At 72.8% G+C, this 224,641-nt stretch carries 228 protein-coding genes, 1 tRNA gene, 1 pseudogene and 2 riboswitches (2 of these 232 cut by a window edge); of the genes and pseudogenes, 90 read left to right on the forward strand and 140 right to left on the reverse strand.

The window, feature by feature from the left end:
- The 4 genes from ASD16_RS15610 to ASD16_RS15625 all read right to left on the reverse strand — a co-directional run.
- A protein-coding gene (locus tag ASD16_RS15610) for a PadR family transcriptional regulator (protein WP_082570908.1) crosses the window boundary here: on the reverse strand, positions 1–452 show its 5' portion. It extends 265 nt beyond the left edge of the window; only the first 452 of its 717 coding nucleotides appear in the window; its start codon is at positions 450–452; the stop codon falls past the left edge of the window.
- A gap of 130 nt (positions 453–582) precedes the next feature.
- A complete protein-coding gene (locus ASD16_RS15615) occupies positions 583–1,290 on the reverse strand; it encodes an SDR family NAD(P)-dependent oxidoreductase (protein ID WP_055919439.1) in 708 nt (235 codons plus the stop codon).
- A gap of 161 nt (positions 1,291–1,451) precedes the next feature.
- On the reverse strand, positions 1,452–1,847 hold the full coding sequence (locus ASD16_RS15620; RefSeq protein ID WP_369817987.1) for a VOC family protein: 396 nt from the start codon (positions 1,845–1,847) through the stop codon (positions 1,452–1,454).
- Positions 1,844–2,134, reverse strand: coding sequence for a helix-turn-helix transcriptional regulator (locus ASD16_RS15625; protein ID WP_235523341.1), 291 nt, complete (start codon positions 2,132–2,134; stop codon positions 1,844–1,846). Before ASD16_RS15625 ends, ASD16_RS15620 begins: the two co-directional genes overlap by 4 nt.
- Positions 2,135–2,246: 112 nt before the next feature.
- On the opposite strand from ASD16_RS15625, the gene ASD16_RS15630 reads away from it, so the two are divergent.
- The 6 genes from ASD16_RS15630 to ASD16_RS15655 all read left to right on the forward strand — a co-directional run bounded on the left by ASD16_RS15630 (position 2,247) and on the right by ASD16_RS15655 (position 6,272).
- Positions 2,247–2,600, forward strand: coding sequence for a YciI family protein (locus ASD16_RS15630; RefSeq protein ID WP_055919445.1), 354 nt, complete (start codon positions 2,247–2,249; stop codon positions 2,598–2,600).
- Positions 2,597–2,947, forward strand: a complete 351-nt coding sequence (locus ASD16_RS15635) for a YciI family protein (protein ID WP_055919448.1) — start codon at positions 2,597–2,599, stop codon at positions 2,945–2,947. Before ASD16_RS15630 ends, ASD16_RS15635 begins: the two co-directional genes overlap by 4 nt.
- Before the next feature lie 78 nt (positions 2,948–3,025).
- Positions 3,026–3,424: a YciI family protein gene (locus ASD16_RS15640; RefSeq protein ID WP_055919451.1), complete on the forward strand. Its 399-nt coding sequence runs from the start codon at positions 3,026–3,028 to the stop codon at positions 3,422–3,424.
- Positions 3,421–3,648, forward strand: a complete 228-nt coding sequence (locus tag ASD16_RS15645) for a hypothetical protein (RefSeq protein WP_055919454.1) — start codon at positions 3,421–3,423, stop codon at positions 3,646–3,648. Before ASD16_RS15640 ends, ASD16_RS15645 begins: the two co-directional genes overlap by 4 nt.
- Positions 3,645–5,162: an RNA polymerase sigma factor gene (locus tag ASD16_RS22280; RefSeq protein ID WP_235523343.1), complete on the forward strand. Its 1,518-nt coding sequence runs from the start codon at positions 3,645–3,647 to the stop codon at positions 5,160–5,162. The genes ASD16_RS15645 and ASD16_RS22280 overlap by 4 nt, the downstream gene beginning before the upstream one ends.
- Before the next feature lie 174 nt (positions 5,163–5,336).
- A complete protein-coding gene (locus ASD16_RS15655; RefSeq protein WP_157453966.1) occupies positions 5,337–6,272 on the forward strand; it encodes a hypothetical protein in 936 nt (311 codons plus the stop codon).
- 158 nt (positions 6,273–6,430) lie between these two features.
- Here the strand turns inward: ASD16_RS15655 and ASD16_RS15660 are convergent, their stop codons facing one another.
- Positions 6,431–7,678 (reverse strand): Nramp family divalent metal transporter, encoded by a 1,248-nt coding sequence (locus ASD16_RS15660; protein WP_055919460.1) that lies wholly within the window; start codon positions 7,676–7,678, stop codon positions 6,431–6,433.
- Positions 7,679–7,942: 264 nt separating this feature from the next.
- Complete coding sequence (locus tag ASD16_RS15665; protein WP_369817988.1) at positions 7,943–8,704, reverse strand: hypothetical protein; 762 nt, start codon at positions 8,702–8,704, stop codon at positions 7,943–7,945.
- Between ASD16_RS15665 and ASD16_RS15670 the strand changes: the two genes are divergently transcribed.
- Positions 8,703–9,806: a GNAT family N-acetyltransferase gene (locus ASD16_RS15670; RefSeq protein WP_055919462.1), complete on the forward strand. Its 1,104-nt coding sequence runs from the start codon at positions 8,703–8,705 to the stop codon at positions 9,804–9,806. The two genes, ASD16_RS15665 and ASD16_RS15670, sit on opposite strands and share 2 nt — an antisense overlap.
- On the opposite strand, the gene ASD16_RS15675 is transcribed toward ASD16_RS15670, so the two are convergent.
- From ASD16_RS15675 to ASD16_RS15690, 4 genes are read right to left on the reverse strand one after another with little or no spacing between them, the layout of a single operon-like run.
- Positions 9,793–10,590, reverse strand: coding sequence for a hypothetical protein (locus tag ASD16_RS15675; RefSeq protein ID WP_235523345.1), 798 nt, complete (start codon positions 10,588–10,590; stop codon positions 9,793–9,795). The two genes, ASD16_RS15670 and ASD16_RS15675, sit on opposite strands and share 14 nt — an antisense overlap.
- 43 nt (positions 10,591–10,633) lie before the next feature.
- Positions 10,634–11,623, reverse strand: a complete 990-nt coding sequence (locus ASD16_RS15680; protein ID WP_055919465.1) for an ABC transporter ATP-binding protein — start codon at positions 11,621–11,623, stop codon at positions 10,634–10,636.
- Positions 11,617–13,362, reverse strand: a complete 1,746-nt coding sequence (locus tag ASD16_RS15685; protein WP_055919468.1) for an iron ABC transporter permease — start codon at positions 13,360–13,362, stop codon at positions 11,617–11,619. The genes ASD16_RS15680 and ASD16_RS15685 overlap by 7 nt, the downstream gene beginning before the upstream one ends.
- Positions 13,363–13,364: 2 nt before the next feature.
- Positions 13,365–14,387, reverse strand: coding sequence for a thiamine ABC transporter substrate binding subunit (locus ASD16_RS15690; RefSeq protein WP_055919471.1), 1,023 nt, complete (start codon positions 14,385–14,387; stop codon positions 13,365–13,367).
- Between the two features lie 56 nt (positions 14,388–14,443).
- Positions 14,444–14,561, reverse strand: a riboswitch (TPP riboswitch).
- A gap of 87 nt (positions 14,562–14,648) precedes the next feature.
- On the opposite strand from ASD16_RS15690, the gene ASD16_RS15695 reads away from it, so the two are divergent.
- Complete coding sequence (locus tag ASD16_RS15695; protein ID WP_055919474.1) at positions 14,649–14,936, forward strand: DUF4235 domain-containing protein; 288 nt, start codon at positions 14,649–14,651, stop codon at positions 14,934–14,936.
- Positions 14,937–14,945: 9 nt separating this feature from the next.
- Here the strand turns inward: ASD16_RS15695 and ASD16_RS15700 are convergent, their stop codons facing one another.
- From ASD16_RS15700 to ASD16_RS15730, 7 genes are read right to left on the reverse strand one after another with little or no spacing between them, the layout of a single operon-like run.
- On the reverse strand, positions 14,946–16,394 hold the full coding sequence (locus ASD16_RS15700; protein WP_055919476.1) for an NAD(P)/FAD-dependent oxidoreductase: 1,449 nt from the start codon (positions 16,392–16,394) through the stop codon (positions 14,946–14,948).
- Between the two features lie 18 nt (positions 16,395–16,412).
- Positions 16,413–16,814 carry a monovalent cation/H(+) antiporter subunit G gene (mnhG, locus tag ASD16_RS15705; protein ID WP_055919479.1) on the reverse strand — a complete coding sequence of 134 codons (402 nt, stop codon included), beginning with the start codon at positions 16,812–16,814 and terminating at the stop codon, positions 16,413–16,415.
- On the reverse strand, positions 16,811–17,224 hold the full coding sequence (locus ASD16_RS15710; protein ID WP_055919483.1) for a monovalent cation/H+ antiporter complex subunit F: 414 nt from the start codon (positions 17,222–17,224) through the stop codon (positions 16,811–16,813). Before ASD16_RS15710 ends, mnhG begins: the two co-directional genes overlap by 4 nt.
- On the reverse strand, positions 17,221–17,775 hold the full coding sequence (locus tag ASD16_RS15715; RefSeq protein ID WP_055919486.1) for a Na+/H+ antiporter subunit E: 555 nt from the start codon (positions 17,773–17,775) through the stop codon (positions 17,221–17,223). Before ASD16_RS15715 ends, ASD16_RS15710 begins: the two co-directional genes overlap by 4 nt.
- Positions 17,772–19,328, reverse strand: a complete 1,557-nt coding sequence (locus ASD16_RS15720; RefSeq protein WP_055919489.1) for a Na+/H+ antiporter subunit D — start codon at positions 19,326–19,328, stop codon at positions 17,772–17,774. Before ASD16_RS15720 ends, ASD16_RS15715 begins: the two co-directional genes overlap by 4 nt.
- Positions 19,325–19,810: a Na(+)/H(+) antiporter subunit C gene (locus ASD16_RS15725; protein ID WP_055920605.1), complete on the reverse strand. Its 486-nt coding sequence runs from the start codon at positions 19,808–19,810 to the stop codon at positions 19,325–19,327. Before ASD16_RS15725 ends, ASD16_RS15720 begins: the two co-directional genes overlap by 4 nt.
- 5 nt (positions 19,811–19,815) lie before the next feature.
- Entirely contained in the window at positions 19,816–22,917 is a 3,102-nt protein-coding gene (locus ASD16_RS15730; RefSeq protein WP_055919492.1) for a Na+/H+ antiporter subunit A, read from the reverse strand.
- Positions 22,918–23,254: 337 nt separating this feature from the next.
- On the opposite strand from ASD16_RS15730, the gene ASD16_RS15735 reads away from it, so the two are divergent.
- Positions 23,255–25,333 carry a (Fe-S)-binding protein gene (locus ASD16_RS15735; RefSeq protein ID WP_055919495.1) on the forward strand — a complete coding sequence of 693 codons (2,079 nt, stop codon included), beginning with the start codon at positions 23,255–23,257 and terminating at the stop codon, positions 25,331–25,333.
- Positions 25,330–25,773: a nitroreductase/quinone reductase family protein gene (locus ASD16_RS15740; protein ID WP_055919498.1), complete on the forward strand. Its 444-nt coding sequence runs from the start codon at positions 25,330–25,332 to the stop codon at positions 25,771–25,773. Before ASD16_RS15735 ends, ASD16_RS15740 begins: the two co-directional genes overlap by 4 nt.
- Positions 25,774–25,782: 9 nt before the next feature.
- On the opposite strand, the gene ASD16_RS15745 is transcribed toward ASD16_RS15740, so the two are convergent.
- The 3 genes from ASD16_RS15745 to ASD16_RS15755 all read right to left on the reverse strand — a co-directional run bounded on the left by ASD16_RS15745 (position 25,783) and on the right by ASD16_RS15755 (position 29,975).
- Positions 25,783–27,207 (reverse strand): hypothetical protein, encoded by a 1,425-nt coding sequence (locus tag ASD16_RS15745; RefSeq protein WP_055919501.1) that lies wholly within the window; start codon positions 27,205–27,207, stop codon positions 25,783–25,785.
- The gene (locus ASD16_RS15750) at positions 27,204–27,755 is read right to left on the reverse strand and encodes an RNA polymerase sigma factor (RefSeq protein WP_235523347.1); all 552 of its coding nucleotides are present in this window, start codon (positions 27,753–27,755) and stop codon (positions 27,204–27,206) included. The genes ASD16_RS15745 and ASD16_RS15750 overlap by 4 nt, the downstream gene beginning before the upstream one ends.
- A gap of 192 nt (positions 27,756–27,947) precedes the next feature.
- The gene (locus ASD16_RS15755) at positions 27,948–29,975 is read right to left on the reverse strand and encodes a penicillin acylase family protein (protein WP_055919504.1); all 2,028 of its coding nucleotides are present in this window, start codon (positions 29,973–29,975) and stop codon (positions 27,948–27,950) included.
- A gap of 293 nt (positions 29,976–30,268) precedes the next feature.
- Here ASD16_RS15755 and ASD16_RS15765 point away from each other — a divergent pair, with 293 nt between their 5' ends.
- Positions 30,269–32,050, forward strand: a complete 1,782-nt coding sequence (locus tag ASD16_RS15765; protein ID WP_055919510.1) for an ABC transporter ATP-binding protein — start codon at positions 30,269–30,271, stop codon at positions 32,048–32,050.
- 4 nt (positions 32,051–32,054) lie between these two features.
- Here ASD16_RS15765 and ASD16_RS15770 read toward each other — a convergent pair whose 3' ends face one another.
- Complete coding sequence (locus tag ASD16_RS15770; RefSeq protein ID WP_055919512.1) at positions 32,055–33,320, reverse strand: threonine/serine exporter ThrE family protein; 1,266 nt, start codon at positions 33,318–33,320, stop codon at positions 32,055–32,057.
- Positions 33,321–33,376: 56 nt separating this feature from the next.
- The gene (locus tag ASD16_RS15775; RefSeq protein WP_055919514.1) at positions 33,377–33,820 is read right to left on the reverse strand and encodes a MarR family winged helix-turn-helix transcriptional regulator; all 444 of its coding nucleotides are present in this window, start codon (positions 33,818–33,820) and stop codon (positions 33,377–33,379) included.
- 97 nt (positions 33,821–33,917) lie between these two features.
- Here ASD16_RS15775 and ASD16_RS15780 point away from each other — a divergent pair, with 97 nt between their 5' ends.
- The 5 genes from ASD16_RS15780 to ASD16_RS15800 all read left to right on the forward strand — a co-directional run bounded on the left by ASD16_RS15780 (position 33,918) and on the right by ASD16_RS15800 (position 38,927).
- The gene (locus ASD16_RS15780; RefSeq protein WP_055920607.1) at positions 33,918–35,804 is read left to right on the forward strand and encodes an ABC transporter ATP-binding protein; all 1,887 of its coding nucleotides are present in this window, start codon (positions 33,918–33,920) and stop codon (positions 35,802–35,804) included.
- 76 nt (positions 35,805–35,880) lie between these two features.
- Positions 35,881–37,104, forward strand: a complete 1,224-nt coding sequence (locus ASD16_RS15785; RefSeq protein ID WP_055919517.1) for an acyltransferase — start codon at positions 35,881–35,883, stop codon at positions 37,102–37,104.
- The gene (locus ASD16_RS15790; protein ID WP_055919520.1) at positions 37,101–37,448 is read left to right on the forward strand and encodes a VOC family protein; all 348 of its coding nucleotides are present in this window, start codon (positions 37,101–37,103) and stop codon (positions 37,446–37,448) included. Before ASD16_RS15785 ends, ASD16_RS15790 begins: the two co-directional genes overlap by 4 nt.
- Before the next feature lie 40 nt (positions 37,449–37,488).
- Positions 37,489–38,106, forward strand: coding sequence for a DinB family protein (locus tag ASD16_RS15795; RefSeq protein ID WP_055919523.1), 618 nt, complete (start codon positions 37,489–37,491; stop codon positions 38,104–38,106).
- 5 nt (positions 38,107–38,111) lie between these two features.
- A complete protein-coding gene (locus ASD16_RS15800; RefSeq protein ID WP_055919526.1) occupies positions 38,112–38,927 on the forward strand; it encodes an MBL fold metallo-hydrolase in 816 nt (271 codons plus the stop codon).
- On the opposite strand, the gene ASD16_RS15805 is transcribed toward ASD16_RS15800, so the two are convergent.
- The 7 genes from ASD16_RS15805 to ASD16_RS15835 all read right to left on the reverse strand — a co-directional run bounded on the left by ASD16_RS15805 (position 38,920) and on the right by ASD16_RS15835 (position 44,490).
- Positions 38,920–39,384 (reverse strand): NUDIX domain-containing protein, encoded by a 465-nt coding sequence (locus tag ASD16_RS15805; RefSeq protein WP_235523350.1) that lies wholly within the window; start codon positions 39,382–39,384, stop codon positions 38,920–38,922. The genes ASD16_RS15800 and ASD16_RS15805 overlap by 8 nt on opposite strands.
- 92 nt (positions 39,385–39,476) lie before the next feature.
- Positions 39,477–39,764 (reverse strand): hypothetical protein, encoded by a 288-nt coding sequence (locus ASD16_RS15810; RefSeq protein WP_055919532.1) that lies wholly within the window; start codon positions 39,762–39,764, stop codon positions 39,477–39,479.
- A gap of 74 nt (positions 39,765–39,838) precedes the next feature.
- A complete protein-coding gene (locus ASD16_RS15815; RefSeq protein ID WP_157453967.1) occupies positions 39,839–40,870 on the reverse strand; it encodes a hypothetical protein in 1,032 nt (343 codons plus the stop codon).
- A 96-nt stretch (positions 40,871–40,966) separates the two neighbouring features.
- Positions 40,967–42,109 carry a hypothetical protein gene (locus ASD16_RS15820; protein WP_055919537.1) on the reverse strand — a complete coding sequence of 381 codons (1,143 nt, stop codon included), beginning with the start codon at positions 42,107–42,109 and terminating at the stop codon, positions 40,967–40,969.
- 4 nt (positions 42,110–42,113) lie between these two features.
- Positions 42,114–42,689, reverse strand: a complete 576-nt coding sequence (dcd, locus tag ASD16_RS15825; protein WP_055920610.1) for a dCTP deaminase — start codon at positions 42,687–42,689, stop codon at positions 42,114–42,116.
- Positions 42,690–42,745: 56 nt separating this feature from the next.
- Positions 42,746–43,393 (reverse strand): response regulator transcription factor, encoded by a 648-nt coding sequence (locus tag ASD16_RS15830; RefSeq protein WP_200942968.1) that lies wholly within the window; start codon positions 43,391–43,393, stop codon positions 42,746–42,748.
- A complete protein-coding gene (locus ASD16_RS15835; RefSeq protein WP_055919544.1) occupies positions 43,390–44,490 on the reverse strand; it encodes a sensor histidine kinase in 1,101 nt (366 codons plus the stop codon). The genes ASD16_RS15830 and ASD16_RS15835 overlap by 4 nt, the downstream gene beginning before the upstream one ends.
- A gap of 135 nt (positions 44,491–44,625) precedes the next feature.
- Between ASD16_RS15835 and ASD16_RS15840 the strand changes: the two genes are divergently transcribed.
- Positions 44,626–45,003: a DUF6069 family protein gene (locus ASD16_RS15840; protein WP_055919547.1), complete on the forward strand. Its 378-nt coding sequence runs from the start codon at positions 44,626–44,628 to the stop codon at positions 45,001–45,003.
- 5 nt (positions 45,004–45,008) lie between these two features.
- Here ASD16_RS15840 and ASD16_RS15845 read toward each other — a convergent pair whose 3' ends face one another.
- Positions 45,009–46,415 carry a calcium-binding protein gene (locus ASD16_RS15845; RefSeq protein WP_055919550.1) on the reverse strand — a complete coding sequence of 469 codons (1,407 nt, stop codon included), beginning with the start codon at positions 46,413–46,415 and terminating at the stop codon, positions 45,009–45,011.
- 295 nt (positions 46,416–46,710) lie between these two features.
- Here ASD16_RS15845 and ASD16_RS15850 point away from each other — a divergent pair, with 295 nt between their 5' ends.
- The 5 genes from ASD16_RS15850 to ASD16_RS15870 all read left to right on the forward strand — a co-directional run bounded on the left by ASD16_RS15850 (position 46,711) and on the right by ASD16_RS15870 (position 52,986).
- Positions 46,711–49,173, forward strand: a complete 2,463-nt coding sequence (locus ASD16_RS15850) for a GH36-type glycosyl hydrolase domain-containing protein (RefSeq protein WP_055919553.1) — start codon at positions 46,711–46,713, stop codon at positions 49,171–49,173.
- 29 nt (positions 49,174–49,202) lie between these two features.
- Positions 49,203–50,189 (forward strand): aldose epimerase, encoded by a 987-nt coding sequence (locus tag ASD16_RS15855; RefSeq protein ID WP_055919557.1) that lies wholly within the window; start codon positions 49,203–49,205, stop codon positions 50,187–50,189.
- Between the two features lie 58 nt (positions 50,190–50,247).
- Positions 50,248–50,321 (forward strand) — tRNA-Gly (locus tag ASD16_RS15860).
- 65 nt (positions 50,322–50,386) lie between these two features.
- Complete coding sequence (locus ASD16_RS15865) at positions 50,387–51,202, forward strand: isocitrate lyase/phosphoenolpyruvate mutase family protein (RefSeq protein ID WP_055919560.1); 816 nt, start codon at positions 50,387–50,389, stop codon at positions 51,200–51,202.
- A gap of 104 nt (positions 51,203–51,306) precedes the next feature.
- Complete coding sequence (locus tag ASD16_RS15870; RefSeq protein WP_082570911.1) at positions 51,307–52,986, forward strand: MFS transporter; 1,680 nt, start codon at positions 51,307–51,309, stop codon at positions 52,984–52,986.
- 46 nt (positions 52,987–53,032) lie between these two features.
- Here ASD16_RS15870 and ASD16_RS15875 read toward each other — a convergent pair whose 3' ends face one another.
- From ASD16_RS15875 to ASD16_RS15905, 5 genes and pseudogenes are all read right to left on the reverse strand, one after another.
- Entirely contained in the window at positions 53,033–53,689 is a 657-nt protein-coding gene (locus ASD16_RS15875) for an LON peptidase substrate-binding domain-containing protein (protein WP_055919563.1), read from the reverse strand.
- 151 nt (positions 53,690–53,840) lie between these two features.
- The gene (locus ASD16_RS15880; RefSeq protein ID WP_235523351.1) at positions 53,841–55,289 is read right to left on the reverse strand and encodes a Tat pathway signal sequence domain protein; all 1,449 of its coding nucleotides are present in this window, start codon (positions 55,287–55,289) and stop codon (positions 53,841–53,843) included.
- A gap of 476 nt (positions 55,290–55,765) precedes the next feature.
- Positions 55,766–55,975: hypothetical protein (locus tag ASD16_RS15885; RefSeq protein WP_235523352.1), on the reverse strand; the 210-nt coding region annotated here is incomplete at its 5' end.
- A 1,591-nt stretch (positions 55,976–57,566) separates the two neighbouring features.
- Positions 57,567–60,608: pseudogene (locus ASD16_RS22465) on the reverse strand (S8 family serine peptidase); the annotation flags it as partial.
- A 118-nt stretch (positions 60,609–60,726) separates the two neighbouring features.
- Positions 60,727–64,839, reverse strand: a complete 4,113-nt coding sequence (locus ASD16_RS15905; protein WP_157453970.1) for an FG-GAP-like repeat-containing protein — start codon at positions 64,837–64,839, stop codon at positions 60,727–60,729.
- A 355-nt stretch (positions 64,840–65,194) separates the two neighbouring features.
- Between ASD16_RS15905 and ASD16_RS15910 the strand changes: the two genes are divergently transcribed.
- On the forward strand, positions 65,195–65,965 hold the full coding sequence (locus ASD16_RS15910; RefSeq protein WP_055919579.1) for a potassium channel family protein: 771 nt from the start codon (positions 65,195–65,197) through the stop codon (positions 65,963–65,965).
- Here ASD16_RS15910 and ASD16_RS15915 read toward each other — a convergent pair.
- On the reverse strand, positions 65,958–66,572 hold the full coding sequence (locus ASD16_RS15915) for a GNAT family N-acetyltransferase (protein WP_055919583.1): 615 nt from the start codon (positions 66,570–66,572) through the stop codon (positions 65,958–65,960). The genes ASD16_RS15910 and ASD16_RS15915 overlap by 8 nt on opposite strands.
- Positions 66,573–66,644: 72 nt before the next feature.
- Between ASD16_RS15915 and ASD16_RS15920 the strand changes: the two genes are divergently transcribed.
- Entirely contained in the window at positions 66,645–66,884 is a 240-nt protein-coding gene (locus ASD16_RS15920) for a hypothetical protein (RefSeq protein ID WP_055919587.1), read from the forward strand.
- A 16-nt stretch (positions 66,885–66,900) separates the two neighbouring features.
- Here ASD16_RS15920 and ASD16_RS15925 read toward each other — a convergent pair whose 3' ends face one another.
- The 7 genes from ASD16_RS15925 to ASD16_RS15955 all read right to left on the reverse strand — a co-directional run bounded on the left by ASD16_RS15925 (position 66,901) and on the right by ASD16_RS15955 (position 69,880).
- Complete coding sequence (locus ASD16_RS15925) at positions 66,901–67,272, reverse strand: nuclear transport factor 2 family protein (protein WP_055919595.1); 372 nt, start codon at positions 67,270–67,272, stop codon at positions 66,901–66,903.
- A 69-nt stretch (positions 67,273–67,341) separates the two neighbouring features.
- The gene (locus ASD16_RS15930) at positions 67,342–67,920 is read right to left on the reverse strand and encodes a hypothetical protein (RefSeq protein WP_055919599.1); all 579 of its coding nucleotides are present in this window, start codon (positions 67,918–67,920) and stop codon (positions 67,342–67,344) included.
- A complete protein-coding gene (locus tag ASD16_RS15935; protein WP_157453971.1) occupies positions 67,917–68,492 on the reverse strand; it encodes a DUF6286 domain-containing protein in 576 nt (191 codons plus the stop codon). The genes ASD16_RS15930 and ASD16_RS15935 overlap by 4 nt, the downstream gene beginning before the upstream one ends.
- Positions 68,489–68,857, reverse strand: a complete 369-nt coding sequence (locus ASD16_RS15940; RefSeq protein ID WP_055919603.1) for an Asp23/Gls24 family envelope stress response protein — start codon at positions 68,855–68,857, stop codon at positions 68,489–68,491. Before ASD16_RS15940 ends, ASD16_RS15935 begins: the two co-directional genes overlap by 4 nt.
- Positions 68,844–69,023, reverse strand: coding sequence for a hypothetical protein (locus tag ASD16_RS15945; RefSeq protein ID WP_055919605.1), 180 nt, complete (start codon positions 69,021–69,023; stop codon positions 68,844–68,846). The genes ASD16_RS15940 and ASD16_RS15945 overlap by 14 nt, the downstream gene beginning before the upstream one ends.
- A 9-nt stretch (positions 69,024–69,032) precedes the next feature.
- Positions 69,033–69,428 (reverse strand): hypothetical protein, encoded by a 396-nt coding sequence (locus ASD16_RS15950; protein WP_235523353.1) that lies wholly within the window; start codon positions 69,426–69,428, stop codon positions 69,033–69,035.
- Positions 69,425–69,880, reverse strand: coding sequence for an Asp23/Gls24 family envelope stress response protein (locus ASD16_RS15955; protein ID WP_055919608.1), 456 nt, complete (start codon positions 69,878–69,880; stop codon positions 69,425–69,427). The genes ASD16_RS15950 and ASD16_RS15955 overlap by 4 nt, the downstream gene beginning before the upstream one ends.
- Positions 69,881–70,012: 132 nt before the next feature.
- On the opposite strand from ASD16_RS15955, the gene ASD16_RS15960 reads away from it, so the two are divergent.
- The 4 genes from ASD16_RS15960 to ASD16_RS15975 are packed head-to-tail and all read left to right on the forward strand — an operon-like array spanning position 70,013 to position 74,565.
- Positions 70,013–70,567, forward strand: coding sequence for an RNA polymerase sigma factor (locus tag ASD16_RS15960; protein ID WP_055920620.1), 555 nt, complete (start codon positions 70,013–70,015; stop codon positions 70,565–70,567).
- Positions 70,564–71,010 carry a hypothetical protein gene (locus tag ASD16_RS15965; RefSeq protein WP_055919610.1) on the forward strand — a complete coding sequence of 149 codons (447 nt, stop codon included), beginning with the start codon at positions 70,564–70,566 and terminating at the stop codon, positions 71,008–71,010. Before ASD16_RS15960 ends, ASD16_RS15965 begins: the two co-directional genes overlap by 4 nt.
- A gap of 58 nt (positions 71,011–71,068) precedes the next feature.
- Positions 71,069–73,654, forward strand: coding sequence for a circularly permuted type 2 ATP-grasp protein (locus ASD16_RS15970; protein WP_055919611.1), 2,586 nt, complete (start codon positions 71,069–71,071; stop codon positions 73,652–73,654).
- Positions 73,651–74,565, forward strand: coding sequence for a transglutaminase family protein (locus ASD16_RS15975; protein WP_055919613.1), 915 nt, complete (start codon positions 73,651–73,653; stop codon positions 74,563–74,565). The genes ASD16_RS15970 and ASD16_RS15975 overlap by 4 nt, the downstream gene beginning before the upstream one ends.
- Here ASD16_RS15975 and ASD16_RS15980 read toward each other — a convergent pair.
- From ASD16_RS15980 to ASD16_RS15995, 4 genes are all read right to left on the reverse strand, one after another.
- Complete coding sequence (locus ASD16_RS15980) at positions 74,562–75,491, reverse strand: hypothetical protein (protein WP_055919619.1); 930 nt, start codon at positions 75,489–75,491, stop codon at positions 74,562–74,564. The genes ASD16_RS15975 and ASD16_RS15980 overlap by 4 nt on opposite strands.
- 157 nt (positions 75,492–75,648) lie before the next feature.
- Complete coding sequence (locus ASD16_RS15985) at positions 75,649–76,176, reverse strand: DinB family protein (RefSeq protein WP_055919621.1); 528 nt, start codon at positions 76,174–76,176, stop codon at positions 75,649–75,651.
- 10 nt (positions 76,177–76,186) lie between these two features.
- The gene (locus ASD16_RS15990; protein WP_055919624.1) at positions 76,187–76,366 is read right to left on the reverse strand and encodes a hypothetical protein; all 180 of its coding nucleotides are present in this window, start codon (positions 76,364–76,366) and stop codon (positions 76,187–76,189) included.
- Positions 76,367–76,547: 181 nt separating this feature from the next.
- Complete coding sequence (locus ASD16_RS15995) at positions 76,548–77,810, reverse strand: GAF domain-containing protein (protein ID WP_055919627.1); 1,263 nt, start codon at positions 77,808–77,810, stop codon at positions 76,548–76,550.
- Positions 77,811–78,026: 216 nt separating this feature from the next.
- Between ASD16_RS15995 and ASD16_RS16000 the strand changes: the two genes are divergently transcribed.
- The 3 genes from ASD16_RS16000 (at position 78,027) to ASD16_RS16010 (ending at position 81,947) form a co-directional block, all read left to right on the forward strand.
- Complete coding sequence (locus ASD16_RS16000; protein WP_055919630.1) at positions 78,027–78,656, forward strand: TetR/AcrR family transcriptional regulator; 630 nt, start codon at positions 78,027–78,029, stop codon at positions 78,654–78,656.
- A gap of 4 nt (positions 78,657–78,660) precedes the next feature.
- Positions 78,661–79,797 carry a methyltransferase gene (locus ASD16_RS16005; protein ID WP_235523354.1) on the forward strand — a complete coding sequence of 379 codons (1,137 nt, stop codon included), beginning with the start codon at positions 78,661–78,663 and terminating at the stop codon, positions 79,795–79,797.
- A gap of 140 nt (positions 79,798–79,937) precedes the next feature.
- Positions 79,938–81,947, forward strand: a complete 2,010-nt coding sequence (locus ASD16_RS16010; protein WP_055919634.1) for an NHL domain-containing thioredoxin family protein — start codon at positions 79,938–79,940, stop codon at positions 81,945–81,947.
- 4 nt (positions 81,948–81,951) lie between these two features.
- On the opposite strand, the gene ASD16_RS16015 is transcribed toward ASD16_RS16010, so the two are convergent.
- The 5 genes from ASD16_RS16015 to ASD16_RS22060 form a co-directional block, all read right to left on the reverse strand.
- Complete coding sequence (locus ASD16_RS16015; RefSeq protein WP_055920625.1) at positions 81,952–83,388, reverse strand: diguanylate cyclase; 1,437 nt, start codon at positions 83,386–83,388, stop codon at positions 81,952–81,954.
- Between the two features lie 121 nt (positions 83,389–83,509).
- A complete protein-coding gene (locus tag ASD16_RS16020) occupies positions 83,510–84,163 on the reverse strand; it encodes a heme oxygenase (biliverdin-producing) (RefSeq protein ID WP_055919638.1) in 654 nt (217 codons plus the stop codon).
- Between the two features lie 171 nt (positions 84,164–84,334).
- Positions 84,335–84,502, reverse strand: coding sequence for a hypothetical protein (locus tag ASD16_RS16025; RefSeq protein WP_235523360.1), 168 nt, complete (start codon positions 84,500–84,502; stop codon positions 84,335–84,337).
- A gap of 104 nt (positions 84,503–84,606) precedes the next feature.
- Positions 84,607–85,602, reverse strand: a complete 996-nt coding sequence (locus ASD16_RS16030) for a hypothetical protein (protein WP_055919644.1) — start codon at positions 85,600–85,602, stop codon at positions 84,607–84,609.
- A 75-nt stretch (positions 85,603–85,677) separates the two neighbouring features.
- On the reverse strand, positions 85,678–86,514 hold the full coding sequence (locus ASD16_RS22060) for an ABC transporter ATP-binding protein (RefSeq protein ID WP_200942969.1): 837 nt from the start codon (positions 86,512–86,514) through the stop codon (positions 85,678–85,680).
- 350 nt (positions 86,515–86,864) lie between these two features.
- On the opposite strand from ASD16_RS22060, the gene ASD16_RS22065 reads away from it, so the two are divergent.
- The gene (locus ASD16_RS22065; protein ID WP_200942970.1) at positions 86,865–87,149 is read left to right on the forward strand and encodes a hypothetical protein; all 285 of its coding nucleotides are present in this window, start codon (positions 86,865–86,867) and stop codon (positions 87,147–87,149) included.
- 311 nt (positions 87,150–87,460) lie between these two features.
- Here the strand turns inward: ASD16_RS22065 and ASD16_RS16040 are convergent, their stop codons facing one another.
- From ASD16_RS16040 to ASD16_RS16050, 3 genes are all read right to left on the reverse strand, one after another.
- Entirely contained in the window at positions 87,461–89,344 is a 1,884-nt protein-coding gene (locus tag ASD16_RS16040; RefSeq protein ID WP_055919647.1) for an ABC transporter ATP-binding protein, read from the reverse strand.
- Complete coding sequence (locus ASD16_RS16045; RefSeq protein WP_200942971.1) at positions 89,344–91,740, reverse strand: glycoside hydrolase family 9 protein; 2,397 nt, start codon at positions 91,738–91,740, stop codon at positions 89,344–89,346. Before ASD16_RS16045 ends, ASD16_RS16040 begins: the two co-directional genes overlap by 1 nt.
- A 183-nt stretch (positions 91,741–91,923) precedes the next feature.
- Positions 91,924–92,637: a YafY family protein gene (locus ASD16_RS16050; RefSeq protein WP_055919651.1), complete on the reverse strand. Its 714-nt coding sequence runs from the start codon at positions 92,635–92,637 to the stop codon at positions 91,924–91,926.
- A gap of 64 nt (positions 92,638–92,701) precedes the next feature.
- Here ASD16_RS16050 and ASD16_RS16055 point away from each other — a divergent pair, with 64 nt between their 5' ends.
- The 5 genes from ASD16_RS16055 (at position 92,702) to ASD16_RS16075 (ending at position 96,500) form a co-directional block, all read left to right on the forward strand.
- Positions 92,702–93,406: an alpha/beta fold hydrolase gene (locus ASD16_RS16055; protein WP_055919654.1), complete on the forward strand. Its 705-nt coding sequence runs from the start codon at positions 92,702–92,704 to the stop codon at positions 93,404–93,406.
- 92 nt (positions 93,407–93,498) lie between these two features.
- Positions 93,499–94,347 (forward strand): DUF4397 domain-containing protein, encoded by an 849-nt coding sequence (locus ASD16_RS16060; protein ID WP_055919657.1) that lies wholly within the window; start codon positions 93,499–93,501, stop codon positions 94,345–94,347.
- Positions 94,348–94,412: 65 nt separating this feature from the next.
- Complete coding sequence (locus ASD16_RS16065) at positions 94,413–95,060, forward strand: class F sortase (protein WP_235523361.1); 648 nt, start codon at positions 94,413–94,415, stop codon at positions 95,058–95,060.
- Between the two features lie 59 nt (positions 95,061–95,119).
- Positions 95,120–95,728 (forward strand): RNA polymerase sigma factor, encoded by a 609-nt coding sequence (locus tag ASD16_RS16070; protein ID WP_157453972.1) that lies wholly within the window; start codon positions 95,120–95,122, stop codon positions 95,726–95,728.
- 7 nt (positions 95,729–95,735) lie between these two features.
- Positions 95,736–96,500, forward strand: coding sequence for an anti-sigma factor (locus ASD16_RS16075; protein WP_235523362.1), 765 nt, complete (start codon positions 95,736–95,738; stop codon positions 96,498–96,500).
- A gap of 62 nt (positions 96,501–96,562) precedes the next feature.
- On the opposite strand, the gene ASD16_RS22285 is transcribed toward ASD16_RS16075, so the two are convergent.
- The 7 genes from ASD16_RS22285 to ASD16_RS16115 form a co-directional block, all read right to left on the reverse strand.
- On the reverse strand, positions 96,563–96,880 hold the full coding sequence (locus tag ASD16_RS22285) for a DUF6458 family protein (protein WP_235523363.1): 318 nt from the start codon (positions 96,878–96,880) through the stop codon (positions 96,563–96,565).
- 93 nt (positions 96,881–96,973) lie between these two features.
- Complete coding sequence (locus tag ASD16_RS16085) at positions 96,974–99,034, reverse strand: alpha/beta fold hydrolase (protein ID WP_055919670.1); 2,061 nt, start codon at positions 99,032–99,034, stop codon at positions 96,974–96,976.
- A 174-nt stretch (positions 99,035–99,208) separates the two neighbouring features.
- Positions 99,209–99,901 (reverse strand): endonuclease domain-containing protein, encoded by a 693-nt coding sequence (locus ASD16_RS16090; RefSeq protein WP_235523364.1) that lies wholly within the window; start codon positions 99,899–99,901, stop codon positions 99,209–99,211.
- 540 nt (positions 99,902–100,441) lie between these two features.
- A complete protein-coding gene (locus tag ASD16_RS16095; protein WP_055919676.1) occupies positions 100,442–102,532 on the reverse strand; it encodes a cytochrome c oxidase assembly protein in 2,091 nt (696 codons plus the stop codon).
- A gap of 199 nt (positions 102,533–102,731) precedes the next feature.
- Complete coding sequence (locus ASD16_RS16105) at positions 102,732–103,355, reverse strand: copper resistance CopC family protein (protein ID WP_055919681.1); 624 nt, start codon at positions 103,353–103,355, stop codon at positions 102,732–102,734.
- Positions 103,352–104,053 (reverse strand): YcnI family protein, encoded by a 702-nt coding sequence (locus tag ASD16_RS16110; protein ID WP_055919684.1) that lies wholly within the window; start codon positions 104,051–104,053, stop codon positions 103,352–103,354. Before ASD16_RS16110 ends, ASD16_RS16105 begins: the two co-directional genes overlap by 4 nt.
- 74 nt (positions 104,054–104,127) lie before the next feature.
- A complete protein-coding gene (locus ASD16_RS16115) occupies positions 104,128–104,772 on the reverse strand; it encodes a hypothetical protein (RefSeq protein ID WP_055919687.1) in 645 nt (214 codons plus the stop codon).
- A 168-nt stretch (positions 104,773–104,940) separates the two neighbouring features.
- On the opposite strand from ASD16_RS16115, the gene ASD16_RS16120 reads away from it, so the two are divergent.
- The 3 genes from ASD16_RS16120 (at position 104,941) to ASD16_RS16130 (ending at position 107,654) form a co-directional block, all read left to right on the forward strand.
- Complete coding sequence (locus ASD16_RS16120) at positions 104,941–106,722, forward strand: MDR family MFS transporter (protein ID WP_055919690.1); 1,782 nt, start codon at positions 104,941–104,943, stop codon at positions 106,720–106,722.
- Positions 106,723–106,786: 64 nt separating this feature from the next.
- Positions 106,787–107,248, forward strand: coding sequence for a ubiquinol-cytochrome c reductase iron-sulfur subunit (locus ASD16_RS16125; RefSeq protein WP_055919694.1), 462 nt, complete (start codon positions 106,787–106,789; stop codon positions 107,246–107,248).
- A 1-nt stretch (position 107,249) separates the two neighbouring features.
- Positions 107,250–107,654 (forward strand): hypothetical protein, encoded by a 405-nt coding sequence (locus ASD16_RS16130; protein ID WP_055919696.1) that lies wholly within the window; start codon positions 107,250–107,252, stop codon positions 107,652–107,654.
- Here ASD16_RS16130 and ASD16_RS16135 read toward each other — a convergent pair.
- The 9 genes from ASD16_RS16135 to hisC all read right to left on the reverse strand — a co-directional run bounded on the left by ASD16_RS16135 (position 107,651) and on the right by hisC (position 116,095).
- The gene (locus ASD16_RS16135; RefSeq protein WP_055919699.1) at positions 107,651–108,298 is read right to left on the reverse strand and encodes a hypothetical protein; all 648 of its coding nucleotides are present in this window, start codon (positions 108,296–108,298) and stop codon (positions 107,651–107,653) included. The genes ASD16_RS16130 and ASD16_RS16135 overlap by 4 nt on opposite strands.
- Positions 108,295–108,843, reverse strand: coding sequence for a SigE family RNA polymerase sigma factor (locus ASD16_RS16140; RefSeq protein WP_200942972.1), 549 nt, complete (start codon positions 108,841–108,843; stop codon positions 108,295–108,297). Before ASD16_RS16140 ends, ASD16_RS16135 begins: the two co-directional genes overlap by 4 nt.
- The gene (locus ASD16_RS16145) at positions 108,840–109,859 is read right to left on the reverse strand and encodes an amidoligase family protein (protein ID WP_055919701.1); all 1,020 of its coding nucleotides are present in this window, start codon (positions 109,857–109,859) and stop codon (positions 108,840–108,842) included. Before ASD16_RS16145 ends, ASD16_RS16140 begins: the two co-directional genes overlap by 4 nt.
- Positions 109,860–109,897: 38 nt before the next feature.
- Complete coding sequence (locus tag ASD16_RS21945; protein ID WP_055919704.1) at positions 109,898–110,449, reverse strand: hypothetical protein; 552 nt, start codon at positions 110,447–110,449, stop codon at positions 109,898–109,900.
- 84 nt (positions 110,450–110,533) lie between these two features.
- Positions 110,534–111,169 carry a hypothetical protein gene (locus ASD16_RS16155; RefSeq protein ID WP_055919708.1) on the reverse strand — a complete coding sequence of 212 codons (636 nt, stop codon included), beginning with the start codon at positions 111,167–111,169 and terminating at the stop codon, positions 110,534–110,536.
- Positions 111,170–111,198: 29 nt separating this feature from the next.
- Positions 111,199–112,743, reverse strand: coding sequence for a dihydrolipoamide acetyltransferase family protein (locus tag ASD16_RS16160; RefSeq protein WP_055919711.1), 1,545 nt, complete (start codon positions 112,741–112,743; stop codon positions 111,199–111,201).
- Positions 112,744–112,753: 10 nt separating this feature from the next.
- Positions 112,754–113,740: an alpha-ketoacid dehydrogenase subunit beta gene (locus ASD16_RS16165; RefSeq protein ID WP_055919714.1), complete on the reverse strand. Its 987-nt coding sequence runs from the start codon at positions 113,738–113,740 to the stop codon at positions 112,754–112,756.
- Positions 113,737–114,870 (reverse strand): pyruvate dehydrogenase (acetyl-transferring) E1 component subunit alpha, encoded by a 1,134-nt coding sequence (gene pdhA / locus ASD16_RS16170; RefSeq protein WP_055919717.1) that lies wholly within the window; start codon positions 114,868–114,870, stop codon positions 113,737–113,739. The genes ASD16_RS16165 and pdhA overlap by 4 nt, the downstream gene beginning before the upstream one ends.
- A gap of 157 nt (positions 114,871–115,027) precedes the next feature.
- Complete coding sequence (gene hisC / locus ASD16_RS16175) at positions 115,028–116,095, reverse strand: histidinol-phosphate transaminase (protein WP_082570961.1); 1,068 nt, start codon at positions 116,093–116,095, stop codon at positions 115,028–115,030.
- A 172-nt stretch (positions 116,096–116,267) separates the two neighbouring features.
- On the opposite strand from hisC, the gene ASD16_RS16180 reads away from it, so the two are divergent.
- Complete coding sequence (locus tag ASD16_RS16180) at positions 116,268–116,678, forward strand: phage holin family protein (RefSeq protein ID WP_055919724.1); 411 nt, start codon at positions 116,268–116,270, stop codon at positions 116,676–116,678.
- Here ASD16_RS16180 and ASD16_RS21815 read toward each other — a convergent pair.
- On the reverse strand, positions 116,668–118,155 hold the full coding sequence (locus ASD16_RS21815) for a hypothetical protein (RefSeq protein ID WP_055919727.1): 1,488 nt from the start codon (positions 118,153–118,155) through the stop codon (positions 116,668–116,670). The genes ASD16_RS16180 and ASD16_RS21815 overlap by 11 nt on opposite strands.
- Positions 118,152–118,379, reverse strand: coding sequence for a hypothetical protein (locus ASD16_RS21950; RefSeq protein ID WP_055919730.1), 228 nt, complete (start codon positions 118,377–118,379; stop codon positions 118,152–118,154). The genes ASD16_RS21815 and ASD16_RS21950 overlap by 4 nt, the downstream gene beginning before the upstream one ends.
- An 89-nt stretch (positions 118,380–118,468) precedes the next feature.
- On the opposite strand from ASD16_RS21950, the gene ASD16_RS21525 reads away from it, so the two are divergent.
- On the forward strand, positions 118,469–119,425 hold the full coding sequence (locus ASD16_RS21525; RefSeq protein WP_162250313.1) for a DMT family transporter: 957 nt from the start codon (positions 118,469–118,471) through the stop codon (positions 119,423–119,425).
- On the opposite strand, the gene ASD16_RS16200 is transcribed toward ASD16_RS21525, so the two are convergent.
- The 8 genes from ASD16_RS16200 to ASD16_RS16235 all read right to left on the reverse strand — a co-directional run bounded on the left by ASD16_RS16200 (position 119,422) and on the right by ASD16_RS16235 (position 124,897).
- Positions 119,422–119,934, reverse strand: a complete 513-nt coding sequence (locus ASD16_RS16200; RefSeq protein ID WP_157453974.1) for a hypothetical protein — start codon at positions 119,932–119,934, stop codon at positions 119,422–119,424. The two genes, ASD16_RS21525 and ASD16_RS16200, sit on opposite strands and share 4 nt — an antisense overlap.
- Positions 119,931–121,202 carry a DUF58 domain-containing protein gene (locus tag ASD16_RS16205; RefSeq protein ID WP_055919739.1) on the reverse strand — a complete coding sequence of 424 codons (1,272 nt, stop codon included), beginning with the start codon at positions 121,200–121,202 and terminating at the stop codon, positions 119,931–119,933. The genes ASD16_RS16200 and ASD16_RS16205 overlap by 4 nt, the downstream gene beginning before the upstream one ends.
- Positions 121,199–122,191: a MoxR family ATPase gene (locus ASD16_RS16210; protein ID WP_055919742.1), complete on the reverse strand. Its 993-nt coding sequence runs from the start codon at positions 122,189–122,191 to the stop codon at positions 121,199–121,201. Before ASD16_RS16210 ends, ASD16_RS16205 begins: the two co-directional genes overlap by 4 nt.
- On the reverse strand, positions 122,188–122,673 hold the full coding sequence (locus ASD16_RS16215) for a hypothetical protein (RefSeq protein ID WP_055919745.1): 486 nt from the start codon (positions 122,671–122,673) through the stop codon (positions 122,188–122,190). Before ASD16_RS16215 ends, ASD16_RS16210 begins: the two co-directional genes overlap by 4 nt.
- Positions 122,670–123,389: a DUF4129 domain-containing protein gene (locus ASD16_RS16220; RefSeq protein ID WP_055919748.1), complete on the reverse strand. Its 720-nt coding sequence runs from the start codon at positions 123,387–123,389 to the stop codon at positions 122,670–122,672. The genes ASD16_RS16215 and ASD16_RS16220 overlap by 4 nt, the downstream gene beginning before the upstream one ends.
- Positions 123,390–123,439: 50 nt before the next feature.
- A complete protein-coding gene (locus ASD16_RS16225) occupies positions 123,440–123,787 on the reverse strand; it encodes a hypothetical protein (protein WP_055919751.1) in 348 nt (115 codons plus the stop codon).
- 68 nt (positions 123,788–123,855) lie between these two features.
- Positions 123,856–124,230: a DoxX family protein gene (locus tag ASD16_RS16230; protein ID WP_055919754.1), complete on the reverse strand. Its 375-nt coding sequence runs from the start codon at positions 124,228–124,230 to the stop codon at positions 123,856–123,858.
- A 151-nt stretch (positions 124,231–124,381) separates the two neighbouring features.
- Positions 124,382–124,897, reverse strand: a complete 516-nt coding sequence (locus ASD16_RS16235; RefSeq protein ID WP_055919757.1) for a hypothetical protein — start codon at positions 124,895–124,897, stop codon at positions 124,382–124,384.
- Between the two features lie 64 nt (positions 124,898–124,961).
- Here ASD16_RS16235 and purB point away from each other — a divergent pair, with 64 nt between their 5' ends.
- The 4 genes from purB (at position 124,962) to ASD16_RS16255 (ending at position 128,247) form a co-directional block, all read left to right on the forward strand.
- Positions 124,962–126,389, forward strand: a complete 1,428-nt coding sequence (purB, locus tag ASD16_RS16240; protein ID WP_055919761.1) for an adenylosuccinate lyase — start codon at positions 124,962–124,964, stop codon at positions 126,387–126,389.
- A gap of 272 nt (positions 126,390–126,661) precedes the next feature.
- Positions 126,662–127,516: a hypothetical protein gene (locus tag ASD16_RS16245; protein WP_235523389.1), complete on the forward strand. Its 855-nt coding sequence runs from the start codon at positions 126,662–126,664 to the stop codon at positions 127,514–127,516.
- 147 nt (positions 127,517–127,663) lie between these two features.
- Positions 127,664–127,858 (forward strand): Arc family DNA-binding protein, encoded by a 195-nt coding sequence (locus tag ASD16_RS16250; RefSeq protein ID WP_055919767.1) that lies wholly within the window; start codon positions 127,664–127,666, stop codon positions 127,856–127,858.
- A complete protein-coding gene (locus ASD16_RS16255) occupies positions 127,855–128,247 on the forward strand; it encodes a type II toxin-antitoxin system death-on-curing family toxin (protein ID WP_200942973.1) in 393 nt (130 codons plus the stop codon). Before ASD16_RS16250 ends, ASD16_RS16255 begins: the two co-directional genes overlap by 4 nt.
- A 4-nt stretch (positions 128,248–128,251) precedes the next feature.
- Here ASD16_RS16255 and ASD16_RS16260 read toward each other — a convergent pair whose 3' ends face one another.
- Complete coding sequence (locus ASD16_RS16260) at positions 128,252–129,517, reverse strand: glutamyl-tRNA reductase (RefSeq protein WP_055919772.1); 1,266 nt, start codon at positions 129,515–129,517, stop codon at positions 128,252–128,254.
- A 46-nt stretch (positions 129,518–129,563) separates the two neighbouring features.
- On the opposite strand from ASD16_RS16260, the gene hemE reads away from it, so the two are divergent.
- The 6 genes from hemE to hemL all read left to right on the forward strand — a co-directional run bounded on the left by hemE (position 129,564) and on the right by hemL (position 136,185).
- Positions 129,564–130,628 carry a uroporphyrinogen decarboxylase gene (gene hemE / locus ASD16_RS16265; RefSeq protein ID WP_055919776.1) on the forward strand — a complete coding sequence of 355 codons (1,065 nt, stop codon included), beginning with the start codon at positions 129,564–129,566 and terminating at the stop codon, positions 130,626–130,628.
- A 2-nt stretch (positions 130,629–130,630) separates the two neighbouring features.
- On the forward strand, positions 130,631–131,914 hold the full coding sequence (locus tag ASD16_RS16270) for an NAD(P)/FAD-dependent oxidoreductase (RefSeq protein WP_055919779.1): 1,284 nt from the start codon (positions 130,631–130,633) through the stop codon (positions 131,912–131,914).
- 158 nt (positions 131,915–132,072) lie between these two features.
- Positions 132,073–133,044, forward strand: a complete 972-nt coding sequence (gene hemC, locus ASD16_RS16275) for a hydroxymethylbilane synthase (protein ID WP_055919782.1) — start codon at positions 132,073–132,075, stop codon at positions 133,042–133,044.
- Positions 133,041–133,871 (forward strand): uroporphyrinogen-III synthase, encoded by an 831-nt coding sequence (locus tag ASD16_RS16280; protein WP_055919785.1) that lies wholly within the window; start codon positions 133,041–133,043, stop codon positions 133,869–133,871. The genes hemC and ASD16_RS16280 overlap by 4 nt, the downstream gene beginning before the upstream one ends.
- Positions 133,868–134,845, forward strand: a complete 978-nt coding sequence (gene hemB, locus ASD16_RS16285) for a porphobilinogen synthase (RefSeq protein WP_055919788.1) — start codon at positions 133,868–133,870, stop codon at positions 134,843–134,845. Before ASD16_RS16280 ends, hemB begins: the two co-directional genes overlap by 4 nt.
- Positions 134,842–136,185, forward strand: a complete 1,344-nt coding sequence (gene hemL / locus ASD16_RS16290; protein WP_055919791.1) for a glutamate-1-semialdehyde 2,1-aminomutase — start codon at positions 134,842–134,844, stop codon at positions 136,183–136,185. Before hemB ends, hemL begins: the two co-directional genes overlap by 4 nt.
- Before the next feature lie 88 nt (positions 136,186–136,273).
- On the opposite strand, the gene ASD16_RS16295 is transcribed toward hemL, so the two are convergent.
- Both ASD16_RS16295 and ASD16_RS16300 read right to left on the reverse strand, forming a co-directional pair.
- A complete protein-coding gene (locus ASD16_RS16295; RefSeq protein WP_055919794.1) occupies positions 136,274–137,224 on the reverse strand; it encodes a sulfite exporter TauE/SafE family protein in 951 nt (316 codons plus the stop codon).
- A gap of 106 nt (positions 137,225–137,330) precedes the next feature.
- Entirely contained in the window at positions 137,331–137,789 is a 459-nt protein-coding gene (locus tag ASD16_RS16300; RefSeq protein WP_055919797.1) for an Rrf2 family transcriptional regulator, read from the reverse strand.
- A gap of 94 nt (positions 137,790–137,883) precedes the next feature.
- Here ASD16_RS16300 and ASD16_RS16305 point away from each other — a divergent pair, with 94 nt between their 5' ends.
- The 3 genes from ASD16_RS16305 to ASD16_RS16315 are packed head-to-tail and all read left to right on the forward strand — an operon-like array spanning position 137,884 to position 140,841.
- Entirely contained in the window at positions 137,884–138,177 is a 294-nt protein-coding gene (locus tag ASD16_RS16305; RefSeq protein WP_055919800.1) for a metal-sensitive transcriptional regulator, read from the forward strand.
- A 25-nt stretch (positions 138,178–138,202) separates the two neighbouring features.
- The gene (locus ASD16_RS16310) at positions 138,203–138,436 is read left to right on the forward strand and encodes a heavy-metal-associated domain-containing protein (protein WP_055919803.1); all 234 of its coding nucleotides are present in this window, start codon (positions 138,203–138,205) and stop codon (positions 138,434–138,436) included.
- Positions 138,437–138,480: 44 nt separating this feature from the next.
- Positions 138,481–140,841, forward strand: a complete 2,361-nt coding sequence (locus ASD16_RS16315) for a heavy metal translocating P-type ATPase (RefSeq protein WP_082570962.1) — start codon at positions 138,481–138,483, stop codon at positions 140,839–140,841.
- Positions 140,842–140,850: 9 nt separating this feature from the next.
- Here ASD16_RS16315 and ASD16_RS16320 read toward each other — a convergent pair whose 3' ends face one another.
- From ASD16_RS16320 to ASD16_RS16335, 4 genes are read right to left on the reverse strand one after another with little or no spacing between them, the layout of a single operon-like run.
- Entirely contained in the window at positions 140,851–141,627 is a 777-nt protein-coding gene (locus tag ASD16_RS16320) for an ABC transporter permease (RefSeq protein ID WP_055919809.1), read from the reverse strand.
- On the reverse strand, positions 141,624–142,523 hold the full coding sequence (locus ASD16_RS16325; RefSeq protein WP_055919812.1) for an ABC transporter ATP-binding protein: 900 nt from the start codon (positions 142,521–142,523) through the stop codon (positions 141,624–141,626). The genes ASD16_RS16320 and ASD16_RS16325 overlap by 4 nt, the downstream gene beginning before the upstream one ends.
- The gene (locus tag ASD16_RS16330) at positions 142,520–142,822 is read right to left on the reverse strand and encodes a transcriptional regulator (protein ID WP_055919814.1); all 303 of its coding nucleotides are present in this window, start codon (positions 142,820–142,822) and stop codon (positions 142,520–142,522) included. Before ASD16_RS16330 ends, ASD16_RS16325 begins: the two co-directional genes overlap by 4 nt.
- Complete coding sequence (locus ASD16_RS16335) at positions 142,815–143,432, reverse strand: hypothetical protein (RefSeq protein WP_235523365.1); 618 nt, start codon at positions 143,430–143,432, stop codon at positions 142,815–142,817. Before ASD16_RS16335 ends, ASD16_RS16330 begins: the two co-directional genes overlap by 8 nt.
- Positions 143,433–143,542: 110 nt before the next feature.
- Here ASD16_RS16335 and ASD16_RS16340 point away from each other — a divergent pair, with 110 nt between their 5' ends.
- Complete coding sequence (locus tag ASD16_RS16340) at positions 143,543–144,376, forward strand: CPBP family intramembrane glutamic endopeptidase (RefSeq protein ID WP_055919820.1); 834 nt, start codon at positions 143,543–143,545, stop codon at positions 144,374–144,376.
- A gap of 3 nt (positions 144,377–144,379) precedes the next feature.
- On the opposite strand, the gene ASD16_RS16345 is transcribed toward ASD16_RS16340, so the two are convergent.
- On the reverse strand, positions 144,380–144,973 hold the full coding sequence (locus ASD16_RS16345; protein WP_055919823.1) for an HdeD family acid-resistance protein: 594 nt from the start codon (positions 144,971–144,973) through the stop codon (positions 144,380–144,382).
- A 173-nt stretch (positions 144,974–145,146) separates the two neighbouring features.
- On the opposite strand from ASD16_RS16345, the gene ASD16_RS16350 reads away from it, so the two are divergent.
- Positions 145,147–147,684 carry a lysylphosphatidylglycerol synthase transmembrane domain-containing protein gene (locus ASD16_RS16350; RefSeq protein WP_082570915.1) on the forward strand — a complete coding sequence of 846 codons (2,538 nt, stop codon included), beginning with the start codon at positions 145,147–145,149 and terminating at the stop codon, positions 147,682–147,684.
- A gap of 52 nt (positions 147,685–147,736) precedes the next feature.
- Here ASD16_RS16350 and ASD16_RS16355 read toward each other — a convergent pair whose 3' ends face one another.
- The 3 genes from ASD16_RS16355 to ASD16_RS16360 form a co-directional block, all read right to left on the reverse strand.
- The gene (locus tag ASD16_RS16355; protein WP_055919826.1) at positions 147,737–148,117 is read right to left on the reverse strand and encodes an SHOCT domain-containing protein; all 381 of its coding nucleotides are present in this window, start codon (positions 148,115–148,117) and stop codon (positions 147,737–147,739) included.
- Between the two features lie 186 nt (positions 148,118–148,303).
- Positions 148,304–148,450, reverse strand: coding sequence for a hypothetical protein (locus tag ASD16_RS21820; protein WP_156374094.1), 147 nt, complete (start codon positions 148,448–148,450; stop codon positions 148,304–148,306).
- 15 nt (positions 148,451–148,465) lie between these two features.
- A riboswitch (cyclic di-GMP riboswitch) is annotated at positions 148,466–148,540 on the reverse strand.
- A 125-nt stretch (positions 148,541–148,665) separates the two neighbouring features.
- Positions 148,666–150,513 (reverse strand): cytochrome c biogenesis protein DipZ, encoded by a 1,848-nt coding sequence (locus ASD16_RS16360; protein ID WP_235523367.1) that lies wholly within the window; start codon positions 150,511–150,513, stop codon positions 148,666–148,668.
- Between the two features lie 157 nt (positions 150,514–150,670).
- On the opposite strand from ASD16_RS16360, the gene ASD16_RS16365 reads away from it, so the two are divergent.
- Positions 150,671–151,345 (forward strand): fasciclin domain-containing protein, encoded by a 675-nt coding sequence (locus tag ASD16_RS16365; protein WP_055919831.1) that lies wholly within the window; start codon positions 150,671–150,673, stop codon positions 151,343–151,345.
- 238 nt (positions 151,346–151,583) lie between these two features.
- Here ASD16_RS16365 and ASD16_RS16370 read toward each other — a convergent pair whose 3' ends face one another.
- The 8 genes from ASD16_RS16370 to ASD16_RS16405 form a co-directional block, all read right to left on the reverse strand.
- A complete protein-coding gene (locus tag ASD16_RS16370; protein WP_055919834.1) occupies positions 151,584–152,414 on the reverse strand; it encodes an anti-sigma factor in 831 nt (276 codons plus the stop codon).
- Positions 152,411–152,986, reverse strand: a complete 576-nt coding sequence (gene sigK, locus ASD16_RS16375) for an ECF RNA polymerase sigma factor SigK (protein ID WP_235523368.1) — start codon at positions 152,984–152,986, stop codon at positions 152,411–152,413. The genes ASD16_RS16370 and sigK overlap by 4 nt, the downstream gene beginning before the upstream one ends.
- Before the next feature lie 161 nt (positions 152,987–153,147).
- Complete coding sequence (locus ASD16_RS16380) at positions 153,148–153,330, reverse strand: hypothetical protein (RefSeq protein ID WP_055919837.1); 183 nt, start codon at positions 153,328–153,330, stop codon at positions 153,148–153,150.
- Between the two features lies 1 nt (position 153,331).
- Positions 153,332–154,003: a helix-turn-helix transcriptional regulator gene (locus ASD16_RS16385; protein WP_055919840.1), complete on the reverse strand. Its 672-nt coding sequence runs from the start codon at positions 154,001–154,003 to the stop codon at positions 153,332–153,334.
- Between the two features lie 140 nt (positions 154,004–154,143).
- On the reverse strand, positions 154,144–154,314 hold the full coding sequence (locus ASD16_RS16390; RefSeq protein ID WP_055920643.1) for a CsbD family protein: 171 nt from the start codon (positions 154,312–154,314) through the stop codon (positions 154,144–154,146).
- 36 nt (positions 154,315–154,350) lie between these two features.
- Positions 154,351–154,797 carry an SRPBCC domain-containing protein gene (locus tag ASD16_RS16395; protein ID WP_055919845.1) on the reverse strand — a complete coding sequence of 149 codons (447 nt, stop codon included), beginning with the start codon at positions 154,795–154,797 and terminating at the stop codon, positions 154,351–154,353.
- Positions 154,790–155,383, reverse strand: a complete 594-nt coding sequence (locus ASD16_RS16400; protein ID WP_055919847.1) for a DinB family protein — start codon at positions 155,381–155,383, stop codon at positions 154,790–154,792. The genes ASD16_RS16395 and ASD16_RS16400 overlap by 8 nt, the downstream gene beginning before the upstream one ends.
- A 140-nt stretch (positions 155,384–155,523) precedes the next feature.
- Positions 155,524–156,099, reverse strand: a complete 576-nt coding sequence (locus ASD16_RS16405) for a 1-acyl-sn-glycerol-3-phosphate acyltransferase (protein WP_369817993.1) — start codon at positions 156,097–156,099, stop codon at positions 155,524–155,526.
- A 333-nt stretch (positions 156,100–156,432) separates the two neighbouring features.
- On the opposite strand from ASD16_RS16405, the gene ASD16_RS16410 reads away from it, so the two are divergent.
- Positions 156,433–159,774 (forward strand): discoidin domain-containing protein, encoded by a 3,342-nt coding sequence (locus tag ASD16_RS16410; RefSeq protein ID WP_055919854.1) that lies wholly within the window; start codon positions 156,433–156,435, stop codon positions 159,772–159,774.
- Positions 159,775–159,871: 97 nt separating this feature from the next.
- Here ASD16_RS16410 and ASD16_RS16415 read toward each other — a convergent pair whose 3' ends face one another.
- From ASD16_RS16415 to ASD16_RS16425, 3 genes are read right to left on the reverse strand one after another with little or no spacing between them, the layout of a single operon-like run.
- Positions 159,872–162,127, reverse strand: coding sequence for a SpoIIE family protein phosphatase (locus ASD16_RS16415; protein ID WP_055920647.1), 2,256 nt, complete (start codon positions 162,125–162,127; stop codon positions 159,872–159,874).
- Positions 162,128–162,186: 59 nt separating this feature from the next.
- Positions 162,187–163,353, reverse strand: a complete 1,167-nt coding sequence (locus tag ASD16_RS16420) for an NAD(P)/FAD-dependent oxidoreductase (protein ID WP_055919857.1) — start codon at positions 163,351–163,353, stop codon at positions 162,187–162,189.
- A complete protein-coding gene (locus tag ASD16_RS16425) occupies positions 163,350–164,381 on the reverse strand; it encodes a semialdehyde dehydrogenase (RefSeq protein WP_055919860.1) in 1,032 nt (343 codons plus the stop codon). Before ASD16_RS16425 ends, ASD16_RS16420 begins: the two co-directional genes overlap by 4 nt.
- A 374-nt stretch (positions 164,382–164,755) precedes the next feature.
- Here ASD16_RS16425 and ASD16_RS16430 point away from each other — a divergent pair, with 374 nt between their 5' ends.
- Entirely contained in the window at positions 164,756–165,265 is a 510-nt protein-coding gene (locus tag ASD16_RS16430) for a helix-turn-helix domain-containing protein (RefSeq protein WP_055919863.1), read from the forward strand.
- A gap of 144 nt (positions 165,266–165,409) precedes the next feature.
- Entirely contained in the window at positions 165,410–165,853 is a 444-nt protein-coding gene (locus ASD16_RS16435) for a hypothetical protein (protein ID WP_157453975.1), read from the forward strand.
- An 8-nt stretch (positions 165,854–165,861) separates the two neighbouring features.
- On the opposite strand, the gene ASD16_RS16440 is transcribed toward ASD16_RS16435, so the two are convergent.
- Positions 165,862–166,719 carry an NAD(P)-dependent oxidoreductase gene (locus ASD16_RS16440; RefSeq protein ID WP_055919866.1) on the reverse strand — a complete coding sequence of 286 codons (858 nt, stop codon included), beginning with the start codon at positions 166,717–166,719 and terminating at the stop codon, positions 165,862–165,864.
- On the reverse strand, positions 166,716–167,699 hold the full coding sequence (locus ASD16_RS16445) for an aldo/keto reductase (RefSeq protein WP_055919869.1): 984 nt from the start codon (positions 167,697–167,699) through the stop codon (positions 166,716–166,718). Before ASD16_RS16445 ends, ASD16_RS16440 begins: the two co-directional genes overlap by 4 nt.
- 84 nt (positions 167,700–167,783) lie before the next feature.
- Here ASD16_RS16445 and ASD16_RS16450 point away from each other — a divergent pair, with 84 nt between their 5' ends.
- Complete coding sequence (locus ASD16_RS16450) at positions 167,784–169,355, forward strand: AbgT family transporter (RefSeq protein ID WP_055919872.1); 1,572 nt, start codon at positions 167,784–167,786, stop codon at positions 169,353–169,355.
- 3 nt (positions 169,356–169,358) lie between these two features.
- On the opposite strand, the gene ASD16_RS21825 is transcribed toward ASD16_RS16450, so the two are convergent.
- The 3 genes from ASD16_RS21825 to ASD16_RS16460 form a co-directional block, all read right to left on the reverse strand.
- On the reverse strand, positions 169,359–169,535 hold the full coding sequence (locus ASD16_RS21825) for a hypothetical protein (RefSeq protein WP_157453976.1): 177 nt from the start codon (positions 169,533–169,535) through the stop codon (positions 169,359–169,361).
- Entirely contained in the window at positions 169,532–171,025 is a 1,494-nt protein-coding gene (locus ASD16_RS16455; protein ID WP_055919876.1) for a PQQ-binding-like beta-propeller repeat protein, read from the reverse strand. Before ASD16_RS16455 ends, ASD16_RS21825 begins: the two co-directional genes overlap by 4 nt.
- Positions 171,026–171,123: 98 nt before the next feature.
- Positions 171,124–171,840: an alpha/beta fold hydrolase gene (locus tag ASD16_RS16460; protein ID WP_055919879.1), complete on the reverse strand. Its 717-nt coding sequence runs from the start codon at positions 171,838–171,840 to the stop codon at positions 171,124–171,126.
- A 123-nt stretch (positions 171,841–171,963) separates the two neighbouring features.
- Between ASD16_RS16460 and ASD16_RS16465 the strand changes: the two genes are divergently transcribed.
- From ASD16_RS16465 to ASD16_RS16485, 5 genes are all read left to right on the forward strand, one after another.
- Positions 171,964–172,614 (forward strand): GntR family transcriptional regulator, encoded by a 651-nt coding sequence (locus tag ASD16_RS16465; RefSeq protein WP_055920650.1) that lies wholly within the window; start codon positions 171,964–171,966, stop codon positions 172,612–172,614.
- Between the two features lie 233 nt (positions 172,615–172,847).
- Complete coding sequence (locus ASD16_RS16470; RefSeq protein ID WP_055919882.1) at positions 172,848–173,336, forward strand: hypothetical protein; 489 nt, start codon at positions 172,848–172,850, stop codon at positions 173,334–173,336.
- A 79-nt stretch (positions 173,337–173,415) separates the two neighbouring features.
- Positions 173,416–174,261 (forward strand): DUF4097 family beta strand repeat-containing protein, encoded by an 846-nt coding sequence (locus tag ASD16_RS16475; protein WP_055919885.1) that lies wholly within the window; start codon positions 173,416–173,418, stop codon positions 174,259–174,261.
- Positions 174,262–174,272: 11 nt separating this feature from the next.
- Positions 174,273–175,073 carry an ABC transporter ATP-binding protein gene (locus tag ASD16_RS16480; protein WP_055919888.1) on the forward strand — a complete coding sequence of 267 codons (801 nt, stop codon included), beginning with the start codon at positions 174,273–174,275 and terminating at the stop codon, positions 175,071–175,073.
- Entirely contained in the window at positions 175,070–175,834 is a 765-nt protein-coding gene (locus ASD16_RS16485; protein WP_055919892.1) for an ABC transporter permease, read from the forward strand. The genes ASD16_RS16480 and ASD16_RS16485 overlap by 4 nt, the downstream gene beginning before the upstream one ends.
- Positions 175,835–175,910: 76 nt before the next feature.
- Here the strand turns inward: ASD16_RS16485 and ASD16_RS16490 are convergent, their stop codons facing one another.
- From ASD16_RS16490 to ASD16_RS16520, 7 genes are all read right to left on the reverse strand, one after another.
- Positions 175,911–176,792: a cation transporter gene (locus ASD16_RS16490; protein ID WP_055919895.1), complete on the reverse strand. Its 882-nt coding sequence runs from the start codon at positions 176,790–176,792 to the stop codon at positions 175,911–175,913.
- Complete coding sequence (locus ASD16_RS16495; protein ID WP_055919898.1) at positions 176,789–178,267, reverse strand: leucyl aminopeptidase; 1,479 nt, start codon at positions 178,265–178,267, stop codon at positions 176,789–176,791. Before ASD16_RS16495 ends, ASD16_RS16490 begins: the two co-directional genes overlap by 4 nt.
- A gap of 11 nt (positions 178,268–178,278) precedes the next feature.
- On the reverse strand, positions 178,279–180,078 hold the full coding sequence (locus ASD16_RS16500) for an SLC13 family permease (protein WP_055919900.1): 1,800 nt from the start codon (positions 180,076–180,078) through the stop codon (positions 178,279–178,281).
- Positions 180,079–180,087: 9 nt separating this feature from the next.
- The gene (locus ASD16_RS16505; RefSeq protein WP_055919903.1) at positions 180,088–180,723 is read right to left on the reverse strand and encodes a DUF4386 domain-containing protein; all 636 of its coding nucleotides are present in this window, start codon (positions 180,721–180,723) and stop codon (positions 180,088–180,090) included.
- Positions 180,724–180,790: 67 nt separating this feature from the next.
- Positions 180,791–181,006 carry a helix-turn-helix transcriptional regulator gene (locus ASD16_RS16510; protein WP_369817994.1) on the reverse strand — a complete coding sequence of 72 codons (216 nt, stop codon included), beginning with the start codon at positions 181,004–181,006 and terminating at the stop codon, positions 180,791–180,793.
- Complete coding sequence (locus ASD16_RS16515) at positions 181,003–181,431, reverse strand: hypothetical protein (RefSeq protein WP_055919908.1); 429 nt, start codon at positions 181,429–181,431, stop codon at positions 181,003–181,005. Before ASD16_RS16515 ends, ASD16_RS16510 begins: the two co-directional genes overlap by 4 nt.
- Positions 181,431–182,423: an NAD(P)-dependent alcohol dehydrogenase gene (locus ASD16_RS16520; protein WP_235523371.1), complete on the reverse strand. Its 993-nt coding sequence runs from the start codon at positions 182,421–182,423 to the stop codon at positions 181,431–181,433. Before ASD16_RS16520 ends, ASD16_RS16515 begins: the two co-directional genes overlap by 1 nt.
- Before the next feature lie 83 nt (positions 182,424–182,506).
- Here ASD16_RS16520 and ASD16_RS16525 point away from each other — a divergent pair, with 83 nt between their 5' ends.
- Positions 182,507–183,037: an adenylyl-sulfate kinase gene (locus ASD16_RS16525; RefSeq protein WP_157453977.1), complete on the forward strand. Its 531-nt coding sequence runs from the start codon at positions 182,507–182,509 to the stop codon at positions 183,035–183,037.
- Here the strand turns inward: ASD16_RS16525 and ASD16_RS16530 are convergent.
- The 5 genes from ASD16_RS16530 to ASD16_RS16550 all read right to left on the reverse strand — a co-directional run bounded on the left by ASD16_RS16530 (position 183,008) and on the right by ASD16_RS16550 (position 191,442).
- Positions 183,008–184,003 (reverse strand): LLM class flavin-dependent oxidoreductase, encoded by a 996-nt coding sequence (locus ASD16_RS16530; protein WP_055919917.1) that lies wholly within the window; start codon positions 184,001–184,003, stop codon positions 183,008–183,010. The genes ASD16_RS16525 and ASD16_RS16530 overlap by 30 nt on opposite strands.
- 52 nt (positions 184,004–184,055) lie before the next feature.
- Positions 184,056–186,572, reverse strand: a complete 2,517-nt coding sequence (locus tag ASD16_RS16535; RefSeq protein ID WP_055919920.1) for a polynucleotide kinase-phosphatase — start codon at positions 186,570–186,572, stop codon at positions 184,056–184,058.
- Entirely contained in the window at positions 186,569–187,948 is a 1,380-nt protein-coding gene (locus tag ASD16_RS16540) for a 3' terminal RNA ribose 2'-O-methyltransferase Hen1 (RefSeq protein ID WP_055919923.1), read from the reverse strand. The genes ASD16_RS16535 and ASD16_RS16540 overlap by 4 nt, the downstream gene beginning before the upstream one ends.
- 50 nt (positions 187,949–187,998) lie before the next feature.
- Positions 187,999–189,981: a penicillin-binding transpeptidase domain-containing protein gene (locus ASD16_RS16545; RefSeq protein WP_055919926.1), complete on the reverse strand. Its 1,983-nt coding sequence runs from the start codon at positions 189,979–189,981 to the stop codon at positions 187,999–188,001.
- Positions 189,982–190,125: 144 nt separating this feature from the next.
- Entirely contained in the window at positions 190,126–191,442 is a 1,317-nt protein-coding gene (locus ASD16_RS16550; protein WP_055919929.1) for an FAD-binding oxidoreductase, read from the reverse strand.
- Positions 191,443–191,547: 105 nt separating this feature from the next.
- Between ASD16_RS16550 and ASD16_RS16555 the strand changes: the two genes are divergently transcribed.
- Together ASD16_RS16555 and ASD16_RS16560 are read left to right on the forward strand one after the other, a co-directional pair.
- Positions 191,548–192,420 carry an AraC family transcriptional regulator gene (locus ASD16_RS16555; RefSeq protein ID WP_055919932.1) on the forward strand — a complete coding sequence of 291 codons (873 nt, stop codon included), beginning with the start codon at positions 191,548–191,550 and terminating at the stop codon, positions 192,418–192,420.
- A gap of 10 nt (positions 192,421–192,430) precedes the next feature.
- A complete protein-coding gene (locus ASD16_RS16560; protein ID WP_055919935.1) occupies positions 192,431–192,859 on the forward strand; it encodes an SRPBCC family protein in 429 nt (142 codons plus the stop codon).
- Here ASD16_RS16560 and ASD16_RS16565 read toward each other — a convergent pair.
- Entirely contained in the window at positions 192,840–193,352 is a 513-nt protein-coding gene (locus ASD16_RS16565; protein ID WP_055919939.1) for a TetR/AcrR family transcriptional regulator, read from the reverse strand. The two genes, ASD16_RS16560 and ASD16_RS16565, sit on opposite strands and share 20 nt — an antisense overlap.
- Positions 193,352–194,269 carry an SDR family oxidoreductase gene (locus tag ASD16_RS16570; protein ID WP_055919942.1) on the reverse strand — a complete coding sequence of 306 codons (918 nt, stop codon included), beginning with the start codon at positions 194,267–194,269 and terminating at the stop codon, positions 193,352–193,354. Before ASD16_RS16570 ends, ASD16_RS16565 begins: the two co-directional genes overlap by 1 nt.
- A gap of 85 nt (positions 194,270–194,354) precedes the next feature.
- Here ASD16_RS16570 and ASD16_RS16575 point away from each other — a divergent pair, with 85 nt between their 5' ends.
- From ASD16_RS16575 to ASD16_RS16585, 3 genes are all read left to right on the forward strand, one after another.
- Complete coding sequence (locus tag ASD16_RS16575; protein ID WP_055919945.1) at positions 194,355–195,191, forward strand: aldo/keto reductase; 837 nt, start codon at positions 194,355–194,357, stop codon at positions 195,189–195,191.
- Between the two features lie 80 nt (positions 195,192–195,271).
- Positions 195,272–195,616: a YciI family protein gene (locus tag ASD16_RS16580; RefSeq protein WP_055919948.1), complete on the forward strand. Its 345-nt coding sequence runs from the start codon at positions 195,272–195,274 to the stop codon at positions 195,614–195,616.
- Between the two features lie 10 nt (positions 195,617–195,626).
- Positions 195,627–196,817, forward strand: coding sequence for an RNA polymerase sigma factor (locus ASD16_RS16585; protein ID WP_055919951.1), 1,191 nt, complete (start codon positions 195,627–195,629; stop codon positions 196,815–196,817).
- A 180-nt stretch (positions 196,818–196,997) separates the two neighbouring features.
- Here ASD16_RS16585 and ASD16_RS16590 read toward each other — a convergent pair whose 3' ends face one another.
- From ASD16_RS16590 to ASD16_RS16605, 4 genes are all read right to left on the reverse strand, one after another.
- Positions 196,998–197,639, reverse strand: a complete 642-nt coding sequence (locus ASD16_RS16590; RefSeq protein WP_055920652.1) for a GNAT family N-acetyltransferase — start codon at positions 197,637–197,639, stop codon at positions 196,998–197,000.
- 90 nt (positions 197,640–197,729) lie between these two features.
- Positions 197,730–198,992, reverse strand: coding sequence for an MFS transporter (locus ASD16_RS16595; RefSeq protein WP_055919954.1), 1,263 nt, complete (start codon positions 198,990–198,992; stop codon positions 197,730–197,732).
- A 13-nt stretch (positions 198,993–199,005) separates the two neighbouring features.
- Positions 199,006–200,262: an RNA polymerase sigma factor gene (locus tag ASD16_RS16600; protein ID WP_055919956.1), complete on the reverse strand. Its 1,257-nt coding sequence runs from the start codon at positions 200,260–200,262 to the stop codon at positions 199,006–199,008.
- Complete coding sequence (locus tag ASD16_RS16605; RefSeq protein ID WP_055919958.1) at positions 200,262–200,693, reverse strand: YciI family protein; 432 nt, start codon at positions 200,691–200,693, stop codon at positions 200,262–200,264. Before ASD16_RS16605 ends, ASD16_RS16600 begins: the two co-directional genes overlap by 1 nt.
- 161 nt (positions 200,694–200,854) lie before the next feature.
- On the opposite strand from ASD16_RS16605, the gene ASD16_RS16610 reads away from it, so the two are divergent.
- Genes ASD16_RS16610 through ASD16_RS16620 form a run of 3 tightly spaced genes read left to right on the forward strand, consistent with a single transcriptional unit; the run spans position 200,855 to position 202,308 of the window.
- Complete coding sequence (locus ASD16_RS16610) at positions 200,855–201,223, forward strand: NucA/NucB deoxyribonuclease domain-containing protein (RefSeq protein WP_055919961.1); 369 nt, start codon at positions 200,855–200,857, stop codon at positions 201,221–201,223.
- 2 nt (positions 201,224–201,225) lie between these two features.
- Positions 201,226–201,822 (forward strand): SMI1/KNR4 family protein, encoded by a 597-nt coding sequence (locus ASD16_RS16615; RefSeq protein ID WP_157453979.1) that lies wholly within the window; start codon positions 201,226–201,228, stop codon positions 201,820–201,822.
- A 60-nt stretch (positions 201,823–201,882) separates the two neighbouring features.
- Positions 201,883–202,308 carry a hypothetical protein gene (locus ASD16_RS16620; RefSeq protein ID WP_157453980.1) on the forward strand — a complete coding sequence of 142 codons (426 nt, stop codon included), beginning with the start codon at positions 201,883–201,885 and terminating at the stop codon, positions 202,306–202,308.
- A 55-nt stretch (positions 202,309–202,363) separates the two neighbouring features.
- On the opposite strand, the gene ASD16_RS16625 is transcribed toward ASD16_RS16620, so the two are convergent.
- Positions 202,364–204,247 carry a hypothetical protein gene (locus tag ASD16_RS16625; protein WP_055919969.1) on the reverse strand — a complete coding sequence of 628 codons (1,884 nt, stop codon included), beginning with the start codon at positions 204,245–204,247 and terminating at the stop codon, positions 202,364–202,366.
- A 278-nt stretch (positions 204,248–204,525) separates the two neighbouring features.
- Complete coding sequence (locus tag ASD16_RS16630) at positions 204,526–205,047, reverse strand: hypothetical protein (protein ID WP_055919972.1); 522 nt, start codon at positions 205,045–205,047, stop codon at positions 204,526–204,528.
- Between the two features lie 116 nt (positions 205,048–205,163).
- Here ASD16_RS16630 and ASD16_RS16635 point away from each other — a divergent pair, with 116 nt between their 5' ends.
- Positions 205,164–205,574 (forward strand): DUF6855 family protein, encoded by a 411-nt coding sequence (locus ASD16_RS16635; protein ID WP_055919975.1) that lies wholly within the window; start codon positions 205,164–205,166, stop codon positions 205,572–205,574.
- Between the two features lie 113 nt (positions 205,575–205,687).
- Positions 205,688–206,248, forward strand: a complete 561-nt coding sequence (locus ASD16_RS16640) for a hypothetical protein (RefSeq protein ID WP_055919978.1) — start codon at positions 205,688–205,690, stop codon at positions 206,246–206,248.
- On the opposite strand, the gene ASD16_RS16645 is transcribed toward ASD16_RS16640, so the two are convergent.
- Positions 206,233–207,591, reverse strand: coding sequence for a WYL domain-containing protein (locus tag ASD16_RS16645; protein WP_082570918.1), 1,359 nt, complete (start codon positions 207,589–207,591; stop codon positions 206,233–206,235). The genes ASD16_RS16640 and ASD16_RS16645 overlap by 16 nt on opposite strands.
- Before the next feature lie 61 nt (positions 207,592–207,652).
- Between ASD16_RS16645 and ASD16_RS16650 the strand changes: the two genes are divergently transcribed.
- Complete coding sequence (locus ASD16_RS16650) at positions 207,653–208,063, forward strand: VOC family protein (RefSeq protein WP_055919981.1); 411 nt, start codon at positions 207,653–207,655, stop codon at positions 208,061–208,063.
- Here ASD16_RS16650 and ASD16_RS16655 read toward each other — a convergent pair.
- From ASD16_RS16655 to ASD16_RS16680, 6 genes are all read right to left on the reverse strand, one after another.
- Positions 208,050–209,204: an epoxide hydrolase family protein gene (locus ASD16_RS16655; protein WP_055919984.1), complete on the reverse strand. Its 1,155-nt coding sequence runs from the start codon at positions 209,202–209,204 to the stop codon at positions 208,050–208,052. The genes ASD16_RS16650 and ASD16_RS16655 overlap by 14 nt on opposite strands.
- 10 nt (positions 209,205–209,214) lie before the next feature.
- Positions 209,215–209,949 (reverse strand): DNA alkylation repair protein, encoded by a 735-nt coding sequence (locus ASD16_RS16660; RefSeq protein ID WP_055919987.1) that lies wholly within the window; start codon positions 209,947–209,949, stop codon positions 209,215–209,217.
- Positions 209,946–210,767, reverse strand: coding sequence for a putative protein N(5)-glutamine methyltransferase (locus ASD16_RS16665; protein WP_055919990.1), 822 nt, complete (start codon positions 210,765–210,767; stop codon positions 209,946–209,948). Before ASD16_RS16665 ends, ASD16_RS16660 begins: the two co-directional genes overlap by 4 nt.
- Before the next feature lie 10 nt (positions 210,768–210,777).
- Positions 210,778–211,167 carry a PPOX class F420-dependent oxidoreductase gene (locus ASD16_RS16670; RefSeq protein ID WP_055919993.1) on the reverse strand — a complete coding sequence of 130 codons (390 nt, stop codon included), beginning with the start codon at positions 211,165–211,167 and terminating at the stop codon, positions 210,778–210,780.
- A gap of 70 nt (positions 211,168–211,237) precedes the next feature.
- Positions 211,238–211,657 (reverse strand): DUF5684 domain-containing protein, encoded by a 420-nt coding sequence (locus tag ASD16_RS16675; protein WP_055919996.1) that lies wholly within the window; start codon positions 211,655–211,657, stop codon positions 211,238–211,240.
- A gap of 132 nt (positions 211,658–211,789) precedes the next feature.
- On the reverse strand, positions 211,790–212,191 hold the full coding sequence (locus ASD16_RS16680; protein ID WP_055919999.1) for a hypothetical protein: 402 nt from the start codon (positions 212,189–212,191) through the stop codon (positions 211,790–211,792).
- 145 nt (positions 212,192–212,336) lie between these two features.
- On the opposite strand from ASD16_RS16680, the gene ASD16_RS16685 reads away from it, so the two are divergent.
- From ASD16_RS16685 to ASD16_RS16695, 3 genes are read left to right on the forward strand one after another with little or no spacing between them, the layout of a single operon-like run.
- A complete protein-coding gene (locus tag ASD16_RS16685; protein ID WP_055920002.1) occupies positions 212,337–213,797 on the forward strand; it encodes an amino acid permease in 1,461 nt (486 codons plus the stop codon).
- The gene (locus tag ASD16_RS16690; protein WP_055920005.1) at positions 213,794–214,702 is read left to right on the forward strand and encodes a universal stress protein; all 909 of its coding nucleotides are present in this window, start codon (positions 213,794–213,796) and stop codon (positions 214,700–214,702) included. Before ASD16_RS16685 ends, ASD16_RS16690 begins: the two co-directional genes overlap by 4 nt.
- Positions 214,699–215,475, forward strand: a complete 777-nt coding sequence (locus tag ASD16_RS16695; protein ID WP_055920008.1) for an arylamine N-acetyltransferase — start codon at positions 214,699–214,701, stop codon at positions 215,473–215,475. Before ASD16_RS16690 ends, ASD16_RS16695 begins: the two co-directional genes overlap by 4 nt.
- Here ASD16_RS16695 and ASD16_RS16700 read toward each other — a convergent pair.
- A complete protein-coding gene (locus ASD16_RS16700; RefSeq protein ID WP_055920011.1) occupies positions 215,472–216,458 on the reverse strand; it encodes a diacylglycerol kinase family protein in 987 nt (328 codons plus the stop codon). The genes ASD16_RS16695 and ASD16_RS16700 overlap by 4 nt on opposite strands.
- A 37-nt stretch (positions 216,459–216,495) precedes the next feature.
- Positions 216,496–217,020 (reverse strand): GNAT family N-acetyltransferase, encoded by a 525-nt coding sequence (locus tag ASD16_RS16705; protein ID WP_200942975.1) that lies wholly within the window; start codon positions 217,018–217,020, stop codon positions 216,496–216,498.
- Positions 217,021–217,042: 22 nt separating this feature from the next.
- Between ASD16_RS16705 and ASD16_RS16710 the strand changes: the two genes are divergently transcribed.
- From ASD16_RS16710 to ASD16_RS16720, 3 genes are read left to right on the forward strand one after another with little or no spacing between them, the layout of a single operon-like run.
- On the forward strand, positions 217,043–217,585 hold the full coding sequence (locus ASD16_RS16710) for an NUDIX hydrolase (protein ID WP_235523372.1): 543 nt from the start codon (positions 217,043–217,045) through the stop codon (positions 217,583–217,585).
- A gap of 23 nt (positions 217,586–217,608) precedes the next feature.
- A complete protein-coding gene (locus ASD16_RS16715) occupies positions 217,609–218,220 on the forward strand; it encodes a LysE family translocator (RefSeq protein WP_055920018.1) in 612 nt (203 codons plus the stop codon).
- On the forward strand, positions 218,217–218,726 hold the full coding sequence (locus tag ASD16_RS16720) for a GNAT family N-acetyltransferase (protein ID WP_055920021.1): 510 nt from the start codon (positions 218,217–218,219) through the stop codon (positions 218,724–218,726). The genes ASD16_RS16715 and ASD16_RS16720 overlap by 4 nt, the downstream gene beginning before the upstream one ends.
- Here the strand turns inward: ASD16_RS16720 and ASD16_RS16725 are convergent.
- A complete protein-coding gene (locus ASD16_RS16725; RefSeq protein WP_055920024.1) occupies positions 218,723–219,055 on the reverse strand; it encodes a hypothetical protein in 333 nt (110 codons plus the stop codon). The genes ASD16_RS16720 and ASD16_RS16725 overlap by 4 nt on opposite strands.
- 58 nt (positions 219,056–219,113) lie before the next feature.
- On the opposite strand from ASD16_RS16725, the gene ASD16_RS16730 reads away from it, so the two are divergent.
- Genes ASD16_RS16730 through ASD16_RS16745 form a run of 4 tightly spaced genes read left to right on the forward strand, consistent with a single transcriptional unit; the run spans position 219,114 to position 222,288 of the window.
- Positions 219,114–219,449, forward strand: coding sequence for a helix-turn-helix transcriptional regulator (locus tag ASD16_RS16730; protein WP_055920657.1), 336 nt, complete (start codon positions 219,114–219,116; stop codon positions 219,447–219,449).
- Complete coding sequence (locus tag ASD16_RS16735; protein WP_055920026.1) at positions 219,446–219,901, forward strand: SRPBCC domain-containing protein; 456 nt, start codon at positions 219,446–219,448, stop codon at positions 219,899–219,901. The genes ASD16_RS16730 and ASD16_RS16735 overlap by 4 nt, the downstream gene beginning before the upstream one ends.
- A 49-nt stretch (positions 219,902–219,950) precedes the next feature.
- Positions 219,951–221,015 (forward strand): GNAT family N-acetyltransferase, encoded by a 1,065-nt coding sequence (locus ASD16_RS16740; RefSeq protein WP_055920029.1) that lies wholly within the window; start codon positions 219,951–219,953, stop codon positions 221,013–221,015.
- Positions 221,016–221,046: 31 nt separating this feature from the next.
- A complete protein-coding gene (locus tag ASD16_RS16745; protein ID WP_082570919.1) occupies positions 221,047–222,288 on the forward strand; it encodes an MFS transporter in 1,242 nt (413 codons plus the stop codon).
- On the opposite strand, the gene ASD16_RS16750 is transcribed toward ASD16_RS16745, so the two are convergent.
- Complete coding sequence (locus ASD16_RS16750; RefSeq protein ID WP_055920032.1) at positions 222,235–223,365, reverse strand: hypothetical protein; 1,131 nt, start codon at positions 223,363–223,365, stop codon at positions 222,235–222,237. The genes ASD16_RS16745 and ASD16_RS16750 overlap by 54 nt on opposite strands.
- A 67-nt stretch (positions 223,366–223,432) precedes the next feature.
- Between ASD16_RS16750 and ASD16_RS16755 the strand changes: the two genes are divergently transcribed.
- A complete protein-coding gene (locus tag ASD16_RS16755; protein WP_055920034.1) occupies positions 223,433–224,068 on the forward strand; it encodes a LysE family translocator in 636 nt (211 codons plus the stop codon).
- Here ASD16_RS16755 and ASD16_RS16760 read toward each other — a convergent pair.
- Positions 224,065–224,641, reverse strand: the 3' portion of a protein-coding gene (locus tag ASD16_RS16760; RefSeq protein WP_055920037.1) for an AI-2E family transporter. The gene runs 527 nt beyond the window's last position; only the last 577 of its 1,104 coding nucleotides appear in the window; its start codon lies beyond the right edge, outside the window; the stop codon is at positions 224,065–224,067. The two genes, ASD16_RS16755 and ASD16_RS16760, sit on opposite strands and share 4 nt — an antisense overlap.

The raw sequence follows: 224,641 nt of genomic DNA on the forward strand, positions 1-224,641 counted from the left end.
GTGAGCGTGGCCATCTTGCGGCCGGACTCGGAGGTGATGGCGATGAGGCCCTCGTCCTCGAGGAGGTTGAGCGCCGGGTAGATGGCGCCCGGGCTGGGCCGCCACGTGCCGCCCGACCGCTCGCCGATCTGCTGGATCAGCTGGTAGCCGTGCATCGGCTCCTCGGCCAGGAGCAGCAGGATCGCGGCGCGGATGTCGCCGCGTCCGGCACGCCGGCCGGGACCGCGACCGCGGCCGCCCGGGCCGAAGCCAGGACCGCCGAAGCCGCGCGGGCCGCCCGGGCCGAAGCCGTGGTGCTCGTGCGGGAACGCTCCGCGGGGTCCGCCGCGGCGCGGGTCGAAGCCCTCCTCGTAGGGGGCGTCGGGGAAGTCGCCGCGACGGCGGCGGGTGCGGCCGCGCTCGGCGGTCGGGTCGGTGGTGGTGCTGACGTAGGGGTGACGTGGGTGTCGCATGAGGTGTCTCCTGACGATGTGGGTCGCGGGGGCGGGGTCGCTCGGCCGCGGCGTCCGGGAGGTCGTGCGATCTCGACCGGATGACGTAAAGATATATCGTCGATCTATCTTTGACAACCCCTAGCGATAATCAGAGCCGCGCGAGCACCGCCCCGCCGTGCACACCGAGCACCTGACCTGTGGTCCAGCCACCGTCCGGCGACGCCAGGTAGGCGACCGCCGCGGCGACCTCCTCGACCGTCCCCGGCCGGCCCATCGGCACGCGTGCCAGCCGACGCGCGTACTCGGCGTCGTCGAGCCGGCCGGCCCAGAACTCGGTGTCAGGCACGAACCCGGGCGCGACCGCGTTGACGGCGATCCCGTCGGCCGCCACCCGGGCGGCGGTCCCGGTGACCCACGAGTTGATCGCCGCCTTGGCCGCGCCGTACGACCCAGCGCCGCGCAGGGCGGCCACCGAGCTCATCGCGATGATCCGCCCACCCGGTCGCGGCATCGCCGGCAGCAGCGCTTCTCCGAGCAGGACGGTGGTCAGGACGTTCAGGCGGAACTCGTCGACCCACAGGTCGGCCGTCGCCGCCAGGCTGTCGTCGCGGGGCTCGAGGGACCCACCCGCGTTGAGCACCAGCACGTCGACCGCACCCAGCCGCTCCGCCAGCGCCGCCACCTCGGCCGGGTCGCGAAGGTCTGCCACCTCGACGCGCATCGTCCCCGCAGCGGTCTCCTCGAGCACCTCCCGACGCCGACCGACTATCACCACGTCGTCCCCGTCGGCCGCCAGCCTGCGCGCCACCGCGCGTCCGATGCCAGTCCCGCCGCCCGTCACCACCGCAGTTCTCATCGGTCCACCGAAGCATCGGCGTGCGGCTCTGTCGATCGGGACGGCCACGCGCGTCAGGGGCGCGACGACGTCGACGGGCTCACCGTGCTCGCCGGCGAGCCGATCCGCGGGACCGGCGAGGTCGCCGAGATCCGCGAGTCGATCGCTCCGCCGGACGGCCTCTAGGACGTCATCTGCGCGAGCTGGATCAGGTTGCCGCAGGTGTCGTCGAGCACCGCGACGATGACCGGCCCCAGGTCCGTCGGCTCCTGCACGAAGCGCACGCCCAGCGCGGTCAGCCGCTCGAACTCCGCCTGGACGTCGTCGACGCCGAACGACGTGGCGGGGATGCCGTCCTCGACCAGCGCCGCCTTGTACGGGCCGACCGCCGGGTGACCGCTGGGTTCGAGGAGGAGCTCGACGCCGTCCGGGACGGCCGGGGAGACGACGGTCAGCCAGCGGTCGTCGCCGCCGAGGGGGATGTCGTTCTTGAGGACGAACCCCAGGACGTCGGTGTAGAAGTCGAGGGCCTTCTGCTGGTCGTCGACGAACACGCTGGTCACGGTGATGCGGATCATGGGGACTCTCCTTCGTCGGGGACGGGCCAGCGTGTGGCGATCTGCCGCAGCGGTCCGGTGTCGAGGTGGTGGAACTTGTATCGGCCCTCGCGGCGGACGGTCACCAGGCCGGCCTCCTCGAGCACCTCCAGGTGCTGCGAGACGGCCTGCCGGGTGGAGCCCAGCCCGTGCCGCATGGTCAGCCGCGTGCACAGCTCGAACAGCGACTGCCCGTCGCGCTCCTGCAGCTCGTCGAGGATCGCGCGGCGGGTGGCGTCGGACAGGGCCTTGAAGACGTCGGCTGCCACGCACCATGTATAGGCAAGCATTCACTTGCCTGTCAAGGGACTGTCGATTTCCGGAACCCTCGCGCGTCATCGCCCTGACCGGCAGGGTGGGACCGACGAAGGAGATGACGACATGACCGACCGATGGATGGTCCTGCTGTGGGGCGACGAGGGGTTCTGGGAGAACGCGTCGCCCGAGACCCAGGAGCGCGTGATGGGCGAGCACCAGGCGTACTCGGACGCCTGCACCGAGCGCGGCTACACGATCCTCGGCGGTGAGGAGCTGGGCTTCTCGAAGAACGCGCTCACCGTGCGTCCCGACGGCATCGTCACCGAGGGCCCGTTCGTCGAGCTGGCCGAGCACCTCGGCGGCTACTACGTCATCGAGACCGACGACGCGCAGGGCCTCGCGGAGCTCACCGGGAAGCTGCTGCTCACCGACGGCGGCGGCGCCGAGCTGCGACCCGTCGTGGTGCACGACGCATGAGCCCGAAGACGTTCGTCCTCCTCATGTACGCCACGGAGGGCGACTGGGACAACGCCGACGAGGCGACGAAGGCCGAGTACTACCGGCAGCACGGCGACTACGACGACCGGGCCGCCGACTTCGGCGTGACGTTCCTGGCCAGCGAGGCGCTCCAGTCGGTGACCACGGCCGTCACCCTGCGGCGGACCGGCGACGACGCCGAGATCACCGAGGGCCCGTTCGCCGAGACCGTCGAACAGCTCGGCGGTTTCTACCTCGTCACCGCACCCGACCGGGAGGCCGTCCTGAAGCACGCGATGCTGCTCCCGGAGTACACGATCGAGGTCCGCGAGATCGCCCAGATGTGATCTGTCGATCCTGGTGCGTCCCGCCCGTCATCGGGGCAGCGGGACGCACCAGACGTCCTCCGACCAGCAGGAGCTGACATGGCCGAGTTCACCGTCATCCTCTACCGCGACGACGCCCGCGCCGCCGCGCTCACCGCCGAGGAGTCCGCGCGCGCGTGGGCCGCCCACAGCGGGTTCCACCAGCACTGCGCCGACCAGGGGTGGGAGATCGTCGCCACCAGGGCCCTCGGCGCGGCCACCCGGGCGCGGTCGCTGCGGTCCGACGGGCGCGCGGGAGTCGTCGTCACCGACGGCCCCTACGCCGAGACCGCGGAGCAGGTGGCTGGGTTCTACCTGGTCGCCCGCACCTCGCTGGACGCGCTGACCGAGGCGGTGTCCGCGCTCGTCCTGAACGGCGAGACCGCCGAGATCCGGCCCACCGAACGGTTCGAGGACGGCGTCCCGGTGAACGGCGCCGACGCGCTGACCGCGTCGTGAGGTTCGTCGTCCTCGCGTTCGGGCCCGCGGTGCTGCCCGCCGGCATCACACTGGGTTCCGTGGACACGGCGACCTCGGTGCAGGACCGCGCACTGCGTGACGGGACGTTCGACGGGCACGCGTCGGCGCTGACCGGCCTCCAGGTGATCGACGCCCCCGACCTCGACGTCGTCCTGGAGCAGCTGCCCGCGGTCGGCACGTTCGAGGTGCGGCCCGTCGCGTGACCGCTTCCGACGACGCCCTCGCCGACGCCTGGCAGACCCACTGGTCTCGCCTGATCGGCCTGCTCATCGGCCAGTTCGCCCGCCCCGACCTGGCCGAGGACGCCGTCTCCGACGCCTTCGAGGCCGCCGCACGGCACTGGCCCGACGACGGCGTCCCGACGAACACCGGCGCGTGGCTGCTCACAGCCGCGCGCCGGCGCGTGCTCGACCGGCTCCGCTCGGAGGCGGTCCAACGGAAGAAGGAACCCTTGATGGTGGTCGACGACGAGATGCGTGCCGCGGCCGCGGCCGTCGTCGACCCCGGCGCCCACGTGGCCGACGAGCAGCTCCGGCTGATCTTTGCCTGCTGCCACCCCGCCATCGCCCCCGACGACCGCGTCGCCCTGACCCTGCGGTTCGTCGTCGGCCTCACCACCACCGAGATCGGTCGGCTCCTGCTCGTCCAGGAGGCGACCATGGCCGCCCGGCTGACCCGCGCCAAGAAGCGCCTCGCGTCCTCCGGCATCCCCTTCGCGACCCCCGCGCCCGAGCGCCTCGACGAGCGCCTCGACGTCGTCGCGACCGTCGTGTACCTCGCCTTCACCTCCGGCTACCACCCCGGCGTCGGCGACGTCCCCTTGCGCGTCGACCTCGGCGACGAGGCCATCCGGCTCCTGCGCGTCCTCGACTCCCTCCTGCCCGACCGCGCCGTCGTCCGCTCCCTGCTCGCCCTCCTGCTCCTGCAGCACTCCCGCCGCGACACCCGCCTCGACCCGTCCGGCGCGCTCGTCCTGCTCCCCGACCAGGACCGCACCCGCTGGCACCGCGACGAGATCACCGAAGGCGTGGATCTCCTCGAGTCCCTGTCGCCGCGCACACCCTCCAGCGACCCACCGCCCCTCGTCGAGACGCAGCCTCCTGCCCCGTCGACACCCCCCGCCACCCCGACCTCCGGCCCGTCGACACCACCCGCCACCCCGACCTCCGGCCCGTCGGCACCACCCGCGACCCCGGCCTCCGGCCCGTCGACGCCCCCCGCCACCGCGCGTCCTTTCCCGTCGCGACCGAGTGCTCCCCCAGATCCACGTCCGTCGGTGGCTCGCGACGCTCCTGCCCCGGCCGGGCACCAGTCGCGGCTCGCGACGGAGTACCGGCTGCAGGCCCTGATCGCCGCCGAGCACGCCACCGCCCCGACCGCCGCCGACACCCGCTGGTCCGTCATCGCCGACCTGTACGCCCAGCTCGAAGCGCTCACGGGCTCGCCGGTCGTCCGGCTGGCCCGAGCGGTCGCCGTGGCCGAGGCGTTCGGCCCCGACGCAGGTCTGCAGCTGCTGGACGGCCTCGACGACGCCCTCCCCCGCCATCACCGCGTCCCCGCCGTCCGCGCCGAGCTCCTCCGCCGCGCCGGCAACCCGACCGCCGCCGCCGCGGCATACCGAGCAGCCCTGTCCCTGGTCACCAACCCCACCGAACGCACCCACCTGGAGACCCGCCTGTCAGACCTGGACACCCCCACCCCTGCCCCGCCGGAGTAGCCAGCTCGTCGCCGAGGTCGTGGGTTCGACCCGAGCGCGTGGGTGTGCACCAACGATCTGGCACCGAACGAACGATCTCGCCGATCCGCCCACGGCCATCGGTGCAGATGGGGGTGTCCACAGCTCGGCTGCGTGGCGTCGGTGAACGCCTAGCCGGACGGCGACGATCGGGTGATGCCTCGACGACCCGGATCCATCGCCCCCACACCTCCGGACCGGCCGGTGGTGCACCTCGCCCGGGACACTCCCCGGCACGCGGTCGCAGCCCGCCTCGCCGCCGAGGAGTGGCGACGCGTGGGTCGTGGCGTCTACGTCCCGGTCGACGGGCCGCCCGACAAGCGCGCCGACGCCCTGGCGCGGATCGTCGGCCTCCACGCGCGCCTCGCCAGCGCGACCTGTTTCGGCCACACGTCCGCCGCACTTCTGCACGGACTGCCACTGTGGGAGGCGGCCGCAGTGACACACGTCTTCCAGCGCTCCTCGGCCAGCGGGGACCGTTCGTCGGAGATCGTCAGGCACACCCCGTTCCCACTTCCCGAGGACGTGGTCGTCCTCGACGGCATCCCCGCGACGACACTCGGGCGGACGGCGTGGGACTGCGCGAGGTACCTCCGGGCGCTGGGTGGGCTGGTGATCGTCGACGCGGCGCTGCGTGCCGGGGTGCAGAGGGCCGACCTGGAGGCACGCGCCGCAGCCGCCGCCCGTGGACGCGGGTCGGCCCGCGGCATGGCGGTCCTCCGTCTCGCCGACGGCGGCGCGGAGTCGGCATGGGAGTCCGCCTGCCGATTCACGCTGCTGCGCGCGGGACTTCCGGTGCCGCAGACACAGATTCCCGTGGCCACGCGACTCGGCACGTTCTGGGCCGACCTCGGCTGGGAGGAGTGGAAGGTCCTGCTCGAGTACGACGGTCGGACCAAGTACGTGGGGCGGTCCACGGAGGAGTTCATGCGCGAGAAGAGACGCCACGACGCCGTCGTCGAGGAGGGCTGGCGGATGCTGCGGGTCACGCGCGACGACGTCCGAGACTCCGCCTTGCTCGTTCGCCGCGTCGCCGCACTGCTCCCGCCCGCCGTCGCGGCGTCGCTCCGCCCACGACGCGACCTCGGCTGACCACCACGCCACCACGCCCCCCGCCCCAATGCCGAAATCGTGGCTTCGACCCGAGATCGTGGGTGCGGACTCCCGATCTCGCGCCAAACGCACGATCTCGCCTACGCGCGGATGTGGGCGCGTGGGGGATTCCAGGGGTGGGCGGAGCAGGGGACCTGTCAGCTCAGGAGTAGGAGGGTCAGGAGGGTGAGGTTGAGGGCGACCACCAACGTCACCACCAGGAGCAGGGTGGCGTGGAGCCAGGGGCCGTTGCGGTGGGCGCCCATGAGGGTGCGGTTGCGGGTCAGTGCGACCAGGGGGATGACCGCGAACGGGATGCCGAAGCTCAGCACCACCTGCGAGAGGACCAGGGTCCAGGTGGCGTCGGCGCCGACGGCCAGCAGGATGATCGCCGGGATCAGGGTGACGACGCGGCGGACCAGCAGGGGGATCCGGCGGTGGATCAGGCCCTCCATGATCGTCGCGCCGGCGTAGGCGCCGACGGAGGTGGACGCCAGGCCCGAGGCGAGCAGTCCGACGGCGAACGCGATCGCGATGCCGATGCCGAGCGCGTCGGCGATGGCGTCGTACGCGCCGGGGATCGAGTCGGTGCCGGGGACGCCACGCAGGCCCGACGCGGCGAGCAGGAGGAGGCCGATGTTCACCGCGCCGGCGATGGCCAGCGCGATGCCGACGTCCCAGCGGGTCGACCGCAGGACATCGCGGAGGGTCGAGCCGGTGGTGCGGCCGTGGCGGTCGCGGGCGAGGGCCGAGTGGACGTAGATGGCGTGCGGCATCACGGTGGCGCCCAGCATCGAGGCGGCGAGCAGGACGGAGTCGGTGCCGTCGAACCTCGGGACCAGCCCGGACAGCACACCGCGGGCGTCGGGTGGCGAGACGAACAGGCCCGCCAGGAACCCGACGCTGATGACGGCGAGCAGCCCGATGATGACGTGCTCGAACCGCCGCTGCCCGTACCGGTTCTGGGTGGCCAGCAGGAGCAGGGACACGACGCCGACGATCAGCCCGCCGAGCGGCAGGGGGACGCCGAACAGCAGCTGGAGGGCGATGGCGCCGCCGACGACCTCGGCGATGTCGGTGGCCGCCGCGACCACCTCGGCCTGCATCCAGAACGCCAGCCGCGGGGTGCGACGCATCCGCTGCCCGAGCACCCCCGGCAAGGAGTCGCCGGTGACCAGGCCGAGCTTCGCCGACTGGTACTGGACGAGCACGGCCATGGCGTTCGCCGCGACGAGCACCCAGAGCAGCAGGTAGCCGTACCGCGCGCCGGCGGTCAGGTTGGCGGCGACGTTGCCCGGGTCGACGTAGGCGATGGCCGCGACGAACGCTGGACCGAGCAGCAGCGGGGCGCGACGCGGGCGGGGCGGAGCGACCTGGACGGCATCGTCCGTCGCGCTGCTGGTCATGGGCCACCTCAGGAAGTTCGGACGTCCGAACTCATGCTAGCGGACATACGGAACACTCGCGGCCCGGCGGGGTGCGACCACGAGCGGTCGACCGGAGGCGCCGGTGTGCCGGACGGCGATGCGCGGCGAGCGGCGAAGCTGGCGGTCCACGTGACGCGTCGAAGTGGACGCCGTGTGTGCGGCAAGCCGCTGCGAGGGCGAGGTCGGTCTGAGGCGTGGTGTGTGCCGGCGGCGTCGCGCGGGTGCGGGGCAACGCCGCGCTGGTCAGGCCGCCGTCGGGACCTCGCGCTCCCAGCCGTCGGACGTCGACCGGAACCCGACGCGCTCCAGGTACGCGCGCGACTCGGGGGCGGGTGCCCCACCGACCACCAGGCGGCGGAACCCGTGCGCGGCGAACACGCCGCTGTCCCGGTACACGAACTCGCCGGGCGTGAAGTCCCGGTACCGCGGCGTGACGTAGTCGAGGTCCACGCGGCCGACCCCGTCACCGGCGGACCGGACCACGACGGCGCCGACCAGCTCGTCGCCGCGCACGACGACGAACGCGGCGGACGGAGCAGGGTCGGCGGCGACGAACGCGGGGTGGAACCGGGCGATGTCGGGGGCGTGGGTGTCGAGCAGGTGGCGCAGGACGGAGTCGTCGGCGGGGACCTCGAGCACGCCGTAGACCTGTGCGTCGTGCCGCTCCCGGTGCAGCCGGAACAGCCAGTAGACGTCGATGACGGCGATGACCCCGTTCATCACGGCGAACGGCCAGATGCCGACGATCGTGTTGTAGACCGTGGCGATCACGGCCCCGGCCAGGTTCAGCCATCGGAAGCGCAGCACGCGCGCCTGCGTGAGCGAGACGATGACCAGCAGCGAGCCGGCCCAGCCGACGATCTCCAACCACACCATCTCGTGAGAGTAGCGACGGCGCAGGGACGAGCCGTCGTCGGAGGTGAGCGCATCCCCGGAGAGGCCCGCGACGCGCGTCGGCAAAAAGGGCTCGCCACCGCGGAGCGACAGGCGGATCGTGGACGACATGACGACGTGGTCGATCCGCGAGGTGCCCGTGACGGACACGCCCGAGGGGGCGTGGCTCCTGCACGGGTACACGGCCGCGATGAACGACGTGCTGCTCGACTCGTGGGGCAACCGCGACTTCGAGCGCACGGCCACGGAGATCCTGGGGTCGATGCACGACCAGCGCTACATCAGCAAGCCTCGCCTGGTCGCTGTGGCCGACGACGAGCACGACTCCCCCGACCCGGACCGTGTGCTCGGCTACGCGATGGTGAACCTCCCGCTGCAGGACAACACGCACACGGCGCAGGTCGAGATCGGTGTCCGACCCGCGACGCGGCGACAGGGCGTCGGCTCCTCCCTCTATGACGCCGTCCTCACGCGGGTTCGCGAGGCGGGCAGGACCACCGTCACGGCGTCCAGCGACCAGCGGGCCGAACCACCCGAGGGACCGGGCACGCTCGCCGCGACGACCGGCGTCGGTCGGGTCACGGCCGACGACGACGGTCCGCGGTTCCTGGCACAGCGAGGCTTCGCGCTGGAGCAGGTCGAGCGCTACTCGGTGTTCGACCTGCCCTTCGACGCGGACCTCGTCGCCAAGCACCGCGCCGAGGCCGAGGCGCACGCCGGACCCGACTACCGCCTCGTGACCTGGCTCAGCCACGCGCCCGACGAGTGGGTGGACGAGTACGCCGTGCTGAACACGCGCATGAGCACGGACGCACCACTCGGTGGTCTCGACCTCGAGGAGGACGTCTGGGACGCCGAGCGGGTCCGGGTCACGGAGCAGCAGTACCAGGAGCGGGAGCTCGAGCTGCTCGTGCTGGCCGCCGAGCACATCCCCACGCACACGCTCGCGGCGTTCACGTGCTTCATGGCGGTCCCCAACAGCGACGAGTTCGTGCACCAGGACGACACGCTGGTCATCAAGGAGCACCGCGGCAAGCGCCTCGGGATGCTGGTCAAGACGGCGAACCTGCAGCGCCTCGCGGCGGAGCGGCCCACCATCCGGCGCGTCGGGACGTGGAACGCCGAGGAGAACTCCTGGATGCTCTCCATCAACGTGGCGCTGGGTTTCCGCCCGGCCGGCGGTTCCGGGGAGTGGCAGCTCAGGCTGAGCTGACGCGGGACGACCCGCGCGGCACAGCCATCTCCCACCAGCGCGACCAGCGCTCGCGGATCTGCTCGAACGTCTCGTCGTCGAGCCCGTACGTGGACAGGATCGCGTCGACCGTGCCGTGCGGCGGCGTGTGCGCGGCGGGGGTCTCCAGGAGGACCAGGAACATCTCGGAGATCCCGTGCAGCCGCAGGCCGAGCTGCAGCGGTGTCTCGTAGACGAGCGTGCCGCCGAGCAGGGTCCCGTCGGGCCGGCGCGCCTGCACGTGACCGCCGACGGGCACGCCGCGGATGCCGACGAGCCCGGCGCGGTCGAGCAGCCGGTCGGTGCGGTCGCCGGACGGCAGCCCGAACGTCGCCAGGGTCCGCCGCTCCTGGTCGGGGTGGACGGTCAGCGCGAACTGCAGCTGGTGGGCGTTCGCGATCCAGCCCTCGTCCCTCTCGTCGCGCACGCCGTCGAACGTGGCCATGCCCTCGTGGCTGCGGCGGGTGACGGTCAGGTGCGTGCGGTGGGGCTCGTGCGCGGCTGACCGCAGGGTGAGCCGGTCGTGGTGCGGCCAGCTCAGCGTGTGGATGGTCGCGTCGCCGACGACGTCCTGCGTCTCGACGGCCGTGTCGACGAACGTGCGGACCTCGGCGTCCAGACCGTCGTGGTCCCACCCGTACCAGCGGCGCACCAGCGCCGGATCTCGCAGGGAGGCCCAGACCTTCGACAGCGGTACGGCGATGTCGACCGACACGACCTCACGGAGCTCCAGCGTCATCGCCATCACCTCGGTGCTCGTCCACACGACCTGATCCTCCGACCGTAGCCCGGTCGGCCGCCGACCGCGATCAGGCGTCGAGGACCGCGAGCGCGTCCGGCTCCACACCGAGCTCCACGATGTCGCCCACGGTCCACCGCCCACCGACGGGTCCGAGCGCGGTGACCACGCCGATCCCGTCGACGTCGACACGGACCTCGGACCGTCCTCGTCGCGACGAGACCCCGCGCACGGTGCCCTTGGCGACGCCGGTGCGCCCGACGACGAACGCGCCTTCCGCGAGCGCGAGGGTCGCGCCGGACGGCGACACGTCGAGGGCGTCGCGCAGGGGCGCCGCGGCGGGGCTGTCGAGCGGAACGAAGGCTTCGTAGCCGAGGAACGACGCGACCTCACGGGTGGCCGGCCGGACCCAGAGGTCCGCGGGCGCGTCGACCTGGAGGAGCCGGCCGGCGGCCATGACGGCGACGCGGTCGGCGACGGCGAAGGCCTCGTCCTGGTCGTGGGTGACGAACACGGCGGTGGTGCCGGTGGTGACGAGCGCAGCGCGCAGGTCGACGGCGAGCCGTTCGCGCAGGGCGCGGTCGAGGGCGGACAGGGGCTCGTCGAGAAGCAGGAGCCGGGGTGCGGGGGCGAGCGCGCGGGCCAGGGCGACCCGCTGACGCTCGCCGCCGGACAGGGTCGCGATGCCGCGGTCCTCGTAGCCGGACAGGCCGACGAGCTCGAGCAGCTCCGCGACGCGAGCGGCCGAGCGGGCCGGCAGACCGTAGGCGACGTTCCCCCCGACGGTCCGGTGCGCGAAGAGCTGCCCGTCCTGGAACATCAGCCCGAACCCGCGCCGGTGCACGGGGACGCCGGCGAGCGAGGCACCGTCCCAGGACACGGTCCCCTCCGCCAGCGGCTCCAGCCCGGCGACCGCGCGCAGCAGCGACGACTTCCCGCAGCCGGAGGGGCCGAGCAGGGCGACGACCGAACCGGGTGCCACGTCGAGCGAGACACCGTCGACCGCGGGCACCGCGCCGTACCTGACGACGACGTCCTGGAGGGACAGACCGTTCACCACTCACCTCCGGCGCCGGGGGCGCGCAGTCGTTCGCAGGCGGCGACGATCCCCGCGGTGAGCACCGCGAGGACGACCGACGCGGCCAGCGCCATGCCGTAGGACTCCGGTCCGGGCCGGCCGATGAGCCGGAAGATCACCACGGGCAGGGTCGGCCGGTCGGGGCGGGCCAGGAACGACGTGGCGCCGAACTCCCCCAGCGACGCGGCGAACGCGAACCCGACCGCGAGGCCCAGCGACCGGCCGGCGATCGACAGGTCCACGGTCCGCAGCACGCGACCGGGCGTGGCACCCAGCGTGGCGGCCGCCTCGCGCAGGCGCGGGTCGATCGCGCGCAGCACCGGCAGCACCACTCGCACGACGAGCGGCACGGCGACGACCGCCTGGGCGATCGGCACCAGCAGCGGGCTGGTCCGCAGGTCGACGGGCAGCCCGAACGGGTGGTGCATGGACAGCAGGAACCCGAAGCCGACGGTCACCGCGGAGACGCCGAGCGGCAGCATGAACAACGCGTCGAGCCCGGCGACCGCGCGGCGACCGACCGCACGGCGGGGCCGTCGGGACACCACGAGCGCGACGAGCCCGCCGACGACCAGCGCGATCATCGTGGCGTCGAGCGCGACCCGCAGGGAGTTCACCGTGGCCTGCCAGACCGTCACCGAGAGCGACCCGCCGGTGGTGCCCCAGCCACCGAGAGCCGTGTAGTGGTCGAGCCCCCAGCCGTCGCCGGTCCGCAGCGACCGCACGACCAGGTTGACCAGGGGCAGGGCCAGCAGGAGGACGACGAGCGCGGTCACGGCGGTGGCGACGAGGGTGAGCGCGTGCCCGTCGCCGGGCGGCATGCCGGCGGGCCGACGCAGCCGGAGCGGTCGGACGGAGGCGGACGGCAGGGTGAGCCCGAGCGCCTGCTCGCGGCGCGACCGTGCGCGGCCGGCGACGATCAGCGTCCCGGCGACGACGACGAGCTGCACGACGGACAGCACGGCGGCGGCGCGCAGGTCGAGGAACTGGGTCGTCTGGATCCAGATCTCGGTCTCGATCGTGCCGAACTGCAGACCGCCGAGCACCAGCACGGTCCCGAAGGCGGTCGCGCAGAACAGGAAGGCGAGCGACGCGGCCGACGCGATCGCGGGCGTCAGCTGGGGCAGGGTCACCGTGCGGAACGCCGTCCACGGCGACGCGCCGAGGGCCCGCGCGGCCTGCTCGGCGCGTGAGTCGAGCCGCTCCCAGAGCCCGCCGACCGCCCGCACGACGACCGCGTAGTTGAAGAACACGAGCGCGGCGACGATGGCGGCGAAGGTGCCGTCGAGGTGCAGGAACCCGAGCGGCCCGCCGCTGACGAGCAACGACCGGAACGCGACGCCGACCACGACGGTCGGCAGCACGAACGGCACGGTGACGAACGCGCGGACCAGGGTGCGCCCGCGGAACGTGTGCCGGTACAGCACGTACGCGCCGGGCACCCCGAGCAGCACGCTCAGCACGGTCCCGAGGGTCGCCTGGGCGATCGTCAGCCCGACGATCCGCCACGTCCGCGGCCGCGAGAACACGTCGGCGAACCCGCTGAGGTCCAGCTGTCCGTCGACGACGAACCCCTTCGCGATCATCACCGCGACGGGCCACGCGAAGAAGACGCCCAAGAAGATCAGCGGCAGAGCGACGGCTGCGGACCAGAACACGACGACACGTCCCCGACCCGACGCTGCAGCAACGTCGGGCCGGGTGAGCGTCGAGAGGGACATGGTCAGCCGATCACCGTCTCCGACCAGAGGGCCAGCCACGCCTCACGGTTCTGGGAGATGTCCTCGGGCGCGACCTCGAACGGGTCGGTCGCCAGGGGCGCGAACGCGGTCCACTCCTCGGGCAGCGTGGCCGTGGGGCTCACGGGGTACATGTACATGGAGACCGGGATGTCGTCCTGGACCTCGTCGGACAGCAGGAAGTCGAGCAGCTGCTGCGCGCCGTCGGGGTTGGCTGCACCCTCCAGCACCCCGGCGTACTCCGTCTGCCGGAAGCACGTGTCGAGCAGGGCGCCGGTCGTCGGCTCCGTGCCGCCCTCGGGCACCGTGGACGGGGGCGACGACGCGTAGGACAGGACGATCGGGCGGGGACCGCCGCCACCGCCGCCGGAGAAGTCCGTGAAGTACGCGTCGGACCAGCCGTCGGCCACCTTCAGCCCGTTCGCCTTCAGCGCGGTCCAGTAGTCCACCCAGCCGTCCTCGCCGAACGCGCCGACGGTCGCCAGCAGGAACGACAGGCCCGGCGACGACGTCACGGCGTTGGGCACGACGAGCAGGTCCTTGTACTCCGGCTCGGTCAGGTCCTCGAGGGTGACCGGCTCCGCGACGCCCTGGGCGGTGAACCAGGCGTGGTCGACGTTGATGCAGACGTCGCCGTAGTCGACCGGCACGAGGGCGCCCTCGAACGCGTCCGGGGCCTCGGTCGGTGCGACGACACCCTCGTCGACCGCCCGTGAGGCGAACGAGTTGTCGATGCCGAACACCAGGTCCCCGAGCGGGGCGTCCTTGGTGAGCACGAGCTGGTTCACCAGCGCGCCGCCGTCGCCGGGCTGCACGAGCTCCACCGTGAGACCGGACTCCTCCTCGAACGCGTCGAGGATCCCGTCGGACAGCACGAACGAGTCGTGCGTGACGAGCGTGACGGTGCCGGTCGACGCGCTGGGGGCGGCGTCGTCGGTGCCGATGGCCGAGCAGCCCGCCAGGGCAAGGACGCCGGCGACTGCGAGAAGCGAGTGGATCCTCGCCATGGGTGTTGCTCCTCCTTGGTCGGAAAGGAGGGGGTCATCGCGGGCAGCACCCGCGAGGACTGAGAAGCCCGACTCCCTACGCCGGTATCAACCGGATCAGGTTCGAGGGTCTGCGGTGGTCCGCACTCTCAGCGTCCAGACCCCTGCGGGTCCGACGCTCCCCTGTCGTTCGCGGTGATCCTACGCCGCCGCTGAGCAGCGCACGCGCGCGCACCGGGCTACGGTCGTCGCAGACCACGTCACCCACACCCGGAGGCTCCCGTGACCGACAAGCAGACCCAGTCCATCGTCGCCAAGCTCATCGGCGCGGCCGCCGCGTTCGGCGCCGCCCTCGTGGTCCAGAAGGTGCTCGGGCTGGCGTGGAAGGCGAAGACCGGGCACAAGCCGCCGGCCGCCGACGACCAGGGCGACGCCGGCCTGGCCGAGGTCGTCGCCGCCGCAGCCATCACCGGGGCGCTCGTCGCGATGTCCCGGGTGCTGGCCACCCGCGGCACCGCGCGGTTCACGGCGAAGGTCGACGACGGCCCGGACCTCAACCCGCTGGACTGACGCGACGGACTACGGCGCCAGGCTCGGCGGCGCCATGATCCCGAACTCGCGCAGCACCCGCTTCGCGGCGTACCAGCCGCCGAGCCCGTGCACGCCGGGTCCCGGCGGGGTCGACGCCGAGCACAGGTAGACCCCGGCACGACCGGAGAAGTACGGGTCGAGCCGTCGGGTCGGCCGCGCGAAGAGCTGGCCGATGCTGGCGCGGCCCGCGGAGATGTCGCCGTCGACGTAGTTCTCGTTGTGGTCGCTCAGGTGGGCCGCGGGGATGCACCGGGACGTGACGACGACGTCCCGGAACCCGGGGGCGTACCTCTCGATGTGCCGGGTGACGGCCTCGGTCACGTCGACATCGGAGCCGGCCGGCACGTGCGCGTAGGTCCACAGGGGGCGCCGGCCGTGCGCCTCACGCGTCGCGTCCACGACCGTCGGGTCGCTGACCAGCGTCATCGGCAGGTCCGCGTGCTCGCCGCGCGCGACCGCGTTCTCCGCGCGGGCCATCTCGGCGCGTGTGCCGCCGACGTGGACCGTGCCGGCCCGCCCGACGTCACGCACGGTCCACGGCACCGGACCGTCGAGCACGAAGTCGACCTTGGCCGCCGCGTCGCCGTACTCGAACGCGGCCAGCGCGTCCCGCGCCCGCGGGGGGATGCGGTGGCCGAGCACGTTGACGAGCGTGCGGGGGGTGGTGTCGAAGACGTAGCAGTGCGCGATCGGCAGGTCGGCCTCGCGGCGTACCCGGTGGTCGGTGCGGAGGATTCCGCCGTGCGCCTCCAGGTCCGCGACCAGTGCTGCAGTGATCGCCCCGGAGCCACCGCGCGGGATGGGCCAGCCACCCGCGGCGTGCGCGAGGGTGCCCAGCAGGAGCGCCGTGCCCGCGGCCGCGATCGACGGGAGCCGCGAGATCGCGTGCGCCGCGACACCGGTGAGCAGGGCGGGGGCGACGTCGCCGACGAACCGGCGGTCCCACGCGCGCGTGCCCTGCTCCAGGATGCCGAGCCCGAACCGCAGCGCGGCGCGGGGGTCGACCACGGGCACCGACCGCTTGTCGGACAGCGCCACCCGGACCGCGGCGGCCGCGTCGCCGCCGACCAGGGACCGCCAGACCGCACCGTCGACGCCGAGCTCCTCGACCGTGCGCTCCAGGTCCCGGTACGCCACCCCGGCCCGCGCGTCGGCGAGCGGGTGCGCGTACGACACCTCGGGCACCAGGAGCTCGACCCCGCGGGACCGCAGGTCGAAGCTCGCGAAGAACGGGGAGGCCCAGGCCATCGGGTGCACAGCGGAGCAGACGTCGTGCGTGACACCCTCGGCGAGGCCCAGGTCGAGGGTCCGCGCGCCGCCTCCGACGGTCGGCTGCGACTCCAGGACGGTCACGCGCAGGCCTGCGCGCGCGAGGGTGACGGCGGCGGCGAGCCCGTTGGGGCCCGAGCCGACCACCACCACGTCCGGTCGCGTCATCGCGCTGTCCTCCTGCCCTCAGTCTCGGGGGTCGTCGTCGTCCGGGCGACCCTGGTCCCGCACCTGCGCACGTTCCTGGTCGTCGGTCAGCTCGTCGACCACCAGGAGGTCGCTGCGGACCTTGCCCGTCCGGTAGCCGGCGCGGCCGACCATATGCGCCGCCACGGGTGCGGTGAGCATCTGGAACACCGCCACGAGCACCAGCGCCCACACCGCGCCGCCCGACCGCAGCCGCAGCGCGAGGCCGATCAGCACGAGCGCGAGACCGAGCACCTGCGGCTTGGTGCCCGCGTGCATGCGCGCCAGCAGGTCGGGGAAGCGCAGCACGCCGACCCCGGCCGCGAACGCGAGGAACGCCCCGCCGAGCAGGCACACCGCCGAGGCGACGTCGGCGACGGTCGTCCACTGGTCCTGCGTCATCCCCGGACCTCCCCCTCGGCGCCGCCGCCGTGGTGCTCGTCGTACCCCTCGCGTCGACCCGTCCGGCGGGAGCCCTCGGCCTCGTCCTCGGCGTCCATCCGCTCGGCCTCCTGGGCGGCGATCTCCTCGCGCGTCCGCACGCGACCCTCGCCCTCCGGTTCCACGGCGGCGAACCGCGCGATGGTCACCGACCCGACGAAGCCGACCAGCGACAGCACCACGAGGACCGGGACGACGTCGGTGCGGCGCTCGATCGCGGCGTACAGCGCGACGGCGGCGATCATCGTCGTCACCACGATGTCGAGCGCGATGGTCCGGTCGAGCATCGACGGACCCTTCTCCGCCCGGACGACGGCCAGCACCGCCCCGACGGTGAGCAGCACCCCGCACACCCACACGACGGCGGTCATGTGCGCACCCCCACCAGCCCGGCCGCGACCAGCTCCTCGTCCGACGCGAACGCCCGCAGCACCCGCTCCTCCTGGTCCAGCACCGACTGCCGTGCCGCCTCGATCCCGCCGCTCTGGCGCACGTCGAGCACGTGCAGGTAGAGCATCCCGGTCAGGCGGTGCGCCTCCACGACGAGCGAGCCGGGGACCAGCGAGCACAGCTCGGCGGTCAGCGTGAGGTACAGGTCGGAGTGGCTGCGCAGCTGCACGCCGATGACCGCGCCGCGCGGCACGTACCGCGGACGGATCGCGATGAGGCTGACCTCGAACGACGCCTTCACCAGGTCGACGGCGAACCGCGCGGACAGCCGCAGGAAACCCAGCGGCCGGAACCGTCCGTGGAAGTCGATGGGCGCCATGCGCAGGCCGGTGGTCACGGCGAGCGCGATCAGCAGGCCGGCCAGCACGTTGCCCACCGACAGGTCGCCCCACAGGAAGACCCACACGACGGTCAGCCAGACGATCGTCGCCCACTGGGTGCGCCACCGGTGCCGGCGCGGGTGCAGGCTCATGGCTGTCCCTCTGGCTGTTCCTCGGCCACGTCGGCCGACACGCCCTGCCCGCGCTCGCCGTCGGGCAGCACGGCGTCGACGTAGGGGGTGCGCTCGGTCAGCGACACGGCGGCGCGCTCGGTGTAGGCGTACAGCGGGCCTGCCGCGACGGTGAGCATCAGGCCGACGACGATGAGCGCCGCGGTCGGGGCGACCATGCCGAAGGGCAGCCGCACCGGCGGCCGGGGCTCCTCGGGCGTCTGCCAGAAGGCCTTGTTCCACGCCTTGACCAGGGCGTAGAGCGTGAGCAGGGACGTCACGACGCTGCCGACGACGAGCACGTACGCCAGCGGGGTGCCCAGCTGCACACCGGCCTCGATGAGCCCGATCTTGCCCAGGAACCCGGACAGCGGCGGGATCCCGCCCAGGTTCATGGCGGGGATGAAGAACAGGATCGCGAGGACCGGCGTCAGCTTGGCCAGGCCGCCCAGCTTGGTCAGGGACGTCGACCCACCGGCGCGTTCGACGAGTCCCACCACCAGGAACAGCGCGGTCTGCACGGTGATGTGGTGGGCGACGTAGTAGATCGCGGCGGTGTACCCCAGGTCGGTCGCCAGCGCGATGCCGAACACCATGAAGCCGATGTGGCTGACCAGCGTGAACGAGAGGAGTCGCTTGATGTCGTCCTGCGCGACGGCGCCGAGGATCCCGATGACCATCGTCGCCAGCGCCGCCCACATCAGGGCGTCGTCGAGCCGGCCGTCCGGGAACAGCAGCGTCTGCGTGCGGATGATCGCGTACACGCCGACCTTGGTCAGCAGGCCCGCGAACACCGCCGTGACGGGTGCAGGAGCGGTCGGGTAGGAGTCCGGGAGCCACGCGGACAGCGGGAACACGGCCGCCTTGATGGCGAACGCGAGCAGCAGCAGCACCTGCAGGACCAGCCGCACGCCGGGATCGATCTCCGGCAGCCGCAGGGCCAGCTGCGCCAGGTTCACCGTGCCCGTGGCCGCGTAGATCATCGCGATCGCCACGAGGAACAGCACCGAGGACAGCAGCGCGACGACGATGTAGATGGTCCCCGCACGGATGCGCTCGCCGGTCCCGCCGAGCGTGATGAGCACGTAGCTGGCGGCCAGCAGGATCTCGAAGCCGACGTAGAGGTTGAACAGGTCCCCGGACAGGAACGCGTTGGCGACGCCCGCCGTCAGCACCAGGTACGTCGGGTGGTAGATGGAGACCGGCGCGGACTCCTCGTCGTCCTCGTTGCCCTGCGCGAGGGAGTACAGGAGCACGCAGAGGGTGACCGCGCTGGAGATGGTGAGCATGAGCGCCGAGAGCCGGTCCGCCACCAGGTCGATGCCGACGGGAGCCGCCCAGCCGCCGACGTCCACGACGAGCGGGCCGTCGTCGGCGAGCACGAGCAGGGCCACGCTGGCGACGAGCACCAGCGCGAGCGCCACCACCGTGACGAACCGCTGCACGTTCGGCCGCCGGTAGAGCGCGAGCGCGAGGCCCGCGGCGGACAGCGGGATGACCACGGGGAGCGGGACGAGCCAGGTGTAGTCGGTCACGGGCGCACCTCGCGCACCGTCCCGGGCGCGCCCTGGTCGGTCTCGTCGCGCGCTTCCGCCGCTTCCTCGTCCAGCGTCCCGGCGGCGACCTCCGTGTCCAGGTCGGCGAAGGCGCGCTCGTCGACGGCCGCGAGGTGCGCGATGCGGCGGTCCTCGACGTCGTCCTGCACCTCGTCGTGCCGGTGCAGCTGCCACGAGCGGTAGGCCAGGGCCAGCAGGAACGCGGTCATGCCGAGCGTGATGACGATGGCGGTCAGGACCATCGCCTGCGGGAGCGGGTCGCTCATCTGCCTTTCCGGCTCGTCGCCGACGATCGGGGGCCGACCGGCCGCGCCGCCCGCCACCAGGAACAGCAGGTTCGCGCCGTTGCCGATGAGGATGACGCCGATGAGCACGCGCGACAGGCTGCGCTCGAGCAGCAGGTAGACGCCCGCGGCGAACAGCACGCCGATGGTGACGACGAGGACGATGTTCGGGCTCATGTCGATCACGGCACGCTCCCGTCCCAGCCGGCCGGCTTGGCGGTGGCACCGACCTGCGCGGGCACGTCGCCCTCGGCGTCGCCGCCGACCGCGTCGCCCCCGACCGGGTCCTCGCCCGTCTCGGCGCGACGGTCGATCTCCGCCCCGAGGCTGCGCAGGATGTCGAGCACCAGGCCGACGACCACCAGGTAGACGCCGAGGTCGAAGAAGAGCGACGTCACCAGGTGGAGGTCGCCGATGACCGGCAGGTGGATGTCGATGATCCAGGACTGCAGGACCTCGCCCCCGGCCAGCAGCGCGAGCAGGCCGACCCCGGCGGACAGGAACAGCCCGAGACCGAGCAGCAGACCCGGCTGCACGGGGGCCGCCTCGCCCAGCTCGTACCGACCGCCCGCGAGGTACCGGACGATCAGCGCGATGCCCGTCACCAGGCCCGCCGCGAAACCGCCGCCGGGAGCGTTGTGGCCGCTGAACAGCAGGTAGACCGAGTACACGATCATCGTGTGGAAGAGCAGCCGGACGACGACCTCGAAGATCACCGACCGCCGCTGCGGGGCCAGGGTCCGTCCCGCGTGCAGCCACTCGCGGCCGCGCGCGGCGCTCGACGGCACCGCGGACTCGTCACGGTCGGCCACCATCCCGCCGGCGTCCACCGGGGCGTCGTCGCCGCCCGGACGCCGCAGCGCCGCCATGGGGTCCGGTACGCCGCCCCAGACGGCCCGCTCGGTGCGGGCCTCGTCGGCCCGGTAGATCGCCCCGGCCCGGCGCGAGAGGAAGACCAGTGACGCCACCCCCGTCGCCGCCACCAGCAGCACCGAGATCTCGCCCATCGTGTCCCATGCCCGGATGTCGACCAGGGTCACGTTGACGATGTTCTTGCCGCCCCCGAAGCTGTACGCCTCCTCGGCGAAGTCCTTCGAGACCGGCAGGTGCATCCGCGCACCGGGTGCCACCAGCGCGATCCCGGCGACCGTGAGGCCCACGGCGAGCCCCAGCGCGAGGCGCACCCAGCGGCTGGCCGCGAGCGGTCGGTCGGAGAAGTACGGGGGCAGCCGGCGCAGGACCAGCACGAAGACGACCAGGGTCACCGTCTCCACCAGCACCTGCGTCAGGGCAAGGTCGGGGGCGCCGTGCAGCAGGAACAGGCCGGCCACCGAGTAGCCGCCGATGCCCAGCAGGATGACGGCCTTGAGCCGGCGTCGCGCCCGGGTCACCAGCAGCGCCGACGCGATCACACCCGCCGCGAACACCAGCTGCGCGGGCGTGTCCCACCACCGGACCTGCGACGGGAAGACGGTGCTGGCCAGCGCCGTGCCGCCGACCGCCACGACGAACACGACGAGGATCAGTCCGAGGTAGAGCGGCAGCGAACCGCGCTGGGTGACCGCGGTGACGTCGGCCGCGACGTCGTCGAGCCGCCGCATGAACCGCCGGTACACCCGGTCCGCCTCGGGCCCGTGGTAGGCGGCGGTCTGCCAGCGCTCGACGCGGTCGCGGATCGCGAACAGCAGCGCGCCGGACAGCAGGATCGCGAGCGTCAGGACGAACGTCGGCGTGAACCCTGCCCACAGGACCAGGTGCCCGGGCTCGCCCTCGGGGTAGGTGTCCGCGTACGGCGCCAGCAGGTGCTCGCCCAGCTGCGGCAGGAGCGCGACGGCCAGGCCGAGGACCGCGAGGATCATCGCCGGCCACACCAGCAGCAGCGACGGGTGCGTGATGGGCGCGGGCTCGGCCTCGTCGTGCGCGGCCTCGTGGATCGAGGTGCCCGGCTCCGTCGACTCGCTCACGGCCTCCGGCACCACGGCGGGCTTGGTGGAGAACGCGCCCCACCACAGCCGCAGACCGTAGGCGACCGTCAGCACCGAGCCGACCGAGACCGCGACCAGCACGATCATCCCGGCCGTCGTGTCGTCCAGGTGTCCGAGCGCCTCGAGCCCCGCCTCCTTGGCGACGTACCCCGCGAACGGGGGCAGCCCGATCATCGACGCCGTCGCCAGGGCGCCCGCGAGCGCCGTCAGCTTGAGCTCGCGGCCGACCCCCGACAACCGCCGCAGGTCACGCGTGCCGGTGGCGGCATCGACCACGCCGACGACGAGGAACAGGGCCGCCTTGAACATCGCGTGGGCGCCGAGCATCGCCAGACCGGCGAGCGCGGTCGCCTTCGTGCCCAGACCCACCAGCAGCACGATGAGGCCCAGCTGGCTGACGGTGCCGAACGCGAGGATGAGCTTGAGGTCGTGCTGCCGCAGCGCCCGGTAGCCGCCGAGCAGCATGGTCCCGCAGCCGAGCACGACGACGATCCACACCCACGTGGGGTCCGTCGAGTACGCCGGGGCGAACCGGGCGACCAGGTAGACACCGGCCTTCACCATCGCGGCCGCGTGCAGGTACGCGCTCACCGGCGTCGGTGCCGCCATCGCCGCGGGCAGCCAGAAGTGGAACGGGATGAGCGCCGACTTGGTCACCGCCCCGGCCAGCAGGCAGACGATGGCGACCGTCACCGCGGTGGTGCCCTGCGGGGGGTTCGCGATGACCTCCGACAGCAGGTAGGTGCCCGCGGCCTCGCCCAGCAGCACCAGCCCGACGAGCATCGCCAGGCCGCCCGCGGTCGTGATGACGATGGCCTGCATGGCCGCGCGCCGGCTCGCCTTGCGCTCGGCGTAGTGGCCGATGAGCAGGTACGACGTGACCGTCGTGAGCTCCCAGAACGTGAACAGCAGCAGCAGGTCGTCGGCGGTGACCAGGCCGAGCATCGCGCCGCTGAACGCGACGAACACGCCACCGAAACGGCCCAGCCCCGACGCGCTCGTCTTGAAGTACGCCGCGCAGTAGATGAGCACCAGGGCGCCGACGCCGCCGACGATCAGCGTCATCAGCCAGGACAGCGTGTCCAGCCGGAACGTGAGATCCAGGCCGAGGACGGGGATCCACTCGACGTTCTCGACCGGGCCGTTCCCGGCCTGCACGCGCGACGTCCACGACAGCGCCCACACGGCGGCGGAGGCGGGGGCGAGCGCGAGGACCCAGAACGCCTTACGGCCCATCCAGCGGACCAGAGCGGGCGCGACGACGGCTGCAGCCAGGTGAACGGCGAGCAGCAGAAGCACGTCCGGCTCCGTCCTGTAGGGCGGGTGGTCGGTCGGTCGGGGTCGTCAGGTTCTCGAGGTCAGGCACAGGTGCGGGCACGCGTCAGGAGCGACAGAGAGCGCCCCCGCGATGCACTGAAGATTTGGTCAAGACTCTACCAACCGAATTCCCACACCTCCTCCCACGGGGCCGGGCGTCGGGCGTCGGGCATGTCACGCCCGCACCGGGAATGCGCGGAGCCGCCCGGGCTCGCCACGGCGTTCACCGCCGGCCCAGCTCGTCCGTCGTCACCCACGAGTTCGGCTGGGAGTGACGAGTTCGGCGGGTGCGGGCACCCCGCGCCGCTAGCGTGGCGGCGTGACTGTGCTGCAGGTGGTGTGTCTCGGGATCGTCGTCGTCGCGACCGTGGTCGGGGTCGCGATCTTTGCGCGGGGAGCGCGCGAGATCGTGCGGACCGTGCGGGTCGGACGTGCGGCCGGTGGGCGGTGGACGCCCGTGGGGCCGCGCCTGGCGACGCTGACCCGGGAGGTGCTCGGGCACGGGCGGTTCCAGCACCGGCCGGTGGTCAAGGTGGCGCACTGGGTGGTGATGGTCTCGTTCCCGATCCTGTTCCTCACCCTGGTCACCGGGTACGGGCAGGTGGTCGATCCGGCGTTCACGCTGCCGCTGATCGGGAGCTTCCCGCCGCTGGAATGGGTGATCGAGGCGATCGCCTGGCTGTCGCTGCTCGGCATCCTGGCGCTGATCACCCTGCGGATCCGGCTCGGTTCCCGGGCGAAGAGCTCGCGCTTCTTCGGGTCGAACCAGGGGCAGGCGTTCTTCGTCGAGGCGACCGTGCTCGCGGTCGTGCTGTGCGTGATCCTGCTGCGCGGGCTGGAGTACGCGCTCTACTCCGGGGACGCGTGGCACTTCCCGCTCACCGCCTGGTTCGGGGCGTCGTGGATCGGCGCGGCCCCGGCGACGCTGGAGAACGCGATCGTCGTGATCGCGACCGTGAAGATCGTCGTGTCGATGTCCTGGTTCGTCGTCGTCGGCCTGCAGCCCACGATGGGCGTCGCGTGGCACCGGTTCCTCGCGCTGGTCAACGTGTACGCCCGCCGCGACCCGCGCGGTGGCGTCGCACTCGGTCCCCTCCAGCCGATGACTCTGGGAGGACAGCCCGTCGACCTCGCCGCACTGGAGGACCTTCCCGACGACGCCCGTCTCGGGGTCGGTGCCATCGAGGACTTCACCTGGAAGGGCCTGCTCGACTTCTCCACGTGCACCGAGTGCGGCCGCTGCCAGGACCAGTGCCCGGCGTGGGCGACGGGCAAGCCGCTGTCACCGAAGCTCGTCACGCTGGCACTGCGGGACCACGCGGCGGCCACAGCGCCCTACCTGCAGGAGGGCTCGGCCGACCACTCCGGTCTCGACCTGCTCGGGACCGGCGTCATCGACCCCGACGCCCTGTGGGCGTGCACCAGCTGCGGCGCGTGCGTGCAGCAGTGCCCGGTGGACATCGAGCACGTGGACGCGATCGTCGACATGCGCCGCTACCAGGTGCTCATGGAGTCGGCGTTCCCCAAGGAGCTCGGCGGCACGTTCACCAAGCTGGAGCGGCAGGGCAACCCGTGGGGGCTGCCGGCGCGCAACCGCCTCAACTGGGCGAAGGGACTCGACTTCGAGGTGCCGGTGGTCGGTGTCGACGTCGAGTCGGCCGCCGAGGTCGACTACCTGTTCTGGGTCGGCTGCGCGGGCGCCTACGAGGACCGCGCGATCCGCACGACGAAGGCCGTCGCGGAGCTGCTGCACACCGCCGGCGTCAGCTTCGCGGTGCTGGGCGACGGGGAGTCCTGCACCGGTGACCCCGCGCGACGGGCCGGCAACGAGCTGCTGTTCCAGATGCTCGCGAGCGGCAACGTCGAGATGCTCAACGAGGTCGGCGCGCAGCGGATCGTCGTCACCTGCGCCCACTGCTTCAACACCATCTCCCGCGAGTACCCACAGCTGGGCGGCCGGTACGAGGTGGTCCACCACACCGAGCTGCTGAACACCCTGGTCGCGGACGGCCGGCTGACGCTCCTCGAGCCGACCGACGAGCGCACCGTGACCTACCACGACCCCTGCTACCTGGGCCGGCACAACCAGGTCTACTCCCCGCCGCGGGACCTGCTCGGCGCCATCCCCGGCGTCCAGGTCACGGAGATGCCCCGCAACCGCGAGCAGTCGTTCTGCTGCGGCGGCGGCGGTGCGCGCGTGTGGATGGAGGAGTCGATCGGCACCCGCATCGGTACCGCCCGTGCCGAGGAGGCCATCGCCACGGGCGCCGGCGTCATCGCGACCGCCTGCCCGTTCTGCACGGTCATGCTGTCCGACGGGGTCGCGGCGTCGCAGACTGTCGGGGTGCCCGAGGTCACCGACATCGCCCTGCTGCTGCTCGACCGGGTGCGCGAGTGACCGGGCCGCGCAGCACCGAGCAGCGTCGGCAGGACGCCCTCTACCGGCTCGGGCACGACGTCGACGCGTGGGTCGCGACCACCGACACCGACACCGGCACACCCCGTCTGACGCCGCTGTCGTTCCTGTGGCACGACGAGGCACTGCTCTTCTCGACGTCGGCCGGCAGCCCGACCGCGCGGAACCTGGCGACCAACCCCTCGGTGCAGGTCGGCATCGGCCTGACGCGGGACGTCGTGCTCGTCCAGGGGACGGTCGAGACGCTCCCGGCGATCTCCGAGGAGCTCGGCGACGCGTTCGCGGCCAAGGCCGGTTTCGACCCGCGCACCCTGTCCACCGCCTACCCGTACTTCCGGCTCATGCCCCGCACGATCCAGGTGTGGCGCGAGGAGGACGAGCTGGCCGGCCGCTGGGTCATGCGCGGTGGGGTCTGGCAGTAGCGACGGGCGTCAGTCCCCGTAGCTGGTCTGCGGCGCCGCGGCGTACCTCCGCGGGCCGACGCCCAGCCCCGAGTACGCGGCCGGCTCCCCCGCGACGATCGTGCGCGTCGTACCCCGGACCGGGTCGATCGCGACGATCGAGCTCGTCGCGAGAGCGCCCGCTGCCGCCGTCGGTCGGAGCGTGGCCAGCAGCTCGGACCCGCGGACGTCGAAGACCTCGAGCGCGGGGGACCCGCCTGTGCTCAGGGGCGTGACGCCGTCGTCGGTGATCTCCCACCACGAGGCGACGCTCTCGGTCGGTCCGAAGCTGCCGGCGACGAGCCGGTCACCCACGCGCCACACGCCTGCCAGCCGCTCCGGCACGGGGAGTCCGACGAGCCGTCGTGGGGTGCCCGAGTCGACGCGCACCAGCCAGAGCTCGTTGTCCGCACTGCTGAGGGCGAAGTCCGTCTCGCCGCCGGGCGTGCACTCCATGAGCACGTGCAGGGCGTCCGCCCACATCCACACCCGGCAGGCATTGAGCCGGCCGAGGTAGGGCTTGGGCAGGACGATCTGCTGGAGCCCGGCCGTCAGGAAGGCCCGCGGACCCGCGGCGTCGTTCACGACGACACGCATCCGGTCGGGACTCTGGATCCAGTGCGCCGTGCCGTACCAGGTGTCGAACGCGCCCGTCGTCGCGCGCACCGCACCATCGGCGCCGACCAGGCTCAGCTGCGCCGACGACGTGCTCCAGGAGGTTGCCAGGACGTCGGAGCTGCCGTCGCCGACGAACTGCGCGCTGACCTCGTAGGTCGGTCCGACCGTCATCCCGAACCCCAGGCCAGGACCCGCCTCCCCGGTGTTCAGGTCGACCACGTGCACGGACGCGTCCTCCGCGATGGCCACCACGAGTGGGCTCCGTGGGAGCCAGTCGACGACGGTCCAGCCCCCGAGGTGGGCGGTGGGCACCACGTACGGCTTCCCCTCGGGGCTCAGCAGGTACGTGGCGCCCGGGAGGATCGCCTTCTGCTCCTCGTCCAGAGCCTCGTAGCCGATCAGGGTCCACCCCTCGCCGGCCGCCTCCAGCATCCCCGGCGTCGCGGGCTCGGCACCCCGGAGCGCCGTGACCGTCGGCGTCGTCGGAGTGACGACAGGGGTCGGGGTGGGCGTCGGGGTCGGTGACGGTGTCGGTGTCGGCGTCGGTGCGGTGGTCGTGGGGGCCGGGACGGCGGGCGGTGGAGGCGTGCGGCTCCCGGAGAGGAGGACACCGACGGTGACCGCGCCCACGACGGCGACGGTGGTGAGCACAGCGGAGCCGGTGCGGACGGCCCGGCGACGGGTCACCCGCCGGGCGAGCGACGCGGTCTCGACGACCTGGTCGGGCACGGACGCGTCAGCCGCGCGGCGCTGCGACTCGGCGAAGCCGCGGAGGGCGGCCGTGATGTCGTCGGTCATCGTGCGCTCCTTCCCTGGTCGGTGACGCGGACCGACTCGAAGTCGTCCTGGTGATCGGGTGGCCCGACCTGCAGGGTGGTCCGCAGCTTGCCCGTCCCGTCGGAGAGGTAGCGCTTCACCGCTCCCTGCGACAGGTGCAGTGCCGCGGCGATCTCGGCGACCGGCAGGTCGTCGAAGTACCGCAGCACGACGCAGGCACGTTCCCGCGGGGTCAGGACCCGCAGCGCGGCACCGACGTCGGTCGCCGCGGCCGCCGCGTCCTCCGCCCCCGGCGCAGAGGACGCGCCGTCGAAGAGGTGCGCCTTGCCGCGCCAGGTCTGCCGCTTGCGCGTCTGGTCGAGGAACACCGTGCGGATGGCCTGGCGGACGTAGCCCTCGGCGGCGTGGACCTCGGTGACGGCGCGCGGCCGCGCGAACGTCCGCACGATCGCGTCGTGCACCAGGTCCTCGGCATCGCGGCGGTCCACGACGAACAGGCATGCGTACGCGACCAGTGCGGACCGCCGCTCCCGGACCATCTCGTCCAGGACACCTCTCCAGTGCGCCACCTGTCTCCTCCCCCGCGGACCCGCTGCTTGATGCCACAACGTGCTCGGGCGTCGAAACGTTGGGTCCCCGTCGCGCGGGTGCGGCAATCCTGCGGGATCCGGCGGGCCACCGGGGACGACGTCACCCGCTCGGCGCAGCGGCGACCTCCTCGTCCAGCCCCCGCAGCGTGGGTCGAGGACGCCGGGCCGGCGTCACGCTCGCCGGGTCTCCTCCTCGAGCAGGTCCCAGTCGGTGACGACCTCGACGGTCTCGGCGGCCGTCCACGTGCCCAGCTGGTCGGTCGCGTGCGCGCTCGCCGGGTCGCCCGATGCCCCGAACGGCACCCCCCACCGGCTGCGGCGGCGGTCGCCGAGGTCCCACACCCACCGCGCGACCGAGCCGCGCCACGACCGGTCGCTCACGCCGGCCACGCTCGCGGTGCAGCGGACGCAGTCGGTGTCGCCGGACAGCGGGACGTCGTCCACAGTCGGTCCGGGGTAGCCGAACGGGGTCAGGACGGGCTGGAGGCGGTGGCGATCGCCCCAGGTGGTGTTCAGGTCGCGGTCAAGGGCAACCCGTTCGAGCGCCTCACGCGCCACGGCCACCCCGTCGATCCCGCGCGTCGCCGCGCCCAGCAACCGCGACAGCGCGTCGGCCACCCGGGGTCCGACGGCCAGCCACGGGTCGAGCAGGGCGCCGTGGTCGTGGGGGGCGTGCAAGGGGGCGAGGGCCGGGTGGGCGGTGAGCAGCACGGCGACCTCGGCCCGCCAGGCGGCGAACGCGCCCGCGTCGGCGCTGTCGGCGTCCATGTGCCGGTCCCACGCGAGCAGCCGGTCCCGCAGCGCTGCGGCCGGCGGTGACAGGGCGTCGGTCCGACGCACCCAGCCGAGGAGCTCGCCGGCGCTGCCGAGGAGGGTGTCGCCGTGGATCGCCGCCATGTCCCCGGGCGCGAACGTGCCGCCCGCGTCGAGCAGGTCCCGGATCCGTCGTGCCCGGTACGGGGCCACGTAGGCGCGACCGAGGTCCCGTCCGGGGTCCGCGGGCCGCTCGTTGGCGTCGACCGCGACGCCGGTGACACGGGTGGGATCCGCCAGCCGGTGCCACGGCGCGGGCCGTGCGGCCTGGGACCAGGCGTCGTGCGGCAGCCGGCGCTCCGGGGCGGGCCGGGTCACGACGAGGCCCGCGTCGAGGCTCAGTACCGTCCCGTCGGCGTCGGCGGTGAGGACGCGGTTCACCGGGTCCACCCACCCCCGCAGGGCGTCGGCGACGTCGGCGGCCGACCGTGACCGGAGCAGCGGCAGCAGGCAGGAGAAGCCGACGTCGGACGCGACCCGGGCGGGGAACCGGACGCTGAGCCCGTCGAGCACCAGCGGACCGCGCTCGGTCTCGACCACGTCGACGTCGACGTCGTCGCCGCCGCGCACCCGGATCGTCTCGACGTGCCGGTCCACGGGCGCCCACCCGTCGGGCCCGAGCGCCGACAGCCCGTCGGGCGAGAGCCGTTCGCGGAACACCTCGACGTGGTGCGCGATCGCGTTCGTGATCCCCCACGCGACCGTCCCGGTGTGCCCGAAGTGCTGCACGCCCGGCACCCCCGGGAACGCGAGCCCGAGCACGTCGAACTCGTCGCACGCGAGCCTGACCTGCTGGTACACCCCGGGGAGCTCGATCATGCGGTGCGGGTCGCCCGCCAGGATCGGCTGGCCGGACGCCGTCCGCGACCCGTGCAGCGCCCACGCGTTCGAGCCCGACGACGCGGTCTCGGCCGAGTCGAACAGGCCGACGGCGTCCGCCCCGAGCGTCAGCCGGACGTGCTCGTTCCACAGCAGCCGGGGGAACATCGAGAACAGCGCGTGGTGGACGAGCATGATCCCGAGCGGCGTCCAGGCGGGCCACGGCTCGTGCAGCGCGGCATACCCGAGCCGCTCGTCGAGGGCGTCCGCGTCGCGGCCGTCGTTCACGCCTGCCACGTACGCGTCGACGAACGCACGGTCCCCATCGGCCAGCGCCGCGTACGCCTTCTGAGCCGTGTCCGCCAGGCGCGCACGCCGCGCGAACCGGTCCCACTCGACGCCGCCGGCTCCGACCCGCTCCGCGAGCCGCCCCTCGGCCCGCCACCGGTCGACCTCGATCTGCCACCCGCGGTCGCGCGCGGTCACGTGCCCCTGCTCGCGGGCCAGCGCCAGGTGGTCGGCCGCCCGGACGTGAGGCACGCCCAGGGCGTCGCGGTAGACGGTCATGAGACCGGGTGGGCGAGCGTGCCCGCGGAGATCAGCATCGTGACCCCTCGCCCGCGTCCGTCACGAGCACGCGCGAGACCGCGCGGGCCTGTGGAGCTCTCGCCGTGCGGCATGGGCACACAGTGCACCAGCGGGCGCGGGTGCGCACGCAGATTCCGGTGCGTGAGCGGGCCGACGTCGACCATCCCGCGCGCCGATCCGTCGAGTAGCGCGTCGCCGTCGCGGGGGCTGGGTCGAATCGATACGTTCTGGCCCGGGAAGGCGCTATCCATCCCGCCGGTCCAGATGTCACGATGGAGCGCGTGACATCTGGCCCTCAGCCCTATCTCGCCGTGGTCGACATCGACGGCGCGCACCCGGTCCGCTCGGTCGTCCGGCTCCTCGGAGCCCACCGCAGGCGCGTGCTCACGGCGGTGGCGTTCTTCACCTTGAAGGACATCCCGCTCTGGCTGATGCCGGTGATCACGGGCAAGGTCATCGACGTCGTCGTCGCGGGCGGCCCGACGAGCGAGCTGTGGCTCTGGGCCGCGGTCGCCGTCGCCGCGCTCGTGCAGAACTACCCGAACCACGTGCAGTGGACCAAGCTCTTCATGGGCGCGGTCCGCGAGATCGGCGCCGACCTGCGCAACGGGCTCACCTCCCGGCTGCAGAGCCTCTCCATCGGCTTCCACTCCCGGGTCAGCGCGTCGATCGTGCAGACCAAGGTGGTGCGCGACGTCGAGAACGTCGAGGTGATGCTCCAGCAGATCGCCCACCCGCTGCTCTCCGCGACGATGGTCATGCTCGGCGCGATCGTCATGACGGCGCTGGCCGTCCCCGAGTTCCTGCCCGTGTACGCCCTGACCATCCCGCTGGCCGTGCTGCTGCGGTTCGTCCTGGCGCGGCGGTCCCGCGAGCGCAACGAGTCGTTCCGGCGCGAGGTCGAGCACTTCTCCGCCCGCGTCGGCGAGATGGCCACCCTCATGCCCATCACGCGTGCGCACGGGCTGGAGGCCACCGCGGAGGAGCGCGTCGCCGTCGGCGCCGAGGGCGTGCGGTCCGCCGGCTACCGCCTCGACGTGCTCAACGGCCGGTTCGCCTCGCTCAGCTGGGTGAGCCTGCAGCTGCTCGGCGTGCTCTGCCTCGTGCTCGCGGCCTGGGTGTCGATCACCGGGATCATCACGATCTCCGCCGGCCAGGTGGTCCTGCTCAGCTCCTACTTCGCGCTCATCACCGGGTCCGTCACCGGCCTGCTCATGCTCCTGCCCATCGGCGCGAAGGGCCTCGAGTCGGTCCGGTCCATCGCCGAGGTCATGCAGGAGCCCGACCTCGAGGTGAACGCCGGCAAGCGCCGCGTCGACCGCGTGGACGGCCGGCTGACCCTCGAGCACGTGCACTTCCGCTACCCCGACGCCGACACCGACGCCCTCGACGGGATCGACCTGACGATCGAGGCCGGCCAGACCGTCGCGTTCGTCGGCCCGTCCGGCTCCGGCAAGTCGACCGTGCTCAACCTGGCGCTCGGCTTCCTGCGACCCACCGGCGGCCGGCTCCTGCTCGACGGCGTCGACACCGCCCTGCTCGACCTGCGCTCCGTGCGCACGCACGTGTCCGTCGTGCCCCAGGAGTCGGTGCTGTTCGAGGGGTCCATCCGGGACAACGTCGCCTACGGCCTGCCGAAGGTGTCCGAGCAGCGCATCCGCCAGGCGCTCGTCGACGCCAACGCCGCCGAGATCGTCGACGCCCTGCCCGACGGGTGGGACACCGTCGTCGGCGAGCGCGGCGCCCGGCTGTCCGGCGGCCAGCGCCAACGCATCGCCATCGCCCGGGCCCTGGTCCGCGACCCGCGCATCCTGCTGCTCGACGAGGCGACCTCCGCGCTCGACCCCGAGTCCGAGGCTCTCGTGAAGGAGGCCCTCGCACGGCTCATGCGCGGGCGCACCACGCTCGTCGTCGCGCACCGGCTGTCGACCATCCGCTCCGCCGACCGCATCGTCGTCCTCGACGACGCCCGCGTGGTCGAGGTCGGCACGCACGACGACCTGCTCGCCGCCGACGGCCGCTACGCCCGGCTGCAGCGCGCTCAGCAGGTGTGACCGCTCAGCGCTCGTACGCCCAGGTGGGGTCGGTGAGCATGCGGGCGATGGCCAGGCCGATCGCGAGGGCGGCGACGATGAGCGCGGCCTCGACCCCGAACGCGAGGGCTTCGACCGTGTTGCCGTTGGAGATGTGGAACACCGCCCGGTAGGCGAGGACACCCGGCACCATGATCGTCACGGCCGGCACGTAGACGGTGATGCGCGGGACGTCGAGACGCGGCGCGATGACGGCGGCGAGCAGCCCGACGACCAGTGCCGCGACGGCCGCGGCCGCCTGCGGGGGCACGTGCGTCTGGACGATCTCGATGCGCAGCACGTTCGCGAGCATGCCGACGCCGGCCGCCGCGATCGCGATGCGCCAAGGGCTGTTGAACATCAGCGCGAACCCGAGGACGCCGAGGAAGCTGGCGACGAAGCGCAGCGCGAGCAGGAGGCCCGGGTCGAGGCTGGGCGCCGCCGGCGGGTCCGGGCTGAGGCCGACCACCAACGACACCGCCCACAGCGCGAGCGCCGCGGACGTCAGGATCATCAGCGCGTGGACGAGGCGCGCGACCCCCGCCGAGAAGTCCAGCTTGGCCAGGTCGAGGAAGCCGGTGACCAGCGGGAACCCCGGGACCAGGAACAGCACGGCCGAGACGTAGCCCGCCTCGTGGCCGGACCCCACCATGCCCGCGACCTGGAGCAGCCAGACGAAGCCGAGGTACCCCAGGCACGCCACGGTGGCGCTGAGCATGGTGACGCCGAACTGGTTGAACCCGCGGTGGAGCATCGTGCGGCGCAGTGCCTGGCCGAGGAACGAGCCGACGAAGACGCCGATGATCTCGACGACACCGCCGCTGTTCAGGAACGAGAACGCCGCGCAGGCGATCGCTGCCCACAGCGCGTTGAGGACCACCGGGTACAGGGGCGGCTTGTCGGCGATGCGGTCCAGCTCGGCCGTGACCTCGTCGGGCGTCACGTGACCGGCGGCGTCCACGCGACCCGCCAGACGCTCCAGCTCGGTGAGCCGGTCGACGTTGACGCCGATGGAGCGCACCTCGGTCACCTCGGTGCGGAAGCTGGGACCGCGGTGCGACGTCGTCGTGATCTCCGTGAGCGTCACGTGCGCCTCGTGCCGGTCGATGCCCAGCGCCGTGGCGATCCGGGCCATGGAGGCCTTGACCCGGTACGAGCCTGTGCCCGCCGACAGGCTCAGCCGTCCGACCCGCAGCACGACACCGGACCGACGGATCAGCTCGAGCTCGTCGTCGTCCGGAGCGGTGGGCACAGACCCATGATGGCCCGTGGGCACCGCCGACGACGGAACCGAAGGTCCCGACGACCTCACGCGTCCGGCGGCGTCGCCTCGTCCCCCACGACCCGCAGCAACCGCAACAGCTCGGCCTGCTCCTCGGCGGACAGCCGCCCCAGCCGCTCGGCGGCGCCCTCGTGGCGCTGCGTCGAGATCGCGGCGAGCAAGGCGTGCCCGGCAGGCGTGAGCTCGAGCAACGTGGCGCGCCGGTCCGTCGGGTCGGGCAGCCGCCTGACCAGCCCGTCCTCCTCGGCGAGGTCCACCTTCGAGGTGACCGACCGCGGTGCGACGTCGAGCGCGGCGGCGAGCTCACCGAGCCGGCGGGGACCGTCGCACCGTTCGAGGGTGCGCAGCAGCCGGAGCTGCCCGGGAGTGGTGCCCTGCAGCTCGAGCCGGGCGGCGGCGTCGCGACGGACGCCACGGAGCACGCCGTACAGGAGCTCGAGGAGCTCTCCGGAGCCGTCGGAGGAGGTCACGGCGGTGAGACTACCGCAACTTGTGATCCAGGCACATAGTGAGTTAACCTCACCATCGGCCCACAAGGCCCAGGACCAAGGAGGTGGGCCCGTGTCGATGACTTCCGGCAGCCCCAACATGCGCAGCTTCGCCAAGGACCGCACGGTCGCGGACCACAAGCTCACCCGGGACACCCTGAAGCGGATCCTGCGGTTCGCGCGCCCGTACCGGGGCAGGCTCGCGGTCTTCGTCGCGCTGATCGCGGTCGAGGCAGCGGCGGGCGCGGTCACTCCCCTGCTGTTCAAGACGCTCATCGACGACGGCATCACGGCCGGCGACACGCGGGTGGTCCTCACGATGGCCGCCATCGTCGCGGTGCTCGCGATCGTCACCGCGGGGCTGTCCGTCGCCGACCGCTGGGTCTCGTCGCAGGTGGGCGAGGGCCTGATCCGCGACCTGCGCACCGCGGTGTTCGACCACGTGCAGCGCATGCCGCTCGCGTTCTTCAGCCGCGCCAAGACGGGCGCGCTGGTGCAGCGGCTCAACGGCGACGTGCTCGGCGCGCAGCAGGCTTTCACGTCGACGCTGCAGAACGTGGTGAGCAACTCGCTGACCATCGTGTTCGTGCTCGCGGCGATGTTCAGCATGTCCTGGCAGCTGACCCTGCTCAGCCTGGTCCTGCTGCCGGCGTTCATCTTCCCGGCCCGCTGGTTCGGCAAGAAGATCGCCGCGATCACGCGGGAGAGCTACGCCCTGAACGCCGACGCCGCGCAGATCATGAACGAGCGGTTCAACGTGGCGGGCGCGCACCTGGTCAAGATCTTCGGCGACCCGCAGCGCGAGTCCCAGAACTACGCCGACCAGGTCGACCGCGTCCGCGACATCGGCGTCACCCGCGCCCTGTACTCCACGTGGTTCCGGGTCGGCCTGACCACCCTGGCGTCCGTCGCCGTCGCGCTCGTCTACGGCCTCGGCGGCGTGATGGCGATCCGCGGGGAGCTCACCGTCGGCGTGGTCGTCGCGCTCACCGCCTACCTCGGCCGCCTGTACGGTCCGCTCACCGCGATGTCGAACGTCCAGGTCGACGTCATGACCGCGCTGGTCAGCTTCGAGCGCGTGCTCGAGGTCCTCGACCTGGAGCCGACGGTCGCGGAGAAGCCGGACGCGACGGACCTGCGCACCGCGACGTCGACGCACGGCGCGACCGTCCAGCTCGACGGTGTCAGCTTCCGCTACCCCGGGGCCGACGAGGTGTCGCTGGCGTCCCTGGAGTCGGTGGCGACCCTGCAGAACGAGGTCCACCAGAACACCCTCGAGGACGTGAGCCTCACCGTCCCCGCAGGTCACATGGTCGCGCTGGTCGGCCACTCGGGCGCCGGCAAGACGACCATCTCCCAGCTGGTCACCCGCATGTACGACCCGACGGCGGGCGCCGTGCGGATCGGCGGCGCCGACCTGCGGGACGTCACGCACGCCTCGCTGCGCGCGACGGTCGGCGTGGTCAGCCAGGAGGCCCACCTCTTCCACGACACCATCGCGGAGAACCTGCGCTACGCCCGCCCGGAGGCCACGGATGCGGACATCGAGCGCGCACTGGAGCAGGCGCACATCGCGGACCTCGTCGCGACGCTCCCCGACGGCATCCACACCGTGGTCGGCGACCGTGGCTACCGGCTGTCCGGCGGGGAGCGGCAGCGGCTCGCGATCGCGCGGATGCTGCTCAAGGCACCGGACGTCGTCATCCTCGACGAGGCCACCGCGCACCTCGACTCGGGATCCGAGGCCGCGGTCCAGGCCGCGCTCGACGAGGCCCTGACCGGCCGCACCAGCATCGTCATCGCCCACCGGCTCTCCACCGTGCGGCAGGCCGACTCGATCGTGGTCCTGGACCACGGCCGCGTCGTCGACCAGGGCACCCACGCCGAGCTGCTCGCGCGTGGCGGCGTGTACGCGGAGCTCTACCGGACGCAGTTCGCCAGCAGCGTCGCGACGGCGGCCGCCTGACGGGCGCCCTTTCCCTGCCCGACGGTCCCTGACGTACCCTGGGCGACCTTCCCCGCCCGACGGTCCCAGGAGTGCCATGTCCGAGACGCCCCGCGCCCAGGGCACGGCCGCGCGGACCGACAGCCGGCTGTCGGCACTCGACGGGCTGCGCGGGGTGGCGGCGGCGATCGTCGTGCTGCACCACACCCTGCTGCTGACCCCCGCGATCTCGAACGTCTACATGCAGGGTCCGTTCCCGGAACGCGGCTCGATGGCGTGGTGGCTGTCCTACACGCCGCTCAAGATCGCCAGTGCGGGGTCGGAGGCGGTGCTGGTCTTCTTCGTGCTCAGCGGCCTCGTGCTCGCACTGCCGGTGCTGCGCCGCACGGACTTCGACTGGTCGGCCTACTACCCCCGGCGCATGGTCCGGCTCTACGTCCCGGTCATCGCGTCCGTGCTGCTCGCGGTGGTCCTGGTGCTGGCGGTGCCGCAGGTCGACGTGCCGTCGGGCTCGAAGTGGCTGTTCCTCCACTCGATCCCGGAGCTGTCGTGGCCCAAGGTCATCCACGCGATGAGCCTGTTCGACGGCGACTTCCAGCTCAACAACCCGCTCTGGTCGCTGCAGTGGGAGATCGCGTTCTCGGTGTGCCTGCCCGTCTTCGTGCTCGGCGCGTTCGCACTGCGGCGGCTCTGGCTCGTCGGCGTGCTCGCCGCGCTGGTGGCGTCGTGGATCGGGCTCATCACGGGCACGCCGTCCCTCACCTACCTGCCGGTCTTCTTCGCCGGCACGCTCCTCGCGGTCGGCCTCCCGGACATCCGTCGCCTCGCGGACCGGCTGGCGGCCCGCTGGACCGGACACCTGGTCTGGATCGCGCTGCTGGTCGGTGCGGGGCTCGCGCTGGTGGCGCCGTGGCTCATCGGTGCCGACCGCCGGCTCGAGACGCTCCCGCGCAACCTCGCCGGGGCGCTCGTGCCGTTCGCCGCCGTCGTCATCGTGGTGTGCGCCCTCGGCTGGCGCCCGCTCGCCGCGGTGCTCAGCCGCGGCGTCCTGCGCCAGCTCGGGCTGATCTCGTTCAGCCTCTACCTCGTGCACGCGCCCGTGCTGGTGTTCACGTCGCACCTCATGGCGGGGCAGTCGCGCTACCTCATCAACCCGATCGCCCTGACGCTCTGCGTGCTCGTCGCGTACGGCTTCTACTGGCTGGTCGAGAAGCGGTCGCACGAGTGGGCCCGCCGCGTGGGCGCGTGGGGCTCGCGCACGATGCGACGTGAGGCGGCGCCTGCGCAGGAGCCGGCGCAGGCCACTACCGTCTCCGCATGATCGGACGCATCGACGAGGTCGTCTTCGACTGCGCGGACCCGGCAGTCCTCGTGCGCTTCTGGGCCGACGTGCTCGGCGGCACCCCCGTGGGTCGCAACGACGGCTGGCACTACGTCGACCCCCCGGGCTGGACCCGCGTGGCGTTCCAGCGGGTGCCCGAGGGCAAGGTGGTGAAGAACCGCGTGCACCTCGACGTCGAGGTCGACGACATCCCGGCGGCGACCGCCCAGGCGGAGGCGCTCGGCGCGACGCGCGTCGGCGAGCTCCACGTCGACACCGCCGGCTCGTTCCAGGTGCTGCTCGACCCCGAGGGCAACGAGTGGTGCGTGGTGAAGCCCGCGTAAACCTCTTGCGGCAGCCGGTGCGGCGGAGAACTGTCGATCCGTGACCGTCCCCGCGCGCCTCGCCCCCCTGCTGGCCGAGTACGACTTCGCCAGCGACCGCCTCCTGCAGCGCCTGTCCGGTCCCACCGTGGACAGCGGCGACGGCCTGCAGGTCGAGGTCCCCCCGCTGACCGACGCGGAGCTCCTCTGGGAGCCGGTCCCGGGCGCCTGGACGATCCGACGGCAGTCGGACGGACCCGGCGGGCTCGGGGCGACGCGCCTGGTCGGGTCGGGCGAGTGGGGTCACGACGGCGGCCGCCCGCACCCGTGGCCGCCGCCGGTCACCTCGATCGGCTGGCGGATCAACCACGTCGCCAAGACGCTGGCCGGCCGCGCGGACCACACCGACGGCACCCACACCCACACCGAGGCGTCCGACGAGCCGCAGGGCACCGCCGCGGGAGCCATCGCCGGTCTGGCCGCCGCGATCGCCGCGTGGCGCGCGACGCTGCTGGGGGCCGACGACGCCGCCCTCGACACGGTCGGCTACAGCACGTACCCCAACGGCTCCGACTCCGACGAGACGTTCCTCGACGTCGTCTGGTGGATGAACCAGGAGGTGGTCCACCACGGCGCCGAGATCGCCCTCCTCCGCGACCTGTACCTCCGGCTAGCGTGACGCGCATGACCTTCTGGATCTGCGCCACGTGCGCCGTGGAGAGTGCCGAGCCGTCCGACGTCTGCGCGATCTGCGCCGACGAGCGCCAGTGGGTGCCCGCGTCGGGCCAGCGCTGGACCACCCTGGAGGAGCTCCGCGCGCAGGGGTACCGCGCGCAGCTGGAGGAGCTCGAGCTGGACCTGTTCGCGGTCACCAGCTCCCCGAGCGCCGGCATCGGTCAGCAGTCGAAGCTGCTCGTCACCTCGGAGGGCAGCCTGCTGTGGGACCCGATCGGGTTCCTCGACGACGCCGTGGTCGAGCGCATCCTCGCCCTCGGCCCGGTGCGGGCGATCGCGGCGAGCCACCCGCACATGTACGGCGTCCAGGTGGAGTGGAGCCGCGCGCTCGGCGACCCACCGGTCCTCGTGGCGGAGGCCGACGCGCACTGGATCAACCGCCCCGACCCGGTGATCCGGACGTGGTCCGGTGAGCTGGAGGTCCTGCCCGGCGTGACCCTCTCCCAGCCGGGTGGCCACTTCCCCGGCAGCGCGATCGCGCACTGGACGGCCGGCGCGGCGGGCCAGGGGGTGCTGCTGAGCGGCGACACGATCTTCGCCAACCCCGACCGGCGGTCCGTCGCGTTCATGCGCAGCTACCCGAACCACCTGCCGCTGTCCGGTGCCGTCGCGCGCCGGGTCGCCGACCACGTCGACCGCCTGGAGTTCGACCGCCTCTACGGCAACTTCGCCAACGTGATCGCCGCCGACGCCAAGGAGATCGTCCGCCGCTCGGCCGAGCGCCACATCGGCTGGGCCAACGGCGACTTCGACCACCTCACCTGAGCAGCTCCTCCAGCCGGTCCACGAACGCCGCCTGCGCGGTCACGACGAGCCGTCGTGCCTCGTCGGGCGCGAACCAGCCGGCCCGGTCGAGCTCGGGCACCAGCAGCGTCCGCCCCGACCGCGGCGGCCAGGCGATCTCGACCAGGTTGCTGGCGATGGCGGACGCGTCGAGGTCCCCCTCCACCGCCCACGCCGTCACGACCTTGCCGCCGCTCTGCTTGACGTCCCCGAGCGCGAGCGGTTCGGACGACGACGGCACCGGCACCCCGAGCTCCTCGGCGAACTCCCGCAGCGCCGTGGCGTAGGGGTCCTCGCCGGGCGACGGCTCCCCCTTCGGGATCGTCCACGCGCCCGCGTCCTTGCGCGCCCAGAACGGTCCGCCCATGTGCCCGAGCAGCACCTCGAGCCCGGCAGTCCGCCGGAACAGCAGCAGGCCGGCACTCGTGCGGGGTGCCACCGTCATACCTCCGTCATCACGCAGGCGACCCTAGTCCGGTCACCACCGCCGGGCCCGCGAGGCGATCCCCGCGGGCCCGGCGACGGCGTCCGTCACCGCGCGGTCGTCTCCCCCCGCTGGGTCGGCACCCGGTCGAGGAGCGCCGGGTGGGTGAACGGGCTCGTCGTCGACCGACGCGTGGTCGCCGCCCGTCGCAGGGCCACGCCCAGCGCGACCAGGCACAGGCCGGCGAACGCGAGCCACGGTGTCCAGCCCGTGTCTGCGAGCACCGCTGCCCCGGCGGTGGCGGACTCCTCTGCGTGGGCCGTCGGGGCCCCGGCGGCGACGAGACCGCCTGTCAGGAGCGCTGTCTGCAGCGCTCGTCGGACGTAGTTGTGCATGGCGAAGCTCCTCCTGCTGATCGGATGGCCCGGACGGGCCCGGACGCGCGTCGCCCGAGGCGACCGGTCTCCGGTCAGGCGGGGGAGCTGGGGACCTCCGCGGCGGGCGGGGCGGCGGACGTCACGAGGACGCCCCCGAGCAGGCACCGGCCCTGCGGAGCGGCAGCGTGGGCAGGGACGCCGGCGACGGCCACGTCGACAGCCGTGCGGCAGCCGTTCGCGGCGAAGCCCGCAGGCCCGGGGACGGCGGGAACGCCTGGCGCGGGCCCGGACGGAGCGGGATCGCTGGGTGAAGGCCCCGCAGGCGTGGGCTCGCTGTCCGTACCCGCGGCGGCCCGTGCGCGCGGCCCCGCGCGCTCCGACGTGGAGCCGAGGTCCGGCGCGGCGGCGACCGTGTCGTCGTTCGGGGTCGGGCCGGAGGCCGAGGCCGGGACCGCGTCCGAGCCGGGTCGCGGGTGGACCGCGCCGAGGACGTCGACGACCGGACGGACGGGCGTGAGGACCTCCGTCACGGGCTCCAGGATCGCGACGAGGGGGTGCAGCGGGTCGACGAGCGATCCGAGGACGCCGCCGAGGGGCTTGAGCGCGTCGTCGAGCGGCTCGACGACCGGGGCCAGCGCGTTCGTCACCGGTGCGACGGCCGCGACCACGGGGGTCACGGCGTCGAGCGCGGGCGAGGCCACGTCGACGACGGGTGCGACGACGGGAGCCACCGGCGCGACGACGCCCTCGACCCCCGGAGCGACCGGTCCGGCGACCGCCTCGACGACCGGCACGACCGGCGCGGCCACCGCAGCGACGATCGGTGCTCCGGGGGCGACGGCGCTGGACACCACGGGCGTCACCGGGGCCACCACTGCCGACACGGCGGGTGCGACCACTCCGGACACGACCGGCTCCAGCGGTGCGATGGCTGCGGAGACCACCGGAGTCAGGAGGCCGGAGACGACCTCGGCGTCAGGTGGCGAGTCGTCGGCACGCGCAGGCGGAGCTGCCAGGAGCGCCTGGACCAGGACGACGAGCACGAGGGCGGCGAGCGCGAGCAGGCCGCGAAGGAGCCACGTTCCCGCTCCGGCGTGCTCCTGCTCCAGCGACGTCATCGTCAAGCCCCCATGACCCTGCGCGTCCGTCGACCGTATGAAGGCCTGTTCGACGAGGCAACCGGACGGGCGCACGTCACCTGTCCGGCCTAACGAGACGGGTCAGACGTCCTCGGGGTCCACCAGAAAGTCCGCCTCGTCGGCGATCTCGCCTCCGATCGCGGCGTGCACCACGCGCGCGACGGCCTGCACGAGCGGTGCGGCCCGGGACCGGGCGACGCGGTGCTCGAACGACGGCCGCTCCGCCTCGAGCTCCTCGATGAACGGCGGCTCCCAGTGCACGCGGTAGGCGACGACGCCGTCCCGGGTCCACGGCAGGTCACGCATCAGGGGCGGCAGCGCGGTCTCGACACCGGCCTCGACGGACAGCGTGCCGTCGTGCCCGAGGTCGACGAGCACGCCGTATGCCTCGGGCACGGGCGGCACCGCGAGCATCAGCTCGTCGTACGCCGACGCCTCGTCCATCAGTCGCTGCCGCTCGGCCTCGTCGTCGACCCCGTAGCGCTCCAGGGCCGCGGACAACCCGCGGCCGCCGGCCTCGGCCACCCACCCGGGGCGGCCGCCGGCGTCCCGGCCGACGCCGGCCGCGGGCCCGGTCCAGGTGCTGGTGGCCTCGCTGAGCCGCGCGCGCGGCAGCACGGACTGGACCACGGCGAGCGCTTCAGCCGGTTCGAGCCAGGAGTCGGACAGGACGGTGAGGTCGATGGCGCTGTCGACGTCGGGCGTGAGGACGATGCCGTTCTCGCCCGTGCGCACGGAGCCGCCGAGGCGGCGGGCGGCGGCGACCATCCACTGCAGGACGCGCTCCTCCTCCCGGATCGGCATGCCGTGGGGGAACGCGCGCTTGAGGCCGTCGCGGTCGCCTCCGGGATACGGCTTCTCGCCACGTTCCCGCGGGCAGACCAGCACGTACGCGAGGGTTGCCGTCGTCGGCAGGCCGAGGCTGACGGCGTCCCCGGTCTCCATGCGGAACGGCCCGTTCAGGGTCGAGAGCCGCGCGAGCCGGAGCGTGCGCGTCGGGATGGTCGCGGAGCCCACGGCGCGGATGCCGAGCGCGGCCGTCATGGGCCCGATGATCCCGCGCGGTTGCAGGGTGTCCTGCGGCCGCTCCTCCCACCGCGCGTTGGCGAACCGGCTGACGGCCAGCACCTCGACCTCGTCCTCCGCGACGTCCGGCGGCAGCGCCAGGATGTGGCGGTCACGCAGACCGGGATCGTCGGCGGGGAGGCGGGTGAGCTTCGCCATCGCGTCAGACGTCCGTCCGGTGGAAGTTCTGGAAGGACCGGGACGCGGTCGGGCCGCGCTGCCCCTGGTACCGCGAGCCGTACTCGGAGGAGCCGTACGGGTGCTCGGACGCCGACGACAGCCGGAAGAAGCACATCTGGCCGATCTTCATGCCGGGCCACAGCAGGATGGGCAGCGTCGCGACGTTGGACAGCTCGAGGGTCACGTGCCCGGAGAACCCGGGGTCGATGAACCCCGCCGTCGAGTGGGTCAGCAGGCCGAGCCGCCCCAGCGACGACTTGCCCTCCAGCCGTGCGGCGATGTCGTCGGGCAGCGTCACGGCCTCGTACGTGGACCCGAGGACGAACTCGCCGGGGTGCAGCACGAAGGACTCCCCCGGGGCGACCTCGACCAGCCGCGTCAGGTCGGGCTGGTCCGCCGCGGGGTCGATGAACGGGTACTTGTGGTTGTCGAACAGGCGGAAGTACCGGTCGAGCCGCACGTCGATGCTCGACGGCTGGAGCATGGCGGGCTCGTAGGGGTCGAGGGCCACGCGGCCCGACTCGAGCTCGGCCCTGATGTCACGGTCGGAGAGCAGCACGGGGCCACGGTAGTCCGGTTCACCGTGCACCCAGGGCGGGTCCGGGTCGTGGACCGTCAGGGCTGCTCGGCGTCGTGCGCGAGGAGTGCGACCTGGGTGCGGTTCTCCAGCCCGAGCTTGAGCAGGATGCTCGACACGTGCGCCTTGACCGTGGCGAGCGTGAGGAAGAGCTCGCGACCGACCTCGGCGTTGCTCGCGCCCCGCCCGATCGCGGCCACCACGTCCCGTTCCCGGTCCGTGAGCAGGGCCAACGACGCGCGCGCCGCAGCCCGTGACCCGCTCGCGCGTGCGGTCGAGTCCATCAGCCGGCGCGCGACCCGAGGCGACAGCACCGGCTCCCCCGCGGCCGCCGCCAGCACCGCCTCGACGATCCGCTGCGGCTCGGTGTCCTTGAGCAGGTACCCGCTCGCGCCGGCGTGCAGGGCGGCCTCGACCTCGTCGGCGGTGTCGAACGTGGTGAGCACGACGACGGCGGGCGGGTCCCGGCGCGCACGGACGGCGCGGGTCGCCGCGATGCCGTCGGTGCCCGGCATGCGCAGGTCCATGAGGACGACGTCGGCGGGGTGCGCGTCGAGGGCCGCAGGCACCCCGGAGCCGTCGGGCACCTGCGCGACGACGCGGATGCCGTGGGCGCCGTCGAGCAGGAGCGACAGCCCGGTCCGCACCAGGGCGTCGTCGTCGACGATGATCACGCGCACGCTCACGGCTGCCACGGTAGCCACGCGTCCAGCACGAACCCGTCGGCGACCGCCTCGGCCCGCAGCGTCCCGCCCAGCAGCTCGATCCGTTCCGTCAGCCCGATCAGCCCGGTCCCCGTGCCCGGTCCGAGGCCGCGCCCGCCGGTCCCGTTCGCCACCCGCACCCGCAGCCCGTCCTCGACCAGCACCCGCACGTCGACGGGCGCCCCCGGTGCGTGCCGTCGCGCGTTGGTCAGCCCCTCCTGGCAGGTCCGGTAGACCGCGAGGCCGAGGGGCGTCGGCAGGTCCAGACCGGGTGCGTCCAGCCGGACGGTCGCCCCGGCCGCGCGCTCCTGCTCGACCAGCGCCGGCAGGTCCGCGAGGCCCGGCGTCGGCCGCAGCTCGTCCGGGCCGTCGCGCAGCACCCCGATCACCGTCCGCAGCTCCTCCAGCGCCTCGCCCGCGCTGGCCCGCACCACCCCGGCCGCTGCCGACACCTGCTCCGGGGACAGGTCCGTCCGGTACTCCAGGGCGCCCGCCGTGGTGGCCAGCAGGGTCAGCCGGTGCGCCAGCGTGTCGTGCATCTCGCGGGCGATCCGGGTCCGCTCCGCCGACCGTGCCTCCGCGACCTTGCGCGCCTGGTCCCGCTCCGCGGCACGCGCCCGGTCCCGCCACTGCGCGACCAGCGCGTCCCGCGTCCGGCCGTACGCGCCCCAGCCGAGCAGCGCCGCGTGCACCGCGACGTCGCACAGCAGCCACCAGCCGAGCGGCAGCCCGACGGACCGCCAGAGCGCCTGGACGGCGTGCCCGGCGATGCTCGCGCACGCGACCGGGATCGCGACGCCCAGCCGCTCACGACGGGCGACGACGTACGTCCCGGCCGTCGCGGCGGGTGTCGCGGCGGGGCTGAGGGCGGCGAGCACGCCCAGCGCAGCGCCGCCGATCAGCGGGTGGCTGCGCAGGAGCGGGAGGATCGCGACGGCCACGAGCCCGAGCGCCAGGTCCACCGCGAGCGGCACCCCGTCCACCTGTGCGGACCAGGCGGCGAGGGACGTGAGGACGACCATCCCCGCGAGCAGCCCGAGGAGCACGGGGAGCGAGGGGACGTCACGCGGTCGGGCCATGCGCCGAGCGTAGGAACGCGTTCCGCGCGCCCACCACCGACCAAAGGAGGGGGCGTGCCGCACCTCCGGCCGAGGTCGACGGCACCGGACAGCGACCAGGGTCGAGCCGTCCACCCACGATGTCAGGAGAAGCCCATGTCCCGTCCGGTCCCCGTCTGGCTCGTCGCCGTCACCGCGACGGCCCTCGCGCTCGCCGTCTGGGTGCTCGCCGTCCCCGTCGGCGGTGTCGACCTGTCCGCCGGCACGCCGCCGCAGACCGTCGGCGTCGCCTCGGTGGTCGTCGCGACCCTCGTCGTCACGCTGGCCGCCTGGGGCGTGCGCACCCTGCTCCGCCGTCGCACCCCGGTCGCCTGGTGGGTGACCTGCGGGGCCGTGCTGGCGGTCTCCCTGCTCGGCCCGCTCGGCGGCACGTCGCCGGCCGCCGTCGGCACGCTCGTCGCCCTGCACCTCGTCGTCGGCGTGACCGTCGCCGCAGGTCTCGACCCCCGCCGCGCGCGCGTCCGGGCGCTCTGACCCGCCTACCGCTCAGCGCCCGACGATGCGGGGGCCACGGTCGGCAGCAGCCTCGACGGAGCTGCCGGCGAGGTCCCGCCCGACGGGGTCGGCGTCGGCATCGGCGGCCACGGGAGGGTGTCGTTGCACGAGGTCATCGCGTCGAGCGGGTCGGCCGTGCACACGTCCTGGCCGTCGCCGCCGTCGAGACGGTCGTTGGCCTGGACGCCGTCGGTGCCGCGCAGCGTGTCCTGGCCACCGTTCCCGCGCAGCACGTCGGCCCCGGGACCGCCCACCAGCGTCTCCTGCCACGGCCCGCCGGTCAGCACGTCGTCACCGGACCCGCCGAGCACCTCCTCGATGTCGGGCGAGGAGCTCCACGGGGCCGGCGCGCCCACTGCGTCGCCCTCGCCGGGCTCCCCGTCGCCGCCGAACCCGTCGAGCGTCACCGTGACGGGGCCGGTGCGCGCGGTGTAGTCGACGACGTCGTGCCCGGGCCCACCGACGAGCTGGTGCGCGCCGTCGGGCACCGCGCCCATGACGAACCGGTCGCCACCCTGACCACCCTCGGACCGGCCGCTGTCGGCACCGCCGTCGAGCACGTCGGAGCCCCAGCCGCCCTGGAGCAGGTCGTGGCCGTCGCCGCCGAGCAGCGTGTCGTCCCCGTCGCCGCCGACGAGCACGTCGTCACCGCCCAGCCCGGAGACCCGGTCGTCGCCCGCACCCGCGCAGATCACGTCGGCCCGGGGCGTGCCGGTGAGGTCGTCCGGGCCGTCGGTGCCGCGGATCGTGCACGCACGTCCCGGCGCGGTGTCGTAGCGGACGTAGTCCCAGCTCGAGCTGCCCTGGTGGGTCTCGAAACCGAGCGCGACCGTGCCCGCGCCACGTCCCGCGAGCGTCCGGTCGAGCACGGCGCGGCCGTCGACGGTGAGCCGCAGGTGCTGCCCGCGGGCCTCGAGGTGGTACCGGTGCCACCGCTGGGTGTCGAGCGCGATGACCTCGCGGTCCTCGTACGGGTAGGCGAGGCACAGCTCGCCGGGCCCGAAGCCGAGCTGCACGAGGTCCATGGTGTCGCCCACCCACAGCGTCGTCGCGGGTGCGGTGCCGGTCTCGTCGAGGCACGCCTGCGTCGCGTCGGCGCCGAGCCGCATGCGGAAGTCGACGTCCCAGCCCGACAGCCGGCCGGCCGAGCCCGTCCACTCCGACGGTGCGGTGTACTCCCGCACCATGACGAGGGTCTGCTCGCCGATGGTCATCGTGCCGCCACGCAACGTCGCGACCGGGTCTCCGCTGAACCCGGCGACCTCCCACCCGGGACCGAGCGTCCGCCCGAACTCCTCCCGGTGGACCTCACCCGCCCACGCCGGCGCCGGGAGGAGCAGGACGGCGGCCAGCACCGCGCCGAGGGTCAGGCCGAGCCGGGTCCGTCTCATCGTCGAGCTCCCCACGTGTCAGGTGCCGAGCACGCTAGGGGGCACCCCGGCCCGCAGGCGCGTGCGAAAAGATTCACCACGCCCGATCCCGCGCGATCGGGCGTGGTCGGCCGCAGCCGACAGAGGGGAATCGCTTCGATCGTTTCGCGATCCGACGCTGGCGGCTATGCTCTCGTCCGGGAGTTGCGTGGGAGCGCTCTCGCACACCGAACAGCGCCGGCGACGACGCGCCCCGCACTGCAGCGGGGGCCGACGAGCCGCGGGCGCCACTGCCGAGCACTCGAGGGGCAAGTCCATGCGGTACGGCCAGTTTGACGACGAGGCACGCGAGTACGTCATCGAGACGCCTCACACGCCCTATCCGTGGATCAACTACCTGGGCTCCGAGCAGTTCTTCTCGCTCATCTCGCACCAGTCCGGTGGCTACTCGTTCTACCGCGACGCCAAGATGCGGCGCCTCACGCGTTACCGGTACAACAACATCCCCGCGGACGCCGGCGGCCGGTACTTCTACGTGAACGACGGCGGCGACGTGTGGACACCGTCGTGGCTGCCGGTCAAGGCGGACCTGGACCACTTCGAGACGCGGCACGGCCTCGGCTACACGCGCATCACGGGTGAGCGCCGCGGGATCTCCGTCGAGACGCTCTTCTTCGTGCCCATCGGCGAGACCGCCGAGATCCAGAAGGTCACGGTCACCAACACCTCCGACGCCGAGAAGACGATCACGCTCTTCTCGTTCGTCGAGTTCTGCCTGTGGAACGCGCAGGACGACCAGACCAACTACCAGCGCAACCTGTCGATCGGCGAGGTCGAGGTCGAGCAGGACGGCCCGTACGGGTCGGCCGTGTTCCACAAGACCGAGTACCGCGAGCGCCGCGACCACTACGCCGTCTACGGCGTGAACACGCGCGCCGACGGCTTCGACACCGACCGCGACACGTTCGTCGGTGCCTACAACGGTCTCGGCGAGGCGACGGTCCCCCGCAGCGGGAAGTCCACCGGTTCGGTGGCGTCCGGCTGGTACCCGATCGGGTCGCACTCCGTCGAGCTCACGCTGGCACCGGGCGAGTCCCGCGCGCTGACGTACGTGCTCGGCTACATCGAGAACCCGGACGAGGAGAAGTGGGCCGACGACGCCCACCAGGTCATCAACAAGGAGCGCGCGCACGCGCTGCTGGGCCGCTTCGCGACGACGGAGCAGACGGACGCCGCGTTCGAGCAGCTCCGCGCGCACTGGACGGGCCTGCTGTCCACGTACTCGGTGAAGTCCGACGACGAGAAGCTCGACCGGATGGTCAACATCTGGAACCAGTACCAGTGCATGGTCACGTTCAACATGTCGCGCTCGGCGTCGTTCTTCGAGACCGGGATCGGGCGCGGGATGGGCTTCCGCGACTCCAACCAGGACCTGCTGGGCTTCGTGCACCTCATCCCCGAGCGTGCCCGCGAGCGCATCATCGACATCGCGTCCACGCAGTTCGAGGACGGCTCGGCGTACCACCAGTACCAGCCGCTGACGAAGCGGGGGAACAACGACATCGGCTCGGGCTTCAACGACGACCCGCTGTGGCTCATCGCCGGCGTGGCCGCGTACATCAAGGAGACCGGCGACGCCGCGATCCTCGACCAGCCCGTGCCGTTCGACAACGAGCCCGGCTCCGAGGTCCCGCTGTTCGAGCACCTGGTCCGCTCGTTCCAGTTCACGGTGGACAACCGTGGCCCGCACGGCCTGCCGCTGATCGGCCGCGCCGACTGGAACGACTGCCTGAACCTCAACTGCTTCTCCACCACCCCTGGCGAGTCGTTCCAGACCACCGAGAACCAGGCCGGCGGGCACGCCGAGTCGGTGTTCATCGCCGCGCAGTTCGTCCTCTACGGCGCCGAGTTCGCCGAGCTGGCGTCGCGCCGCGGGCTGACCGAGGTCGCCTCGCAGGCCCGCAAGGTCGTCGACGAGGTCCGCGCCGCGGTGCTCGAGCACGGCTGGGACGGCGAGTGGTTCCTGCGCGCGTACGACTACTACGGCAACCCGATCGGCACGGACGCCAAGCCCGAGGGCAAGATCTGGATCGAGCCGCAGGGCTTCGCGGTCATGGCCGGCATCGGGGTCGACGGCACCTCCGCCGACTCCCCCGCCATCAAGGCGCTGGACTCCGTCGGCGAGATGCTCGGCACCCCGCACGGCCTGGTGCTCCAGTACCCCGCGTACACCACGTACCAGATCGAGCTCGGGGAGGTCTCCACGTACCCGCCCGGGTACAAGGAGAACGGTGGCATCTTCTGCCACAACAACCCCTGGGTGATCATCGGCGAGACCGTGGTCGGTCGTGGCGCCAAGGCGTTCGACTACTACAAGCGGATCACGCCGGCGTACCGCGAGGACATCTCCGACGTCCACAAGCTCGAGCCGTACGTCTACGCGCAGATGATCGCGGGCAAGGAGGCGTCGCGCGCCGGCGAGGCCAAGAACTCGTGGCTGACCGGCACCGCCGCCTGGAACTTCGTCGCGGTGTCCCAGTACCTGCTCGGCGTCCGCCCCGACTACGACGGCCTCGTCGTCGACCCGCAGATCGGTCCGGACGTCCCGTCGTTCACCGTCACGCGCGTCGCCCGCGGCGCCACCTACGAGATCCACGTGACCAACTCCGGCACCGAGGGCGCCCGCGGGCGCCTCACCGTCGACGGCACCCCGGTCGAGGGCAACCTCGTCCCGTACGCCGCCGAGGGCTCGGTCGTCCGCGTCGAGGTCACCGTCTGACCCCGCCGGGGGCCTGACGGGATGCACCGATGACGGCACTCCAGGAAGTCGAAGCGCTTACGTCGTCGCTCGACGTCGACACGCGCATGGTCACGCTCCGCAACCAGAAGTGGGAGCTCGACGTGCTGCCCGCGACGGGCGGCGCCCTCGCGGGCGGCCGCATCCGCACGTCCGACGGGGTCTGGCGCGACCTGCTGCGCCCCACCCGCCCGACGGCGATGGGCGAGGCGGAGAAGTGCTCGAGCTTCCCGATGGTCCCGTGGTCCAACCGGATCCGGGACGGGCTGCTGCCGTTCCGTGGCCGCAGCTGGCAGCTGCAGCGCAACGGCGCGGACGGCACCGCGATCCACGGCGCCGCCCGGCACTCCGCCTGGACGGTCACGGACCAGACCGAGACCCGCGTCGTCCTCGAGCTCGACACCACCGGGCTCGTCGGCGTGAACTTTCCCTGGCGGTTCCGCGCGCAGATCACCTACGCGCTCAGCGACAACAAGCTCACGGTCGGCACGTCCGTGCGCAACATCGACCTCGAGTCGTTCCCCGCCGGCTTCGGGCACCACCCGTACCTGCAGCGCACGCTGTCGCCGCTCGGCACGTCCGCCCCGCCGACCCCGGGCCAGCCGGTGCTCGAGGTCCCCGCGCAGAAGGGCTACGCGCTGGTCAACGCCCTCCCGTCGGGTCCGGCAGGCACGGTCCCGCAGCGCGCCGACTTCCGGGTGGCGCGTCCGCTGACCTCGTCCTTCATCGACGACGTGCTCACCGCGTGGGAGCCCGGCGCACCCGTGCGGATCAGCTACCAGGACCTCGGCGTGAACGTGGACCTGCACGTCGACCCGGTGTACGCCCACCTCGTCCTGTACGCGCCCCGCAAGCGCCCGTACTTCGCGGTCGAGCCCGTGACCAACGTGAACGACGGTTTCGCGCTGCACGACGCCGGGGTGCCGGGCACGGGCGTCTTCGTCCTCGAGCCGGGGGAGGAGCGCTGCGGGGCGTTCACCCTGACTGTGCGGACCTGAGTTCGCCGTTCGGATCGGTCCGGGTATGCTCTCTCTCCGGACCGATCCGTCGGTCCACGCGGGTGTAGTTCAGTGGCAGAACTTCAGCTTCCCAAGCTGATAGCGCGAGTTCGATTCTCGTCACCCGCTCCAGCACTCTCCACGGCATCCACCGGGCACGGGTTGTCGCGAACGGCCCCGGTCGACACGATGAATCGATGCGCGCCGCCTCCACGACCGAGAAGGTCGCCACCCTGCTCGCCCTGCACGCCGGTCCCGGCTTCGTGCTCCCGAACGCGTGGGACGCCGGGTCGGCACGGGTGTTCGAGCAGGTCGGCTTCCCCGCGATCGCCACGACCAGCGCCGGCATCGCCTGGTCGTGCGGGGTCCCGGACGGCGCCGGGATCGACCGCGACACCATGCTCGCGCACGTCGGTCGCATCGTCGCCGCCGTCGACGTGCCGGTGACCGCCGACCTGGAGGCCGGCTACGGGGACACCCCGGAGGAGGTCGGCCGCACCGTGAGGCGAGCCGTGGAGCTCGGGGCGGTCGGCGGCAATCTCGAGGACGTCGCAGCCGGTGTGCTGTTCGACGTCGACGACGCGGTCCGGCGGATCGAGGCTGCACGGGCAGCCGCTCCTCGCGGCACCTTCGTGCTCAATGCGCGCACGGACACGTACATGGTCGGCGCCCCGGGCGATCCGTTCGCGGAGACCGTCGAGCGTGCCGTGCGCTACGTCGACGCCGGGGCCGACTGCGTCTTCGTGCCGGGCGTCGTCGAGACGGACACGATCCAGCGGCTGGCCGCGGCCATCCCTGCTCCGCTCAACGTGGTCGCTGGTCTGGCGAGCACGACCGATGCGCCGACGCTCTTCTCGCTCGGCGTGCGGCGGGTCAGCCTGGGCGGCAGCGTGGCGCGCGCCGCGCTCAGCCTGGTGGAGCGCGCCGGGCGCGAGCTGCTGGACACCGGCACGCTCGGGTTCCTCGAGGGTGCGGCGTCGTACGCAGAGCTGCAGCGCCGCTTCGAGACGTGACGTTCTCCATGGTCGGGTGGACACCGCCGGACGAACCATGGTCGGCGGGGTCCACCGCCGCTATGGTCTGCTTCTCCGTCCGCTCCAGGCACTGAGGACGTCATATGTCGACCCAGCCCGGCTCGCCCGCCCCCAAGGTCTCGGCGTGGGCGCCGATGGCGATCACCGCGTTCCGGGTGCTGTGGTTCGCCCAGCTGGGCAGCAACATCGGCACCTGGATGCAGACCGTGGGTGCGCAGTGGTTCCTCGTCGAGGCGTCGGCTGGGCCTACCGTCATCGCTCTCGTGCAGACCGCGAGCCTTGCACCGGCGGTGCTCTTCTCGCTGCCCGCCGGCGTGCTGGCCGACTCCCTCGACCGACGCCGTCTCCTCATCGTCGGTTCAGCAGTCAGCGCGCTGATCGCCGGTGTGCTCACCGTGATCGCCGCGCTGAACCACCTCACGCCGTGGACCATCCTCGGGTTCACCTTCCTGCTGGGGATCACCTCGACGCTGACCTCGCCGGCGTGGCAGGCCATCCAGCCCGAGCTCGTGCCGCGGTCGATGATCGGCGCGTCCTCGGCCCTCGGAGGCGTCACGGTGAACGGCGCCCGCGCCGTCGGCCCGGCCCTGGCCGGCGTCCTGCTCAGCGTGGCCGGGGTCCCGGTGGTCTTCGCCATCAACGCGTTGAGCTTCGTCGGCGCAGTCGTCGCTCTGTTGTGGTGGCGCCGCCCGCCGCAGACGGGACTCGACAACCGGGAGCTGTTCGTGCCGGCGCTCCGGGCCGGCGTGCGCTACGTCGCCTCGGCCCGGCTGGTGCGCCGGATCCTGCTCCGCTCGGCCCTGTTCGCCCTCCCGGCGAGCGCTCTGTGGGCGCTGCTCCCGGTCACCGCCACGCGGCTGAAGCTCAGCTCGAGCGGGTACGGGCTCCTGCTCGGCGCGCTCGGCGTCGGCGCGGTGCTCGGCGTCGTCGTGCTTCCCGTCGTCCGGAGGCGCCTGTCCGACAACGCCGTCCTCGCGGCGAGCGCGGTGCTGTTCGCCGTGGGCATGGTCGCCGCAGCCGTGCTGCCGCTTCCCGGGGCGCTCGTGCTGTTGGTGGTCGCGGGCATCGCCTGGATCGGCACCCTCACCGTCCTGAACGCGGCCCTGCAGCTCACCCTGCCGCAGTGGGTGCGGTCGCGCGGCGCCTCGATCTACATCCTCGTCTTCATGGGCACGATGGCGGCCGGGTCGTTCGGCTGGGGCCTTGCAGCGGAGAAGCTCGGCACCTCGGTCGCGCTGCTCACCGCCGGTGTGCTGCTGGTGCTGGTCGCCGCGAGCGTCCGTGTGCTCCCCCTGCTGCCGGGCACAGGCACCGTGGACCGCAGCATCGTGACGACGTGGGCCACCCCGAACCTCGTCTTCGAGCCTGACCCCGACGACGGACCGGTGCTCGTCGAGATCACGTACGCGGTGGACACCGCCTCGCTCGCCTCGTTCCGCTCGGCGATGCGACAGGTCGAGGGTTCGCGGCGCCGTACAGGTGCGACCCGATGGGGCCTGTACCGCAGCGGCGAGGACCAGGACGTGCTGCTCGAGTCGTTCGTGGTCCCGTCGTGGGGCGAGTACCGCCGCCAGCAGACCGAGCGGCTGACCGGCCGCGACCGCGAGATGCGCGCCGCCGTCCTCGATCTCTGCACCGGCGACCCCGCTGAGCGGCACTACTTCGCCGCGGAGGAATCCGTGCGACGACGAACGGCGCCAGGAGCGTCGGCGGGCCTCGGACAGCCCGCCAGCTCCGCGAGCCCGGCCACCACGGACACCTGATATCGACGGGCGCCAGGGTTGGCGCCAGCACCTCGCGCGCAGCTCGTCAGGGCCCCAGGGTCTCGTCGTCCGGCTCGTCATCGGACCAGCCCGCTGCGATGCTCTCGCCCGCCGCCTGCGTCTCGGACACCAGGCAGGTGATGAGCTCCGCCGCAGTGGACGAAGCCAGCAGCGCTTGCTGGTCAAGGGAGCCGATCGGTGCGATGCCGGCCAGCTGCCACAGCCGCTCGGTCGGCTCCTCCGACAGCGCGACGTCGGCCGGCCAGCGCAGCTCGGTGAACTCGCTGCGCCGGGCCAGGGTGGTCCGCACCACGCGCTCGGCGTCCGTGAGAGCCTCCGCGTCGCCCGGTCCGAGCAGGAGTGGCGCCAGCTCCCGCACGCGGGCCCGGGGGAACGGCTCCTCGTCGAGCCAGTCGATCACCTCGAAACGCCCCGCACCGCGCGCGAGAAGGATGATCGACTGCTCACCGACCTCGATGGTCACGATGCTTGCCACCGTGCCGACGGCGAACCGCGTGTCACCGCCACCCACCTCGGACCCGCGCTCGATCAGCACCACCCCGAACTCGCGGGCGGGCTGGTCGAGGACGGCGGACAGCAGCGCGAGGTAGCGAGGCTCGAAGACGCGCAGCGGCAGCGGCATGCCGGGGAACAGGACCGAGCCCAGCGGGAACATGGCCAGCTCACGGATCGCCTCGGGCACGACCTCGATCCTGCCGCACGCACCGCACGGCCGCCGTTCTCCGCGCACGTCGGCGGTCCCGGCGGCTCGTTCGCCGTGGTGGCTGGGCGCCGCTGGAGTCGCGCGACGTGCCGCAGGGCCGGTCTCCCGCAGTGACCGGCCCTGCGCCGGCTCAGCTCCGCCCGCGGAGGCGGTACGGGTTCGTGCGGGTCTCGCCGAACACGAACCAGGACGTCGCGCCGACGTGCTGGACCTGGAAGTAGCCGAACCCGAACCCGGTGTCCAGCAGGCTCGAGGCCGCGACGATCCCGCCGTCGACCTCCACGCCCCCCAGGTGCTGACCGACGCCGAGCACGTCCTGCGCATGCCGGGCCTGCGCGAGCAGCGCGTCGGACGCGGACCTGTCCCCGCGGCGGTTCCGGTCGGCCAGGGCGGTCGCGAGCTGGTTGGTGCCCTCGAGCCAGACGCCCTGCGGGTGCACGGTGATGCCGTTGTACTGCGCGGTCGAGGTGAGGCTCGCGGTGCTGAACGTGACGCCGGAGAGCCGTTCGCCGTCGGGCAGCTGGGACGTCGCGGCGCTCGCGTCGTCCGTGACCGCGAGGGCCGACCCTGCCCAGTCGAGCGCGCCCGCGTACTTCTTCTCGCGCAGCGCGAGCCAGCTCCAGGTGGCCGTGTCGAGCGGAACCGGGAAGCGGTTGATCTCGACGCCGTCGTTGGTGCCCGTCCAGAACGCTCCCTGGGCCGGGTCCCACATGAGGTCGACGAACGCGCGGGCGTGGTCGGCGGCCTTCGACCACGCCCTGTCGCGCGTGAGCTCGCGCAGGATCGTGAAGAACGCGACGCAGTCGATGTTGTGCTCGGTCGAGCCGTTCGGCACGGGCACGTTCGAGCCGTTGACCCCGAACGAGAAGCCGCCGAGTGGCTGCGTGGACCAGGTGTTGGTCGTGATCCAGGTGCCGATCCGGACCGCGGCGTCGAGGTAGCGGCGGTCGCGCGTGCGGGCGAACAGCTGGGCGAGCGCGATGCCCGGCCACGCCATGTCGCCGACCGCGGTGCCGAGGAACCCGAACTGCCAGCCGATGTTGGCGGACCCGTCGGGCAGGACGAACCCGTACGGCTGCGGGTTGCCGTCGTAGAACGTGTACGGGCCGACGTTGTAGCCCTGCCGGAGGCGCCCGTCGGAGTAGCCGGGGTCGTGCTCCTGGGCGTAGACGAGGCCGTCGCCGATCGCCCGCGCCGTCTGCTCCGAGCTGCGGCGCCCGTCGGCGAGCAGCGCGATGACGGCCAGCGCGCTGTCGTAGACGAACGCGGTGCTGAACAGCCCGAGCTCGTCGGCGTAGCTCTGCGGCAGCCGAGGCCCGGTGTTCAGGGTCGGGTACGCATCGGTGGCGGCCTGCAGGAACGCGACGGCGGCCCGGCCCGCGGCGGCGGCGCTGCCGTGCGGGTGGCCGTGCGTGGCGATCGGGCCGGCGGGCAGGCTGCGGGCGGTGGCGCTCGTCGCGCTCGCAGCGACCGCGGCCGCCGCTCCCGTCAGGACGAGGAACGACCGCCGGCTCAGCGGCGGGAGGACGGGCCGGGGTGACTGGTGGGACGTGGCGGGGTCGATCGTGGTGTCGGGCATCGCAGGGGACCCTCCAGGGCGGGCGAGCGGGTCGCGGCGGTGCGGCCCGGAACCACGGTAGGGACAGTTCGGGCGCAACGGAAGATGTGGACGTATCCGACAATCGTCCGGGCGAACCCGGAAGAGTGACACGTGTCCGCCCTGTCGTTGACACGTGTCGTCCAGAACGGCCCGGAGCGCACGGGCGACGTGTCGCGCGGAACGCTCCTCGGCCTGGAGCAGCCCGACCGGACGAGGGCGCGACGAGGTCCGCCGCCGACCAGGCCGAAGCTCGGACTGGTCGGCGGCGGTGTCCGTCGCCTACGCGACCGGACTCACTTCCGGAAGTAGCCGGAGACGTCGACGATGAGGTGGGTGTCGGCGGTGTGGGTGTAGAACGACATCTTCCCGCCGGCACCGATGCGGGTGATGGACAGGNCGACCAGGCCGAAGCTCGGACTGGTCGGCGGCGGTGTCCGTCGCCTACGCGACCGGACTCACTTCCGGAAGTAGCCGGAGACGTCGACGATGAGGTGGGTGTCGGCGGTGTGGGTGTAGAACGACATCTTCCCGCCGGCACCGATGCGGGTGATGGACAGGTTGGCCTCGTCGCGGCCGGGGACCAGGTTCAGGCTGGACACGTCGGGCAGGGTCGCCGGGACCGTGGTCGGGAACACCCGGATGTGGGTCACGTTGCGCGGCTGGGANGTCGCGGCCGGGGACCAGGTTCAGGCTGGACACGTCGGGCAGGGTCGCCGGGACCGTGGTCGGGAACACCCGGATGTGGGTCACGTTGCGCGGCTGGGAGCCCGTCACGTTCAGCACCGCCGCGGTCGCGTCCGCGGGCACCCCGGCCACCCCGGTGACCTGCAGGACCTGCGGCTGCCCGGCGCGCAGGATCCCGGTGAACCCCTGGGCGTAGCGGGTGTCGGCGATCCGGGCCGGGGTCAGCGCGACGAACCCGTTGTCCCCGGTCGCGGTGTAGTACCCGGCCAGGTCGGCCAGCAGGTACGTCGCCGCCACGGGGGCGTCGAACCGGACCCGGCCCCCGTCCCCGACCTTCACNTGTCCCCGGTCGCGGTGTAGTACCCGGCCAGGTCGGCCAGCAGGTACGTCGCCGCCACGGGGGCGTCGAACCGGACCCGGCCCCCGTCCCCGACCTTCACGGTCACCAGGTTCGGCTGGTCCCGCCCGGCCCGTAGGTTCAGGTTCGACACGTCCGGACCACCCTGGTCCTCCGCGCCGCCCGGGGTCGGGTAGACCCGCACATGGGTCGGGGCATCGGTCTGGGTGCCCGTCACGTTCAGCACCACCGCCACCGCGTCCGCCGGGACCCCGTTGCGGCCGGTGACCTGCAGGTCCACATGCTCACCCTTGGTCAGCCGACCGGCCGGGACACCACCGGTGCCGTCCCGCAGGTCCATCACCCGCACCGGCGCCAACGGCTCGAACGCGGCCGCACCCCCGTCGGCGTAGTACCCCGAGACGTCCACGATCAGGTGCGTCGAGGTCGCCTCCGGCAGCAGGCTGATCGTGCCGTCCTGGCCCAACGCCACGGTGACCAGGTTCGGCTGGTCCACCCCCGGCATCACGTTCAGGTTNCCCCGAGACGTCCACGATCAGGTGCGTCGAGGTCGCCTCCGGCAGCAGGCTGATCGTGCCGTCCTGGCCCAACGCCACGGTGACCAGGTTCGGCTGGTCCACCCCCGGCATCACGTTCAGGTTGGACACCACCGGCGGCACCCCGTCCGCCGGCGTCGGATAGACCCGCACGTTGCCCGGCTGGGCCACCCCGGTGGCGGTCACGTTCAGCACCACCGCCGTGCCACCCGCCTGCGCCAGACCGGACAGGTCCAGGATCAGCTGCTCACCGGACTCGATCGGCCAGCCGTAGTCCCGGCTGTCGAAGATGCGCACCGGATCGATCGTNCCCGCACGTTGCCCGGCTGGGCCACCCCGGTGGCGGTCACGTTCAGCACCACCGCCGTGCCACCCGCCTGCGCCAGACCGGACAGGTCCAGGATCAGCTGCTCACCGGACTCGATCGGCCAGCCGTAGTCCCGGCTGTCGAAGATGCGCACCGGATCGATCGGGGTGAACCTCGACCCGTTCGCCGCGACCGTGAAGAACGTGCGGATCGGCTCGTCCTGCACCGCGTCCGCCGCGTCCACCAGACCCGACACGATCACCTCGTAGTGCCCACCCGCGGACAGGTTCGCGTTCGGGGTCAGACTGATCGTCTTCGTCGCCGAGGTGTACGTCGGCGTCGCCGCCACCGGCTGCCCCGTCGCCCCGTCNCCCACCCGCGGACAGGTTCGCGTTCGGGGTCAGACTGATCGTCTTCGTCGCCGAGGTGTACGTCGGCGTCGCCGCCACCGGCTGCCCCGTCGCCCCGTCGATCAGCTTCACGGTCTGCGCCGTGACCACGCCGGCCTTCAACGCCCGCTCGAGGGTGAACGTCACCGTCGGACGCAGCGCCACCCCGGCGCTGTGCGGAGCCGGCGACATGCCCTTGAGCCACCCGCGACCCACCGGCGCCTGGTCGAGCACGTTCTGCCGGAACACCGAGATGCCGCCGTTCGACAGGACCAGGTCGTTGTGCCCGTCAGCGTCCACATCGGTCACCTTCAGGCCGTCGGCCTGGTACCACGACACGTAGGAGCGCGTGCTCATCGCGATCAGCGCACCCAACGTCCCGTCGGCCTTCTGCGGCAGGACGGAGAGGGTGACCCATCCGCTGTTCGCGACGATCACGTCCGTCCGGCCGTCGCTGTTGACGTCTCCGGTCGTGATCACGTCGGGGATCTCGTGAGCCGGGTACGTGCGCGGCGTCACGAAGGTCTGGTCCGCCAGCAACGAGTCCACCTGGACGAACCCGCTGTTGGTCTCGCTCGGGCGGACCACGTCGGCGAACCCGTCACCCGTGACGTCGGCGACCGCGATCGTACGAGGGTTGCCCCCGTTCATGGCGGGCAGGGCGACCGCGGCGGCGAAGGAGCCGTCGACGTTCTGCGCGAAGTACTGGCCGGGGTCGACGACATCCGGACGGCCGTCCCGCGTGATGTCGCCGACCCCGATCACGGTCGACGACGCGATGCCCCCCGAGAGCGTGAACGCCCCGGCACCGTCGTTCTTCGCGATCTGCGCGCCGCCGTCGCCCGTGAGCACGAGGTCCTGGTCGCCGTCCCCGTCGAGGTCGGCGGGGAGGACCTTCTGGGGGCTCGCGACAGCGATGGCGGTCCCGGCGACGAGCCCGCCGCCGGCCGGCTGTGTGAACACGCGGAAGCCCGTCGTGGTCCCGGCGACGACGTCGAGGCGTGTGTCGCCGTTGACGTCGACGGAGGCGACGCCCAGACCGGTGAGGGTGCCGCTGGGGAGCGCGACGGAGGTCGGGACCGCGACGGTCCCGTTCGCCTGCCCGGCGTAGACGCGGAGCGCAGTCCCGCCCGTCGGTGCGCTCACCACGTCGCTGCGCCCGTCCCCGCTGACATCACCCACGGCGATCGGACCGTCCTCGCCGGGCTGCACGGTGTCCGCCCGCGTGAACGAGTTCATCAGCGTGCGCCCCGCGGAGACCAGGTACTCGTCGGGCAGTGGCGCACCGTCGGAGCTGGAGATCTTGACGTAGAACTTTCCGGCGACCGGCATGGGGACGTACGCGACGGTGAAGAAGTCACCCTGCGTGCTCCCCGTGGCCAGGATGTCCCCGGCCTCGTTGCGGACCTCGACGAGCGGAGTGAGGAACTCTCCGAGGAAGCCCTTCGGGATGACCTCGACGTGCACGGTGTACCAGCCGGCGGGCGAGGCGTTGAACTGGTACCAGTCCGCGTCGCCCTCAGGCCTGAGGGTGCCCCGGAGCCCGGTGCAGCAGGGCAGCGACCGCGCGGTCGCCCGGGTGTCGTCGGAGCCGCCGGCGTCCGCAGGGGCGCGGTCGAACGGCACGGCCGGGGCCGCCGGGGACGCGTCGGCTGCCGTGACGGCTGCCGCCGCATCGAGCACGCCGCGACCGTAGTAGGGGTCCATGCCGCGCGGCCCGGCGTCCACCGCCGTGGAGACGAGGCGCTGCTCCACCGCGGACGGCGTCAGGCTCGTCGCGTGCGCGAGCACGAGGGCAGCCGTGCCGCTGACGAGCGGTGCGGCCAGGGACGTGCCGCTGGCCCACGTGTAGGCGCCGGGGCCGGTCGTCGACGGTCCGATGATCGCGTCGCCGGGGGCCGCGAGGCTGACCCAGTCGCCCCAGCTGCTGAAGTTCTTCAGCGAGCCGTAGTCGTCGGTCGCGGAGACGGCGAGCAGCCCGTCGACCTGGGGCGCGTACGCGGCGGGGTAGATCGGGGCCGACGTGCCCTCGTTGCCGGCCGCGGCGACGACGACCACGCCCGCCGCGACGGCGTTCTGGATGGCGGTCAGCAGCACCGGTGCCGGGTCCGACCCACCGAGCGAGAGGTTGATGACGTCGACGTTCTGCGAGACGGCATACGCGATGCCGGCGGCGACCGTCGAGTCGGTGCCCGACCCGTCGTCGCCGAGCACCTTGACCGGCAGGATCTTCGCGCCGTACGCCGCACCGGCCGCGCCCTCGGCGTTGTTCGCGTGCGCCGCGACCACGCCGGAGACGAGCGTGCCGTGCCCGTTGGCGTCCTCGGGGACCGAGTCCCCCGCAACCAGGTCCGTGCCGGGCAGGACGGATCCGGAGAGATCGTTGTGCCCGCCGTACACGCCGGTGTCGAGCACCGCGACGACCGTGCCGGCGCCGGTGCTGGCGTCCCAGGCGCGGGGCAGGCGGACCAGGTCGAAGTAGGGCACCGACGTGACCCAGGGGTCGTTCGGGACGCTGAAGGCGTGCCGCACGTGGTCGAGCTGGACGTCGGCGACCTGCGGGTCGTCCTCGAGCTCGGCGACGACCGCCACGGCGTCCTGGTCGCCCACGTCGACCTGCACCCAGCCGGTGCCGTCGACGGTGCCCTCGACCTCGGTGCCGAGCGCGGACAGGGACGAGCGCTGCTGGCTCGGCGTGGACGCCTTCGTGAACCGGACCAGGACGTGGTCCGGCGCGTGCTCCGGGGCGTCGGACGTGCTCGGCACGGTGAGCTCCGGGAACGGCGGCGCGGGCCGGGCCGGCCGCTCCTCGTCCGCGCTGAACGGGGTGGTGTGCACCTCGGGCGGTGCCGGTGCCGGGGCGGCGGGCACCCGAGGGGTTGCCTGCGCGGGAGCACTCAGCGCCACGACCAGCGCGAGGGTGAGGGGTGCGGCGCACCGCAGGGCAAGTCGGCGGTGCAGCAGCACGTGAGCTCCCGGTTCAGAGCCGGCCCCTGGATCCTGCAGCCGACAGACGGGGGTCACGGTAACGGTCCCCGTGACCAGCAGTCATCGCCCGAACGGGTCAACAGTGAACGCGGGCAACCGGCCTCGTTCTTCACCCCGGCTCGACGTCAGCGGCGCTTCCCGCACCGGCGGACCGTCAGCGGGTGAAGTAGCCCCCCACGTCCACGACGACGTCGACGTCCGCCGTCGCCGGGTAGAACGAGACGGCACCGCCGAGACCGATCGGCACGAGCGCGAGGTTCGCCTCGTCCCTGCCCGGGACCAGGTTGATCGTCGAGATGTCCGGGGGCGCCGCCGTGGTCGCGGGGAACGCCCGGACGTGCGTGATGCCGCGCGGCTGGACCCCGGTCACGTTGAGCACGACCGCGGCCGCACCCGCCGGGACCGGACCGACCCCCGCGACCTTCAGGTTCGCGACGGTGCCCCGCCGCAGCGTCGTCGCGATGCCCTGCCCGGAACGCGTGTCGGCGATGCGCGTCGGCGCCACCGGGACGAACCCGTGGTCGCCCGTGGCGGAGTAGTAGCCGGCGATGTCGGCGATCAGGTCGGCGCGGCCCTGGTGCAGGTAGAGCCGCACCCGCCCGGCGTCGCCCACCCGGACGGTCACCAGGTTGGGCTGGTCACGACCGGGCGTGAGGTTGAGGTTCGAGATGTCGGGAGGAGTCTGGTCCTCGGAGTCCGCCGGGGTGGGGAACACCCGGACGTGCGTCGCCTGCGCCACCTGCGTCGCCGTCACGTTGAGGACGACCGCCACCGCGTCGGCGGGAACCGCCCCGATCCCGCTCACGCGCAGGTCCACCGCCGACCCGCCGACCAGCGACCCCTTCGGGGCACCCACGCCGCTGCGGGTGTCGAGCAGCCGCGCCGGCGCGACCGGCTCGTACGCCGCGGCACCCGCGGGCGAGTAGTACCCCGAGACGTCGGCGATGAGGTCGGTCGAGGTGGCTTCGGGGAGCAGGGTCACGAATCCGGAGTCGCCGAGCTTGACCGTCACCAGGTTGGGCTGGTCGATGCCCGGTGCCACGTTGATGTTGGAGACGCGAGGAGGTTCCCCACCCGCATCGTGCGGAAAGACCCGGATGTTGCCGAAGGTCGATGGTGCGGCGGCCGTGACGTTGAGGACGACGGCGGTCGCACCGAGCTCGAGGTAGGAGCGCAGGTCGAGCACGACCGGCTGGCCCGACGCGATCCTGTGCGGCTCCTGCAGCCCCCAGCCGGTCCTGCTGTCGAGGACCCGCACGGGGTCGACGGGTGTGAAGCGTGCGCCGCCCGCGGCCACCGTGAACCACGACCGGACGTGCTCGGTGGACGGGTGACCGTCGGCGTCACGTACCCCCGACACGACCAGCTGGTAGTGCCGTCCGGGCGAGAGGTCGGCGGACGGCTTCAGCGTGATCGTGCGCGTGGCCGCGTCATAGCTGCGGACAGCAGTCACCGGCTCCGCCGTGGCACCGTCCAGCAGCCGCACGGTCGCGACCGTCACCGAGCCGGCGTCCAGCGGCTTCTCGAACGTGACCTGGACCGTGGGTCGCACAGCCACGCCGGACGCGTCCTGGTGCGGGACGACGTCCTTGACCCACCCCGTCGTGACCGGGGCGTCCCGGTCGAGCCGGTTCTGCTTCAGCGTCGTGACCCCGTAGATCCAGCCCATCGCAGCGTCGGACCAGCCGTCGCCGTCCAGGTCGGCCACCTGCAGCGAGTCCCAGATCCCGTTGGACCACGGTCCGGCGACAGCCTCGCCGGGGCCGAGGGTGCCGTCCGCGCGCTGCGGCAGGATCCACACGCGCGACGCGTCCGAGTCCGCGACGAGGACGTCCAGCCGCCCGTCGCGGTCCATGTCTCCTACGGCGACCGACCCGCTGGCACCGCCGGTCTCGTACCGGCTCCCCGTGCCGACACCTCCACCCGGCAGCTGCGGGTCCACCCGGACACCGGACCCGTCGCTGCGCACGACGTCGAGCCGACCGTCACCCGTGACGTCGCCGAGCGCGACGTCGGGCAGGTTGGTCGAGGAGGACGGCGGCAGAGGCACTGCTGCGCCGAACGTGCCGTCGGCCTTCTGGGCGAGCATCGTGCGGCCGGTGACCAGGTCAGGGCGGCCGTCTCCGGTCACGTCCCCGACCTCGAGCGGACCGGGTGCACCGATCGTCGTCGGGACGGCGGTGAAGACACCGGCACCGTTGTTGCGCCAGATCGTGGCCGACCCGGCACCTGAGGTGTCCTGCAGCACGAGGTCCACGTCGTCGTCCCCGTCGAGGTCGGCGGCCGTCACGTCACCGGCGTGCTGGGGCGTGGAGGGCATCGTCGCACCGGCGACCAGCGAGCCGGCCTGCTGCCGCAGGATCCGGTGCGAGTCCCCGTTCGCGACGACGACGTCGGTGTCGCCGTCCCCGTCCAGGTCGGCCAGGTCGAAGCCGGGGCCGAAGCCCGACATGCCCGCCGGGCGCAGGCTGACCGGCGTCGCCACGTCACCGAATCCCGTGCCGGGCCACACCCACGAGTCGGAGACGACGTCCGGCACCCCGTCACCGGTGACGTCACCGACCTCGATCGCGTTCACCGCGGAGCTCTGGGAGATCGGAGGCATCATCTCGAACCGGGAGACCGTGGTCGCGCTGACCGTCAGCCGGTAGGGGTTGCGCGTCGCGACGTCCCGCGCGTCGGAGACCCGGACGAAGAGCGGGCCGGGGGCTGCGGCGGCGACCACGACGGTCTCGTCCCCCCACCATCCCGCTTGTGCGGCTCGCGCGAGCACGTCTCCGGCCGCGTCCCGGACCTCGACCACCGGATCGAGCGGCTCAGAGTTCCAGTAGCGATGGCCGACGGCCGCGGTCACCCGGTACCACCCACGCGCGGGCGCGTCGAAGCGGAACCAGTCGACGTCGGCGTCGGGGGACAGCGTCGCCTGCACGCCCTCGGCGGGGAGGGTCCGCGCCGTCGCCCTCGTGTCGTCGGTAGCGCCGTCCGACGGGATCGGACCGAGCGGCACCGCGACCGCCGCCGGATCGTCGTCGCCGGCCGTCACCGCGGCGGCCGCGTCCACGACGCCGAAGCCGTAGAACGGGTCCACGCCCCGGTGACCGGCGTCGTTGGCCGTCGTCTCCAGGCGTCGCTCGAGTGTCGCGGGGTCCAGGTCACCGCGCTCCAGCACCAGCGCCGCGACGCCGCTCACCACGGCCGCCGCGGCCATCGGAGCGTCGACCGCGGTGTACGTGTCGTCGAGCCACGGACCGTAGATGCCCTTCCCGGGTGCGGCGAGCGAGATCGTGTCGCCCCGGGGGCCGAACAGCGCGAGCCGGCCGGTCTCGTCGGTCGCCGTGACGGAGAGCAGGCCGGCGACCTGCGGCGCGTAGGCCGCGGGGTACATCGGCACGTCGAGACCGCCGTCGCCGGCGGACGCCACCACGAGCGTCCCGGCGCCGACAGCCTGCTGGACCGCCGACAGCAGCACCGGGCTGGGCTGCGGCCCGTTCATCGGCAGCGTGATGACGTCCGCGCCGTGGCCGACCGCCCACGCGATGCCCGCGGCGACGTCCGAGTCGGTGCTCGTCCCGGACCGGTCGACCACGCGCACCGGCAGGATGATGGCGCCGGGCGCGACACCCGCCCCCCCGACACCGTTGTCCGCGGTCCCGGCCACGACGCCCGCCAGGAACGTCCCCGTCCCGGTCGGGTCCGCGGGGTCGGCGTCGTCGTCGACCAGGTCGATGCCGGGCAGGACCCCGCCGTCGAGGTCGTCGTGGCTCGCCTCCACGCCCGTGCCGAGCACCGCGACGACGACCCCGTCGCCGATGCTCTCGTCCCACGCGCGGGGAAGCCGGACGGGGGCGAGCGCCCACAGGGCGGACTCGATGAGCTCGTCGTCCGGCCGGACGCTCGCCCGGCGGACGTGGTCGACCTGTGCGGACACGACGCCGGGAACGTCCTCCAGCCGGTCAGCGACCTGCGCCGGGTCGCCGGCTCCCAGCGCGACCTCGACGAGACCGGTCCCCGGCACCTCGCCCTCGAGCGTCCCCTGCACCTCGTCGACGGCCGTCCGCTGCTGGCGTTCGGTCATTGTCGGGGCGAACTCCACGAGGACGTGGTCCGCCTGCTCGTCCGGCAGCGCCGTGGGTGCGGTCTCCTCGGGCGCGACGTCCTGCATCCGCGAGAACGAGCCGTCGGAGGCGCTCGCGGGCGCCCCCAGGACGGTCCCGGCCGCAGTCAGCGATGCGGCGACGAGCAGGGCGGTCACGGTACGGGTACGCACGGTGCTCCTAGCTGGGCGGCGGCGCGACGGAGCACCTCAGGCGCGCATGCTAGTAGGAGGGGGCCGTTGGGCTGAACCAGGTCCCTCGTCCGGGTGAGTCCGGAGCCTCGACGAGGACCGCTCCCGGCGCGACAGCCGGACGTGCGCGCAGGGCCGGGATCCCCACCCTCCTGGAGATCCCGGCCCTGCGACGTCGTACACAGGGTGCCCCGTCCGCAGCGCAGAGTCAAGATAGTATTGACCGTCGTCACACGGATGCCGTGACAAGCGGTGTCACACGCGCCCACGAGCGGGCAGCCCCGACACGTCCGGCGAACAGCCCGGCGGCCCCGGCGCTGCGTGCCAGACTCCTGGCGTGAGCGCGCCGCGCAGTGAGCTGAAGGGCATCGGCTACGAGATCTTCATCGGCGCGCTCTCGCTGCTGTCGATCTTCAACCTGTTCCTCGTCGTGCTCACCCGCCAGGACGAGGACCTGCAGAACGTCCTGCTGATCATGAACGCGATCTTCAGCGGCGTCTTCCTGCTCGACTTCAGCTACCGGCTGGCGACGGCCCCGTCGCGAAGGGGCTACTTCTTCCGGCACTTCGGCTGGGCCGACCTGCTCGCCAGCCTGCCGTTCCCCGAGCTCAAGTTCCTGCGCATCTTCCGGCTGGTCCGCGTCGTCCGGCTCCTGCGCGGGGTCGGCGGCCGCAAGGTGCTGCGGACGCTGATCCGCGACCGCGCGGGCAGTGCGCTCTACACCTTGCTCCTCGCGGGCGTCCTCGTGCTGCAGTTCGGCAGCCTCACGATCCTGCGCATCGAGGACGACGCCCCGGGCGCCAACATCACGACCGCGTCCGACGCGCTCTGGTACACGATCGCCACCATCTCGACCGTCGGCTACGGCGACCAGTACCCCGTCACCAACGCGGGGCGGATCGTCGGCTCCATGATCATCGTCGTCGGCGTCGGCATCTTCGGGACGTTCACCGGCTACCTGGCCAACGTGTTCCTGGCGCCACGGAAGAAGGCGCCCGAGCCGGTGGACACGCTGACCCAGCTGCGGCACGTCCTCGACCTGCCGGGCGTGACGGTCGAGGACGTCGACCGGGTGCTGGCGCTGCGCCGCGACGGCCCCGTCACCTGAGGTCGAGCGTCAGCGTCCTGCCCCAGTCGTGGCGCGCGGCCTCGGTGAAGCCGACGCGTGTGTAGAACGCGATGGCCCCCTCGTTGCGGCTGTCCACCCCGAGGTGCAGCCCCGGCACGCCCCGCTCGCGCAGCGCCGCCGCGAGGGTCTCGACGAGCCGGCGACCGAGCCCGAGCCCCTGTGCCCGCGGGAGCAGGTCGATGTGCATGTGCGCCGGGAACCGGTCGAACAGGGAGTCGTCGGCAGCGGCCCACTCGTGGATGCGGCCGACGAGCACGTGGTCCTCGGTGCCGTCGTGCGGGTCCTCACGCACCGGGTACCGGGTCCGCAGCGCCGGCCACCACTGCCGCTCGAGCCACTGCTCGAACCGGTGGGTGTCGGCCGTCGCCACGATGTAGCCCACCGGCCCGAGCTCGTCGACGACCACGAACGTCAGCCCCGGGTCGGCCACCGGGTACGGGCCGGCGTAGAGGTGCCCCAGCAGGTCGGGGTCGCGGTACAGCGCGGTCGCGTCGCCGCCGGCCTCCCCCGTGAGCAGGCAGATGCGGTAGATCGCCGGGAGGTCGGACGGGTGGAACGGGCGGATCATCCCGGGTGCGGCAGGCATGCACACGACTTTCTCACGCGTTCACTGCGATCTTCGTTCCAGGATCGGCCCCGACGTGCCGATATCCAGGGAGTGACGCTCATCACTGACTCCGCCCCCGACCTGCTGCACCAGGCGTTCATCGTCGCCGTCGGCAAGTGCGACGACGACGGCAACCCCCTGGGCCCGCTGTACAGCGTGCTGAGCAGCGCGACGACGTTCCATGCGAGCGTCGTCGTCCCGACACCTGAGGAGGCGTTCGCGCTCGCCCGCGAGCAGATCGCCGCTCAGCCCGACCCTGGATCGTGGGAGATCGTCTCCCTGCTGCACTGAGGTCCGCCGACCGCTGTCACGAGGACGCGGAGTACGTCTTCTCGGGCCAGTAGGCCCACTCCTCGAACAGCTCTGCGCGCCCGTCCGGACCGAACCGCAGCACCCACAGGTCCCGGTACTCCTGCGGCTTCTCGCCGCCGTACCGGACCTCGACCCTGACGACGGCGTCAGGGCCGTCCGCCGCGACCACCGTCGCCGTCATGGTGAACGGCGTGGGATCCACCCAGAACCCCTTGATCGCGTCCAGCCCTTCCAGCGGCTCCGCGTCGTACGGCGAGCGCAGGTAGCGCGCGTCCGGAGCGAACAGCAGGTCCAGGCCGTCCACGTCCTGCGCCCGCCACGCCTCCTCGTACCGCTCGACCCATCCCGTGACCGCGTCCCGACCCATCGGTGACTCCTTCGCTCGCGTGTGGCTCCGAGTCTCCACCCGACCACCGACGCGAGGGTGAGAGCGACCTCAGCGCACTCTCGGTCCGACCTCTCCGCGGCGCAGGACCGACAGCTCGACGCGCGAGCGCAGCTGGTCGGCGGGCAGGACGTGCGCGAGGTCGGCGAGCACCCGGTCGCATGCGGCGACCACCTCACCGAGGTCCGCGTCCGGGTCGACCGTGGCCCGCAGCCGCACGACGTTCTCCCCGCGGTCGGCCAGCACGGCACCACGGGCGGACCGGACCAGGGGGTCGTCGGCCAGCACCTCCGCGGCGGTCGCCACAGCGGGTCCCGGGTCGACGACGAGCCTGCCCGGCTGCTCCCCCGACGGCAGACGCAGCGACCCGACGGATCGCCGGGGCAGGTGCGCGACCAGCCAGCACAGCCCCACGACGATCAGCGCCGCGCCGACGACGCCGGCGACCACGGCGAAGCTCGATGCCTCGGTCACCGTCGTGGAGTCGACGGAGATCTCGTCGGGGACGTCGGCCCACACGGACCCCAGGAATCCCGCCTGCCAGCCCACGGCGGCCACTCCGAGCACGATCAGGACGAGGCCGAGGAGCACGACGAGCACCCGGTCGAACGCCAGGACCGACCGCCTCATCGCCCGTCACCTCCTGCGTGCAGACCGGCGGTCACGCGGCTGACCACCTTGACGGACAGCGGCTGCGCGAGCGGCGCCAGGCGCTCGCGTACCGCGGTGCGGACGGCGTCGGTGACGTCGTCACCCTCGAGCGTGGTCACCGTGACGGTGACGGACCGGCGGCCGGCCGACGCCCGCGCGGACAGCACGCGGTCGACCTCGTCGGCGGCCGAGGCGGCGAGCCGTGCGGCGTCGTTGAGGCCGAGGGTCGTCCCGGTCGACGACGTGACGTCCAGCCGCGTGCGGACCCGACGGCCCAGCGCGACGACCACGAGCCACAGCCCGAGCAGGGCGACGACGACACCGACGACGCTCACCAGCACCGACGGCACGACCCCGTCGAGGGAGTCGACGACCGGGGCGATCCACGGCTCACCGTCCACCCGGCCGGCGGCGACGAGCGCCTCGCGGAGCACGAGCACCCCGAGCGCGACGAGCAGGACCGCGAGCGCGATGCTCCACCACGCGACCCGGCCGGCCCGGGTGGCCGCTGCGGCGGGGGCGAAGCCGCGAGGGGTGTCCACGTGGGTCATCGCACCCTCGCGACCGGTCGGGCGGAGGCAGAGGCGCGGACGACCTCACGCACCGCGACGCTGACGTGGGCGAGCTCCTGACCCGCCAGCCGCTCCAGCTCGCGGTGCAGCGCCGCCTGGACGCCGGTGGTGACCTGCGCGGCCGAGGCCGGCCAGCTGATCGCCACCTCCACCTCGACGCGCGCCTTCGTCCCCGCCCGCTGCCAGCGGACCCGCGGGTAGCCGCGGCCGAGCGTCCGGCCGACCGTGCCGACGGACTCCTGCTCGGGTGCGACGCCCGGGACGTCGAGCGTCACCTGACGCGCGATCCGCGTCAGCGCCCGGTCGGCGATGGTGAGGGTGCCGCGCACGTCAGCCACGGCCACGGCCGGAGAGCAGACCGGTGACGTCGATCCGGCCGTCGACCGCCAGGCCGACGACCACGCCGACGGCCGCGAGGACCAGGGCCAGCATGAACATGTCGAACCCGCCGACGGCGGCGACGAGGGCGAGCAGCAGGCCGGCGAACAGCCCGATGGCGACAGATGACACGGTGACTCCTCAGACGATGGTGTCGATGTCCTCGACGTGGACGCGGACGGGCATGGGTGCGACCGCGGAGACGGCTCGCTGGACCCGCGCGGCCGTCTCGGGCACGGGCGCGAGGTCGGAGACGACGACGTGCACCTCGGTGCCTTCGTCGTCGATCCGGACGCCCGTGACCCGACGGCCGGGCAGGTAGGTGCCCAGCCCGCCGAAGCGCCCGCCGTGGAGCGCGACGACGCCGGGAACGGCCAGGACCGCTGCGGCGACGACCTCGGCGGGGGTGAGCGGGACCGGGTCGGGGATGACGTCGTCGAGCACGACGACCTCCGGGCCGGGCTCGACGAGGTCGAGGGGCACGACGTCCTGCGCCACCTCCAGCGGCGTCGGCACGTGCTCCGGGACGTCGGTCACTGGACCCGCTGCTCCTGCGGGACAGACTGCTGTGCGTCGTCCTGCGGCAGGTGCACGTCGTTGACGGTGACGTTCACCTCCACCACGCGCAGGCCGGTCATCCGCTCGACGGCGCTGATGACGTTGCGACGGATGCCGTCGGCGAGGTCCGCGATCGAGACTCCGTACTCGGCGACGAGGTCGAGGTCGACGGCCGCCTCGGTCTCGCCGACCTCGACGGAGACGCCCTGCGAGTAGTTGGTGCGGGCGCCGGGGATGCGCTCGCGCAGGTTGCCGATCGCTCGGGCGGTGCCGCCGCCGAGGGAGTGCACCCCGGTGACCTCGCTCGTCGCGATGCCGGCGATCTTGCTGACCACCGTGTCCGCGATGGTGGTGCTGCCCTCGGGCGTGACGAGCGCGCTCTGTCGGGCACGGGCGGCGGGGGCGGTGACTGTCGTGGCGGGCTCGCTCATGGTGACCTCTCTCGGCTGGTGACGTGCATACGGTTGGTCGCTGTTCCGCCCGGTTCGTCACGGCCTCCTCGTGTGACCTGGGTCACACTTCCCGGGATGCGGTGCCCGACCTCCGGACGCACGCTGCTCGGGATGGACGCCGACGAGATCCCGGACGCGGTGCTCGCCCGCAGGGCGGCGCTGCTGGACCGTGCCGCGTTCCGGGTGATCGTCGACCGGCACGGCCCGGCGCTCTATCGCTATGCCCGCCGCATGCTCGATGATCCACAGGACACCGAGGACTGCGTGCAGGAGGCGTTCGCCGCCGCGTGGACCTCGTTGCCGCAGTTCGCGGGCCGGTCGTCGCTGCGCACCTGGCTGTTCGCCATCACGGCGCACAAGGTGCGCTCGCTGCAACGTCGACGGACCCGTACGGCCATGCCCCTGCCGTTCGCCCCGGTCGACGAGGTCGATCCTCGTGCGCTCGACCCGGCGCTCTCGGCGGAAGGCACGGACCTGCTCGAGGCGCTGAACGCAGCGCTGCGGGAGCTCCCGCCGGGCCCGCGCTCGACCTGGTTGCTGCGGGAGGTCGAGGGTCTGTCGTACGAGCAGATCGCGGAGGTGTCGGGGACGACGACGAGCACGGTCCGTGGCCAGCTCCACCGGGCACGCGGGTACCTGGTCCAGCGGATGGAGGAGTGGCGATGAACGGGGAGCAGCTCCTCACGCAGGCCGCCCGGACGCTGCGCGAGCACACCGACAGCGGCTGGGTCACGCTGCGCGACGACGTCGTGGCGGCGGCCGTCCGCGCGTTCCGACCCTCCGCACCGGTCCGCGGCCGGCTGCCCGGCGGGGAGCTCCTGGTGGCGTCGGCCGTCCTGGTGTCCCGCGTCGGCTCGGCCGTCGCGGAGGTGGCCGACGCCGGCGCGCTGCGCATCACGTGCACGACGACCGCCGACGACGAGCTGGACCGCCTGACCGTGGAGCTCGTCGCGCTGTACGGCACCCCGCTGGTGCCGTTGGCCGACAAGGTCCGGCGCGCTGCCGCCGACACGGTCGCCGAGACGCTCGGTCTGGCCGACGCCCCGGTGGACCGCGTCCGGGTCGACGTCTCCGTGCAGGACGTCACCCCCGACCCACGGCTGCTCTGAGCCGTCACCTGCGTGCCGACCTCCGCGGACGGCGTCGTCGTAGGACACACTCCTCTGTGTGACCGACCTGCTCTCCTCCCCCCGCCTGCAGGGCGAGTCGGGACTCGTCGATCATCGTCCCGACTGGTCGTGGCTCCCCGACCCCGCGGACGCACCCACGGAGCCTGGCCTGGCGCGCGCGCGCGACGAGGCCGAGCGGCTGCTCGCGGACCACGGCGTCACGTACGGGGCGGACCAGGAGGACGGGGAGCACCCCTGGCACCTGGACCCGCTGCCGGTCATCGTCGACGAGCCGGAGTGGGCTCGCCTGGACGCGGCGCTGGTGCAGCGGGCCGAGCTGCTGGACGCCATCCTGCAGGACGCCTACGGCCACCGGCTGCTGCTGACCGACAAGCTCCTGCCGCCCACGGTCGTGCTCGGTCACCCCGGGTTCGTGCGGGCGGTCGACGGCCTGCGGCTGCCCGGCGGGCGCGAGCTGGTGCTCACGGCGACGGACCTGGTGCGCGACGGCGCGGGCGGGTGGTGCGCGGTCGCGGACCGGACGCAGGCGCCGTCGGGCGTCGGCTACGCGATGGAGGACCGCCGCGTCGTCTCCCAGGTCCTCTCGGGGGTCTACCGGCAGGCGTCCATCCAGCGCCTCGGACCGTTCTTCCGTGCGCTGCGGCTCGCGCTGCGCGACGTGGCCCCGGGCCGCGCCGAGCAGCCCCGCGTCGTCCTGCTCACCTCGGGGCCGTCCAGCGAGACCGCGTTCGACCAGGCGTACCTGGCCTCGATGCTCGGCCTGCCGCTGGTCGAGGGCTCCGACCTGCTGGTCCGCGACGGCCGCGTCTGGATGCGCGGTGTCGAGGGCCTCGAGCCGGTCGACGTGGTGCTGCGACGCGTCGACGCCGAGTGGTGCGACCCGCTGGACCTGCGGCAGGGGTCGCGCCTCGGCGTGCCGGGGCTGGTCCGGGCGGTGCGCGCCGGGACGGTGAGCGTGGTCAACCCCCTGGGCAGCTCGGTGCTGGAGAACCCGGCCCTGCTCACGTACCTGCCGCGGCTGGCGAACGCGGTGCTCGACCAGGACCTCGCGCTGGCGTCCGCCCCCACCTGGTGGTGCGGCGAGCCCAAGTCTCTGCAGCACGTCCTGACCCACCTCGAACGGCTCGTGGTGCTGCCGACGGTCCGCGGCACCGACGTCGGCACGATCCTCGGCTGGACGCTCAGCCACCGCGAGCGCGAGCAGCTGGCCGCACGGATCGCCGCGGAGCCGTGGCACTGGGTGGGCCAGGAGCCGGTGGGCCCGGCCGGCCCGACGGTGGACGGGATGCCGGTGGGCGTCGGCAGCGACCTGCCATCCGCGGAGGGTGTCGGTCCCGCCGACCTCGGCCCGCGTGCCGCGGTGCTGCGGACCTACGCCGTCGCGCACGGCGGCACGTACACGGTCCTGGCCGGCGGGCTCGCGCGCGTCGCGTCGGGGCACGTCGTCTCGTCGGCCCTGGGCGCCGCCGCGAAGGACGTGTGGGTGCTCTCCACGCAGCCGGACGCGCCGGTCGAGCCGTGGGTGCCGTCCGACGAGTCGGCGGCCGGGGAGGTCGCGACACCGCGCCGACCGGCGACCGGCATCTCGCCGCGCACCGCCGAGAACCTGTACTGGATGGGCCGCTACGCGGAGCGCGCGGAGGACGCCAGCCGCGTGCTGCGCGTCGTGGTCGACCGCTGGGACGACTTCCACCAGCACCCGGCCTCCGCGGGCGGTCGCGCGCTCGACGTCCTCATCTCCTCGCTCACCCCCACGGACGAGGGCCTCCCGGCGTTCCGCGACCTGGTCCTGGACCCGCGCACCGCGGGGACGGTCGCGCGGTCGGTCCGCCGGCTGGCCGCCGCGGCCGCCGCGGTGCGCGACCAGCTCTCCACCGACACGTTCGGCCCGCTGGCGCGCATCGAGCGGGCGCTGCGCGACGAGCGCGGCAAGACGCGCGGCCGGACGCACGGCCGGGACTCCCTGGACCTCGGGGTCGACGCCGGCAGCACCATGACGGCCGGCCTGCGGCCCGCGCTCGACAAGGTGCTCGAAGGGCTGCTCGCCGTCGCCGGGATCACCGCGGAGGGTCTGGTGCGGGACGTCGGCTGGCAGTTCCTCGACGCGGGGCGGCGCATCGAGCGCGCGCAGCACCTGGTCGAGCGCCTGCTGGCCACGGTCGTGCAGCAACGGTCCGCCGACGTCGACGCCGTGGTGCTCGAGTCGGTGCTGCTGGCGCACGAGTCGGCGATCACGTTCCGGCGTCGCCACCAGACGGGGGCCGGCCTCGCGGAGGTGCTCGAGCTGCTGCTGCTCGACGGCACCAACCCCCGCTCGCTCGCCTACCAGCTGGACCGGCTCCAGGAGTCGCTCGCCCTCGTGCCGCTGGCCGGGCGGGCCCCCGACCAGCGCGACCACCTGCTGTCCGACGTCGTCGACCTGCTGGCCGAGGTGGACCCGGTCGCCGTCAGCGCCGCGGTCACCGACGACGGCCGGCGCGCGCGGCTGGCCGAGACGCTCGAGTCGATGCTGTGGCGCCTCCACTCCGCCGCCGACGAGATCGAGCGCGTGCACTTCGTCCGGCTCGCCCCGAGCCGCGCGCTCGAGGACCCCTGGGACGCCCGGGACGGTGGTGGCGAGTGAGCCGGACCTACGACCTGGTGCACCGCACGACGTACTCGTACGCGAACGTGGTGACGGACTCCTACGGCCGCACCACGATGACGCCCCGCGACGTCCCCGGGCAGACGTGCCTGTCGACGACCGTCGAGATCGACCCGGCACCCGCGGACACCAACCAGTGGGTCGACTACTTCGGCAACCGGACCACGTACTTCGGCGTCATCACACCGCACACCCGGCTGGTCGTCACGGCGCGGTCCACCATCGAGGTGACCCGACAGGCACCCGACCCCGCGGTGCTGCCCACGGTCGGGTGGCACGACGTGGCGCGCCGGGTCGCCGCCGGCGAGGTGGGCCGGCTGGACCCCAGCATCGTGGACCTGCGCGAGGCGCTGCTGCCGTCGCCGCACGTCACGTTCGTCGACGAGGTCCGCGACTGGGCCGCCCCGACGTTCGCGTCGGACCGACCGGTGGTCGACGTCCTCATCGAGCTCGCCCACCGGATCCGCACCGAGCTGGCCTACCGCTCGGGCTCCACCACGGTGCACACCACGCAGGCCCAGCTGCTCGCGCAGAAGGCGGGCGTCTGCCAGGACTTCGCGCACCTGATGATCGCGGCGCTGCGCCTCCACGGGCTGCCCGCGCGGTACTCCAGCGGCTACATCGAGACCCGTCCCCCGGCCGGCCGGGAGAAGCTCCGGGGAGCCGACGCCTCGCACGCGTGGGTGTCCGCCTGGGTGCCGGGCGCCGGCTGGGTGGAGGTCGACCCGACCAACGACCAGCTGGTGGACGACCGCTACGTGCTGCTCGGCTGGGGTCGCGACTACGACGACGTCCCGCCGCTGCGCGGAGTCATCTTCACCGAAGGGTCCGGCTCCCGGCTCACCGTGTCGGTCGACCTGGTGCCCGCGGGAAGCGAGCCGTTCGCCTAACGCCGCGCGGTCGCCCGGTCCTGCAGCTCGCCGGGCGGGACGATGAACCCGCCGCTGTCCACGACGGTCCCGCCGACCGCCCGCCACAGCGCGGCCGCGATGCGTGCGACCGACGGCTCGACCCGCGAGCGCGCGATGAGGTGCAGCTGCGAGGGGTGCTCGCTGCGCAGCTCTTCGGGCTCCGGCGGGTTCCAGGTGATGTGGTACGACCAGGGCCCGAACTCCCGCCAGTCCAGCCGAGACAGCGCCACCGGCACCTCGGTGGAGCGCCCGGTCCGCACGGTGATCGCCCCGTCGTACTCGAAGGTCGCGGTCACGGAGAACGTCGGCGGAGCCGAGGTCCCCGCGGACGGCTGTGGGTGCGGGACGTCCGTCGGCCCGACGCGCGCGCCGGTCATGGCCGGCCGCACCAGCGGCAGCGCGTCCTGGGCGGACAGCGGCATCGGCGACCAGAGGGTCAGGTCGACCGCGGCGCCGGGGTCGGGCACCACCACCGGCAGCGCCCGGTCCGCGGGGATGATGCTGCCGGCGGCCCGGCGCGCGGCCGCGGCCATCCAGCCGTAGACCAGGTCGAGGGACGCCCGCGGGTCGGCGGGGACGAGCGCGTACAGGTCGACCTCCGGCACGGCCAGGCCGGCGGACTGGGCCTGCGCCCGACCCATCGACGTCGGTCCCTCGAGCGAGGCGGCGCCGTTCAGCCGCAGCAGGCCGGGTGCTGCCTCGGCGACGACCGAGGAGATGCCCCGGAATCGCGCGCCGGTCATGGGGCGCGCCTTGGCTGCCTCGTCGGCACTCACCGGCTCGCGCAACCACGATGCGTCAGGGAACCAGGCGGTCGCCAGGACGACGACGTCGGTGCCCCGCGGCACCACGAGGACGTTCCGGCCCTCCAGGTCCCTGGGGAGGTCGACCAGCGGCAGGCTCATGCCGGAGGACCGTACACAGGTTGTGATTCGAGCGGGTGAAGTTTCGGCGCGCCATCCGGCGAGTCCGGGCTGGTCAGCGGGTTGTCCACAGGTTCAGCGGTGTTGCACACGGCTGTGGACACAGCCTGTGGACAAACGTGAGGTCGCTCTGCCCCAGTCAGGCGTGGACGTCGTGCAGGTGGTGGACGACGTCGTGCAGGAAGTACTGCCCCAGCGTCAGCACCGTGAACTGCGACCCGTTCGACCGTCGCCCGGAACGGCCCCACTGGTCGCCGGACACCGAGTCGAACAGGTCGGCCGTGCTGTCCGCCGCCTCGGTGAGCTCGACGGCGACCACCTGCGGGTCCTGGAGGTCGTACCGGTCCGCGATCGCCGTCGCGTCCTGGTCCCAGTTCTCGAACAGCGGGTCGTCCTGCGAGAGCAGCAGGTCCAGGCGGGCACCGAAGATCCGCATCACGTCACGCACGTGCGCGCCGTACTCGAGCGTCGACCACGTGGTCGGGTCCGGGCGGTCCCGGGCGTCGGCGCGGTGCAGCGCGGACACCCACCGCGGGGACAGGTCGCGCACGGTCCCGGCGATCGCGGGGCCGTCGACGTCCGTCGCGGTGAACCCGCACTCGGGGCACCGCTGCGACAGGACCCAGGTCCAGTCCTTGGTGTCGGGCTGGATCTCCTCGTTCGTCATGAACGGAAGATTAGTGGTCCGCCTCGTAGCCGGAGTACGTCATCCACGTCGCGCTCGGGAGGTCGCGGCGGCGGTATCCGGTCTCGTCGATCCGGCCCGCGGCCGGGGACACGAACTCCCCCGCGATCCAGCCGTCGTCACGCGTGTCGAGCCAGACGTCGCGTCCGGGCTCTCCTGCGTCGATGATCATCGTGCCCCCCTGGTCATCCCTTGCTGTGAGCGCTGCGGCCGGGCGAAGCTCCCCTCCGATCCTCGCCCAGCCGCCGCTCGTCTACCCCGCCGACCAGCAAGGGCCGCCTCGTTACGTGAGGAACGTAGGGCGCGGCACGTTGCAGGAAGGTTGCAGGTGAGGGTGGGGCTGTGCGCGCTCGTCAGGCGTGCCGGGGCGCTCCGAGACGGTGCCCCAGCAGGTCGAGGCGGCCGACGGCGCGGACGTGCACCGGCGACCCCTTGGGCGCCAGCCAGGCCAGCCGCTCCCAGGCCTGCCAGTCGTCGGCTCCCGCGTCGGAGGCGAGCCAGCGGCTCACCACCCCGGGCAGCGGGCTGGCCAGCACGGCCGCGCGCACGTCGGCGGCGAGCTCGTCGCGGATCCGTTCCACCCCGGGCGCCACGGACCGGGCGAGGACCGGCCCCGGGTAGGCGGTGAGGGCGGCGTCGACGTCGCCGGTGTCGAGCAGGGCGTGCACCATGTCGACGTCGGTGCGCAGAGGCGCCGTCAGGCGGTAGGGGCGGGACTCGCTGAGCAGGGGGCCGACGAGCCGGCGCAGGCGCGAGACCTCGGCCCGCACCGTGACGTCCGACAGCTCGTGCTCGCTGAGCAGCACGGCGAGCTCGTCGGCGCTCAGCCCGGCGGGGTGCCGGGCGAGGAGCAGGAGGAGCTCGGCGTGGCGCAGGCTGAGCCGGACGTCGATCCCGTTGATGTGCACCGTCGGGGTGCCGAGGACCCGCAGTCGCGCGGTCGACGTGCCGCTGAGCACGATGACGGGGTGCTTCTCGGTGGGCGTCGGCGCGACGCGGGCGAGCTCCGCCTCGACGGCGGCGACCGTCGCGCGGACCAGGGCCATCACGAGGCCGGTCGCCACCGTCGGGCCGCCCGTGACGTCGAGGACGCCGAGAACCTGCCCGCTCGCGGCATGGATGGGGACGGCCGTGCAGTTCCACGGCTGGACCTTGCGGGCGTAGTGCTCGGCCTCCACCACCTGCACGGGCTGGTCGGTGACCAGCGCGGTGCCGAGCGCGTTGGTGCCGGCGGAGTCCTCGCGCCACACCCCGCCCTCCACGAAGCCCACGCCCTCGACCCGGCGCCGCAGCGACTGGTCGCCCTCGACCCACAGCATCCGGCCGACGTCGTCGGTCAGTGCGGTCACCCAGCCGGCGTCCGCGCCGGGTGCGACGAGCAGGTCCCGCACGACGGGCATGGCGGCGGCGAGCGCGAGGGAGCTGCGGTAGCCGGTGAGGTCGTTGCCGCCCATGTCGACGGGTGCGTTCTGCACCTCGGGGTCGACGCCGCTGCGCTGGCTGCGGCGCCAGGAGTCGGCGACGACGGAGCGGACCGCACGGCTGGAGAGCTGGCCGGTGGTGACGAAGCGCTCGTGGGCAGCACGCACTCGGGCGGTGTCCACGATCTCCGTCATCTCGACTCCTCCCGACTGCGCCGTCGAGAACGCATGCTCGCGCGGGGACCACCCGGCCCCCGCGCAGTTTCGAGTGTACGAACACGAACCACCGAATCGGGCACAATTCCGGCCGTTCTGCCGCGTGATCACGCGGAACGGCCGTATTTATCGGTACAGCGACAGCCGACCAGAAGCCCGGACGCATTTGATGACAGAACGTGCGATGATGTCACGATGCCCAAGATCATCGGCGGGTCCCTGCACGAGCACCGCGAGCAGACCCGCCAGAAGCTCTTCGCGGCCCTCTCGGCGCTCATGGCCGACCAGGGGTTCGACGCGATCACGCTCGCCGAGATCGCGTCCGCCGCGGGCGTCGGACGCACCGCCGTCTACAACCACTTCCCCGACAAGGAGTCCCTCCTGCTCGGGTTCATCACCCACGAGACCGAGCAGTACGCGGCCACCCTGCAGCGCGCGCTGGACGACATCGAGGACCCGACCGAGCAGCTCCAGACGTACGTCCGCCAGCAGGCCGCGCTGACGAAGGTGTACCACCTGGCCCCCGGTCCGGAGCTGCGGTCCGTGCTCTCGCGCGGTACCCAGCAGCGCGTCCGCGAGCACGTCGTGGTGGTCGAGCAGATCCTCCGCCGGATCCTGGCCGCGGGCATCGAGTCCGGCGCCTTCCCCGAGCAGGACCTCGACGTCACGGTGCCGCTCATCAACGCGTGCCTGTCCGGACGAGGTGTCCCCGCCGACGGCCCCGAGCGCGACCGCGCGATCGCGCAGACCGAGGCGTTCGTGCTCCGCGCCGTCGGTGCCACGGCATTCGTCCCCGTACCCGAGCCGACCCTTCAGCCGGCCTGACCCGGTGGCGAAGCGCGCACGCGGTGGCACTCCTCCCGCCCATCACGGCAGCCACCCGGTCGGGCGCCGGCCACGCACCCGCCCACCCGTCCGGCGGTCCACCAGCCTGGAGCTGACGTTCCTCCCGGGCCTCGGTGACGTGCTCGCCGACGAGGCCGCCGAGGTACTCATGCTCGACGGCGCCCCGATGCCCGTGCCCGGCCGTGAGGACGCGCTCGAGGTGTCCCACTGGGGACCGCTGACCGCGGTGCTCGACCTGCGCACCGCCGTCGCCGCGTTCGTCGTCCTGCGGTTCGACGTCCCCCGACCCAAGTCGCTGACCAGCGGCGACCACCTCCAGCGCATCGTCGACGCCATGTACTCCTCGCTCCGGGTCGGGAGCTCCTCGTCGTTCCGGTTCGAGGCTGCGGGCAGCGACTCGACGGTGTTCGCGCGCCTCGCGGAGCTGCTGGCCGAGGCCACGGGTCTGCGGTACGACGAGTCGCAGGGCGAGCTGGTCCTGCGGGTGCGCCGCGGGGTGCGCCCCGGGTCGACCGGAGACCCCGGCTGGGACGTCCTGGTCCGCATCGGCGCCCGGCCGCTGTCCGCACGCCGGTGGCGGGTCACCGACTTCCCCGGCGCGGCGAACGCGACGATCGCCGCGGCGATGGTGCGCCTCGGTGGCGTCGACGACGGCGATCGCGTGCTCAACCTCATGTGCGGCTCCGGGACCCTCCTGGTCGAGCGGCTCTCCGCAGGGCCCGCTGCCGACGCGGTCGGGGTCGACCTGTCCGCCGACGCCCTGACCGCGTCGTCGGAGAACCTCGGCGCGGGGGCGGTCGACGCCCGGCTGCTCCAGGCCGACTGCACCGGCCCCGCCCTGACCGAGGCCGTCGGCACCGGCTGGGACCTGCTCCTCGCCGACCCACCGTGGGGCACCCTGCACGGCACGCACGCCACCAACGCCGAGGTGCACGCCGGCATGCTCCAGGCCGCCTACGACGTGGCCGCGCCCGGCGCCCGGTTCGTCGTCCTCACGCACGAGGTCAAGGTCATGGAACGCTGCCTGCGCGACGCCGACGCCCTCTGGCGGGTCCGCTCCACGACGAAGGTGTTCGCCAAGGGCCACCACCCGCGCATCTACGTCCTCGACCGCGCCTGACCCGCACCGTCCGAGGATGTGGCTGCTGGAGCAACCACACGCTCGGACGTCCGCACGATCGAGCGTCCCGACGACCGAATCTGCGGACATTGCTTACGAGCAGCCGCGACGTCCGCACATTCGAGCGTTCTGGCGACCGGATGTGCGGACGTCCTGTCCGGGTCGCGCAGAATGGGGGCGTGCGTGAGAGTCGACTGCCCCGGGTCCGTGCGTCCGAGCTCGTCGGGCGGGGGTGGCTGAACACCGGCGGCCGCACCGTCACGCTGGCCGACCTGCGCGGGAAGATCGTCATCCTCGACTTCTGGACCTTCTGCTGCATCAACTGCCTGCACGTCCTGGACGAGCTGCGCGAGCTGGAGGAGCAGCACCGCGACGTGCTCGTGATCGTCGGGGTGCACTCCCCGAAGTTCGTGCACGAGGCCGACCCGGTGGCCCTCGCCGCTGCGGTCGAGCGCTACGAGGTGCACCACCCGGTCCTCGACGACCCGCAGCTGGTCACGTGGTCGGCCTACACCGCGCGGGCGTGGCCGACGCTCGTGGTGATCGACCCCGAGGGGTACGTGGTGGCGCAGATGGCCGGCGAGGGGCACAAGCGCAACGTCGAGATCCTCGTCGGTGAGCTGATCGCCGAGCACGAGGCCAAGGGCACGCTGCACCGCGGGGACGGACCGTACGTGGCTCCCACGCCCGCGGCGGGCACGCTCCGGTTCCCCGCCAAGGCGATCGTCCTGCCGGACGGGCACCTGCTGGTCGCCGACGCCGGGCACCACAGCCTGGCGGAGCTCGAGGCCGACGGCGAGACGCTCGTCCGGCGCATCGGCTCGGGCGAGCGTGGGCTGGTCGACGGCGGTCCCGACGAGGCCCGGTTCAGCGAGCCGAACGGCCTGTGCCTGGTCCCGGACGAGCTGCGGTCGGTGCTCGGGTACGACGTGCTCGTCGCCGACACGGTGAACCACGCGCTGCGCGGGGTGCGGCTCGCGGACGGCGTCGTCAGCACCGTCGCCGGGACCGGCGAGCAGTACATGGTCGGTGCGGCGGACAACTTCCTGGTGACGGACGAGGACGAGGCCGACGAGGAGCTCGCGTCGATGCCGGTCGTCGGCACGCCCGGCGACGAGGTGGCCGCGTACGCGTCGTCGCTCACGACCGGCACGTCTCCGCAGGCACCCTTCGTCCCCGGCCCTCGTCGGCAGAAGCTGTCCTCCCCGTGGGACGTGGCCTGGTCGGAGCCGCTCGGGGCGTTCGTCGTCGCGATGGCCGGCAACCACACGCTCTGGGCGTTCGACGACGAGCACGGCTCGATCGAGCTGCTCGGCGGCACCATGAACGAGGGCCTGCTCGACGGCCCCCTGCACGAGGCGTGGTTCGCGCAGCCGTCGGGGCTGGCCGTGGGCGCCGACGACAAGCTCTGGCTGGCCGACTCCGAGACGTCCGCGCTGCGCTGGGTGGACCCGGTGGAGCGGACCGTGCACACCGTCGTCGGCGAAGGGCTGTTCGACTTCGGCCACCGCGACGGACCCGCCGACGAGGCACGCCTTCAGCACCCGCTCGGCGTCGCGGTGCTGCCCGACGGCTCGGTCGTCGTCGCCGACACCTACAACGGTGCCGTCCGCCGGTACGCCGACGGGTCGGTGAGCACGCTCGCCACCGGTCTCGCCGAGCCCAGCGGGATCGTCGTGCTGGACGGCGGGTCGACGCTGCTCGTCGTCGAGTCGGCCGCCCACCGGCTGACCCGGATCGCCCTGCCCGCGACGCTCGTCGGCCAGATCCTGGACTCGGGCTCGCACCGCACGCAGCGGCCCGTCACGGAGCTGTCCCCCGGCGAGGTCCGGCTCGACGTGGTGTTCACCCCGGCAGCCGGGCAGAAGTACGACGACCGCTACGGGCCGTCGACACGCCTGCAGGTGTCATCGACCCCGCCGGGCCTGCTGCTGGAGGGCGCCGGTGACGACGTCCCCCTCGACCGGGTGCTGCGTCTCGACCCGGCCGTGCCGGAGGGCGTCCTGCACGTCACCGCGCACGCGGCCAGCTGCGACGCCGACCCCGCGATCGAGTACCCGGCCTGCCACCTGAACGCCCAGGACTGGGGTGTGCCGGTCCGTCTGGTCGACGGTGCACCGACCACCCTCACCCTGCCGCTGCACGGCTGAGGGGCTAGCGAGCCCCGAGGATCGCGACCGCCGCGAGCGCGTCCAGCGACGTCGCGACGACCTCACCCGTGGCCGCCGTCGCGGACATGCCGATCTCGACCTGCCAAAGGTCGTGGATGACCACGGCGGTCGACGACTCGACGCCGAGTTCCGCCGGGCTGCCGCCCCGGGCCACCGCGGACGGCGGCTCGGCGGCGCTGCGGCGGGTCAGGACCGCCCACGCGGACCCGCCGAGGGTCTCGGTGGCCGCCGCCGCGAAGGCGCACAGCCGAGGGACGACGCCGGACTGTGCGGCGACGATCGCGGCCGTGCCGGCGACGAGCACCCGCTCGGCCGTGACCGCGGGGTCGGCGGTGGCGGGCACCATCGAGCGCAGCGCCCGCGCCCGGGCACGCTTGGCCTTGTACTGCGCGGTGTCGGCCTGGCGGAACAGGTGCCGCGCGGACACCGAACCGGTCACCGCGGTGGAGGCGATGCCGTAGGAGATCGCCGCGCCGTGCGGGAGCGGGAACGCCCCGATGGTCGCCGCCATGACGTCCGCGACCTCCGCGCGCCGCCGCCCGACGGTCACCAGGCAGAACTCGTCGCCGCCGATGCGCGCGGCGGTCGAGCCCGGCAGCGCCGCGGCGGCGCGACCGAGGACGTCCGCGACGGAGCGCAGCAGGTCGTCGCCCGTGTCGTGGCCCAGCTCGTCGTTCACCCGTTTGAGCCCGTCCACGTCGCACATGACGATGCAGGTCTCGTGGCCGGACTCGAGCGCCGCCTCCGCCTCCGCGTCCGCGATGCGGCGGTTGGCGAGGCCCGTCAGCGGGTCGTCGGCGACGAGGTGTCGCACCTGCGCCTCGAGGTCGACGCGCGCGACGGCGCCGGCGACGAGCGCGGCGAGCACCTCCGCGCGGGCGATGTCGTCCACCCGGAACGGCGGACCCGGGCGGCCGCGGACGGCGTACAGCTGGCCCCAGACGCTGCCGTTGACCACCAGGGGCGTGGCCAGCGCGGTCGCGGCGTCGAGCTCGCGAAGCGTGTCGACCTCGACCGGGTCACCCGCGTCCGGGTCGTCCGGGACGGTGGGGTCGTCGTGCACGGTGCGGGCGTGCGCGACCCAGCTGGCGCGGTCGCGGATGAGGGCGCGCAGCGCGGGGCGGTCGTCCGCGCGGTACGACGCCCGCACCATCCAGACCGCGCGTGGAGAGACGGGAGGCGGCTCGACGACGACGGTCCGGCACGTGTCCTGGTCGATACGGCAGAACGCGACGTGCCGGGCGTCGAGCACGTCGAGGCCGGTGGTGGTGGCCACGTGCGCGACCTCGTCGATGGACCGGCAGCGGTCGAGGCGGTGTGCAGCCAGGGCGAGCGCGCGCACGCCGACGACGTCCGCGGCGGACCTGCTGTCCGCGCGCGCACCCGGGGCGGCCGAACCGCGACGCGTCACGTCGCCCATCATCGACCCTCGATCCCGGATGCAGCGACGCAGACGGATGAGAGGTGCATGAGATCACCCGTCCTGGCGTAGCGGAAGCGCTTGCGTGCCAGGGTCCCACGCCGGCGGGGCCCCACATGGCTCATCGGACGTGTGCCGCTCCGAGCTCGCCGAACACGTCCGCGTTGAGCCGGAACGCGAGCCGCGCCTCCTCGACGACGGCCGCGCGGGCCTCGTCGTCGAGCGGGAGGGCGTCCAGCCGTTCGCGGTAGACGTCCTTGAACGGCTTGAGCTTGTGGATCTGGGGGAAGTCGTAGAACGCGATGCCCTCGGAGGTGAACCCGTAGTGGCGCTGGAGCATCCGCTTGATGATCTGGCCGCCGGACAGGTCGCCCAGGTAGCGCGTGTAGGCGTGCGCGGCGTACCGCGGCAGCGAGACCGCGGTCTGCGCGAGGCGGTCGGCGTAGGCCCTGGTGGCGGGCAGGACGCGCACCTGGGTCCGCCAGCCCGCGCCGTACAGGTGGGCGAGGTCCTGCTCGATTGCGGGGACGCGGGTGAGCTCGTCGAAGACGAGACCGCCGTCGTCGGGCAGGCGGGCGCCGGCCGCCTCCAGCGCCGTGTAGACGACCAGCTGCTGGGCGGCGAGGTCGGCGTAGGCGGCACGGTCCAGCCGGCCGGAGAGCAGCAGCTCCACGAAACCGGAGCGCTCGGCCGCCTCGTGCTCGCCGCGGGTTCCCTCGCGGAGCGCGACGGAGAGCGGGGACAGGACGGCGGTGGTGGTCACGGGGCTCCTCATGTGCTGACGTACTGTCAGAAACACTACCCGAGAAGGTAAGGGTGACCTGCGTTCGTTCACCCGCGCAGGTGAATCGCCTCCCGGACGCGGGCTGCGGTCACGTTCGACGTGTCGAGCTCCGCCGGGGCGGGTCAGGCCCCTCGTCGTGCGAGGAAGGCGGTGAGGACGCGGTCAGGCGCTGGCGCGGATGGCACCGACCACCCGGACGCGCACGTCGACGCCGTCGACCGCGCCCGGCAGGTCGGTGTGGTCGCGTGCCACGTTCACCTGGAGCTGGTACCCGTCGGCGGCTCGGGCGATCCCGATCCCGCGCACGTCGGAGCGCCCCTTCAACGTCATGCGCAGGCGCTCTTTCGCTGCCCGGGCCTGTTCGAGGTCCGCCATGGTGGTACCGCCTCCCGCCGACCGTGACGCGGCCGCGGGGGCGGCTGGTCCGACGGTCGTCAGACCAGTGTGACCCCAAGAGCGTCCAGAACGGCATCGATGGGGTTGATGTACGTCAACCCGGTGCCATTCTCGCCCCCGGACTCGGACCCTGCAAAGAGCAGCCCGAGGGCCACCCCGTCCGCCCGGTACACCAACGAACCGGAGTCACCCCCGCGGGAGAACGGGCCGGTGCCGGTGGACTCGACCTCGATCTGGTTGTCGAAGCTGATCTCGCCCATGTCCTCGCCGTAGCCGACGACCACGTTGTCCAGCTCGATCGCGGTCACCCGCCCGCGCGTGACCGACGTGGTGCGGCCGATCTTGGCCACCTGCTCACCGCCGAGCGCGACGGCCGTGGTGGTGACCCGGCCGACCGGGTACTCCGGGTCCACCTCCTGGTCGTCCAGCAGGGCGATCGCGCAGTCGACGAGGGCCGCGCGGTGCTGGTTCAGGTCCACCCAGGCGGCCAGGGTGCCGACCGTGTCGCGCGGGGCGCGCCCACCGTCGGCGGGACCCGGCTGCACGATCGTGTCGCCGACCTTCGCCTCCGGCGACCCCGCCAGCACGTGGAAGTTGGACAGCGCGTGGACCACCCCGTCCTTGTGCACGAACGCCCCGAGGGTGCCCGCCGTGACCTGGACGTGGGCGATGGAGACGCCCGGGCGCAGCGGGCGTGTACGGCCGGTCTCGCCGACGGCGTGCGCCGTGATGACCGGGGGCCGCGGACGGACCTTCGCGGGGTCGTCCGCCAGCGTCGAGATCCGGCCCGTGCGGCGCACGTCGACGTTCGTCCCGACCTCCGCGGCGACCTTGCGGGCGATGCTCCGGACCGACGGCAGGCCCAGGCGGTAGCGGACCGCCAGCGCGTACGTCCCGTCGGGCTGCGGCGCGAGACCGATGGCCAGTGCGGGACCGCCGTCTGCCACGTCGGACGGCCGGATGACCTGCTCCGACAGCTCCCGTGCGTAGTCGACCGCCTGCGCCTTGGTCTCGCGTGCCGTGCCGTGGTCCATGGAGCTCCCCCTGTCTTTTCGCCCGGTACCTCCCGAGCGGGTGCCAGTCTGCCCGCCGGCACCCACAGGCGAAACTCAGAGGTAGGCCGCGGCCTGGATCCCGAACAGCTCGGCGTACAGGCCGCCGAGGGCCACCAGCTCCTCGTGCGAGCCGGACTCCACGATCCGGTGGTCGGCGACGACCAGGATGAGATCGGCCATGCGGACGGTGGAGAACCGGTGCGAGACCAGCACGGTCACCGCGCCGGTCGTGGCGCCGACGGCTTTCGCGTGGGCCGCGTACCGCTCGTACAGGTCGTGCTCGGCCTGGGCGTCGAGCGCCGACGTCGGCTCGTCGAGCACCACGAGCAGCGGCTGCTCGCGCATCATCGCCCGGCCGAGCGCGAGCTTCTGCCACTGCCCGCCGGACAGCTGCGCGCCGTCCGCGTGGCTGGTGCCCAGCTGCGTGTCGAGCCCGTCCTCGAGGCGGGTCAGGACGTCGGAGGAGTGCGCGCGGTCCAGGGCGCCGAGCACCGCCTCGTCGGACTCGATCCGCGGCAGGTCCCCGACGCCGACGTTCTGCCGCGCCAGCAGCTCGAACCGGCAGAAGTCCTGGAAGCCCGCCGCGGTGCGGTCGCGCCACCCGACGGGGTCGAGGTCGTGCAGGTCGACGCCGTCCACGGTGATGGTGCCCGTCGTCGGCGCGTAGAACCGGCACAGGAGCTTGACGAGCGTCGTCTTGCCGGCCCCGTTCTCGCCGACGATCGCGACGCTCGTCCCCGCGGGCAGCACCAGGTCGACCGCCTCCAGCACGGGGGAGTCGGTGCCGGGGTAGGTGAACGAGACGCCGTCGAACCGGATGCCGTCGCGCAGCGCGTCGGGCGCCGCCACCTGAGCGCCGTGCACCGTCTGCGCCTGCACCAGCGACCGCATCCACGCCAGGTCGTCATGCTCCGGGCCGCCCGCTGGAGCTGCTGGAGGATCGTGACCGCGGCGGTGACCTGCTGGTTCACCTGCGAGGCGAGCGTGATGACGAGCACCACATCGCCGACCGTGCGCTGCCCCGAGACCGCGTCCCGCAGGACCAGGAGCGTCGCCGCCACGTAGGCGACTGCGAACGCCAGCTGACCGGCCGCGCGCAGGGTGTCCGCACGCACCTCGCCCGCCCACAGGATCGCGGTCGCGGCGTCCCACGACCGCCGCAGCCGCGAGCGGACCTCGCCTTCCAGCCCGCACGTGCGCAGCTCCTTGGCGGCAGCGGCGTCGAGCGACAGGACGAACAGGTGCCGCGCGCGACGGTTGTCGGCGGCGGCGTCGGCGCGGGCGGCACCCAGGACGTTCTCCGCGCGCCGGCCCAGGACCAGCGGCGGCAGCGCGGCGAGCGGCAGGAGCAGGAGCCACGGGTTGAGCTCGGCGAGCAGGACGCCCGTGATGACCAGCGCGACGCCGAGACCGACCGCGGACAGCAGGGCCTGCATCGACCCCCAGCCCGACCGGTTCAGCTCCGTGCGCAGCACCTGCAGCCGGTCCGCGTACTCCGGGCGCTCGTGGTGCTCGATCCCCGGTGAGTCGTGCGAGAGCCCGATGAGGTCGCGCTCCAGGCGCATGACCGCCTCGTCGCCCAGCTCGAAGTAGAAGATGTGCGCGAAGTGGCCCGCGGTCAGCGCAGCCACCACCAGCACCGCGACCAGCACCGCCGCGATCGACGCGCGTCGGGTGTCCCCCGCGATGGCCGCGTCGGTCAGGACGGCGAGCGCGGGGGCGGCCAGCGGCAGCGCCACAGACTGCAGCACCATCAGCACCGACGAGAGCGCGAGCTTGCCGGGGCTGATCCGCCCCGCCAGCCGGAACAGCGCCCAGCTCCCGGACACGGTCTGCCTCATGACTCCACCTCGTTCCCGTCGGCGTCCAGCCCTGCGGCGAACCGTTCGGCCTGGAGCCGGAACAGCCGGGCGTAGTGCCCGTCGGCCGCGACGAGCTCGTCGTGCGTGCCCTGCTCGACCACCCGTCCGGCGTCGATGACGACGATCCGGTCCGCCCGCCGCACGCTCGAGAACCGGTGCGAGATGAGCACCGACGTGACGCCGCGGGTGAGCTCGACGAACGAGTCGAAGAACGCGGCCTCCGCGCGGACGTCCAGCGCGGACGTCGGCTCGTCCAGCACCAGCAGACGCGCGCCGGCCTCGAGCGCGTACAGCGACCGCGCGATCGCGATCCGCTGCCACTGCCCGCCGGACAGGTCGGCACCGCCCTCGTACGCGCGGGACAGGGTGGTGTCGAAGCCGGACGGCAGCGCGTCGACGGCCTCCGCGATGTCCGCGCGCTCGGCCGCACCCCGCAGCACGGCCAGGTCGCGCGGCGCGTGCACGGCGCCGACCGCGATGTTGTCCGCGGCCGAGAGCTCGTACCGGACGAAGTCCTGGAACACCACGCTGACCCGGCGGCGCCACGCGGCGACGTCGAGGTCCGCGAGGTCGGTGCCGTCCACCGTGAGGCGGCCCGCGGTGGGCTCGTGCAGGCGGGTCAGCAGCTTGACCAGCGTCGTCTTGCCCGCGCCGTTCACGCCGACGATCGCCGTGCACAGCCCCGCCGGCAGCTCCAGGTCGAGGCCGTCGAGCACGGGCCGGTTGCTGCCCGGGTAGGCGAACCGGACGTCCTCGAACCGGATGGCCTCCTCGGGCGCTCCGGCCGGGACGGGCAGCCCGGCGCCGGCGGCGGGGAGCCGCGACTCCGCGTCGGCCATCCGCGCCTCGAACTGCGCGAGCGCCGCGACGGCCTGCATCCCGTACTGCGTCTGCACGTCCGACTCGGGGTAGTACTCGCCGAGCGCGATCGCGGCGACGACCGACTGGATGCCCAGCGCAAGCGCGGTGAGCGTGATCTCGCCCGCCGAGGCCGACCGCGCGATGGACACGAGCACCACCGCGCTGATCACCAGCCCGATCGCGGTGTAGACGAGGTACGGCACCAGGTAGAGCTGGCGCCGCCTGGCTGCCACAGGATCGAGCATCGCCTTCGTCGCGTCGCTGTACTCGTCGGTGAACCAGCCCGCGAGCCCGAAGACCCGCATCTCCTTGGCGGCCTCGGGGCCCATCGCGACCTCGCGCAGGTACACCGACCGCCGGCGGAACCCGATGACCTGTGACCACACCTGCGAGTACCGCCGGAGCCCGCCGCGCTGCCCGTACCGGAACACCATGGTCGCGACGACGATCGCCACCGCCGCCGGCCAGGACACCACCGCACCGATCACCGCGGCGAACCCCACCAGCTGCACGTACCGCGCGACGAGCGCGAGCAGCCCCGCGGCCGACGACCCCGGGCTGCGGAACTCGGCTTCGAACTCCCGGGTGGCCTCCGTCAGGGCCTCGAGCGTGGCCTGGTCCTCCATCGGCGCGATGCTCGTCGACCGCAGCGCCACGCTCAGCGCGCGGTCCCGCAGGGCGCCGTCGATGCGCCGCTGCATGCGGACGCCGAGCGCGGTCTGCAGCGGGGCGAGCACCTGCCGGGCGAGGAACAGGACCGCGGCCAGCACGAACGTCCGCACCAGGTCGCTCCACGCCGCCGACCCGGTGCCGCCGTCGACGGCCGCGGGCACCTGCCCGACGACCACGGAGGTGGCCAGCACGAACGCCACCGGCAGGAGACCGAGCACGACGTCGAGCAGCAGGAGGCCGGCGACCAGGCCGCCGCCCGCGGTCGGCAGCAGCCGCGCGATCCCCCTCCGTGGCAGGACCGCGGAGCGGTACCAGGACCGGAGCATCAGGACCTCCTCCTCCGGACGACGACGACGAGGCCGACCACAGCGAGTGCGAGCACGCCCACGACCACGACCACGACGCCGATCATCCACAGCCGGATCGGCAGGAACATCGCCGGCCCGTTCTCGACGACCTCGTCGGAGGACGCCCACGCCGCCATCCACGTCAGCGACGAGTTCCAGTTCACCGTCATCTCGTTGGTGGACCAGGACTGGATGTTGTCGAGGTAGCAGCGCTGCGCGACGCACCCTTGGGGCCAGGTCTGCCCCGCGACGGGGTCCTGGATCGAGCTGTTGGGACCGCCCGACAGCGTGCCGGCGGGCGGGTGCGGGAGCGTCGGGTCCAGCTGCGCGGCGAACGTCCGGTGGTGCTGGTTCTGCGAGAACTGGGTGCCGTAGCCGGTCACGTAGGACTGGTCGAGCGCGTTGCGGCCCAGCACGTAGTCGAGGCTCTCCAGCGCCGCCGCGCGGTACGTCTCGTCGCCCGTGATGTCCGCGGCGGCGGCCAGGGTCACCGCGTTGTTGAGGATGATCCCGTTGGAGCCCCACTCGAACCGGGCGTCGGACGGCTGGTACGGCTGCCCGAAGAACGCCTTGCCCTGCTGGTAGAGCGCGAAGTCGGCGAGCGTGACCACGGAGTCGCGGACGGCGTCGCGGCCGGGCAGCTCGCTGGGCACCAGCGCCAGGTCCATCCGGCCGAGGGCCGCGGTGCGCTGCCAGTCGAACGCCACCGCACCCTTCAGGTCCGCGGAGTGCACCGGCGAGCCCGTGACGGCGTCGGCGAACTCGTCGTCACCCGTCGTCAGGAACAGCTCGGCGGACGCCCAGTAGAACTCGTCGGACACGTCCTTGTCGTCGTACGGGCCGCCGCCCTCGTTGCCGTCGAGGGGCGACGCGTACAGGTCAGGGGTCGCGACCGCCGCGGCCCACGCCGTGCGCGCGGAGTCGAGCAGACTCGCGGCGAACTCCTCGTCGTACGGCTCCCACAGCCGGGCACCCTTGGCCGCGACCGCGGCGAGGTTGAGCGTCGCCGCGGTCGACGGCCGGTGCACCTGCCGGGTCTGCGGGTCCTCGTCGGGCGCCAGCGGCAACCCGGTCCAGCCGTCGTCCTGCACCTTGTGAAAGACAAGGTCCGCGTACCCAGCGCTCTCGGAGCCCGCGGGCACCTGCATCCGCTGCATCCACTCGAGCTCCCAGCGCGCCTCGTCGAGGACGTCCGGGATCCCGTTGCCGGCCTCCGGGATCCGGGCGGTGCCGTCGCCCAGGGGGCCCACCTCGGCCGATGCGCGACCCTGCGCCACGAGCGCCCGCTCCCACGTGTCGAGCACCTGGTGCACGGCGATCCCGCCGTTGACCACGTACTTGCCGTGGTCGCCCGCGTCGTACCAGCCGCCGCGCACGTCGAACGTGTCGTCGCAGGTCCAGCCCGCGTACCAGGGCTGCGGCGCCTGGCAGCCGACGGCGGTGTCGCCGGTGTTCGGTGCCACGTCCAGGTGACCCGCCGGGCGGGCGTACTCGTCGCCGGCGAGCTCCCCGTCGATCTCGATGCCGCTGCGCGCCAGGTAGAAGTACGCGAGCGCGTCCGTCGCCAGGCCGGTGTAGAGGTCGGCGTCGATGGCGAACGGGTGGCTCGTCTCGCCGTCGGCGACGAGCGTGAACCCCTCCCCGGTCACCGTCTCGTCGGTGAAGTCGATGACGTGCACGAACTCGTCGGCGGTCCGGTCCTCGCCCCGCGGGGTCGTCGTCCCCGCCGCCACCTCGTCGCCCGCCGCGTCCAGCAGCTGCCACGGCAGCGGGTCGGTCTCCTCGGTCACCAGGGACGCGCGCTTGGGGCCTGTCGGCAGGTAGCCGAGCTGGTTCACGCGGACGCGCGTCGCGGTCTCCTGCTCGAACGGCGCCGGCAGCTCACCGGTGTGCACCGACACGTCGTCCACGCAGAACCGCCAGTCGTCCGGTGCGCCACCCACCTGGAAGACGACCTGCCCCGCGGGCCAGTCCAGGGTCGACGTGAACCCCACCTCGTACGGCTGCGGCTCGGGCTGCATGATCGGCCCCACCTCGGACGTCGACGTCCACGGCTCGGTGTTCATCTGCACGAGCGCCCGGATCGGCACCTCGGCCGTCCCGCTCACCGTGAACGCGAACCGGTACGTCTGCCCCTTCACCAGCGGCACGCCGTCGACCCCGACGATGGACGACCACGCGGTGCTCGACCCACCCGGCACGTCCACGCAGAGGCTTCCCGACGAGGTGTCGGCGACCATGTCCGGCGTGGTCCACCAGGGCGCGGCCTCGGTGTCGAACGACCCGTTCGGGATCAGCTCGGGACCGTCCGCGGCCGCGGCGGGGACGGCCGTCGCCAGCAGCAGGACGACCGCCAGGGGCAGCACTGGACGCACGCAGGACTCCTTCGACCGGCTGAGAGCGCTCTCAAAGTAGTGCGTCCCGGTCACCGGCTCCACGGGTTTCCCGGATGGGATCGAGAACGTGGGTTCAGCCCGAGATCGTGCAGTCCCATCCACGATCTCGCGGCGGACCCACGATCTCGCTGGGGCGGCCGCGACGGTGGCGGGGCGCCGCCCTCAGTCCGACGGGCGCGACGACACCGGGTAGGCGTCCGGCGGGGGTTCGCCCACGTCGGCCACCGGGCGCGGGTCGTAGCGCTCCGGTGTCAGGTCCGCCCGGAGGATCCGCGCCAGCCGGAACCAGCGCATCGCCACCCGCCACTGGCACCACGCCGCCACGTACCAGTGGCCCCCCGTGCGGGCGAGCAGCACGGGCTCGATCCGACGTCGGCTGACGGTCCCGTCCCCGCTGCGGTACTCGATCGCCAGCACGCGGTGCCGCCCGAGCGACTCCTCGACCGCGCGCAGCACCTGCGCGGTCGCCACCTCACCGGTCTGCTCCGGCCGCGACCACACCCGGCCCGAGAGCTCGTCGGCACGGCGACGGTCGGCGGGCGGGAGCGCGTCGAGCACCTTGCCGCGCGCGGCCTCCGCGTCGGTGCCGAACGGGCTGCCCGGCGGCAGCGCCCGGACGGCGAGCGCGAGCGCGACCGCCTGCGCGGGCGTGAAGTTGACGGGCGGCAGGCCGACGGACGCATCCAGCACGTAGCCACCGCCGAGCCCCGCCTGCGCGGTCACCGGGAGGCCCGCCTGCTGGAGCGCCGAGACGTCGCGCTTGACCGTCCGGGGGGACACCTCGAACAGCCGCGCCAGCCGGGTGCTCGTCGTGCCGGCGTGGCCGACGCGGCGGAGCTCCTCGGCGAGGGCGTACAGACGATCGGTCCGGTTCATGGTGCCAGCATGGTGACACAAAGGTGACATCCCGGTGTCACCGGTCGAGGTCCACGCTGGATCCATGACCACTACTGCACTGATCCTGGTTCCCGGTTTCTGGCTCGGCGGCTGGGCGTGGGACGACGTCGTCGCCGCGCTGCCCGACGGGTTCGACGTCCACGCGCCGACCCTGCCCGGCCTCGAGCCCGACGCCGACCGTCGCCACATCACGCGCGCCGACCACGTCCGGGCGCTCACCGACCTCGTCGACAGCCTCGACGAGGATGTCGTCCTCGTCGGCCACAGCGGCGGCGGCGCACTCGTCGGCGAGGTCGTCGACCAGCGGCCCGACCGCGTGCGCCGCGCGATCTACGTCGACTCCGGTCCCCTGGAGACCGGCGCCGCCATCGACGCCTCCGCGACCGAGGAGGTCGAGGTCCCGCTGCCCACGTGGGAGGAGTTCGCCGCGCAGGGGTCCAGCATCGAGGGCATCGACGACGACGGGCTCGCGGAGTTCCGACGCCGCGCGGTGCCCCACCCGGCCCAGGTCGTCCGCGGTGCGGTGCACGTCAGCGACCCCCGCCGGTTCGACGTCCCCGCGACCGTGATCTGCACCAGCCTGCCGTCCGAGCAGCTCAAGCCCATGGCGCACGGTGGCCCGCCGTTCCACACCGAGCTCGGCTACACGCACGACCTCACCTACGTCGACCTGCCGACCGGGCACTGGCCGATGTTCTCGCGGCCGGCCGACCTCGCCGCAGCGATCGCGCAGGCCGCTCGCGCGTAGGTGCATCCGAGAACGGCCCGGCGAGTGAAGAGGGGGTGTCAGCACATCGGCCGCCCGACGTACCCGCCGGGCCAGTCCTCGAAGGACGCACCATGCGCGCACGCCTCCTGTCCGGCATCGCAGCCGGCACCCTCGCCCTCGTCACCCTCGCCGCAGTCCCGGCCTCGGCAGCCGACCCCGCCAAGCTGTCCGTCCTGCACGGCGTCCCCGGTCTGACCGTCGACGTCTGGGTCAACGGCGAGCGCACGCTCGACGACTTCACGCCGGGCAGCCTCGCGGGACCGCTCGACCTGCCCGCCGGCACGTACACGGTCGCGATCACCGCGGCCGACGCCGCCGACGCGAGCTCCCCCGCCATCGGTCCGGTCGACCTGGCGCTGGAGGCCGGCAAGAACTACACGGCCGTCGCGCACCTGGACGGCGCCGGCGCCCCGACCGCCACCCTGTTCACCAACGACATCTCCGCCACCGCCGCGGGCGAGGGCCGGCTCACCGTCCGCCACGTCGCCGCCGCACCCGGGGTCGACGTGCTCGCCGGCACCACGCCCGTGATCACCAACCTGACCAACCCGAACGAGAAGGTCCTGAACCTCCCCGCCGGCACGGTCTCGGCCAGCGTGACCGCCACCGGGACCACGACGCCCGCGCTCCTCGGCCCGGCCGACGTGCCGGTCGTCGAGGGCACCAGCACGATCGTCTACGCGTGGGGCAGCGCGACCGCGTCGCCCGCCACGCTGGCGCTCGCCACGCAGACCATCACCGGCCTGCACTCCAACCCGTCCGGCGTGAACGCCGGTGAGGTCGGCCTCGTGTCGGAGGACGGCACGTCCGCCTGGACGTTCGCGATCGCCGGGCTGGCCGTCGCCGGTCTGATCGGAGCAGCGTCCGTCCGTCGCGCGGCGACCCAGTCCGCCCGTCGCGCCGCCACCCAGCGGAGCTGACCGTTCCCATGATCACCACGTCGCGACCCGGGAGAGCGTCCGCGCCCTCCCGGGTCTCGGCACGCGTGCTCGCGACCGTCGCCGCACTCGGCACGGCGACGAGTCTGCTGACCGCGTGCACCGGCCCGGACCCCGCCTCCGGACCGGTGGTCGCGGCGTCGCCGTCCTCCACGGCGACGCCGCGACCGACCCCGCCCCCGGACCCGACTGGGCCGACCGTCCCCGTGGTCGAGGCGACCCTCGGTCCACCGGTCGCCGCCACCCCACCGCCCGTGCGGCTCGCCGTGCCGGACGTGGGGATCGACATGGCCGTCGACCCGGTCGGGGTGCGCGACGACGGCGAGATGGAGATCCCCGAGGACGCCGACCGTGCCGGCTGGTACAGGTTCGGGCCGGCCCCGGCCGACCCCGCCGGAGCGACCGTCGTCGCGGCGCACGTCGACAGCGTCCAGACGGGCATCGGGCAGTTCGCGAAGCTCCGTGACGTCGGGGTCGGGGCCGTCGTGACGGTGACGTCCGCCGACGGCGGGGTCCACGAGTACCGTGTCGTGACGGTCGAGAAGCTGCCGAAGGAGGGAGCGCCGGTCGACCAGTGGTTCGACCGTGCCGGCGCGCCACGGTTGGTGCTCGTGACCTGCGGTGGCACGTTCCGCCGCGACATCGGGCACTATACGGACAACGTCGTCGTCACGGCCGAGCCGATCAGTGGGTAGCCGTGACTACGCTGCTGAGCGCTCCTGCCGTCCGGGAGCCGACGAGGGAGGAGCCGTCCGTGAGCGCACCCGCGCCCGGGTCTGCTGACTCGTCGCGCCCGGCGCACCGGCTCGACCCGGACGGCGAGAACGTCGAGGAGCTCGGCGCCGCGTTCGCGCGAGGCGACGAGGCTGCGATCGCCGAGGCGTACCGACGCTGGTCCGGGCTCGTGCACACCGTCGCGCTCCGCTCGCTCGGCAGCGTCACCGACGCGGAGGACGTGACACAGCAGGTGTTCGTGGAGGCGTGGCGCAGCCGGGGACGGTTCGACCCGGACAAGTCGCGGCTCCCCGCCTGGATCCTGGGCATCACGCGGCACGTCGTCGCAGACACCCACGAGAAGCGGGCCCGCGACCGGCGGCTCCGGGACAAGTCGGTGGCCGGCGCGGCCGAGCTGCCCGTGCCGTCCGTCGACAACCGCGTGGTCGACCGGGTGGTCGTCGCCGACGAGCTCGACCGCCTCGGCGACCCGCAGCGCACCATCCTGCGGCTCGCGTTCTTCGACGACCTCACGCACGACCAGATCGCGCACAAGCTGGACCTGCCGCTGGGCACGGTCAAGAGCCACGTCCGGCGCAGTCTTGCCCGGTTGCGAACCCGATGGGAGGTGGACGGTGCCGTTCGATGAGTCCCACGTGGACGACGACCTGCTCGCGCTCCTCGCCCTCGGCGAGACCGCCGGCACCACCGCCGACCTCGCGCACATCGAGGAGTGCGAGCGGTGCACCGACGAGCTGACGTCCCTGCGCGACGTCGTCGGCCTCGCGCGGTCCGGGGGCGCCGACGCCGTGCTCGTCGCGCCCGCGCCACAGGTCTGGGACCGCGTCGCCGCGGAGCTCGGGCTGGCTGCGCCCGCGTCGGCCTCGTCGCCTGCGCCCCGCACTGCTGCCCCGTCGGCTGCGGACGCCACGTCGGCGTCGTCGTCTGCCGACACCATCGCCCCGGTCGTCCCGCTCGACTCGCGCCGACCCCGCGCCGGGCGCTGGATCGCCGCAGCCGCCGCCGTCGGTCTGGTGGTCGGCGGTGGCGCGACGTGGTGGATCGCCAACCAGCCCGACCCCACGACCGTGATCGCCACCGCGGTCCTGGAGCCGCTGCCGGGCTGGGACGCGACCGGGTCCGCTGTCGTCGAGACGCTGTCCGACGGTTCGCGGGTGCTCGTGGTCGACCTCGACCAGAGCGCGTCGTCGGACGACGGGTTCCGCGAGGTCTGGTTGCTCAAGCCGGACGTCAGCGGGCTCGTCAGCCTGGGCACCCTCGACGGGAGCTCCGGCCGGTTCGACCTGCCCGCAGGCCTCGATCTCGACCAGTTCTCCGTGGTCGACGTGTCCGAGGAGCAGTTCGACGGCGACCCCGCCCACTCCGGCGACTCGATCGTGCGCGGCCCGCTGGAGGCCTGAGCACGCTGACGGCATGAGAAACGCCCCCTCCGATCCGGAGGGGGCGTTCTCGTCGTGCTCGGTCAGACAGCCGGGGGCGCTGCCGGCGGCTGCTGCTGCTGGACCACGGGCTGCACGGGCTGCACCGGCTGGACCGGCTGCGCCACCGGGGCGGCCTGCGCCGGCGGCGCGTTCGGGGTGGTGCGCTGCTCGACGACCGCGGTGTGCGACGTGTTGCTGCGCTGCGCGTTGAGCACGATCGCCAGGATCAGCGCGATGACGCCCGCACCCATGCAGATGTACCCGATCACCGTGAGGTTGATCCCGTCGATGGCGTCACTGACGCCGAACGAGAGGATCGCGCCGATGACGATGAGGGCGATTCCGCCTCCGATACCCATAGTCGGTCCTTCCGTCGAGCCGGGCGCGGGTCGCTCGGCCTCGACCGGCGAGTCTGGCCCGGACCGGGCGACCTCGCATGTTGAGAGCGCTCTTTACCCCAGGATCTCGGGATAAACCGGGCTATTCTCACCCGTCCGGGCGAGCACGTGCTCCGCCAGGAACGCCTCCACCACCTGGTACCAGACGATCGCGTGCTGCGGGCTGAGCACCCAGTGGTTCTCGTCGGGGAAGTACAGGAACCGGTGCGGCGTCTTCCCCTCGTCGTCGGCGGGCAGACCGCTCCGGGACAGCAGCTCGTACCAGAGGCGCAGCCCCTCGCCGATCGGCACGCGGTAGTCCTTGTCGCCGTGCACGACGAGCATCGGCGTGACGATCTGCTCGACGAACCGGTGCGGTGAGTTCTCGAGCGCCATCTCGAGCGTCATCTCGCGCTCCCAGTAGTAGGCCGCGTCCGTCGTCGGCCCGAACTGGTCCAGCGCCCACAGGCTCGCGTGCGTGACGATCGCCCGGAACCGGTCGGTGTGCCCCGCCACCCAGTTGGCCATGTAGCCGCCGAACGACCCGCCCATCGCGGCCGTCCGAGTCTCGTCGATGTCGTCCCGCGCCTCCACGGCGTCGGTGATGGCCAGCAGGTCCGTGTACGGCGCCGCACCCCACGCCCCCCACCCGGCCTGCACGAAGTCCTGGCCGTAGCCGGTCGACAGCGCCGGGTCCGGCAGGAGGACCGCGTAGCCGCGCGCGACGAGGATCCACGGGTTCCACCGCCACGACCACGCGTTCCACGACCCCAGCGGACCGCCGTGGATCCACAGGAGCAGCGGCGCCTTCCCATCGCCCTCGGGCAGCGCCAGCCATCCGCGGACACGCCGACCGTCCGACGCGGTCGTCTCCACCTCGGTGAGCGTGCCCGGCAGCTCCGGCGTCGCGGCCGGGCTGCGCAGCGCTGTCGTCGCGCCGGTCTCCAGGTCGATCCGCACCGGGTGCGACGGCGCCTCGTACGACGTCCGCAGCGCGAACGCCACCGAACCGTCGGGGCTCACCGACACGTCCGTGAACGTGGCGTCGTCGCTGGTCAGCCGCGTGACCTCGTCGGACTCCAGGTCGATCCGGAACACCGGTCCGCGACCGTCGTCGTCCGCCGACACGAGCAGGCCGGTGCTGTCGGGCAGCCAGACCGGGTGCTGCGGCCACCGGTCCCAGCTCTCGACGAGCGTCCGCGGCTCACCACCCGCCAGCGCGGCGAGCTGGAGCGTGACTCGAGGGGCGTCGTGCGGTGTCGACACGGTCTCGCGGACGTAGGCGACCCACTGCCCGTCCGGCGAGATCGCGGGCGACCAGAGGTCCGCGGCGGGGTCGTCGACGAGCACCCGGTGCTCCCCCGACGCCACGTCGACCGCGACGAGCCGCCCCCGCTGCGACCCGCGCGCGAGCGGCTGGTTCCACCCGGTCACCACCGTGCGCCCGTCGGCGCTGATGGCGGCTGCCTGCTCGACCAGCGCCGACCGTGCCCCCGGCGTCACGTCCGTGAGCGTGAGCCGGGGGTCCTTGGCGCCGGCCAGGGGCGCGACGACGTCCGTGCCGATGTCCGCGACGAACCAGTGCGGCGACTCCGGCCCCAGGTCGTGGTCCCAGAACCGGACCGGGTAGCCGTCGTGCAGGATCGCCGCGACCTTCTTCTCCTTGCGGGCCTTGCGCAGCTTCTCGTCGGTCTCCGCGTCGGTCGCGCTCGGCAGGACGTCCGAACCGACCAGCACGACGTCGGCGTCCCGCGCCACCTGGACACCGCCCAGGCCCGCCGCCCGGTCCGCGACCACACGCGCCTCCGCACCGTCGCGCGGCATCAGCCACAGCGCCGGCACCGGCTCGTCGTCGTCCGCCTTGCCGTCCGGGTCCGGCCGCGCGCTGGTGAACAGCAGGTCCCCGTTCTGCGTGAACGCGGCGCTGGCCTCCCCCTTGGCGCTCCGCGTCAGCCGCCTGGCGGGCTTCTCCCCGGTGGGGTCCACCTCCCACAGCGCGGTCACGAACTTGGTCGACTTGCCATCGAGCGTCGCGACGCTCGTCACCAGCCGCGACCCGTCCGGCGACAGCACCAACCCACTGACCCGAGGAATGGCGACGTACTGCTCCAGCTCATGAAAGGGCGTAGAAGTCATGCGGCCCGTCCTATCACCGGTTGCTGGGCGATGTCCCGATGGCGACGCCCGCGACCAAGCCATGGCTGACGTATCCGCCCCGATCACCGTCACCCACGGCTTGTTCCCGGGAGCAGTCCCAGAGGGCGGCCGCGACCAAGCCATGGGGGACGTTCGGGTGGTCGTGTGCGTCAGTCATGGCATGGTCGGTCGTCGGGTCAGTGCCGCGCGGATCGCTGTCGGGATGACGGTGCGTGCTGCGATGTCGGCCGACGTGAACCGCAGCAGCTCGACCCGGCCCGTCGCGAGCAGCGCGTTCTGACGTCGGCGGTCATGCAGCACCGCGTCCGGTGTCTCGTGGAACTCGCGCCCGTCGATCTCCGCGATGAGCCACCGGTCGCCGCCCAGCTGCCACCCGAGGTCGCCTCGTCCGAGGAACCGCCCATCGTCGTCGCGGATCTCGACCTGCAGCCGGTCGGGCGCAACCCCGGCGTCGATGCACTGCAGCCTCGCGAACGTCTCCAACGGCGACTCCGCGCCGGGGTCGACGAGGTCCCACCACTCGGCACACCGAGACGAGCCCCGGCGTCCGAGGACTCGCTGCCGGACCTCGTCGAGCGACTGCCCGGTCAGGAGCCCTCGGAAGAGCACGTCATCCAGAACCGCTATCGCGTTGTCCCGAGGCAGCTCGGGGACCGACTGTGCCAGCGCAGGTACGAGCGCGCTGACCGCACGGCTCCCGAACCGCTCGGCCTCGACCTCGCGGAACTGGCGGACACGGATGCCGTCGCGCACCCGCCGTGGATGAGTCGACGGGAGGGCGACCTCCGGCACGATGCTCGCCGGAAGGCCGCGCACCCCGTGCAGGGCGAGTGCGCACGATCCCACGGCGACTGCCGTCGGACCGTGGGCGAGCATCCCGAGCCACGCCGCGCGTCGGCGTCGACCATCGGCGTCCGACCGTCGGTCGACCGTCGGGGTGAGGTCGTAGACCCCGTGGGTCGCACGTCGCCACTCGCCGCTGTGGACGCGGCGCGCTCGCTGTCCGGCCGTGACGCTCGCGTCCGCACACTGTCCGGCCGAGACGAGACCCTCCTGGCGCAGAGCGAGCGCCACCAGAGACCGCGGAACTGCCTGTGTCGCACCCACCGCGTCATCACAGCGCGGACGACGCCCGCCGAACGCATCCACCACCCGCCCGGTGGACGTCGCGTCGCCCCGCCGGGCTGTGGTCGTCTCGCCGAGCTGCGACGACCACGTCATGAGTGTCGCGACGGGCGCGTCCCGCAGCATCCATGGCTTGGTCGCCGTGCCGGGTTCCTGCGACCAAGCCATTCGCGTCGCGACCGGACCGCTCCCCGGCACCCATGGCTTGGTTGCGCCGCCGACCGACGGGGGGCGCCCTCGGGAGCCGTCCGGTGCCGGTGGTCAGGCCGGTGGGTGGGTGTCGCGGTCGGCCAGGTCGGCCAGCATCGCGTTGTACTCGTCCAGCTCCACGTCGCCGTCGCGGTCGACCTGGCGGTCGCGGCGGCGGGCGGTGCGGTCGTCGTCGCGGGACCACGCGAGCGCGACGCCGATCGCCAGGGCCAGGGTCGGGATCTCGCCGATGCCCCAGGTGATCGCGCCGCCGAGCTGCTGGTCGGCGATCGCGGACGGTCCCCAGGGGCGGCCCATGAGCCCGAACCAGTCGGCGACCAGCAGCACGTCGCCGGACACGAGAGTCACGCCGAAGAACGCGTGGAAGACCATCGTCGCGAACAGCAGGAGGAGCCGCTGCGGGTACGGGAGCCGGCGCGGGCCGGGGTCGATGCCGACGAGCGCGTTCACGAACAGGTACCCGGCGGCGGTGAAGTGCACGACCATCGCCAGGTGGCCGACGGGGCTGCGCAGCGACCACTCGAACAGGCCCGAGTAGTAGAAGAGCAGCATCGACCCGATGAAGTTCACGGCGGCGACGACCGGGTGCGCGAGGAAGTGGCCGACGTGGCTGTCGACGATGGTGAGGATCCACTCGCGGGGGCCGCGGGAGTCGTCGTCGCGCAGCTGTGTCGAGCGGACCGGGAGGGCGCGCAGAGCGAGGGTGACGGGCGCCGAGAGCGCGAGGAACAGCGGCACGACCATCGCGAGCACCATGTGCTGGACCATGTGCGCGCTGAACAGGACGTGCCCGAAGAGGGCGGGTCCGCCGTTGGTGGCCCAGAAGAACAGGACCATGCCGAGCGTCCACGACGCGGCGCGGGCCATCGACCAGGAGTCCCCGCGCCGACGCAGGCGCAGCACCCACCGCCAGTACACGAACAGCCCCGCGACGGCCGCGGACGCGAGCACCAGGTCCCAGCGCCACTCGGTGACCCAGAGCAGCCCGCTCGGCTCGGGCGGCAGCGGGTGCCCGGTGAGCTGGTAGGCGGGCGACGGGTCGGCGGGCGGCTCCTCGGGCACGGGCGGCGCGGTCTCCCCGAGCGCGACGGCCACCCCCGAGACGGCCCCCATGACGGTCAGCTCGACGAGGACCAGGCGCCAGAACAGCCAGTCGGTGGTGCGGGTGGCCAGCTGCGGCAGGACGGTCCGGCGGTGCGCGAGCCCGAGCAGCCCGAGCACGCCGAACAGGGCGACCTTGGCCAGCAGCAGCAGACCGTAGGTGGTGGTGAGGTCGCTCCAGGTGGTCGTCCGCAGCAGGCCGTTGACCAGCCCCGACACCGCCACGGCGACGAAGCACCAGCCGGCGATGACCGAGTACCGCGCGACCGACGCCGACAGGTCGGTGCCCACCCGTCGGACCAGGAGCGCGAGGGCTGTGAGCGCGCCGATCCAGATCGCGGCGCCGACCAGGTGGACCACCATCGACGACGTCGCGATGTCGTGCCCCGAGGCGCCGGCGGCGTGGCCGAGCTGCGCCTGCTGCCAGAGCGCCACGAGCACGATCGCGGCGGTCCAGGCGGCCCCGGTGGGCGTGGTGACGACGAGCGCGAGCGCGGTGGTGACCGCCGCGACCGTCGTGATGAGCAGCAGCGTGCGGCCGAGGTCGATCTGCGTGACGAAGACGCCGAGCTCCGCGCCGAACGAGTCCGAGTTCAGCGGGCGGCCCGCGACGTTCGCGTAGGTGAGCACCAGGTGCACGATCGACAGGAGCGTCCAGGTGCCCGCGGCGAACCCGGCCACGAGCGTGCTGCGCGGGTACGCCCGCCCGTCCGCGGTGCCGATGCCGGCGCGGGCGGTGCGGGTCGACGCGACGGAGGCGCGGCGCGGGAGCACGCACACTGCCAGGACGAGCGCGCCGAGCGTCACCGACCCCGCGAGCTCGGTGAGCGTCTCCGTCGCGGGCAGGCCCCAGCGCACGGCGGCGCCGGGGTCGCGGAGCAGCGCCGGGAGCGCCGCACCCGAGAACGCGACACCGAGCAGCGCGGCGGCCACGGCGGCGAGCACCAGCGCGAGCACGCGCCAGGGGCTCGGGGGCCGACGCGCGTCGACCCCCGGCCCACCGGCACCCGCGCGGCCGGCGCTCGTCACCGGCGCAGTCATCCGACCAGCGTAGGTCGCCGCAGCGACCGGTCCGACATGCCGTCGGTCACGTCCCGGACGACCGCGGTGGGTCGCTCGACGTCGTTTCCGGACGACGCCCGGACGACCCCTGCGTACGGCCCGCTCACGGACCCTGCGCCGGGCCGTACGGGCGGAGACATCGAGCGGCCGCCCACGGACGCTGCGACGTGGAGCATGCTCACGGGGCCGGGACACCCGGGTCCGTCGGCGGTCCGGTCGGTGGCCGCCTCAGCAGCAGCCACGCGACGATGCCGCCGACCACGACGAGCGCGGCGACGATCCCGATGAGGACCGCCCCGGACACGCGCCCCTCCGAGGCGGCCGGAGTCGGCGACGGCGACGGGCTCGGTGACGCCGACTCGCTCGCCTGGACCTCGGCGGAGGTCGTCGGGGTCGGGCTCGGCGCCGGCGTCGTCGCCCCGTACGTCATGGACTCGGCGGCCGTGAACGTGAACTGGTCCTCGATGGGGTGCCCGTCGGCGGACGTGACGCGGTAGATGACGGTGTACTCGCCGGCGGGCAGCTCACCGGTGACGGCCTGCGAGACGGTGTTGTCGACGAGGATCGGCGGCCCGATGTTCACCATCACGTCGTCGGCGGTGTGGACCATGATCGTCGTCCCGACGAACAGCACCGGCTCGTTGAACGTCAGCGAGACGGTCTCGGGGACGTAGGGCACGGTGGACCCGGCGGCCGGGTCGGTGCTCTGCAGGACGTTGTGCGCCTGGGCGGCGGGCGCGCCGAGGACGACAGCCGCCAGGGCGAGCGTGAGGGTGACGAGCCCGCCGAGGAGCCGGGTCATGCGTCACCGCGCCGACGACCCAGCACCACGATCACGAGGGCAGTCGCGCCGAGGGCGAGACCGACCCCGCCGAGGACGCGGGCGAGTGTGTCGGGCTCGGACGTCGTCGGGGTGGCCGCGGTGACCACCGCGGCCTGCTCGACGACGGCGGCGTCGGACTCCGCGTCGGTCGTCGTCAGCTCCGGTGCGGGGTGCGCGGGCTCCTCGCCACCCTCCTCCGCGACGTCGACCCAGTCCACGACCGTGCCGTCGGTGTACGTCTGGTGCGCCGGCAGGACCAGGTGGGTGCCGGCCTCGGGCAGCGGGCCGGTGGACACCTCGAACTCCTGGAACTGGCCGTCGACGATCTCGGCGCCGGGCTCCGCGGTCCACACGACGCGCGAGGGCGCCTCGGTCAGCGTGGTCCCGAAGAAGTCGACGGGTTCGGGCAGGGGGGCGGTCTCGACGGTGGCCGTCCAGCCGGGCAGCGGCTTGGTGGAGACCGACAGGAGAGGCGTGCCCGTCGGGAGGTCGACCGTGACCTGCGACGTCGCGGCGGTCTGCGACTCGTTGGGGACGCGGAAGGTGAGCACGGTCCATCCTCCTGCGGTGGTCTGCTCGGGGACCACCCGGACGTGTGCGGACGCGTTGGTGACGGGGAGGACGGCGAGGGCGAGCGCGACGAGGGTGGTCGCGCCGAGACGGCTGATCGGACGCATGAGAGGTCCCCTTCGGGGAGGCAGTGGTGGGTCGACGGCGGGCGCGCACGCACGAACCCCCCGACCGCTGCCGATCAGCGCGGGGGGACCGTGGGCGACTGCCACGCGGGCGGACCGCGCAGGGGGACGACGTCACGCCACCAGGCGTGCCCGGACCAGGGGACCTCGGCCGGCGTCGGCAGCGAGGGACGGGGGACGACGACGACGGTCGCGGGGCCACCGACGAGCGGACGCAGCCACGCCGCGAGCCACCACAGCGCGCGGTCGGCGCCGACGAGGACGAGGGCGGCCACGACCGTCGCGACGACGTGCAGCACGAGCATCGCGGACGCACCGAGCAGCGGTTGTGCGAGTCCGGGGTCGACCGCGGTGCACGCCGTCTGCGACTGCATGACCATGCCCGGGTGGTGCTCGTGCCCGAAGAGGGCAGCCTGGTCCGTCGCGCCCGGCATGCACGCCATCGACGTGAACAGACTGAACGACGAGTGCACCGCGAGCTGCCCGACGCCGAGGAGCGCGACCGCTCCGACCGGCCCGAGCCGGCGGCCCGTGAGGACCACGGCGGCGGCCAGCACGATCGCGGTCAGGCTGACGACGACCACGAACGGCGGGAGCGCCCCTCCGGCGAGCACGTGCGCGAGGGCCGCGAGCGCGACGGTCACCACGGCGACGACGGCCCCGCGCGCGAGGCGCAGCGGGCCGGTCGCGGGCGTAGGCATGCTCGACACCGTAACGGTGACGGGCGACCGGCGTCCCTCGCGCTGAAGCGTTTATCCGCCGCTCGGACGCGGGGCGAGAAACCCTGTGGCGGGGAACATATCGCGGGTGCACCGTTGTTGCGGCACGTTAGTTGTCCTGCGCAATCATTCCCCGGCCGAGAAGGTCTCATGCCCCCTCAGCACACCGCCGTCCCTGAGCGGCAGACGTTCGTCCCCCCGACGCACCGCGAGATCCTCACGATCCTCGGCGGCCTGATGCTCGGCATGTTCCTCGCCGCGCTCGACCAGACGATCGTCGCGACGTCCATCCGGACCATCGGCGACGACCTGCACGGCCTGTCCCTGCAGGCGTGGGTGACCACCGCGTACCTGCTGACCGCGACGATCTCGACGCCGCTGTACGGCAAGCTCTCCGACATCTACGGCCGCAAGCCGCTGTACCTGATCTCCATCTCGATCTTCGTGGTGGGCTCGCTGCTCTCCGGCACCGCCGACTCCATGTACCAGCTGGCGGTCTACCGCGGCATCCAGGGCCTGGGCGCCGGTGGCCTCATGGCGCTGGCGATCACGATCCTCGGTGACCTCGTCGCCCCCCGCGAGCGCGCCCGCTACCAGGGCTACTTCCTCGCGGTGTTCGGCACGGCGTCGGTGCTCGGGCCCGTCGTCGGCGGGTTCTTCGCGGGCGCGGAGACCATCCTCGGGATCACGGGCTGGCGCTGGGTCTTCCTCATCAACGTGCCCATCGGCATCCTCGCGATCATCGTCGTCACGCGCGTGCTGCACCTGCCGCCGCTGAAGCGGGTCGACCACAAGATCGACTACCCGGGTGCGCTGGCGCTGGTCGTGGCGCTCGTGCCGCTGCTGGTGGTCGCCGAGCAGGGCCGGATCTGGGGCTGGGACTCCCCGCGCTCGCTGGCCTGCTACGTCATCGGCGTGCTCGGTGTCGCCGCGTTCATCCTGGCCGAGCGGTACGCCAAGGCCGACGCGATCCTGCCGCTGTACCTGTTCCGGAACCGCACGTTCTCGGTGGGTGCCGCCGCCAACACGGTGATCGGCCTCGGCATGTTCGGCGGGCTCGCGACGCTGCCGCTGTACCTGCAGATCGTCAAGGGCCAGACGCCCACCGAGGCCGGACTGACCCTCATCCCCTTCACGCTCGGGATCATGACGGGCTCGATCGTCGCTGGTCAGACGACCTCACGTACCGGCCGCTACAAGGCCTTCCCGGTGATCGGCACGATCCTCATGGGGCTGGGCGCCCTGTTCTTCTCCCGCCTCGAGGCGGGCACCACGCTGCCGTTCGTGTTCGCCGTGTCGATCCTCTTCGGGCTCGGGCTGGGCTTCACGATGCAGCCGCTGGTGCTGGCCGTGCAGAACGCCGTCGAGGTCCGGGACATGGGCGTCGCGACGTCGTCGTCGCTGTTCTTCCGGCAGATGGGCGGCACCCTGGGGACCGCCGTGTTCCTGTCGGTGCTGTTCTCGACGGTCGGCCCGAACATCGCTGCCGCGTTCCGGACCGCGTCGCAGACGCCGGAGTTCCAGGCGGCGGTCGCCGACCCGGCGGTCGTGGCCGACCCCGCGAACGCACCCGTCCTCGGGATGCTGCAGGGCGGCGGCGCGGTGCCGTCGCTGGACGACTCGTCGTTCATCAACGCCCTCGACCCGCGGCTCGCGCAGCCGTTCCTCGACGGCTTCGCCCAGTCGGTGGACACCGTGCTGCTGCTGGCCGCGTTCATCATGGTGTTCGGCGTGATCCTCACGATCATGCTTCCCGAGCTGCCCCTCCGGAACGTGTCCGGCATCCAGGGCCGGTTCGACGACGACGCCGCGGCGGCTGCCGGCGCCACCGCGGTCGGCGGGGTCACCGCAGTCGTCGCCGACGAGGCCGCCGTGGACCGTGCGGAGCGTGTCGGGTCGGAGCACCCTGGAACTGGTGCCCCGCCCGGGTGAACCTCGACGGGCCCGGCATCGTGACACAGGTGTCAGCCCCACCAGGTCCGAGCCGGAGGTCCCGATGTCCGCGACTGCACAGAGCACCCCCCACACCTGCGACGGCTGCCTGGACCGGCGGGAGGTGCTGGTCCGGGCCGGTCTGGTGACCATGGGCGTCGCCGCCGCGGGTGTGCTCGCCGCGTGCGGCGGCTCCGACACCCCGACCGACGCGGCGCCCGCGGCGAGCGACGGGACGCTGGCGCAGCTGTCCGACATCCCTGTGGGCGGCGCGATCTCCGCGCAGCTCTCCGACGGCCAGCCGATCATCCTGGTGCAGCCCGAGAAGGGCACCGTGGTCGCCCTGACGGCGGTCTGCACGCACCAGCAGTGCACCGTCGCGCCGGACGGTGCCGAGCTGAAGTGCCCGTGCCACGGCTCGGTCTACGACCTGACCGGCGCCAACGTCTCCGGCCCGGCGCCCTCCCCGCTCGCGCAGTTCGACGTCCACATCAGCAACGGAGCCGTCGTCAACGGGAAGGCGTGAGATGGGCTGGCGTACCGGCTGGCTGGCCGGCTCGGACCTCCTTCGGGCACTCCTGTCCGCGTGCGTCATGCTCTCGGCCGTCGTGCACCTGGACCTGTGGGCCAACGGCATGAACACGCTCGACGTCGTCGGACCCGCGTTCCTGCTCAACGGCGTCGGCGGGCTGGTGCTCGGCGTCCTCGTCCTGGTCTGGCGGCACTGGCTGCCGCTGCTCGGCGCGATCGGGTTCGGCGTCGCGACGCTGACGGCGTTCATCATCTCGACCACGCCCGGCGGGTTCTTCGGGGTGCACGAGCAGTGGGTGGGCATCCCGGTGTGGCTGTCGGCGATCTCGGAGATCGGCGCGATCGTGCTGGGCGTCGCGGCACTCCTGGTGGAGCGCCGCGCGCCCGTACCGGTCGCCTAGTCCAGAGGCAGCGTCTGCCCGTCGAGCAGCAGCTGTCCCGCCTTTGCCTTGGTCTCGAACGGCTCGGTGTGCCACAGCTCCCCGAGCGTCGCGACGTCCTCGCTGGTGTAGCCGGCCGCCCAGAACGCATCGACCAGGGCCTGGTCGACGTCCACCGGCTGCGCGGCGGCGCCACCCGGCGCGACCGGGGGCATCTGCCCGTCGAGGAGCAGCTGCCCGGCCTGCGCCTTGGTCGCAGTCGCATCGAGGTGCCACAGGTCCGCGAGCGCCTCCATGTCCTCGACGGTGTAGCCCGCGCCCCAGAACGCCTCGTACTGCTCACGGCTGTACCCGTCGGGCATCGCCGACCACTCGAGGCCCACGGACTGCGCGACGTCCTCGACCACCCGGGCGACGCCCGAGTAGGGGTTGGCCGCGGCTGCTGCGCCCGCACCGGCGACGGCCAGCGCCGAGATGACCGCACCGGCGGCGACGACCTTCCCGCCCCGGCGCACGAGGGTCGTGACCGTCGCCTGCGGCGGGTGCGCGAGGGCCGTCTGCAGCCGCGCCGCGACGACGGCCGGGTCGGGCTGGTCGGCCTCGCGCGAGTGCAGGGCGCGGCTGATCCGGGCGATCAGCTCGTCGTCGTGCGGGTGGGTGCTCATCGCTGCTCCGGTCGGGTCGAGAGGTCGGTGTCGCGCAGGGTGGCCAGCGCTCGGCTGGCGTGGGACCGGACGGTGGCCGGGGAGGTGCCGAGGACCTCGGCGATCTCCGCGTCGCTGAGGCCCTCGTAGTACCGCAGGACCAGCACGGTGCGTTGTCGCGGGGGCAGCGCCTCGAGTCGCCCCCACATCGCGTCCTCCTCGACGACACCGTGCGCGTGGTCGCCGTGCGACTCCGCGTGGGCGGCGAGGGTCTCGTCGGTCGCGGGCCGGATGGTCCGCACGTGCCACCGGCGACGCCACGAGAGGTGCTCGTTGGTGACCATCCGGCGCAGGTAGAGGTCGGGCCGCTGCATGAGGGAGATCCGCGTCCAGCGCACGTGGGCGCGCAGGAGGACCTCCTGGACCAGGTCCGCGGCGGTGTGCCCGTCGCCCGTCAGGACCGTCGCGTACCGCAGGAGCCCGGCGAGGTGGACCCGCACCAGGTCGTCCAGCACCGGCTCCGGGTCGACCACCGGGATCGCCGCGCTGTCCGTCCCGGCGATCACAGGCGGACCCCGAGAAGGTCGCCCAGAGTCGCGTCCTCGCCGGGGCGCGGCAGCGGGACCGGGTCGAGGCACCGGGCGAGCAGGGCCTCGACGAGGGCTGCGCGCCGCACGATGGTCGGCCCGTCGATCGCGCCGGGCAGGATCCGCACCTCGAGCGTGTCGCGCAGCGGCGTGCCCGTGACCAGCTGCGTGAGGTTGACGTCGGCGTACTTGGTCAGGCCCGTGGCCTGCGCCCGTGCGTCGTCGCTCGTCTCGACGAGGTCCAGCAGGGCGTCGGGCAGCGGAGCCAGCCGGCGGCATACCGGGTTGGTCTCCAGTGCCGCCCACAGCTGCTGCCGCCAGTGCCCGAACAGCCGCACGACGTTGGCGAAGGCCTCGGGCCGGCGGAACGGTGCCCCGTCGACGTGCAGGTGCACCGCGGCCTCCTGCGGGACGGTGAAGCCGAGCTCGCGCGCGGGGACCAGCAGCCGTTCGAGCGCCGCCGCGTGGCCGGTCTCGATCGGCGGCGTGATGACCTCGCACGGACGCTCGCGCCCCGCCGGCAGCGGCATCGCGACCGCGACCGTGGCGCCGCGGGCGTCGTCGACCCGAGCTGCGCGGCCGATGACCTCCGTGCGCACCCCGAACAGCTCGGCGACCGGGTCCAGCACCGTGGTCAGCGAGGCGTCGGGGTCGGCGTGCCGCTCGATCAGCCGCAGCAGCCGGGCGTCGTCGCACAGGACGCGGTACCACCCGCGACGCCCCGGGCCCCCGGGCTGGAGGTCGGCCTCGATGGTGATGTCGTCGACCAGCCGCGCTACCGGACGCCCGTGAGCGTCGACCACGTCGAACGCGGGCGACAGGTGCCGGAAGACACCGACGCCCGGCACGACCGACGGCTCGGAGTCCGTGTGGAAGGACCGCCGCACCTGACCGCCCAGGCGCGCGGCGAGCTCGTCGGCCAGCACCTGCCGGTCCGATCCCGCGGGGGCCAGCAGCTCGATCTCGAACCCGGTCCGCAGCGACAGCTCGTCCACGTCGTTCTCCTCACGCAGGGTCGTGCCGGGCGACGGGCTCAGGACTGGCCGGCGGGCGTCCCGCTGGGGGCCACGGGAGGAGTCTGCCCGTCCAGGATCAACTGACCCACCCGCGCCTTGGTCTCGACGAACTCGGTGTGCCAGATCGCGCCGATCGCCTGGATGTCCTCCGCGGTGTACCCGGCGTCCCAGTACGCCTGGAACTGCTCGTCGGTGAGCACGGCCGTGGGTTCGGTCGTCTCGGCGCCCCCGGCAGGCAGCGGCACCGGCTGCCCGTCGAGGAGCAGCTGCCCGGCCCGCGCCTTGGTCTCGGTGGTGCCGAGGTTCCACAGCGCGCTGAGCTCGTCGACGTCCTCGGCGGTGTACCCCGCACCCCAGAACGCCTCGTACTGCTCCGGCGTGTACCCCTCCGGCATCGTCGACCAGTCGACACCCGCGGACTGCAGGATCCCGGTGACCGACCGGGACAGGGCCGACGTCGGCGCCGCCGCGGCCGCGATCCCCGTGCCGGCGACGCACAGACCGGCGGCGACGACGCCGATGGCCACGAAGCGGCGGGTGGGGCGGTGGTTCGAGGTGGTGACGTCCATGGGGGCCTCCGGGCTGCGTGCGGATGTGCGTACCCACCTAGAACGCGGCTCGACGCCCAGGTGTGCAGTCCGCTCCGGGATCGGTTACGACCCGTCGAGCAGACGCCGCTCGTAGGCCGCCACCACCATGGCGACGGTCCACTCCTCGGTGCCGACGGCCTGGTCGCGACCGACGTACGGCCCGCGCCCCCGCTCGGCACCCAGCCAGCACGCCTCGTCGAGGAACACCGCACGCGCCTGCGCGAACGACCGCGACGCGAACAGGGTGCTGGTCGTGCCGGCGTCCCGGTAGCCGACGGTGAAGCCCTCGTCGAAGGTGATCGCCTCGTGTGCGGTCGTCGCGCCGATCGCGAAGTCGACCCCGTCGACCAGGTCGTTGTCGAGGGCGTCGTCGCGCAGGTCGGCAAGGTCCGCGGACGACGGCTGCGACGCGACGCCGGTCGCCACGTGTCCGGACGGGCGCGCGTCGGACACCTTGACCAGGATCCGGAACCGGCGCAGGTCGCGCACGGTCAGCGGGACGCGGGTGGTGTCCAGGAACCGGTACGTGCCGGCGTCCTCCTCCAGCAGCACCAGACCGTCGACGACCAGGGGGTTGGCCACCTCGACCCGGTACCGGTGCGCGTCCGGCCTGCCCGTGCCCGGCCGCAGCACGACCCCGCGCTCGTACCCGACCCGTTCGAGCTCGAGGTCGTCGTGCTCGGTCAGGGTCCGGATCATCGGGTGAGTGTCACATGGCCGATGCCGGCTCAGCCCCAGACGAGGCCGTGCGACGGGTCGTGCAGCACGCGGGCGACGTCCGCGAGCACCTGCGAGCCCAGCGCCCCGTCCACCAGCCGGTGGTCGAAGCTCAGCGCCAGCTGCGTGACGTGCCGGATCCGGATCTTGCCCTTGTGCACCCACGGCTGCTCCCGGATGGCGCCGAACGCGAGGATCGCCGCCTCCCCCGGGTTGATGATCGGCGTACCCGTGTCGATGCCGAAGACGCCGACGTTGGTGATCGTGATGGTGCCGTCGGACATGTCCGTGGGCGACGTCTTGCCGGCCCGCGCGGTCGCCGTGAGGTCCGCGAGCGCGGTCGCCAGATCCTTGAGGTTCAGGCGGTGCGCGTCCTTCATGTTGGGCACGACGAGCCCGCGAGGGGTCGCCGCCGCGATCCCGAGGTTGATGTAGTGCTTGTAGACGATCTCCTGCGTCGCCTCGTCCCAGCTCCCGTTGATCTCCGGGTGCCGGCGCACGGCGAGCATCAGGGCCTTGGCGGCGATCAGCAGCGGGGTGACGCGGACGTCGGCGAACTCGCGGTCGGCCCGCAGGCGCTCGACCAGCTTCATCGTCTTGGTGACGTCGACCGTGTGGAAGACCGTGACGTGCGGGGCGGTGAACGCGCTGGTGACCATGGCCTCCGCGGTCCGCTTGCGCACCGACTTCACGGGGACGCGCGTCTGGCGGCCGTCCGAGGAGACCGTGCCGCTGGCCAGCCAGGGGGCGTCGTCGCCGGGGTACGTGGCCAGGGTCCGCGCCTCCGCCTGCGCCGCACGGCCGAGCACGTCCTCGCGGGTGACGATCCCACCCGGGCCCGTCGGCGAGATCGAGTCCAGGTCCACGCCCAGCTCGCGCGCCAGCTTGCGGACAGGGGGCTTCGCGAGAGCGTGGCGGGTGGCCTCGCGCTGCGAGGAGGTGGCTGCCGCAGGTGCCGACGGGGTCGCGGCAGCAGGTGCCGACGGGGTGGCGGCAGCAGGTGCCGACGGGGTGGCGGCAGCAGGTGCCGACGGTGTGGTCGCGGCCGGGGAGCCGTCGGCGGTCCGGCCGCGGCGGCCGGTGGCCGGCTCGGCGAGCCCGTAGCCGACGAGGACTGCCTCGCGCGCAGCGGGCTCGGCGTCAGGCTGAGGTGCGCGGCCTGCGCGGGCTGCGGCGATCTCGTCGGAACCCCCGGGCTCCACGCCCGCGTGCCGGTTCCCTCCACCGCGGTGGCCGTGCTCGATGGCGCCGCCGCCGGTCGGAGCCACCGAGGCCTCGTCAGCCGGCGCCGGCTCGGGGGCGGCGCCGCCCGGGTCCGTGTCCACCTCGATGATCGGCGTCCCGACGTCCACGGTCTGACCGGGCTCCACCAGGAGGCGCGTCACGACACCCGACCACGGGCTCGGCAGGTCCACGAGCGACTTCGCGGTCTCGATCTCGACGATCGTCTGGTTGACCTCGACGGTGTCGCCCACGGCGACGTGCCAGGCGACGATCTCGGCCTCGGTCAGGCCCTCGCCCGCGTCCGGGAGCGGGAACTGCTGGAAGGTCGGCACGGGGGTCTCCTCAGAAGGCCAGCGAGCGGTCGACGGCGTCGAGGACGCGGTCGAGCCCGGGCAGGTAGTCGTGCTCGATCTTGGCCACCGGGTACGGGGTGTGGAAGCCGCCGACGCGCAGGACGGGCGCCTCCAGGTGGAAGAAGCAGTCCTCGGTGATGCGCGCGGCCACCTCGGCGCCCGTGCCGTACAGGACGGGGGCCTCGTGCACGACGACGCAGCGGCCGGTCCGCTGCACCGACGCCGCGACCGTGGCGGTGTCGAGCGGCGAGAGGGTCCGCAGGTCGACGACCTCGATGCTGGTGCCCTCGGCGGCAGCCGTCTCGGCGGCCTTGAGCGCGGTCTGCACGGTGGGTCCGTACGCGACGAGCGTGAGGTCGGTGCCCGTGCGGAGGACCTTCGCGGTGTCGAGCGCGGGGTGCGGGGCGTCGACCGCGGCGTCCAGGTCGACGTCACCCTTCTCCCAGTAGCGGCCCTTGGGCTCGAAGAACAGCACCGGGTCCGGGGAGGCGATCGCCTGCTGGATCATCGTGAAGGCCTCGGCCGGGCTGGACGGGCTGATGACCCGCAGGCCGGCCGTGTGCGCGAACAGCGCCTCGGGCGACTCGCTGTGGTGCTCGACCGCGCCGATCCCGCCGCCGTACGGCACGCGGATGACGACGGGCAGGTTCAGCCGCCCCTTCGACCGGTAGTGCATCTTGGCCAGCTGGGTCGTGATCTGGTCGAACGCCGGGAAGATGAAGCCGTCGAACTGGATCTCGCACACGGGCCGGTAGCCGCGCATCGCGAGCCCGATCGCGGTCCCGACGATGCCCGACTCGGCGAGCGGGGTGTCGACGACGCGGTCCTGGCCGAAGTCCTTCTGCAGACCGTCGGTCACCCGGAAGACCCCGCCGAGCGCCCCGATGTCCTCGCCCATGAGGAGCACCTTGGGGCTCTGCTCCAGCGCCTTGCGCAGCCCGTGGTTGATCGCCTTGGCGAACGTGATGGTGGTCATCGGTGGCTCCCCTCGCCCTCCAGGAACGAGGCCTCGTACGCCTCGAACCACTGGCGCTCGGACTCGACGACCGAGTGGGGCGTCGCGTACACGTGCTCGAACATCGACGCGGCCGACGGGCGGCCCATGGCGCGCACCGCGATCCGGATGCGCTCACCGAGCGCGTCGCCCTCCGCAGCCAGGGTGTCGAGGTAGTCCTGCGGCAGCTCGCCACAGTCCTCGAGATACACCCGCAGCCGGTCGATCGGGTCGCGCTGGCGCCAGTACTCCTCCTCGGCGGCCGAGCGGTAACGGCTCGGGTCGTCCGACGTGGTGTGCGCGCCCATCCGGTACGTGAACGCCTCGATGAACGTCGGACCCCCACCCGATCGCGCCCGCTCGAGCGCCTCGGCCGTCACCGCGTACGTGGCCAGGACGTCGTTGCCGTCCACCCGCACGCTCGGGATGCCGAAGCCGGGGCCGCGGTCGGCCAGCGGGACGCGGGACTGCCGGCTGGTGGGCTCGGAGATGGCCCACTGGTTGTTCTGGCAGAAGAAGACGACCGGGGCGTTGTTCACCGCGGCGAACACGAGCGCCTCGTTGACGTCACCCTGCGAGGTGGACCCGTCACCGAAGTACGTGACGACCGCCGAGTCCCGTGCCGGGTCGCCCGTGCCGACCGCGCCGTCGCGCTGCAGGCCCATCGCGTAACCCGTGGCGTGCAGCGTGTGCGAGCCGATGACCAGCGTGTACAGGTGGAACCCGTACGCCGTCGGGTCCCAGCCGCCGTGGTCGATGCCACGGAACAACCGCAGCACGTCCGCCAGGTCGACGCCGCGCGTGTAGGCGACCCCGTGCTCGCGGTAGCTGGGGAACACCTGGTCCTGCGCGGCCAGCGCGCGGCCGGAGCCGATCTGCGCGGCCTCCTGGCCCAGGCACTGCGCGTAGAGGGCCAGCTCGCCCTGGCGCTGCAGCGACGTCGCCTCGTTGTCGAACCGCCGGACGAGCACCATGTCGCGGTAGAGCGCGCGCAGGGCGTCGGCGTCGAGGTGGGCGATGAGCGGGTCGTAGTCGGGGTGTGCGGTGCGCTGCCCGGTCGGGGTCAGCAGCTGCACGAGGCCGTCGTCGGTCTGGGGGCCGTTCGGGACCACGCGGTTCTCCTTCGCGGTGCAGCGGCGGGTGGGCCGCGCCGGGGTGAGGCTCGAAACCTACGACAGCGTAGGCTACGGCACCGTAGGTTTCTCGCAAAGGACCCCGACAAGCCTCGATGAGCGACCTTGTGGAGTGTCTACACCTCCCCCCGAACCGTCAGCGAGCGAGCCACTCCGCGGTGATCTCGAGCAGCAGGTCGGTCGCCTCGGGCTCCCCGACGCTCACCCGGACACCGTCTCCCTGGAAGGGCCGGACGAGCACCCCGGCACGCCCCGAGCGCTCCGCGAACGCCGACGCGTGGTCGCCCAGCGCGAGCCAGACGAAGTTGGCCTGGCTGTCCGGGACGGTCCAGCCCTGCTTGCGGAGACCGCCCAGGAGCCGAGCACGTTCGGTGACGATCGCGTCGACCCTGGTCATGAGCTCCGCGGTCGCGCGCAGCGACGCGAGGGCGGCGAGCTGGCCGACGTGGGAGACACCGAAGGGGGTGGACGCCGCCCGGATCCCCGCCGCGAGGCGAGGACGCGCGACCGCGTAGCCCACCCGGAGACCCGCCAGACCGAAGGCCTTGGAGAACGTGCGCAGCAGGACCACGTTCGGGTTCTCCGCGAACACCGCCAGGCCGTCGGGCACCTCCGGGTCGCGGACGAACTCGACGTACGCCTCGTCGAGCACGACGAGCACGTCCTTCGGGACCGCCGCGAGGAACGTGGCCAGCTCGTCGGCGTGCACGGCCGGACCGGTCGGGTTGTTCGGGGTGCACACCAGCACGACCCTGGTCCTCGGGGTGACCGCGGCCGCCATCGCCTCGAGGTCGAGCCGCCCGTCGTCCCCCACCGGGACGTGGACGCCCTGGGCGCCCGCCAGGGTCACCGCGATCGGGTACGCCTCGAACGACCGCCACGGGACGACGACCTCGTCGCCCGGCTGGCACACCGCGGTGAGCACGTGCCCCAGCACCGCGACGGAGCCGCACCCGGCGACGATGTTCTCGGGCGCGACCCCGAGGGACGTCGCGATGGCGGCGACCAGCTCGGTGGCGTACATGTCCGGGTACCGGTTGATGTCCTCGGCTGCGTCGGAGATGGCGAGCACCACCGACGGCAGGGGCGGGTACGGGTTCTCGTTGGACGACAGCTTGAACGCCGCGGCGCCGACCGGGACGCGAGCCCCCGGGACGTAGGGCGGCAGGTCTGCCAGGGCCGGACGCAAGGGGACGCGAGTCACGGGGCTCAGCATGCCACCGCCCGTCGCGGGCACGACCGACCGGGAGACTCTGACAGAGGCGGGGCGAGGTCGCCGGCACCGCTGGGCCGGCTCTCGCCGCGTCGCACGGGGCCGGACGAATCCGACAGCGCGTCTCGCGGCGCACCCGCGCGCCCGATGGCAGGATCGGCGCATGGCCTTCCTCGTCCGCGTGCTCATCAACGGCGTCGCCATCTGGTTCGCGACGCTGATCCTGCCCGGCCTGACGATCGTCGGCGGCGACAGCAACTGGGAGACGCTCGGGATCATCCTGCTCATCGCGCTGGTGTTCGGGCTGGTCAACGCCATCGTCAAGCCGATCGTCGCGTTCATCTCGATCCCGCTGTACATCCTCACGCTCGGCCTGTTCACCATCATCGTGAACGCCCTCATGCTCATGCTCACCGCCTGGATCACCGAGGCGACCGACTGGGGTCTGCGCATCGACAACTTCGGTGTCGCGTGCTGGGGCGCCATCATCATCTCGGTCGTCAGCCTGGTCCTCTCGGTCCTCGTCCCCGGCCCCCGCGTGGAGCGCTCGTCGTCCACCGAGGTCAGCTACTAGGCCACAGCCGGGGCGGTTGCGCGGCGACGACGGCCGGGTCCCGCGTCACCTGGAACTGCCGCGTGACCGCAGTCGTCCCCTCCGGCCCGAGCACGTCCCGGGCAGCCGCGTCGAACGCCCGCATGCCGGGACTCCCCGCCAGCTCGTCCTCCGCCTGGACCGCGGTCTCGACGTAGCGGCGCATGGCGTGCGCGTCGTCGATCGAGCGCGCGTCCGGCCTCCCGGTGACGCTCAGGTCGCGCTGGACCACCGTCACCTGCTCACTGGTCTGGCGAGCGATGCCATCCAGCTGGGGTACCAGCTCTCCGGTGTGCTCGTAGTGCCGCACCTGGACGCCCGACGGCGCACCACGGGGAATGTCAGGCGTCCCGGCCGTCACGACAGCGCGCACCGAGTACAGGCCGCCGACGGCTGCCGCCACCGACATCGCCGCCATCCCGCCCTGGCTGTGCCCGGCCAGCATCACGGGCTCGTCAGGCCCGATCCGGGACAGCCGCATGGCCTCCAGCACCATGTCGGTCATGTCGTCGGGCACGCCCCCGATGAGCCGAAGGTTGGTGGTCCCGTCCATCGGGTTGTGCGCGTTGAACTCCCAGGTCTCCGTACCGGGGATCTCGATGACCCAGGCCCGCGTGCCGTCGGGGTGGGTGAGCTCCTGTACGGAGATCGCGCCCTCGGGCATTGCCAGGGTGTGCGGGGCAGGCGTGCGGTCGTATCCGGAGGCGACGTTGTCGAGGACCTGCGCCACGTTCCGCGGCACGGGCAGCTGCGGCGGGTTGGTGCGCACGAGCAGCGCGGTCGGCCCGACCGGTGGCAGGAGCCGGGCGAGGAGGCCGGCTGCCTCGGGCACCGGTCGCGTGGACGGCATCTGCCGCCCGGGTGCGAGCGAACGGACGAACGAGCCGAACGCCAGGGTCGCCAGCTCCCCGCGACCGTCAGCGGCGAGCCGGCCGACGAGGGTCTCCCCGGACCGGCTGAATCCGCGGAGGACGTGTGGCAGGACGGGACCGGGCCGCCGGGTCAGCCAGGAGTGCGCCGCACTGCCAGCGACCACCCAAGCGGCCCCGTGGGCCGCGGACCCTGCGCCGACCGCACCGACCGCCACCCCGACCAGCGGCCGTTCCCCGAGCTCGCTCGCCACCGCGACGATCCCGCCACGCAGCGCCCGGTTCGCGAACGACTCGGCCTCCGTGTACAGCTCGATCGTGCGTCGCAGCGCCGCCGCCAGCTCGCGCAGGTGGTCGGCAGCCCGCCACGGTGAGCTCGACCCGTCGCACACGGCGGTCAGCGCCCGCCGCGCCTCGATCCCGGCCGGGCTCAGCGGGTCGCACGCCTGCGCCGCCCGCATCAGGGTCCACGACGCGGTGTCGAGCCGGGCCGCCGCGCCCTCGAGCAGCCGGCAGGTGTACGCCAGCTCCTCCAGGTCGGCGACCGTCGGCCCAGGCCCGCCGAGGACGCGGTACCCGTCCCCGCTCACCAGACCCCCGTCCCGAGGTCCGCCGCGGCGACCGGCTGCACGGTGCGCTCGACCGCCGTCCGCACCGCGTGCACGCAGCCGCTCGCCTCGTCGAGGGCCGTGCGGAACCGGTCCGCGGCCTCGGACGACCACGACATCGCCGCGGCACCGCGCAGCGACCGGGACGCGCTCTCGACGTCGTCGAGCGCTCGCAGGACCAGGGGCAGACCGTCGGCGGGAGGCATGCGGAGACGCTACGAAGGAGCGCGTGCCGGCCGTCGGACACCTGTGGACGGTGGGGGGCTGTGGGCGGCTCGGTGGTTACGCTCGCGCGGTGCCACGGCCCACCTCCTCCGCGCTCGGGGTGGCCGCCGTGGTCGCCGGCTCCCTCCTGTTCGCCGTCAACGGCACGGTGGCCAAGCTGGCGATGGACGCGGGCCTCGGTCCCACGCGGCTGGTCGAGCTGCGCTGTCTCGGGTCGGCGGTCGTGCTCGTCACCGCCGCGCTCGTCGTGTCCCCCCGCAAGCTCCGCCCGACGAGCCGCCGCGAGGTCGCCGTGCTGGCCCTGCTCGGCGTCGTCGGCGTCGCGCTGGTGCAGTGGTTCTACCTGGTGGCCATCAGCCGGCTGCCCGTCGGGCTGGCGCTGCTCATCGAGTACACCGCGCCGCTCATCGTGGCGCTGTGGGCGCGGTTCGTGTTCCGGGAACAGGTGCGCGAGCGGGTCTGGTGGGCGCTGGCCGCCTGCCTGGCAGGGCTGACGCTGGTCGCGCAGGTGGGCGAGGACGTCACGCTCGACGCCGTCGGCCTGCTCGCCGCCGTCGGGGCGTCGATCGCGCTCGCCACGTACTACCTGCTCGGCGACCGCCTGCTCACCACGCGTGACCCGCTGACCACCCACGCGTGGTCGCTCGGCTTCGCCGCCCTGTTCTGGGTGGTCCTGCAGCCGTTGTGGACCTTCCCGACGAGCACCCTCGGCACCGACGTCGCCGTCCCCGGGACCACCCTCGACCCGCCGATGTGGGTGTTCGTCGTCTGGATCATCCTGCTGGGCACCGTCGCGCCGTACCTGCTGTTCCTGGTGGGCATCCAGCGGGTCGGGGCGGCCCGCGCGGGGCTGCTCGGGATGGTGGAGCCGGTCGCGGCGTCGGCCACCGCGTGGGTGGTCCTGGGCGAGTCGATGACCGCCGTGCAGCTGGTGGGTGCGGCGGTCGTCATCGGGGGCGTGATCCTCGCCGAGACGGCCCGCAGCGGACGGGATCGCGCGCTGCTGCCCGACACCGTCGCCACCTAGGGCTGCCGCGGCAGGAGCAGCGCCGCCGCCGCGATGACCGCGACCAGCGCGACCGCGCGCCACAGGTCGCCGTCCCCGAGCGCCACACCGCCGAGCACGGTCGCCACCACGGCCAGCACCTGCGCCCCCACCTGCACGGTCGCCACGTCGCGCAGCCCGTGCACCACGACGCCGAGCTCGACCCGCGTCCGCCACGACGTCCGCGCAGCCAGCGCCCCCGACCAGAGCGTCAGGTGCACCAGCAGGACCAGGAGCATGACGACGCCGAGCGCGGGCGGGTCGCCCGCGACCACCCCCGCCCCGGCCCCCAGGACGACGAGCGCGGCCAGGCCCAGCCCCGGGATCACCACGGTCGCGACGACCAGCGCGACGAGCCCGGCGACGAGCAGCGGGTGGGGCCGGGACCCGGCGAACGCGACCAGCAGGGTCGCCGCACCGAGCAGGCCGGCCACCCCGCGCACCGACCAGGCAGGCAGCGGTCGGACCAGCTCGACGGTCACCTCGCTCATCGCGCCGCCCCCGCCCTGCGCTGGGCCCGCCGCGCCAGCGACGCGAGCGCGACGTGCGGCTGCTCCCGCCACGTCACCAGCTCGACGTCGAGGTCCGCCAGCTCGGCCAGCCGGTCCTCGCGGGCCATCCGGATCATCCGCAGCGCGAGCCGCTCCCGGTCCCCGAGGTGACGCTCGCGCAGGGTCGGCAGCACGTCGACGGCGACCACCCGGTGCCCGGCGCGTCGCCACACGGACGCGACGAGGGCGGCCTCGTCGTCGAGGAACGTGGAGAAGAGCATCACCAGCGCGCCCGACGGGATCTGCGGGGCACGCAGGCGGCGCAGCGGGTCGCCCTCGGGCCGCGTCAGGGCCAGGGCGTGCCGGATGCGGTCGAGCTGTCGTCGCCCCCCGCCGGGTGGGAGCGGCCGGCGCACCGCGCCGAGGTCGTCGAGCCCCACCCGGTCGCCGAGGTTGAGGAAGCCCTGCGCGGCCGACGTGGCCGCCTGCCGGGCGAGGTCGAGCGAGGTCGGCTCGTCGGCCTTCGGCGGGATCGAGCCGCGCCACGTCATCGGGTCGGGGCCGACGTCGTCACGGGAGTCGACGACGAGCACGACGACCGCCTCCGCGAGCGCGTGCTCGCGCCGGACGTAGAGCTCGTGCAGGTCAGGGGCCCGCCGCGCGGTGACGCGCCAGTCGATGCGCCGCAGCCGGTCGCCGGGCGCGAACGGGTGCACGTCACGCAGCCCGCCGCCCTCGCCTGGCCGCCGCGACTCGTGGGCGCCGGTCAGCCCGCGCAGCCGCGGCGGCAGGGGCAGATCGCCCAGCGGGCGCGGCGCGGGCAGCACGAGGGCCGAGCGGGATGCCGACGGGCTCGGCTCGGACACGCTCGCGGCACCGGGCCCGACGCCCTGCACGTCGACGAGGGCGAGCTCCTGCGGCCCGGTGCGGACGGTGCGCACGACCATCGGGAGCCGCCGCGTGCCGTCGACCAGCACCCACGCGTCGAACAGCACGCGCGACCCGCGGCGGGCTCCGAGGAGCACGCCCGACGGGGACGCGACGACCACCTCCGCCGGCAGCGCCCCGGCGGTCGGCGGCGCGTCCGACGCCTCCAGCCGCACGGTCGGGGCCACCGACGGCCGCCGGCGCCAGTCCCGCATCCCCGCGACCAGCGGCGCTGCACCGAGCACGGCGACGTCCGGGCGCCCGAGCAGGGCGCCGAGCACCACCAGCGCCAGGCCGGCGGCGACCCCGGCCGTCGCCGCGCGCGAGCGCACCCAGGTCATAGGCGTCGCGCCGTCGTCGGGCCCGCGACGCGGGTCAGCACGTCGGCGACGACCCCCTGCGGCGCGGCGCCCGTCGCCCACGCCTGCGGGGTCAGCGAGAGCCGGTGCGCCAGCGCGGGCACGGCCACGGCCTTGACGTCCTCGGGCGTCACGAAGTCCCGGCCGGACAGCACCGCGAGCGACCGCGCGACGAGCACCAGCGCCTGCGACCCGCGCGGCGAGGCACCCACCTCGACGGCGTCGTGCGCGCGGGTGGCCGCCGCGAGGTCGACGCAGTACCGCAGGATGTCGGTGTCGACCGTCACGGCCTCGACGCCCGCCTGCATCGCGCGCAGCGTGGCGGCGTCGACGACGGTCCGCACGGACCCCATCTCCTGGCGCCGTGCGAGCCGACGGGTCAGCACGTCGACCTCGGCGTCGCGCTCGGGGTAGCCGACCGCGACGCGGACCATGAACCGGTCGAGCTGCGCCTCCGGCAGCGGGTACGTGCCCTCGTACTCGACGGGGTTCGACGTGGCCACCACGTGGAACGGGTCGGGCAGCTGGTACGTCTCACCGTCGACGGTGACCTGCCGCTCCGCCATCGCCTCCAGCAACGCGGACTGCGTCTTCGGGGCGGTCCGGTTGATCTCGTCGGCGAGGAGCAGCCCGGCGAAGACCGGGCCGGGCCGGAACGCGAACGACGCCGTCGCCGGGTCGAACACGCTCGACCCCGTGATGTCCGACGGCAGCAGGTCGGGCGTGCACTGCACCCGCCGGAACGCGAGGCCCAGGGCGGTCGCCAGGCTCCGGGCCGCCAGCGTCTTGCCCAGTCCGGGCACGTCCTCGAACAGCACGTGACCGCCGCCGAGGATGGCCGCGAGCGCGACCTTCAGGGGCTCGCGCATGCCGACGACGAGCGTCGCGACCTCGTCGAGCACCGCGCTCCCGCGGTCCGCGACCTGCGCGACGGTCAGGGTGGTGGGTTGCTGGGCGAACTGATCGGTCATGAGAGGGGGCTCCCAGCGTCGTCGTCGGTCGGTGTGCGCCTCGGTCCGAGGCGGTCGAGCACGTCCAGGGTGTGCCGCAGGTCGGCGACGCTCGGCAGCGGCGAGCGCGTGCGGGTCAGGGTGCGGTGGGCCCGCGCGCCGAGGACCTGCTCGATGTCGGCGTCGTCGATCGAGCGTCCGTGCCGCGCGAGCCTGCTCCGCGCCACGTCGCGCAGCTGCCGCAGGGCACGCTCACCGACCCGCCCGTCCCGGCCGACCATCGCCCACGCCAGGTCCTGCACCTCGCCGCGAGCGCCGTGCCGACGGTCGTAGTGCCTTCGGTCCCAGGCGGGATCGGGTGCCCCGTCCAGCCGTGTGAGCAGCAGCACGACCGCCGCCACGAGCAGACCGACGAGGGCCGAGGACGCCACCGTGAGCCCTCCCGCGAGGCACGCGACGGCGCCGACGAGGAACCCCAGGGGCGGCCGCCAGTCCCACCTCATGCGTCGTCCGCCCGCCGGGTCAGGTCGTCGGCGATCGCCGCGAGGCTGGTGCGGGCCTGGTCGACGTCGCGGGGCGTGAGGACATGCTCGGAGTATCGCGCTGCCAGGTACAGGTCCAGCAGGACGCGCGTCGCCCCGGGGTCCGCCCGCGTCGCGTCGAGGACCTCGACGGTGAACTCCGTGGCCGTCTGCGCTCGGTCTCGCACCAGCCCGCTGCGCTCCGCCGACGCCTCCAGCGCCACCCACGCCGCGATCACCGCGTCGCCGGGCGGCACCTCCTCGTCGAGCACCTGCGCCGCCCGCTTCACACCCTCGCGCAGCGCCGGGGTCGCGCCGTCCTGGACGTCCCCGGTGAGCTCGACGTCCGGGTCGGCGGCATCGGTGTCGTGCGGTGCCCGCTGGTCCAGCATCCGACGGATCCACCGGACCAGAAGCCCGAGCGCGACGGCCAGCAGCAGCGCGGCGACGAACAGGGCGACCAGGTAGATCCACCGTTGGGTCTGCAGCGGCACCTGGTCGCCGTCGAGCGCCTGCTCGACGGGCACCGGCGTCCCGGTGGTCGTCGGCGGCGCGAACGTGGGGATCACGAACGGGCCGCCCTCCGCGTTCCGCTGCACCAGCCGGAACGGCCCGGCCAGCGCGGACCCGATCACCGCGACGACGACGAACGCACCGACCAGCAGCACCGCACCGGGCCTGCGCGTCTGCGTCGCCACGGGGCTCCTCGTCGTCGGGGACCGACGGGGTGTACGCCGGTGCGCACAGGCTACTGACCGGAGAGGCTCAGCCCGCCGTCTCGCGGACCAGCGCGGCCAGCCGCCAGCGCACCGAGGATCTGCACCCACGCGGCGGACTTGCGACCGACCACGTGCCCCGGTGAGGAGATCTGCGGCCAGCGGGCCCAAGCGGGCAGCGCCTCGTAGGGCTCGACAGGCGCTGCGAACGCGCCGAGCGGCATCGCCGCCGTCCAGAGCGCGACGAGGTCGTCGGGGCTTCCGGTCAGCGTGACGCCGAGCCGGCACTCCAGCCACGGCGGTGCCGTCGGCACGAGCTCGAGCCACTGCGCGAGCCGTTCGGCGTCGCGCTCGTCGTCCTCGTGAGCTCCCTGCGTCATGAGGGGCAGTCCTGCCCTCGTCGGATCGCGAGCTATCGGCAGCTGGGACGGGTCGGCGCGGCTCGGTGTCAGAACGCGTACGGACCGAACCGCCCCCACGCGACGAACAGCGCCAGCGCGAGCAGCACCACGTTCAGCACGACCATCGGCCTCTCGTTGCGCCGCACGTGCGTGGTGATCGCGCCGACCATGACGAGGGCCAGACCGACGGCGGCGATGGGCACCAGCACCGGCGCGACGTCCAGCACGGCGGGCAGGATCAGGCCGATCGCGCCCAGCACCTCGGCGACCCCGATGGCCTTGATCACCGACGGGCTGAAGTCCTCGGTCCAGCCCAGCCCCGCCGCGGCGAGCTTCTCCTTCGACTGCGTGATCTTCAGCAGGCCGGTGGCGAGGAACGCGAGGGCGAGCAGGGCGGCGGCGATCCACAGGGCGAAGTTCATGGGCTCTTCCGACGAGGGGGAGGGACGCGGGTCGACCGGTCGCCGCTGGAGCCGAGGCCGGGACCGTCGCGCGCAGCCTAGGGCCTCGCGTTCTCGGTCCTACGACTCCGCCCATCCCGGTCCACCTGCGAGCTGACCGACGCGTACCGCCTCAGGACGACAAGCGCTTGCGCGCACGACGGGCGTGCTCGGCCGCCTGCGCTCGCACCCGCCGCGACCGCCCGTCGACCGCGAGCGCATCCAGCACCGCGAGCTGGCCGCCGTCGCGCGCGACCCTCCGCTGGAGCCAGTCCGACCACTGCTCGACGTCCAGCTCGTCCGGGCCGACACCCTCGCCCGCGACCCGCCTCGCGATCCCCACCTCGCGCGCCCTCCAGCGCGCGAACCCCCGCCGGTCCGCAGGGAGGGCCCACACCCATCGGTCCTGCTCGGCCTCGTCGACGGCCTCGACCATCTGCAGGACGATGCTCACCGCGATGCCCTCGTTCGGCTCGAGACCGACGAGCCGGAGCAGCACCGGATTCGCCTCGGGGCGACGCAGCGCCTCGTCGTAGAGCGGCCAGCGTCCGTGCTCGTCGTCGTCGACGGCGTCCGGCGGGACGTCCATCCCGACGACCGAGGCGAGCGCCGTGAGGGCGTCGAGAAGTGCGGCGTCCTCACTCCGCATGCCCGACCTCCCTCGGTCCCGGACACGGCCGATCCCGTCCTGCCCGCTCTGGGATGATGCCTCCATGACCTCCCCCGCACGTGTCCGGCTCGCGGACGTCACCCCGCACATCGCCCTCGGCCCACTCGACGGCCGGTACCGTGCCGCCGTCGCGCCGCTGGTCGACCACCTGAGCGAGGCGGCGCTGAACCGGGAGCGGGTGCACGTCGAGGTCGAGTGGCTGATCCACCTGACGGCGAACGGAGTGGTCCCGGGTGCCCCGGCGCTGACGGACGAGGACGTGGCGTACCTGCGGGAGGTCGTCGCGACGTTCGGGCCCGACGAGGTGGCGGAGCTGGCGGCGATCGAGAAGATCACCGTGCATGACGTCAAGGCCGTCGAGTACTTCCTCAAGAGCCGGCTCGCGGCTGCGCCGGAGGGGTCGGCGCTGCGTGAGGTCGGGGAGCTGGTCCACTTCGCGTGCACCAGCGAGGACATCAACAACCTCTCGTACGCGCTGATGGTCCGCGGTGCCGTGCAGGATGTCTGGGCGCCGGCGGCGACGGCGCTCGTCGACCAGGTGGCCGAGCTCGCGCGGTCGCTGAAGGACCAGCCGATGCTCGCCCTGACGCACGGGCAGCCGGCGACGCCGACGACGCTGGGCAAGGAGCTGGCCGTACTCGCGCACCGGCTGCGGCGCCAGCTCACGCGGATCGGCGGCGACGAGTACCTGGGCAAGCTCAACGGCGCGACCGGCACGTACGGGGCGCACGTCGTCGCGGTGCCGGGTGCGGACTGGCCGGCCGTCAGCAAGGCGTTCGTCGAGCACCTGGGACTGACCTGGAACCCGCTGACCACGCAGATCGAGTCGCACGACTGGCAGGCCGAGCTCTACGCGGACGTGGCGCGGTTCAACCGGGTGCTGCACAACCTGGCGACGGACGTCTGGACGTACATCTCCCGCGGGGTCTTCATCCAGATCCCGGTGGCGGGGGCGACGGGCTCGTCGACGATGCCGCACAAGGTCAACCCGATCCGGTTCGAGAACGCCGAGGCCAACCTCGAGCTGTCGAGCGCGCTGCTGGACACCCTGGCCAGCACGCTGGTGACCAGCCGGCTGCAGCGCGACCTGACGGACTCCACGACGCAGCGCAACATCGGCCCGGCGTTCGGGCACTCGCTGCTGGCCATCGACAACGTGGCGCGCGGGTTGCGCGCGCTGTCCGTCGACGAGGCGCTGCTGGCGCGGGAGCTCGACGAGAACTGGGAGGTCCTCGGCGAGCCCGTCCAGTCGGCCATGCGCGCCGCCTCCGTGGCGGGGGTCACCGGCATGGAGAACCCGTACGAGCGGCTCAAGGAGCTGACCCGTGGCCGGCGCCTGACGGCCGCGGACATGCGCGAGTTCATCGGCAGCCTCGGGCTTCCCGACGACGTCGCCGCGCGGCTGGCCGAGCTCACTCCTGCGTCGTACACCGGGCTCGCGGACTCCCTCGTGGCCTACCTCGACGCCTGAGCAGGCCCGATACACCCGTTCGGCGGCACCGTCCAGTCCAGGCTAGGCCGAACGGGTGAACGATCGACTCCTTCCGGGCATCTTCTGTCGACGCACGAGCAGAAGAGGAACCGTTTCGACGGAACCGCTCCCAGGCCGTCTGACCTGCGATTTCATCCGAAAGGGTGATCGCTCCTGGACAGGTGCCCGGTATGCCCTGCACAATCGTGCACCGACCGGTCTGAAACATCCGGTTCACCCCTTTTCTGGCAAGGATGCCCATCGTGACGCTCATGCAGAAGGCGATCACGCCAGCGCTCACCCGCGCGCACCTCACCGCGGGCCATGACCGTCTGGCGGGGTACGTGGTGCGTGCCGAGGACGTCGCTTTCGCGACGACCCCGGCTCAGCTGTTCGAGGTGCACGGACTCGGGTACGAGGGTTCGCCCTTCAGCCCGTACGACCGCTCGATCGACGTCCTGCGCTTCGAGTCATCCCCCCAGCTCCAGTACCGCGACGTGCCCGGCTACATCCTCCCGCTGTGGTGGCTCCGCCACTCGCGCATCCCCCCGGGCGCGGAGCTGATCCGCATCTACGACAACGGGACCTCCACGCTCCTGGCGCGCTACGGCGACGTCGGCGCCGGCTGGACGGTCACGCAGCTGGGTGCCCCCCGCCCGTCGCTCGCGTCCCTCTCCCGCTGTGTCGGTCCCGTCGCCAAGTGGCACGGCGCCTACCTCGAGGCCGACGTCGTCGACAGCGGCCACACGGTCGTCCTCGCCCTGGCCAACCCGCCGCTCGCGGAGACCGGCTTCCACCAGTCGCCGTCGGGTCGCTGGTACCGCCGCGTCGCCCGCGAGGACGTCACGGAGCTGTTCGAGCTGGACCTCACGGCCCGCTGGAACGGCCTCAGCGTCCGCGTCGTCGACCAGTGGCAGGACGCCCAGCGCTACGTCGTCGCCCGCATCTCCCACCTCGGCGACGACATCGAGCGCGCCGAGCGGCTCCACCTCACCCGTGTCGAGGCCGGCGTGTACGAAGGCATCGTCTATGCCGCCGAGCTCACCGACATCCAGACCAACCAGGTGGTCCCCCACACCTGGGCCCCCGGGCCTGCTGCCCCCCAACAGCAGGTGGTGCGCTCCTGAGCGCGCCGCTCCGAGGGTTCCGTAACCAGGGTCACGTCGCCGACGTGATGTGACCCTCACGGGACGCGTGCCGGGCCTGGCCCTCCCCCCCGTCCAGGCCCGGCACGCTCTTTCTCTGCGGTGATACCAGCAGGTATCATCGCGCGCATGGCGATGACTCTGCGGCTCCCCGACGACGTGCAGGACGCACTGCGGGAGACGGCGGACCGCGAGGGACGCTCGATGCAGGCGGTCGTCATCGAGGCCGTGCGCGTCTACACGGCGGACCGGAACCGGCGGCGCGACGAGGCTGTTGCCCGCCTGGTCCGCGACCACGCCGCCACGCTCGACCGGCTCGCGTGACGATCGACCACCTCGACCTCGACGACCTGCTCGTGGTGGCCGAGGCCTTCCTCGGGCACCCCCCGGAGGTCCGCGACTACGGGCTGCTCGAAGCCGCTCTGGCCCGTCCGCAGGCCACGGTGTTCGGCGAGGACGCCTATCCGACCCTGGAGCTCCAGGCAGCCGCCCTGCTGCTGTCGCTGGTGGGCAACCATGCCCTCGTCGACGGGAACAAGCGGCTCGGGTGGGTCGGCTGCCTCCTGTTCCTCTCGCTCAACGGTGTCGAGCTCGGTGTGGACACCGACGCCGACACCGAGCTCGTCATATCGATCGCCGACGGTCGCCGCTCTGCCGTCGCCGACGTCGCCGCAGAGCTCGTCGCGCGGATCGCGACCGACACGAGGAGCTGACGCGTCAGCGCGCGTCGGCGGCCACGGTCGGCACCGGGATCGACGCCAGCTCCGTCAGCGCAGCCGCGTACGTCATGGCGTCGCCCGCCCGGGCCGCCTCGCGGGCGCGGACCGTCGGGGCGTGCAGCGCGGCACGCGTCCGTCGGCGCAGGGCGCGCTCGGCCCGCTCGTCGCGCAGCGCCTCCGGCAGCTCGCTCAGGCCGGCCTCCAGACCGCCGAGGACCCGGGTGCGCTCCGCGACGACCGCGGGGTTCCAGTCCCGCACCCGGCGGTCGGCCTCGTAGGCCTCCGCGGCCGCGACCACGACGTCGTGCGCGACCTGCACGGCGGCGTGCTCCGCGGGCGCGTGCTCGGCCACGGTGTGCAGGCTGACCAGCCGGACACCGGGCAGCGAGCGGACGCCCGGGTCGACGTCGTGGCGCAGCGCGAGGTCGACGACCGTGAGGGGTGACGCCGAACCCTGCCGTGCGGCGGCGAGCGCGTCGACACCGAGGACCGCTCCGGCGGCGCCGCTGCAGGCCACCACGAGGTCGACGTCGGACACCTCCGCGGCGAGGTCCGCGGTGGCGGGCAGCGACCGGACCCCACGGGCGGCAGCGAACGCGCGGGCCCGGCCGGAGGCGGAGTAGACCCGGATGTCACCGGCGCCGCGGGCCTTCAGCGCAGCCAGCGACGCCCCGGCGTACGAGCCGGTGCCGATGAGGACGCAGCGGACCTCGGACCAGTCCGGCAGCTCCCGCTCGGCGATGTCGAGGGCGACGCCGACCACGGAGCGCCCGGTGGCGCCGAGCCCGGTGCGGCTCTCCACCAGCCGGGAGACGCGGGAGGCGGCCTGGAACAGGGCCTCGAGCCCGGACGTCGTGGTGCCGTCGCGGCGGGCGGCGGTCAGTGCTCGGCGGACCTGCCCCTGGATCTCCCGCTCCCCGACGACCATCGAGTCGAGCCCGCTGGCGACGGAGAACAGGTGGGCGGCGGCGTCGGTGCCGGTCCGGACCCGCAGGTGCGCGTCGACCTGCGACGCGGTGTAGCCCGAGCGCCGCGCCACGGCCTCGGCGGTCGCCGCGCGGGCCGACGGGGTGCTCGCCGCGTCGTCCACCTCCAGGTACAGCTCGAACCGGTTGCACGTCGCCAGGACGACGGCACCGGACACGAACCTGTGGGCCGTCGAGCCCACGAGCTCGGACGCGACGGCGTGGACGTCCGACGAGAGACGTTCCAGCACATCGAGGTCGAGGTCGTGGTGACTGGCGGCGAGGGACAGCAGCACCACGTGCCCGAGTTAATCATCTCGACATTTGTCCGGCACAATCTGTGACGTGAACCTTCCTTCCTCGCACCCCCTCGCCGACGGCCGCACGAAGAATTCTTCGCTGGTCCGTGCATATTCCGGCGAGGTGCCGTCGCGACGGCCGGTCTGGTTCATGCGACAGGCCGGCAGGTCGCTGCCCGAGTACCGCGCGGCGCGCGTCGGCACCGCGATGCTGGAGGCCTGCCTGGACCCGGCGCTGGCCAGCGAGATCACCCTGCAGCCGGTGCGCCGGCACGACGTGGACGCGGCGATCTTCTTCTCGGACATCGTGGTGCCGCTGCGGCTCGCGGGCGTCGACGTGGAGATCAAGCCCGGCGTCGGCCCCGTGATGGGCTCGGCGGTCCGCACGGCCGACGATGTCGCCCGGCTGCGCGACCTCGGCCCGCTGACGCCCGAGGCCCTGCAGCCGGTGTCGGACGGGGTCGCGCTCACCGCGGACGCGCTCGGCGGGACGCCCCTGATCGGTTTCGCGGGCGCCCCCTTCACGCTCGCCGCGTACCTGGTGGAGGGCGGCCCGTCGCGCGACCACCTGGCCGCCCGCACCCTCATGCACGCCGACCCGGCCACGTGGACGGCGCTGACGCAGTGGGCCGCCGACGTGACGGGTGCGTTCCTGCGCGCACAGGTGCTGGCCGGAGCCAGCGCGACGCAGCTCTTCGACTCGTGGGCGGGGTCGCTGAGCCTGTCGGACTACACCGCGCACGTGGCGCCGGCGTCCGCTCGGGCGCTGACGCACGTCGCCGACCTGGACGTGAAGAAGGTGCACTTCGGCACCGGCACGAGCGAGCTGCTGGTGGCCATGCGCGACGTCGGGGCGGACGTCGTCGGCGTCGACTACCGGCTGCCGCTGGACGAGGCGAACCGCCGGCTCGGCGGCACCACGCCGCTGCAGGGCAACATCGACCCGGCGCTGCTGGCCGCGCCGTGGCCGGTGCTGGAGGCGCACGTGCGCGACGTCGTCGCCCGCGGCTCCGTGGCTCCCGGGCACGTGGTGAACCTCGGTCACGGTGTCCCCCCGGAGACCGACCCGACCGTGCTCACGCGCGTGGCCCAGCTGGTCCACGAGATCTGACGATGACCTGGGACGCGGTCGTCGTCGGCGGCGGGATCGCGGGACTCGTCGCCGCACGCGAGCTGGTCCACGACGGCCTGCGGACGCTCGTCCTGGAGGCGCGCGACACCGTCGGCGGAGCGGTCGCCGGGCACACGGTCGCGGGCCTGCGGCTCGACGCGGGGGCGGAGTCGTTCGCGACGCGCGGCGGCACGGTCGCCGCGCTGCTCGACGAGCTCGGTCTGACGGACAGCGTCCGGACGCCCGAGCCGCTCGGCGCGTGGGTGCACCTCCCGCACGGCGACGGCCCCCTGCCGCGCACGGGCCTGCTGGGCATCCCTGCGGACCCGTGGGCCGCGCGCGGGACGCTCGGGCTCGTCGGGACCGCGCGCGCGAGCCTGGACCTGGTGCTTCCGGCGAGCAGCGCCACGAGTCTCGGCGACCTCGTCCGGCGCCGCATGGGCGCCCGCGTGCTGGACCGGCTGGTGCGGCCGGTGGTCGGCGGGGTGCACGCCGCCGATCCGGACGACCTCGCGGTGGACGCGGTCGCGCCGGGGCTTCCCGACGCGCTCGGCCGGGAGCGTGGGTCGCTGGCACGAGCGGTCCGGAGCCTGCGCGCATCGGCTCCCGCGGGGTCGGCCGTGCAGGGCGTCGCGGGCGGGCTGCACGTGCTGGTCGACGCCTTGGTGGCCGACATCGAGGCGCACGGCGGCACCGTCCGTACGGGGGTGACCGTGGGGTCCCTGGACGACGAGGACGCCGACCGGTGGGTCCTGGCCACCCCGTCGGCGGTCGACCTGCTGGGCCTTGCCGTCGGTCGTCCCGACCCCGGCGCGCAGGTCACGCTGGTCACGCTCGTGCTCGACGCGCCCGCGCTCGACGCGGCACCGCGCGGCACCGGGGTGCTCGTCGCGCGCGAGGCCACGGACGTCACCGCGAAGGCGCTCACGCACGCCACCGCCAAGTGGGCGTGGCTCGCACTGGCCGCGGGACCGGGCCGCCACGTGGTGCGGCTGTCGTACGGGCGGGGAGGCGACGACGCGGCACCGGACATCGACGTGGCCCTGCGCGACGCGTCCGTCCTGCTGGGCACACCCCTGTCCCGCGACCAGCTCCAGGGGCACGCGATCGTCCGGTGGACCGAGGCGCTGCCCCGGCCGAGCGTCGCGCACACGCGGGTGGTCGCCGCCGTCCGGTCAGCGGTCGAGCCGCTCGCGGGGGTCGCCGTGTGCGGTGCGTGGGTGGCCGGCAACGGGTTGGCGTCCGTGGTTCCCGATGCCCGGGCTGCGGCACGGTCGCTGCTCTGACCAGAATTCCTTCGTCATTATCTGACAACGCGTCGCCAAGCGGTGGAAGAATGTCGTGGGTCACATTTCTTCGCGGCATTTTCTGACAAGCTGTCACGACCCCGTCACCGTCATTCTCGCGCTTCGACATCCCCGCACCGGAGAGGGACACTGACCGCATGCTCCAGCACGTGCGGGTCGGGACGCGCGCGAGCGCGCTCGCGCTCACGCAGACCGGCCATGTGGTCGACGCCCTCGCCGTCCTCGGCCGTGGCGACCTCACCCTCGAGACCGTCCACGTCCGGACCGAGGGCGATCGCCTCACCGGGTCCCTGCAGAGCCTGGGGGGCACCGGCGTCTTCGTCGCTGCCCTGCGCGACGCCCTCCTGGACGGTCGCTGCGACCTCGCGGTGCACTCCCTGAAGGACCTGCCGACGGGTGACGCCGACGGGCTCGTCCTCGGTGCCGTCCCGCCGCGCGAGGACCCCGCCGACGCCCTGTGCGCCCGGGACGGCCTGACCCTCGCGCTGCTGCCCGCCGGCGCCCGCATCGGCACCGGCTCCCCTCGCCGCGCGGCCCAGCTGCTCGCCGCGCGTCCCGACCTCGTCGTCGTCGACATCCGGGGCAACGTCGACACCCGGCTCGGCCGCGTCGGCGGCTCCGGCACGGGACCGGGCGACCTGGACGCCGTCGTGCTCGCCCGCGCGGGGCTCGCCCGGCTCGGGAGGCTCGACGCCGTCACCGAGGCGTTCGGCCCCGACGTCATGTCCCCCGCACCCGGCCAGGGCGCGCTCGCCGTCGAGGTCCGGGCAGGGCTGGAGGCCGACCAGCCGCTCGCGAGAGCCCTGCGGGCGCTCGACCACCGCCCCACGCGCCTCGCCGTCCTCGCCGAGCGGGCCCTGCTCGGCCGTCTCGAAGCGGGCTGTGCGGCGCCGATCGGCGCCACGGGACACCTGGCCGACGACGGCCGGACCCTCCGTCTCGACGCCGTGGTCGTCCGCCCGGACGGCAGCGAGACGCTGCGCCGTGGTCTGACCGCGACGCTCGGCTCCGACAGCGCCGCCGACGCCCGCGCCCTCGGCGCCCGGCTCGCGGAGACCCTGCTCGACGCCGGCGCCGCCGACCTCGCCGCGCTGGGTGCACTCCGATGACCGCGACCCCGGTGCGGCCGCTGTCCGGGTGGCGGGTGCTGGTACCCCGCCCGACGGCCGGCCGCAGCCCGGCGGTCGTCGCGCTCGCCGCTGCGGGCGCCGAGGCGGTCGTCGTGCCCCTCATCGAGACCGTGCCGCCCGAGGACCCCACCGAGCTGGACGACGCCCTGCTGGCCCTCGAGTCCGGCTGGTTCGGGTGGCTCGTGGTGACCAGCGCCGCCGCGGTGCCCGTGCTGGTCGACCGCGCGCAGGAGAGCGCCGGCAGCCTCCCGCAGCTGCTCGCCGACGGTCACGTGCGCGTCGCGGCCATCGGCCCCGGCACCGCCCGCGCGCTTCGCGAGGTCGGCGTCGAACCCGACCTGGTGCCCCAGGGCCGGTCGACGTCACGCGGGCTGGTCGAGGCGTTCCCCGCGCCCACCGAGCCGGCCCGCGTCCTGTTCCCCCGCGGCGACCTGGCGGCGACCACGGTCGTCGACGGGCTGCAGGAGCGCGGCTGGGACGTGGCCGACGTCGTCGCCTACCGGACCGTGCCGGCCGCCCCGCCGCCCGCGGACGTGCGCGAGGCCTGGACGGACGGCACCATCCGCGCGGCGCTGCTCACGTCGGCGAGCACCGTCCGGGAGCTGGCCTCCCGCCTGGGGACCCCGCCGACGACCACCCTGATGATCGGCATCGGCCCGTCCACCGCCGCGGAGGCCGCGCGCCTGGGCCTGCCCCTGGCCGGGATCGCGACCGAGCAGACGATGCTCGGCATGGTCGACGCGCTGACTCGTGCGGTCACCACCGTCCTGCCCGCCCCGATCCCCAGCCCCGAGGAGCTTCGATGAGGGTTCGCCCCCGCCGCCTGCGCGCCACCCCGGCGCTCCGCCGCCTCACCGCCGAGACGCGGCTGGACGCCGCGCAGCTGGTGCTGCCGGTGTTCGTCAAGGAAGGCCTGACGGAGCCGCGCGAGATCAGCTCGATGCCCGGCGTCCACCAGCACACCCGCGACTCGCTGCGCAAGGCGGTCGCGGAGGCCGCCGGGGCCGGGCTCGGCGGCGTCATGCTCTTCGCGATCCCCACCGTGCGGGATGCGGTCGGCTCGCAGGCGACCGACCCCGACGGGATCCTCAACCTCGCCATCGCCGACACCGTCGCCGAGGTGGGTGACGCGCTCGTCGTGCAGGCCGACCTCTGCCTCGACGAGTTCACCGACCACGGGCACTGCGGCGTCCTGACGCCCGGCGGGGCCGTCGACAACGACGCGACCCTGGTCCGGTACGCCGAGATGGCCCTCGCCCAGGCGGCGGCCGGCGCCCACGTCGTCGGGCTGTCCGGGATGATGGACGGCCAGGTCGGGTACGTCCGGGACGCCCTCGACGCCGCGGGTCGCGACGACGTCGCCGTGCTGGCCTACGCCGCCAAGTACGCGTCCGCGTTCTACGGACCCTTCCGGGACGCGGTCGAGTCGCAGCTGGAGGGCGACCGGCGCACCTACCAGATGGACCCCGCGAACCGTCGCGAAGCCGTCCGTGAGGTGGCCGTCGACCTCGCCGAGGGCGCCGACATCGTCATGGTCAAGCCCGCGCTGGCGTACCTCGACATCCTGTCCGACGTGGCCGCGATGTCCACAGTTCCGGTCGCGGCCTACCAGGTCTCGGGTGAGTACGCCATGATCGAGGCCGCCGCTGCGCGAGGCTGGATCGAGCGCAGACGGGCGATCCTGGAGTCTGTGCTCAGCATCCGCCGCGCCGGTGCCGATCACGTACTCACGTACTCTGCGACAGAGCTGGCCGGTTGGCTGGCAGAGGAGATCCGATGAGCGTCACCACCTCGAACGCGACGACCAGCGCCACCGCGTTCGCGCGCGCGCAGGCCGTCATCCCTGGAGGCGTCAACTCTCCGGTGCGCGCCTACGGCAACGTGGGTGGGACGCCCCGGTTCCTCGCCTCCGCGCGGGGCCCTTACGTCACCGACGTCGACGGCAACGAGTACGTCGACCTCGTCGGGTCGTGGGGTCCGGCACTGCTCGGCCACGCGCACCCCGAGGTCGTCGACGCGGTCCGCGACGCGGCCGGCCGCGGCCTGAGCTTCGGCGCGCCGACCCTCACCGAGACCGACCTCGTCGACGAGATCCGCTCGCGGGTCCCCCCGGCCGAGAAGGTCCGTCTGGTCTCCACCGGCACCGAGGCGACGATGACGGCGCTGCGCCTGGCGCGCGCGTTCACCGGCCGCGACCTGATCGTGAAGTTCGCCGGCTGCTACCACGGGCACGTCGACGCCCTGCTGGCCTCGGCCGGTTCCGGCGTCGCTACCCTCGGCCTGCCCGACTCGGCCGGCGTCTCCGCCGCGGTCGCCGGCGAGACCATCGTGGTCCCGTACAACGACGTCGAGGCCGTCGAGGCGGTGTTCGCCGAGCACGGCGACCGCATCGCCGCGATCATCACCGAGGCCGCCCCCGCCAACATGGGCGTCGTCCCCCCGCTGCCCGGCTTCAACGCCGCGCTGCGCCGCATCACCCTCACGCACGGCGCGCTGCTCATCCAGGACGAGGTCCTCACGGGCTTCCGCGTCGGGTACTCCGGCTGGTGGGGGCTCGAGGGCCTGCGCGAGGGCTGGTCGGCCGACCTGCACACGTTCGGCAAGGTCATCGGCGGGGGCCTGCCGGTCGCCGCGGTGGGTGGACGCCGTGACGTCATGAACCTGCTCGCCCCCACGGGTCCCGTCTACCAGGCGGGCACGCTGTCGGGGAACCCGGTGGCGACGGCGGCCGGCCTGGCGACGCTGCGGCTCGCGGACGCGTCCGTCTACGCCCGGGTCGACGCCGTCTCCGCACTGCTGCGCGGTGAGCTCACGGCGGCCCTGTCGGCGGAGGGCCAGCCGCACGCGGTCCAGTGGGCGGGCAACCTGTTCAGCACGTTCTTCGGTGCCGACGCCGCCGCGCACGGCGCTCGGGACTACACGGCCGTGCTCGCCACCGAGTCGTGGCGGTACGCGCCGTTCTTCGCCTCGCTGCTCGAGTCGGGCGTGTACGCGCCCCCGTCGCCGTTCGAGGCGTGGTTCGTGTCCGCCGCGCACGACGACGACGCGGTCGACCGGATCGTCTCGGCCCTCCCGGCCGCCGTCCGCGCCGCAGCGCAGGCCACGGCACCGACGGACTGACGCCTGACACGCACGAAGGGACCCGCCCCGCGGCGGGTCCCTTCGTCGTGTCGGTCAGGAGGCCGGCGCGGCGCCGACCTGAGCGTCGTCAGCCGGCAGGTCGGGCTGCGCCGACCGTCTCGACGTCGAGCATCGCCTCGTCGTCCACCGTGACCGTCGCGGCCTCCAGGGCCAGCTCGAGGCGGTAGGCGCGCACGGACCAGACGACGGCACCGGCCCAGACGAGCGCGATGGCGGCGAGGATCAGGCCCTCCGCGGGGGTGTCGCCGAGGCCGACCCAGTCGCTGCGCAGGAGGGTGCGGACGTTGGTGAGGACGATGAGGCCACCGACCGCGGAGCCGAGGATGCGGCCGGGGATCTTGCGGACGAGCCACGCGGCGATCGGGGCGGCGATGATGCCGCCGAGGAGGAGCGCGGCGACCCAGGCCGGGTTGATGCCCTGCGTGCCGAGGGCGATCAGGAAGCCGAGGCTGGCGGCGATGGCGACGAGGAACTCGGACGTGTCGATCGAGCCGATGACCTTGCGGGGCTCGATGCGGCCCGACGCGAGGAGCGCGGGGGTTCCGACGGGTCCCCAGCCACCGCCACCGGTGGCGTCGACGAACCCGGCGAACAGGCCGAGGGGCGCGAGGAACCGCTTGCGCAGCGGGAGGCCGAGGCGGTCCTTGCGCAGCCCGAAGAGCGTGAAGCGGATCAGGATGTAGATGCCGAGCGCCAGGAGGATCGCGGACATGACGGGCTTGGCGACGTCCGTCGCGAGGTTCGAGAGCACGTAGGCCCCGAGGAACGCGCCGACCGCCCCGGGCACACCGATGCGCAGGACGACCTTCCAGTCGACGTTCCCGAACCTCCAGTGCGAGAGACCCGAGACGAGCGTCGTGCCGATCTCGCTGAGGTGGATGGTGGCCGACGCGGCCGCCGGGTTGGTGCCGATGGCCAGCAGCAGGGTGGTGGACGTGACGCCGTACGCCATGCCGAGGGCGCCGTCGACCAGCTGGGCGGCGAGCCCGACGAAGGCGAGCAGGATCAACGAGCGCACGAGAGACCACCTCGGATGGGGAAGCGAACACCCGATAATCCCGACCGCCTTGGTCTACCGGTAGCCCAGTATCACGAGGTGAGATGGACGGCCGTATGGTGGACGGCTAGGGGTTGACCCAGGCATCCTCGCGAGCGCCGAGCTCGTGGACGTGCGGCGGGAGCTCGCCAGAGACCAGGCCGGCGAGCGTCACCTGGTCGAGCACGTCGCGGACGCTCACGCGCAGGGCGACCCAGACCTGCAGCAGCGCCTGCGCGGAGCCGCCGTACTCCAGCGCGGTCGGTCGCTCGTCGCGGACGGTCACCAGCGGACCGTCGACGGCACGGATGACGTCGGCCAGCGTGATCTCGTCCGCCGGCCGCGCCAGCCGGTAACCACCGGACCGACCGCGGACGCTGGTGACCACGCCGCCGCGGCGCAGATCACCCAGGATCCGCTCCAGGAACGCGACCGGGAGCTGCTGCCCGCCCGCCAGGTCGTCCGCCCGCACGGGGTCCCCGTGAGGGGACGCCGCCAGCTCGGCACACGCCCGCACCGCATAGTCCGCCTTCGCCGAGACCCGCATGCCGTCGATTGTGCCCCCCGCATCCCGCCGGAATACCCCCTAGGGGTATGGTGTTGAGCAAAGAGCACCCACTCGACGACCGGAACGAGGGACCATGCAGCACGCAGCTCACGGCTACACGGACGCCAAGGACGACTACCTCAAGCGCCTGCGGCGGGTCGAGGGGCAGGTGCGCGGCATCGCCCGGATGGTCGACGAGGACGTGTACTGCATCGACATCCTCACGCAGGTGGCCGCCGTCACGAAGGCCCTGCAGGCCGTGAGCATCGGGCTGGTCGAGGACCACCTCGCGCACTGCGTCGTCGACGCCGCCCGCCAGTCCCCCGAGGAGGGAGCGGCGAAGGTGAAGGAAGCCTCCGACGCCATCGCCCGCCTCGTCCGCAGCTAGTACGACCAACGAAAAGAGCCCCGCAATGACGACAACACAGACCTTCGGCGTCGACGGCATGACCTGCGGCCACTGCGTCTCCGCGGTCACCTCCGAGCTGTCCGCCCTGCCCGGCGTCCACGACGTCGCGATCCAGCTGACGGTCGGCGGGTCGTCGACCGTCTCCGTCGTCTCCGACGCACCCCTGACCGACGCCGCCGTCTCCGAGGCCGTCGTCGAGGCGGGCTACGCCGTCACCCCGAGGAGGTCCTTGCTGTGACCGACCGGCTCGATGAACGCACCGTCGATCTCGCGATCGAGGGGATGACGTGCGCCTCCTGCGTCGCGCGCGTCGAGAAGAAGCTGAACCGGCTGCCCGGGGTCGAGGCGACCGTGAACCTGCCGCTGGAGTCCGCGCGGGTGACGATCACGGCAGGCGAGACCACGGACACCGACGCGCTCGTCGCGGCCGTCCGGTCCGCCGGGTACGACGCCACGGTCGTCGGTGCGCCGACGCCCCCGGCACCGCAGCCGTCCCCGCACGACCACCACGGCTCCTCGGCGGAGTTCATGCACCACGACATGGACCCGTTCGAGCACGCGCTGTCCGGTCACGCCATGGCGCCCGGCCACGACATGGACCCGGACGAGGACACGTCGGCCCCGACCGACGCGCGCGGCACCGAGCTGCGCAGCCGCCTGCGGGTGGCGAGCGTGCTGACGGTTCCCGTGCTGCTGCTGTCGATGATCCCGGCGCTCCAGTTCACCGGCTGGCAGTGGGTGGTCACGGCGCTGGCGCTGCCCGTCGTCACGTGGGCCGCCTGGCCGTTCCACCGCGCCGCGTTCCGGGCCGCCCGGCACGGCGCCTCGACGATGGACACGCTCGTCTCGATCGGCATCATCGCCGCGACCGGCTGGTCGCTGTGGGCGCTGCTGTTCGGCGGTGCGGGCGAGCTGGGCCTCGAGATGACGCCCTCCCTGTGGCCGCGTGCCGAGATGGGGATGGAGATCCCCGAGCTGTACTTCGAGGTCGCGGCCGTCGTCACGACGTTCCTGCTGGCCGGCCGGTACGCCGAGCACCGGTCCCGCCGGCGTGCCGGGGATGCCCTGCGTGCGCTGCTCGACCTGGGCGCCAAGGACGTGTCGCTGCTGGTCGGCGGCACCGAGCAGCGCGTCCCCGTCGACCGGCTGACGGTCGGTGACGAGTTCGTGGTCCGGCCCGGCGAGAAGGTCGCCACCGACGGCGTCGTGGTCAGCGGCACGTCCGCGCTGGACACCTCGCTGCTCACCGGCGAGCCCGTGCCCGTCGACGTCGGCCCCGGCGACGACGTCACCGGCGCGACCATCAACACCTCCGGCGCGCTCGTCGTGCGGGCCACCCGCGTCGGCGCGGACACCCGCCTGGCGCAGATCGGCCGGCTCGTCGCCACCGCCCAGACGGGCAAGGCGCCCGTGCAGCGGCTGGCCGACCGCATCTCCGCGGTGTTCGTGCCGGTCGTCCTCGTCCTCGCGCTGGGCACCCTGGTGGTCTGGCTGGTCAGCGGTGCCGGTGCGCAGGCGGCGTTCACCGCCGCCGTCGCGGTGCTGATCATCGCGTGCCCCTGCGCCCTCGGGCTGGCGACACCGACCGCGCTGCTGGTCGGCACCGGTCGCGGCGCGCAGCGGGGCATCCTCATCAAGGGTCCGGAGATCCTCGAGCAGACCCGCACCATCGACACCGTCGTGCTGGACAAGACCGGCACGGTGACCGAGGGCCGGATGGCTCTCGTGGACGTCATCGGCGAGCCGGAGGTCCTGCGGTACGCCGCGGCCGTCGAGCAGCTGGCCGAGCACCCGATCGGCCGCGCCATCGCGGCTGCTGTCACCGAGACGGACGGTCCGACCGGTGGCGACGGCGTCGTCATCGGCGCCGACCAGGTGCACGACTTCCGCGCCGAGGCGGGGCACGGCGTCTCCGGCGTCGTCCGCACCGCGCACTCGGGCGTCGGGCTGGGTCGTCGGGTCCTCGTCGGCAAGCCCGCCTGGCTGCGCGACCAGGGCATCGACCCGGCGACGTTCCAGGACGCCGTGGACACGGCCGAGGCCGACGGCGCCACCGCCGTCATGGTCGCGTGGGACGGCTCGCCCCGCGGCGTGCTGGTGCTGCGCGACCCGGTCAAGCCGACGTCCGCCCAGGCGGTCGCCGAGCTCCGGGCACTCGGCCTGCGGCCGGTCCTGCTCACCGGGGACAACGCCGGTGCCGCCCGGGCAGCCGCGCGCGAGGTCGGCATCTCCGAGGACGACGTCGTCGCGCACGTCCTGCCCGCCGACAAGGTCGCCGTCGTGGAACGCCTGCAGCGCGAGGGCGCACGCGTCGCGATGGTCGGCGACGGGGTCAACGACGCGGCGGCACTCGCCACCGCGGACCTCGGCCTGGCCATGGGTACCGGCACCGACGTCGCGATCGAGGCGTCCGACATCACGCTGGTACGGGGCGACCTTCGCTCCGCCGGCGACGCGATCCGGCTGTCCCGCCGGACCCTGCGGGTGATCAAGCAGAACCTGTTCTGGGCGTTCGCCTACAACGTGGCCGCGATCCCCCTGGCCGCCTTCGGGCTGCTCAACCCGATGATCGCAGGCGCTGCGATGGCCATGTCGTCCGTCCTGGTCGTCGGCAACTCCCTGCGTCTGCGTCGGTTCGAGTGACCGTGGGCCTCAGTGGAAGCGGCGACCCTCGTCGCGTCGGTACGCCGTGACCGCCATCGCGGCGAACGCGGCCGTCCAGGTCAGGAGCACCAGCAACGCGTAGCCGTACGCGGGGTAGCCGGTGACCGCCTGGACGGCCAGGTCGCGTGCCGCCCGCGACGGCAGGAGCTTCGAGAGAGCGTCGAGCCAGGCCGGGAACGCCTCGGGCGGCAGGAACAGCCCGCCGGCGAACGCGAGCGGGAACAGCGTGGCCTGCACGACCGCGATCGCGGCCTTCGAGCTGAGCCGATACCCGATCGCGAGCCCGAGCAGGAGGAACGGCACCGCGACCGCGGGCACCATGACGATCGCGGCCAGCGCCTGCGTGGGCGTGACGGTCGCCGCGGTGAGGAACGCCCCCAGCAGCACCAGCGGCACGAGGGCGAGGTACGACCAGAGCACGCCGTTGAGCACCCGGCCCATGAGCCGGGGTCCGGCGCCGGCGGGCAGGGTGCGCAGGAACGGGTCGAACGGCATCGCGCGGTCCTCGGAGACGCCGACACCGAACGAGAACAGGCACGTCGACATCACCGCGAAGACCCCGAGCTGGGCGACCGCCGCGGTCGCGATCCCCGGGTCGTCGGCCACGGCGCGCTGCGGGATGACGAAGAACAGCAGCGCCAGCGACGGGAACAGCAGGTTCCCGATCACCGCGATGGGGATGCGGACGGTCTCCAGGAACTGGAACCTCGCGTGGACGACGGCCAGGGCCCAGAACGGCCGCGTGGTCAGGGTGGTGGTGCTCATCGGACTGCCTCCTCGTCCTGCGTCAGTGCCAGGAACGCCTCTTCCAGCGACGCGCCCCGCAGCTCCAGGCCGGAGAACGGGACGTCCTCGACGACCAGCGCCCGCACCAAGCGGTCCGCATCGTTGGCGAGGACCGTCCATCGGCCATCGGCACCCTGCTGCGCGCTGTAGGCCCCGGGCAGCCGCGCGAGGTCGTCCGCCACCGCACCCGGCAGCGTGAAGATCACGCGGCGGAGTGCGACGAGCCCGAGCACCGACTGCAGGCTGTCGTCGGCCAGCACGCGACCCCCGCCGATGACGACGACCCGCTGCGCCAGAGCATGGATCTCCTCCAGGTAGTGGCTGGTCAGCAGCACGGTCGCGCCGTCGGCGTGATAGTCGCGCAGCGCCTGCCAGAGGATGTGCCGTGCCTCGACGTCGAGCCCGGTGGTCGGCTCGTCCAGCAGCACCAGGCGCGGGCGGCCGACGAGCGCGAGGGCCACCGCGAGCCGGCGCTTCTGCCCGCCGGACAGCCCGCCGGTCTGGCGCCCGACCAGGTCCTCCAGCCCGAACCGCGACAGCACCTCGGGCCGGGTCATGGGCGACGGGTAGTGCTTCGCGACGAGGTCCACGACCTCCCCGACCGTCAGCGTCGGCGGCAGGCCGGTCTCCTGCGGCGTGGTGCCGAGCGCGATGCGCGACGACGCGTCGCGGGGATCCCCGCCGAACAGCCGGACCGTGCCGGAGTCCGCGCGGCGCAGGCCGCTGACCAGGCTGAGCAGGGTCGTCTTGCCCGCGCCGTTGGGTCCGAGCAGCCCGACCAGCTCCCCTTCACCGACCGTGAGCGACACGTCGTCCAGCGCGGTGACCGCGCCGAACGTGCGGGTGACGCCGGTCAGCTCCACGACCGCGGTCATGATGCGTCCCCCAGCAGCTGTCGCAGCGACGTGGTGTACGTCTGGAACGCCAGCCGTCCGGCCAGCGTCAGCTCCACGTAGGTGGCCGGGGTCCGGCCCTCATGGGTCTTCGTGATCAGCACGTAGTCCGCCTCCTCGAGTCGGCGTAGGTGGGTGGAGAGGTTCCCCGCGGTCATGTCGAGCAGCTTCTGCAGCCGCGGGAAGGCGATGCGGTCGTGGGCCCCGAGGGACGCCAGGGTGGCGACGACGCGCAGCCGGGCCTGCGCGTGGATGACCGGGTCCAGCTCGATGTCAGCCACGGGTGCGGACCGTCTCGACGAGGGCACCGGCGAGCAGCCCGCCACCGCCGGCGAGCGCCATCACCAGGTACGAGTCGGGGAACCCCGTCAGGGCCGCCGCCGCGCCGGTCAGCGCCATCCAGGCGCCGAGCACGTACATCGACGTCGCGTCCCAGAGCAGGCCCCCGGCGATGTACAGCAGGCCGACCACCAGGGCCGCGATCGCGTTGGCCGCGAGCGAGATCACCTCGCCGGACGCCCCCGCCTGCGACAGGCCGCCGACGATCATGCTCTGCGCCAGGAACGCGATGGGCCACGCGACGCCGTACAGCGCGCCCTCCCGCGCGCTCGCCCCGGCGATGCCGCGCGTCCGGTGCATGACGTGGACGATGGTCACGACGAGCGCGACGACGCCCGCCGTGATCGCGACCGTGACGGCGAGCGCCGACGGGGAGCCGTCGTCCCGGGTGGTCAGCCACAGCGCGCCGTACCCGAGGAGCCAGGCGGCGCCCCAGATCCCGAACAGCAGCGGACCCGAGGGTCGGGTGTCGTCGGCGCGCGCCCGCTGCGCGGCGATGATCGCCAGCGCGTCCGCGAGATCCGGCGCCGCGTCGGGCTCGTCGCTCGTCATCGCTCCTCCTGAGGTTTGCATCACAAACTAGTTTGCATGGTCTGGTCCTGGCAACCCCCTGCCCAGGCGGCGTCCAGGTGGCGTCCAGACACGCGGCCTACGCTTCGGGCATGACAGCGCTGCCGCCCACCGACGCGCGCCCGGACGACGCCGTGACCGTCGGGAGCGCCCCGCCGCCGTCCCAGCGCGCCTACCGCCGCCGGATCACCACCGAGATCTGGATCGTCCTCGGCCTGTCGCTCGGAAAGTCCGGCCTCTACGCGGCGGTCAACCTCATCGACCGGCTCACCGCCGGACCCCCGCTGGCCGACCAGACGACCACGCTCAACCCCAGCCGGTCCGCCCGCCCGTGGCTCGACCTGACCTACCAGCTGCTCCAGGTCGGGTTCGCGCTCGTCCCCGTCGCGCTGGCGCTCTACCTGCTGTCCGCCAACGGGAAGTCGGCGGTCCGCCGGATCGGGCTGGACTTCACGCGCCCCTGGCGGGACCTCGGGATCGGCGCCGGGCTCGCCGCGGCCATCGGCATCCCCGGGCTCGGCCTCTACGCGCTCGCGCGGACCCTCGGTCTCGCCGTCGAGGTGCAGGCGTCCGCGCTGAACGCCGCCTGGTGGACCATCCCGGTCCTCCTCCTCGCCGCGCTGCAGAACGCGCTGCTCGAAGAGGTCATCGTCGTCGGCTACCTCATGGAACGGCTGCGCGAGCTGCGCTGGAGCGCGCCGGCGATCGTCGTCACCAGCGCGCTCGTGCGCGGCTCCTACCACCTGTACCAGGGCTGGGGCGCGTTCGTCGGGAACGCGATCATGGGTCTGCTGTTCGCCGAGTACTACCGCCGCAAGCGGCGCGTGATGCCGCTCGTGATGGCGCACACGCTCATGGACACGTTCGTGTTCGTCGGCTACGCGCTGATCCCCGCCGCGTGGATCGCGGCGCTGGGCTTGAACTGAGCCTCAGACGGTCGCCGAGCTGCTGCCCAGCTGGTTGACCGCCGACTTCGTCGCGAACCCGCTGACCACGAGCACGACACCGCCGACGAACGCGAAGAGCCCGAGCAGCACGACGACGACCGTCACGGACTCCTGCGGGTGCGTCAGCAGCAGCAGGCCGAACAGGAAGTTGACCAGGCCGAACGTCAGCACCCAGGTCCAGCCGGCATCCCGCGCCCGGTACAGCACGACCGACGCGATGATGCCGAGGATCCCCAGGACGAGGACCCAGCCGGCGATCAGGTAGAAGAGGATCTGGGCGGTCTCGGGGGTCCAGACGACGACCACGACGCCGAACGCGATGCCGATCAGGCCCGACAGCAGGAACCACCCCGCCCCGGGTTCCTTGCGGTTCGCGAACCACTGGATGACGGTGACGATGCCGTCCAGGAGAGCGAAGATGCCGAAGATCCAGACGAGCGCCGTCACGGACCACAGCGGCTGCACCAGCATGAGCAGGCCCAGGACCAGGAGCACCACCCCGCGCAGGACCGGGAGCCACCACGAGCGGCGGCTCAGCGCGGACGGGACGTCGGCGGTGGTCAGGTCGTCTGACATCGGTGCCTCCAGCAGGAGTCGGTGCGATGAGCCTTCGGGCGCCACGGTAGTGGACGACCCGGACGAACCGCCCCGACTCGCGGGGACCTCCGTATCGGCAGGTCAGCCACCAGAAGGACCGCGCAGGACCGCCCTGACCGGCGCGGGTGGCGCGGCTGCCTAGACTCGCCCGTATGTCCGCGACGCCCGCCAGCCGCGCGGACGTCGACGCGAGGACCGCGGCCGACGTCCCAGCGCCCGTCGGCGACCCCGCGCCCGTCGCTGACGAGCCGCCGCAGGTCGAGATCGTCGACGTGCCCGCCGTGCGGGTGCACCACCCGAGCGACCTGCTGGGCATGGTGCTGTCGGCCCTCGGCGTCGGCCTGGTCCTCGTCCTGGCCACCTACGCGCACAACACCACGACCGGCGTGGCCGAGGACGTCCAGGGCTTCGCCAGCCTGCTCAACCGGATCCTGTTCGTCCCGCGCGTCGGCCTCGAGATGTTCGTGACGCTCGCCGTGCCGCTCGCCGTCATCACCGAGCTCGCGTTCCGGCGGCTCGGCCGCCAGCTGCTCGAAGGCATGGTTGCCGCGTTCGCGGCGCTGTTCCTCAACATCGCGGTCCTGTGGGCGATCGAGACCTTCGGCTCCGACGAGCTGGTCGTCGGCATGGCCATCCGGGTCAACGGCAGCTGGGTCGTGACGCTGCCCGGATACGTCGCGCTGCTCGTCGGGCTGCTCACCGTGGTCGGGCCGCGCGGTCGACGCCGCACCGTCAAGTGGTCGTGGAACCTGCTCTGGGTCGCCATCGGCGTGCTGCTCATCACCGCCGGGGTGTCGCTGCCGGGCCTCGTCGTCTCGTTCCTGATCGGTCGCGTGACCGGACTGGCCGTGCGGTACCTGTCAGGCGTGCTGTCCGAGCGCGCCTACGGGGACAGCCTCGTCGCGGGCGTCCGGCGGGCCGGGTTCGAGCCCGTGCGGCTGCTCCGCGTCGCCGACGAGACCACGGGGACCGGAGCCGACGGGGGCCCCGAGCTGGACGGCGACCAGGCGGCCCGAGCGCTGACCCGGTCCACCGACCACCGCCTCTACGAGCTGACGACGCGCGACCGCGAGGAGCTCGACCTCGTCGTGATCGACGGCGACCGCCAGGTGGTCGGCATGCTGACGCGGCTGTGGCGGTCGCTGCGGATGCGCGGGATCGAAGGACGCTCCGTGGTGTCGCTGCGGCAGGCCGCCGAGCGCGCCGCGCTGCTGGCCTACGCCGCCCGGGCCGCCGGCGTCCGCACCCCCCGGCTGCTGAGCATCGCCGAGGCCGACGACTCGATGCTGCTCGTCCAGGAACGCCCCGACCGTGCGGTCCCGCTGGGCGACCTCGACCCGGACGAGCTCACGGACGAGGTGCTCCAGGAGATCTGGGCCCAGCTCCAGCTCGCGCACGACGCGGGCATCGCGCACCGGTCGCTGACCAGTGACGTCCTGCTCGTCGAGACCGTCGTCGGGCGCCCGATCGTGTGGCTGACCAGCTGGGAGCAGGGCGACGTCGCATCCTCGGACCTGGCGCGACGGATGGACGTCACCCAGCTGCTGGCCCTGCTGGCCCTGCGGGTCGGCGCCACGCGTGCCCTCGACTCGGCGGCGACCGTCCTGCCCGACGAGCACCTCGCCGCCATCGGACCGTTGCTCCAGATGATCACGCTGCCGCGCCTGACCCGCGACGAGATGCGTGCCAACAAGAAGGTGCTCGCCGAGCTGCGGTCCGCGCTGGTCGCGCACCTGCCCGAGGCCGACGTCGAGCCGCAGCAGCTGGTCCGGTTCGGCGCGCGCACCGTGCTGACGATCGTCGTGCCGATCATCGCCGTCGTCTTCGTCATCACCAGCATCAACGTCGACGAGATCACGTCCGCGCTGTCCAACGGCGACTGGCGCTGGACCGTCGTGGCCTTCCTGCTCGGCCTCGTCACGCTGCTGGGCGCCGCCCTCGCGTTCGTCGCGTTCTCCCCGGTCAAGCTGCCCGTCTGGCGCGCGACCCTCGTGCAGACCGCCGCCACGTTCGTCGGGCTCGCCGCTCCCGCGGGGATCGGCCCGGCAGCCCTGAACCTGCGCATGCTGACCCGTCGCGGCGTGTCGACCACCCTCTCGGCCGCGACCGTCGCCCTGGTCCAGGTGAGCCAGTTCGTGGTCACCCTGGGCCTGCTCCTGGTGCTCAGCATCGCGTCCGGCTCCGGCGAGTCCGCCCTGCCGATCTCCCCGGGCGTGCTGTTCGCCATCGGGATCGTCGCCGCGCTCATCGCGTCCGGGCTCCTGGTGCCCAAGGTGCGCCAGTGGGTGCTCGCCAAGACCATGCCCACCCTGCGGCAGACCTGGCCGCGGCTCATCGAGGTGCTCGGTCAGCCCTGGCGCCTGGCGCTGGCCGTCGGCGGGAACCTGCTGATGACGCTCGGTTTCATCTTCGCGTTCGACGCGAGCCTGGCCGCGTTCGGGCAGGAGGCCAGCCTGATCCAGGTGGCCCTCGTCTACCTGGCCGGCAACACCGCGGGCGCCCTGGTCCCGACCCCCGGCGGGATGGGCACCATCGAGCTGGCGCTCGCCACGGCGCTCAGCACCACCACCGACATCAACCCCGGTGTCGCCACGTCGGTCGCGGTGCTCTTCCGCGTGGCCACCTACTGGCTGCGCATCCCGATCGGCTGGGCGGCCATGCGGTACCTGCAGAAGACCGGCGAGCTCTAGACACACCTCCGGGCCGGCACCTGAGCGGTACCGGCCCGGAGGGTCGAGCTCGTCAGGCCAGCGCCTTGGCCTTCAGCTGGTTGAACTCGCTCTGGTCGATGGTGCCCGCGTCGAGGAGGGCCTTGGCGTCGGCGATGTGCTCCGCCGGCGACTTCCCCGCGGCGACCTCGCGGATATAGCTGTCCGTATCCGACTTGGCCTGCTGCACGGCCTGGAGCTGCCGCTCCGCCATCCCCTTGCCCCGGGCGATGATGTAGATCAGGGCCGTGAGGAAGGGCACGACGATCAAGAAGATGATCCAGACGGCCTTCCACCACCCGCTGAGGGCGGAGTCGCGGAAGAGGTCCCCGATGATCTGGAAGAGGATGACGAGGTAGGCGAAGAACAGGAACCACCAGATCAGCAGCCAGAACCACTGCGCAAAGCTGTCCATGTGACCTTCTCTCAACGGCGGCTGACCTCTACTGGCAAGCCCGCTGCGCCGAGGCTAACCGACGAGTCGCCCGAATTGCGAGAGTCTTCACATACGCCTGACCTGCGACATCACAGAACCCCCCGGACCGGTGGGTCCGAGGGGTTCTGAGAATGAGAAGTGAGGGTGGTCTGGATGAGACCGCTCTCAAGCCGCCGCGTGCTCCCGCTGCGCCGGCACCAGCTCGATCACGCTGCGACGAGCAGCGAGCCCGGCCCACGCCTTGACGCGGGGAGCCGGAAAAGCCGGGGTGGAGGTCTCGGACGGGTCTGCTGAGTACCCACGCTGGTCCATGACAGGTCCTGTCTGTTCGGTAGCCCGGCTGACCATGTAGGTCCCGTGGCTTTGCGTCCCCTCTTTGCAGAGGGTTTGCCGTTTTCGCTGACAAGTCAGACATTAGAGCAACATGAGAGTTCGTGGAAGCGTGTCAACAGAGCAAAATCGGACATCCGTCCATTTCACCCGGTCGGATGTATCACCGATAGTTTCGAAACACTCCACGCCTGCGTTCACCCGAACGTGAACGAGAAGGCCTGAACACCCGCCGAGACCGACAGCTCGACTGTTCCTTCACCGATGGAATCGTCGCTGACCAGCGGATACGCGCGTGGCGATCCGTCCACCGCGACCTCGAGGCGGTCCACCACGTCCCCGTCCTCGTCTCGGACGGTCGCCCGGACGCTCCCGGATCCTCCGAGAACCACCTGCACGACCTTCGCGTGATATCGCAACCTCAGGGCCGCGTCCGCACCCGCCGTCGCGCCCTGGTAGTCCGTCGTCCACGTGCCGCCGAACGCCACCGAGTCCGCCGCCTGGTCCTGCGGGAGCGTGTAGGTGGCCTCGCCCTCGCGGTAGTCGCCGGCCACGTTCGACCTCTTGCTGACCGACAGGAACGTCTCCCGCGTCACGTCGCCCACCGGCGTCGTGTCGTCCACCTGCGTCACCGCCGGGAGGTCCACGCCCGGGTCGGCCTGCTCGAGCAGCTCGCGGATCAGCGCCTCCGTGTTCGCGTACCCTCCCTCGCCCTGGGACACCTGGCGGATCTGGCCGTCGGCGTCGATCAGGTAGTGCGCGGGCCAGTACCGGTTCCGGTAGGCGGTCCACGTGGCGTAGGAGTTGTCCTGCGCCACCGGGTACGTGATGCCGAGACGCCGGGCGCCGTCGACGACGTTGCGGGTCTCGCGCTCGAACGCGTACTCGGGCGTGTGCACGCCGATGACCACCAGGCCGTCGTCGCGGTACGCCTCCTCCCACGCCGTCACGTGCGGGACCGAGCGCTGGCAGTTGATGCAGGAGTACGCCCAGAAGTCGATCAGCACGACCTTGCCCCGCAGGTCCGCCAGGTCGACCGGCGCACCGTCCGGCGTGTTCAGCCACGTGTCGATGCCACGGATCGCGGGCGCCGGCCCGCAGTCCTCGAGCTCGGCGGAGCTGTTGCTGCACTGCGCCAGCTGCCGGTTCTCGTCCGTGACCAGCCCGCCCAGGTCGAGCTGCTCCCGCACGGTCTCGTTGGCCGCGACCCTCGCCTGCAACGACTCCGTGTAGCCGGGCAGCGCGCGCTGGATCGCGTCGGTGAGGTTGAACGCCAGCGCAAGGGCGAGCGCGATCATCAGCACCCCGCCCGCCGCCCGGATCCCCCGCTGGTGCGTGCGGAACGCGGCGATGCGCTCGGCCACCCTGCGGCCCGCGAGCGCCAGGATCAGGAGCGGGACCGCCGCGCCGAGCGCGAACGACACCGTCAGGACCACCGTGCCCGGACCCACCGACCCCGTCGCGCCCGCCACCGTGATCGCCGCGAGCACCGGACCCGCGCACGGCACGTACACGGCGCCGAGCCCGAGCCCGAGCACGAACCCGCCCCGCGCTGCGCCCGGTGCCCGCGTCGGGGTCAGGCGCTGGAACGGTCGCTCCAGGACCTCCTCGAACCGTGGCACCAGCAGCCCCAGGCCCAGCAGCGCCAGCACCGCGATGCCCGCCCAGCGCAGCAGGTCCTGCGGGAGGCCCAGCAGGTTGAGCAGCACCGTGCCGACGAGCGTGACCAGCGTGAAGCTGGTGACCAGGCCCGCGATGACGAGGTACGGGCGGCGGGCGGCGACGCGGTCACGCCGGTCGTCGGGCGTGCTGTCGGGGCGGTCGAGGGTCGCGACGCCGCCTGAGAGGAACGACGGTTGTGCCATCGCGCCCACCGAACCGGCCGCCCCCTTGGCTCTGTTGCCGGTCGTCACGGTGGGTCGTCCGCGTGCACCCTCCACGCCGCCGGCGAAGAACACCACCGGCAGCACGGGCAGGATGCACGGCGAGATGCCGGTGATGAGGCCACCGACGAGGCCGATGAGCGCGAGCGTGAGCAGGTCCATGGCGGGGGTTCGCCGCCGGGCGTCCCGGGGATGGGTCGAGAAGCCGTCGAGAAGTCGTCGGCGATCCCACCCATCCGCTCCCCGGACGGCCCCGAACCCCACCCGAGAGATCACCGGGCGGGTACCCACCCGGACCACGATTCAAGGGAGAGCCACCATGCGCACCACGCACCGCACCCGCATCGCCGCCGTCCTGCTCGCCGGCGTCACGGGCCTCGCCCTGACCGCCTGCAGCTCGGGCGCGGCCGACGACACCGCAGGCTCCGACTCGTCCCCGTCGATGGAGGCGCCCATGGAGACGGAGACGCCCATGGACGACACGATGACCGCCGACCCCGCCGCGGACCTCGTCGGCCCCGGCTGTGCGGACTACGCCGCCGCCGTCCCCGACGGCCCCGGCTCCGTGACCGGCATGTCGACCGACCCTGTCGCCGTCGCCGCGTCGAACAACCCGCTGCTCACCACGCTCGTGGCGGCCGTGTCCGGCCAGCTCAACCCGGACGTCAACCTGGTCGACACCCTGAACGGTGACGAGTTCACGGTCTTCGCGCCGGTCGACGACGCGTTCGCCAAGATCGACGCCGCGACCATCGAGTCCCTCAAGACCGACTCGGCGACGCTCTCCTCGATCCTCACGTACCACGTGGTGCCCGGGCAGCTGTCGCCGGACATGATCGACGGCACGCAGACCACCGTCCAGGGCGGCACCGTCGAGGTCACCGGCTCCGGCGACTCGCTCATGGTCAACGGCGCCAGCGTCATCTGCGGCGGCGTCCACACCGCCAACGCGACCGTCTACCTCATCGACTCGGTCCTCATGCCGACGATGTGACGACCCGGCGGACCGGTCGCCTGCGGCGGCCGGTCCGTCTGCGCACGTCCGGCACCCCTGACGCCGGACGAGCCGCGGAGCCCCCTCGCAGGGTACGGCGAGGGGGCTCCGTCGCGCCCGGCCGCGGCGGAGCTCGCCGGTCGCCGCCGAGCTCGGTGGTTCCGGTCGAGCTTGGTGGTTCCGGACACCGAGCTCGGCCCGGAGTGCCGAGCTGGAGCCTGCCGGTGCGGCGCGGTGGTCAGGTGGTGGTCAGGACGACCAGGGGCGTTGTCGTCGGCTGGGTGGAGCCGCCGGCCGGTTCGATGGTGATCGCCAGGGCGTCGCCCGTCGAGAAGTCGTCGGCGAGCTGGCGGACCGTGCCGGCGTCGTCCGCGAGAACGCCTGCGGACGCGGCACCGTCGGCGTCGACGACCCACAGCTGGTACGCCTTGCCGTCGCCCGGGTCCGGCAGGCCGGTCGCGCTGAACAGCGCGCGGTCGTCCGTGAGGATCGCGGTCGCTGCACCGCCGCCGGTGACGTCGCCGTGCACGACCACCGCGGACGGGTCGGTCAGCAGGTCCGCGAGCGCCTGCTGCTGCTGCTCCGCCTGGTTCGCCCGCTGCGCCTGCTGGACCGCGAGCGCGGTGGGCACGGCGGCGCCGACGACGAGCGCGGCAGCGACGGCCAGCCAGCGGGTGCGCGACGGGCGACGGCGGGCGGCGAGGTGAGTGACCTCGGGCGCGACGGCCGTCGACGCGTCGGGTGCGTCGACCGCTGCCGGCGAGCCCAGCGGACCGGTGCCGGCGGGAGCGCCGGGGCGGAGCCGTGCGGGGCCGGCGAGGGGCCCGAGCTGGGGGACGTCGGTGATCGCGGCGAGGACGGAGGTGCGCAGGGCGGCAGGGGGTTCACCGGCGACGGCGTCGCCCAAGGTCGCTGCGACAGCGGTCAGCTGCGCCAGCTCGGCGGCGGCGGACGGGTCGGTGGCGATCAGGCGCTCGACGGCGGCGCGCTCGTCGGGGTCGACCGCGTCGAGCGCGTAGGCGCCGAGCAGGGAGCGCACGTCGTCGGCGGCGGAGAACGAGTCGCTCATGACGTCACCCCCAGGCAGTCGCGCAGGCGGAGCAGGCCGTCGCGGATCCGCGTCTTGACCGTGGGCAGCGGCGCGGTGAGCTCGGCGGCCACCTCACGGTAGGTCCGGCCGCCGTAGTAGGCGAGGACGACCGCCTGCTTCTGCGTGGGGGTCAGGGTGCCGAGGCAGTCGCGGACGCGGACCTGCTCGAGGGCGGACTCCACCTCGTCGGCGACGACGTCGAACTCGCGCTCGGTGCTCTCGTCGAGGACGCGCTGGTCGCGGTCGCGCTGCGCCTGCACGGCGCGGACGCGGTCGACGGCCCGCCGGTGGGCCAGCGTGAGGGTCCAGGTGCGGGCGGAGCCGCGGCCGGCGTCGAACCGCGCGGCGGTGCGCCACACCTCCACCCACACCTCCTGGGCGACCTCCGCGGCGTGGTCCGGGTCCCGCAGGACGCCGAGGCAGGTGCCGAAGACGCCGCGGCCGAGCGTGTCGTACAGGACGGCGAACGCCGAGTCGTCACCCCGCGCGACGTCCGAGAGCAGGGACTCGGCGGAGCGGGGCGCGTCGGCCTCGTCCGGTCCTCGCTCCACGCGGGCCAGTGTGCCCCACCGGTTCGCGGCCCGCCCTTCGGCGGGCCGCGCCGGGGGCGCACAGAGCTGGGCGTGGGACATCGGGTCCTGTCGTCCGTCGCGGATGGGTCACACGGAGTTCGTCGCCGACGGGCACGCGGATTGCTCGGTCACGGCAGCGGTCAGCGGTGGGCGGCGAGCGCCGCGTCGCGATGGGCGTCGAGGCGCCGCTCGGACGCGACCCGCTCGGTGTGCTGCCACGGCTCGAGGACGCGACGGGCACGCTTCTTCGGCGCGCGCACGGGGAGGACGATCCGGGGGACGGGGATGCGCACGGTGCGCACGTCGTACGTCAGCGCGACCATGTCACGCCTCCTTCTGGGGCGAGGGCGGCTCGGGCGGCTCGGTGACCGCGTCGGGGGCGTCGGACGCCTCCGGACCTGGTGCGGGAGGAAAGGTCAGATCGGGGTGGCTCGTCGCGAACCAGCGCATCAGCCGCGCGCCCGCGGGGCGGTCGGCGTGGTGCTGGACGCGCTGGACGTAGGGCGCGAGCAGGTCGTTGACCGCCTTCAGGAGCTCGTCGGTCTCGTCCGGCGTGGCCCAGAACGCGTCCTTGGTCATCGAGACCGGCAGCGGGGTTCCGGCGAGCTCGTCGGCACGGTCGGCCCGCTCCCGCAGGAAGGTGATGAACCCCTCGGCCTCCTGGCGCACGGTCACCTCGGCCAGCTCGACGACCGCGCGGATCGATCCGGGCACTGCGGGGTCGGGCTCGAAGTGCGTGCGCGCGGCACTGCGCCACGGACGCTCGCGGCCGCGCTGCTCGGCCGGCTCGATGAAGCCGTAGCGGGCGAGGAGGCGGAGGTGGAAGGAGCAGTTGGCGACCGACTCGCCCGTGTGCTTGGCGCACTGCGTCGCGGTGGCCTCGCCGACGTCGTCCAGGAACTGGAGGAGCGCGAGCCGCAGCGGGTGCGCGAGCGCTCGCATGCGCTCGGGGTCGCTCGTGCTGTGGCGGGTGTCGCCGACCTCGGGGGTGCTCATGCGTCGATCATAGGCCTCGCAACACTCATTGCGCAACAGTTATTGCGAAAGAAGTGTTGCGGGTAGTGGTCAGGCGTCCGAGACGCGACGAGGGCCCCCACCATCGGTGAGGGCCCTCGTCGTGTCGCGCTGAGCTCAGCTCACTTGAACGCGTCCTTGACGTTCTCGCCAGCCTGCTTGATGTTCGCACTGGCCTGGTCGCGCTGGCCTTCTGCTTCGAGACGCTCGTCGTCAGTCGCCTTGCCGGCCGTTTCCTTGACCTTGCCCTTGGCTTCTTCCGCAGCGTTGCTTATCTTGTCGTCGAGACCCATCAGAATCACTCCTCTCGGGTTGGCAACGCATCGACGCTACGACGACGACGCGGCTCCCGCATCCGGAACGACGGCGTCCCGCAGCGCCCCGAGCACCTGCTCCCAGTTGGCGGTCGCGTGCTCCGCCTCCTCGGCAGAACCGTTGCCGTCCTGCTCCAGGGTCACCTCGGTCGACCCGTCGTGCTCGTCGAAGGTGAACGTCAGGTGGTGGTAGTTCTCGGGCACGTCCGGCTGCCCGCTGAGCGGTGAGTAGTGGGTGTAGCGCAGACGCCTGGGCCGGTCGACCTCGAGGATCTCTCCGTGGTCCTGGAACGGTTTGCCGTCCCACTCGCCGTCGAAGGTGATGGGGACGCCGACGACGTACGCGCTGGTCACGCGCGCGCCGAGCATCCAGGTGGCGTCCGGGTCCACCAGGGTGTCCCAGACGGTCTCGGCGTCGGCGGGGATCTCGACGGTCGCGCTGGCGACGTGGTTCTCAGACATGGGTGCCTCCTCGCACGCGGTACAGGTCCGTCAGCGTGTGGATCTCCGACCCGTGGTGGATGATCTCGCGGTTGACGTGCGCCACGAGGTGCGCGAACGGCGCCTGCTGGTCGATCTCGGTGGCCTGGCTGAACCCGACCGTGAAGATGTCATCGTCGGACATCGCCGCGATCCCCGCGCGCCAGAGGTCGACCACGCGCGTGAGCCCCGCGACGGCCGGCCCGACCTCACCGGAGTAGGTGAGGGAGTCGCGACGCGCCTCGTGGTCGCCGAAGGTCCAGTCGTAGCGCTCGGCCAGCACGTCGGTCAGGTGGGCGACGAGCCAGGCGATCGTCCGTGGCCCGGGATGGTCCGCCCCGGAGGCGGGCCACTCGACCACCCACTCGCCGACGCCGAATGCCCGCGGTGCGCTGGACTCCCCCCGGCGCCGGACGCTCAGCGCTCCGGGGCCCGGCTCCCAGGCGAACTCGTCCTGCGTGACGGTACCGAGCCGCTGCCCGAGCTCCCACCAGGAGAACTCCAGCTGCCCGCGGACCACGGCGCGGGGCGTCGGGACGGTGAGGATCGACCAGTCGAACTCGTCCATCAAGGCTCCTGAGTGAGGGTGCGTGCCGACGGTAGCGACACCCTCCGACACTCAGGGCGGGGATCCACCGCGCACCGAGCTCGGGCCGACGGACGTGCTGGTGAACGACGTCGACGCGTCCTTCCGCTCGCTCGCCCGGGTCAGGACGCCTCCGGGAGCTCTTCCCGGAGGCGCGGCTCGGTCCGGCGCGACGGCACGAAGCCGGACTTGTCGGCGTAGAACGCGCGCACGACGTCCATGTCGGCGGCGACGTCGCCGGTCAGCCGCAGCGTCGGTCCGAGACCCGTGGTCATGGTGGTCCGGTCGACGTAGCCGAGGGTCACGGGCAGGCCCGTGGCGCGGGCGATCCGGTAGAACCCCGACTTCCACCCGGAACCGCCGCGGGTGCCCTCGGGCGTGACGACGAGGTAGAACCGGTCGCCGCCCTGGATGCGCGCGACGAGCTCGTCGACGAGCCCGGCAGGGTCGCGACGGTCCACCGGGATGCCGCCGAGTGCTCGCATGAGCGGCCCTGCGGGGCCCTTGAACAGCTGGTGCTTGCCGAGCCAGCGGATCGTCAGGTCGGCCTCGCCGGAGATCGCGAGCATCAGGATGAAGTCCCAGTTGGACGTGTGCGGGGCCCCGATCAGCAGCCCTGCCCCGTCCACCGGTACCCGCTCGGTCTGCAGGGTCCAGCGGCTGAGCCGCCAGTAGGCGCGGGCCAGGGTTCGTCGCAGCGTCACGGGTGGACGGTACCCGAGCCGCCCAGGAGGCCATGGGAGCGCGTGCAGTCACAGGTCGTTGTGCGATTTCTCCCGATCCCTTGACTCCCCCGATCACCGTTCGTAGTGTCTGGTCACGAAGCCGCAAGAACTCGACAGGACTGGCGCACAAAGTAGTGCGCATGGTCGCAACTGTCGGACGGTACACAGCTCCGCAGTTCACCGCCGTGCGCGCCGACGGGGCACCGACGCCCCCGACGGGCCGGTCCCGCGCGCCCGGAACCGGGCAGGCGGTCCGAGCAGCGCGCCCGGCACCGAGCCCGCCCGGGCGGGAGAACGAGGACCACCATGAGAAGGAACGTCAGGCTCGCAGTCGCGGGCGTCACCACGGCCGCGCTCGTCGTACCGCTCGGCCTCGCCCTCGCGGCACAGAGCGCGACCGCCGCGGAGCCCAACCTCGCCGCGGGCAAGCCGGCCACCGCCAGCAGCACGGTGGACGTCTACGGTGCGGGCAACGTCACCGACGGCAACCAGGGCACGTACTGGGAGTCGACCAACAACCAGTTCCCGCAGTGGGTGCAGGTGGACCTGGGCACCGCCGCCACGGTCACCGACCTCACCCTCAAGCTGCCGACAGGCGCCTGGGGCACGCGGACGCAGACCATCACCGTGCAGGGTTCCACCAACGGCTCGACATTCAGCACGCTGAAGAACCAGGCCGGCTACGTGTTCGACCCGGCGCAGGCCAACACCGTGAACGTCGACGTCACCGACACGTCCGTGCGGTACGTCCGGCTGAGCATCACGGGCAACACCGGCTGGCCGGCGGGGCAGCTCTCCGAGCTCGAGGTCCACGGCAGCACGACCCCCGACCCGACGCCGACCACCACGACACCCCCGGTCACGGGCCAGAACCTCGCCCTCAGCCGGCCCATCGTCGCGTCGTCGACCGAGTGGACCTACGCCGCGACCAACGCCGTCGACGGCAATCTCGGCACCTACTGGGAGGGCGCCGGCGGCCAGTACCCGAGCAAGCTCACGGTGACGCTCGCGTCCGCCAGCCAGCTGTCCGCGGTGACGGTCAAGCTCAACCCGGACGGCGCCTGGGGCAACCGCACACAGACGTTCTCCGTCGAGGGCCGGACCGGGACCGGCGCGTTCACGACGCTGGCATCGTCGGCCGGCCGGTCCTTCAGCCCGTCGACCGGCAACTCGGTCACCGTGCCCGTGAGCGGCACCGCGACGGATGTCCGCCTCGTCTTCACCGGCAACACCGGAGCCGGGAACGGTCAGGTGGCCGAGCTCCAGGTGTTCGGCGCCGCGGCTCCGAACCCTGACCTCACCGTCACCGGGGTGACCGGACCCGCGAACGCGACGGAGTCCAGCCCGGTGACCCTCACCGCGACGGTGAAGAACATCGGCACGACTTCGTCGGCCGCCACGAGCGTCGCCTTCCAGGTGGACGGGCAGAACGCGGCCAACGCCTCCGTCGGCGCCCTGAACGCCGGCGCGACCGCGACGGTCACCGCGAGCATCGGCGCCCGGGCCGCCGGCTCGTACACGATCGGCGCCACCGCAGACCCGGCCAACACCGTGGTCGAGCAGAACGAGTCCAACAACGCGTACAGCAACCCCACCAAGCTGGTCGTCGCCCCCGTGGCGAGCTCGGACCTGGTCCCGGTGGTGAGCTGGTCGCCGAGCAACCCGGCAGCGGGCGCGGTCGTCACGTTCACCGGGGCAGTCGCCAACAACGGCACCATCGCGACGTCGACCGCCGCGCACGGCCTGACGGTCACCATCAAGGACTCGACGACGGGCACCGTGGTCAAGACGCTCACCGGCTCGGTCAGTGGCGCGATCGGCGCCGGTGCCACCAGCGGGACCGTGAACCTGGGCACCTGGACGGCCGGGAACGGCACGTACGACGTGTCCAGCGCGGTCGCCGCGGACTCGACCGAGGTGCCCGGCAAGCAGGCGAACAACGTGGTCACCGGCGGGATCTTCGTCGGCCGCGGGGCACGCCTGCCGTTCGACATGTACGAGGCCGAGGACGGCCGCACGGGCGGCGGCGCGGTGCTCGTCGGACCCAACCGCACGGTCGGCGACCTCGCCGGCGAGGCGTCGGGTCGTCGCGCGGCAACGCTCAGCGCCACGGGCTCCTACGTGGAGTGGACGACGAAGAACCCGACGAACACGCTGGTCACCCGCTTTTCGATCCCGGACAACGCGGCCGGCACCGGCCAGTCGGGCAGCATCGACGTCTTCGTCAACGGCACCTACCTCAAGCGCCTCGACCTGACGTCGCGGTTCGCGTGGCTGTACGGCAACGAGACCAACCCGAACAACCATCCCGGCTCCGGAGGACCGCGGCACATCTACGACGAGGCCAGCACGCTGCTCGGCACGACCGTCCCCGCCGGCGCGACCATCCGTCTGCAGCGCACGGCCAGCAACCCGCAGCCGGTGACGATCGACTTCATCAACACCGAGCTGGCCACCGCGAACCCGAACCCCAACCCGGCGCAGTACGTGCAGCCCACCGGCTTCACGCACCAGGCCGTGCAGGACGCGCTCGACAAGGCCCGCATGGACACCACGGGCGCGATCAAGGGCGTGTACCTGCCCGCCGGCGACTACAGCACGTCGAGCAAGTTCCAGGTGTACGGCAAGGCCGTCGACATCGTCGGCGCCGGTCCGTGGTTCACACGGTTCTTCGCGCCGACCGGCCAGGAGAACACCGACGTCGGCTTCCGCGCGGAGGCGTCGTCGAACGGGTCGAAGTTCCGCGGGTTCGCGTACTTCGGCAACTACACCAGCCGCATCGACGGCCCCGGCAAGGTGCTCGACTTCACCAACGTCTCGACCATGACCGTCGACGACCTCTGGGTGGAGCACATGATCTGCATGTTCTGGGCGTCCAACATGGACAACAGCACGATCACCAGCTCGCGCATCCGGAACACGTTCGCCGACGGCATCAACATGACCAACGGCAGCGCGAACAACCGGGTGGCCAACATCGAGGCGCGCGGCACGGGTGACGACTCGTTCGCCCTGTTCGCGGCCACCGACGCGGGCGGTACGGGCCAGACCGGGAACGTCTACGAGAACCTGACGTCCCTGGTCACGTGGCGTGCGGCGGGGCTGGCGGTCTACGGCGGGTACGGGAACGTGTTCCGGAACATCTACATCGCGGACACGCTCGTGTACTCCGGCATCACGATCAGCTCGCTCGACTTCGGGTACCCGATGGACGAGTTCGGCTCCGCGGCGCCGACGAGCTTCCAGAACATCTCGATCGTGCGGGCCGGCGGCCACTTCTGGGGCAACCAGACGTTCCCCGCGATCTGGGTGTTCTCCGCCTCGAAGACGTTCCAGGGCATCCGGGTCAGTGACGTCGACATCGTCGACCCGACCTACTCGGGAATCATGTTCCAGACGAACTACGTGGGCACCCAGCCGCAGAACCCGATCACCGACACCACGTTCACCAACGTGTCGATCACGGGGGCCCGCAAGAGCGGGGACGCCTGGGACGCCAAGTCCGGGTTCGGCATCTGGGTCAACGAGATGCCGGAACAGGGTCAGGGGCCGGCCGTCGGCTCGGTGACCTTCACCAACCTGCGCATGAGCGGCAACGCGCAGGACATCAGGAACACGACGTCCACGTTCACGATCAACCGGAACTAGGACTCGTCACCGACGCCCGGGCCGGGTCCCCTCCCCCGGCCCGGGCGTACGACGGCGGACGGTCGGTGTGCGGTCCCGACCGTCCGTCGCCGTACCTCTACTGGTCCACGTCCCGGCAGAGCAGCAGCAGCGTCACGTCGTCCACCGACGCCGGGTCCCGGCACTCGCGCAGGACCTCGTCGATGTCGATGGGGCGCCCGTCGGACCCGTCGAACTGCGCACGCAGGCGACGCAGCCCGTCGCGCAACGACGTCTCCCGGGAGTCGACGAGCCCGTCGCTGTACAGCACGAGCCCACCACCGGGGGGCAGGGTGAGCCTGGTCGTCGGCGGCTCACCCGAGCCGACGCCCACCGGCCGGTCGACGGGGACCTCGAGCAGCGCCGCAGAGCCACCGGGCTGCAGCAGCAGGGGCCGCGGGTGTCCCGCGACGGAGAGCTCGACCTCGCCGGTGGCCAGGTCGACGAGCGCGACCACGACGGTCGCCATCTCGAACGGCATGGTCCACCGGACCACGTGGTCGAGCGACGCGAGGGTCTGCGCCGGGGAGTCCCCGCGCAGGAGGTACGCCCGCAGCGCGTTGCGGATCTGCCCCATCGCCGCCGCGGCCGACAGCCCGTGCCCGGCCACGTCACCCACCACCACCGCGAGCCGGCCGTCCGGGAGCACGAGGGCGTCGTACCAGTCGCCGCCCACCCGTCCACCCGCAGCCGGCTCGTAGCGCGCGTGCACCGCCCAGCCCTCGGGGTCGGGGATCGACGACGGCAGGAGGCTGCGCTGCACGGTCTCGGCAGCGCGGACCTGGAGCCGCGACCGCTCCAGGAGCACCTCGAGCAGCCGCGCGCGCAGGTCCTCCGCGGAGCGCACCTCCCGCTCGGTCCACGCCTCGCTGCGCCCCCGGACGGTCTCGCGCCACAGCGCGAACGACTTGCGGGGGCTGAGACGCACGTCGTCACCCTCGCGGGTGGCGATCGCCTTGTTGTGCGGGTCGCCGCCCCAGTCCACGTTGTGCACGGCCTCGTGCCGCAGCCACACGACGGCCTGGCCGTCCGGCAGCCGCAGCGCGAGCAGCCCCGCGACCTCCGGGAGCGCCGGCGCCAGTGCCGGCTCCTGCTCGGCCATCGCGTCGCGCACGACAACCTCGGCGTCCTGCGCGGCCACCCAGGCGAGCAGCGACGTCGGGTCGGCGGGCACACGGCCGACGGAGTCGACCACGCCGTCGGCGGACACGATCGCACCCTGCGCCGGGACGAGGTCGAGCACGGAGGCACCGGTCACCAGCGCCGACGCCAGCGAGCGGTCGTGGTCCCGACCCGCCGCCAGCAGCCCCGACAGGGTCTCCGCCGCACGGATGCGGGCCTGCAGCTCGTCCTCCTCGACGCGTGCCACCAGCCGCAGCGACAGGCTGGAGCCGAGGAACTCCGCCGCGGCCCGCACCCCGAACGGTGGGTCGTGGGGTCCGGAGTAGTGGTGGCACGCGATCAGGCCCCAGAGCCGGCCCTCCCGCAGCAGCGAGATCGACATGGACGCGGCGACGCCCATGTTGCGCAGGTACTCCAGGTGGATGGGCGAGACGCTGCGCAGGATCGAGTGCGTGAGGTCGAGCGGCAGGCCGGTCTCCTCGTCGAGACCCGGCACGATCCGCGACGGGGTGTAGGCGACGTCGGAGATGAGCCGTACCCAGTTCTGCTCGTACAGCGCGCGGGCCTGCGGCGGGATGTCGGACGCGGGGTAGTGCAGGCCGAGGAACGGGTTGAGGTCGGGGCGCCTCGCCTCCGCGACGACCTCGCCGTTGTACTCGTCGTCGAAGCGGTAGATCATCACGCGGTCGAACCCTGTGAGCGCCCGGACCTCGCGCGCGGTGATCTCGTAGAGCTGCGCCAGGTCGTGCGCGTGGTTGAGCTGCTCGACCGCCCCGCGCACCGCCTGGTACGTGTTCGGGAACGAGAACGGGCGGGGTCCCGACGCGGGCTCCAGCTCGACGATCAGCAGCGTGCTCTCGCCGCTGAGGATGCGGTGCAGGACCACGTCGAGCTCCACGTCACCGACCGTGACCACCAGCGGGTTGCGGGCCCGCAGGTTCCCCCAGGTGCGGACGTGGTGCTCGATCGCGCCGGCCGCCTCGGCTCCGAGGACGTGCTCCAGGGAGTGGCCCAGGACGTCGTCGACCGGGTGCCCGAGGAGCTCGGCGACGTTCTGCGACGTGTGCCGCACCACCAGGTCCGGCTCCGTGACGGCCAGGTAGATCCCGCGCGGCTGGATGCTGCCCGGCACGTGGATGGGCTCGCGCGCGCAGTTGTCGAGGTCGACCGGCTCGCCGGGTGCGAGGAACGTCGTCCCGTCCTCGTCCGCCATGGTCACCTCCGCGTCCTGATCCGACGCAGGATCGTAACCGCCACCCTGCCATGGTCTGCTCAGCGCAGGACGACCACCCGCGACGGGGCCTGGGCGTTCCGCGAGCGCCGGACGAGCTCCCCGGGCACCCGGACCGCTCGGGACCGGGACGGCATGAACCGCAGGAAGAAGCCGACCCGCATCAGCCACGCGAGCCACCCGGTGAGCGGGAACCCGTACAGGTCGGCGACGCCGCGACCGACCCCGAAGGACGCGGCCTGACCGAGCCCGAGGTACCGGAACGGCCTGCCCGCCCGGCCCCGGAGGGCCCGCGCGACGTTGCGGCCCACCTGGTCGCCGGCCTTGATCGCCCACAGCGCGTTGGACGTGACCGGCAGGCCGCTGCGCGGGTGCGCGACGGACGCGGCGTCGCCGGCCGACCAGACGTCGGGCGCGACGAGCAGGTCGCGGGTGGTCACCAGCCGGCCGCGGTCGTCGCGCGGGAGGGACTCGAGGCCGGGCAGGGCGACCGCACGCTGACCGGTGGTCGCCAGGACCACGTGCGTGGGGACGACGGAGCCGTCGGACAGCGTCACCGACCCGTCGTCGACCGCGGCGACCCGCACCCCCGTGCGGACGTCGACGCCCAGCCGCGTCAGCTCGCGCGTGCAGCGTGCGGCCAGCCGCGGCTGCTCGGCGTGCAGCGCGGGCACCACCCGGTCCGCCGACTGGACCAGCACGACCTGGGTCGTGCGGGCCGCGAGCGCTGCGGCGAGCTCGACCCCCGCGAGCCCGCCGCCGACGACCACCACGGGACCGTCGATGACCCGGACCCGCTGCAGCAGGTCGGCGAGGTCGCCCGGTCCGCGCAGCGTGAGTCCGTGCCCGGTCAGCCCGTCGACCGCGTCGAGCGGCTCGCGGCCACCGGTCCCGACGACGAGGGCGTCGTAGGTCAGGTCCCCGCCGGTGAACGAGACCGTCCGCGCGACGACGTCGACGTGGGTGACCCGCGCATGCAGCACCCGGGCCTTCGGCATCGCCTCGGTCAGCGGGGTCTGCGTCAGCCCGATCGGCAGCAGCCCCGCGACGACCTCGCCGGTGAACCCGTGGAAGTTGTGCACCGTGTCCGCGCTGATCACGACGATCTCGACCTCGCCCCGGCGCAGCTCGCCGCGCAGGCGCCGGACGATCGCGCCGTACGCGTGCAGCGTCACGTAGCCGCCACCCAGCAGGACGACCCGCTTCACCGGACACCCACGAGCGGCCGGCCGAAGCTCGCCGGTGCGGCAGCCGCGAACCCGTGGTGGGCGAACCGGTCCGCCAGACCGCGGATGTGCGCGACGTGGTCGAGGGTCGGGACGCCCGTCGAGAAGTGCCCCACGTGCCCCGCGAGCCCGAGCAGGAACGTCTCCGCGAAGCACGCGTACGCCTGACCGCGCGGCAGGCCGATGTCACCGCCGCGCAGGTGCATGCCGGGCACCTGGACGACCCCGCCGTCGACCACGGTGACGTCCGGACGGGCCGCCGCGAGGTCCGGCGAGGTGTTGCGGGGCTGCGTCGCGTCCAGGACGCGGGCGCCCGGCGCGAGGTGCTCGGCCCCGAGCAGCGCGTCCGCCGACGCCGTCAGCAGCACCACCGCGTCGCAGCCGCGCACGTCGTGCATGTCCGTCGACGTGGCCGTCGGCACCCGGCGACCCACCTCCGCGGCGAGCGCGTCGAGCTTCGGCAGGCCGCGCGCGACCAGGAGGAGCGAGTCGACCTCGCCCGACTGCGCGAGCAGCCGGACCAGCGTGGTCCCCACCGACCCGGTCGCGCCGACGACCGCCACCCGGCGGTCCGGCAGGTCCGCGAGCAGCGCCATGAGCTGGTCCTCGACGATGGCCGCCGTGTACGCGTTGCCGTTGGTGACACCGATGTCCGAGCGCCCCCGCAGCGTCGCGCCGCCCGCGGTGACCGTCGCGGTGAGCGCCCCGAGCCCGACGACCCCCGCACCGAGCCGGGCGGCGTGGTCGATCGCCCGACCGACGCGCGCCCGGCCCTCGTGCGGCTCGGACAGCAGGTGCTTGGCACCGAACGGCACGAGCACGACATGGCCGACAGGCGCCGAGTCCAGGTGCACGCGCGCCATCGCGTACGACGGCAGCGGCAGCTTCCGGACGGCCGAGTCGATGAACCGCTCCGGCACCCGACCGAGCGGACGCCACACGCGGGCCAGGTCCTCCGCGATCCGGGCACGCGGGTGGACCAGGAAGGCGAACGGGACGGCGCTGCTCATCGGGGGCTCCTGCGGCTCGGGGTGTGCCTCGAAGGGACGTCGGGACTCGCTCCTGATACCGCTGGTACCGGGTGAGGTGGGTCGCTGTCGTATCGAGGTGGGTGGCCGATGAGTGCTGCACCTAGGCTGGTGAGATCCCGACAACAGGTGCCCCGGGGGCGCCCGAGGCGCAAGCCAGACCGACGTCAGTACAGGGCGGCAGACGGGAGGCCCGCACGCGTGTCCCACGACCGGGGACCCCGGTAGTCGGCGTCGGACCCCGGTTCTTCTTGCTCGAGCATCCGCCGTCCTGCCCGTCCGAACTGCCAAACCCAAGAGACACAACACCGTCGTTGGTCCATTGTGTTTTTTGGGTTTGGAACTAGAGTGGGACCATGCGAGCGACCATCCTCGACGAGGCGATCCGCGGCGACAGCGACGCGTTGCTGACAACAGGCGAGGCTGCGTCGCTCCTCGGCGTCTCACGCCAGCACGTCGTGAACCTGATCAAGCGCGGCGACCTGCCCTACGAGACCTCCGGCAGCCACCGACGGGTGCGGCGTTCCGACGTCAACCGGCTCCGGCACTCCACCGTCCGGATGTCCGCGGACCAGCGCCGCTCGCTGCGCCTGGCGTACGCGGTGGCCGGCGCGATCTGCATCGATCCGCAGGCGTCGCTCGCCGTGGCGCAGGAGAACCTGACCACCATGCGCGCACGGCACTCCCGCGGACAAGCGGCGCGCTGGCTCGAACAGTGGCAGGAACTTCTCGACGGTCCGCTCGACGACCTGCTCTACGCGCTCACCTCCCCCAGCCAGCGTTCACGCGAGCTGCGACAGAACAACCCGTTCGCTGGAGTGCTGAGCTCCGACCAACGGGACGCGATCCTGGCCTCCGTGCGATGAAGCGCATCGAGCTGGCGCACATCCTTCGCGCGGCAAGCCAGATCGCGAACGACCCGGACGTCGTGATCGTCGGCGCAGTCGATCCTGGGGAGCTACGACGAGGACGACCTGCCGGACGAGGCAACCGGGTCCATCGAGGCCGACGTGACGTTCTTCGGACCACACGCTGAGCACAAGGCGCTCCTGGTCGAGGCGGCGATCGGTGAAGACTCGCCGTTCCACTCGATGTACGGGTACTACGGCCAGGGCGTCGAGATCGACGGCCTCGTCGTGCTACCCGACGGCTGGAGCGATCGTGTGGTGGTGTGGAGCTCGAACTCGTCGGCACCCGCCCGCGCTCACTGCCTGGAGCCGCACGACCTCGCCGTGGCGACGCTCGCCGCGTTCCGCGAGAAGGATCTGGAGTTCGTCGCCGCACTGATCGGGGCGCAGCTGCTCGATCCAGCGCTGCTGGTCGAACGGCTCGAAGCTGCACCCTTGTCCGCGCCTCATCGCCGACGCCTTCTCGCCTGGGTCCGCGCCGTCGGCCCCGATGCGCTCGGGTCCGATGAGAACCCCTCGGGACAGTCGCCGGACAACCGGCGCTAACCCTGTGCTCAGACCTCGTCGCGCCAGGTGTGCTGCGGGTCGTAGCCGAGCAGGCGGCGGGCCTTGTCGATGGACAGCAACGTCTCGCGTCCCTCGATCGGGCGGCGGACGGGGACGTCGGGGAAGTACTCGGCGACGAGCTCGGCGGAGGGTCGCTCCAGGACGGTGTCGGGGGACGCGACGATGAACGCCTCGAACCCGGTGAGGTCGCTCTCGAGCGCGAGCCGGACGGCCAGTGCTCCGTCACGGGCGTCGATGTAGCCCCAGAGGTTCCAGATGCGGCTGCGGGGGTCGTCGGCGAACGACGGGAACGCCGCGTAGTCGGCGACGTCCATGACGTTGGAGAACCGCAGGCCGATGAGCTTGAGCGACGGGTCCCAGCGGGTGAAGTGCCGGGCCATCTCCTCCTCGACGGCCTTGCCGAGGGAGTAGGTGCTCTCCGGGCGGACGGCGTACTCCTCGTCGACGGGGACGTACGGCGGGGGTGTCTCGAACGGCAGCCCGAGGACGGTCTCGCTCGATGCCCAGACGACGTTCGTGATACCCGCGCGGCGGGCGGCGCTGAACACGTGGTGGGTGGCGACGACGTTGTTGGCGAACGTCGCGCCGCTCGGGCGCAGACCGGGCGCCGGGATGGCGGCGAGGTGGACCACCGCGTCGACGCCGTCGTACCGGTCGTCGATGCCGGTGAGCGCCTCGGTGACCTGGCCCAGGTCGGTGAGGTCGACGCGGCTGAACACGGCCTTCTGACCGGCGGGCGGCTGGGCGGTGTCGACGTTCACGACGTCGTACCCGTGCGTCGCCAGGTCCTCGACGACCGCGCGTCCGAGCTTGCCGCTCCCGCCGGTCACGACGACGCGGCTCATGCGTCCGCTCCCTCGGCGTCCAGCCAGACGTGCGCCGGCGGGACGAGCGCTTCGAGCGCAGGCCACAGCGCGTCCGGCAGCGGTTCCGAGGCCAGGTCGAGCGTGCGGGCGACGCGGCCCGGGCGGCTCATGCCGACGACGGTCGACGCGATCCGGGGGTCCCGCAGCGAGAACTGCAGCGCCGCGGTGCCGAGGTCGGTGTGGAAGTCGGAGCACACCCGGCGCATCGCCTCGACCGCCTGCAACGTCTCGGGCGGGGCCGGGCGGTAGCCGTAGCTCGTCGGTCCCCCGGCCTGGAACGCCAGGATCCCGCCGCCGTAGACCGCGGCGTTGAGGATCCCCATCTCCTGCCGGACGGCCTCGTCGAGAAGCGCCCCGGCGCTGCGGTCCACCAGCGTCCAGCGGTTGTGCACCAGCAGGACGTCGAAGACGCCGAGGTCCAGGTACTTCGCGATCTCCTGCACCCGGCCGCCGGCCAGGCCGATCGCGCCGACCTGACCCTCGTCGCGGAGCTGCACGAGCGCGTCGACTGGGCCGCCCGGCGCGGACATCTCCGCGAAGTCGAACGACTCCGGGTCGTGCAGGTGCACCAGGGGCAGCTTCTCGATGCCCAGGCGCTCACGGCTCTCCGCGACGGACGCGCGCACGCGGTCGGCGGAGTAGTCGCGTCCTGACGGGTCCACCTTCGTGGCGATGACGACGCCCTCGGGCACCCCGCCGGCCTCGACGAGCGCGGCACCGATCCGGCGCTCGCTCTCGCCGTCGCTGTACCCGTTGGAGGTGTCGATGAAGCGGATCGGGCTGTCGAGCGCGGCGAGGACCGTCGCGACGCCCTCGTCGGCGGTGACGTCACGACCGAACAGCCCGGGCATGCTGCCGAGCGGTCCACCGCCGAGACAGACGGCCGAGACCTGCAGGCCGGTGCGACCGAGTTCGCGGATCCATCCGGGCTGGCCGGGTGCGTAGACGGGCTGCTTCATGGCGACATCCCATCACGGAGCCGCCCGAGATGTCGGGTCCAGCGCTAGCGTCGGGCGGGAAGCGGTTCGAGCCAAGGAGCGCGCATGAGCCAGGTCGAGGTCGCACCCCCACGATCGGTCCTCCAGAAGGTCCTGGACGGGATCGAGGTGGCGGGGAACAAGGTCCCCCACCCGGTGATCATCTTCCTCATCCTCATCGCGTTCATCATGGTGCTCTCGGCGATCTTCCAGGCGGCCGGGAGCACCGTCACGTTCGAGCAGGCGCAGATCGGTGCGGAGGAGCCGATCACCGTCACGGTGGCCGCGCAGAGCCTTCTCGACGCGGACGGGCTGCGGTTCGTGTTCACGTCGCCGGTCGCCAACTTCAACAACTTCGGCGTGGTCGGCGTCATCGTCGTCGCCATGATCGGCGTGGGCATGGCCGAGGAGGTCGGCCTGATCTCCTCGTTCATCAAGCGGCTGGTCAAGATCGCCCCGCCGCGGGCCATCACGTTCATCATCGTGCTGCTCGGCGTGCTGTCCTCCATCGCCACCGACGCCGGCTACCTGGTGCTCATCCCGCTGGCCGCCGCGGTGTTCCTGTCCCTGGGCCGGCACCCGCTGGCCGGCCTCGCGGCCGCGTTCGCCGGCGTCGGCGGCGGGTTCGCGGTGAACATGCTCATCACGCCGGTCGACGGGATGCTCGCCGAGATCACCAACGAGGCCATCGCCGACCCCGCCAACCACGTGTCGATCACCGGCAACCTGTACTTCGGGATCGTCTCGACGCTGCTGGTCACCGTCGTGGTCACGCTGCTCACGGAGAAGTTCGTCGAACCCCGGCTGGGCGCCTACCACCCGTCGGAGGGGCCTGCCGATGCCGACGAACCGCCGCCGTCGGGCGAGCTCAGCGACGAGGAGCGGAAGGGCTTGAAGTACGCGTTCTGGGGCTTCCTCGGGACGACCGTCGTGGTGCTCGCGCTCTCGCTCCCGCCGAACGCCCTCCTGCGCAACCCCGAGACCGGCAGCCTGATCGAGGACTCCCCGCTGCTGAACTCGATCATCTTCCTGATCCTGGTCTACTTCTTCGTGATGGGGCTCTGCTACGGCAAGGGCGCCGGGACGATCAACAGCTCGATGGACGTCATCAACCCGATGACCAAGACCATCGCCGGCCTCTCCGGCCTGATCTTCCTGCTGCTCGTGATCAGCCAGTTCATCGCGTACTTCAACTACTCGAACCTCGGCACCATCGCCGCCGTGAACATGGCCGACACCCTCGAGGCCGCCAACCTGAGCACCGTCTGGCTGATCCTCGGGCTCATCGCGATGACCGCGATCATCGACATCTTCATCGGCGGCGTCGTGCCCAAGTGGGCCATCTTCGCGCCCGTGTTCGTGCCGCTGTTCATCCAGCTCGGCATCTCGCCGGACCTCGCGATGGCCGCCTACCGCGTGGGCGACTCGCCCGTGAACGTGGCCACGCCACTGATGCCGTACTTCGCGCTGATCGTGATCTTCGCCGAGCGGTACCGCCGCAAGGTCGGCGTCGGGTCCGTCATCTCGCTGATGCTCCCGTACACCGTGGTGCTGCTCATCACCTGGTCCGCGCTGCTGGTGGTCTGGTACCTGCTGGGCATCCCGCTGGGCCCGGGCGCGTCGATCTACCTGAACTGACCTCTACGACGCCTCCAGCACGACGATCGTGAGGACCGTCAGCGTCATGACCACCCAGCTCAGGCGCGACGGCTTCTTCAGCGTCACGATCCTGCTCTGCCCCGCGGGTCTGCGCCGGATGTCGCGCGCCAGGCACAGCACCAGCAGCGCGACCAGGCCCACATAGATCGCGGTCGTCACCCGGCGTCCGGCCCGAACGCGACGACGCCTTCGGTGCCGACGGCGAACAACCGGTGGTCGACGACGGCGAGGCTCTCCACGGCGATCGGGACGGGGGCCTGCCAGACGCGTCGGCCGTCGCGCGCGTCGTAGGCGGCCACCACAGGTCCGGTTCCGACGACGGACGCGATCACGAACAGGCGGCGGCCGTCGGCGGCCATGCTCTGGCCGACGGCGGACATCGACCGGCTCCAGAGCGGCTCGCCGGTGCGCAGGTCGAGGACCGCCAGCCCGTCGTCCGACTGGCGCGCGAGCAGGTCGTCGACGACGACGAGGTTCAGCGTCCGCTCCGCCGGCCAGTCGACCCGCCATGCCAGCTGCCCGGTCATGAGGTCGCGCGCGGAGAGCCGGTCGTCGGACGCCAGGAGCAGCAGGTCGGGCTCGGACCCGTCGTCGGTGCCGATCCACGGCACCCTGGCGTCCCCGAGGTCCACGACGCGTCCGGTGTCGAGGTCGCGCAGCTGCGCGGTCGCCCCCACCCCGGGCGTGAGACGGTGCCCGCGGACCTGCCAGACATTGTCGGCGTCGAGCTCGCCGGCCGCGTCCCCGTCGACAGTGAACAGCGCGGTGGTCCCGAGCCACGAGACGGCGATCTCGTCGCCGGACACCTGCACCGTCGCGAACGCCGACCCGGCGGCGCCGGTGGGACGGGGGACGTCGACGCTCCACCGTTCCGTCCCCGTCGACGGGTCGAACCGGACCAGGCTCGCCGGCCCGCTCGGAGGGGTCTGCGCGACGACCACGTCCGCGCCGACCGGGGCGAAGGACGTGGTGGGAGCGACGGGCCGGTCCAGCACCACCTCACCGGTCGTGGCGGCGAACGCACGCAGGCGCACCGTGGCGGCCTCGACCAGGGCGGGCTGCGACTCGTCGGCGGACGGGGTGAGCTGCCAGGAGTCGGTCATCAGGCAGACGACGACGCCCTGGTCCGGGGCTGCACAGGTCGTCGGGTCGTAGGTGGAGCGGTGCATCGGGTCGCCCAGGTCCGGGACGCTGGAGAGCGGTGCCGTCCAGAGCTCGTTCCCGGTGCCGGCGTCGACCGCGCGCAGCGAGCTGGTCGCGTCGCCGGTCTGCTCCCACAGGATCAGGACGTCGTCCCGGATCCAGGCGTGATCGGAGAGGGAGAGGGCGTAGGACCCCGGCCACGGAGGGGACGTCCACGCCACGCCGGGTGCGGCGGCCAGAGGTGCGGCGATGCCGGGCTGCGCGGCGAGGGCGTCTGTCCGGGCGCGGTCCGCCCGGACGGACAGGGCGGCCGGGACGGCGACCGCGACGACGGCGACGGCGACCGTGGTGAGGGCCAGCACCCGGTGCCTACCGAGCCAGCCGAGGACGCCCGACGCGCGGTCGCGGACGGTACCACGAGCACGGTCCACGTGGTCGACGGGCTCGACGACGTCGTCGTCGTGCTCGACGAGCTCGACCACCGCCATCTCGCTGCGCGCCGCCATGCGACCGGACGCTACCGGCCCGCGCGCCGGCGCAGGCTCAGCCGGCCGGGTGACCCTGACACCCGGGTGAGGCCCGGCCCCACCCGGGTTGCGGCGGCTCAGCGCGTGGTCGACCGCGCCGCGTCGAGGATCAGGTCCGTCACGGCGCCGGGCTGCGAGACCGTGATGGCGTGGGACGCGTCGACCTCGACCAGGTGCGCGTCGGCCCGCTCCGTCATGAAGTGCACCAGCTCGGCGGGCACGGCGAGGTCCTGTGCCGCGAGCAGCACCCACGACTCGATCGTCCGCCAGGCCGCACGCGTCGCCGGGGCGGTGAAGGCGGCGAGCGCGAGCGGACGCTGCGTGGCGGCCATCCGCCGTGCGACCGCCGGGTCGACGTCTCCCGCGAACAGGGCCGGGAAGCGCTCCGGGTCGATGGTCAGCTCGGTCTCCGTGCTGCCGTCCGGCGTCCGGTACGGGGTCGGGACGGCGGCGCCGCCGAGCTGGGCGCCGGGGAACTTCTCGACGAGCTCGAGCAGGCTCTCGCCGACCTCGGCGAGGAAGCTCGCGACGTAGACGAGAGCCGTCACGTTCGGGTTGCCCTCGGCCGCCTGGCTCATGACGGAGCCGCCGTAGGAGTGACCGGCGACGACGATCGGGCCGTCGATGGTCTCCAGGACGCTGCGCAGGTAGTCGCCGTCGCTCTCCAGGCCACGCAGCGGGTTGGCGACCGCGATGACGCGGTGGCCGGCCTCCTGCAAGGCGTCGATGGAGCCGTTCCAGCTGGACGAGTCCGCGTAGGCGCCGTGGACCAGGACGATCGTCTGCTTGTTCATGGTCTTCCTCTCGTTGGTGGGGACGACAGCGTCAACACGAATCACATGCAATATATTGCGTACTGCCGACACTCCGTCAAGAACCTCCCCGCCACGGGCGCCGATGCGGGCACCATGGGACGCGTGCCAGTTCCCACCGACCGCCCGCCGGTCGACCGCTCCCTGCTACGGGACGACGTCTACCGCCGCCTGCGCGACGCGATCACCGACGGCACCTTCGCCCCCGGCGAGCAGCTCCGGGACGGCGAGCTGGCGACCTGGCTCGGTGTGAGCCGAACCCCGGTACGCGAGGCGCTGCTCCGGCTCGCCCAGGGCGGGCTCGTCGTCGCCCGACCGGGCCGGTCGACCGTCGTCAGCTCCCTCGACGACCGGGCGACGCGCGACGCGCGGGACGTCGTCGCCGCGATGCACGAGCTCGCCGTCCGGGAGGCGGTGTCCCACCTCACCGCCTTCGACCTCGACTCGATGCGCGATGCGGCCCGCCGGTTCAGCGACGCCCTCGACGCGGGCGACATCGACGCCGCGCTCCGCGCCGACGACGAGCTCCACTCCGTCCCGGTCACGGTGGCCGGCAACCGGGCGGCCGCCACCGTCCTCGAGCAGTACATGCCCGTGCTGCGCAGGATCGAGCGGCTGCGGTTCGCGTCGGCCGACGGCCGGCGATCGCCCGACCGTCACGAGGAGCTCATCCGGCTGTGCGCGGCGGGCGACGTCGACGGAGCCGCCGCGGTCGCGTTCGACACCTGGCACACCCTCCCGACGTCGGCGGGCTGACGAGTGACACCGCCAACCGCTCGACGACACCACTGACGGTCCGCGTGACGGCGAGCAAGCCATGGACGGCTCGCGCGGACGCGTCTGTATCACCCAGGGCTTGGTCGAGCTCGACGACGCGACAGGGGCCTGACCTGCGCGGATAGCCCCATCGTGATCGCATGACACCACTTCCGCACAATCTGACACCACAAGTGCTTGACCTGACACCACAGTGGTGTCATGCTGGTGCCATGGACCTGGGACAGTACGTCAACGACCTGCAGCGCCAGCTGCTGGACTCCGCAGAGAACGGCACGGACGACACCCGTGCGGTCGCCGAGCGGCTCGTCGCCGGCCTCGACTCCGCGGCGCGACTCGTGCTGCTCGACGTCCTCTCGGCCGCGGTCGGGGAGATCACCCGCGACCTGGCACCCGGCTCGGTCGACCTGCGGCTGCGCGGTCGCGACGTCGAGTTCGTGGTCACCCAGGCGAGCACCGAGGCCGACAGCGACGACGAGCCCGCCACCTCGGTGGACCTCGACGACGTGAGCACCTCGCGCACGACCCTCCGCCTCCCGGACGCCCTCAAGGCGAAGGTCGACGAGGCGGCAGTGGCGGACGGCCTGTCCGTCAACACGTGGCTGGTGCGGGCGGTCGCCGCCGCACTCCAGCCCAAGCAACGACGATCCGCGCAGCGCACGCTGCGCACCGGCGACAGCTTCGCCGGCTGGGCCCGCTAACCACCCAGCCCTCCAGAACACCAGCCACGCGAACCCCGCGGGGCCGGACGAACACACCCCGAGGAAGGCAGGCATCGCCATGCCCACGTACACCACGCCCACCCCGATCGACGTCGCCATCCACCTGCCGGTGGGCGCCATCGAGGTCGTCGCCGGGGACCGTTCCGACACGGTCGTGACGGTCGCGCCGACCAACCCGGCGAAGGCGGTCGACCGCCGCGGCGCGGAGGAGACCGCGGTCGACTTCGCCGCCGGGGTCCTCACGATCACCGGGCCGAAGCCGCGGTTCAGCTTCATCGGCCCGAGCGAGTCGGTCGACGTCCGCGTCGAGGTGCCCACCGGTTCACGGCTCACCGCCGAGGGCTCGATGGGCGGTGTCCGCACAGCAGGGCGCCTCGGAGCCACCCGGATCAAGTGCTCCATGGGACCGGTCGACATCGAGTCCACCGGCGACCTGTGGCTGCGTGCCGGGCACGGCAACGCGACCGTCGGCACCGCGGACGGCTCGGCCGAGATCACCGCCGACCACGGGCAGATCCGGATCGGCACGGTCACCGGTGACGCCGTGCTCAAGGCGTCGCACGGGTCGGTGCAGATCGGGGAGTCCGGCGGCGACCTCGAGGCGAAGCTCTCCTACGGCGACCTCGACATCGCGCAGGCGCTCGGCTCGGTGACGGCCAAGACGGCCTACGGCAGCATCTCGCTGCACGAGGTCTCCAGCGGCTCGGTCCAGATCGAGAGCGGCTACGGCCAGGTCACCGTGGGCATCCGACCGGGGGTCGCCGCCTGGCTCGACCTGTCCTCCAAGAGCGGCCACGTCCGCAACCAGCTCGACGGCGACACGGCTCCGGCCGAGTCCGAGCAGACCGTCGCCGTCCGCGCCCGCACCCAGGCGGGCAACATCACCGTCCAGCGCGCCCGTTGAGAGGAAGAACCATGTCGACAACCACCGCACCTGCCATCCGTGTGCAGGGCATCGAGAAGTCCTACAAGGAGCTGCACGTCCTGCGCGGCGTCGACTTCGAGGTCGCACCGGGCAGCATCTTCGCCCTCCTCGGCTCGAACGGCGCCGGCAAGACCACGATGATCCGGATCCTGTCGACGCTGCTGAAGCAGGACGCCGGCACGGCCGTCGTCGCTGGTTCCGACGTCGCGACGGACGCGTTCAGCGTCCGGGAGTCCATCAGCCTGACCGGCCAGTTCGCGGCGGTCGACGAGATCCTCTCCGGCAAGGAGAACCTGGTCCTCGTCGCCAAGCTGCGGCACCTGAAGAACACCGACCAGATCGCCGACGACCTCCTCGCGCGCTTCAGCCTCACCGAGGCGGGCTCGCGCAAGGTGGCGACGTACTCCGGCGGCATGCGTCGTCGTCTCGACATCGCGATGAGCCTCATCGGCCGGCCGAAGGTGCTCTTCCTCGACGAGCCGACCACGGGCCTGGACCCGGAGGCGCGCATCGAGGTGTGGCAGGTCATCAAGGACCTGGCGACGCAGGGCACCACCGTCCTGCTGACCACCCAGTACCTCGACGAGGCCGAGCAGCTGGCCGACCGGATCGCGATCCTGCACCAGGGCCGCATCATCGCCAACGGCACGCTCGGTGAGCTCAAGGCGCTGCTCCCCCCGGCGACCGTCGAGTACGTCGAGAAGCAGCCGACGCTCGAGGAGATCTTCCTCGCGCTCGTCGGCACCGGAACCACCACCGACCACAACCAGCTGAGTGAGGACCTGTCATGACCACCACGCACTTCTTCAGCGACACGACCGACCTGACCGGTCGCTCCCTGCGGCACATCACCCGCAGCGTCGACACGATCATCACGACCGCGGTCACGCCGATCGCGCTGATGCTGCTGTTCGTCTACGTGTTCGGCGGGGCGATCTCGTCGGGCACCGAGAACTACGTCAACTACCTGCTGCCGGGGATCCTGCTGATCGCGATCGCGTCGGGCATCGCCTACACGGCTGTCCGGCTGTTCACCGACCTGCAGAGCGGCATCTTCGAACGGTTCCACTCGATGCCGATCTCCCGGCCGTCCGTGCTGTGGGCGCACGTGCTCACGTCGCTGGCGTCCAACGGGATCACGATCGCGATCATCGTCGTCGTCGGTCTGCTCATGGGGTTCCGCACGTCGGCCGGGATCGGGGCGTGGCTCGCCGTCGCCGGGATCCTGACCCTGTTCACCCTGGCGCTCACGTGGGTCGCCGTCATCGCCGGCCTCTCGGCGAAGTCCGTCGACGGGGCCGCAGGGTTCTCCTACCCGCTGATCTTCCTGCCGTTCATCAGCTCGGCGTTCGTCCCCACCGAGACGATGTCGGGTCCGGTGCGCTGGTTCGCGGAGAACCAGCCGGTCACCTCGATCGTCAACACGATCCAGGACCTCTTCGCCGGCACGCCGGTGGGCAACGACATCTGGGTCGCGCTGGCCTGGTGCGTCGGCATCCTCGTCGTCGCCTACGTGTTCGCGATGCGCACGTACCGCCGCAAGATCAGCTGATCGACATCTGACCAGCAAGCCCTCCACCGTCCACGGTCTTCGTGGGCGGTCGAGGTGCGTTCGGGGGTCTCGACGGTCAGCGGGCGAGCTGCGGGTCGGCGGTGAGCTCGACGTTCGCCCACAGGTCGTACCCCAGCGGTTCCAGCCGGCCGATGAGCGAGCGGCGGACGCGGTCCTCACCGGTGACGTCCCACGCACCCTCCGGCACCACGAAGTCGACCTCGACGTAGAGGCGGCTGCCCAGCTTGGTGGACCGGACGAACGGCTCGTCGAGCCCGAACTCCGCCCGCACGGACGTCACGGCCTCCGCCAGCGCCCGGCGCACGTCGGCGGGCGGCTCCGCCTCCAGCAGCTCGAGGGCCGCGGCACGCAGCAGGCGCAACGGGATCGGCAGCAGCACGAGGCAGGCCACCAGGACGAGGACCGGGTCGACGTACCGGACGACGTCGCCGACGTCGGCCAGCGCCAGCGCGAGTCCCCCGCCGGCGGCGAACACCAGGCTCAGCAGCGCACCCGCCCGCCACTGGGCGACCTCCGCGGCGACGAGCTCGGAGTCCGGCGCGCGGTGGGCGAGCCAGCGGGCGATCGCGTACGAGCACGTCATCGTGATCAGCCCGTACGCGAGGACGGTGCCGGGCTCGACGTCGGCCCCACCGGCGGTGATGACCGCGACGGCGTCGACCGCGGCGTAGATCAGGGTGCCCAGCAGCGCCACCCCCTGGACCGCGATCGCCAGCGGTGTGACGGCGGCCTTGCCGAACGGGAACCGCGCGCTCGGCACGTCGGCCGCAGCGCGGGACGCCATGAGCGACAGGGCGGACAGCACGATGCCGAGCAGGATGAACGCGCCGTCGAACAGCAGCACGCGCGACTGGGCGGCGATCCCCCAGACGACCGCGAGGGTGCCCAGGACGGCGGCCCCCGCGATCGACTCGTGCAGCGCGCGCCGCTCGTTCACCGGTTCGCGCTGAACGTCGACGCGACCTCCAGCAGCAGCCGGGCGCCGAAGCCGGTCGCGCCCTTGGTCCGCCAGGCCTCGTCTCCGTCGGACCGCATGGTCCCCGCGATGTCGAGGTGGGCCCACGGCGTCTCGCCCACCCACTCGGCCAGGAACAGCGCCGCCGTGATCGCCCCGGCGTACTCGCCGCCGAGGTTCTTGATGTCCGCGACCTCGGAGTCGAGCTGCTTGCGGTACCGGCGGTCCAGCGGCAGCCGCCAGACCTGCTCGTCGGTGCGTTCCGCTGCCGCCTCGACCAGGTCGAGGATGCCGTCGTCGTTGCCGATGACGGCCGCGGTCATCATCCCGAGCGCGGCCAGGGCGGCGCCGGTCAGCGTCGCGATGTCGACGATGGCGTCGACGCCGTCCTCGTTGGCGAGCGCGATCGCGTCCGCCATGACCAGGCGCCCCTCGGCATCGGTGTTCACCACCTCGATGGTCCGGCCGCTCCGCGACGTGAGGACGTCCCCGAGCTTGGTGGCCGAGCCAGACGGCATGTTGTCCGTGCACGCCAGGTACGCGCTGACCGCGATCGGCACGTCGAGGTCCGCGAGCGCCGTCATCGCCGCGAGCACGGCGCCCGCGCCGCTCATGTCCATCTTCATGGCCGCGTGCATCGCGTTGGACGGCTTGAGGCTGATGCCGCCGGAGTCGTAGGTGATGCCCTTGCCGACGAGGCCGAGGTGGCCGGTGGGCTCTGTCGTCGGCACGTAGCGGATCACGATCATGCGCGGTTCGACCACCGACCCGGCGTTCACGCCGAGCAGCCCGCCGCAGCCCATCTCGATCAGCGCCTCCTCGTCGAACACCTCGATGTCGAGCCCGTGCTCGCCGGCCAGCCAGACGGCGATGTCCGCCAGGTCCGGGGCGGTGAGGTGCCCGGCGGGGGTGCTGGCCAGGTCCCGGGACAGGGAGGCCGCGCGGGCGATCGCGACGCCGCGGTCGGCGCCGCGGCGGGCGTCGTCGGCGGACGCGTCGTCGACGAGCAGCACGATCTCCCGTACGGGGACGGTCGACGGGTCGGACTTGAGCGCGTCGTACCGGTACCGGCCGAGCAGGATGCCCTCGACGACGGCCTGGGCCGAGCCGGCGACGGACACTCCTGCGGCCGCGAGGTCGGTGGTGAGCACCTCGTCGCGACCGGCCGCCCGGGCGAACGCGGCGGCGGCGTCGCGCAGGGCCGCCTCGGACGGGTCGTCGCCGACGCCCGTCACGATGACGGCGCCGCCCTCGCGCGGCAGGACCAGCGTCTCCCCGACTGCCCCGCGGAAGCCCCACTCGGTGAGCGCGGCGCGGTCCAGCGGCACCCCGGACGGCACCTCGCCCGTGGCGGTCACGGCGAGCCCGAGGGCGCGGCCGACGTCGGCGCCGGGCGCGGCGACCCGGACGGACAGCTCCTCGAACCGGGCGCGGGACGGGATCGGGTCGAACGGCATGATCGTGCTCCTTACGTGGGCCAGATGACAGGGATGAGCAGCACCGCCACGACGAACCACGCCAGCGTGGTCGCGAGGCCGAGCTTCCAGTAGTCGGAGAACCGGTAGCCGCCCGCGCCCATGACCATCATGTTGGCGGGGGTGGCGATCGGGGTCAGGAACGACGCGGCCCCGGCGACCGCGACGAGCATGAGGACGGGCGCCAGCGCGACCCCCGACTCGTTGCCCATGGCCACCGCGATGGGCGCGACGATGAGCACGGTCGCGGTGTTGCTGACCACCTGACCGAGCAGCACGGTGAGCACGAAGATCGCCGCGAGGACCACCTGCGGGCTGCCGTCGCCGACGATGCCGACCAGCCAGCCGGCCACCAGGTCCGCGGCACCGGAGGAGGCGATCGCGACCGACAACGGGATGAGCCCGCCGACGAGCACGACGGTCTGCCAGGAGATCGCCCGGTACGCCTGCGGGCCGCCGACGACCCCCGTCATCACCATCGCGGTCGCCCCGACGAGCCCCGCGATCGCGGGCGGGACCACGCCCGTGGCCAGCAACGCGACCGTGACGACCAGCACCGCGATCGCACGCCACGCCTTCGGGCCCAGTGCCACTGTCTGCCGTCGGACCAGCTCGGGGCTGTCGACGATGAGCACGTCGTCGTCGGCCGCGAACGACTCGACGTACGACCACGGCCCGTGCACCAGGAGCGAGTCACCCTCGGCCAGCGCAAGATGGTCGCCGCCGCGGTCCTTGCCGAGCCGCCGGACACCGAGGACCGTGACCCCGGACCGGACCAGGCCCGCGAATACGACCTCGCCGATCACCCGCGAGCGAGGGCGGACGACCAGCTCCGCGACGCCCACCTCCCGGCCGAGCAGCGCCTCGCGGGTTCCCCGGGTCAGGGGGGTCGTCGCGACGGCGAACCCGTGCCGGTCCACCAGCGAGGTGATCCCGTCGCTCTCGCCGGTGACCACGACGACGTCACCGACGCCGAGCACGTCGTCCTCGCCCGCCGGCGCACCCGAGGACCGCTGCACCCCGATCAGCACCACGCCGTCGGGCACCTCGACCTGCTCGCGACGGCTGCCGACGACGTCGGACCCCGGCTGGACCGCGAGCCGGAAGAAGCCCACGTCGAGGCTGTAGTGCTCGACCAGGGTGTCGACGTGCGCGGAGTAGTCGGCGGGCAGCGACGTCGGCGACCGGTCGGGCAGGAGCCGGCGGCCGAGGAGGACCGAGACCGCGATGGTGACCAGCACCAGCGGCAGCCCGATCAGCCCGAACTCGAAGAACCCGAACCGCTCGCCGGTGGCCTCGAACAGGGCGTCGGACACGATCACGTTCACGGTGCTGCCGCTCAGCACCAGGAGCGCTCCGGCGCTCGCGGCGAACGCGAGCGGCATGAGCATCTGCGACGTCGACTGCTTCGACCGTCGTGACGCCAGCACCACCACCGGGAGCAGAGCGGCGGCCGCACCGTTGGGGGTGACCAGCGCCGCCATGACCGCGGAGAGCCCCATGAGCGCGATCAGCAGCCGGTTGCGCGCTGTCCCGGCGCGGGTGATCAGCTGCTGACCGGCCCACGCCGTGACCCCCGACGACTCGAGGCCCTCGCTGAGCACGAACAGGGACGCGATGAACACGACGACCGGGTCCCCGAACCCGGCGACCGCCTCGGTGGCGGTGACCAGCCCGGTCGCGAAGAGAGCGAGCGCCGTGAGGATCGCGACGACGCCGACGCTGAGCCGGTTCCAGATGAAGAGGCCGACGCAGCCCGCGAGGACCAGCAGGCTCAGCGTGGCGTCGGACACATCGTCACACTAGGGCGCTGGGACCGGCGTGCGGACGCCCCGCACCAGCAACCATCCCAGGAACGCGATCTCGGACAACCCGCCCACCAGGCCCAGGGCCAGCGCGACACCGTCCGCACCGGGCACGGCCAGCTCGACGACGAGGCCCAGCAGATACCCGACGCCGCCGACCATGAGCGCGTACCCGAAGATCCGCGGCACCGTGCCCGACCGGACCACCAGGTAGCCGAGCGGGATCAGCCACCCACCGAAGAACACCTGCGCGATCAGGTACCCGACGCCTTGCAGGTCGAGGAACAGCGCCGCGATCTCGTCGGCACCCCGCTGCGCCGCGAGCACGGCCCCCGCGTGGTTGACCAGGTTGAGGCTCTGGATCGCCACGCTGACCGCGTTCATGGTGAGCATGGCAACCGCCGCGAAACGGTGGACGTCCTTGAACAGGGCGTACAGCGCGAGGCCGACGAGCAGGAAGCACGCGTAGGCGACGACGTCGGCGGCGAACGCGATCTTCATGAGGTCCGCGCTGTCGCGGAGGGCTTGGGCGACGTCGTCGGCCGCCTTGACCGACCCTCGCGCGGCCAGCTCGGCGAAACCGCCGCAGACGGCGACGACGAGGTACAGCAGTCCTGCCAGGCGTGCGTTCATCGTGAGTTCCTCCTTGAGGGCATGACGGATCGCGAGGCCTCGCGGCCTCCTGCGGCGTGCGGCGGGATCAGCCCGGGTACTGGAAGACGTCGTCGAGCGGGACGTCGAACACGCGGGCGATCTGGAAGGCCATCTCGAGCGACGGGGAGTAGCGCCCCTGCTCGATGGCGATGACGGTCTGACGGGTGACGCCGATGCGTTCGGCCAGCTCGGCCTGGGTCATCTCGCCATGGGTGAAGCGCAGCGTGCGGATCGAGTTGGTGACGCGCGTCGGCGGCTTCACCACGTGGAGAAGTCCTGCCGGTAGGCCGCCAGCTTGGTCATGGACGAGACGATCGCCGAGAGGACGAAGCAGAGGTAGATGACGTTGGCGATCCAGAACCAGTCCACCTCGAGCAGCGCCAGGGCCATCGCGGCGAGGGCGCCGATGACGACGAACGACTGGCCCGTGCGCTCGCCGACGCGGTCGATCTCCTTGTCGCGCTGGTCCTTCAGGTGGCCGTCGCGCCGGTTGACCAGCGCGACGCCGATGGTGCCGAGGATGGACGCGATGATCGCGCCCCCGATGGACCACAGCAGCGGGCCGACGTAGGCCACCTCGGTCAGGGGCGTGCCCTGCGCCCGGCTCAGCACCACGACGACGTACGCCGTGTAGAAGAGCACGGAGACGACGAGGAACACCCAGACGTTCCGTTCTTCGTACGACATCAGCTCTCCTGCGCGACGGTGATCACGGTCTTGCCCCGGGCGTGCTCGGCGACCAGCCGGCGCACGGCCTCCGGGGCGTCGGTCAGAGGGTAGGTCCGCTCGATCGCGGGCGTGAGCAACCCGGCCTCGGCGAGCTCACGGAGCCGGTCGAGCTTCGCGCGGCTCCCGGTGGCCACGACCGGCCGCAGGTGCTGGCCCACGAACAGGTTCACGACGACCGCCTGCGCGAGCCGTGCCATCGGCCCGATGATCCGGCCGGGGCCACCGAACGAGAGCGCGAGCGTGCCGTGCGGGGCCAGCGCACGCCGGCAGGCCGCGAGGCTGCGGTTGCCGACGAGGTCGATCACGACGTCGTACCGGGTCCCGTCGCTGGTGAAGTCGGAGCGCTCGTAGTCGATGACCTGGTCGGCGCCGACGCCGCGGACCAGCTCCACGTTGCGCCCGCTGCAGACCCCGGTCACCTCGGCGCCGAGCGCCTTGGCCACCTGCACCGCGAACGTGCCGACCCCGCCGGACGCGCCGTTGACCAGCACCTTCTGCCCCGGCTGGACCCCGGCCGCGCAGTCGAGCGCGGTGCCGGCCGCGAGCGGGAGGGTCGCGGCCCGCTCGAAGGTCAGGTTGGCCGGCTTGCGCGCGAGGAGCTTCGCGGGGACGCACACGTACTGCGCCCACACGCCCGCGACGGCCTCACCGAACACCTGGTCGCCGACCTGGAGGTCGGTCACGTCCGCGCCGACCTCCTCGACGACGCCGGCCAGGTCCTTGCCGGGCACCGGGTGCTTCGGCTTCCGGAGGCCGGAGACGGCCCGGATCAGCGACGGCCGGCCGGTGATCATGGCGATGTCGGCGAAGTTGAGCGACGAGGCGCGCACGGCGATCAGCACCTCGTCGGCCTTCGGCGACGGACGCGGCACCGTCGTGTGGGCGAGCACCTCCGACGACCCGTACGCGCGCTGCACGATCGCCTGCATGGAACGGGTCCTGACGTCCATCGAAGTCTCCTGTGTAAAGAATTGTTGACACGGCGAAGGTATGGCGAACCAGACATCATGTCAAGAGTTCTTTACACTGCAGGATGGGCGGCAGGATGGGCGGCATGCAGGTCTTCGCGCTCTCCGGAACCGTCGGTGCAGGCAAGTCGACGGTCGCCGTCGCGCTGCGCGATGCTCTCCTCGCCCGCGGGATCGCCGTCGGCGAGGTCGACGTCGACGCGATCGCCAACGAGACACCGTCGCCGCCCGACGACCCCTTCAACGAGCGCGTCGTCGTCGCGCACCTGCGCACGATGCGCCCGCTCTGGCGCGACGCCGGGCTCGAGGTCCTGATCCTGCCCCGCGTCATCGAGACCGCCGCGCAGCGCGACGCCTACGCGGAGGCCCTCGGCGAGCCCGTCCGCGTCGTGCGGATCGACGCGCCGACCGCCACCCGGCACGCCCGCCTGGTCGCCCGGCACGCACCCGGCCCGGAGCGCGACTGGCACCTGGCCCGCACCGACGTCCTGGCTCTCCTGCTCGTCGAGGCCGGCGTCGAGGACCTTGCCGTCACCAACGTCGACCGGCCACCCTCGGCGGTGGCGTCAGAGATCGTGGACCTGCTCGGGTTCTAGCGAGCCGGGCGTCTTCTGGAGCACCCGAGCCAGGTCCTCCAGGGCGGCCAGCGGGTCCGTGCCCACCGGCATGAGGACCGTCGTCGTGACGCCCGCGTCGTGCAGCTGACCGATGCGCGTCCGGGCGTCGTCCACCGTGCCGACGACGGCGAGCTGGTCGACCCACGCGTCGGGCATCGCTGCGGCGAACGCCTCGCGCGAGGCCGACGCCGCCCGCAGCGCGCGGAACTCGTCGGCGAACGGCAGCGGCGCGATGTGCACGTCCCAGTCCGGGTCGCCGATCCACTCCAGCGCGGGCCGGGCGGTGTCGCGGGCCCGCGCGGCGTCCTCGTCGACCACAGCGACGCAGTAGGCGACGATCCGGTGCTCGCGCGTCGGGGCGATGTGCCGGAGGGCCTCGGCGACGTACTCCGGGGTGACCGGCTCCGCGAGGATCGTGCCGTCGGCGGACCGGCCCGCGAGCGCGAGCGACCTCGGTCCGCGGACACCCGCGAGGATCCGCGGGACGCTGCTCGGCGGGGTGTTCAGCTCGACGCCGTCGAGGTGCACGTACCGACCGTCGGCGCTCTCCCGCGAACCGGTCAGGATCGCGCGCACCGCGTCCAGGTGCTCGCCCAGCATGGTCAGCTGGCTGGCCGGCCACGCGCCCACCTGCCGCATCCAGCCCCGCATCCCGTGCCCGATGCCGATGTCGACGCGGCCGGGGAACAGCTCCGCGAGCGTCGCCGCCTCCATCGCGGTGAACGCCGCGTTCCGCACCGCGGCGGGCAGGATGCCGACGCCGAGCCGGATCTGCTCCGTCATCGCGAGCGCCGCGGCCGCCTGCGCGACGCCGCCGCGGAAGAAGCAGTCCTCGACCACCCAGAGCTCGTCGAATCCCAGGGTCTCCGCCTGCTGCGCGTACGTCCGGAACAGGTGGGCGGGCAGGTCCCGCGGGAGCATGACGCCGACGGCGCGCTCGGTCATCGGTTCTCCTCGATCACGTCGGGTGTCCTCGTCGCTCATGCCTCCGACGCTCTCACAGCCGTGGGTCGACCGGCTCCGACTCCAGCGCGAGCACCGCGAACACCGGCTCGTGGACCCGCCAGAGCGGCTCCCCCGCGACCAGCCGGTCCAGCGACTCCAGCCCGAGCGCGTACTCGCGCAGCGCGAGACCCCGCTTGCGCCCCAGGGATCGGACCTTCAACCGGTCAAGGTGCTGCGTGTACTCCGGCCCGTAGATGATCCGCAGGTACTCCCGGCCGCGGACCTTCAGCCCGGGCTGGACCAGCCCGCGCCGACCGTGCACCAGGTTGGCGAACGGCTTGACCACCATCCCCTCGCCGCCGGCCGCGGTGAGGGTCTCCCACCAGTCGATCCCCTCCTGGGGCTCGTGGACGTCGACCTCCAGCCGCTGCGTCCGGCGCAGCAGCGTCGGGTCGGCGTCGACCAGGCGGTCGATCACGGACAGGTGCCAGCCGTGGTCGCGGTCGTGGAACGTCAGCCCCTCCGCGGCAAGCACCTGGAACGGCGCCAGCTGCACGCCGTCGAGGCCGTCGGTCGGCCAGACGTAGCGGCGGTAGGCCTCCACGAAGGCATCGGCGTCCGCGGCACGCCGGCGCGTCCGGTCCAGCAGGTCGGCCACGTCGAGGCCACGCGACGCGGCCGCCTCCAGGGACGCGACGGCGGGCGGCAGCATCGCGCGCGCCGACGCGCCCGTCGCCGCGTACTGCTCGCGCAGCAGCGGACCTGCCTTGAGCGACCAGGGCAGCAGCTCGGCGTCGAGCAGCAGCCAGTCCGTGGCCAGCTCCTCCCAGAGCCCGGCCCTGGTGACGGCTGCGCGCAGCCGGTCCAGGAAGACCTCGGTCAGCGAACGGTCGAAGAACGCGCGTCCGGTCCGGGTCCAGACCGCTCCGGTCTCCCCGTCCGGCGCACCCATCCAGCGGAACCCGTCCCGGCACACGAGCACCGTCGCCCGCGAGCCCATGTGCTTCTCCTCGCAGATCACGTGCGTGACGCCGTTCGCCGCGTAGGCGGAGAACGCCTCCGCCGGGTGCTCCAGCACGCCCGGCAGCGGCGACGTCGCCACCGGTGCCATCGTCGGCGGCAGGTACGGGAGCCAGCGCGGGTGCAGCGCGAACCGGCTCATCACCTCCAGGGCCGCGACGGCGTTGTCCTCGTCGAGGGTGATCCGGCCGTGGTGCCGCGTCTCCACGGACCGCCGGCCCAGCACGTCCTCGATGTCGAGCACGTCGTCCGGCCGGGTGGCCGCCGGCACGAGGAACGGCTTGGCCGGCTCGTACCAGACCTGCTCGGCCGGCACCTGCACGACCTCCTTGCTCGGGTACCGCAGCGCGGTCAGGTGCCCCCCGAACACCACCCCGGTGTCCAGGCACATCGTGTTGTTGACCCACTGCGGGACCGGCGTCGGCGTGTGCCCGTACAGGACCATCGCGCGGCCGCGGTAGTCGTCGGCCCACGGGTAGCGCACCGGCAGCCCGAACTCGTCGGTCTCCCCGGTGGTGTCCCCGTACAGCGCGAAGCTGCGCACCCGTCCCGACGCGCGCCCGTGGTACGCCTCCTTCAGCCCGGCGTGCGCGACGACCAGCCGCCCGTCGTCGAGCACCAGGTGCGAGACCAGCCCGTCGGCCCACGCCCTGACCTGCGCCGAGAACTCCCCGCCCTCGGCGGCCAGCTGCGCCAGCGACGTCTCCAGCCCGTGGCTGACCGTGACCTTGCGACCGTCCAGCGCGCGCACCAGCTTGTGCTCGTGGTTGCCCGGTACCGCGAGCGCGTGGCCCGCCGCCGTCATCCCCATGGCCAGGCGCAGCACGCCCGGGGTGTCCGGTCCGCGGTCCACCAGGTCACCGAGGAACACGACCGTCCGGCCGTCCGGGTGCACGGCGTCGACCGGCCGCCCGGCGGTGTCCCGGACGAGGGCGTAGCCGAGCTTCTCCAGGAGCGACTCCAGCTCCGAGCGGCAGCCGTGCACGTCGCCGATGACGTCGAACGGACCGCGCTCGTCCCGCAGGTCGTTGCGCAGGCGCGTGCGGACGATCGTCGCCTCCGCCACCTCCTCGACCGTGCGGAGCACGTGCACCTGCCGGAACCCCTCGCGCGTCAGCCCCCCGACCGCGCGGCGGACCAGGTCGCGCTGCCGGGTCACCACGCGCGCCGGCAGCTCCCGGTCACCGCGCCCGCGGTTGCGCTCCAGGCACACGTCCTCCGGCAGGTCCAGCACGATCGCCACCGGCAGCACGTCGTGCGCCCGCGCCAGCTCCACCACGTGCTTGCGGGCGTCACGCTGCGCGTTCGTCGCGTCGACCACCGTGAGGCGCCCGCGGTCCAGGCGCTTCCCGACGACGAACGACAGCACCTCGAACGCGTCCTTGGTGGCGTCCTGGTCGGTCTCGTCGTCGGACACCATGCCGCGGCAGGCGTCGCTCGACACCACCTCGTACCGGCCGAACCGCTCGGCGGCGAACGTCGACTTGCCCGACCCCGACGCCCCCACCAGCGCGACCAGCGCCAGCTCCGGGATCTCCAGCGCGCTCATGCGGCCGCCCCCAGCGTGAAGACGAGCAGCTGCGTCGGCGGTCCGACCTCCCGGTCGACGTCCCCGACGGCCCCCGCCCGGAACGTGTAGCCGTACGTCTCGCACATGCGCGCCGCCCACTGCTCCCCCTGCGCCCGCGTCCACTCGAACCGGTGGTCCGTGTGCCGCATCGTGCCGGCGTGCAGCGTCGGGTAGCGGACGTTGAACTCCTCGTTCGGCGTGGTCACGACGACCGTCCGCGGCCGCGCGTCCCCGAACACCGTCCGCTCCAGCGACGGCAGCCGGTCCAGGTCGACGTGCTCGATGACCTCCATCAGCACCACGGCGTCGGCGCCCGCCAGCCGCGCGTCCCGGTACGTCACCGACGACTGCAGCAGCGTCAGCCGCGCCCGCACAGAGTCGGGCATCCGGTCCAGACCGAGGCGCTCCGCCGCCTTCCGCAGCGCTCGGTGCGACACGTCCGCACCGACCACACGCGTGAACGCCGGGTCCGCCAGCAGCTCGCGCAGCAACGCCCCCTCGCCGCACCCCAAGTCGATCACCGACGACGCCCGCGCCGCCCGCAGCTCGGCCAGCACGACCTCGCGCCGCACCTCGGAGAGCGGCCGCGCGTCCGTCGGGGCCGCCACCTGCTCCTCCGCGACCTCCACCACGCCCAGCCGCTCCACCGCGTCGGCCACGTACTCGCGACGGTGCGCGAGCGACCGGCGCAGGATCCAGTCCCGCTCCGGGTGCCCGCCCAGCCACTCGCCCGCGCTGCGCACCAGCTTGTCGACCTCGTCGGGACCCACCCAGTAGTGCTTGCCGCCGTCCAGTGCCGGGAGCAGCACGTACAGGTGCCGCAGCGCGTCGGCGGGGGTGAACGTGCCGGTCAGACGGACGTCCGCGTACGGCGACTCACCGAAGGACGGCACCTGCGGGTCCAGCGGTCCGACGCCGACGTCCACGGTCCACCCGAGCGGCTCGAACAACCGGGCCACCAGGCCGGGGTCGCCGTCGTCGGGCACCGCCGGCACGTGGATCTCCAGCGGCAGCGCGACACCGACGAGGTCCGGGCGCACCGCGCACGTGCCCGCCATCGCGGACCGGAACACCCGCCCGAGCGCCACGGACAGCAGCGAGCTCGCGGCGTACGGGCGGTCGTTGACGTAGGCACCCAGGGCGAACCCGTCCCCGAACCGTCCCCCGCGGACGAGCTCGACGGGGTCGACCTCGAGCAGCAGCGCGACCGTGCACCGCTCGTCGGAGGCCTCCGGGTAGAACACGTGCGCCCTGCCCACGGACAGGTCGAACGTCTGCGCGCGGTCGGGGTGCTTGTGCAGGAGGAAGCCCAGGTCGCTCGCGGACCCGGCCGTCGACGTCAAGGTGAGGAACACCGGGCCATTGTGTCGACCGCTCCGACCCGGGTCCCTGCATTAACGAGGCGTCAGCCCTGTGCCGCCCGCAGGAACTGCTCCAGCAGCGGGCCGGCGGTGGTCGACCCGTACTCGCCGACGTCGACGAACACCGCGACGGCCAGGTCACCCTGGATCGCGATCATCCAGACGTGGTTCTGCAGGTTCCCCGCCTCGCCGAACTGCGCGGTGCCGGTCTTGGCCGCCACCTCGTCGCCGGGGAGGTCCAGCAGGAACGTCGCGCCGCCGTCGGTGACCACGCCGCGCATCAGCTGGTGCAGGGTGGCGGCCTCGTCCGCGGTCAGCGGGTCGATCGGCCGAGGTGCGTCGGTCGGCTCCGCGCTGGACGCGGTGTCGTCGTCGGTCGGTTCCGGCGTGGCGGCCCCGTCCGCCGGGACCACGAGCCGCGGGACCACGGTCGCCCCGTGCGCGACCGAGGCGGCCACGGTCGCCATGCCGAGCGGCGACGCCAGGACCCGCCCCTGGCCGATCATCGACGCGGCGTGGTCGGTGCCGTCGGAGTCGGCCGGGACGTCCCCGAGGAACGCGGGGAACGCGAGCGTGGCGTCGGGGGCCAGGCCGAGCGAGCCGGCGGCGTCGATCAGCGCGTCCTGGTCCGCCGTGTCACGGGCGGAGATGAAGGCGGTGTTGCACGAGTTGGCGAAGGCGGTCCGCAGCGGGATGGTGCCCAGCTTGTCCGTGGGGTACTCGGGGAAGTTGGTGAATGACCGCCCGTCGACCGAGACCGTCGCCGGGCACGTCGTGTCGCTGTCGGCGGTCATCCCGGACCGCAGGAGCGCCAGCGCGGACACCACCTTGAACGTGGAGCCCGGAGCGAACTGGCCGAGGGTCGCGGTCGACATCCCCTCGCCCCCCAGTCCGCTGGCGGCGGCGAGCACGTCCCCGGTCGACGGCCGGATCGCGACGACCGCACTGGCCGGCGCGACCGTCGCGACGACCGACTCGGCCGCCTGCTGCAGGCCCACGTCGAGCGTGGTCGTCAGGGGCGTGCCGGGGGTGGGGGCGACCGTGTACAGCTGGCGCGGAGCGGCGCCGTCCGGCTGCGACGCCGTGATCGTGACGCCGGGCAACCCGCGCAGCTGCGCGTCGTACTGTCGCTGGAGCCCGGACAGACCCGCGAGGTCACCGGCTGCGACCGCTCCGTCCGACTTCTCGATGATCTCCGCGGTCGCCGGTCCGACGGTCCCCAGGATCGGCCGGGCGAAGTACCGGGACGGGGCCAGCGGGAGGGTGTCGGTCACGTCGTTCACACCGGCAAGCGCCCGGAGGCGGGCGAGGTCGTAGCCGAGGTCGCCCTCACGGATGGTGATGGCCTCGACGAACGCCTTCTCGCCCGCCTCGGCCACCCGCGTCGCGTAGGCGTCCGCGTCGATGCCGAGCTCGCGGGCCAGCGCCCGGGCGGCCGCGTCCTGGTCGGCGGCGGCGACGCGCGTCTTGTCGATGCCGAGACGGTGGACCCTGCGCGGCTCGACGATCACGGCACCGCCCGCGCCCAGCACGTTGGCGCGGTCCGCCCGGGCTCGCGCGACCGTGAGGACCTCACCGGCGACCAGGTCGGGTGCGAGCAACGACGGCGACCACGTGGCGTGCCAGACGTCCTCGTCGTCCCGGGCGAGCTTCGCGTGCGTCTCGTACGTCCAGTCGGCGTCGCTCTCGTCGATGTCCCACGTGTACCCGAGCGTCACCGTGGCGAGGTCCTCGTCCTGCTCGTCGATCGTCGTCGAGACGACGGCGACCTGCGGCTCCCACGGGGCGAGGCCCTCGTACGCGGCGGTCCGGGCCGCCGTCGCGGCGGACGCGTCGGCGGCGCCACCGGCGAACGGCGCCTTGGCGAAGTTGCCGGAGGCGAGCGCGGACGCCAGGGCCTTGGTCGCACTCTCGGGGTCCGGCGGCTCGGCCGAGCACGCGGTCAGACCGGCAGCGACCGTGACGAGAGCGATCCCGCCGACCAGGAGCCGTCGTGCGTGCGCTGCCCGTTCACCTGCGAACGTCATGCTGTCCTCTCGTCACGTGCGACTGCGTCGCGCTCACGGACACACTGCTGGCGGGTGCTGGGGCGACGCTCCGTGAGCGTGCCACCGCCCGGGTACCGAGCGGGTGAGAACGGCGCAGCCTTCACCACTCCTCCCCAGACAGCGTCACGCGAACACCCCGGCGGGGTCGTAGGTCCGGCGCACCTCGGCCAGACGGTCGGCCGTCGCCGGGTCCCACACCGCGGTGGCCCTGCCGGCGAAGTTCGGGTTGAGCTCCGCCGTCGCCCACGGTGCGAGGGCGTCGGCCACAGCGTCGGCCGCGGCCGGGATCGTGGTGCCGAACTGCGTCGGGTCGACGCCGACGACACCGGCGACGAAGTCCGCCGCGCGCCCCGAGACGGCCGACCCGCCGGGCACGTCCACACCGGTGGCGCCGGCGACGTGCCGCAGCTCGACGGCCACGAACGGCTGGTCGGCGGCCGGCCCGACCACGCCGAGCCAGGCGGTCGCGAGGTCGTCGTCCGCGTGGCTGAGCATGAACCCGCGCACCCAGCTGGGCGCGGGGTCGACCGGGTCGTTGTGGATCTCCGCCGACCGCGCGACCGGCAGCACCCCGACCGTGTCCAGGAACGTCGGGGCGAGCGCCCGCAGGGGTGCCGTGGCGGCCTCGCCCGCGGCCTCGTCACCGGGCCGCGCGACCCGCAGCGTCAGTGCGGTCCGACCCCGCAAGAATGGCGGCACCGCCTCGAAGTCCGGGAAGCGGATGATCGCCGCGCTGGTCGTGGTCTCGGCGTCGGCGGACGCGGTCCAGGCCAGCCAGCCGCGCAGGGCGGTCTCGATGTGCTCCGCGTCGAAGAACAAGGACCCGGCGTACAGCTCGGGGATCGCGACCAGCCGCAGTCGCACCTGCGTCACCACGCCGAGTCCGACCTTGCCGCCGCGGAGCGCCCAGAACAGGTCGGGGTGCTCGTCGGCAGACGCCTCGACCACCTCACCGGACCCTGTCACGACCGTGAACGACTCGATCCGGTCGGAGCTGTAGCCGTGGCTGCGGGCGAACGGGCCGATCCCGCCCCCGAGCAGGTAGCCGACCACCCCGACGTGGGCGGACGAGCCCGCGACCGGCGTGAGCCCGTGGGCGTCGGCGACGGGGACGACATCCGTCCACGACGCGCCGGCGCCGACCGTCGCGACCCGGGTGTCCGGGTCCACCTCGACGGCCCCGAGGCGGCGGGTGGTCAGCAGGACCCCGGACGTGACCGGGGTGGTGGCGCCGTGCCCGGTGGCGAGCATGGTCAGGGGAACCCGGTGCTCGGCGGCCCAGCGCACGGCCGCGACGACGTCCTGGGTGCTGGTCGCACCGACGGCCACGTCGGGGGTGTTCACGACAGCGCGGTTGTGGGGGGTGACCTCCTCGGCGAACCCCTCCTCGTCCGGGGTCAGCACGGGTCCGGTGATCTCTGACGCGAGGGGGTGGGACATGCCGGAGCTCCTTTGCAGGTCTGTCGGTCACGGCAGCGTGCCACGCGAGCACGCACGTGAGCACGACCTTTCCACCGACCTCCGACAGTGCGCGACGATCAGCGGGTGGCCGACGACTTCACGTACGTGACGCACGAGCCGACGGGTCCGCTCGCGCGGTACGTCGCGAGCATCTGGTACGCCCGTGGCCGGTTGCGGGCGCCCGCCGAACGCGTCGCGCCCACGGGGTCGGCGGTGCTGGGGCTGGTGCTCGGGGCGCCGATCGCGCAGGTGGCACGCAACGGCAGCGGCGACGTGCACCTGGCGCGGACCGGCTTCCTGCTGGGGCCCGACGACCAGCCGATGCTGAACCGGCCGCTCGGGGAGACCTGGTGCGTCGGGGTCGTCGCGACGCCCATCGGCTGCGCGACCGCGTTCGGGGTCGACCCCCGCGTGCTGCGGGGCCGGCTGGTGGGCGCCGAGCCGTGGGCCGACCTGCGTCGTGACCTGCTCGGGCTCGACGAGCCGACCGCCATGATCGCGGCGGTCGAGGATGTGCTGCGCGAGTCGGTCGCGGTGCACGAGCCTGCACTGCCGCGCTGCACGGACGCGGTCGAGGCCGCCGTGGCCGCCCTCGTCGCCGACCCGGGCCGCCCGGTCGCGGACGTGGCCCGTGCGCTGCACCTGTCGCACGCCCACCTGGACCGCGGATTCCGACGGGTGGTCGGGCTCAGCCCCGGGACGTTCGCGCGGATGACCCGGATGCGCGACCTGCTGGCGTCGCTCGACACCGGGCGGCCCGTCGGCTGGGGTCAGGTGGCCGCGGACCGCGGCTGGTACGACCAGGCGCACCTCATCCGGCACTTCCGACGGCACACGGGGACGACGCCCACCGCGTACGTGGCGGCCTACCGCGCGGTCTACGGCGACGTGCCGACGGAGCCGGGGTTCGCACCGGTGGTCAATCCCGTCCAAGACCGTCCGGGCGCCGGCGCCTAGCGTCGCGCGCATGACCACCGCGATCGACGCCACGACGACCATCGCCGCACCGCCCGACGCGGTCTGGGCGGCGCTCACCGACTGGTCCCTGGCGCCGCGGTGGATGCCGGGCGTGACGGCGATGAGCGGGCCGGTGTCACCGGGCGCCGTCGTGACGTTCACCGTCCGCGGCAAGGACCGCACCGCCGTCGTCGAGGTCCTCGACGCGCCGCGCACGCTGGCGCTGCTGTCGCGCTCCGGCCCGGTGACGGCCCTGTACACCTACACGCTGACCGCGACCGCCGCGGGCACCGACCTCCGCCTGCTCGCCGACGTCGAGGTCCGCGGTCCACTGAGCCTCATCGCCCGCGTGATCCGTCGCTCCATCGCCACGGAGGACGGCGCCCAGCCCGAGAACCTGCGCGCGGTCGTCGAGGCCGTCAGCCGACCAGCCGGCTGACCGCGCGGTGCAGGTCCGCGCGGGTCTGCTCCGGGTCGGGGCCGGGGGCGAGAGTGATGCCGTGCACCAACCCCAGCACCTGGCCGAGCAGCCGCTCCGCGGGCCAGTCGTCGTCCCCCCGGACGGCCCGCAGCGCCGCCACCTTCCGGGCGTGCGACGACGCCGCGTGCGTCAGCTGCTCGCCGGGCCGCTCCAGCGCGTGCCACAGGAGCAGCCGCACCAGCGACGGGTGCGCGAGGTTGAACTGCCACAGCCGGACCGCGTAGCCGGGCAGGTCGACCGCGTCGAACGGGACGGCGTCCAGCAGCTGCTCGATCTGGTCCTCGACCACCCGGTCGAACAGCCGGTCCTTGCTGTCGAAGTACGCGTAGATCCGCTGCTTGTTGGCGCCGGCGCGCTCGGCGATCCGGTCCACCCGCGCGCCGGCGAGCCCGCGCTCGGCGAACTCGTCGGCGGCCGCGTCGAGGATCCGGCGCGGGGTGTCGACGACCATCACGCCGGGAGAGCGGTGCCGGTCAGGTCCTGCGCGACCGCCCAGAGGCGGGCGGCGGTGTCGTCGTCGCGCATGCGGCGGGTGAGGCGGACAGGACCGGTGGGGCCGACGAGCCCGAACCGGCCGGTCGGACCGTAGTAGCCGTCCTCGACCGCGCGGGGGTCGGCCGCCGCGAACAGCATCGGCTCGGCACCTTCGGGCGGCAGCTGCGACGGGACGAACGTGAACCTGGCGATCGACGAGCGGTGCACGGCGTCCTTGCCGAGGGACGCGCCCGCGGTCTGCAGGTTCGTCTGCGTGAACCCCGGGTGGGCCGCGTTGCTGCGCAGGGACCAGCCGCGCTGCATCGACACGCGGGCGAGCTGCCGGGCGAGCAGGAGGTCGGCCAGCTTGGACTGCGCGTACGACCGCGTCGGGCTGTACCGGCGTCGGGTCCACTGCAGGTCGTCGAACCGGATACGACCGACGGCCGCCATGCCGCTGCTCATCGTCGTGACCCGGCCCTCGGGCGCCGCCAGGAGGAGCGGCAGGAGCCGGTTGGTCAGCGCGAACGGGCCGAGGTAGTTGGTGCCCAGCTGGAGCTCGAACCCGTCCTCGGTCTCGAAGCGGGTGGGCGGGGTCATGACGCCGGCGTTGTTGACCAGGGTGTCGAGGTGCGTCAGGTCGCGAAGGAGGTCGTCGGCGAACGACTGCACCGAGGCCAGGGAGGCGAGGTCGACGATCCGCACCTCGGCCGTCGCGTTCGGGTGAGCGGCCAGGATCTCGGCGAGCGCCTTCTCACCCTTCTCTTCGCTGCGGACCGCGAGGATCACGTGGGCACCGGCGGCGGCCAGGCGCTCGGCGGCCTCCCGGCCGGTGCCGCTGTTGGCGCCGGTGACGACGACGGTGCGTCCGGTCTGGTCGGGGACGACGTACATCTGGGGCTCCTCGCGAGGCGACAACCAACTGGTTAGTTGGTGACCCTAACAGGCAGACAGGGCCGACGCGGGGTCGAATGGAGACATGAGCACAGTCCCGAACATCACCCTGAACAACGGCGTGCAGATCCCCCAGCTGGGCTTCGGCGTCTTCCAGATCGACCCCGCGGAGACCAAGGACGCGGTCCTGCAGGCGTTCGAGGTGGGCTACCGCCACATCGACACCGCGCAGATGTACAAGAACGAGCAGGGCGTCGGCGAGGCCTTCGCTGAGTCCGGGCTCGCTCGCGACGAGGTGTTCATCACCAGCAAGCTCAACAACGACGCGCACGACCCGGAGGACGCAGCGATCGCGTTCGACCTGACGCTGGACACGCTCGGCCTCGAGCGCGTGGACCTGTTCCTCATCCACTGGCCGCTGCCGACGGTGAGCAACTTCGTCGAGACGTGGAAGGCGATGGAGGACTTCTACCGGTCGGGCCGCGCCCGGGCGATCGGCGTCTCCAACTTCCAGCCGCAGCACCTGCGCCGCCTCCACGCGGAGACCACGATCACGCCCGCCGTGAACCAGGTCGAGGTGCACCCCTACCTCACGCAGGCGGAGGTGCGCGCGTTCGACACCGAGCACGGCATCGCCACCGAGGCATGGAGCCCGATCGCGCAGGGCAAGGTCCTGGACGACCCGACGATCGTGCGGATCGCCGAGTCGCTGGGCCGCACCCCTGCGCAGGTCACGCTGCGGTGGCACCTCCAGCGCGGCGACATCGTCTTCCCCAAGTCCGTGACCCGCAGCCGCATCGAGGAGAACTTCGCGCTCTTCGACTTCGAGCTGTCCGAGGTCGACGTCGCGGACATCACCGGCCTGAACCGCGACGAGCGCACCGGCCCGAACCCGGACACGTTCGACTACGTTCCCTCCTGACTGTCGATCCGGCTGCTCGCCCTTCGTATGAGGGGTGAGCAGCCGGCGCAGGGCCGGTGCCGCACCCCGAGGAGAACGCCATGAGCCACTACCTGCTGAGCGTGATGGAACCCGACGGCCCGATGCCCGCCCCCGAGGTCCTCGAACCGATCATGCAGGCGGTCGGCGTCGTCGACCAGGCCATGCGCGACGCCGGCATCTGGGTCTACGCGGGCGGCCTGCACGACCCGAGCACCGCGACGGTCCTGCGCGCGAAGGACGGTGACGTGGTCACCACCGACGGACCCTTCGTCGAGGCCCGGGAGCACCTGGGCGGCTTCACCATCGTCGACGTCGACGACCTCGACGCTGCGATGGACTGGGGCGGGCAGCTGGCCGTCGCCACCGGGCTGCCCATCGAGGTCCGGCCGTTCCGCTACCAGTGACCGGCGTCCGGTGATTGACGAGGACGCGATCGCGCGGGTGTTCCGCGCGGAGCACGGCCGCGCGGTCGCGGTTCTCGCCCGGTCGTTCGGCGACCTCGACGTCGCCGAGGAGTCCGTCCAGGAGGCGTTCGTCGCGGCCGTGCAGCACTGGCCGACGGACGGCGTCCCACCCAGCCCGGCCGGCTGGATCATCACCACGGCCAAGCGCAAGGCGATCGACCGGCTGCGCCGGGAGGCGTCGCGCGACGACCGGCACGCGCAGGCGGTCCTGCTGCACCAGCGCGACGACCCGGTGGAGGAGGGGCCCGTGCGCGACGACCGGCTGCGCCTCGTCTTCACCTGCTGCCACCCCGCGCTGTCCGTCGAGGCGCAGGTAGCGCTCACGCTCCGGTTGCTCGGAGGGCTGAGCACCGAGGACATCGCACGGGCGTTCCTGGTGCCCGAGCCGACGATGGCGCAGCGCCTGGTCCGCGCCAAGGGCAAGATCCGCGACGCCCGCATCCCCTACCGCGTGCCGTCGGACGCCGACCTGCCCGACCGGCTCCGGGCCGTCCTCGCGGTCGTCTACCTGGTGTTCACCACCGGCTCGGGCGCCCTCGTGCGCGACGACCTGTGCGCCGAGGCGATCCGGCTGGGCCGCGTCCTGGTCGAGCTCATGCCCGACGAGCCCGAGGCGCTCGGCCTGCTGGCGCTCATGCTCCTCACCGACGCCCGGCGCGACGCCCGCGTGGCTGCCGACGGCTCCCTCGTCCTGCTGCGCGACCAGGACCGGTCCCTCTGGGACGAGTCGCGGCTGGACGAGGGCCGCGAGCTCGTGCGCCGGTGCCTGCGCCGCGACCACCTCGGTCCGTACCAGCTCCAGGCCGCGATGCAGGCGGTGCACAGCGAGCCCGCCGGGACGGACTGGCGGCAGATCGTGATCCTCTACGACCAGCTCATGTCGATCGCGCCGAGCCCGGTGGTCGCCCTCAACCGCGCGGTCGCCGTCGCTGAGCTCGACGGGCCGGCTGCCGGGCTCGCCCTCGTGGACGACCTGCCGCTCGACCGCTTCTACCTGTTCCACGCGGTCCGCGCCGACCTCCTGCGCCGCCTGGACCGGCCGACCGAGGCGGTCGCGGCCTACGACGAGGCCCTCGCCCTGACCACCGTCGACCCGGAGCGCGACTTCCTCCTGCGCCAGCGCGCGACCGCAGAGTCCTAGGCGCGCCGGCGGGCGCGCACGAGAGCTGGAACGCGTTGACGTGCGGATGTCCGACGGCACAGCCAACAACGTCCGCAGAAAAGAGCGTTGGAACCCGTCCGAGCGCGGACGTCCCGAATCGTCACGCAGGACGTCCGCGCTACGTCGCGCTGGGACCCTTCGGAGCGCGGACGTTGTGCGTCAGGTCAGGCGGTTGACCAGGGCGGCGCGGACGACGAACCACTCCGCGGCGACGATCGAGAAGTACGCCGTGTCGCGCAGGCCGCCGTCCGTCGCGACGGTGTGCACGCGGCGGACGCCCTCGAACCGGCCGCCGATCCGCTCGATCGCCCGTCGGGACGCCGCATTGCGCGCATCCGTCTTCAGCGTCACGCGCAGGGACCGCCACGTCTCGAACGCGTGGGTCAGCAGGAGCAGCTTGGTCTCGGTGTTGATCGCGGTCCGCTGCGCCGACGCGGCGTACCAGGTGCTGCCGATCTCGGCGACGGACGGCGGGTTCTCGTCGCTGGGCGCTCCGCCGTACCCGATGCCGGGCGGCCAGGGCGACGGGTTCTGGAACACCTCGAGGTCGAGGAACCGGGTGCTGCCGACGAGGGTGTCGTCGGCGAGGAGTCGGACCGCGAACGGGATCGACCGCCCGCCGGACGCGTGCTCCAGGGCCGCCTGGACGTAGGCCCGGGTCTCGTCGGGACCGTCGGGCACCCACGTGTACCCGTAGCTGCCGCGCTCCTCCGCGGCGGCCGCCGCGAGGCCGTCGACGTGCGTCAGGGCGAGCGGCTCCAGCCGGACGTGACGACCGGTGAGGGTGATCGGCGCGAGCATGGCGTCATCCTGCCCGACGTCGCGGACGCACGCCGAGCGGTCCGGAGGCCGCCATCGCCGGGACGCGACGACCGCCCACACACCTGCCGATCAGACCGTGGCGTGCTCGTTCGCGGCGTGCATCGCGCGCCGGCCGCCGGGCACCGCCAGCGCGAGCGCCACGACGAGGAGCAGCGCGACACCGGCCCAGATGAGCAGCGACTCCACGCTGAAGGTGTCCGCGAGCGGCCCGAACACCGCCATGCCGAACGGCATCGACAGCGCCATCACGATCCCGACGAACCCGAACACCCGCCCCTGCATCTCCGGCTCCACGGTCTCCTGGAGCACGGTGAACGACGGCGTCGAGAAGGTCGGGACCGAGAGACCGAGCAGGAACATGAACGCGAAGAACACCCAGAGGTTGGTGGACAGGCCGAGGCCGATCGAGATGACGCCGAACACCACCGTGGAGATCAGGATCATCCGCACGCGGTTCCAGGTTCCGGCCCACGCCGCGACGGCCGCACCGCCGAGGACCATGCCGATGCTGAACGCGAGCTCGTTGACGGTGAGCTTCCACACCTCCTCGCCGAACGTCCGCACGATCATCAGCGGCGTCAGGAACGAGGGAGCGACGATGAGCACGAACACGACCGCGTAGAGCACGAGGATCCAGCGCACGAACGCGTGGGTGGCGATGTACCGCACGCCGCCGACGAGGTCGTCGAAGTAGCCGAGGTCTTTCGACTCCTCGGAGCGGACCAGCCGCGGCACGGTGACCAGCAGCAGCAGGCCGATGCCGATGACCGCGGTGACGACGTCGATGTAGAACACCGCCACGATCGACATGCTGGCGTAGACCGCGGCGGCGGCCGCCGGGGCGACGAGCATCATGGCCGACTGGATGGTGCCGTTGATGCCGTTCACGCGCATGAGCTTGTCCGCGGGGACGATCTGCGGCAGGAGGGCCGCGACGGCGGGCATCTGGATCCCGGCGCCGGCCGAGCGGATCGCGATGGCGACGAAGATCAGCCACAGGTCGGTGGCACCGGCTGCCATGAACATCGCGAGCGCCAGGGTGACGACCGCGATGGCGGCGTCGGCGCCGATGATCAGCTTCTTGCGGTCCAGCCGGTCCGCCCAGACGCCACCGAAGATCGAGATGACGGCCTGCGGCAGGAACCCGAACACCGCGTACAGGGCCATGACCCCGCCGGACTTGGTCTCCAGGGTCAGGTGCCACATCACGGCGTACTGCACGAGCATCGACCCGAACAGCGAGACCGTCTGCCCCGACAGGAAGATGGTCACGTCGCGACGCCAGCCCGGTCGCGCCTCGACGGCAGAGGGCGTCTGCGTGTCCTCGGTCATGCCGCTCATCGTGTCAGTCGCCTCCGACATCGAGCACGGGAGATTCCGCGACGGCCGCCGACCGGGCCATCAGCAGGTTCCGCTCCCGCTGGGTCGGGGCCAGGGCCGCAGCGCGCTCCAGCTCCTCGGCGGCCTCGTCGGTCCGCCCGAGCCGGGCCAGCACGTCCGCCCGCACCGCGCCGAGCAGGTGGTACCGGGCGAGCCGCGGGTCGTGGCGGATCGCGTCGAGCGCCACGAGCGCAGCCTGCGGCCCGTCCGCGTGCAGGACCGCCACGGCGCGGTTGAGCTCGACGACGGGCGACGGGGTCAGCTGCGTGAGCGCGTCGTAGAGGGCCGTGATCGCCTCCCAGTCGGTGTCCTCGAACGTCCGGGCCCGGCTGTGGCACGCCGCGATCGCCGCCTGCACGGTGTACGGACCGAGCGGCTTGCCCAGCGTCGTGGCACGGTCCAGCTCCGCGAGCCCATGCTCGATCAGGGTGTGGTCCCAGAACCGGCGGTCCTGGTCCTGGAGCAGCACTCCGTCGCCACGGGCGTCGAACCGGGACGCCTGCAGCTCCATCAGCGCGACCAGCCCGTGCACCTCCGGCTCGCGCGGCAGGAGGGCGGCGAGCACCCGGCCCAGCCGCATCGCCTCGTCGGCGAGGTCCCGACGGATCCACGTCGCACCGCTCGTCGCGGCGTGCCCCTCGGTGAAGATCACGTAGAGCACCTCGAGCACCGAGCCCACGCGCGCGGGCATCTCGTCGGCCTGGGGCACCTCGAAGGGGACGTGCGCCTCGGCGAGCGTCCGCTTGGCGCGCGAGACCCGCTGCCCGATGGTCGGCGACGGCACCAGGTAGGCGCGCGCGATCTCCTCGGTGGTCAGCCCGCCGAACAGGCGGAGGGTCAGTGCGATCCGTGACTCGCGCGGCAGCACCGGGTGGCAGGTGAGGAACACCAGCGACAGGAGGTCGTCGCCGATGGGCTCGTCGACGATCCGGTCGGCCGGCCCCTCGTCGGCGATCCCCGCCGCCAGCACCGCGTACTTGGCGTCCCGGTTCTGCTCCCGCCGGATCAGGTCGATCGCCCGGTGCCGTGCCGTGACCAGGAGCCAGGCACCTGGCTTGTCCGGGACGCCCGTGACGGGCCACTGCTCCAGCGCGGTGACGAACGCGTCCTGCGCCAGCTCCTCGGCCAGCCCGACGTCCCGGACCAGGCGGGTCAGCGAGGCGATGAGGCGCGGCGACTCGATCCGCCAGATGACCTCGACCGTCCGCCGCGCGTCCGCCATCAGCCGTGCTGCTCCTTGACCCGGTCCACCAGCGCCTGCTCCTTCGCGAGGATCTCCGGCGACACCACCTGGGCGAAGTCCTCCATCTCGAAGAACGGCCGGATCTCCAGCTCCGAGCGCAGCTCGGGGGTCGACGGGCAGCGCTTGGCCCACTCGACGGCCTCGTCCAGCGAGCTCACCTGCCAGATCCAGTAGCCCGCGATGATCTCCTTCGACTCCGTGAACGGGCCGTCGACGACCGAGACCTCCCCGCTGGTGTCCCAGACGACCTTCGCGCCGTTGCTGCTGGACTTCAGGCCTTCGCCGGCGAGCATGATCCCCGCGTTCACCAGCTGCTCGTTGTAGACGTTCATCTCGGCGAACATCTCGTCGGTGGGGGCGACCTTGTCCTCGTCGGCGCCGTCGCCCTTGATCATGACCAGGACCTTCATGGTGATCTCCTTCGTGTGGGTGCCGCTTCGACGCTAGTGCCGGTGGCGGGCCTTCACCTGGTCGTCGAACGGCGATCGCGTTCTTCGACACGGGGAGACGACGAACCTCGTGGGGGTGTTGACCGGACTTGCTGGGCCACCCGGGTGAACGTCCGGGACCGATGCATGGTGACACCCGTGAAAGTCCTAGGTTCTCGCGGTGCATCCGGTACCTGAGGTCCCCCACCCTCGTTGCCTACAGGGAGCCATGCATCGGCAAGACAATCGGCCAGCACTGCGATGAGTACCCATTCTTCACGTCCGTCGAGGGAGGAACGTCTTCGTTCACGACCTACGGATCCCAAGTGCTCAAGCCAATCTCCGGCGCCGACAACACCGCAGAGGGCGTCGCGCTGAACGCGATGTACGCCACGGCGGCGTGCGGGATGCAGCCCGCGACGGGCAATCCGGGATCGGGTGGTACGAAGTACCTGACCATTCCGCTGGTGAGCGTCCCTGTCGCGACGTTCTTCGTGTGCCCGAGACTATGAGCATGCAGTCCACCGCACTGCCCCCCCTGCTCACCACACTCGATGCGGCGCTCGACGCGACCGGCGCCCCATTCCTGGAACTCGCCAACACAGGCATCACCGAAATGCAGATCGCCGCCACCCTCGAGGCGGCCGGCCTCGGACCCGCGCCGATCGAACTGTACGAATGGTTCCAATGGCACAACGGCTCCCGGGAAGTTCCCGGACGCTGGGGTGCCGAGATGGTCGGCCCCGGTTTCTGGACGCTCTTCTCACTCGAAGACTCCCTCGCCGACCGGGCCCGTTGGATGGAGACCTGGCCCCCCGGCAGCGAGATGCCCTGGGATCCGTCGTGGCTTCCCATCGCTGGCGGCGGTCAACAGAACCGGCTCGCGATCCTCCTCAGGACCTCGACCACCGATCACGCACATGTCGGTTTCTGGGCCATGGGCAACGGTCAAGACGTTGACGCAATGCAGACAGCTGAGCGGTCTCTTGCAGATGTCGTCACGACCTGGCTCCGCGCCCTTCGCGAGCGATACGTCTGGTGGGACGAGACCCACCAGGCATGGGACATGGACGGGACCGCGACCCGTCCAGAGTTCCGCCTCTACTCCTAGGCGGCCGGGCTGCCGCTGGATCACCTAGTCCGGTAAAGGGGTTGGTGGGACGCTGGTCCCGTGAGGATGTTCACGCGTCGGCGCAGGGTCACCGCGGACGTCGGCGACGGCTTCGTCGCGGGCGAGGCGGCCGCGCTGCAGACCGGCCTGTCGGCGGCGCTGACCGGCACCGAGCGCGGCTCGTCGGCGCCCGTGCGGGTCGACCTCACGTTCGAGACCGAGGGGGGCGAGCACGTCGTGCTCGTGTGCCGCAACCACACCGTCGGCTTCGTGCCGCCGTCGCACGAGGAGGACGTGCGCGCGCAGCTCGCCGCCGCCGGCCGGGCGCACCTCACGACGTCGGGACAGGTGTACCGGGATCTGCACGGGTGGCGGCTCTGGGTCGGGCCACCCCGCGCGGGCGGGTTCCCGGCCCCCGAGCCCGGCGCCGACACCCTCGCCCCGCCGCAGCGCCGAATCTTCGGGCTCGCCCTGCCGGACGACTGAGGGCCCGACCGCACTCTGTTCGCGCAGTCGGGCCCCCCTCCGTACCACTCTCAGGTCACGGCACCGGCCACTCCAGCACGGTGCTCGGACCAGCGAAGGTCGGCGTGACCGGGTCGCCCGTGTCGTTCACGACGTGGTCGATGGTGCCCGCCGCGTTCAGCGAGACCGTCAGCACGTTGTGCAGCTTCACGCCCGGTGTGACCGGCACCTCGTACGCCCGGGTGGCGTGCAGGGTCGGGTTCACGTTGGTGTAGATGTACGCGCCCATGCCCCAGCCCTCGTGCACCTTGACCTTGTCGCCCACCTTGTAGGCGGCCCAGCCGTTCACGCCGTCGTGCTGCCAGGACGCCTGGTCGGGCGCGTCGTACGGCAGCTCGTTCTGGAACATGATTGTCCTGCCGCGTTCGCCGTTCCAGATGACGTTGTACTTCTGGTAGTGCTCGGCGAACAGGCCCGTCGCGGTGACGTCGTTGCCGTTGACCAGCACGCCGGTCTCCGCCGTGTTCACGTCCCAGCCGACGCCGGTGCCGTGGTCGGCCCGCCACGCCCAGGTGTGGTCGACGATCGTCTGGTTGGTGTTGACCACCAGGCTCTGGGTGGCCTTGCCGACGGCCTCGCCGCCGATGCGGAAGAACACGTCCTGCACCGCCGTCGGGTTGTTCGCGCTGCTCAGGAGCGGCTTCTTGTGCTTGCCGTCGAGCGTCGAGAGCTTGGTGCCGAGCTGCAGGAGCGCCGGGGAGTTCTTGGTGCCGGCGTCGAACATGATCCCGGCGATGTCGATGCCGGGGACGTCGAGCGTCTGCATGGCCACGACCCCGTTGTCCGGGATGATCGTCGCCAGCCCGAGCCCGAGCACCACCTGGTTGGGCCACAGCACGTTGAGCGTCCTGTTCACGTGGTAGACGCCCGGGGTGAGCAGGACGTTCTTGCCGAGCGCCAGCGCGGAGTTGATCTTCGCGGCGCTGTCGCCGGGCTTGGCGACGAAGAACTTGCTGATCGGGAGCGACTTGCCGGGCGTGCTGCCCGTCGCCCACGTGGCGCCGGCGGAGTCCTTCTGCGCCGACGGCACGAACACGTTGTACTTCCCCGCGTCGTCGAGGTAGAGGTACGGCTTCTCCTTGGAGACCGGCGTCGTGTCGAGGGTCGTGTACTTGGGCTCGCCGACCACGGGACTGAAGTTGGTGGCGGGAGCACCCTGCACGCCCGCGAACACCTGGTTCCAGACGCTGTTGCTCCAGCCGGCGACCGAGCCGTTGCGGACCAGGAACTGCTGCTGGCTGCCGCTGACGACGAAGGGCAGCGTCGAGTCGGCGATGAAGCCGCCCGACGCGTACTGCGGGCCGGCCGTGCAGTAGTCCATGAGGCTGACGTTGGCGCCCGTCACGTTCACGCGGCGCATGGGGGCGGCCTGCGAGACGGCCCAGAAGTTGGCGGAGCTGCGGCACCCGTCGGCGTCGCCGGCCGCGTACTGGATGGTCAGGTTGGACAGCGAGCGCCAGAAGTTGACCAGCGCGATGCAGTTCGCGGGCGCACCCTCGGGCACCGGGAGGCACTGGTTGTAGACCTCGATCGCGCCGTTGATGACCACGTCGCCCGGGTCCTGCCCCAGGCCGGCGACCTCGGTGAAGTAGCCGACCTCGAACCGCAGCGGCTGCTCGGGCGTGCCGTACGTGCCGGGCTTGAACAGCAGCGCGTACCGGCCCTCGCCGAAGTGCGCGGGCACCTGCTGCGTCGCGATGGCGTCGACCGTCGCCTGGATCTCCTCGATCGGCTGGCTGGGGTCGAACACGATCGTGTTGGGGCCGAGGTCGACCGGCGCTGCCGCCTGCGCGGCGGGGGCCGCGACCAGGGGGACGAGCGCGACGGCGAGCGCGGTGGCGAGCACGGTCGCCGTCCGCCTGCGACGGGGATGTGCTGGGCTCTGCCTACCAAGGTGCATGGGGGGACCTCTCTGCGCACAGGGCACGTCGCAAGACGGTTCCCCGCACGCGGGAGGCACCGCCGTTGGCGCCGCGACCGGACATTTGTTGCCGGCCAGGACAAAAGGTACCGGGTTGGTGTCACGTGTCAATACTGACAAGGCAGTCAGTATTTTCCCGGCTTTCCGACGCACCCGCCCTCGCTCGGACGTGCGCCCCGACGGGCCTGTCGACAGCGGCGGGCCGGGTCAGGCGCCGGACGCGAGCCGGGCGTCCCGCGCCGGGACGTCGGTGCCGGTCAGGCGCCCGATGCGGCCAGCCGGGCGATCCACGCGGGCGTCGTGCGGGCCCGGCCACGATCGGCCACCACGCGCAGCCTCGCGGCGGAGACCTCCGCGCGCGTCACCTCCACCACCGGCCGCGCGTCGGACGGTCGGACGAACGACTCGTCGTCGGCGGGCACGAAGACCACGTCGTCGGCGACCCCGCGCTCCTGCACCGCGGCCAGGGCGTCGAACGACAGCCCGGCGAGGAACGCGGCGTCGTCCGGGCCGGCCAGCGGCGACGACGCCAGCAGCGCCAGAGCCTCGAACCCGACAGCCCGCTTGCTCTCCTCGGGCTCGAGGACCAGGTCGGCCGCCCACTGCACCCGTGCCCACCACTGCGCCTGGGAGTCGGCCACCCAGCGCTGCCGCACGGTCTGGATCCCGACGACCAGCGCTCCGATCGCCGCGAGCGCCGCAACGAGCGGCCCGATGGTCGCGACGATCACGAGCCAGGGCTCGTCGGACGCAGCGACGTCCAGCACGGTGGTGATCACGGCGTGGGCACTCCTCCGGTCGGGGTCCGTCGACGACGCTGGCGAGCGTATCGGGAGGAACCGACCACGGAGGGTCGATAGTGGATCCCACAGACCCCGCTACGAGGGAGGCTCCGATGACCGGCGCCGGGACGAAGGACGACCCCTGGCAGCTCACGACCGCGCCGGGCTCGTCCGCGTACACGATGTACCGCGACGAGTCCGCGGACCCTCCCGCCCTCGTGTGCCAGGTGGGATCGACGACGCTGAAGTACCACCTCAGCGCGGTCGACGACCTGCACGCCTGGCTCCTCGCGCAGGGCGACTGGGTGCCGCTCGGTGCCGCGGACGAGCTGAAGCCGGCCGCCGCCGGGTCGGTGGAGGCGTGGGGTCGCGACGAGGCCAACCCCGTCGGCGGCTGGTACGGGCTGCGCAAGGGCTACCGCGGCCGGTTCGGGATGTACCTGCCGCCGCTGCTCGAGGCCCTCGGTCTGGTCGAGCTCACCCACGACGCCCGCAACAACCGGGTCCGCGCCCTCCCGCGCTGAGCGACGGCCCGCCGGGTCTCGGCTCCGGGAGGCTGTGGAGCCGCTGAGAGATCAGCGCGCGCACCCCGGCACCGCCCGTAGCGTGAGACGTCCCGACGACGGCAGGGGCAGCCATGGGCATCGCATCGAGCTGGGGCGTGACGACCGCCGAGCAGGACCGGACCTACCCGTGCGACACGCTGCTGCCAGCGCCTGCCGATCGGCTGCTGCGCGGTGTGGACGTCGCCGCCCCCGCCGACGTCGTCTACCGGTGGGTCTGCCAGTTCCGCGCCGCGCCGTACAGCTACGACTGGATCGACAACCTGGGCCGGCGCAGCCCTCGGCGGCCGCTGCCGTGGTGCTGGGACCTGGAGGTCGGGCAGACGTTCTCGCGGATCTTCCGGCTCGAGTCGTTCGTCGTCGGCGAGCACCTGACTTTCCGCATGATCCCCAGGCCCAGCACCCGGGTGTTCGGCGACATCGTGGTCACGTACGCGGTGGTCCCGGTCGGGCCCGAGCGCGCCAGGCTCCTGGCGGTCATCCGCGGCGCGGCACCGACGAGCCGGGCGGCGGCGCTGCGCAACTGGCTGCTCGCGTGGGGTGACCTGCTGATGATGCGCAAGCAGCTCCTGACCTTCGCGACGCTCGCCGCGACCGAGCACGCCGAGCGGTCGCGCACTCAGTCGAGCGTGTAGTCGAACCGCATCCGGTGCGTCCCGTCCGCGTCGACCACGAGCGCGCCGCTGCCGACGATCCCGGCGAGTGCCCCGGTCCCGCTCGACGGCACGATCAGGAAGTGCTCGTCCGACCGGTCGGTGCCGCTCGTCGAGGCGGCGTGCACGAAGTTGAAGGTGCCCGAGCGCCCGTCGAGGCTGCCCTCGAACGACTCCAGGGCGACATAGGTGCCGACGCCGCGCTCGGGGTCGAACGCCGACGTGAACAGCGTGGTCGACCGGCCCTCGACCGCGCCGGCGTACTGCTTCTCCATCGTGGCGACGCCGACGCCGAGCGCGGTGACGACCGGCCGCTCCTCCGTGATCGGCACCCCGGTGAACCCGCTGACGGTGAACGTTCCCTCGGTGATCATGCGCGGCACGCTAGCGCTCGCCACCGACACCAGCTCGGCCCCCAGCACGGCCAGCTCGTCCCGGACCGCCGCAGGCTCCAGCACCTGCACCGCGGCCCCGAACCCGGCGAGCTTCTCGGCGACCGACCGCGCGGTGTGCGATGCGACCTCCAGCCGCACGCGACCGTCGCCGTCGGAGCCCAGGACCGTGACGTGCCGCCCGAACTGGTCCCGGACGACGCGCACGAGGAACGGCGTGGTCGTCACGGCGGCCGTCACGCGCGAGCGCCGCTGCTCGACCTCGTCGACCACCGACTCCCAGATCCCGGCGACGTCCAGGTCGTCGGGCCGGGGCGCCGGGCTGTCCAGCACCGTCAGGCCGACGATCCGGTCGAGCCGGAACGTCCGGCGTCCGGCGGGCGTGCCGGCGACGAGGTACCAGAGGTCGCCCTTGTCGACGAGCGCCCACGGGTCGACGGTCCGCTCGGACTCGCCGCCGCGCCCGCTGTACGTCAGCGCCACCTGCCGCCGACGGACGACCGCACCCTGCAGCTGCTCGACCCACGGCTGCCGCGCCCGGGCGGCAGACCCCCAGCCGACGGGGTCCACCACCACCGCACGCCCGGCGGCCTCGGCCTCCGCGCGGAACGTCGCCGGGAGCGCGCGGACGAGCTTGCGCAGGGCGGAGGTCGCGTCGGCGGACCGGTCGGACGACGACCCGACCAGCAGGAACAGGGCCTGGGCCTCGGAGGCGGTCAGCCCGGTCAGGTCGGTGCGGGCGCCGCCGACGAGCGACCAGCCGCCGCCGCGTCCCGGCTGCGGGTACACGGGGATGCCCGCCGTGGACAGCGCCTCGAGGTCACGACGGGCTGTCGCGACGGAGACCTCGAGCTCGTCGGCCACCTCGGCGGCAGTCACCCGCCCGCGCGCCTGCATCAGCAGGAGGGTGGCCACCAACCGGTCTGCGCGCATGTCGTCAGGATCGCAAACAAAGTGCTCAGAAGGTGAGCACTTAGACGGGGAGAGTGGAGACATGACAGATACGACAAGCACCTACAGCGGCTTTCGGGGTCTCGCCAACGTCTCCTTCTTCGCCGACGACCTCGACGCCGCCCGCACCTGGTACACCGAGGTCTTCGGCGTCGAGCCGTACTTCGTCCGCGAGGGGTACGTCGAGTTCCGGATCGGCGACCACCTCGACGAGCTCGGGATCATCGACCGCCGCTACGTCCCGGACGGTGGCGGACCCAGCGGCGCCGTCGTGTCGTGGCACGTCGACGACCTCGCCGGCACGTTCGACCGCCTGATCGCCCTGGGCGCGACCGAGCACGAGGGTGTCCGCGAGCGCGGTGGCGGCTTCATCACCGCGTCGGTGGTCGACCCGTTCGGCAACCTCCTGGGCATCATGACCAACCCGCACTGGCTGGAGATCACGAACGCCTGACCGCCCGGAAGAACTCCCGCACGTCGTCGACCAGCAGCTCCGGCTCCTCGAGGGCCGCGAAGTGACCGCCCCGGTCCTCGACGTCGGTCCACCGGACGATCGTGTGGTCCCGCTCGGCGTACCGACGGATCCCGACATCGTGCGCGAACACGATGACGGCCGTCGGTACGCCGCTCGGCGGGGCCTTCTCGCCCCACGCGGTGTCCTGCGCGTAACCGACGTACGCGGCCGACGCGGAGGTGTCGGTCAGCCAGTAGAGCATCACGTCGGTGAGCAACCGGTCGATGCCGAGGATGTCCTCGGGCGGCGTCTCAGCGGGGAACGTCCAGGCGCGGAGCTTGTCGACGATCCACGCCAGCTGTCCGACCGGGGAGTCCGCGAGCGCGGCGCCGATCGTCGCCGGCCGGGTGCCCTGGATGGAGATGTAGCCGAACTCGGCCTGCATGAACTCACCGATGCGCCGCAGCCGGTCCCGTTCGAGGTCGGTCAGCGAGCCGAGCTCGTCGGCACCGAGCTCGTGGAACGGCATGCCGATGTTCCCGTTGAGGTGGACGCCGACCACGGCGTCGGGCGCGACGCGGGCGACCTCCGGCGAGACGGCCGCGCCGATGTCACCGCCCTGCACGCCGTAGCGGTCGTACCCGAGCCGGCTCATCAGCTCGGCCCAGACGCGACCGATGTGGGCCGGGCCCCAGCCGCTCTCGTGCACCGGCCCCGAGAACCCGAACCCGGGCAGCGACGGGATCACGACGTGGAACGCGTCGGCGGCGGACCCGCCGTGCGCGACGGGGTCGGTCAGGGGTCCGACGAGGTCGAGGAACTCGATGTACGACCCCGGCCACCCGTGCGTGAGGACGAGCGGGAGTGCGTCGGGCTCCGCCGAGCGGACGTGCACGAAGTGGATCCGCTGCCCGTCGATCTCGGTCACGAACTGCGGGAACGCGTTGAGGGCGGCCTCCTGCGCACGCCAGTCGTACGAGTCGCGCCAGTACGTGACCAGGTGGGCCAGGTAGGACGTGGGCACGCCGGTGGACCAGTCGTCTCCGGGCAGGGGCGCGCTCAGGTGCGTCCGGTGCAGGCGCTCGCTCAGGTCGTCGAGCTGCGCCTGGGGGATGTCGATGGCGAACGGTTCGATGCTCATACGGACAACGCTAGGAGCGTGAGCGGACAGTTCCTGTCCTCTTCTTGGCGCCCATGTAGTGCGCGCGAACCTCGGGGGAGAGCCTCTCCAGCGAGTACCGCAACGCGGTCCGCGGCATCGTCGCCGCATGGTCGTCGAGGAACGCCAGCAGCCGAGCCTCGTCCTGCTTGCCGGCCTCGCGCAGCATCCACCCGACCGCCTTGTGCATCAGGTCGTGCGGGTCGCGCTCCAGCAGCGCGGCCAGGGCGAACGTGTCGTCCAGGGACCCGGCGCGGGTCAGCCGGAAGGTCGCGACGATCGCGATCCGGCGCTCCCACATCACGTCCGACGCGGCGAGCCGGTAGAGGATCTCGTCCGGCAGCCCGGCGAGCACCGCGCGACCGAGGACGTCCGGTGCGCTCAGGTCCACCAGGTCCCAGTTGTTCACGCGGTCGGTCCGCCGCAGGTAGAGGTCGAGCAGCTCCCGACGGCGCTCCGGTGACGTCCTCGCAGCCGCGCACTGCAACGCCATGATCTTCAGCGCGGCCAGCCGCACCTCGTGCCGCTCGTCCTCGAGCAGCTCCTCCAGGTCTGCGACGGACAGGCCGAGGTCCTGCTTGGCGACCGCCGTCACCTGCGGCACCGTCAGCCCGAGGAACACGTCACCCTCGCCGTACTGCCCCGGGCCGGTCTGGAAGAACTGCGCCATCCCGGCCGCCCGCTCCGGGTCGGCGAGCGCGACGAGCCGCTCGACGACGTCACTCATCGGACGCTCGTCCCAGCACGGGTCCCATCGTCTCGCCCGGAGCCTGCGGTCGTCGACCAGGTCCCGACGACCACCGTCGCGCCGGCATCCTCGTCCACGACGACCCGCGCCGCGAGCCCCCCCGCCGTGAACGCCTCCATCGCCGCGTTCGCCTGCGCCTCGCTCGTCTCCACCAGCAGGTGCCCGCCCGGCGCCAGCCACCGCGGCGCCACGGCGGCGACCCGGCGCAGCACGTCGAGCCCGTCGGCGCCGCCATCCAGCGTCACCCGCGGCTCGTGGTCGCGCGCCTCGGGCGGCATCATCGCGATGTCGTCGGTCGGCACGTACGGCACATTGGCGACGAGCAGGTCGACGCGGCCTCGGAGCGACGCGGGCAGCGGCTCGTCGAGATTCCCCTCGAACACCTGACCGCCGACGGTCGCCACGTTCCGCCGCGCACAGCGGACGGCCGCGGGCTCGACGTCGGCGGCGTAGAGCTCGACCGGGAGCAGGTGCGCCAGCGCGACGCCCAACGCCCCGGAGCCGCAGCACAGGTCGAGCACCACCACGGGCCCGTCGGCCAGCCGCGCCGCCTCCCGCACCAGCACCTCGGTCCGCCGCCGCGGCACGAACACCCCCGGGTCGATCTCGATCCGCAGCCCGCAGAACTCCGCCCAGCCGACGATCACCTCGAGCGGCTCCCCGGCGACCCGCCGCTCGACCATCCGCACGAGGTCGTCGCCCGCGGCAGCGTCGAGCAGCAGCGCCGCCTCGTCCTCGGCGAACACGCAGCCGGCCGCACGCAGCGTCGCGGTGATCTGAGCGTGGGTGGCGGGCACGGCGGGAAGGCTACGCCCCGGTGATGCGCAGGATCACCCGGTTGTCGTCGCCCTTGCGGCCCAGCTTCTCGATGCCCATCATCACGCGGTACTCCAGGCCGTACTTCTCCAGCATGATCGCGTTGCACCGCTCGCGCGCGGCGGCGTCGTCGAGGACCTCCCCGACTCCCGGCACGACCACCGCGTCGTCGTCGACGTTCCCCAGGCGGCTGCTCGGCGACAGCTCGACGCGCGGATCCCGGCGCAGTCGCTTGACCTTGCCGCTGCCCCTCGGGGTCGTCACGAGCAGCGCGTCGCCGTCGCGGCCCACCCACACGGTCGTCGGGACACCGACGCCGGACTTCCGGAACGTGGTCAGGGAGATGAAGCCCTCGTCGGCCAGGGAATCGATCGTCGTCATCGGGCGATGGTCACCCATGCACGAGACGGCCGCACCCCGTGGGGGTACGGCCGTCTCGGGGAGTGCTGGGTCAGGCGGTGGCGTAGCCGCCGATGCGCTCGCCGCCCGTGGCGCCCTGGTAGGGCTTGGAGTCGTAGCCGAGGATGTACAGGAAGATGATGCTGAGGAAGATCAGGCCGACGGTGAAGCCGGCGCCGTGGCCGAACGAGGTCGACAGACCGTGGTAGACGAGGACCAGGATCACGATGTTCACGATCGGGATCAGGAGCAGGACGATCCACCAGATCGGCTTGCCCGAGATCTTGATCAGGACGATGGTGTTCCAGATCGGGACGAAGGCCTGCCAGATGGGCTCGTCCGCCTTCTTGAAGACGCCCACCAGGGCGAATGCGACGAGCAGGTAGCCGATGAGGCCACCGACGAGGGCGCCTGCGCCGCCGCCCGCAGCAGCGGTCGTGTTGGCCACCTCGGTGGCGAGAGTTGTGATCATGGGCGGAGAGTAGCGAGAAACGTCGTCCGCCGTGACCGGTTTGGCCGCACGTCTCACCGTGTCTTTCTGGGAGCCACCTGTGCGGCTGAGCGGCCGCCGCGGGTGCGTGCCCCGCAGCGGCCCGAGGTCGACTCAGAAGTAGCCGTTGACGTTCGCGGTGCTGGTGCTGAAACCAGGACCGGAGACCTTGGCGAAGATCTCGTCGCGGCCCTCCCAGTCCTCGTTGAGCGTGCCGTGCCAGACCAGCGCGTACAGGGCGAACTCCCCGCCGATCACCTGACCGCTGCGGGACACGCCCAGGTCGTCGTTGAACACGGGGTCGTCGCCGATCAGCCGCATGCCGACGGTCCCGCTGCTGGCGTTGATGTGTCCCGAGACCACTACGTCGTAGTAGCCCGGGTGCTCCCCCGAGGGAGTGATGTAGAGCGTCGCGTACTGCGCTGCGGCCGAGGCCGGCACCGCCCCACCGACGACCCCTGCGGCGACCAGCGCCACGCTCGCCCCGGTGGCGAGCAGCTTCCTGCGTGTGTTCATGATGTGCCCCCTGCGTGTCTCCCGACCGCGACGTGCGATCGATGGGAAGGAGGAGACCCGGGTAGCGGCAGGAGATACGGATTGCCGCGTGTTCGCCCGGCTCCTACGGTGGCTGACGACACACGCCCTCCAGAGAGGCCCGCCCATGACGGTCCCGCAGGCGTCCCTGAGGGCACAGCTGTGGCGCAAGAAGCCGATCACCGCCATGACGGTGCGGTCGAGCGAAGGCCTCGAACGGTCCATCGGGACGTTCTCGCTGATGATGTTCGGCGTCGGGGCGACGGTCGGCACGGGAGTCTTCTTCGTCATGCACGAGGCGGTCCCGGACGCCGGACCCGCCGTGATCGTCTCGTTCGTGCTGGCCGGGCTCGCAGCGGGCCTGTCCGCGCTGTCCTACGCCGAGATGGCGTCCACGGTGCCCGTCTCCGGGTCGACGTACTCGTACGCCTACGCGACGCTCGGCGAGGTGGTCGCGATGGGTGTCGCGGCCTGCCTGCTGCTGGAGTACGGCGTCTCGACGGCGGCCGTCTCGGTCGGCTGGAGCGGCTACCTGAACCAGCTGCTGCACAACCTGTTCGGCTGGCAGATCCCGACCGCGCTGTCGGCCGCCCCCTGGGACGCCGAGCCGGGCCTCATCAACCTGCCGGCGCTGATCCTGGTCGCGATGTGCGCGCTCCTGCTGATCCGGGGTGCGTCCGAGTCCGCCAAGGTCAACGCGACGATGGTCGTCATCAAGCTCGCGGTCCTGCTGATGTTCGTCGCGGTCGCGTTCACCGGCTTCCAGGCCGACAACTTCGCGGACTTCGCCCCCCGGGGCGTCGCGGGCATCACGGCCGCCGCCGGGACGATCTTCTTCACGTTCATCGGCCTCGACGCCATCTCGACGGCCGGCGACGAGGTGCGAGACCCGCAGCGGACGATGCCGCGCGCCATCCTCGGCGCCCTGGCGATCGTCACCACGATCTACGTCCTCGTCGCCGTCTCCGCCCTGGGCACGCAGCCGTGGGAGGAGTTCGCCGACCCCGAGCAGGGTGAGGCCGGCCTCGCCAAGATCCTGCAGGACGTGGTCGGGGCGTCGTGGCCGGGCACCATCCTGTCGGCCGGCGCCGTCATCTCGATCTTCTCGGTGACCCTCGTGACGATGTACGGGCAGACGCGCATCCTCTTCGCTATCGGTCGCGACGGGCTCCTGCCGCGGGCGTTCGCGCGCGTCAACCCGCGCACCCACACGCCCGTGAACAACACGGTCATCGTCGCGGTCGTCGTCGGCCTGCTCGCCGCGTTCATCCCGCTCGACTACCTGTGGGACCTGGTGTCCATCGGCACCCTGATCGCCTTCATCGTCGTCTCGGTCGGCGTCATCATCCTGCGCCGCACCCGCCCCGACCTGCCCCGCGGGTTCAAGGTCCCCGGCTACCCGGTCACCCCGGTGCTCGCGGTGCTCGCCTGCATCTACATCCTGTCCGGCCTGCACTGGTACACGTACGCGTGGTTCCTGCTGTGGCTCGCCGTCGTGCTCGGCTTCTACTTCCTGTGGGGGCGCAAGCACTCCCTGCTGCAGCGCGCCGTCCAGGCCGACCTGATCCACGACGAGGACCGGCGATGACGATCGTCGTCGGGGCCAACCCGTTCGGCGACCTCCGCGGCGCGATCGACCTCGGCATCACCCTGGCCCGCACGCTCCCCGAGACCACCGGCGCGAACGTCCTGGTCGTCGCGACGGTCATCCCGCCCGGCTGGACCGTGCCGTCCATGGCGCGCGTCGACGGCGAGATGCAGGGGTGGATCGAGGCGCGCGCCGAGGAGGCGAAGACCGCGGTGCGCGAGCTCCTCGCGGGCCGCGCGGACGACCTGACCGTCGAGCTCGTCCGCCTCACGGACCGGTCGACACCCCGCGCCCTGGCCACCCTCGCCCAGCAGCGGGACGCCACCGCCCTGGTGCTCGGCTCGTCGCCGGACGGGCCCGAGGGCCGTGTCGTCGTGGGCTCGACCGCCGACTACCTGCTGCACTCCTCCCCGGTCCCGCTGGCCATCGCCCCCCGGGCGTACCGGTGCGCGCCGAGCACCACCGACGTGGCCGCGCACCGGCTGACCTGCTCGTTCAGCGGGTCCGGGGTCGCCACGTCGGCCGTGCGCTGGGCAGCTCGGCTCACGCGCGAGATCGACGTGCAGCTGCGGGTCGCGTCGTTCGGGGTCCGCTCCGCGACGATGTACCCGCCGGAGATCGGCACCGACATCGAGTCCGAGGTCACCGCGCAGTGGCGCGAGCAGATGGCGGAGGCGCAGGCCGCTCTGCGTCCGGAGCTGGACGAGGACACCGAGCTCGTCGTCGCGTCCGGGACCAGCTGGAGCGAGGCGCTGAGCTCCGTCGACTGGATGCCCAACGAGCTGCTCGTCCTCGGGTCCTCCAGCGCGGGTACGCTCCAGCGCGTGTTCCTGGGCACCAGCGCGACGAAGATCATCCGGCACTCGCCCGTGCCCGTCCTCGTCGTGCCGCGCGACGAGCTGTGACGGACCCGTGGGGCGTCGACCGCCTCGACCTGGACGCGTACCTGGCCAGGATCGACGCCGCCCCGGGTGACGCGCTCGCCGCGATCCACCGGGCCCACCTCGCCGCGATCCCGTTCGAGAACCTCGACGTGCAGCTCGGCGTCGGGGTCAGCGTCGACCTCCCGGACGTCCAGGCCAAGCTCGTCGACTCCCACCGCGGCGGCTACTGCTACGAGCACGGCATCCTGCTCGGTGCCGCGCTCGAACGGCTCGGCCACACCGTCGAGCGGCGCCTGGCCCGCATCGGCGACCCCGCGGTGCTCGCCCGTCCGCGCTCGCACCTGGTGCTGGTGGTCGACGGCCGCTGGCTCGCGGACACCGGCTTCGGCTCCGGGCTCCTCGAACCCGTCCCGCTCGTCGACGGGTTCGTCTCGCACCAGGGCGCCTGGACGTTCCGGACCGTCCGGCTCGGCGACGGCTCCTGGCAGCTGCACGAGCTGCACGACGGTGCCTGGCAGACCCACTACACGATCCCGCCCGAGACCACCTACCTGGTCGACGTCGAGGTCGCCAACTTCGCGACGTCGCACCGGCCGACGTCCCGGTTCGTGCTGCAGGTCGTGGTGATCCGCAAGGACGACGAACGGGTGCGCGCCCTGATCGGGCGTCGGTTCACCGTCGAGACCTCCGACGGCAAGGTCGAGGACCGCACGATCGGCGACGACGAGCTGGGTGACGTGCTCCGCGACCTCGGGCTGTCCCTGAGCGCCGACCAGGTGACGGCGCTGGGTTAGTCCTGCTCGGTGGAGCCCTCGGCCAGGTCCTCCGACGTGTCCGGCTGGTAGACGCACACCCAGAGGGCATCGGGACGGACCGTGACGTCGAGCGTCGCCGACTCCTCGATGACGTCACCGTCGAGCTGGCGCGGCTGCGGCCGGTCGCTGGTCACGGTGATCCGCGACCCGCGCAGCACCTCCATGTTGGGCACCTTGTTGCGGCCGGGGCGCAGCACGTGGAACGCGGTCTGGATCCAGTGCCCGAGGTTCCGGGGCGCGAGGACGGCGACGTCCATCTGGCCGTTGTCCGGCTCCGCGTCGGGCAGCAGGTTGACGCCGCCCTGGAGGCGTCCGACGTTGCCGACGATGACCGTCCGGGCGCGCCGCCGCAGGACCGGGTAGTCGTCGACCTGCACCTCGACCTTCATCTCCGCGTCGTTGAGGTGCTTGAGCGCCGAGAACACGTACGCGACCGGGCCGAGCACCGCCTTGAGCTTGGTGGGGGCGTCGTCGACCATCGCCGCGTCCAGGCCCATGCCGGCCATGACGGCGAACGTCTTGCCCTCGACCTCACCCAGGTCCACCACGCGCCGGCCGCGGTCCAGCGCCAGCTGCACGCCCTCGATCGTGTCGGTGGGGACGCCCAGGTTGGTCGCCAGCAGGTTGCCGGTGCCGCCCGGCAGGATCGCGAGCGCCGTCTCGGTGCCCGCCAGCCCGTCGATGCACGCGCGCACGGTGCCGTCGCCGCCGGCCACGAACACGACCGCCGCACCGTCCTCGACCGCCTGCTCGGCCTGCCCGGTGCCCGGGTCCTCGGCCGTCGTCTCCAGCCACGCCGGCTCCGGCCAGCCCGCCTCGGCCAGCTGCTCCGTGATGCCCGCGCGGAGCTCGTCGAGACCCTCCACCCGGTTCGGGTTGACGATGACCGCCGTCCGCAGCGGACCGCCCCCGTCGCGCTGCTCGGCGGCGGGCTGGGTGGTCGCGTCCTGGGGGGTCGTCACGGTGGCGAGTATGTCCCGGGGCACCCCGACCGGCCACTCAGGGGCGTGTGATCCGGTACAGGACCGAGCGCCGCAGAGGGTGACCCACGGGGATCGTCGGGAAGTCGAAGTCGTCGGCGGGGTCCCGCGTCATACCGATCCGTCGCATCACCGCCTGGGAGCGCTCGTTGTGCACCGCGGTGAACGAGACGATCTCCGCCAGACCGACCTCGTCGAAGCCGACGGCCAGCGCCTCGCGCGCAGCCTCCGTCGCGTACCCGTGCCCCCAGGCCCAGCGCGGCAGCCGCCAGCCCACCTCGACCATCGACCGGTCCCACGACGGCCGCGCCAGACCGGTGAACCCGGCGAACCGGCCGTCCACCTCGAGCGCCCACAGCCCCCAGCCGTTCTCCTGCAGCCGCGCCTGCGCACGGGCGGCGAGCGCGTCGCTGGCGGCCCGCGTCAGGGTGCTCGGGAAGTACTCCATGACCTCGGGGTCGGCGTTCAGCTCCGCGAACGGCTCGAGGTCCGCCTCCCGCCACGGGCGCATGAGCAGGCGTGCGGTCCGGCGTTCGAGCTTCACCACGGCACCGTACGCTGCCGCGGTGATCTCCGACGTGCTCGACGAGTGGACGCCGCACGACCCCGCCCAGGTCGCGCTGCTGGAGGAGTACCGCGCGTTCGTCACCGCCTCCGGAGCCGCTGCCGTCGACCGGTCGCTGGCCGCCGCGCACCTGACGGCCAGCTGCTTCGTACTCACCCCCGATCTGGCGCGCGTGCTGCTCTGCTTCCACCGCAAGGGCCAGTTCTGGGTGCAGCTGGGCGGGCACCTGGAGCCCGGCGACGTCTCGCTGGCCGAGGCCGCGTACCGCGAGGCGCGCGAGGAGGGCGGGATCGCGTCGCTCACGCCCGGGGGACGGCTGCCGGCCGACGTGCACCGCCACGAGCTGTCCGCCTCCTTCGGTCGCTGCCGGACCCACTGGGACGTCGGGTTCGTCGCGTACGCGGCCGCCGACGCGGTGCCCGTGGTGAGCGACGAGAGCGAGCAGGTGGCCTGGTTCGACGTCGACGACCTTCCCGACGGGACGCCCGACGACTTCGCGGTGCGAGTGCGGACGGTCATCGACGAGGTCCTGGCCACCCGGTAGCCCGCACGGGCAGACTGCTCGGCATGACCGTGGCGTTCCTGCTGACCACCCTGGTCATCGTCGCGACCCCGGGCACGGGCGTCATCTACACGCTCAGCGCCGGCCTCTCGCGGGGCACGCGCGCCAGCCTGGTGGCGGCCTTCGGCTGCACGCTCGGCATCGTGCCGCACGTCGTCGCCGCGATGACCGGGCTCGCCGCGGTGCTCAACGCGAGCGCCGTCGCGTTCCAGACGCTCAAGCTCCTGGGCGTCGCGTACCTGCTCTACATGGCCGTGCGCATGTGGCGGGACCGGTCGGAGATCGTGGTCAGCGGGCAGACCGAGCCGCTCTCGGCGGGCCGCGTCATCTGGTCCGCGGTGCTCCTCAACGTGCTCAACCCCAAGCTGACCATCTTCTTCTTCGCGTTCCTGCCCCAGTTCGTGCATCCCGACGAGCCCGGCGCGCTCCTGCACATGACGGCGCTGAGCGGGGTGTTCATGGCGATGACGTTCGTCGTGTTCGCGGTCTACGGCGCGTTCGCGGCCGCCGTGCGCTCCCAGGTGGTCTCCCGGCCGCGCGTGGTCCTGTGGATGCGCCGGACCTTCGCGGGGGCGTTCGTCGCGCTCGGCGCCAAGCTGGCCCTGACCGACCGGTGACCGGCTTCGCGCCGATGCCGCTGCGCCTCGAGACCGAGCGGCTGGTCCTCACGCCGGAGGTCGAGTCCGACGCCCCGTGGTTCGCGGAGCTGCTGACCGCGCGGGGGACGGGCGCGTTCACCGTCGACGACGCGCGTGAGCGGATCGCGGCGATGGCGCTCCTCGTGCGGACGATCGGGATCGGCGCCCTGGTGCTGCGGCGGCGCGAGGACGACGAGCCGCTCGGGTACTGCGCGATCATCGTCGGCCGGGGGACGCTCGACGAGCCCGAGCTCGCCTACGAGCTGCTGCCGTCCGCACACGGTCACGGGTACGCCACGGAGGCGGCCCGCGCGGTGCTCGACGCCGCCTTCGGCACCGGTCGGACGCGGATCTGGTCGACCGTGCGGCCGTGGAACGCGCCCTCGCTGCGGGTGCTGGACAAGCTCGGGTTCCGCCGCGACCACGTGACCGTCGACGACGCGGGCGAGATCGTCTGGCTCGTGCGCGAGCGCGATCCTGCCTAGGCGTCCACCGGGTCGACGGTGCCCACCTGGACGGTTCCGCCGGTCATCGCGTCGTCGAGGCAGTCGAGCACGCGCTGCACGTCCGGCTCGGTCGCTCCGTCCTCGAACACGGCCGTCACCGTCGACCCCCAGGTCGTCGGGCTCGTCAGCGCCGGGTCGTCGAGGCAGGCGGCCCAGTCGCCCTCCGGCTCGGAGAGCTGCACCGCCCACGGTCCGTCACCGGGGATCCCGGCCGGTCGCGTGCTCAGCCCGGCGAGCGCCGACAAGGCCAGCGCCACCGCGAGCACGAGGGCCGCGACGACGCCGATCCTGCCTCTGATCGCTCGCACCCCCTGATCCTACGATCCGTCATTGCACCCATCGGTTCAGTGTCGTATGGTGAACCACATGGTTCAGCATGACACTCTCGACCGGATCTACTCGGCCCTGGCCGACTCGACCCGGCGCGACATCCTCACCCGGCTCGGAGAGGGCCCCGCCAGCATCGGGGAGCTCGCCGAGCCGCACGGCATGACCCTCACGGGCATGACCAAGCACGTACGGGTCCTCGAGGACGCCGGCCTCGTCCGCACCGAGAAGGTCGGCCGGTTCCGGCAGTGCCGCCTCGGCGAAGAACGGCTGGACGACGCCATGGCCTGGATCTCCTTCTACCAGCGGCTCTGGGAGCGTCGGCTCGACGGTCTCGAGGCCTACTTCACCCTGCAGAAAGGCACGGACCAATGACCACCGACACCACCCTCGAGCTGCGCACCTCGCGCGTCCTGCCCGCCACCCCGGAGCAGGTGTTCGACGCCTACACCGACGCCGAGAAGCAGAAGATCTGGTTCTCGATCCTCGACGAGGAGCCCGGCGTCGTCGAGATCGAGGTCGACCTGCGCGTCGGCGGCCAGCAGACCGCCGTGTGGGGGCCCGACCGCGACCACCTCTTCCGGGAGACGCAGACGTTCCTCGTCATCGACCGCCCGCACCGGCTGGTCACCGAGTCGTCCGGCAGCAGCCCCGACGGCATGACCATGACCACGCACATCGAGGTCACGTTCGAGGCGCAGGGCGACGCCACGCTCATGTCCGTCGTGCAGACCGGGTTCCCGTCCGTCGAGCTGCGCGACTTCTTCGCCGAGCAGGCCTGGAACGGGGCGTTCGACCGCATCGAGGCCTACCTGGTCCGGGTGTGACGCGGCATTGACGTTGCCCGCCGCGGGGACGGCGCGCGAGGCTGACCCGATGGTCGACCTCGTGCACGTCCCCGCGGACCCGGACCACCCCGACGCCTGGGCCGTCGAGGGGACGGTCCGGGTCGGGGACGCCGTCGACCTCGCGATCCACGGCTCCACCGACTTCTCGCTCGACGTCCCCACCACGCGCGCGACGCTGACCGAGCCCCACCGCACGGTGCACCGGCTGGTCGCCCTCCCGGCGGGAGCGCCACGCACTCCCGAGTCCGTCGTCGGCCGAGCCATGATCGGTCTGCCACTGGTGGGCAACGCGCACCTGGCCGTCGTCTACGTCGGCGTGCACCCCGACTGGCGGCGGCGCGGCATCGGGTCGGCACTCTGGGACGCCGGCCTCGACCTCGCCCGGGCGGCCGGGCGGCGCACCGTCATCTCCGACTCCTCCTACCGGACCGAGCCGCCCCCCGGACCGGACGCTCTCGAGTCGCCGACCGGCAGCGGCCGGATCCCCGCGCACGACGACGCCACCCGGTTCGCGCTCGCGCGCGGGTTCACGCTCGAGCAGGTGGTCCGGCACTCGGTCCTGGACCTGCCGGCCACGGTGGACCACCTCCGACGTGATCCCGGCACCGACTACCGCGTCCACCTGATGCAGGACGAGTTCGCCCCGCAGTGGCTCGACGGCCTCGCCGTCCTGCGGACGCGGATGAGCACCGACGCCCCCTCCGCCGGGCTCGAGCTCACCGAGGACCCGTGGGACGCCGAGCGCGTCCTCGCCGACGGCGCCGACATCCGTCGTCGAGGGCACGGCTTCCTGGTGGCCGTCGTCGAGCACGTGCCCACCGGCACGCTGGCCGGCTTCTCCGAGGTCCGGTACCCGCTGGACCGGCCGGCCGTCGTCTACCAGGGCGACACCCTGGTGCTGCGCGAGCACCGCGGTCACGGGCTCGGGATGGTCGCCAAGATCGCCGTCCTCGACGCGCTCGCCGGCGTCCGCCCGCACGCCGAGCGCATCCACACCTGGAACGCGCAGGAGAACGCGCACATGCTCGCCATCAACGTGGCGCTCGGCTTCCGGCAGGCCAGCGTCGACGCCGAGTGGCAGCGACCCGTGTGAGGCTGTCCGGGGTGCGTGCGAGCATGCACCCGTGACCCGCGCCGACCCCACCACCTGGCGCCCGGGAACAGTGCGCGAGGCCGCGGGCGGGCTGGTCGCCCTCACGCTCGCCACGTTCGTCGCGATCACCACCGAGCTGGTCCCCGTCGGGCTGCTGCCGCAGATGAGCTCCGACCTCGAGGTCACCGAGTCCGTCGCCGGGCTGCTGGTCACCGTGTACGCGTTCATGGTGGCGACGCTCGCGATCCCGCTGACGCTGGGCACCCGGCGGCTGCCCCGCAAGGGCCTGCTCCTGGTGACCCTGGTCGCCTACACGGTCAGCAACGCGCTCGTCGGGATCGCCCCGTCGTTCGGCCTCGTCGCCGCCGGGCGCGCCGTCGGGGGCATCGCGCACGCGCTCTTCTTCTCCCTGAGCATCGGGTACGCGTCCCGGCTCGTGCTGCCGCAGGTCACCGGCCGGGCGCTCGCCCTCGTCACCGCCGGGGCGTCCGCCGGTTTCGTCCTCGGGGTGCCGCTGTCCACGGCCCTGGGCATCGCCGTCGGCTGGCGCAACGCGTTCCTGGTGCTCGCCGCCGGGTGCGCGCTGGCCACGATGCTCGTCGCCACCTTGTTGCCCGCGGTCTCCGGTGACGACGCACCCCACGCCGACCACACCCGCACCGACCGACGCCGACGGCTCGGCATCGTGTCGACCACCAACATGCTGACCTACCTGGCCCAGTACACCGTCTACACCTACGTGTCCGTGCTCCTGCTCGCGACCGGCCTCCCCGAGACCGCCGTCGGTCCCGTGCTCCTCGGCCTCGGCGCCGTGGGCCTCGTCGGCACCGCCTACGCCGCCGTCTCGCTCGACCGGCACCCCCGCCGCGGCACCCTCGTCGTGCACGCCGTCATGGCCCTCGGCCTGCTGGCCCTCGGCCTCGTCTTCCCGTCGCAGGTCGGCGTCCTCGTCGCCGCTGCCGTCTGGTCCGGGGCGTTCGGCGCGATGGCGTCCGTGTTCCAGGCCGCCGCCATCCGCACCCACGGCGGCTCCCCCGACGTCATCGGCGCCCTGGTGAACTCGAGCGCGAACATCGGGATCGGCGGCGGTGCAGCGCTCGGGGCGCTCGTGCTCGTCGGCCCCGGACTCGGAGCCCTGCCCTACGTGGGCGTCGGCCTCCTGGTGGTGAGCCTGGTGATCATCGTCGTGGCACGACGGTCGTTCCCGACCCTGACCGCGTCAGGGGGTCAGGAGATACCCGGCGGCGCCCCCGCCCCAGGCCAAGATCGTTGACGGCGACGCAGCGACCACCGGGGAGTCCGCATCCGTCCACGGGTGCGCCGGCACGGCCGTCGTGCTGCCGTCGGCCGGGTCGAGCAGCACGTCGCCGACCCTGACCCGGTCGCCCATCACCAGACGCGGCCACGAGCTCCGGCCCCTGACCTCCGGCAGGTCGGCCCAGGTCCCCGACGCCGGGTCATAGATTCCCCCGTACGGGTAGGGACGGCCCCACCCGCCGACGGCACCGCCGTCCGCGCCACCGACGTCCGGGAACACCAAGCGCCCGGCGACCGACACCGGGTCCGAGCCGATGACCTTGCTGTCCGGCAGCACCGTCCACGTCGTCAGCGTCGGGTCGAGCTCGGCGAGCCGCACCAGCGACGGCGTGCCCGACCCCGGACTCGGCACCAGGTCCTTCGCCGTGAGGATCACGCGTCCGTCGACGACGACCACCGACCGGTCGTAGCTCGGGCCCAGCGGGTCCTCCGGGAGGCGGTGCCACGTGCTGGTCGTGGGGTCGAACCAGGAGTCGACTGCCGCGCCCGACTCGTCGGAGGTCGGCACGCAGAGCAGCACGTCGCCGTGCTCGACCAGCCGTCCCGAACCGTCCGGCGGCATCGGCAGCGTCGCCCAGCGGTCGGTCGTCACGTCGTAGGCGAGGAGTGCCGAGGGCCCGTCGCTGCCCCGGTCCGTCAGGAGGTAGAGGACGCCGTCGACGACGGCCGTGGTCGCCCACGGGATCTCCAGGGGAGCGTCGGCGATCTGCTCCCACACGCCGGTGGCCGGATCGAACGTGGCGCCGTCGCGACGCCACTCGCCCGTCGGGACCGCGCAGTCCGAGTTCGGGGGGCACGGCGGACCGTCGTCGCCACCGACGACGACGAAGCGGTCGGCCACCCACGCGACGGTCGCGGTCCGGCGTGCCGACAGCGGACCGTCCGGGACGCGGCGCCAGCCGGCACCGGGCTGGGTCGTGCCCGGCGACGACGCCGGACCGGGCGGCGGGTCGTCCGTGGCTCGCGCCGGGCCGCACGCCACCAGGAGGGCGACGACGACCCACGCTCCGACGACCGACCGGCTGGTCCGCACCCGTCACCTCCTGCCACCGCGTTAGTGTCGCGTCGACCTCGTTCCTTGCACCGACCCGGAGGCCCGTGTGACCGTGCCGCAGGCAGTCCTCGGGTTCGCCGTCGTCGCGGGGCTGCTGACGATCATCCCGGGCATCGACACCGCGCTCGTGCTGCGGTCGGCGATCAGCCGCGGACGCGGGTACGCCTTCGCCGCCGCGGCCGGCATCAACGCGGGCTGCTTCGTCTGGGGGATCGCCGCCGCCGTCGGAGCCTCCGCCCTGCTCGCCGCCTCCGAGGTGGCCTACCGGATCCTCACGCTCGCCGGCGCCGCGTACATGGTGTGGCTCGGCATCCACCTGTTCCGGGCGAGCCTGCGGCCGCGCGAGGCTGCGCCGTCCGGGGCCGTCGACGCGCCCCGCGCCTCGATCTGGCACGGGTTCGCGACCGGGCTGTGGACCAACCTGCTGAACCCGAAGATCGGCGTCTTCTACCTGGCGACGATCCCGCAGTTCGTCCCCGCGGACACCTCGCCGCTGCTCATGGGCGTCCTGCTCGCGGCGGTGCACAACGTCCTGGGCATGGCCTGGTTCACGGTGATCATCCTGGCCACGGGCTTCGCCGCGCGCTGGCTCGCCCGCGACTCCGTCGCGAAGGTCACCGACCGGATCACCGGCACGGTCCTGGTCGCGTTCGGCGCCAGGCTGGCGCTCGACAGTCGCTAGTCCGCCGCCGGCTTCTCGACGGCGGCAGGCTCGGGATCGGGGTCCGGCTCCTCCGCCGGCGGCTTCGGCAGGTCCTCGCCCGACAGCCACGAGTACCAGGCGCTCTCGGGCCCACCCTGCAGCAGCACCGCACGCGTGAGGAGCGTCAGCGGCACGGCGAGGATCGCGCCGAGCGGCCCGATGACGAAGGTCCAGAAGATGACGGACACGAAGCTCAGGGTGAGCGTGATGTTCACGGCGTCGGCGACGAACTTCGGCTGCACCAGCACCTGCAGCACCACGTTCACCGCGCTGTACACGGCGATCACGGCGAGGGCGAGCGGCCAGCCTCCGACGACGAGGGCCATGATCGTGGGCGGGACCACACCGATCACGAACCCGATGTTCGGGATGAAGTTGGTGACGAACGCGAGGATCGCCCACACCGCCGGCGCGGGGACGCCGAGCGCCCAGAGCGCGATCCCGTCGATGACGGCGACCACCGCACCGAACGACGCGCTGACCACGAAGTAACGCCGGACACCGATGTTGAACGTCGTGGCGCGGCGGAGCACGCTGCCCTGCGTCGCCCCG

The organism is Cellulomonas sp. Root485 (genome assembly GCF_001426705.1).
GTDB lineage: Bacteria > Actinomycetota > Actinomycetes > Actinomycetales > Cellulomonadaceae > Cellulomonas.

Bases quoted from the DNA above. Each gene is read 5' to 3' on its own strand.
- ASD16_RS15615 (WP_055919439.1), bottom strand. From the start codon at position 1,290: ATGAGAACTGCGGTGGTGACGGGCGGCGGGACTGGCATCGGACGCGCG.
- ASD16_RS15620 (WP_369817987.1), bottom strand. From the start codon at position 1,847: ATGATCCGCATCACCGTGACCAGCGTGTTCGTCGACGACCAGCAGAAG.
- ASD16_RS15630 (WP_055919445.1), top strand. From the start codon at position 2,247: ATGACCGACCGATGGATGGTCCTGCTGTGGGGCGACGAGGGGTTCTGG.
- ASD16_RS15635 (WP_055919448.1), top strand. From the start codon at position 2,597: ATGAGCCCGAAGACGTTCGTCCTCCTCATGTACGCCACGGAGGGCGAC.
- ASD16_RS15640 (WP_055919451.1), top strand. From the start codon at position 3,026: ATGGCCGAGTTCACCGTCATCCTCTACCGCGACGACGCCCGCGCCGCC.
- ASD16_RS15655 (WP_157453966.1), top strand. From the start codon at position 5,337: ATGCCTCGACGACCCGGATCCATCGCCCCCACACCTCCGGACCGGCCG.
- ASD16_RS15660 (WP_055919460.1), bottom strand. From the start codon at position 7,678: ATGACCAGCAGCGCGACGGACGATGCCGTCCAGGTCGCTCCGCCCCGC.
- ASD16_RS15670 (WP_055919462.1), top strand. From the start codon at position 8,703: ATGACGACGTGGTCGATCCGCGAGGTGCCCGTGACGGACACGCCCGAG.
- ASD16_RS15665 (WP_369817988.1), bottom strand. From the start codon at position 8,704: ATGTCGTCCACGATCCGCCTGTCGCTCCGCGGTGGCGAGCCCTTTTTG.
- ASD16_RS15685 (WP_055919468.1), bottom strand. From the start codon at position 13,362: ATGTCCCTCTCGACGCTCACCCGGCCCGACGTTGCTGCAGCGTCGGGT.
- ASD16_RS15690 (WP_055919471.1), bottom strand. From the start codon at position 14,387: ATGGCGAGGATCCACTCGCTTCTCGCAGTCGCCGGCGTCCTTGCCCTG.
- ASD16_RS15700 (WP_055919476.1), bottom strand. From the start codon at position 16,394: ATGACGCGACCGGACGTGGTGGTGGTCGGCTCGGGCCCCAACGGGCTC.
- mnhG (WP_055919479.1), bottom strand. From the start codon at position 16,814: ATGACGCAGGACCAGTGGACGACCGTCGCCGACGTCGCCTCGGCGGTG.
- ASD16_RS15710 (WP_055919483.1), bottom strand. From the start codon at position 17,224: ATGACCGCCGTCGTGTGGGTGTGCGGGGTGCTGCTCACCGTCGGGGCG.
- ASD16_RS15715 (WP_055919486.1), bottom strand. From the start codon at position 17,775: ATGAGCCTGCACCCGCGCCGGCACCGGTGGCGCACCCAGTGGGCGACG.
- ASD16_RS15725 (WP_055920605.1), bottom strand. From the start codon at position 19,810: ATGAGCCCGAACATCGTCCTCGTCGTCACCATCGGCGTGCTGTTCGCC.
- ASD16_RS15745 (WP_055919501.1), bottom strand. From the start codon at position 27,207: ATGACCGACGACATCACGGCCGCCCTCCGCGGCTTCGCCGAGTCGCAG.
- ASD16_RS15755 (WP_055919504.1), bottom strand. From the start codon at position 29,975: ATGACCGTCTACCGCGACGCCCTGGGCGTGCCTCACGTCCGGGCGGCC.
- ASD16_RS15765 (WP_055919510.1), top strand. From the start codon at position 30,269: ATGGAGCGCGTGACATCTGGCCCTCAGCCCTATCTCGCCGTGGTCGAC.
- ASD16_RS15780 (WP_055920607.1), top strand. From the start codon at position 33,918: ATGACTTCCGGCAGCCCCAACATGCGCAGCTTCGCCAAGGACCGCACG.
- ASD16_RS15785 (WP_055919517.1), top strand. From the start codon at position 35,881: ATGTCCGAGACGCCCCGCGCCCAGGGCACGGCCGCGCGGACCGACAGC.
- ASD16_RS15790 (WP_055919520.1), top strand. From the start codon at position 37,101: ATGATCGGACGCATCGACGAGGTCGTCTTCGACTGCGCGGACCCGGCA.
- ASD16_RS15800 (WP_055919526.1), top strand. From the start codon at position 38,112: ATGACCTTCTGGATCTGCGCCACGTGCGCCGTGGAGAGTGCCGAGCCG.
- ASD16_RS15810 (WP_055919532.1), bottom strand. From the start codon at position 39,764: ATGCACAACTACGTCCGACGAGCGCTGCAGACAGCGCTCCTGACAGGC.
- ASD16_RS15820 (WP_055919537.1), bottom strand. From the start codon at position 42,109: ATGGCGAAGCTCACCCGCCTCCCCGCCGACGATCCCGGTCTGCGTGAC.
- ASD16_RS15835 (WP_055919544.1), bottom strand. From the start codon at position 44,490: ATGGCCCGACCGCGTGACGTCCCCTCGCTCCCCGTGCTCCTCGGGCTG.
- ASD16_RS15840 (WP_055919547.1), top strand. From the start codon at position 44,626: ATGTCCCGTCCGGTCCCCGTCTGGCTCGTCGCCGTCACCGCGACGGCC.
- ASD16_RS15845 (WP_055919550.1), bottom strand. From the start codon at position 46,415: ATGAGACGGACCCGGCTCGGCCTGACCCTCGGCGCGGTGCTGGCCGCC.
- ASD16_RS15850 (WP_055919553.1), top strand. From the start codon at position 46,711: ATGCGGTACGGCCAGTTTGACGACGAGGCACGCGAGTACGTCATCGAG.
- ASD16_RS15855 (WP_055919557.1), top strand. From the start codon at position 49,203: ATGACGGCACTCCAGGAAGTCGAAGCGCTTACGTCGTCGCTCGACGTC.
- ASD16_RS15865 (WP_055919560.1), top strand. From the start codon at position 50,387: ATGCGCGCCGCCTCCACGACCGAGAAGGTCGCCACCCTGCTCGCCCTG.
- ASD16_RS15870 (WP_082570911.1), top strand. From the start codon at position 51,307: ATGTCGACCCAGCCCGGCTCGCCCGCCCCCAAGGTCTCGGCGTGGGCG.
- ASD16_RS15880 (WP_235523351.1), bottom strand. From the start codon at position 55,289: ATGCCCGACACCACGATCGACCCCGCCACGTCCCACCAGTCACCCCGG.
- ASD16_RS15915 (WP_055919583.1), bottom strand. From the start codon at position 66,572: ATGCCTGCCGCACCCGGGATGATCCGCCCGTTCCACCCGTCCGACCTC.
- ASD16_RS15925 (WP_055919595.1), bottom strand. From the start codon at position 67,272: ATGGGTCGGGACGCGGTCACGGGATGGGTCGAGCGGTACGAGGAGGCG.
- ASD16_RS15930 (WP_055919599.1), bottom strand. From the start codon at position 67,920: ATGAGGCGGTCGGTCCTGGCGTTCGACCGGGTGCTCGTCGTGCTCCTC.
- ASD16_RS15935 (WP_157453971.1), bottom strand. From the start codon at position 68,492: ATGACCCACGTGGACACCCCTCGCGGCTTCGCCCCCGCCGCAGCGGCC.
- ASD16_RS15955 (WP_055919608.1), bottom strand. From the start codon at position 69,880: ATGAGCGAGCCCGCCACGACAGTCACCGCCCCCGCCGCCCGTGCCCGA.
- ASD16_RS15960 (WP_055920620.1), top strand. From the start codon at position 70,013: ATGGACGCCGACGAGATCCCGGACGCGGTGCTCGCCCGCAGGGCGGCG.
- ASD16_RS15965 (WP_055919610.1), top strand. From the start codon at position 70,564: ATGAACGGGGAGCAGCTCCTCACGCAGGCCGCCCGGACGCTGCGCGAG.
- ASD16_RS15980 (WP_055919619.1), bottom strand. From the start codon at position 75,491: ATGAGCCTGCCGCTGGTCGACCTCCCCAGGGACCTGGAGGGCCGGAAC.
- ASD16_RS15985 (WP_055919621.1), bottom strand. From the start codon at position 76,176: ATGACGAACGAGGAGATCCAGCCCGACACCAAGGACTGGACCTGGGTC.
- ASD16_RS15990 (WP_055919624.1), bottom strand. From the start codon at position 76,366: ATGATCATCGACGCAGGAGAGCCCGGACGCGACGTCTGGCTCGACACG.
- ASD16_RS15995 (WP_055919627.1), bottom strand. From the start codon at position 77,810: ATGACGGAGATCGTGGACACCGCCCGAGTGCGTGCTGCCCACGAGCGC.
- ASD16_RS16000 (WP_055919630.1), top strand. From the start codon at position 78,027: ATGCCCAAGATCATCGGCGGGTCCCTGCACGAGCACCGCGAGCAGACC.
- ASD16_RS16010 (WP_055919634.1), top strand. From the start codon at position 79,938: ATGTGCGGACGTCCTGTCCGGGTCGCGCAGAATGGGGGCGTGCGTGAG.
- ASD16_RS16015 (WP_055920625.1), bottom strand. From the start codon at position 83,388: ATGGGCGACGTGACGCGTCGCGGTTCGGCCGCCCCGGGTGCGCGCGCG.
- ASD16_RS16020 (WP_055919638.1), bottom strand. From the start codon at position 84,163: ATGAGGAGCCCCGTGACCACCACCGCCGTCCTGTCCCCGCTCTCCGTC.
- ASD16_RS16025 (WP_235523360.1), bottom strand. From the start codon at position 84,502: ATGACGTTGAAGGGGCGCTCCGACGTGCGCGGGATCGGGATCGCCCGA.
- ASD16_RS16030 (WP_055919644.1), bottom strand. From the start codon at position 85,602: ATGGACCACGGCACGGCACGCGAGACCAAGGCGCAGGCGGTCGACTAC.
- ASD16_RS22060 (WP_200942969.1), bottom strand. From the start codon at position 86,514: ATGCGGTCGCTGGTGCAGGCGCAGACGGTGCACGGCGCTCAGGTGGCG.
- ASD16_RS16040 (WP_055919647.1), bottom strand. From the start codon at position 89,344: ATGCTCCGGTCCTGGTACCGCTCCGCGGTCCTGCCACGGAGGGGGATC.
- ASD16_RS16050 (WP_055919651.1), bottom strand. From the start codon at position 92,637: ATGAACCGGACCGATCGTCTGTACGCCCTCGCCGAGGAGCTCCGCCGC.
- ASD16_RS16055 (WP_055919654.1), top strand. From the start codon at position 92,702: ATGACCACTACTGCACTGATCCTGGTTCCCGGTTTCTGGCTCGGCGGC.
- ASD16_RS16060 (WP_055919657.1), top strand. From the start codon at position 93,499: ATGCGCGCACGCCTCCTGTCCGGCATCGCAGCCGGCACCCTCGCCCTC.
- ASD16_RS22285 (WP_235523363.1), bottom strand. From the start codon at position 96,880: ATGGGTATCGGAGGCGGAATCGCCCTCATCGTCATCGGCGCGATCCTC.
- ASD16_RS16085 (WP_055919670.1), bottom strand. From the start codon at position 99,034: ATGACTTCTACGCCCTTTCATGAGCTGGAGCAGTACGTCGCCATTCCT.
- ASD16_RS16095 (WP_055919676.1), bottom strand. From the start codon at position 102,532: ATGACTGCGCCGGTGACGAGCGCCGGCCGCGCGGGTGCCGGTGGGCCG.
- ASD16_RS16105 (WP_055919681.1), bottom strand. From the start codon at position 103,355: ATGACCCGGCTCCTCGGCGGGCTCGTCACCCTCACGCTCGCCCTGGCG.
- ASD16_RS16110 (WP_055919684.1), bottom strand. From the start codon at position 104,053: ATGCGTCCGATCAGCCGTCTCGGCGCGACCACCCTCGTCGCGCTCGCC.
- ASD16_RS16115 (WP_055919687.1), bottom strand. From the start codon at position 104,772: ATGCCTACGCCCGCGACCGGCCCGCTGCGCCTCGCGCGCGGGGCCGTC.
- ASD16_RS16120 (WP_055919690.1), top strand. From the start codon at position 104,941: ATGCCCCCTCAGCACACCGCCGTCCCTGAGCGGCAGACGTTCGTCCCC.
- ASD16_RS16125 (WP_055919694.1), top strand. From the start codon at position 106,787: ATGTCCGCGACTGCACAGAGCACCCCCCACACCTGCGACGGCTGCCTG.
- ASD16_RS16130 (WP_055919696.1), top strand. From the start codon at position 107,250: ATGGGCTGGCGTACCGGCTGGCTGGCCGGCTCGGACCTCCTTCGGGCA.
- ASD16_RS16135 (WP_055919699.1), bottom strand. From the start codon at position 108,298: ATGAGCACCCACCCGCACGACGACGAGCTGATCGCCCGGATCAGCCGC.
- ASD16_RS21945 (WP_055919704.1), bottom strand. From the start codon at position 110,449: ATGGACGTCACCACCTCGAACCACCGCCCCACCCGCCGCTTCGTGGCC.
- ASD16_RS16155 (WP_055919708.1), bottom strand. From the start codon at position 111,169: ATGATCCGGACCCTGACCGAGCACGACGACCTCGAGCTCGAACGGGTC.
- ASD16_RS16165 (WP_055919714.1), bottom strand. From the start codon at position 113,740: ATGACCACCATCACGTTCGCCAAGGCGATCAACCACGGGCTGCGCAAG.
- ASD16_RS16180 (WP_055919724.1), top strand. From the start codon at position 116,268: ATGGCCTTCCTCGTCCGCGTGCTCATCAACGGCGTCGCCATCTGGTTC.
- ASD16_RS21950 (WP_055919730.1), bottom strand. From the start codon at position 118,379: ATGCCTCCCGCCGACGGTCTGCCCCTGGTCCTGCGAGCGCTCGACGAC.
- ASD16_RS16200 (WP_157453974.1), bottom strand. From the start codon at position 119,934: ATGAGCGAGGTGACCGTCGAGCTGGTCCGACCGCTGCCTGCCTGGTCG.
- ASD16_RS16205 (WP_055919739.1), bottom strand. From the start codon at position 121,202: ATGACCTGGGTGCGCTCGCGCGCGGCGACGGCCGGGGTCGCCGCCGGC.
- ASD16_RS16210 (WP_055919742.1), bottom strand. From the start codon at position 122,191: ATGACCGATCAGTTCGCCCAGCAACCCACCACCCTGACCGTCGCGCAG.
- ASD16_RS16215 (WP_055919745.1), bottom strand. From the start codon at position 122,673: ATGAGGTGGGACTGGCGGCCGCCCCTGGGGTTCCTCGTCGGCGCCGTC.
- ASD16_RS16225 (WP_055919751.1), bottom strand. From the start codon at position 123,787: ATGACGCAGGGAGCTCACGAGGACGACGAGCGCGACGCCGAACGGCTC.
- ASD16_RS16230 (WP_055919754.1), bottom strand. From the start codon at position 124,230: ATGAACTTCGCCCTGTGGATCGCCGCCGCCCTGCTCGCCCTCGCGTTC.
- ASD16_RS16235 (WP_055919757.1), bottom strand. From the start codon at position 124,897: ATGCGGAGTGAGGACGCCGCACTTCTCGACGCCCTCACGGCGCTCGCC.
- purB (WP_055919761.1), top strand. From the start codon at position 124,962: ATGACCTCCCCCGCACGTGTCCGGCTCGCGGACGTCACCCCGCACATC.
- ASD16_RS16245 (WP_235523389.1), top strand. From the start codon at position 126,662: ATGCAGAAGGCGATCACGCCAGCGCTCACCCGCGCGCACCTCACCGCG.
- ASD16_RS16250 (WP_055919767.1), top strand. From the start codon at position 127,664: ATGGCGATGACTCTGCGGCTCCCCGACGACGTGCAGGACGCACTGCGG.
- ASD16_RS16270 (WP_055919779.1), top strand. From the start codon at position 130,631: ATGACCTGGGACGCGGTCGTCGTCGGCGGCGGGATCGCGGGACTCGTC.
- hemC (WP_055919782.1), top strand. From the start codon at position 132,073: ATGCTCCAGCACGTGCGGGTCGGGACGCGCGCGAGCGCGCTCGCGCTC.
- ASD16_RS16280 (WP_055919785.1), top strand. From the start codon at position 133,041: ATGACCGCGACCCCGGTGCGGCCGCTGTCCGGGTGGCGGGTGCTGGTA.
- hemB (WP_055919788.1), top strand. From the start codon at position 133,868: ATGAGGGTTCGCCCCCGCCGCCTGCGCGCCACCCCGGCGCTCCGCCGC.
- hemL (WP_055919791.1), top strand. From the start codon at position 134,842: ATGAGCGTCACCACCTCGAACGCGACGACCAGCGCCACCGCGTTCGCG.
- ASD16_RS16300 (WP_055919797.1), bottom strand. From the start codon at position 137,789: ATGCGGGTCTCGGCGAAGGCGGACTATGCGGTGCGGGCGTGTGCCGAG.
- ASD16_RS16305 (WP_055919800.1), top strand. From the start codon at position 137,884: ATGCAGCACGCAGCTCACGGCTACACGGACGCCAAGGACGACTACCTC.
- ASD16_RS16310 (WP_055919803.1), top strand. From the start codon at position 138,203: ATGACGACAACACAGACCTTCGGCGTCGACGGCATGACCTGCGGCCAC.
- ASD16_RS16315 (WP_082570962.1), top strand. From the start codon at position 138,481: ATGACGTGCGCCTCCTGCGTCGCGCGCGTCGAGAAGAAGCTGAACCGG.
- ASD16_RS16320 (WP_055919809.1), bottom strand. From the start codon at position 141,627: ATGAGCACCACCACCCTGACCACGCGGCCGTTCTGGGCCCTGGCCGTC.
- ASD16_RS16325 (WP_055919812.1), bottom strand. From the start codon at position 142,523: ATGACCGCGGTCGTGGAGCTGACCGGCGTCACCCGCACGTTCGGCGCG.
- ASD16_RS16335 (WP_235523365.1), bottom strand. From the start codon at position 143,432: ATGACGAGCGACGAGCCCGACGCGGCGCCGGATCTCGCGGACGCGCTG.
- ASD16_RS16340 (WP_055919820.1), top strand. From the start codon at position 143,543: ATGACAGCGCTGCCGCCCACCGACGCGCGCCCGGACGACGCCGTGACC.
- ASD16_RS16345 (WP_055919823.1), bottom strand. From the start codon at position 144,973: ATGTCAGACGACCTGACCACCGCCGACGTCCCGTCCGCGCTGAGCCGC.
- ASD16_RS16350 (WP_082570915.1), top strand. From the start codon at position 145,147: ATGTCCGCGACGCCCGCCAGCCGCGCGGACGTCGACGCGAGGACCGCG.
- ASD16_RS16355 (WP_055919826.1), bottom strand. From the start codon at position 148,117: ATGGACAGCTTTGCGCAGTGGTTCTGGCTGCTGATCTGGTGGTTCCTG.
- ASD16_RS21820 (WP_156374094.1), bottom strand. From the start codon at position 148,450: ATGGACCAGCGTGGGTACTCAGCAGACCCGTCCGAGACCTCCACCCCG.
- ASD16_RS16360 (WP_235523367.1), bottom strand. From the start codon at position 150,513: ATGGACCTGCTCACGCTCGCGCTCATCGGCCTCGTCGGTGGCCTCATC.
- ASD16_RS16365 (WP_055919831.1), top strand. From the start codon at position 150,671: ATGCGCACCACGCACCGCACCCGCATCGCCGCCGTCCTGCTCGCCGGC.
- ASD16_RS16370 (WP_055919834.1), bottom strand. From the start codon at position 152,414: ATGAGCGACTCGTTCTCCGCCGCCGACGACGTGCGCTCCCTGCTCGGC.
- ASD16_RS16380 (WP_055919837.1), bottom strand. From the start codon at position 153,330: ATGGTCGCGCTGACGTACGACGTGCGCACCGTGCGCATCCCCGTCCCC.
- ASD16_RS16385 (WP_055919840.1), bottom strand. From the start codon at position 154,003: ATGAGCACCCCCGAGGTCGGCGACACCCGCCACAGCACGAGCGACCCC.
- ASD16_RS16390 (WP_055920643.1), bottom strand. From the start codon at position 154,314: ATGGGTCTCGACGACAAGATAAGCAACGCTGCGGAAGAAGCCAAGGGC.
- ASD16_RS16395 (WP_055919845.1), bottom strand. From the start codon at position 154,797: ATGTCTGAGAACCACGTCGCCAGCGCGACCGTCGAGATCCCCGCCGAC.
- ASD16_RS16400 (WP_055919847.1), bottom strand. From the start codon at position 155,383: ATGGACGAGTTCGACTGGTCGATCCTCACCGTCCCGACGCCCCGCGCC.
- ASD16_RS16410 (WP_055919854.1), top strand. From the start codon at position 156,433: ATGAGAAGGAACGTCAGGCTCGCAGTCGCGGGCGTCACCACGGCCGCG.
- ASD16_RS16415 (WP_055920647.1), bottom strand. From the start codon at position 162,127: ATGGCGGACGAGGACGGGACGACGTTCCTCGCACCCGGCGAGCCGGTC.
- ASD16_RS16425 (WP_055919860.1), bottom strand. From the start codon at position 164,381: ATGAGCAGCGCCGTCCCGTTCGCCTTCCTGGTCCACCCGCGTGCCCGG.
- ASD16_RS16430 (WP_055919863.1), top strand. From the start codon at position 164,756: ATGCGAGCGACCATCCTCGACGAGGCGATCCGCGGCGACAGCGACGCG.
- ASD16_RS16440 (WP_055919866.1), bottom strand. From the start codon at position 166,719: ATGAGCCGCGTCGTCGTGACCGGCGGGAGCGGCAAGCTCGGACGCGCG.
- ASD16_RS16445 (WP_055919869.1), bottom strand. From the start codon at position 167,699: ATGAAGCAGCCCGTCTACGCACCCGGCCAGCCCGGATGGATCCGCGAA.
- ASD16_RS16450 (WP_055919872.1), top strand. From the start codon at position 167,784: ATGAGCCAGGTCGAGGTCGCACCCCCACGATCGGTCCTCCAGAAGGTC.
- ASD16_RS16455 (WP_055919876.1), bottom strand. From the start codon at position 171,025: ATGGCGGCGCGCAGCGAGATGGCGGTGGTCGAGCTCGTCGAGCACGAC.
- ASD16_RS16460 (WP_055919879.1), bottom strand. From the start codon at position 171,840: ATGAACAAGCAGACGATCGTCCTGGTCCACGGCGCCTACGCGGACTCG.
- ASD16_RS16470 (WP_055919882.1), top strand. From the start codon at position 172,848: ATGGACCTGGGACAGTACGTCAACGACCTGCAGCGCCAGCTGCTGGAC.
- ASD16_RS16475 (WP_055919885.1), top strand. From the start codon at position 173,416: ATGCCCACGTACACCACGCCCACCCCGATCGACGTCGCCATCCACCTG.
- ASD16_RS16480 (WP_055919888.1), top strand. From the start codon at position 174,273: ATGTCGACAACCACCGCACCTGCCATCCGTGTGCAGGGCATCGAGAAG.
- ASD16_RS16485 (WP_055919892.1), top strand. From the start codon at position 175,070: ATGACCACCACGCACTTCTTCAGCGACACGACCGACCTGACCGGTCGC.
- ASD16_RS16495 (WP_055919898.1), bottom strand. From the start codon at position 178,267: ATGCCGTTCGACCCGATCCCGTCCCGCGCCCGGTTCGAGGAGCTGTCC.
- ASD16_RS16505 (WP_055919903.1), bottom strand. From the start codon at position 180,723: ATGAACGCACGCCTGGCAGGACTGCTGTACCTCGTCGTCGCCGTCTGC.
- ASD16_RS16515 (WP_055919908.1), bottom strand. From the start codon at position 181,431: ATGTCGTACGAAGAACGGAACGTCTGGGTGTTCCTCGTCGTCTCCGTG.
- ASD16_RS16520 (WP_235523371.1), bottom strand. From the start codon at position 182,423: ATGGACGTCAGGACCCGTTCCATGCAGGCGATCGTGCAGCGCGCGTAC.
- ASD16_RS16525 (WP_157453977.1), top strand. From the start codon at position 182,507: ATGGGCGGCAGGATGGGCGGCATGCAGGTCTTCGCGCTCTCCGGAACC.
- ASD16_RS16530 (WP_055919917.1), bottom strand. From the start codon at position 184,003: ATGACCGAGCGCGCCGTCGGCGTCATGCTCCCGCGGGACCTGCCCGCC.
- ASD16_RS16535 (WP_055919920.1), bottom strand. From the start codon at position 186,572: ATGAGCGCGCTGGAGATCCCGGAGCTGGCGCTGGTCGCGCTGGTGGGG.
- ASD16_RS16545 (WP_055919926.1), bottom strand. From the start codon at position 189,981: ATGACGTTCGCAGGTGAACGGGCAGCGCACGCACGACGGCTCCTGGTC.
- ASD16_RS16550 (WP_055919929.1), bottom strand. From the start codon at position 191,442: ATGTCCCACCCCCTCGCGTCAGAGATCACCGGACCCGTGCTGACCCCG.
- ASD16_RS16560 (WP_055919935.1), top strand. From the start codon at position 192,431: ATGACCACCGCGATCGACGCCACGACGACCATCGCCGCACCGCCCGAC.
- ASD16_RS16565 (WP_055919939.1), bottom strand. From the start codon at position 193,352: ATGGTCGTCGACACCCCGCGCCGGATCCTCGACGCGGCCGCCGACGAG.
- ASD16_RS16570 (WP_055919942.1), bottom strand. From the start codon at position 194,269: ATGTACGTCGTCCCCGACCAGACCGGACGCACCGTCGTCGTCACCGGC.
- ASD16_RS16575 (WP_055919945.1), top strand. From the start codon at position 194,355: ATGAGCACAGTCCCGAACATCACCCTGAACAACGGCGTGCAGATCCCC.
- ASD16_RS16580 (WP_055919948.1), top strand. From the start codon at position 195,272: ATGAGCCACTACCTGCTGAGCGTGATGGAACCCGACGGCCCGATGCCC.
- ASD16_RS16590 (WP_055920652.1), bottom strand. From the start codon at position 197,639: ATGCTCGCGCCGATCACCCTCACCGGTCGTCACGTCCGGCTGGAGCCG.
- ASD16_RS16595 (WP_055919954.1), bottom strand. From the start codon at position 198,992: ATGACCGAGGACACGCAGACGCCCTCTGCCGTCGAGGCGCGACCGGGC.
- ASD16_RS16600 (WP_055919956.1), bottom strand. From the start codon at position 200,262: ATGGCGGACGCGCGGCGGACGGTCGAGGTCATCTGGCGGATCGAGTCG.
- ASD16_RS16605 (WP_055919958.1), bottom strand. From the start codon at position 200,693: ATGAAGGTCCTGGTCATGATCAAGGGCGACGGCGCCGACGAGGACAAG.
- ASD16_RS16610 (WP_055919961.1), top strand. From the start codon at position 200,855: ATGCATGGTGACACCCGTGAAAGTCCTAGGTTCTCGCGGTGCATCCGG.
- ASD16_RS16615 (WP_157453979.1), top strand. From the start codon at position 201,226: ATGCAGTCCACCGCACTGCCCCCCCTGCTCACCACACTCGATGCGGCG.
- ASD16_RS16625 (WP_055919969.1), bottom strand. From the start codon at position 204,247: ATGCACCTTGGTAGGCAGAGCCCAGCACATCCCCGTCGCAGGCGGACG.
- ASD16_RS16635 (WP_055919975.1), top strand. From the start codon at position 205,164: ATGACCGGCGCCGGGACGAAGGACGACCCCTGGCAGCTCACGACCGCG.
- ASD16_RS16640 (WP_055919978.1), top strand. From the start codon at position 205,688: ATGGGCATCGCATCGAGCTGGGGCGTGACGACCGCCGAGCAGGACCGG.
- ASD16_RS16645 (WP_082570918.1), bottom strand. From the start codon at position 207,591: ATGCGCGCAGACCGGTTGGTGGCCACCCTCCTGCTGATGCAGGCGCGC.
- ASD16_RS16650 (WP_055919981.1), top strand. From the start codon at position 207,653: ATGACAGATACGACAAGCACCTACAGCGGCTTTCGGGGTCTCGCCAAC.
- ASD16_RS16655 (WP_055919984.1), bottom strand. From the start codon at position 209,204: ATGAGCATCGAACCGTTCGCCATCGACATCCCCCAGGCGCAGCTCGAC.
- ASD16_RS16660 (WP_055919987.1), bottom strand. From the start codon at position 209,949: ATGAGTGACGTCGTCGAGCGGCTCGTCGCGCTCGCCGACCCGGAGCGG.
- ASD16_RS16670 (WP_055919993.1), bottom strand. From the start codon at position 211,167: ATGACGACGATCGATTCCCTGGCCGACGAGGGCTTCATCTCCCTGACC.
- ASD16_RS16675 (WP_055919996.1), bottom strand. From the start codon at position 211,657: ATGATCACAACTCTCGCCACCGAGGTGGCCAACACGACCGCTGCTGCG.
- ASD16_RS16680 (WP_055919999.1), bottom strand. From the start codon at position 212,191: ATGAACACACGCAGGAAGCTGCTCGCCACCGGGGCGAGCGTGGCGCTG.
- ASD16_RS16685 (WP_055920002.1), top strand. From the start codon at position 212,337: ATGACGGTCCCGCAGGCGTCCCTGAGGGCACAGCTGTGGCGCAAGAAG.
- ASD16_RS16690 (WP_055920005.1), top strand. From the start codon at position 213,794: ATGACGATCGTCGTCGGGGCCAACCCGTTCGGCGACCTCCGCGGCGCG.
- ASD16_RS16715 (WP_055920018.1), top strand. From the start codon at position 217,609: ATGACCGTGGCGTTCCTGCTGACCACCCTGGTCATCGTCGCGACCCCG.
- ASD16_RS16730 (WP_055920657.1), top strand. From the start codon at position 219,114: ATGGTTCAGCATGACACTCTCGACCGGATCTACTCGGCCCTGGCCGAC.
- ASD16_RS16735 (WP_055920026.1), top strand. From the start codon at position 219,446: ATGACCACCGACACCACCCTCGAGCTGCGCACCTCGCGCGTCCTGCCC.
- ASD16_RS16740 (WP_055920029.1), top strand. From the start codon at position 219,951: ATGGTCGACCTCGTGCACGTCCCCGCGGACCCGGACCACCCCGACGCC.